160 protein-coding genes, 3 tRNA genes and 1 pseudogene are annotated in these 168,467 nt (G+C 36.1%); 88 read left to right on the top strand and 76 right to left on the bottom strand.

The features are described 5' to 3' along the window. Nucleotides 1-127 precede the first annotated feature (127 nt). Nucleotides 128-730, top strand: coding sequence for an alpha/beta hydrolase family protein (locus tag ACY2RT_RS14375; protein ID WP_490156620.1), 603 nt, complete (start codon nucleotides 128-130; stop codon nucleotides 728-730). Nucleotides 731-812: 82 nt separating this feature from the next. On the opposite strand, the gene ACY2RT_RS14370 is transcribed toward ACY2RT_RS14375, so the two are convergent. Next, a complete protein-coding gene (locus tag ACY2RT_RS14370; protein WP_490156619.1) occupies nucleotides 813-1,376 on the bottom strand; it encodes a Cif family virulence factor in 564 nt (187 codons plus the stop codon). Between the two features lie 309 nt (nucleotides 1,377-1,685). Here ACY2RT_RS14370 and ACY2RT_RS14365 point away from each other — a divergent pair, with 309 nt between their 5' ends. The 6 genes from ACY2RT_RS14365 (at nucleotide 1,686) to fdhF (ending at nucleotide 9,896) form a co-directional block, all read left to right on the top strand. Further along, nucleotides 1,686-2,114, top strand: a complete 429-nt coding sequence (locus tag ACY2RT_RS14365; RefSeq protein ID WP_490156618.1) for a hypothetical protein — start codon at nucleotides 1,686-1,688, stop codon at nucleotides 2,112-2,114. A 346-nt stretch (nucleotides 2,115-2,460) separates the two neighbouring features. Next, the gene (locus tag ACY2RT_RS14360) at nucleotides 2,461-4,128 is read left to right on the top strand and encodes a formate--tetrahydrofolate ligase (protein WP_490156617.1); all 1,668 of its coding nucleotides are present in this window, start codon (nucleotides 2,461-2,463) and stop codon (nucleotides 4,126-4,128) included. Nucleotides 4,129-4,232: 104 nt separating this feature from the next. Next, the gene (fdhD, locus tag ACY2RT_RS14355; RefSeq protein ID WP_490156616.1) at nucleotides 4,233-5,057 is read left to right on the top strand and encodes a formate dehydrogenase accessory sulfurtransferase FdhD; all 825 of its coding nucleotides are present in this window, start codon (nucleotides 4,233-4,235) and stop codon (nucleotides 5,055-5,057) included. Between the two features lie 5 nt (nucleotides 5,058-5,062). Then, on the top strand, nucleotides 5,063-6,715 hold the full coding sequence (locus ACY2RT_RS14350) for an NADH-ubiquinone oxidoreductase-F iron-sulfur binding region domain-containing protein (RefSeq protein WP_490156615.1): 1,653 nt from the start codon (nucleotides 5,063-5,065) through the stop codon (nucleotides 6,713-6,715). Between the two features lie 29 nt (nucleotides 6,716-6,744). Then, entirely contained in the window at nucleotides 6,745-7,155 is a 411-nt protein-coding gene (locus ACY2RT_RS14345; protein ID WP_490156614.1) for a four helix bundle protein, read from the top strand. Nucleotides 7,156-7,169: 14 nt separating this feature from the next. Continuing rightward, nucleotides 7,170-9,896 carry a formate dehydrogenase subunit alpha gene (gene fdhF, locus ACY2RT_RS14340; protein ID WP_490156613.1) on the top strand — a complete coding sequence of 909 codons (2,727 nt, stop codon included), beginning with the start codon at nucleotides 7,170-7,172 and terminating at the stop codon, nucleotides 9,894-9,896. Between the two features lie 9 nt (nucleotides 9,897-9,905). On the opposite strand, the gene moaA is transcribed toward fdhF, so the two are convergent. The 10 genes from moaA to ACY2RT_RS14290 are packed head-to-tail and all read right to left on the bottom strand — an operon-like array spanning nucleotide 9,906 to nucleotide 16,859. Further along, a complete protein-coding gene (gene moaA, locus ACY2RT_RS14335) occupies nucleotides 9,906-10,913 on the bottom strand; it encodes a GTP 3',8-cyclase MoaA (protein ID WP_490156612.1) in 1,008 nt (335 codons plus the stop codon). Next, nucleotides 10,910-11,824 (bottom strand): bifunctional molybdenum cofactor biosynthesis protein MoaC/MoaB, encoded by a 915-nt coding sequence (gene moaCB / locus ACY2RT_RS14330; RefSeq protein WP_490156611.1) that lies wholly within the window; start codon nucleotides 11,822-11,824, stop codon nucleotides 10,910-10,912. Before moaCB ends, moaA begins: the two co-directional genes overlap by 4 nt. Nucleotides 11,825-11,851: 27 nt before the next feature. Further along, entirely contained in the window at nucleotides 11,852-12,217 is a 366-nt protein-coding gene (locus ACY2RT_RS14325) for a four helix bundle protein (protein ID WP_490156610.1), read from the bottom strand. Nucleotides 12,218-12,266: 49 nt separating this feature from the next. Further along, nucleotides 12,267-12,710: a molybdenum cofactor biosynthesis protein MoaE gene (locus tag ACY2RT_RS14320; RefSeq protein WP_490156609.1), complete on the bottom strand. Its 444-nt coding sequence runs from the start codon at nucleotides 12,708-12,710 to the stop codon at nucleotides 12,267-12,269. After that, complete coding sequence (gene moeB / locus ACY2RT_RS14315; RefSeq protein WP_490156608.1) at nucleotides 12,707-13,786, bottom strand: molybdopterin-synthase adenylyltransferase MoeB; 1,080 nt, start codon at nucleotides 13,784-13,786, stop codon at nucleotides 12,707-12,709. The genes ACY2RT_RS14320 and moeB overlap by 4 nt, the downstream gene beginning before the upstream one ends. 4 nt (nucleotides 13,787-13,790) lie before the next feature. Continuing rightward, the gene (locus ACY2RT_RS14310) at nucleotides 13,791-14,024 is read right to left on the bottom strand and encodes a MoaD/ThiS family protein (RefSeq protein WP_490156607.1); all 234 of its coding nucleotides are present in this window, start codon (nucleotides 14,022-14,024) and stop codon (nucleotides 13,791-13,793) included. Then, on the bottom strand, nucleotides 14,008-14,592 hold the full coding sequence (mobA, locus tag ACY2RT_RS14305; RefSeq protein WP_490156606.1) for a molybdenum cofactor guanylyltransferase: 585 nt from the start codon (nucleotides 14,590-14,592) through the stop codon (nucleotides 14,008-14,010). The genes ACY2RT_RS14310 and mobA overlap by 17 nt, the downstream gene beginning before the upstream one ends. Beyond that, entirely contained in the window at nucleotides 14,593-15,336 is a 744-nt protein-coding gene (locus ACY2RT_RS14300; RefSeq protein ID WP_490156605.1) for a sulfite exporter TauE/SafE family protein, read from the bottom strand. It abuts the gene before it with no gap. Continuing rightward, complete coding sequence (locus tag ACY2RT_RS14295) at nucleotides 15,336-15,671, bottom strand: winged helix-turn-helix domain-containing protein (RefSeq protein WP_490156604.1); 336 nt, start codon at nucleotides 15,669-15,671, stop codon at nucleotides 15,336-15,338. Before ACY2RT_RS14295 ends, ACY2RT_RS14300 begins: the two co-directional genes overlap by 1 nt. Nucleotides 15,672-15,677: 6 nt before the next feature. Beyond that, nucleotides 15,678-16,859, bottom strand: a complete 1,182-nt coding sequence (locus tag ACY2RT_RS14290; RefSeq protein ID WP_490156603.1) for a molybdopterin molybdotransferase MoeA — start codon at nucleotides 16,857-16,859, stop codon at nucleotides 15,678-15,680. A gap of 187 nt (nucleotides 16,860-17,046) precedes the next feature. Here ACY2RT_RS14290 and ACY2RT_RS14285 point away from each other — a divergent pair, with 187 nt between their 5' ends. Beyond that, the gene (locus ACY2RT_RS14285) at nucleotides 17,047-17,601 is read left to right on the top strand and encodes a nitroreductase family protein (RefSeq protein WP_490156602.1); all 555 of its coding nucleotides are present in this window, start codon (nucleotides 17,047-17,049) and stop codon (nucleotides 17,599-17,601) included. On the opposite strand, the gene ACY2RT_RS14280 is transcribed toward ACY2RT_RS14285, so the two are convergent. Next, complete coding sequence (locus ACY2RT_RS14280; protein ID WP_490156601.1) at nucleotides 17,598-18,098, bottom strand: DUF456 domain-containing protein; 501 nt, start codon at nucleotides 18,096-18,098, stop codon at nucleotides 17,598-17,600. The genes ACY2RT_RS14285 and ACY2RT_RS14280 overlap by 4 nt on opposite strands. 167 nt (nucleotides 18,099-18,265) lie before the next feature. On the opposite strand from ACY2RT_RS14280, the gene ACY2RT_RS14275 reads away from it, so the two are divergent. After that, entirely contained in the window at nucleotides 18,266-18,751 is a 486-nt protein-coding gene (locus tag ACY2RT_RS14275; protein ID WP_490156600.1) for a hypothetical protein, read from the top strand. Here the strand turns inward: ACY2RT_RS14275 and ACY2RT_RS14270 are convergent. From ACY2RT_RS14270 to ACY2RT_RS14260, 3 genes are read right to left on the bottom strand one after another with little or no spacing between them, the layout of a single operon-like run. After that, complete coding sequence (locus ACY2RT_RS14270) at nucleotides 18,746-19,618, bottom strand: hypothetical protein (RefSeq protein ID WP_490156599.1); 873 nt, start codon at nucleotides 19,616-19,618, stop codon at nucleotides 18,746-18,748. The genes ACY2RT_RS14275 and ACY2RT_RS14270 overlap by 6 nt on opposite strands. A 39-nt stretch (nucleotides 19,619-19,657) precedes the next feature. Further along, on the bottom strand, nucleotides 19,658-20,797 hold the full coding sequence (locus ACY2RT_RS14265; RefSeq protein ID WP_490156598.1) for a glycosyltransferase family 2 protein: 1,140 nt from the start codon (nucleotides 20,795-20,797) through the stop codon (nucleotides 19,658-19,660). Continuing rightward, a complete protein-coding gene (locus tag ACY2RT_RS14260; protein ID WP_490156597.1) occupies nucleotides 20,794-21,741 on the bottom strand; it encodes a lysylphosphatidylglycerol synthase domain-containing protein in 948 nt (315 codons plus the stop codon). The genes ACY2RT_RS14265 and ACY2RT_RS14260 overlap by 4 nt, the downstream gene beginning before the upstream one ends. 57 nt (nucleotides 21,742-21,798) lie before the next feature. Here ACY2RT_RS14260 and ruvC point away from each other — a divergent pair, with 57 nt between their 5' ends. Genes ruvC through ACY2RT_RS14230 form a run of 6 tightly spaced genes read left to right on the top strand, consistent with a single transcriptional unit; the run spans nucleotide 21,799 to nucleotide 26,239 of the window. After that, on the top strand, nucleotides 21,799-22,353 hold the full coding sequence (gene ruvC, locus ACY2RT_RS14255) for a crossover junction endodeoxyribonuclease RuvC (RefSeq protein ID WP_490156596.1): 555 nt from the start codon (nucleotides 21,799-21,801) through the stop codon (nucleotides 22,351-22,353). 28 nt (nucleotides 22,354-22,381) lie between these two features. Then, entirely contained in the window at nucleotides 22,382-23,521 is a 1,140-nt protein-coding gene (gene hemW, locus ACY2RT_RS14250; RefSeq protein ID WP_490156595.1) for a radical SAM family heme chaperone HemW, read from the top strand. A gap of 5 nt (nucleotides 23,522-23,526) precedes the next feature. Beyond that, nucleotides 23,527-24,273, top strand: coding sequence for a cyclase family protein (locus ACY2RT_RS14245; protein ID WP_490156594.1), 747 nt, complete (start codon nucleotides 23,527-23,529; stop codon nucleotides 24,271-24,273). Nucleotides 24,274-24,311: 38 nt separating this feature from the next. Beyond that, on the top strand, nucleotides 24,312-24,932 hold the full coding sequence (locus ACY2RT_RS14240; protein WP_490156593.1) for a DUF4230 domain-containing protein: 621 nt from the start codon (nucleotides 24,312-24,314) through the stop codon (nucleotides 24,930-24,932). Then, nucleotides 24,929-25,870: a transglutaminase domain-containing protein gene (locus ACY2RT_RS14235; protein WP_490156592.1), complete on the top strand. Its 942-nt coding sequence runs from the start codon at nucleotides 24,929-24,931 to the stop codon at nucleotides 25,868-25,870. The genes ACY2RT_RS14240 and ACY2RT_RS14235 overlap by 4 nt, the downstream gene beginning before the upstream one ends. A gap of 9 nt (nucleotides 25,871-25,879) precedes the next feature. Next, a complete protein-coding gene (locus ACY2RT_RS14230; protein WP_490156591.1) occupies nucleotides 25,880-26,239 on the top strand; it encodes an MmcQ/YjbR family DNA-binding protein in 360 nt (119 codons plus the stop codon). On the opposite strand, the gene ACY2RT_RS14225 is transcribed toward ACY2RT_RS14230, so the two are convergent. Then, nucleotides 26,234-27,082 carry an AraC family transcriptional regulator gene (locus ACY2RT_RS14225; RefSeq protein ID WP_490156590.1) on the bottom strand — a complete coding sequence of 283 codons (849 nt, stop codon included), beginning with the start codon at nucleotides 27,080-27,082 and terminating at the stop codon, nucleotides 26,234-26,236. The two genes, ACY2RT_RS14230 and ACY2RT_RS14225, sit on opposite strands and share 6 nt — an antisense overlap. A gap of 130 nt (nucleotides 27,083-27,212) precedes the next feature. On the opposite strand from ACY2RT_RS14225, the gene ACY2RT_RS14220 reads away from it, so the two are divergent. From ACY2RT_RS14220 to ACY2RT_RS14200, 5 genes are read left to right on the top strand one after another with little or no spacing between them, the layout of a single operon-like run. Then, nucleotides 27,213-28,127, top strand: coding sequence for a dihydrodipicolinate synthase family protein (locus ACY2RT_RS14220; protein WP_490156589.1), 915 nt, complete (start codon nucleotides 27,213-27,215; stop codon nucleotides 28,125-28,127). Then, nucleotides 28,127-28,393: a DUF1272 domain-containing protein gene (locus ACY2RT_RS14215; protein WP_490156588.1), complete on the top strand. Its 267-nt coding sequence runs from the start codon at nucleotides 28,127-28,129 to the stop codon at nucleotides 28,391-28,393. Before ACY2RT_RS14220 ends, ACY2RT_RS14215 begins: the two co-directional genes overlap by 1 nt. Further along, on the top strand, nucleotides 28,390-29,973 hold the full coding sequence (locus tag ACY2RT_RS14210) for an aldehyde dehydrogenase (NADP(+)) (RefSeq protein WP_490156587.1): 1,584 nt from the start codon (nucleotides 28,390-28,392) through the stop codon (nucleotides 29,971-29,973). The genes ACY2RT_RS14215 and ACY2RT_RS14210 overlap by 4 nt, the downstream gene beginning before the upstream one ends. A 35-nt stretch (nucleotides 29,974-30,008) precedes the next feature. Further along, entirely contained in the window at nucleotides 30,009-31,019 is a 1,011-nt protein-coding gene (locus ACY2RT_RS14205) for a 4-hydroxyproline epimerase (RefSeq protein WP_490156586.1), read from the top strand. A gap of 1 nt (nucleotide 31,020) precedes the next feature. Beyond that, a complete protein-coding gene (locus tag ACY2RT_RS14200; RefSeq protein ID WP_490156585.1) occupies nucleotides 31,021-32,268 on the top strand; it encodes an NAD(P)/FAD-dependent oxidoreductase in 1,248 nt (415 codons plus the stop codon). A 3-nt stretch (nucleotides 32,269-32,271) separates the two neighbouring features. On the opposite strand, the gene ACY2RT_RS14195 is transcribed toward ACY2RT_RS14200, so the two are convergent. From ACY2RT_RS14195 to ACY2RT_RS14180, 4 genes are read right to left on the bottom strand one after another with little or no spacing between them, the layout of a single operon-like run. Further along, nucleotides 32,272-32,745, bottom strand: coding sequence for a GNAT family N-acetyltransferase (locus ACY2RT_RS14195; protein ID WP_490156584.1), 474 nt, complete (start codon nucleotides 32,743-32,745; stop codon nucleotides 32,272-32,274). Nucleotides 32,746-32,764: 19 nt separating this feature from the next. Then, nucleotides 32,765-33,196, bottom strand: coding sequence for a YybH family protein (locus ACY2RT_RS14190; protein ID WP_490156583.1), 432 nt, complete (start codon nucleotides 33,194-33,196; stop codon nucleotides 32,765-32,767). 2 nt (nucleotides 33,197-33,198) lie between these two features. Then, nucleotides 33,199-36,219 carry an aminotransferase class III-fold pyridoxal phosphate-dependent enzyme gene (locus tag ACY2RT_RS14185; RefSeq protein WP_490156582.1) on the bottom strand — a complete coding sequence of 1,007 codons (3,021 nt, stop codon included), beginning with the start codon at nucleotides 36,217-36,219 and terminating at the stop codon, nucleotides 33,199-33,201. Between the two features lie 54 nt (nucleotides 36,220-36,273). Further along, nucleotides 36,274-37,374, bottom strand: a complete 1,101-nt coding sequence (locus ACY2RT_RS14180; protein ID WP_490156581.1) for a DUF4407 domain-containing protein — start codon at nucleotides 37,372-37,374, stop codon at nucleotides 36,274-36,276. 264 nt (nucleotides 37,375-37,638) lie between these two features. Between ACY2RT_RS14180 and ACY2RT_RS14175 the strand changes: the two genes are divergently transcribed. Then, nucleotides 37,639-38,490: a phage tail-like protein gene (locus tag ACY2RT_RS14175; protein WP_490156580.1), complete on the top strand. Its 852-nt coding sequence runs from the start codon at nucleotides 37,639-37,641 to the stop codon at nucleotides 38,488-38,490. Between the two features lie 58 nt (nucleotides 38,491-38,548). Here the strand turns inward: ACY2RT_RS14175 and ACY2RT_RS14170 are convergent, their stop codons facing one another. Together ACY2RT_RS14170 and ACY2RT_RS14165 are read right to left on the bottom strand one after the other, a co-directional pair. Further along, nucleotides 38,549-39,979 (bottom strand): M56 family metallopeptidase, encoded by a 1,431-nt coding sequence (locus tag ACY2RT_RS14170; protein ID WP_490156579.1) that lies wholly within the window; start codon nucleotides 39,977-39,979, stop codon nucleotides 38,549-38,551. 68 nt (nucleotides 39,980-40,047) lie between these two features. After that, nucleotides 40,048-40,413, bottom strand: a complete 366-nt coding sequence (locus tag ACY2RT_RS14165; RefSeq protein ID WP_490156623.1) for a BlaI/MecI/CopY family transcriptional regulator — start codon at nucleotides 40,411-40,413, stop codon at nucleotides 40,048-40,050. A 139-nt stretch (nucleotides 40,414-40,552) separates the two neighbouring features. Here ACY2RT_RS14165 and ACY2RT_RS14160 point away from each other — a divergent pair, with 139 nt between their 5' ends. Continuing rightward, nucleotides 40,553-41,131, top strand: coding sequence for a PhnA domain-containing protein (locus ACY2RT_RS14160; RefSeq protein WP_490156578.1), 579 nt, complete (start codon nucleotides 40,553-40,555; stop codon nucleotides 41,129-41,131). Nucleotides 41,132-41,154: 23 nt separating this feature from the next. On the opposite strand, the gene ACY2RT_RS14155 is transcribed toward ACY2RT_RS14160, so the two are convergent. After that, complete coding sequence (locus ACY2RT_RS14155; protein WP_490156577.1) at nucleotides 41,155-42,543, bottom strand: dipeptidase; 1,389 nt, start codon at nucleotides 42,541-42,543, stop codon at nucleotides 41,155-41,157. Between the two features lie 71 nt (nucleotides 42,544-42,614). Here ACY2RT_RS14155 and ACY2RT_RS14150 point away from each other — a divergent pair, with 71 nt between their 5' ends. The 5 genes from ACY2RT_RS14150 to ACY2RT_RS14130 all read left to right on the top strand — a co-directional run bounded on the left by ACY2RT_RS14150 (nucleotide 42,615) and on the right by ACY2RT_RS14130 (nucleotide 45,707). Next, nucleotides 42,615-43,322: an aspartyl/asparaginyl beta-hydroxylase domain-containing protein gene (locus tag ACY2RT_RS14150; RefSeq protein WP_490156576.1), complete on the top strand. Its 708-nt coding sequence runs from the start codon at nucleotides 42,615-42,617 to the stop codon at nucleotides 43,320-43,322. Nucleotides 43,323-43,387: 65 nt separating this feature from the next. Beyond that, nucleotides 43,388-43,469, top strand: a tRNA-Leu gene (locus tag ACY2RT_RS14145). Nucleotides 43,470-43,833: 364 nt separating this feature from the next. Further along, nucleotides 43,834-44,121 carry a helix-turn-helix transcriptional regulator gene (locus tag ACY2RT_RS14140; protein WP_490156575.1) on the top strand — a complete coding sequence of 96 codons (288 nt, stop codon included), beginning with the start codon at nucleotides 43,834-43,836 and terminating at the stop codon, nucleotides 44,119-44,121. Nucleotides 44,122-44,124: 3 nt separating this feature from the next. Beyond that, on the top strand, nucleotides 44,125-45,399 hold the full coding sequence (locus tag ACY2RT_RS14135; RefSeq protein ID WP_490156574.1) for a type II toxin-antitoxin system HipA family toxin: 1,275 nt from the start codon (nucleotides 44,125-44,127) through the stop codon (nucleotides 45,397-45,399). Between the two features lie 74 nt (nucleotides 45,400-45,473). Next, nucleotides 45,474-45,707: a hypothetical protein gene (locus ACY2RT_RS14130; protein WP_490156573.1), complete on the top strand. Its 234-nt coding sequence runs from the start codon at nucleotides 45,474-45,476 to the stop codon at nucleotides 45,705-45,707. 48 nt (nucleotides 45,708-45,755) lie between these two features. Here ACY2RT_RS14130 and ACY2RT_RS14125 read toward each other — a convergent pair whose 3' ends face one another. Together ACY2RT_RS14125 and ACY2RT_RS14120 are read right to left on the bottom strand one after the other, a co-directional pair. After that, nucleotides 45,756-47,018, bottom strand: coding sequence for a hypothetical protein (locus tag ACY2RT_RS14125; protein ID WP_490156572.1), 1,263 nt, complete (start codon nucleotides 47,016-47,018; stop codon nucleotides 45,756-45,758). A gap of 138 nt (nucleotides 47,019-47,156) precedes the next feature. After that, nucleotides 47,157-47,573: a hypothetical protein gene (locus ACY2RT_RS14120; protein ID WP_490156571.1), complete on the bottom strand. Its 417-nt coding sequence runs from the start codon at nucleotides 47,571-47,573 to the stop codon at nucleotides 47,157-47,159. 185 nt (nucleotides 47,574-47,758) lie between these two features. Between ACY2RT_RS14120 and ACY2RT_RS14115 the strand changes: the two genes are divergently transcribed. The 3 genes from ACY2RT_RS14115 to ACY2RT_RS14105 are packed head-to-tail and all read left to right on the top strand — an operon-like array spanning nucleotide 47,759 to nucleotide 50,963. Further along, nucleotides 47,759-49,195 (top strand): pyridoxal phosphate-dependent decarboxylase family protein, encoded by a 1,437-nt coding sequence (locus ACY2RT_RS14115; protein ID WP_490156570.1) that lies wholly within the window; start codon nucleotides 47,759-47,761, stop codon nucleotides 49,193-49,195. Then, the gene (locus ACY2RT_RS14110) at nucleotides 49,192-50,433 is read left to right on the top strand and encodes a BaiN/RdsA family NAD(P)/FAD-dependent oxidoreductase (RefSeq protein ID WP_490156569.1); all 1,242 of its coding nucleotides are present in this window, start codon (nucleotides 49,192-49,194) and stop codon (nucleotides 50,431-50,433) included. The genes ACY2RT_RS14115 and ACY2RT_RS14110 overlap by 4 nt, the downstream gene beginning before the upstream one ends. Next, nucleotides 50,433-50,963 (top strand): DUF1697 domain-containing protein, encoded by a 531-nt coding sequence (locus tag ACY2RT_RS14105; protein ID WP_490156568.1) that lies wholly within the window; start codon nucleotides 50,433-50,435, stop codon nucleotides 50,961-50,963. Before ACY2RT_RS14110 ends, ACY2RT_RS14105 begins: the two co-directional genes overlap by 1 nt. Here ACY2RT_RS14105 and ACY2RT_RS14100 read toward each other — a convergent pair. Genes ACY2RT_RS14100 through ACY2RT_RS14090 form a run of 3 tightly spaced genes read right to left on the bottom strand, consistent with a single transcriptional unit; the run spans nucleotide 50,953 to nucleotide 55,118 of the window. After that, entirely contained in the window at nucleotides 50,953-52,818 is a 1,866-nt protein-coding gene (locus ACY2RT_RS14100; RefSeq protein ID WP_490156567.1) for a S8 family serine peptidase, read from the bottom strand. The genes ACY2RT_RS14105 and ACY2RT_RS14100 overlap by 11 nt on opposite strands. A 30-nt stretch (nucleotides 52,819-52,848) precedes the next feature. Next, nucleotides 52,849-53,469: a hypothetical protein gene (locus ACY2RT_RS14095; protein WP_490156566.1), complete on the bottom strand. Its 621-nt coding sequence runs from the start codon at nucleotides 53,467-53,469 to the stop codon at nucleotides 52,849-52,851. Between the two features lie 17 nt (nucleotides 53,470-53,486). Beyond that, nucleotides 53,487-55,118: a hypothetical protein gene (locus ACY2RT_RS14090; RefSeq protein ID WP_490156565.1), complete on the bottom strand. Its 1,632-nt coding sequence runs from the start codon at nucleotides 55,116-55,118 to the stop codon at nucleotides 53,487-53,489. 369 nt (nucleotides 55,119-55,487) lie between these two features. Here ACY2RT_RS14090 and ACY2RT_RS14085 point away from each other — a divergent pair, with 369 nt between their 5' ends. From ACY2RT_RS14085 to ACY2RT_RS14060, 6 genes are all read left to right on the top strand, one after another. Then, nucleotides 55,488-55,682, top strand: coding sequence for a T9SS type A sorting domain-containing protein (locus tag ACY2RT_RS14085; RefSeq protein WP_490156622.1), 195 nt, complete (start codon nucleotides 55,488-55,490; stop codon nucleotides 55,680-55,682). A 78-nt stretch (nucleotides 55,683-55,760) separates the two neighbouring features. Further along, complete coding sequence (locus ACY2RT_RS14080; RefSeq protein WP_490156564.1) at nucleotides 55,761-56,855, top strand: diphosphomevalonate decarboxylase; 1,095 nt, start codon at nucleotides 55,761-55,763, stop codon at nucleotides 56,853-56,855. Between the two features lie 173 nt (nucleotides 56,856-57,028). Then, entirely contained in the window at nucleotides 57,029-57,967 is a 939-nt protein-coding gene (locus ACY2RT_RS14075) for a mevalonate kinase family protein (RefSeq protein ID WP_490156563.1), read from the top strand. A 37-nt stretch (nucleotides 57,968-58,004) separates the two neighbouring features. Continuing rightward, nucleotides 58,005-58,910 carry a geranylgeranylglycerol-phosphate geranylgeranyltransferase gene (locus tag ACY2RT_RS14070; RefSeq protein ID WP_490156562.1) on the top strand — a complete coding sequence of 302 codons (906 nt, stop codon included), beginning with the start codon at nucleotides 58,005-58,007 and terminating at the stop codon, nucleotides 58,908-58,910. A gap of 7 nt (nucleotides 58,911-58,917) precedes the next feature. After that, nucleotides 58,918-59,874 (top strand): carbon-nitrogen hydrolase family protein, encoded by a 957-nt coding sequence (locus ACY2RT_RS14065; protein WP_490156561.1) that lies wholly within the window; start codon nucleotides 58,918-58,920, stop codon nucleotides 59,872-59,874. A gap of 74 nt (nucleotides 59,875-59,948) precedes the next feature. Continuing rightward, entirely contained in the window at nucleotides 59,949-60,812 is an 864-nt protein-coding gene (locus ACY2RT_RS14060; RefSeq protein ID WP_490156560.1) for a pseudouridine synthase, read from the top strand. Nucleotides 60,813-60,840: 28 nt separating this feature from the next. On the opposite strand, the gene ACY2RT_RS14055 is transcribed toward ACY2RT_RS14060, so the two are convergent. Both ACY2RT_RS14055 and ACY2RT_RS14050 read right to left on the bottom strand, forming a co-directional pair. Further along, nucleotides 60,841-62,199 carry an MptA/MptB family glycosyltransferase gene (locus tag ACY2RT_RS14055; RefSeq protein WP_490156559.1) on the bottom strand — a complete coding sequence of 453 codons (1,359 nt, stop codon included), beginning with the start codon at nucleotides 62,197-62,199 and terminating at the stop codon, nucleotides 60,841-60,843. A 6-nt stretch (nucleotides 62,200-62,205) separates the two neighbouring features. After that, the gene (locus tag ACY2RT_RS14050; RefSeq protein WP_490156558.1) at nucleotides 62,206-63,315 is read right to left on the bottom strand and encodes a TolB family protein; all 1,110 of its coding nucleotides are present in this window, start codon (nucleotides 63,313-63,315) and stop codon (nucleotides 62,206-62,208) included. 32 nt (nucleotides 63,316-63,347) lie between these two features. On the opposite strand from ACY2RT_RS14050, the gene ACY2RT_RS14045 reads away from it, so the two are divergent. Further along, on the top strand, nucleotides 63,348-64,574 hold the full coding sequence (locus tag ACY2RT_RS14045) for a M28 family peptidase (protein WP_490156557.1): 1,227 nt from the start codon (nucleotides 63,348-63,350) through the stop codon (nucleotides 64,572-64,574). A 1-nt stretch (nucleotide 64,575) separates the two neighbouring features. On the opposite strand, the gene ACY2RT_RS14040 is transcribed toward ACY2RT_RS14045, so the two are convergent. The 6 genes from ACY2RT_RS14040 to ACY2RT_RS14015 all read right to left on the bottom strand — a co-directional run bounded on the left by ACY2RT_RS14040 (nucleotide 64,576) and on the right by ACY2RT_RS14015 (nucleotide 71,203). Next, nucleotides 64,576-65,508 carry a lipid A-modifier LpxR family protein gene (locus tag ACY2RT_RS14040; RefSeq protein ID WP_490156556.1) on the bottom strand — a complete coding sequence of 311 codons (933 nt, stop codon included), beginning with the start codon at nucleotides 65,506-65,508 and terminating at the stop codon, nucleotides 64,576-64,578. Nucleotides 65,509-65,591: 83 nt separating this feature from the next. Further along, nucleotides 65,592-67,085, bottom strand: a complete 1,494-nt coding sequence (locus tag ACY2RT_RS14035; RefSeq protein WP_490156555.1) for a cellulose synthase family protein — start codon at nucleotides 67,083-67,085, stop codon at nucleotides 65,592-65,594. Beyond that, nucleotides 67,082-67,774 carry a glycosyltransferase family 2 protein gene (locus tag ACY2RT_RS14030; RefSeq protein ID WP_490156554.1) on the bottom strand — a complete coding sequence of 231 codons (693 nt, stop codon included), beginning with the start codon at nucleotides 67,772-67,774 and terminating at the stop codon, nucleotides 67,082-67,084. The genes ACY2RT_RS14035 and ACY2RT_RS14030 overlap by 4 nt, the downstream gene beginning before the upstream one ends. Further along, the gene (locus ACY2RT_RS14025; protein WP_490156553.1) at nucleotides 67,771-68,256 is read right to left on the bottom strand and encodes a toxin-antitoxin system YwqK family antitoxin; all 486 of its coding nucleotides are present in this window, start codon (nucleotides 68,254-68,256) and stop codon (nucleotides 67,771-67,773) included. The genes ACY2RT_RS14030 and ACY2RT_RS14025 overlap by 4 nt, the downstream gene beginning before the upstream one ends. Nucleotides 68,257-68,304: 48 nt before the next feature. After that, nucleotides 68,305-69,894 carry a 4Fe-4S binding protein gene (locus ACY2RT_RS14020; RefSeq protein ID WP_490156552.1) on the bottom strand — a complete coding sequence of 530 codons (1,590 nt, stop codon included), beginning with the start codon at nucleotides 69,892-69,894 and terminating at the stop codon, nucleotides 68,305-68,307. 4 nt (nucleotides 69,895-69,898) lie between these two features. Next, a complete protein-coding gene (locus tag ACY2RT_RS14015) occupies nucleotides 69,899-71,203 on the bottom strand; it encodes an NAD(P)/FAD-dependent oxidoreductase (RefSeq protein WP_490156551.1) in 1,305 nt (434 codons plus the stop codon). A gap of 269 nt (nucleotides 71,204-71,472) precedes the next feature. Between ACY2RT_RS14015 and ACY2RT_RS14010 the strand changes: the two genes are divergently transcribed. The 8 genes from ACY2RT_RS14010 to ACY2RT_RS13975 all read left to right on the top strand — a co-directional run bounded on the left by ACY2RT_RS14010 (nucleotide 71,473) and on the right by ACY2RT_RS13975 (nucleotide 81,972). Further along, entirely contained in the window at nucleotides 71,473-72,282 is an 810-nt protein-coding gene (locus ACY2RT_RS14010; protein ID WP_490156550.1) for a lamin tail domain-containing protein, read from the top strand. Nucleotides 72,283-72,315: 33 nt separating this feature from the next. Continuing rightward, nucleotides 72,316-75,279: a lamin tail domain-containing protein gene (locus ACY2RT_RS14005; protein ID WP_490156549.1), complete on the top strand. Its 2,964-nt coding sequence runs from the start codon at nucleotides 72,316-72,318 to the stop codon at nucleotides 75,277-75,279. A 49-nt stretch (nucleotides 75,280-75,328) separates the two neighbouring features. Further along, a complete protein-coding gene (locus tag ACY2RT_RS14000; protein WP_490156548.1) occupies nucleotides 75,329-77,290 on the top strand; it encodes a CotH kinase family protein in 1,962 nt (653 codons plus the stop codon). A gap of 80 nt (nucleotides 77,291-77,370) precedes the next feature. Continuing rightward, nucleotides 77,371-78,084 carry a DUF4956 domain-containing protein gene (locus ACY2RT_RS13995; protein ID WP_490156547.1) on the top strand — a complete coding sequence of 238 codons (714 nt, stop codon included), beginning with the start codon at nucleotides 77,371-77,373 and terminating at the stop codon, nucleotides 78,082-78,084. Further along, on the top strand, nucleotides 78,071-79,078 hold the full coding sequence (locus ACY2RT_RS13990) for an HlyD family secretion protein (protein WP_490156546.1): 1,008 nt from the start codon (nucleotides 78,071-78,073) through the stop codon (nucleotides 79,076-79,078). The genes ACY2RT_RS13995 and ACY2RT_RS13990 overlap by 14 nt, the downstream gene beginning before the upstream one ends. A 15-nt stretch (nucleotides 79,079-79,093) precedes the next feature. Then, a complete protein-coding gene (locus tag ACY2RT_RS13985) occupies nucleotides 79,094-80,371 on the top strand; it encodes a hypothetical protein (RefSeq protein ID WP_490156545.1) in 1,278 nt (425 codons plus the stop codon). 168 nt (nucleotides 80,372-80,539) lie between these two features. After that, nucleotides 80,540-80,689 carry a hypothetical protein gene (locus ACY2RT_RS13980; protein WP_490156544.1) on the top strand — a complete coding sequence of 50 codons (150 nt, stop codon included), beginning with the start codon at nucleotides 80,540-80,542 and terminating at the stop codon, nucleotides 80,687-80,689. A gap of 263 nt (nucleotides 80,690-80,952) precedes the next feature. Further along, entirely contained in the window at nucleotides 80,953-81,972 is a 1,020-nt protein-coding gene (locus tag ACY2RT_RS13975; protein ID WP_490156543.1) for a glycoside hydrolase family 113, read from the top strand. Nucleotides 81,973-81,974: 2 nt separating this feature from the next. On the opposite strand, the gene ACY2RT_RS13970 is transcribed toward ACY2RT_RS13975, so the two are convergent. Together ACY2RT_RS13970 and ACY2RT_RS13965 are read right to left on the bottom strand one after the other, a co-directional pair. Further along, nucleotides 81,975-82,679 (bottom strand): TIGR04283 family arsenosugar biosynthesis glycosyltransferase, encoded by a 705-nt coding sequence (locus ACY2RT_RS13970; RefSeq protein WP_490156542.1) that lies wholly within the window; start codon nucleotides 82,677-82,679, stop codon nucleotides 81,975-81,977. Nucleotides 82,680-82,749: 70 nt separating this feature from the next. Continuing rightward, nucleotides 82,750-83,553, bottom strand: a complete 804-nt coding sequence (locus ACY2RT_RS13965) for a DUF547 domain-containing protein (RefSeq protein ID WP_490156541.1) — start codon at nucleotides 83,551-83,553, stop codon at nucleotides 82,750-82,752. A gap of 122 nt (nucleotides 83,554-83,675) precedes the next feature. Here ACY2RT_RS13965 and ACY2RT_RS13960 point away from each other — a divergent pair, with 122 nt between their 5' ends. The 4 genes from ACY2RT_RS13960 to ACY2RT_RS13945 are packed head-to-tail and all read left to right on the top strand — an operon-like array spanning nucleotide 83,676 to nucleotide 86,579. Further along, complete coding sequence (locus ACY2RT_RS13960; protein WP_490156540.1) at nucleotides 83,676-84,218, top strand: RNA polymerase sigma factor; 543 nt, start codon at nucleotides 83,676-83,678, stop codon at nucleotides 84,216-84,218. Then, nucleotides 84,215-84,997 carry a zf-HC2 domain-containing protein gene (locus ACY2RT_RS13955; protein WP_490156539.1) on the top strand — a complete coding sequence of 261 codons (783 nt, stop codon included), beginning with the start codon at nucleotides 84,215-84,217 and terminating at the stop codon, nucleotides 84,995-84,997. Before ACY2RT_RS13960 ends, ACY2RT_RS13955 begins: the two co-directional genes overlap by 4 nt. A gap of 21 nt (nucleotides 84,998-85,018) precedes the next feature. After that, complete coding sequence (locus tag ACY2RT_RS13950) at nucleotides 85,019-85,861, top strand: DUF4097 family beta strand repeat-containing protein (RefSeq protein WP_490156538.1); 843 nt, start codon at nucleotides 85,019-85,021, stop codon at nucleotides 85,859-85,861. Between the two features lie 19 nt (nucleotides 85,862-85,880). Then, nucleotides 85,881-86,579, top strand: coding sequence for a DUF4097 family beta strand repeat-containing protein (locus ACY2RT_RS13945; protein WP_490156537.1), 699 nt, complete (start codon nucleotides 85,881-85,883; stop codon nucleotides 86,577-86,579). A gap of 69 nt (nucleotides 86,580-86,648) precedes the next feature. Here the strand turns inward: ACY2RT_RS13945 and arsM are convergent, their stop codons facing one another. From arsM to ACY2RT_RS13910, 7 genes are all read right to left on the bottom strand, one after another. Continuing rightward, nucleotides 86,649-87,617 (bottom strand): arsenosugar biosynthesis arsenite methyltransferase ArsM, encoded by a 969-nt coding sequence (arsM, locus tag ACY2RT_RS13940; protein ID WP_490156536.1) that lies wholly within the window; start codon nucleotides 87,615-87,617, stop codon nucleotides 86,649-86,651. Nucleotides 87,618-87,624: 7 nt separating this feature from the next. Continuing rightward, nucleotides 87,625-88,437 (bottom strand): purine-nucleoside phosphorylase, encoded by an 813-nt coding sequence (locus tag ACY2RT_RS13935; RefSeq protein ID WP_490156535.1) that lies wholly within the window; start codon nucleotides 88,435-88,437, stop codon nucleotides 87,625-87,627. A 12-nt stretch (nucleotides 88,438-88,449) separates the two neighbouring features. Continuing rightward, a complete protein-coding gene (locus ACY2RT_RS13930) occupies nucleotides 88,450-89,070 on the bottom strand; it encodes a TIGR04282 family arsenosugar biosynthesis glycosyltransferase (RefSeq protein ID WP_490156534.1) in 621 nt (206 codons plus the stop codon). Then, the gene (locus tag ACY2RT_RS13925; RefSeq protein WP_490156533.1) at nucleotides 89,063-89,563 is read right to left on the bottom strand and encodes a rhodanese-like domain-containing protein; all 501 of its coding nucleotides are present in this window, start codon (nucleotides 89,561-89,563) and stop codon (nucleotides 89,063-89,065) included. The genes ACY2RT_RS13930 and ACY2RT_RS13925 overlap by 8 nt, the downstream gene beginning before the upstream one ends. Before the next feature lie 21 nt (nucleotides 89,564-89,584). Then, nucleotides 89,585-90,652, bottom strand: a complete 1,068-nt coding sequence (gene arsS / locus ACY2RT_RS13920) for an arsenosugar biosynthesis radical SAM (seleno)protein ArsS (RefSeq protein WP_490156532.1) — start codon at nucleotides 90,650-90,652, stop codon at nucleotides 89,585-89,587. Nucleotides 90,653-90,666: 14 nt separating this feature from the next. Continuing rightward, nucleotides 90,667-91,005 carry an arsenosugar biosynthesis-associated peroxidase-like protein gene (locus tag ACY2RT_RS13915; protein WP_490156531.1) on the bottom strand — a complete coding sequence of 113 codons (339 nt, stop codon included), beginning with the start codon at nucleotides 91,003-91,005 and terminating at the stop codon, nucleotides 90,667-90,669. Nucleotides 91,006-91,113: 108 nt separating this feature from the next. Beyond that, on the bottom strand, nucleotides 91,114-91,866 hold the full coding sequence (locus ACY2RT_RS13910) for a DUF481 domain-containing protein (protein WP_490156530.1): 753 nt from the start codon (nucleotides 91,864-91,866) through the stop codon (nucleotides 91,114-91,116). 184 nt (nucleotides 91,867-92,050) lie between these two features. Here ACY2RT_RS13910 and ACY2RT_RS13905 point away from each other — a divergent pair, with 184 nt between their 5' ends. Next, nucleotides 92,051-93,898: a hypothetical protein gene (locus ACY2RT_RS13905; RefSeq protein WP_490156529.1), complete on the top strand. Its 1,848-nt coding sequence runs from the start codon at nucleotides 92,051-92,053 to the stop codon at nucleotides 93,896-93,898. 42 nt (nucleotides 93,899-93,940) lie between these two features. Here the strand turns inward: ACY2RT_RS13905 and ACY2RT_RS13900 are convergent, their stop codons facing one another. After that, nucleotides 93,941-94,318, bottom strand: coding sequence for an iron chaperone (locus ACY2RT_RS13900; protein ID WP_490156528.1), 378 nt, complete (start codon nucleotides 94,316-94,318; stop codon nucleotides 93,941-93,943). Between the two features lie 416 nt (nucleotides 94,319-94,734). Here ACY2RT_RS13900 and ACY2RT_RS13895 point away from each other — a divergent pair, with 416 nt between their 5' ends. From ACY2RT_RS13895 to ACY2RT_RS13885, 3 genes are all read left to right on the top strand, one after another. After that, nucleotides 94,735-95,574, top strand: a complete 840-nt coding sequence (locus ACY2RT_RS13895) for a DUF5694 domain-containing protein (protein WP_490156527.1) — start codon at nucleotides 94,735-94,737, stop codon at nucleotides 95,572-95,574. Nucleotides 95,575-95,745: 171 nt separating this feature from the next. Then, the gene (locus ACY2RT_RS13890) at nucleotides 95,746-96,552 is read left to right on the top strand and encodes a LytR/AlgR family response regulator transcription factor (protein WP_490156526.1); all 807 of its coding nucleotides are present in this window, start codon (nucleotides 95,746-95,748) and stop codon (nucleotides 96,550-96,552) included. Between the two features lie 335 nt (nucleotides 96,553-96,887). Continuing rightward, nucleotides 96,888-97,538, top strand: coding sequence for a hypothetical protein (locus ACY2RT_RS13885; RefSeq protein WP_490156525.1), 651 nt, complete (start codon nucleotides 96,888-96,890; stop codon nucleotides 97,536-97,538). Nucleotides 97,539-97,655: 117 nt separating this feature from the next. On the opposite strand, the gene ACY2RT_RS13880 is transcribed toward ACY2RT_RS13885, so the two are convergent. Then, a tRNA-Phe gene (locus ACY2RT_RS13880) sits at nucleotides 97,656-97,728 on the bottom strand. Nucleotides 97,729-97,919: 191 nt separating this feature from the next. Between ACY2RT_RS13880 and ACY2RT_RS13875 the strand changes: the two genes are divergently transcribed. The 7 genes from ACY2RT_RS13875 (at nucleotide 97,920) to ACY2RT_RS13845 (ending at nucleotide 105,515) form a co-directional block, all read left to right on the top strand. Next, on the top strand, nucleotides 97,920-98,648 hold the full coding sequence (locus ACY2RT_RS13875) for a type III pantothenate kinase (RefSeq protein WP_490156524.1): 729 nt from the start codon (nucleotides 97,920-97,922) through the stop codon (nucleotides 98,646-98,648). Continuing rightward, nucleotides 98,648-99,886: a BamG family beta-barrel-assembly machinery protein gene (gene bamG, locus ACY2RT_RS13870; protein ID WP_490156523.1), complete on the top strand. Its 1,239-nt coding sequence runs from the start codon at nucleotides 98,648-98,650 to the stop codon at nucleotides 99,884-99,886. Before ACY2RT_RS13875 ends, bamG begins: the two co-directional genes overlap by 1 nt. Nucleotides 99,887-99,905: 19 nt before the next feature. Continuing rightward, nucleotides 99,906-101,267: a tetratricopeptide repeat protein gene (locus ACY2RT_RS13865; protein WP_490156522.1), complete on the top strand. Its 1,362-nt coding sequence runs from the start codon at nucleotides 99,906-99,908 to the stop codon at nucleotides 101,265-101,267. A gap of 26 nt (nucleotides 101,268-101,293) precedes the next feature. Further along, nucleotides 101,294-101,866, top strand: a complete 573-nt coding sequence (gene lptC, locus ACY2RT_RS13860; RefSeq protein ID WP_490156521.1) for an LPS export ABC transporter periplasmic protein LptC — start codon at nucleotides 101,294-101,296, stop codon at nucleotides 101,864-101,866. After that, nucleotides 101,856-102,056 (top strand): hypothetical protein, encoded by a 201-nt coding sequence (locus ACY2RT_RS13855; RefSeq protein WP_490156520.1) that lies wholly within the window; start codon nucleotides 101,856-101,858, stop codon nucleotides 102,054-102,056. Before lptC ends, ACY2RT_RS13855 begins: the two co-directional genes overlap by 11 nt. Continuing rightward, a complete protein-coding gene (locus tag ACY2RT_RS13850) occupies nucleotides 102,056-103,306 on the top strand; it encodes a hemolysin family protein (RefSeq protein WP_490156519.1) in 1,251 nt (416 codons plus the stop codon). Before ACY2RT_RS13855 ends, ACY2RT_RS13850 begins: the two co-directional genes overlap by 1 nt. 91 nt (nucleotides 103,307-103,397) lie before the next feature. Continuing rightward, complete coding sequence (locus ACY2RT_RS13845; protein ID WP_490156518.1) at nucleotides 103,398-105,515, top strand: peptidylprolyl isomerase; 2,118 nt, start codon at nucleotides 103,398-103,400, stop codon at nucleotides 105,513-105,515. A 48-nt stretch (nucleotides 105,516-105,563) separates the two neighbouring features. Here ACY2RT_RS13845 and ACY2RT_RS13840 read toward each other — a convergent pair whose 3' ends face one another. Both ACY2RT_RS13840 and ACY2RT_RS13835 read right to left on the bottom strand, forming a co-directional pair. Beyond that, entirely contained in the window at nucleotides 105,564-106,472 is a 909-nt protein-coding gene (locus tag ACY2RT_RS13840; protein ID WP_490156517.1) for a GYDIA family GHMP kinase, read from the bottom strand. 2 nt (nucleotides 106,473-106,474) lie between these two features. After that, nucleotides 106,475-107,788, bottom strand: coding sequence for a hydroxymethylglutaryl-CoA reductase, degradative (locus tag ACY2RT_RS13835; RefSeq protein ID WP_490156516.1), 1,314 nt, complete (start codon nucleotides 107,786-107,788; stop codon nucleotides 106,475-106,477). 145 nt (nucleotides 107,789-107,933) lie between these two features. Here ACY2RT_RS13835 and ACY2RT_RS13830 point away from each other — a divergent pair, with 145 nt between their 5' ends. The 4 genes from ACY2RT_RS13830 to ACY2RT_RS13815 all read left to right on the top strand — a co-directional run bounded on the left by ACY2RT_RS13830 (nucleotide 107,934) and on the right by ACY2RT_RS13815 (nucleotide 114,042). Further along, entirely contained in the window at nucleotides 107,934-110,147 is a 2,214-nt protein-coding gene (locus ACY2RT_RS13830) for a S9 family peptidase (RefSeq protein WP_490156515.1), read from the top strand. A gap of 33 nt (nucleotides 110,148-110,180) precedes the next feature. Further along, on the top strand, nucleotides 110,181-111,566 hold the full coding sequence (locus ACY2RT_RS13825; protein ID WP_490156514.1) for a peptide MFS transporter: 1,386 nt from the start codon (nucleotides 110,181-110,183) through the stop codon (nucleotides 111,564-111,566). A 76-nt stretch (nucleotides 111,567-111,642) separates the two neighbouring features. Next, nucleotides 111,643-113,427 (top strand): peptide MFS transporter, encoded by a 1,785-nt coding sequence (locus ACY2RT_RS13820; RefSeq protein WP_490156513.1) that lies wholly within the window; start codon nucleotides 111,643-111,645, stop codon nucleotides 113,425-113,427. Nucleotides 113,428-113,508: 81 nt separating this feature from the next. Then, the gene (locus ACY2RT_RS13815; protein ID WP_490156512.1) at nucleotides 113,509-114,042 is read left to right on the top strand and encodes a thioredoxin family protein; all 534 of its coding nucleotides are present in this window, start codon (nucleotides 113,509-113,511) and stop codon (nucleotides 114,040-114,042) included. A 26-nt stretch (nucleotides 114,043-114,068) separates the two neighbouring features. On the opposite strand, the gene ACY2RT_RS13810 is transcribed toward ACY2RT_RS13815, so the two are convergent. From ACY2RT_RS13810 to surE, 6 genes and pseudogenes are all read right to left on the bottom strand, one after another. Then, the gene (locus ACY2RT_RS13810) at nucleotides 114,069-114,626 is read right to left on the bottom strand and encodes a hypothetical protein (RefSeq protein WP_490156621.1); all 558 of its coding nucleotides are present in this window, start codon (nucleotides 114,624-114,626) and stop codon (nucleotides 114,069-114,071) included. Next, nucleotides 114,606-116,096 (bottom strand): annotated as a pseudogene (locus ACY2RT_RS13805) (ComEC/Rec2 family competence protein); the annotation flags it as partial. The pseudogene ACY2RT_RS13805 and the gene ACY2RT_RS13810, both read right to left, overlap by 21 nt. Nucleotides 116,097-116,156: 60 nt before the next feature. Beyond that, on the bottom strand, nucleotides 116,157-116,660 hold the full coding sequence (locus ACY2RT_RS13800) for a C40 family peptidase (protein WP_490156511.1): 504 nt from the start codon (nucleotides 116,658-116,660) through the stop codon (nucleotides 116,157-116,159). 46 nt (nucleotides 116,661-116,706) lie between these two features. After that, nucleotides 116,707-117,825: a lipid-A-disaccharide synthase gene (gene lpxB, locus ACY2RT_RS13795; RefSeq protein ID WP_490156510.1), complete on the bottom strand. Its 1,119-nt coding sequence runs from the start codon at nucleotides 117,823-117,825 to the stop codon at nucleotides 116,707-116,709. Then, nucleotides 117,826-118,125 (bottom strand): hypothetical protein, encoded by a 300-nt coding sequence (locus ACY2RT_RS13790; protein ID WP_490156509.1) that lies wholly within the window; start codon nucleotides 118,123-118,125, stop codon nucleotides 117,826-117,828. After that, nucleotides 118,122-118,901 carry a 5'/3'-nucleotidase SurE gene (surE, locus tag ACY2RT_RS13785; protein WP_490156508.1) on the bottom strand — a complete coding sequence of 260 codons (780 nt, stop codon included), beginning with the start codon at nucleotides 118,899-118,901 and terminating at the stop codon, nucleotides 118,122-118,124. The genes ACY2RT_RS13790 and surE overlap by 4 nt, the downstream gene beginning before the upstream one ends. A 151-nt stretch (nucleotides 118,902-119,052) precedes the next feature. On the opposite strand from surE, the gene ACY2RT_RS13780 reads away from it, so the two are divergent. The 3 genes from ACY2RT_RS13780 to ACY2RT_RS13770 are packed head-to-tail and all read left to right on the top strand — an operon-like array spanning nucleotide 119,053 to nucleotide 123,162. Further along, nucleotides 119,053-121,185 (top strand): carboxy terminal-processing peptidase, encoded by a 2,133-nt coding sequence (locus tag ACY2RT_RS13780; protein ID WP_490156507.1) that lies wholly within the window; start codon nucleotides 119,053-119,055, stop codon nucleotides 121,183-121,185. 7 nt (nucleotides 121,186-121,192) lie between these two features. Then, nucleotides 121,193-122,296, top strand: coding sequence for an ABC transporter permease (locus tag ACY2RT_RS13775; RefSeq protein ID WP_490156506.1), 1,104 nt, complete (start codon nucleotides 121,193-121,195; stop codon nucleotides 122,294-122,296). A gap of 47 nt (nucleotides 122,297-122,343) precedes the next feature. Next, nucleotides 122,344-123,162: a DNA/RNA non-specific endonuclease gene (locus ACY2RT_RS13770; RefSeq protein ID WP_490156505.1), complete on the top strand. Its 819-nt coding sequence runs from the start codon at nucleotides 122,344-122,346 to the stop codon at nucleotides 123,160-123,162. On the opposite strand, the gene rodA is transcribed toward ACY2RT_RS13770, so the two are convergent. From rodA to purH, 6 genes are all read right to left on the bottom strand, one after another. Then, nucleotides 123,159-124,415: a rod shape-determining protein RodA gene (gene rodA, locus ACY2RT_RS13765; RefSeq protein ID WP_490156504.1), complete on the bottom strand. Its 1,257-nt coding sequence runs from the start codon at nucleotides 124,413-124,415 to the stop codon at nucleotides 123,159-123,161. The two genes, ACY2RT_RS13770 and rodA, sit on opposite strands and share 4 nt — an antisense overlap. Continuing rightward, nucleotides 124,415-126,283 carry a penicillin-binding protein 2 gene (gene mrdA / locus ACY2RT_RS13760; protein ID WP_490156503.1) on the bottom strand — a complete coding sequence of 623 codons (1,869 nt, stop codon included), beginning with the start codon at nucleotides 126,281-126,283 and terminating at the stop codon, nucleotides 124,415-124,417. The genes rodA and mrdA overlap by 1 nt, the downstream gene beginning before the upstream one ends. Further along, nucleotides 126,283-126,789 carry a rod shape-determining protein MreD gene (mreD, locus tag ACY2RT_RS13755; protein ID WP_490156502.1) on the bottom strand — a complete coding sequence of 169 codons (507 nt, stop codon included), beginning with the start codon at nucleotides 126,787-126,789 and terminating at the stop codon, nucleotides 126,283-126,285. Before mreD ends, mrdA begins: the two co-directional genes overlap by 1 nt. Continuing rightward, the gene (mreC, locus tag ACY2RT_RS13750; RefSeq protein WP_490156501.1) at nucleotides 126,776-127,606 is read right to left on the bottom strand and encodes a rod shape-determining protein MreC; all 831 of its coding nucleotides are present in this window, start codon (nucleotides 127,604-127,606) and stop codon (nucleotides 126,776-126,778) included. Before mreC ends, mreD begins: the two co-directional genes overlap by 14 nt. Before the next feature lie 13 nt (nucleotides 127,607-127,619). Next, the gene (locus ACY2RT_RS13745; protein ID WP_490156500.1) at nucleotides 127,620-128,648 is read right to left on the bottom strand and encodes a rod shape-determining protein; all 1,029 of its coding nucleotides are present in this window, start codon (nucleotides 128,646-128,648) and stop codon (nucleotides 127,620-127,622) included. A gap of 64 nt (nucleotides 128,649-128,712) precedes the next feature. Then, entirely contained in the window at nucleotides 128,713-130,245 is a 1,533-nt protein-coding gene (gene purH / locus ACY2RT_RS13740; protein ID WP_490156499.1) for a bifunctional phosphoribosylaminoimidazolecarboxamide formyltransferase/IMP cyclohydrolase, read from the bottom strand. Nucleotides 130,246-130,354: 109 nt separating this feature from the next. Between purH and ACY2RT_RS13735 the strand changes: the two genes are divergently transcribed. Beyond that, nucleotides 130,355-131,608 carry an ABC transporter permease gene (locus ACY2RT_RS13735; protein ID WP_490156498.1) on the top strand — a complete coding sequence of 418 codons (1,254 nt, stop codon included), beginning with the start codon at nucleotides 130,355-130,357 and terminating at the stop codon, nucleotides 131,606-131,608. Between the two features lie 2 nt (nucleotides 131,609-131,610). Here the strand turns inward: ACY2RT_RS13735 and ACY2RT_RS13730 are convergent, their stop codons facing one another. Then, on the bottom strand, nucleotides 131,611-132,066 hold the full coding sequence (locus ACY2RT_RS13730; RefSeq protein ID WP_490156497.1) for a GAF domain-containing protein: 456 nt from the start codon (nucleotides 132,064-132,066) through the stop codon (nucleotides 131,611-131,613). An 87-nt stretch (nucleotides 132,067-132,153) separates the two neighbouring features. On the opposite strand from ACY2RT_RS13730, the gene xrtF reads away from it, so the two are divergent. The 9 genes from xrtF to ACY2RT_RS13685 all read left to right on the top strand — a co-directional run bounded on the left by xrtF (nucleotide 132,154) and on the right by ACY2RT_RS13685 (nucleotide 140,512). Continuing rightward, nucleotides 132,154-132,699: an exosortase family protein XrtF gene (gene xrtF, locus ACY2RT_RS13725; RefSeq protein ID WP_490156496.1), complete on the top strand. Its 546-nt coding sequence runs from the start codon at nucleotides 132,154-132,156 to the stop codon at nucleotides 132,697-132,699. Next, the gene (locus ACY2RT_RS13720; RefSeq protein WP_490156495.1) at nucleotides 132,696-133,121 is read left to right on the top strand and encodes an exosortase F system-associated membrane protein; all 426 of its coding nucleotides are present in this window, start codon (nucleotides 132,696-132,698) and stop codon (nucleotides 133,119-133,121) included. Before xrtF ends, ACY2RT_RS13720 begins: the two co-directional genes overlap by 4 nt. Before the next feature lie 40 nt (nucleotides 133,122-133,161). Further along, the gene (locus ACY2RT_RS13715) at nucleotides 133,162-133,707 is read left to right on the top strand and encodes a DUF3347 domain-containing protein (protein WP_490156494.1); all 546 of its coding nucleotides are present in this window, start codon (nucleotides 133,162-133,164) and stop codon (nucleotides 133,705-133,707) included. 57 nt (nucleotides 133,708-133,764) lie between these two features. Continuing rightward, nucleotides 133,765-134,172 (top strand): HYC_CC_PP family protein, encoded by a 408-nt coding sequence (locus ACY2RT_RS13710; RefSeq protein ID WP_490156493.1) that lies wholly within the window; start codon nucleotides 133,765-133,767, stop codon nucleotides 134,170-134,172. A gap of 265 nt (nucleotides 134,173-134,437) precedes the next feature. Then, nucleotides 134,438-135,154, top strand: coding sequence for an acetolactate decarboxylase (locus tag ACY2RT_RS13705; protein ID WP_490156492.1), 717 nt, complete (start codon nucleotides 134,438-134,440; stop codon nucleotides 135,152-135,154). Nucleotide 135,155: 1 nt separating this feature from the next. Beyond that, nucleotides 135,156-137,672, top strand: a complete 2,517-nt coding sequence (locus ACY2RT_RS13700) for a heavy metal translocating P-type ATPase (RefSeq protein ID WP_490156491.1) — start codon at nucleotides 135,156-135,158, stop codon at nucleotides 137,670-137,672. A 10-nt stretch (nucleotides 137,673-137,682) separates the two neighbouring features. Continuing rightward, on the top strand, nucleotides 137,683-139,920 hold the full coding sequence (locus ACY2RT_RS13695; protein WP_490156490.1) for a TonB-dependent receptor: 2,238 nt from the start codon (nucleotides 137,683-137,685) through the stop codon (nucleotides 139,918-139,920). 1 nt (nucleotide 139,921) lies between these two features. Next, on the top strand, nucleotides 139,922-140,296 hold the full coding sequence (locus tag ACY2RT_RS13690) for a heavy-metal-associated domain-containing protein (RefSeq protein ID WP_490156489.1): 375 nt from the start codon (nucleotides 139,922-139,924) through the stop codon (nucleotides 140,294-140,296). 9 nt (nucleotides 140,297-140,305) lie between these two features. Further along, entirely contained in the window at nucleotides 140,306-140,512 is a 207-nt protein-coding gene (locus ACY2RT_RS13685) for a hypothetical protein (RefSeq protein WP_490156488.1), read from the top strand. Nucleotides 140,513-140,601: 89 nt separating this feature from the next. Here the strand turns inward: ACY2RT_RS13685 and groL are convergent, their stop codons facing one another. The 7 genes from groL to miaB all read right to left on the bottom strand — a co-directional run bounded on the left by groL (nucleotide 140,602) and on the right by miaB (nucleotide 147,166). Further along, entirely contained in the window at nucleotides 140,602-142,233 is a 1,632-nt protein-coding gene (gene groL / locus ACY2RT_RS13680; RefSeq protein WP_490156487.1) for a chaperonin GroEL, read from the bottom strand. Between the two features lie 31 nt (nucleotides 142,234-142,264). Further along, the gene (locus ACY2RT_RS13675; RefSeq protein ID WP_490156486.1) at nucleotides 142,265-142,540 is read right to left on the bottom strand and encodes a co-chaperone GroES; all 276 of its coding nucleotides are present in this window, start codon (nucleotides 142,538-142,540) and stop codon (nucleotides 142,265-142,267) included. 148 nt (nucleotides 142,541-142,688) lie between these two features. Beyond that, entirely contained in the window at nucleotides 142,689-143,018 is a 330-nt protein-coding gene (secG, locus tag ACY2RT_RS13670; protein ID WP_490156485.1) for a preprotein translocase subunit SecG, read from the bottom strand. After that, nucleotides 143,015-143,923 carry a DUF8458 domain-containing protein gene (locus tag ACY2RT_RS13665; protein WP_490156484.1) on the bottom strand — a complete coding sequence of 303 codons (909 nt, stop codon included), beginning with the start codon at nucleotides 143,921-143,923 and terminating at the stop codon, nucleotides 143,015-143,017. The genes secG and ACY2RT_RS13665 overlap by 4 nt, the downstream gene beginning before the upstream one ends. Nucleotides 143,924-143,926: 3 nt before the next feature. After that, on the bottom strand, nucleotides 143,927-144,439 hold the full coding sequence (locus ACY2RT_RS13660) for an LptE family protein (protein WP_490156483.1): 513 nt from the start codon (nucleotides 144,437-144,439) through the stop codon (nucleotides 143,927-143,929). Continuing rightward, complete coding sequence (locus ACY2RT_RS13655) at nucleotides 144,440-145,714, bottom strand: sigma-54 interaction domain-containing protein (protein WP_490156482.1); 1,275 nt, start codon at nucleotides 145,712-145,714, stop codon at nucleotides 144,440-144,442. 3 nt (nucleotides 145,715-145,717) lie between these two features. Beyond that, a complete protein-coding gene (gene miaB, locus ACY2RT_RS13650; RefSeq protein WP_490156481.1) occupies nucleotides 145,718-147,166 on the bottom strand; it encodes a tRNA (N6-isopentenyl adenosine(37)-C2)-methylthiotransferase MiaB in 1,449 nt (482 codons plus the stop codon). 130 nt (nucleotides 147,167-147,296) lie between these two features. Here miaB and ACY2RT_RS13645 point away from each other — a divergent pair, with 130 nt between their 5' ends. The 8 genes from ACY2RT_RS13645 (at nucleotide 147,297) to ACY2RT_RS13610 (ending at nucleotide 157,700) form a co-directional block, all read left to right on the top strand. Then, nucleotides 147,297-148,100, top strand: coding sequence for a hypothetical protein (locus tag ACY2RT_RS13645; protein WP_490156480.1), 804 nt, complete (start codon nucleotides 147,297-147,299; stop codon nucleotides 148,098-148,100). 98 nt (nucleotides 148,101-148,198) lie between these two features. After that, complete coding sequence (topA, locus tag ACY2RT_RS13640; protein WP_490156479.1) at nucleotides 148,199-150,694, top strand: type I DNA topoisomerase; 2,496 nt, start codon at nucleotides 148,199-148,201, stop codon at nucleotides 150,692-150,694. Next, on the top strand, nucleotides 150,694-151,857 hold the full coding sequence (locus tag ACY2RT_RS13635) for a formimidoylglutamase (RefSeq protein ID WP_490156478.1): 1,164 nt from the start codon (nucleotides 150,694-150,696) through the stop codon (nucleotides 151,855-151,857). The genes topA and ACY2RT_RS13635 overlap by 1 nt, the downstream gene beginning before the upstream one ends. A gap of 114 nt (nucleotides 151,858-151,971) precedes the next feature. After that, a complete protein-coding gene (gene porK, locus ACY2RT_RS13630) occupies nucleotides 151,972-153,345 on the top strand; it encodes a T9SS ring complex lipoprotein PorK/GldK (protein ID WP_490156477.1) in 1,374 nt (457 codons plus the stop codon). 63 nt (nucleotides 153,346-153,408) lie between these two features. Beyond that, the gene (porL, locus tag ACY2RT_RS13625) at nucleotides 153,409-154,050 is read left to right on the top strand and encodes a type IX secretion system motor protein PorL/GldL (protein WP_490156476.1); all 642 of its coding nucleotides are present in this window, start codon (nucleotides 153,409-153,411) and stop codon (nucleotides 154,048-154,050) included. Between the two features lie 46 nt (nucleotides 154,051-154,096). Next, complete coding sequence (gene porM / locus ACY2RT_RS13620; RefSeq protein ID WP_490156475.1) at nucleotides 154,097-155,668, top strand: type IX secretion system motor protein PorM/GldM; 1,572 nt, start codon at nucleotides 154,097-154,099, stop codon at nucleotides 155,666-155,668. A gap of 17 nt (nucleotides 155,669-155,685) precedes the next feature. Continuing rightward, nucleotides 155,686-156,585 carry a type IX secretion system ring subunit PorN/GldN gene (porN, locus tag ACY2RT_RS13615; RefSeq protein ID WP_490156474.1) on the top strand — a complete coding sequence of 300 codons (900 nt, stop codon included), beginning with the start codon at nucleotides 155,686-155,688 and terminating at the stop codon, nucleotides 156,583-156,585. A 71-nt stretch (nucleotides 156,586-156,656) separates the two neighbouring features. Beyond that, entirely contained in the window at nucleotides 156,657-157,700 is a 1,044-nt protein-coding gene (locus ACY2RT_RS13610; protein ID WP_490156473.1) for an NAD(P)/FAD-dependent oxidoreductase, read from the top strand. Here ACY2RT_RS13610 and ACY2RT_RS13605 read toward each other — a convergent pair. Then, complete coding sequence (locus ACY2RT_RS13605) at nucleotides 157,693-158,073, bottom strand: DUF983 domain-containing protein (RefSeq protein WP_490156472.1); 381 nt, start codon at nucleotides 158,071-158,073, stop codon at nucleotides 157,693-157,695. The genes ACY2RT_RS13610 and ACY2RT_RS13605 overlap by 8 nt on opposite strands. Before the next feature lie 65 nt (nucleotides 158,074-158,138). On the opposite strand from ACY2RT_RS13605, the gene ACY2RT_RS13600 reads away from it, so the two are divergent. The 3 genes from ACY2RT_RS13600 to ACY2RT_RS13590 all read left to right on the top strand — a co-directional run bounded on the left by ACY2RT_RS13600 (nucleotide 158,139) and on the right by ACY2RT_RS13590 (nucleotide 160,371). Further along, nucleotides 158,139-160,055, top strand: coding sequence for an ABC-F family ATP-binding cassette domain-containing protein (locus ACY2RT_RS13600; protein WP_490156471.1), 1,917 nt, complete (start codon nucleotides 158,139-158,141; stop codon nucleotides 160,053-160,055). A 2-nt stretch (nucleotides 160,056-160,057) separates the two neighbouring features. After that, the gene (locus tag ACY2RT_RS13595; protein WP_490156470.1) at nucleotides 160,058-160,240 is read left to right on the top strand and encodes a CPXCG motif-containing cysteine-rich protein; all 183 of its coding nucleotides are present in this window, start codon (nucleotides 160,058-160,060) and stop codon (nucleotides 160,238-160,240) included. Between the two features lie 58 nt (nucleotides 160,241-160,298). Then, nucleotides 160,299-160,371 (top strand) — tRNA-Met (locus tag ACY2RT_RS13590). Nucleotides 160,372-160,634: 263 nt separating this feature from the next. On the opposite strand, the gene ACY2RT_RS13585 is transcribed toward ACY2RT_RS13590, so the two are convergent. The 6 genes from ACY2RT_RS13585 to ACY2RT_RS13560 form a co-directional block, all read right to left on the bottom strand. Then, on the bottom strand, nucleotides 160,635-162,059 hold the full coding sequence (locus ACY2RT_RS13585) for a DUF3526 domain-containing protein (RefSeq protein ID WP_490156469.1): 1,425 nt from the start codon (nucleotides 162,057-162,059) through the stop codon (nucleotides 160,635-160,637). 2 nt (nucleotides 162,060-162,061) lie between these two features. Continuing rightward, nucleotides 162,062-163,468 (bottom strand): ABC transporter permease, encoded by a 1,407-nt coding sequence (locus ACY2RT_RS13580; protein WP_490156468.1) that lies wholly within the window; start codon nucleotides 163,466-163,468, stop codon nucleotides 162,062-162,064. Further along, nucleotides 163,465-164,181, bottom strand: coding sequence for an ABC transporter ATP-binding protein (locus ACY2RT_RS13575; protein WP_490156467.1), 717 nt, complete (start codon nucleotides 164,179-164,181; stop codon nucleotides 163,465-163,467). The genes ACY2RT_RS13580 and ACY2RT_RS13575 overlap by 4 nt, the downstream gene beginning before the upstream one ends. Before the next feature lie 530 nt (nucleotides 164,182-164,711). Next, nucleotides 164,712-165,269, bottom strand: coding sequence for a type 1 periplasmic binding fold superfamily protein (locus ACY2RT_RS13570; protein ID WP_490156466.1), 558 nt, complete (start codon nucleotides 165,267-165,269; stop codon nucleotides 164,712-164,714). Between the two features lie 18 nt (nucleotides 165,270-165,287). Next, nucleotides 165,288-167,687 (bottom strand): TonB-dependent receptor, encoded by a 2,400-nt coding sequence (locus tag ACY2RT_RS13565; RefSeq protein ID WP_490156465.1) that lies wholly within the window; start codon nucleotides 167,685-167,687, stop codon nucleotides 165,288-165,290. Between the two features lie 39 nt (nucleotides 167,688-167,726). Further along, on the bottom strand, nucleotides 167,727-168,056 hold the full coding sequence (locus tag ACY2RT_RS13560; protein ID WP_490156464.1) for a hypothetical protein: 330 nt from the start codon (nucleotides 168,054-168,056) through the stop codon (nucleotides 167,727-167,729). Nucleotides 168,057-168,467: the final 411 nt, after the last annotated feature.

The following is a 168,467-nucleotide window of genomic DNA, read 5'->3' as shown; positions in this document are numbered from 1 at the left end:
TTTTTTCATTATTCTAAGATATTTGTTTTTAGTTAAATAGTCTTAAAATTTCTGTCCGAGTAAATGTAGTAACTCCAGATTTATAAGTGTAGATTGTCTGGCACAGTTAGAAGCTGACACAAGAACAATGTATTCCGGGATTGTCACTGTCGAAGACGACTCCAGAATGTTAACAGTCGAATTCGATACGAAGAATCCGTTAAACACACGATGGGGTATTGAGGATAGCGGCCGGCATAGGATTCTTGTTTTGAAGGGTCAGTATGATAACCCATCACAAACCTTTACTGGCGAATTGTCCTTTTTCGGTGGTCCGTCTACCAATAAAATTTTCTTTAAACAAAATAAGGAAGGGCTCAAAAGCGCTCTTGTATGGGAAGGAGATTCCATCAATACTACTCTTAAACCAAATGAACAAATGTTGCCTTATTCCGAAAAGGGAATTTCATTTGATAATGAAGGTGCAACATTAAAAGGTACATTGATCTTGCCACTCGAAAAGAGCAAAAAGTCCCCACTGGTTGTATTTATACATGGTTCCGGTTCTGCCACCCGATGGTGGGGGATGTATTGGGCACAGGAGTTGTCAAAAATTGGAGTTGCTTCTTTGTTGTATGACAAACGAGGATGTGGAGCTTCAACCGGAACACACTGGATTCAATCGTCCTTGGACGACCTGGCTGGCGATGTAATTGCTGCTATGGAAATGGTAAAAACCACCCGGCTATAGACCAAAACCAATTGGGCATTTATGGAGTAAGCAAGGAGGGTGGGTTTCAAGCAGAGAGACTTTTTTGTTTTGATCAACAACTTTAATCCAGCTTATAAATTGTTCCTGATTTTGTGAATTCTTCTTCATTAATATCAGCTTGTTTATCTGCGTCTATTGATATTTTCCATTGACCATCTTCCATAATTATAAGTACATTGAAAAACCCATACCCGTGTGGTTGAAATGATTCAGAATCCGACGCTCTTGAACTGAAGCAATAGTAGCCCGTTTGATATGCCTTGGCTTCATCAATGGCAGAAGATAGTATAGAAAACCTGATATCCATTTGTCGCCCCATCCCTTTTAATCTTTGAAAAAACCCTTCCATTTCCGGAACGTAATTAGATAAGGATTGGATGGTATTCCTATCAATAGAAACTCTCGTTAGATCTTTTGCATGGATGGATTTAAACTTTTTGATATCTGAGTCTCTGTAGGATTCCATAAAAGGCAACCAAACATCATTAAAAATGGCAGCCATGATATTCTCATTGGATTCTAAGGTGTCATTTTGCTGACTAAGAGCATGGTTATAGGTAGACATAAGGATAACAAGTACGATTTGAAGAATACCTCGGTTGCAATTTGATTTTGGTAGTATCATGATGTTGTTTTTTTAAAAGTATTCTATTTCCCGATAATCACAAGTTAATTAATGTTAACGTTCGTTAATATATTTTAACAGCAGGCTGGTTGTACATATCGATAGCTTTTTTTGTTTCTACAAAGCTATGTATAGATTAATTGTTTAATTTTAAGCATATTATCTCCCCGCTTTATATGCATTAAACAATTAGTATAGTAACCTTTTAATAGGTCGGCTACATGTCTTGGTGAGGTATCAGCCTAAATAGCTGGTTAGCTATGTTGTATGAAATTAATAAGACAAATATGAAAATTAAAATATTCAGTTATGGAATCAAAATTAAAACGAAAAACGAATTATAATTTACGCGCAACCATGATTTCCGGTGTCGTTGTAGGGTTGGCATTAATTGCCCTTGCTTATTTAGTTGGCCCTGGCCACGATCAATACCCCATTACATATATTATATGCATTAGCGGTTATATCCTGGGTTGGATTGTAGCTATAATATCAACGCCAATGAATGAAATTGATAAAGACAAGATTGGCCGTTTTACAGGATTGGTTGGGAGTTTTCTTAGTGGATATTTGTTAAGCAAATTGGATAAAGTAATAGAGGAAATTCTTGATCCGGATCAAATCTTCACATATCTAATTGGAGCCAGAGTTTTACTATTTATTTGTTGTTTCGGAATTACCTTTATTTTGGTTTTTTATTATCGGCAATATAAATGGAAAGTGGCTGAAAAGGCATAATTTAAGTGTGTTAAACTATTTATTCCAATAAGAAGTTTTCCACTAGAGGTAAATGATTTTTTATTTTCAGTTGTTTTTCCATTCACAGCCTGCTAATCTGTTAAGAAGATTATTTGCCATTTTTTTTGCCTTTTCTGCATAGAAGACCTTGATTGCTTGCTATGATTCCGGTTCCAGATCTTGTACTGACCGTTCGAACGATTCTGCTGTGATACCTCCAATTTCTTTGCATCCCAATACCTTTCTTTGTTTAAAACAAGATTGAGAAAACAATAAGTACTTTATTTTTTCTAGATTTGTTATCCATTAATCCTGTATTCAGGCGCGTAGAAAAAACAGAAAACAAATGAGTGATTTAGAAATAGCAAAACAGATAGAGCTTAAACATATAACCACCATTGCAGAAAAATTAGGCTTAACTGCTGATGACATTGAAATGTTTGGTAAGTACAAGGCCAAATTACCCCTTTCAAAAATTGACAAAGAAAAACTAAAGCAAAGCAATCTCATTTTAGTAACTGCTATTTCACCTACACCGGCTGGAGAAGGTAAGACAACGATGTCCATTGGGCTTTCGGAAGGATTAAATCAATTAGGGAAGCAGACTATGGTTGTACTTAGAGAGCCCTCTCTGGGTCCTGTTTTTGGAATAAAGGGAGGCGCAACAGGAGGTGGATACTCACAAGTGCTTCCTATGGAGGATATTAATTTACATTTTACAGGTGATTTTTCTGCCATTGAAAAGGCACACAACCTATTATCTGCGGTGATTGATAATAACATTCAAAGTAAAACAAATTCATTAGGTATTGATGCCCGAACCGTTACCTGGAAGCGAGTGGTGGATATGAATGACAGAGCTCTTAGAAATATTATTGTAGGTTTGGGAGGAACTACTTCTGGAGTTCCGAGAGAAACAGGTTTTGATATTACGGCTGCTTCAGAGATCATGGCAATTCTGTGTCTTTCAGAAGATATGGAAAACCTTAAAAAACGATTAGGGGATATATTTATTGGATATACATTTACCAAACAACCTGTTTATGCGAGGGACCTAAAGGTAGAAGGTGCTATGGCTGCTTTGCTTAAAGATGCTATAAAACCAAACTTAGTGCAAACTATTGAAGGGAATCCGGCTATTATTCATGGAGGGCCGTTTGCAAATATTGCACAAGGGACCAACTCGGTGATCGCTACGAGAATGGGTATGACATTATCCGACTATACCGTGACCGAAGCTGGTTTTGGAGCAGATCTGGGGGCAGAGAAATTTCTGGATATTAAATGTCAAAGTGCAGGATTATCTCCCAAAGCCGTAGTGTTAACAACGACTATCAGGGCACTCAAATATCATGGAGGAGCCGATTTAAAATCCTTAACCGAACCCAATGTAGCTGCATTACAACAAGGATTGCCAAACCTTGAAAAGCACTTAGAAAACGTAAAACAATTTAATATTGTTCCGGTTATTGCCATCAACAGGTTTCTTACAGACAGTGATGAAGAAATTGCAACCATCCAAGAGTTTGCAGAAAACAATAATGTACGTGTGGCACTTGCCGAAGTTTGGGCAAAAGGAGGGAAAGGAGCCTTAGAGCTGGCAAAACATGTAATTGAAATTGTTGAATCTGGTGAATCTAATTTTTCCCCTCTTTATGATTGGGAGACAGACGTACAATCTAAAATTGAAACCATAGCAACTAAAATTTACGGAGCTAAACAGGTAGATTATACTGCGAAAGCAAAAAAGAACCTAAGAACTATAGCCGAATTAGGGCTGGAGAACCTTCCGGTTTGTATCGCTAAAACTCAAAAATCCTTGTCGGATAATCCCAAACTTATTGGCCGTCCTAAAGATTTTACAATTACCATAAGAGAAATTGAAATTGCTGCAGGAGCAGGGTTCTTGGTTCCAATTACCGGAGATATGATGCGGATGCCTGGCCTTCCTGCACATCCGGCATCCGAAAATATCAGTATTGATAATGACGGAAATATTTCAGGATTATTTTAAATAAACAGGAAGCATCCTATAGCAATGATGCTTTTTTAACAGATACTTTACAAATTTTTCGATTAAATTTGTGTAGGTCACACTTTTATGCGTGATAAACAGGTATGGCAACTAGAAATTACGAAGGCAGGAAATTTGAAATGGAGACTACCAACAAAATTGTTGATGCACTTACCATTGAAGAAGCCCTGCAAATAAATGTAAACAATACTCCATTTACAGTGTCTATGCGAACACCCGGAGAAGATGCCAGTTTGGTTCGCGGGTTATTACATTCCGAAGGAGTCATTAACGACATAAACTTCCATCCGGACATTGTTTTAAAAAAGGAGAATGATAATGGTATTGTAACTATTGTGAATGTGTCGATCCCTCCGGATAAATTAGGAGAAGGGTATTCAAACAGCAGAAGCCTGTTATCTGTTTCGTCTTGTGGGATTTGTGGTAAGACAGAATTGAGCGACCTTTCATTTATAGGAAGGACCATTGATGATGCCGAAAAAATAAACATTAGCTTGATTCACCATTTATTCGAAAAAATGAGTACGTTCCAACACGATTTCAAGAAGTCGGGTGGAACACATGCAGCAGCAGCTTTTTCCATAGAAGGCGAACTCATTTGCTCCATGGAAGATATAGGAAGGCATAATGCAGTGGATAAAGTGGTAGGAAAGCTGATTACATTGAAGATGCTGAATCAGGCAAAAATCATTACAGTGAGCGGACGTATTTCTTATGAAATAGTGATCAAATGTTTTAAGGCGAAAATACCATTTTTAGCAGCTGTTTCAGCACCATCATCTTTAGCCGTAGACTATGCAAAAGAATTAGGAATTACATTATTTGCGTTTTGCAGGGACAAAAGAGCAACATGCTATTCAAATCCGCAGCGCACAAAAACAGATATATCAAGCACTAAAGCCAGTTAAAATATATGTCAGATAATTTAAGTGAATTATTAGGGAGAAAAGGTGTTAAAGATAACCTTTTCAGTAAATTGGGAGAACTTGCCAAACCGGAAGGAGCTCCCAGTGAAGAAGCTATGGCAAAATTGGCAGATGAATTTTTAATTGGTAAAGCGAATGCCTTCGGAACTGCCAGTTTCTATGATTTTTTAAAACCCGAGAACAAAGGAAAAAAGGTATATGTGTGTAATGGAACGGCTTGTGTTTGTGCAGGGACTCAAAATGAAGTTATTGATTCACTCAAAGAAAATTTTGAAGCAGATGAAATTGGGCATATGACATGCCTGGGAAGGTGTCATGAAAATGCTGCTTTTCACTATAATGGCAAGAATTATTCCGGCAATGCAGTGTCTGATCTGGATAGTATTATTAGTTCTGATACCAGCTTAAACCTAGACACCTATAATGTCAAAGCAAGTGGACGGGCTATTTTAACGCAGCCATTCACAAACATATATGATTATTACAAACCTTTCAAGGAAGCACTTAAAAAAGATTCAGCAGCTGTATTGGAAGAAATAAAAATCTCCAATGTAAGAGGTCGTGGTGGTGCCGGTTTCCCGATGGGATTGAAATTAGAGTTCTGTCGAAATGTAGAAAATGAAACAAAATTCATTATCTGTAATGCAGATGAAGGTGATCCGGGAGCCTATTCAGACCGATATCTTTTAGAAGAAAGACCTCACTCGGTATTATTTGGAATGCTTATTTCCGGCTATGTAACACATGCTAATTACGGGATTCTTTATATACGAGCAGAATATCCTGAAGCTGTAAAGATTGTACAGGATGCGATCGATTCACTTCGAAATGAAGGATTGATAGGCGAAAATATTGACGGGAGTGGCTTCAATTTTGATTTTAAGATCATTCAGGCACAGGGATCATATATCTGTGGTGAAGAAACAGCTTTAATAAACTCTATTGAAGGACAACGCCCGGAAGTTAGAGTACGTCCTCCTTTTCCAGCTCAAAAAGGATTGTTCAATAAGCCAACTACAGTGAATAATGTTGAAACTCTGGCGGCAGTTCATTATATTATTTCTAATGGTGGTGATGCCTGGAAAAGTATAGGAACTGAGCGTTCATCGGGAACAAAACTGGTTTGTTTAGATAGCTTTTTTAATATTCCGGGAATGTATGAGGTTGAAATGGGGACACCACTTTCAACAGTAGTGAATGAATTAGGAGGTGGGTTTAGATCAGAAGTGAAAGCCCTCCAAATTGGCGGCCCGCTTGGTGGACTGGTACCTGTTTCAAAAATAGATGACCTTACAATAGACTTTGAATCCTTTTCAAAAGAAGGATTTTTACTGGGCCATGCTTCTGTGGTATGTGTTCCTGCAGATTTTTCGATTATGAAGTTTATAGAACATCTGTTCGATTTTGCTTCCTATGAAAGTTGCGGGAAATGCTTTCCTTGCAGATTAGGAACCAAACGAGGACAGGAATTATCTGAAAAAGCATTAACTTCAGACTATAAGATCGATAGAAAATTATTTGCAGATCTTTTAACTACCTTAGAGCAGGGGTCATTATGTGCCCATGGAGGAGGTATACCATTACCTGTACGTAATGCTTTGCAATATTTTGATGATGAACTAAGACAATATTTTAATTGATTTCTGATTTTTAATTTCTAAAAAATAATATGGGAACTGTAAAACAATTTGAAGATTTGGAAGTTTGGAAAGAAGCCAGAAAGCTTGTAAAAGAGATTTATGAATGTGCTACTAAACCTCCTTTTTCAAATGATTATACATTAAGAGATCAAATATTAAGGTCATCAAGCTCAGTAATGGACAATATAGCTGAAGGATTTGATAGAGATGGAAACCGGGAGTTTATCCATTTTCTAACGATTTCAAAAGGCTCATTGGCAGAGACAAAGTCACAACTTTATCGTGCCTTAGATTTTAAATACATTTCTAAAGAACAATTTTTAAAAAATTACGAGTTAGCGGATCTAATTGGTAAACAGATTGGGGGCTTTATAAAGTATCTTCAACAATCAGAGTTTAAAGGAAATAAATTTAAAGAACCAGATACAAAGTATTCGTAAATCAGAAATCATTCATGAAAACTGCATATATAGACAATCAAGAGTTCGAAATAGTTGAAGGAGAAACGATATTATCTTTCATACGACGGTTTAAAGAAAAAGAACTTGTACCCACTTTATGTGATGCACCAAATCTAGATCCCTTCGGGTCATGTAGAGTATGCAGTGTTGAAGTTGCATTAGAAGAAAATGGCCCTGTGAAAACATTGGCTTCCTGTCATGCCCCTGTGGCATCCGGACAATATATTTACACAAGTACGGCAGCCGTAAAAGAATTGCGGAAGAATATTGTAGAATTGGTATTGACTGACCATCCTTTAGATTGTTTAACCTGTGAGGTAAATGGAAATTGTGAATTGCAAACAGTGGCAGCACAAGTGGGTATACGTGAAGTACGTTATCCTGAAGGAGACAACCATTTGTATAAAATGAAGGATCTGAGTCATCCTTATATGACTTCAGACCTATCTAAATGTATTAATTGCTATCGTTGTGTTCGTGCTTGTGATGAAGTGCAAGGAGAGTTTGTGCTCAGTATGTCCGGAAGAGGTTTCGATTCTACTATTATTAAAGGAATGGATGAATCATTTATGGACTCAGACTGTGTGAGTTGTGGAGCGTGTTCTCAAGCTTGCCCTACATCAGCAATTTCGGATGTATTTCAGTCTAAGGCAATTCAGGCAACAGATACCACCAGAACTATTTGCACGTATTGCGGTGTAGGTTGTAATCTGGATATTTCTACCAGTAATGGTGAAATTTTAAGTATTCAGGCACCTTATGATGCAGAAGTAAATCAGGGGCATACCTGTATTAAAGGGCGTTATGCTTTTAAATTCTACGACCACCCGGAACGATTAAACTCTCCGATGATAAAACGTAATGGAACGTTTGAAAAGGTAAGCTGGGATGAGGTGTATGAATACATTGCTTCTAAGTTGACTTCCTATAAAGAAGAATTTGGATCTGATTCTATTGCCGGAATCTCTTCGGCGCGTTGTACCAACGAAGAGAACTATTTAATGCAAAAGTTTATTAGAACTGTTATTGGCACTAATAATATTGATGGTTGTGCCAGAGTTTGCCATTCACCTACTGCTTTGGGAATGCAAAGAACGTATGGAACAGGAGCAGCAACCAATTCAATTGATGACCTGAAAGATGCGAATTGTATTATGGTCATTGGTGCAAATCCTACGGATGCACACCCGGTTACAGGAGCAAAATTAAAGCAGTTTGCAATGAAATCTAACAATGTTTCTATTGTTATAGATCCAAGGCGTACAGAATTGGCAAGATATGCAACGCACCATATACCATTGAGGCCGGGAACCAACGTTGCTGTGCTGAATATGATGATGTATTATATTATTTCTGAAGGGTATGTAGATGCAACGTTCATTGAGAATAGAACAGAAGGTTTTGAAGAATTTAAGAAGGAGATCCTTGCTATTGACCTGGACCGTCTTGAACAGGTTTCCGGGGTAGACAGAAATATCATCAGGGATGCGGCAATAGCCTATGCTACAGCTCCGAATGCGATGTCATTTCACGGTTTAGGAGTTACTGAGCATTCACAGGGGACCTTTACAGTAATGCAAATTGCAGACCTCGCTTTATTAACCGGAAATATTGGAAGACGCGGTGTAGGAGTAAATCCTCTGCGCGGACAGAATAATGTACAGGGGAGTGCAGATATGGGAGTGCAACCACATCAGGGAGCAGGATATTTGGATGTTACAAATGAAGAAGTAAATAAAAGATATAATGAGTTTTATGGTGTTGAAGTTCCTAAAGTAATAGGGTATAAAATTCCTGAAATGTTCGACGCCGCCCTCGAAGGAAAGTTGAAAGCTTTGTGGGTAATTGGTGAAGATATTGTACAAACCGATCCCAATACCAAGAAAGTGATCAGAGCATTGGAAGCAACAGACCTGGTAATTGTACAGGAGCTTTTTATGACTGAAACCGCAAAATATGCAGATGTGATTTTGCCGGGAGCTTCTTTCCTGGAGAAAAGTGGAACATTTACAAATGGCGAACGTCGTGTACAAGCAGTCCGTCAAGTGGTAGAGCCTATTGAAGGCGCAAAACCGGACGGCCAGATCATTGTAGATATTATGAACAAAATGGGTTATCCACAGCCGGACTATACTCCGGATGGCATGCTTGAAGAAATATCGCAGATCGTTCCTTTCTTTGCCGGAATACGATGGGACAGATTAGGTAAAAATGGATTACAATGGCCAGTAGCCAAAGACGGGACTGATACTCAAATTCTTCATAAAACTGAATTTAAAAGAGGAAAGGGGTATTTCGAATTCAATCCTTGGGAAGAGACAGCAGAATTAAAATCTCATGCGAAAGACTATCCTTATATTTTGACAACGAACAGGGAGTTGGAGCACTATAATTGTGGTGCCATGACAAGGAGAACTGCCAATGAACAAATTCTATCTGATGATTATCTAATGATCAATCCTGAAGATGCTAAAGAGAATCTTATTAATGAAGGTGATTATATCTGCTTGGAATCTCCCCGTGGAAAAGTGGATGTAAAAGCCCGAATTACAGATGAGGTGAAAAAAGGAATTTTAAGTACCACTTTTCATTTCCCTGAAATTATGATCAATAATCTAACAGGTGATGTTCACGATTCTGAAGCGATGTGCCCTGAATATAAGGTAGTTGCAGTTAGAATTAGAAAAAGTAAAGGAAAATTTAAAAAGCAATTGGTATAGCTTTTTAAACTAACCGCCAATAGTAATCATACTTCTGTTTTGAGAGTGTAATTTGGGTTCTTGCAGTTTTTCAATTGTATCCATTCCACCTCTCACTTTAAATTTTGCTTCTACGGCTTTCTTAATAATAGGTTCAATGGATCTTCCTTCACGTAAGTTTGTAAGTAGATCCGATTCGGAAGAAGAGAACAGGCAATTTTTTAATTGCCCATTTGATGTTAATCGTAAGCGATTGCAGGTGTCACAAAAGGGATTGGTAACCGAACTAATGATAGCAAAACTTCCTTTATACCCTTTTATTTTGTAGTTCTTTGAAGTGTCATTAGCAGCATCCGTTAACCGTTCAACCTGATCTTCAGAAAAGGAGCCATGTACCTGTTGCATTACTTCATTGTAAGATACCATCTTTTTCAAATTCCACTTATTACCATCAAAAGGCATAAATTCTATAAAACGAACAGATACTGGCAGCTCTTTGGTGAAATTAATGAAATCTATGATCTCGTTATCATTAAAACCTTTCATTAGAACAGCATTGACCTTAACTTTAAATCCTTCATCCACTAAAAGAAGTATATTCTTATAGGTCCTTTCAAATTCATTTCTACGGGTTATGTGTTTAAACTTTTTGGCATCCAGTGAATCTAAGCTCACATTGATATTTTTTATGCCATTGCTTTTTAAAGGATCAATAAACTTGTCAACAATAACGGCATTTGTCGTAATTGAAAGCTCAACAGGAAGTGATGATAATTTCTTCAGAATAGTAGGAAGGTCTTTCCGAATCAATGGCTCACCTCCGGTTAAGCGAATCTTAGTTACACCATGATCAACAAATATCTTAGCTATCGTATATATTTCTTCATACGTCATTAAATGACTTCTTGGTGAAAGTTTGATACCTTCTTCCGGCATACAATAGGTGCATCGCAGGTTACAACGCTCAATAAGAGAAATGCGCAAGTAAGTATGTTTTCTTCCGAAGGAATCCGCTAATATGGATGTGGTTTTTTTCATGAATCGTGTCTGGCTCCTTTTAATATTCCAAAAACATGTAATACCGATGGAAATATAGCATCCATAGATTCTTTTGCGCCGTTTGTAGAACCCGGTAATGCTAAAACTAAAGTGTTATTTATGGTACCGGCTACACTTCTTGAAAGCATGGCATATGGTGTCCGATCCTGGCCATAGCTTCTAATGGCTTCTTCAACCCCGGGAATGTTCCTATCAACCAGTTCATGCAATGCTTCAGGTGTAATATCTCTTTTAGACAATCCTGTTCCTCCTGTAAATATAATTAGATCTATACCTTCACTTTCATACTGCCTTGCTTTCTTCTGAATCATATCTTTTTCGTCCGGAATGACACAGTAATCAACGATTAAAACATTACATGCTTCCAATTTTTTAATAATTGCTTTTCCGGCTTTATCTTCTTTTTGTCCTGCTGAAATAGTATCTGAACAAACAATCACAGCAGCTGTGAGGTTTTTTCTGAAACGATCTGTAAAATCTGATTTCCCTCCCTTTTTGTTCAATAGTTTTATATGATGAATTTCTACACCTTTATCGATAGGCTTCAACATATCATACATATTTAAAGCGACCACACTTGCTCCATGCATAGCTTCAACTTCGACACCGGTTTTATAAATGGTTTTTATAGTACACAGTATAGTTATTTCCAATCCATTTATTTCATATTCAATTCCTGTATATTCAATTGGAAGCGGATGACAATCCGGAAGCAGGTCAGGAGTTTTTTTAACACCTAACAAACCGGCTGCTTTACTCATTGCAAATACATTCCCTTTTGGAACCGTATCATTTTCAATGGCGTTAATGGTTTCGGGTTTACTCACCTTAACAATAGCTTGTGCTGTTGCTATTCTTAGTGTATTGTTTTTATGTGTGATGTCTACCATATTGATATTGTTAAACTGTTGAATCGTTTAATTGCTGAATTGTGTTTTACGTAAAGCATTAAGTTTATTGGATATTTTTTCGATTTTCTCCCTTAATTTGGAATAATCTTCATCTGAAATATATTCTAAATCTTTTGCTATAATTAATTGATTTAATACCTCCATTAAAGAACTATATACCATTGTTGAAAAATGGGCTTTGTCATTATTTGTTCTTCTTGAAGTCCTTTCAGCAAGGTTTGATGGAATTGATATTGAAGCACGTCTTAATTGGTTGGTTAAACCAAACTTTTCTTCATGGGGAAAACTATTAGTTATTTTATATATTTCTGTAACTAGTTCTTTGGAATCTATCCAAACATGAAGTTTTTCAAATGAAAATTTATAATACATTTTATTTTTTAGGTTAAACGATTTAACAAATCAACGGTTCAACATATTATTAAGAATTAACCTTCCATTGATGTGATTCGTCCTCAAAAATTTCTTTTCCAAAAACAGGAACTTTTGCTTTAATCTCTTCAACTACATATTCTAAAGCTGAAAATACTTCTTTCCGTCTGGGTGACGATACAAATACAAACAAACAGATCTCACCTGCATTTACACGGCCCAGACTATGGTAAATATGCATACAGGTTAGATTGAATTTTGAAAATGTCTCTTCTCTGATTTCATGGAGTTTAATAGTAGCCATGTCCTCGTGAGCAGTATATTCTATTGCCGAAACTGCTTTACCATCAATCTCATCTGCCCTTACTTGCCCTAAAAAGATGTTATGAGTTCCAATGGTTGTTTTAGATTGGTGTTTTGCAATGGATTGCCCGATAAACTCAGATGAAATAGCACCATCTATAAATACATTTTTAGGTTTTCTTTCATTCATAATGTTTTGATTTTTAATTGTTCTATTAATGTTAAAACTCCACCTTTTAGACTATAGCAATTAGTAATATTATGTTTCTGTAATATTTCTACAGCGGTTCTGCTTCGTATTCCGGATTGACAAAAAATGATTTTATTGCTACCGTACTCAATTTCATTTAGCTGTTCTTCAATTTCTCCTAACGGAATTTGTTTACAATTAGGTAAATCCAGTTGAGGTTGTTCATTATGTTCCCTTACATCTATAAACTGAATGTTCTCTTTTTCCAAAGCTTTTTCTGCTGAGATCTCACTAACCAGTGTTTGACAAAACTTTTCATTGTATTGATCTTGAAAATTATCTTTCCTGGCCAGTACTTTGTTATATTCAGAAGCAGATCTGGTTATTTTCATTGTAGAGGTTTGTACAGTTTTGGCATTATAACAAAAAAGTTTTCCGGACAATACATTTTCAAAACCTAAAATGATCTTAATGACCTCATTAGCCTGCATGGTTCCAATAATCCCCGGTAAGACCCCAAGAACACCAACATCAGAGCAGTTTACTACAGAACCTTCTTTTGGAGGAGTAGGGAAAAGACATCTATAACTTGGGCCTTTTTGATAGTTAAATACTGAAACCTGCCCTTCAAACTTATAGATTGCACCGTAAACCACTGGTTTGTTAGTTAATATTGCGGCATCGTTGATCAAATATCGAGTTGTAAAGTTATCTGTACCATCCACAATGATATCATAGCTTTTGAAGAATTTTAGAGCATTAGCGGAAGTCAATTTTTCAGGATAGGCTCTTATTGTGATTGTTGGATTTAGATCGATCAGTCTTTTTTTTGCAGCCAGAGCTTTATTCATACCTAAAGATGATGAGCCAAACAGTATTTGACGCTGTAAATTAGATACTTCAACCACATCAAAATCAATGATGCCAATAGTTCCAATTCCGGCTGCAGTAAGATATTGCAGTACGGGACAACCTAATCCTCCGGCACCAATAACCAATACTTTAGAGCTTAAAAGCTTGTCTTGACCTTTTTGGCCAACTTCAGATAATACAATATGTCTGTTATATCTACTCATTTTTTTATCCACCTGAAAATGGAGGTAATAATGCAATTTCACTTTCCGATACTATCGTTTCTTTTGAAACAATTTCATTGTTTTGCGCTACTTGAAAGTCCTTTTCCTTTAAGTTTGGATATTTTTCAAAAAGGATATTCAATACCTCTGAAACTGAATTTTTTGAAAATTCAATGATCTCTTCATTACATCCTGTAACTTCAGCAAGTAATCCAAAATATTTAATGTGTAAGTTCATTTCTTAATGCTGTTAATTGACTTTTTGTATTTATGTTTCTTACATATTGCTCTAAATCCGGATCAAGTTCAACAGTCTTCGTATCTAATTGCATGACTACTGCTCTTAGTCGTCTTTCTCCTTCTTGTAATAATTTTAAACACTGAGGCATACTACGTTTTTTATAGATAGCTATGAGCGGTGTTGTTTTCCCCTCACTTTGCAATTGGATCACATCTTTTTTCGAATCATACTCTTCGATCAATTTTTTTAGAACGGTACTATTGATCAAAGGAACATCACAACTCAACACTAAATTGTTTTCAGTTTCAGAATGATATAATCCTGAATACAAACCTGCTAATGGCCCTGCATCTTTTACAATATCTTCTACCCTTTTCAGATTAAAAATATCGTAATCTGAATTATTGCTTACAATAATAGTATTAGTGACAAATGGCTTTATGGCTTTAATTATAAGCGATATAAAGGGGATTCCATTCAGGCTAACAAACCCTTTGTCAGACCCCATTCTGGAACTTTTTCCACCGGCTAAGATGATTCCTGTTATGTCTTTTTTATTCACCATTTACGCAAAAAATAATTTTAGTGAAGCGATCGCTAAAACAAACGCTAACAAGTATCGTAATAATTTGTTATTGAATTTTTTACTTCCGTAATAACTTCCAAAAAACCCTCCTGTCAAAGCTATGGCAACCAAAACAAAGGACTGAGATGAAATAGTAGCTCCACTAGTGAATTGCCCAACTAATCCCGAAGCAGAATTTACCCAAATGAATAATGCAGAAACTGCTGCTGCTTCTTTCATTTTCCCCCAATGCAACAGTAAAATAACCGGTGTTAGAATGATTCCTCCTCCAATTCCTATAAGCCCGGAAAAAAACCCAATGACTCCTCCAATAACCAACCCTTGCCAAATCTTTACATCCTTTATCAATGAACTTTCTTTTCCGAATAGATTCAGCATTTTGAGGATGGCGAAGATCAATAGAACCCCTAAGACCTTTTTATAGATAGAGGCATCTATTGTTATCATTCCTCCCAAAAGAGCCAAAGGAATTGAAGCTATTGCAAATGATAAAAACAACTTCTTATTAAAATGACCTGCTTTATAATAATGAAAGAATGCAATTCCAGCCACAAATAAATTTAACAAGAGCGCTGTGGGTTTCATGGTTTCAGGAGCGAAAGAGAATAACGCCATTAGTGCCAAATAACCACTTGCTCCTCCATGGCCTACGCTTGCATATAAGAAAGCAATTATGGGAAGAATAGCTAAGAATAACCAGATGTCTTCAATTTCAAAGAACATTACAGATCTGTTTTGGATATTTGTTTATCTAAAAATTTCCAGCAGTTTTCATTTATAGTTTCAAAAGCAGTAACCAGTGATTTTCCATAAGGAGTTAATTCTGTACCACCGCCACTTTTACCTCCTATACTTGTTGTGATAACAGGTTTTTCTGCTCTGGAATTTACAGCATCAATCAATGACCATGCTTTTTTATATGACATCCCCAGAGATTTGGCAGCTTTAGATAAAGAACCTGTTTCATTAATAGCTTTTAATAAACTAACTCTGCCTTCACCTAATAAGATATTACCATCTGCTTCGATCCAAATTCTACTTTTAATTTTGTACTCCATATCGTTTTAATTTATTGGAAGAAGTATTACTTCAACTTCATCATTTTTTTTAATGGAATTTTTAGATTCCGGTATATATACAAGAGCGTTGGCCAATGCAAACGTATGTAACATGGAAGAGCTTTGCCCTTCCAGAATTTCAACCTTATCGTTATTGTAGATCGCCTTTAAGAATTGGGCCCTGTCTCCTTTTTTTACAAAATCTGATGCAGATTGCACCATTGTTTTAGTCAATGAAAAGCCTAGGTTGCCAGATATTTTTTGTAATGCCGGGTAGACATAGATATAAAAACTGCTCAATGCAGCAGCAGGGTTTCCCGGTAATGCAAATACAATTTTGTTCTCTTTCTTCCCAAAGAAAAGAGGTTTTCCGGGCTTTTGTTTCACTTTATAAAATAATTGTTCAATACCTAATTCCTGAAGTGCTTTTCCAACAAAGTCATAATCTCCTACTGAAATCCCGCCGGAAACCAAAACAATATCGTTAGATGTAAAGGCTTTTTCCAATGTTTTTATGGTATCCTTATAATTGTCTTCTACTTTAAAATAAGACACGTTTTGATAGTTTAAGTCTGTAAGCGCAGAAGATAACATGATTGCATTGCTCTCATAGATCTGTCCATAAGCTAGTTCGTTACCGGCTTCAGCTAACTCATTTCCGGTAACTACAATAGCAATAGATGGTTTACGGTAAACAATAACTTCTGTAATACCAAGAGATGTTATATATCCAATGGCAGCAGGAGTTAACAATGTTCCCTTTTTTAGAGCTGTTTGGCCTTTTAAAATTTGTTCTCCAAGTGGCCTGATGTTTTCATGAAGTGAAGGCTTAACTTCAGCAGTTAATATTTGGTGTTCTATATGTGCTTTTTCTTGTATGATAACTGCATTTGCAGTATCCGGAACAGGTGCTCCTGTAAAAATCCTAACGGCTTCTCCCTTTTTAAGAACCGGATGATGACTATCTCCGGCTTTAACTTCATCAATTATTTTATAGGTTGGTTCATTGTTCAGATACACTGCATAGCCATCCATTGCCGATTGCCGAAAAGGAGGCATATTGATTGGTGAAATTACATCTTCAGATAATATACATCCAGTGGCTTTCGAAACCTTTATACGTTCAAAATTGTTCGTTGGAATACTATTTTTTTGAACAATTTCTATTGCTTTTTCTACGGAGATCATTTTTAAATCGTTATACCTTTACAAATATAACGACTTAAAAAGTATTATTGATTAACTTTTGAGTAAACTTTCAGTGAATTACCCTTTGGAAAAAGTAAAAGAAAAACATGTTTAAAAGGTTTGGCCTTTAACAAAATACTTTTTTTGTTTAGAGACTTTATTTATCTTTCAGCTTCAAAAAAACACTATGATTTCTGAAATTATAAAAGCCCGAAGGGCGGTCTTTCCTGCCCAATACAATGAAGAGAATATCACCAAAGAAGAAATTGAAACCATATTAGAAGCAGCTAATTGGGCTCCTACTCATAGGCGCACAGAGCCTTGGAGATTTAAAGTCCTTCAAGGTGAATCACAAGAAAGGCTGGCAAATTTCTTATCCGAAACTTATAAGAACAAAGGAGAGAACTTTTCAGAATTTAAATTCAAAAAATACCAAACCAATCCTTTAAAAGCTGCTTGTATCATTGCTATCTGTATGCAGCGCGACCCTGCTGAAAGTATTCCCGAATGGGAGGAGATTGCATCTACCGCGATGGCTGTACAAAATATGTGGCTTACGGCTCATGAGATGAAAATTGGTGCCTATTGGGGTTCTCCCGGCATTGTAAGGTATATGAATGACTTTTTTAAAATGGCAGAGGGAGAAAGGTGTTTGGGGTTTTTATATATGGGAAAATACAATGGTGAACTACCGGAAGGACAAAGAAAAACTACCATTGGAGAAAAAACAGTTTGGATTTAGAATAATAGATTCCAATTGCCCCAAACTTTATAAAAAAACAAGCCTAGAAATACTACAGTTGCAACTAACTTGATAAAGGTAGAGGTGAGAAATCCTATGAACGATCCAATGGCAGCTTTAAATGCCTGTGGACCTTCGGTTTTATTAAAAGCTAATTCTCCAACAAGGGCTCCAACAAAAGGCCCAATTAGTATTCCAAACGGTATGGGAGCAATGATTCCTATAACAAGGCCAATCATAGTACCCCATGCACCCGCTTTACTTCCTCCAAATTTTTTTGTGCCAATCGCCGGAATAATATAATCCATAATGTAAATGCCAATGGCAACAATTCCCGTGATGATAATGAAGAACCAATCAAACGGGATGGAAGGTGCCAAATGTAAAACAATCAACCCCAACCAACTTATAGGTGTTCCGGGAATAACAGGTAAAATACTCCCCAATATCCCAACCAACATTAAAATAAAACCAAGAATGAGTAATGCAATGTCCATGTGTAATCAATAAGACTTATAAAATATAAATACGTTACATTTCATTTATCAAAGTAATATTATTTTGAAGTTTTTCAAGTTAAATTAATATAAGGCGTTTTCTTCATTTTTAAAGGTGTCTCGTTTTTAGCAGTAAAAATTGTAATTTTCAACATTATAAAACATCCATGAAAAACGGTATTGTAATATTTCTTCTTTTTTGCCTGATTTCCTCATGCCAGTTTTTTGAGACTAAAAAAATTTCTACTGAAACTTTTTATGAAGAAGAGTTAAAAACTATAGACTGGAAAGATGTAGATCAATATCCCGCTTTTGTTGAATGTGAGGCCTATTCTGAAAAATCAGCACAAAAGTCATGTTTTGAAAACACCCTGTCCTCACAAATCTATCAATGCATAAATACTAAAAATATAAGTGCGGTACGACCTTTGAATGACACCATCCAATTGAAATTTTCTGTTACCAAAGAAGCAGCTCTTTCAGTGCTAAAAATTCAAATGGACAGCTTATTACAAAAAGAATTTCCATTATTGGAAGAATGGATATCGGAGAGTATCGATTCTATTGAAGTAGTAGCTCCTGCTTATAAAAGAGGTATTCCCATAAAAACACAATTTACTCTCCCCATTGTAATAAAAACAGGAGACCTATAAATTTAACTTATAACCAAAGCTAAGGTCTATTGGAAATTCACCATTATCATCAATAGTTACAGCAACAATATCATAATAAGCAAAAGTGATATAGCCATTCCCTACAGCATAATCAAAACCAATTCCAAATGCTCCCGGTACTTGAAATTCACTACCTGATGTGAACTTAGTAACCTCATCGTTCACCACTAGTTCCTGGTTTCGGGATACATTTGTAAAAGTTGCCGCTTTTGCATTAATGAAAGCGTCGAATTTTTTAGTTTTAATGAATTTAAAACGATAATTAAAGGAAACTTGTGAAGAAGAAAATTCATAGTCTGAACTTTCGATCAATTGCTTAAATTGAAAAACAACAGCATGGCGTTTTAAACGGACATCATCTATTATTTCAAAGTCGATACCAAGAGCAGGTAAAAAACTATTATCCGGATTAAAGAAATACGCATTGTTAGAGATTCCTGCAAATACCCCTAATCTGGTTTTTAACTGAACAGATGGCTTTTCATAAGAGAAATTGGGGTCCACCTTTTTGTTGTAGGTCACAAAAAAATCACGCAAACCGGCAAGTGTTAACTTTACCTTATCAGTAGATACCGGAGCATCAGATGTTAAAAGCTTAAGCACATCTTTATATTCTTCCTGATATTTTCCGTTAAGATCTGTGTTTTTAAGCTCAACAATAGTATTGTCTTTTTTCGAAAAATAACGATATTCTTCATCTATGATATTCCAAAGCAATGTTAGTGTTCCTTCAACTTCAGTTTTAAGAGTATACGTCTGGCCATCAACAGTATACTGTTGTTGTGCTTGAATAGAAGAGATACACAATAGTGTAAAAATGATACAAATAGAGTGTAGGTATTTCATAAGGGCATGATTTAATACGGTTAAAGGTAAAAAATTAATTCAATTTATCCTTTTTTTATGTAACCGCCCCTTCCAGCGATAATTTCCGCTAAAATTGCCAAAAACAACACACAGGGTTATAAATGGATATAAAACTGAACTTATAAGAACGTAAAAAGGGTTTAATTTCTTTTTGAAAAAAAGGGCGCTTCTAAATAGAAAAATAGAATCGATAAGTACTTTTCCTGCCAAAAAAGAGATGTAAAAAGGAATCAATTCTTTCTGAATAAAACATAAGGCAACCCCTGTTATAGCAAGCAAATTGGATATAAATATAATAACTCCGAGCAATTTAGAGACCAAATTTTGTTGTTGCGATGTTTTAGAGGCCCATCGAATACGTTGCATCACAACCGAAGCCCAACTTTCCTGTGGTAGTGTTGTAACAATGGCATCTCCGGATTTTAAATAATATACTTCTTTTGGGAAGGCTTTTTTTATTTTTTCCAGCATAAAGACATCATCACCACTAGCTATGCAGTCATTACCCGTAAATCCATTTACTGCTTTAAAAACATCTTTTTTGTAAGCCAGGTTAGCACCATTACAGAGTAACGGATTAGCTAAACCAAAACTACCTCTTGTTACACTCTGCAGACTCCACCCATCCAATTGCTGATATTGTTGAAGAAAAGTAGCATTTACTTCATGATCAACCGGCCCTGCTATTAATTTAGGATTGTTTTCTTGAATGAATGCATCGTAAGTAGTAAGCCACTTTTGAGGTAGTTGGCAATCTGCATCAGTGGTAAGGATCCATTCGTATTTAGCAATGTTTACAGCTGTAGCAATCGCATCTTTTTTGGGTGATCCGGTAGTATGAATATTTGGGATCACTTGAAGATTTAGAGGCTTCAGATAGGATGCAAATGCTTCTTGTATGATTGTAACCGAAGTGTCTTCAGAGGCATCATTAACAAAAATTATTTCAAATAGCGTAGAAGGATATGCTAATCGTTGTATCGATGCTAACAATTTTGGAAGGTGCTCTGCTTCATTCCGAAAAGGGATAATAATTGAAAAGCGGGTTTTTGGCGCTTTATCTTCAGGAGTAAATTCAGTCAATTGCAAATTGCCAATAAGTAAAATTCCAATGGAAATAAAATATACAAGTCCGATAAGGATAACAACAAAAGTCATGATCTTATGGGTTTGTAGGTCATCATGTAAAAGCTGCCAAGGACCGAAGGGAATACAAAATTGAGGAGCCACATGGCTAAAACTGAACAAAGCACTGTAAGTTCCGGGATTCCAGCCAATGAAAATAACCAGACCGCTACACCTCCCCGTACAACAACATCAAAAATAAAAACTGTTGGAATGACCGAAACCAAAAGATACATGGTAAAAACTAATGGATATGCCTGTGATAGAGCAATATCTGCTTCAAAAAACCGAAGGAGCTTTAAAAACAAATAACTAAAACACAAATACCGTATTGCAGAATAAATAAAGGCCTTTTGTTTTAAGGCAACCGGAAGCCCTTTTACATAGCTCATAACGTTTTTAACAGAGAGGCCTTTTATAAGTAGTTCTTTTTCTTTAAAAATATATCCTATTACTACCAGGCAAATTAATACTATAATGAATCCTGCTATTTTGAACATGGAAAAAGATAAACCATAACTTGCTATTACAATAGACAATCCTACAACTCCAAAGAATACAGTACTTGTCATTTGTGCAGCATTCCCTAAGAAGTTAAGTAAGAGTACCTGTTTTCTTTTTTCGGAAGGATAGAAATAGGCTTTGGCGCCATAATCACCAATTCGGTTTGGAGTTATTAAAGAAGCAGTGAGCGCAGCTAAACTTTGTTGGGCAGCTTCTTTAAAAGATATCTTTTTAACAGGAGCAATAACTGTTTTCCATTTTAATATCTCAAAGAACCAATTGGCAGCTGCCAGACCTAAAAACAAAAACAAGGGCCATACGCTTTTATGTTGTAAAGAAGCTATAAAGGCATCAAGAGGCAATGAATCTGTATTGGTTAATTTTGAATAGATATACCAAAAAGTGATCCCAAGTATTAAAACCTTTAGGGTAACCAATAGATATTGTTTAGTTTTGTGAGACAGGGCTATCATTGAAAACGAATTTACTACTTTTTGATTTGTTTCGTTTAATAAGTACTGTGTTGAGAAATGAATTCTGAAAAAATAATCTTAGGTATTGACCCCGGGACTACTATCATGGGCTTTGGACTCATAAAAGTTGTCAAGAAAAAAATGCAGTTTATACAATTGAACGAGTTGATACTCACCAAATATGATGATCATTACCTGAAATTGAAACTTATTTTTGAACGTACCATTGAACTTATCGACACCCATAAACCGGATGAAATTGCTATCGAAGCACCATTCTTTGGAAAAAATGTTCAATCCATGCTCAAATTGGGAAGAGCTCAGGGAGTTGCTATGGCTGCAGGGCTTTCGCGCCAGGTTCCGATCACAGAATATTCTCCGAAAAAAATTAAAATGGCAATTACCGGTAATGGAAACGCAAGTAAGGAACAAGTAGCCAAAATGCTGCAAAGTTTGCTGGAATTAAAAGAATTGCCTAAAAATTTGGATAGCACAGACGGACTGGCCGCAGCTGTATGTCATTTTTACAATGGGGATAAAATTCAGACAGGAAAAAGTTATACAGGCTGGTCTGCTTTCGTAAAACAGAATGAAGGGCGTATAAAGAAGTAAGTGATATATTGTAAACTCTAAGATATTAATGTCCGGAATCTATATCCATATCCCATTTTGCAAACAAGCTTGTCACTACTGTGATTTTCATTTTTCGACTACCATAAAAAAGAAAAGGCAACTAATAGATGCTATTTGTAAAGAATTGATACTTCGCAAAGGAGAGTTGAATGAAATAATTCAAACCATTTATTTTGGTGGTGGAACACCCAGTTTGTTGACTGCGGAAGAATTGCAGTTAATTTTCACTACTGTTTATACTAATTATACGGTTTCCGAAAATCCCGAAATTACACTCGAAGCCAACCCGGACGATCTATCTGAAGAAAAGATCAATGAACTATCCAAAAGCCCAATAAATCGTTTGAGTATAGGGGTTCAATCTTTTTATGAAGAAGACCTCAAACTTATGAATCGTGCTCACAATGCGACAGAAGCTTTGGAAAGTATCAAAAATGCAATTCGCTATTTTGATAATATCAGCATCGACCTTATTTATAGCATTCCCGGGATGACTACTGACCGTTGGTTAAAGAATCTTGAAACTGCAATTTCTTTGAATGTTCCACACCTATCGTGTTATGCATTAACGGTAGAACCAAAAACAGCATTGGAGTCGTTCATTAAGAAAGGAATAGTTGCTCCGGTTGAGGATGAGGTGGCACAAGAGCATTATGAGATCTTACTTTCAGAAACCGAAAGATGCGGTTATGAGAATTACGAATTTTCCAATTTTGGAAAAGAAAGCTACCATTCTCAAAACAATACGGCCTACTGGGAGGGAAAATCTTATCTAGGGATTGGGCCATCGGCACATAGTTACAATGGTGATATACGTAGCTGGAATATAAATAACAACACGAAGTATATTAAGAGTATAGAAATGGGAGTGCTTCCTCTGGAACGTGAAACACTTTCTAAAAAAGATAAGTACAATGAGTATATAATGACCCGTTTACGTACTAAATGGGGAGTTTCGCTTCAGGAAATTGAAAACAATTTTGGGGAAACCTATAAAGAATACTTACTACAACAAGCACAGCAACATTTAAAAGAAGGATTTTTAACCCTTGAAGAGGATAGTATACAACTTACCAAAAAAGGAAAGTTTTTGGGTGATGGGATAGCTTCAAACTTGTTTTTACTAAATTTAGAGGCAATTAATTAGAAAATTTGAAAGCTACTTTTAAAATAAAAGAACAATTATTCACCGTAGACCTTTCAGAACCTATGGATATTTCTATTCCATTAGAGGCTTCTGGAGAGAATCCGTTAGCCTGGTATTTGGATGCTCCAAAGATAGAGCCTGTAAAATTGGACAGTTGGGTAGGAAAAGTAAGTGAAGGGGCTTCTGTGAATTTTAACAATGTGTTTTTTAATCCACATGCACATGGGACACACACTGAGTGTGTGGGACATATTTCTGAGGAATTTCATTCTGTAAATGAAGCCCTGAAAGAATTTTTCTTTTTAGCCGAGGTAATTTCAGTAGTGCCTGAGACCATTGGAGAAGATCAGATTATTTCAGCACAACAAATCAAATCAATGTTAAAAGACAAATCACCTGAGGCATTGATCATACGTACATTACCTAACACATATTCAAAAAGATCCCGGAAATATTCAAATACCAATTGGCCGTATTTACATAAAAAAGCAGCTCGATATATAAAGAAAGCAGGGATAAAACATTTGTTGATTGACCTTCCTTCAGTAGATAAAGAAAAGGATGACGGACAATTATTGGCGCATAAGGCTTTTTGGAATTTTCCCAAGGCTCCTCGATTTGATGCGACCATTACAGAGTTCATTTATGTACCTAATACTATAAAAGACGGACCGTATCTGTTAAATCTTCAAATAGCACCCTTTCATAATGATGCATCACCCAGCAAACCGGTATTATATAAGTTTATTTAAATGAAAAGCATCCTTGGGAAAAATAGAAAAAAAATAATATGGAATTACTTTTTATAGGATTAGCAGTTGGAGCGATCATCGCTTATTTTCTTTTTGCCAGGTTTTCCGGAGGTCGAAAGAAAGAAAAAATCAGCACACAATCTGTTATTTTAATGGAAAGAATAAGGAGTGTATGTAAATTTATTACTGTAGAAGGTGATTTTTCTGAGATCTATCATTACGAAAATGTAAAAGACAAATGGTTCAACTTAATCTTAGGAAAGAAGAAAGCACTTGTTTTAATTGAAGCAAAAGCACATATTGGTTTTGACCTTACAAGAATTAAAATGGATGCCAATACTAAGTCCAGAACAATTAAGTTGACAAATTTTCCACAACCGGAAATTCTTACGGTCGAAACAGATTTTAAATATTACGATAAAAAAGAAGGATGGGCAAATCCTTTTACAGCTTCAGATCTTACAGAGATCAATAAGGAAGCTAAGCAACATATTGTAGATAAAATTCCGGGTAGTGGTTTGCTTCAGGAAGCATCTAACCAAGCATTGGATACTATCAAATTAATGGAAAAATTAGTAGAGACCATTAATTGGAAGTTGGATTATTCGGCTTTGGAAATTTCGCAGAACACAAAAAATACATTGTCAGAAAAAGAATGAAGTCATATAAAGTCATAGTATTTGTTTTATGGGGGCTGGCAACTTCGCTGGCTTTTTCCCAGGATTATGAACGTGTTGATGCTACGATTCTATTGTACCCCAAAACGTTTGATTCTGCTGAAGAACTATCGAGGTTCATTACACGTGATTTTGAAACCGAAGAAGAAAAAGTTCGAGCGATGTATAGTTGGATCATCCAGAATATTGCTTACGAACCGGACGAATACAAGCAATTTGATTTCAAATTTAAAAATTACCGGGAACGAAATAAAAAAGAGGAAAATACCCGAAAGAAAGTTATTAAAAGGACACTTCAAAAAGGAATTGCCGTTTGTGAAGGTTATGCAATGCTTTTCGAAAAACTTTGTGAATTACAAGGAATCAATAACTATCTGGTGCGTGGAGATACAAAGACAAATTTCAATGATATAGGAAGGTCTTTTGCCAAAAATCATATGTGGAATGTTGTTTATATAGATGAAAAACCCTATTTGTTTGACCTTACATGGGGTGCAGGGAAGTACAATAGAAAGTTTATAAAAGAACCAACCTATTTTTATTATAAAACCCCGCCGGAACTGTTTTTTAAAACACATTATCCCGATATGTTCGAGGATGCATTTATAGATAAAATAATTGACAGAACAGTATTTTCATCAATGCCATTAATCATTGCAGAAAACTTGAGAATGGAAGATGTAGAATTGCCTTTAAACGGAATAATTCGTTCTGAAGAATATTTTGATTCAGTTGCTTTTGTTATTAATAATTGTGATCCTAAAGAGGTGAGTTATTCGTATGGAGATGAAAAAATGGTATTAGAAAATATAGAAAAGTCTGACGGCCGGATAAAATTTAATGTGCCACTAGAATTAGGGGTTAATAACCTCCTTATTTATTTTGATGACGAACCTGCTTTAGGCTATAAAATAAAATAAAGAACAACGATGAATGTTGAACAATATCGTGACTATTGCCTTTCCAAGAAAGGAGTAACCGAATCTTTCCCTTTTGATGAAAAAACCCTTGTATTTAAAGTAATGGGAAAGATATTTACGATCTGTGGTTTAGAGAGAATTCCAACACAGGTAAATTTAAAATGTGACCCCGAACGTGCTATCGAGCTTCGCGAAGAATATGACGGACTCATCTATCCGGGCTACCATATGAATAAAGAACACTGGAACACCGTTGAGATCGAAAATAATATTCCGCAGCAGCTCTTGTTAGAATTAATAGATCACTCCTACGACTTGGTAGTGAGTAGTTTAACAAAAAAATTACAAGCAGAGCTACAAAACCTATAAATCAAATTGTTTTCTGTATTCACGAGGTGTTTTGCCTTTACTGTTTTTAAATTTTCTGTTGAAGTTAGAAATGTTCTGAAAACCGGATAATTCAGCAATTTCTGTTATGGAAAGGTCCTGTTGAGTTTGCATTAACTTACATGTTTCTTCAATACGAAGCTCATTTAAAAAAGTAACATAGGTTTTGTTGGTACGCTTTTTAAAATATTTACAAAAAGCATTTTTAGTCATGGCAGCTTGCTGTGCGATTACTGCTAAAGGAATTTCTTTCTGAAAATTATTTATAGTGTACTCAAATACTGCGCTCATACGCTGTCCCTCATTATCACTATATTTTTTTTCTGAAATAAAAGAGGACAAACGCTCGAATTTTGCTTGATTCAATGCCTTTAAAAGTTGAAAGAATACAATAAAACGATCTAGTTTTGATCCTTTGAATAATTCCTGAAACAGCTTAAAAACAAACTGCTTCTTAGAGGTTATTTTGAATCCGTTTTCGGCCTTTTTGAAAAAAGACAGTAATGATTTAAGCTCTTCAATTTTAAAGAAATCATAGCCGAAGGACTCTTTTGTAAAGAAAACGGATAACATATGAGATTCTTTACTTTTTAACGTATCACTTTTAAAAACATGTGGTAAGTTTCCTCCTAATACAATCACATCTCCAGATTCATAAAAACTTACAGTGTCTCCAACAATCAGAGTGCCTTCACCACTATGAATATAGCTTATCTGAAACTCTTCATGTTGATGTAACAGTTCATAAAATGAAGCACCTTTATCCTCCTGAAGAATTAAAGTGTCTCGTTTTGATTTCGGAATAGTAAAAGGAAGTACTTTCATAAATAGGATAATACTATTCAAAAATAACAAATATATTTATAAATAGGATAATATAGTATAATTTTAGGATAAATGTGCATTAATTAGTAAATACTTTTCAGTGTAATTTTACCTCCAAAATCAAAATAGTATGGAGATTAAATGGAAGGGCGTTATGCCTGCGGTAACTACCAAGTTTACAGATAATGATGAATTGGACATAGAAATGTTCAAAGTAAATCTACAGGCGCAATTAGATGCCGGAGTTTATGGGATTGTATTGGGAGGAACTTTGGGTGAAGCAAGCACATTAAGCGATTCGGAGAAAAGAATACTCACTTGTGAAACCGCCTCTTTTGTAAATGGAAAAGTTCCGGTGTTGATCAATATAGCAGAACAAACTACAAAGGGAGCCATAGAAGCTGCTCATAAAGCAGAAGAAGATGGAGCTAATGGCCTAATGATGCTTCCTCCCATGCGTTATAAAGCAGGAGATCGTGAGGTTGTTGAGTACTTTAAGGCTGTAGCCAACAATACATCGTTGCCTTTAATGGTCTATAACAACCCCGTGGATTATAAGATTGAAGTAACTCTCGATATGTTTGAAGAGTTGTTGAAATGTGACAATATCCAAGCGGTGAAAGAATCTACCCGGGATATATCAAATGTTACTCGGATTAAAAATCGTTTCGGAGATAGGTTACGTATTATGACCGGAGTCGATACTTTGGCATTAGAAAGTTTGCTGATGGGTGCAGATGGCTGGATAGCCGGTTTGGTAGATGCTTTTCCGGCAGAGACAGTAGCTATTTATGAACTGCAAAAAGCAGGTAGAATAGAAGAGGCTTTAAATATCTATCGATGGTTTTTACCTTTGTTAGAGTTGGATATTAACCCTAAATTAGTACAGAATATTAAACTGGCAGAGGTAGCTATCGGTATTGGTACGGAAAACGTACGCCCTCCAAGACTGCCTTTGGTTGGTGACGAACGCAAACACGTTTTAAATGTGATTGAAGAAGGGTTGAAAACAAGGCCTCAATTACCAGATTACAAGAATTTATAATGTTAGAGATTCGGCCTTCATGTGAGCATTGTAATAAAGACTTGCCTGTTGATACTACAGATGCGATGATCTGTACTTTTGAATGTACATTTTGTAGAGATTGTGTTGAAAATGTATTGGAAAGTGTCTGCCCCAATTGTGGAGGTGATTTTACGCAAAGGCCAATTAGGCCGGAGCATTTATTGGAAAAGTATCCGGTTTCAGAAAAAAGAATTTACAAACCTGTAGATGTTGAAACGCATCTGCAAAGGATCAAAAACTTATGATTACAGGAAAAAATTATATAGGAAAAACGTTATCTGCTAAAGGCGGTAAAGAATATAAAACATTTAATCCGCAACTTAATTTAGAGAACGAAAACACATATACAGAAGCTACACAGGATGAAATCAATGAAGCTGTGAACTTGGCATCAAATGCCTATAAGGTTTTCAGTAAAATTTCCGGGAAGAAAAAAGCAGCTTTTTTGAATGCTATCGCCGATGAGATTTTAGCTCTCGATGATACTTTGGTACAAATGTATTGTTCAGAAACAGGACTACCGGAAGGAAGAGCCAGAGGGGAAAGAGGAAGAACGGTAGGGCAATTACGCTCTTTTGCCAACTTAGTTGAAGAAGGGTCCTGGGTGGAAGCTACTATCGATACTGCACTGCCGGAACGCAAGCCTATTCCTAAACCGGATCTTCGGAAGATGTTGGTGCCACTTGGGCCTGTTGTGGTCTTTGGAGCCAGTAATTTTCCATTGGCATATTCAACAGCAGGAGGAGATACAGCGGCAGCATTTGCGGCAGGCTGTCCGGTAATTGTAAAGTCACATCCTATGCATGCCGGAACAGGTGAGTTAGTTGCTTCAGCAATTATAAAGGCGACAGAGAAAACCGGAATGCCTAATGGCGTATTTTCCAATTTAAACAGTAGTGGAATTGAAGTGGGTCAGCAACTAGCAGTACATCCAGGCGTAAAAGCAATTGGTTTTACCGGAAGTATTCGTGGAGGCAGAGCTTTATATGATCTGGCAGCACAACGGGAGGAACCCATCCCGGTATTCGCTGAAATGGGAAGCATAAACCCTGTGGTCATATTACCGCAGGCACTAAAAAACAGAGGAGAAAGTATTGCAAAGACGTATGCCGGTTCTATTACGTTGGGAACAGGTCAATTTTGTACCAACCCGGGACTGTTATTAGGGATCAAAGGAGAAGCTTTTACGCATTTCATTGAAGTATTATCTAATGAGATACTAACAATTGAACCCTCCTGTATGTTACACCCAAATATTATAGGAGCTTACGAGGACAACAAACAAAAGGCGATCTCTCAGGACGGTTTAACTGTTTTGGCAGATTATGATTCTGATGTTAGAACAAACCATGCGAGGCAGGCCATTACTACGGTCGAAGGGGAAACCTTTTTGGAGAATACAACCTTACATCAAGAAGTTTTTGGACCTTTTTCTATGGTGGTTCAATGTAAAGATGTAAAACAACTGGAAACTATAATTTCAAAACTGGAAGGACAATTAACAGGGACTTTAATTGCCGATAATGGAGAAGCAGCTGATAATAAAAATATCATAAATGCTTTGCAAAACCGTGTAGGACGTATTATTTACAATGGAGTTCCAACAGGCGTTGAGGTATGTCCGGCTATGTTGCATGGCGGACCTTACCCCTCATCGACAGACAGTCGCTTTACGGCGGTTGGGATACATTCCATAAAACGTTGGGTACGTCCTTTTTCTTATCAGGATTGGCTAGACAGCCTATTGCCTGATGAACTTAAAAACGAAAACCCTTTGGGAATCTCAAGATTGGTGAATAATGTTCAAACAACAGCCAAAATATAAAAACTGTATGCATAGTTTTATTGAAAAATGTAAAAATGAGTAAAACTATCTTTAAATGTATAGATGCACATACCTGTGGAAACCCTGTTAGAGTTATTAAAGAGGGAGCTCCAACTTTAAAGGGGGCAACCATGAGTGAAAAGCGTCAACATTTTTTAAAGGAATATGATTGGATTAGAAAAGGATTGATGTTTGAACCTCGTGGGCATGACATGATGAGTGGAAGTATTCTGTTTCCTCCACATGACCCTAAAAATGATTTTGCTGTTTTATTTATTGAAACTTCAGGCTGTTTACCAATGTGTGGCCATGGTGCCATTGGTACCATAACTATTGCAATTGAAGAAGGACTGGTGACTCCAAAAACCCCCGGAAAGATCAAAATGGAAACTCCTGCAGGCTTGGTACATATTGAATATCAACAAACAGCGAAAAAAGTAGATTGGGTGAAGCTAACCAATGTGAAAAGTTATTTGGCTGCTGAAGGCTTAACAATTGATTGCCCGGAATTAGGTGTACTAACTTTTGATGTTGCCTACGGAGGGAACTACTATGCCATTGTGGACCCACAGCAAAACTTTTCAGGGGTACATAATTTTACAGCAAGTAAGATCATTCAATATTCGCAGGAGGTTAGAGACCGAATTAACAAAAAATATCCTGAGCTATTTATTCACCCTGAAAATACTACCATTAGAGACGTTACACATATGCTTTGGACCGGAGAACCCATCGACCCGAAATCGTCAGGGCGCAATGCGGTATTCTATGGAGATAAGGCTATAGACAGAAGCCCTTGTGGAACCGGGACATCGGCTAGAATGGCACAATTATTTGCTCAGGGAAAACTAAAAAAAGGAGAAGAATTTGTACATGAAAGTTTTATTGGAAGCAAATTTATTGGTTGTATTGAAGAAGAAACAACATTAGACGGTAAAACAGCTATCATACCAAGTATACAAGGCTGGGCAAAAGTCTACGGATATAACACCATTATAATTGATGATGAAGATGATCCCTATGCGCATGGATTTCAAGTAATGTGATATGAGTAAAGAAGTAATCATTATTGGTGGAGGGATCATAGGTTTATGTACTGCATATTATCTTCAGAAAGAAGGACATCAGGTAACAGTTATTGATAAGTCTGATATCTCCCGAGGGGCTTCCTTTATAAATGCAGGATATATCACTCCAAGTCATTTTATTCCTCTGGCTGCCCCCGGAATGATCACCAAAGGACTTAAATGGATGTTTAATCCGGCAAGTCCCTTTTATATAAAACCCAGATTAAATAAAGAGTTTTTAGAATGGTCCTGGGCGTTTAAAAAATCGGCAAAGGCTTCAAAAGTGGACAAAGTGATTCCGGCCATAATAGATATCAATCTTTTAGGAAGAGAATTATATCAGGAAATAAAAGCTTCTAATGAATTTCATTTTCATCTTGAACGGAATGGATTATTGATGTTCTATAAAACTGAAAAAGCAGGGGAAGAAGAATGGAAAGTAGGGCAACGTGCTATTGCTGAGGGATTAGATGTAAAACATCTTACCAAAGATGAAGTGAAACCGTATGAGCCCACTATGGATTTGAATATCAAAGGAGCGGTTTATTATGACAGTGATGCACATATGACTCCAAGAGAGTTTATGACAGAAATGCTTTCCTATTTAAGGTCGAAAGGGGTTATATTTTATACAAATGAGTCTGTAGATGATATATTGGTTTCAGAAGGAAAGATTACCAAAATCAAAACCTCAAACCAAACATTAAGTGCAGATGAAATTGTTATGGCTGCCGGTTCCTGGAGCCCATTACTCACCAGAAAATTAGGAGTTAAAATAGCAATTCAAGCTGGGAAGGGGTATAGCATAAATGTTGCCCGGCATACGGGAATACAAACACCGGCCATTTTGGTAGAAGCAAAAGTAGCAGTCACACCTATGAACGGATTTACACGGTTTGCGGGAACTATGGAAATAGGAGGTATTAATCATGAAATAGACCCGGTGAGAGTAAAAGCTATTGCAAAAGCAGCTTCAAATTATTATAATGGGTTTAGAGTTGAGCAAAAGGAAATTGATACTGCTGCTTGTGGCTTAAGGCCTTGTTCTCCGGATGGACTGCCGTACATTGGTAAAACCAAAAAGTATAAGAATTTAACCATTGCTACCGGACATGCTATGATGGGGTGGAGTTTAGGACCGGCTACGGGTAAATTAGTTTCAGAAATAATTTCAGATAAAAAACGATCTCTGGATCTCAGGCTTTTTCATCCTGATAGAAAATTCTAGCTGCTAAAGGTCAAGATCTTCTATATTTAAACGCATATTGATCATATGCCTTTCAAAACCGGCTTTACGATAGGCGTTTATTGCCGGGGCATTCACATCATAAACATCGAGTCTTATTTCAAAAATCCCCTTGGCTTTGCACCATTTTAATAATGCATCCAGCACTAGCTTATTAAGTCCCTTTCCCCTGTGTGCTACAGGAACGAACATAAATCCAAGATACCCTTGCTTTTTGTGTTTTAAATAAGCTCTGTCACTCTTTATTTTTGCATAACCCGAAGCAACAATTTCACCTTCCATTTCCACTACGAAAACCTCAGAATTTTCTTCTTTGATCAAGATGGAAATATCATAATAGCTTATCTTTCCGTCTTTTATGGTTGGATCCATTGGACGTTCTGCTTCTATTAACCCTTGCTCAAATTTTAGTAGAGTCTGCAGATCTTCTAACTTAGCTTTTCTAACTATATATTCCATGCCTTTTTAATACAGTATATTAGCAGGACATATCTGCTACGATCTTCCATTCGCCATTGATCTTTTTAAAGATAATTAGAAATACACCATTGGCATCACCGACACTTCGTTTTAAAAAATATTCACCCATCACCCAATAACTGCCATCATTTATTTCAGAAATATCATTAATTTTAAATATCAATGTACCGGAATGCTCTTTTGTAGGGTAGCCTTTTTTATAGTTGTCTAAAGTTTGCTGCCAGCCTTTAGTAAGCCCGTTTCTACCATAAAATTTTAAAGAATCACTTTTCCAGTAGCCTTGCATAAAACCCTCCAGATCATTATTAGACCAGGCTTCTTCCTGTACTTTCATTACAGAAAGAATGGCTTCTTTATCTTCAGTTTCTGTAGTTTGTGCCAGACAAGCTATTGATAGGATCAGGCAGAATAATAATAGTATTTTTTTCATAACTAATAGTGTTTCATAAAGTCTTCGGCAAAGACCATTTTCAATCTAAAGATAAGTTCTTTTGCATTCTCCATACTAAAAACCATTGGAGGCTTAATTTTTAATACATTATGATCAGGTCCGTCGGTACTCATTAGGATCTTGAAAACTTTCATCCGATTGGCAAGATAAGTAGCGTGTTCCGCTAATGGTTTTTTTTCAATATTGGTCAATTCAAACCCTAAAAACAATCCTTCTCCACGGACATCACCAATAATTGGAAATGTTCTTTGAAGTCCTTCCAGTTCAGTTTTCAAAAAACTTCCAACTTCCCGGGCATTCTGTTGCAGTTTTTCTTCTTCTATAATCTCTAAAACAGTACGTCCAATGGCACAGGAAACCGGATTTCCACCAAAGGTGTTGAAGAATTCCATTCCGTTAGCAAATTTTTCGGCAATCTTCGGAGTACAGGCTACCAGGGCGATAGGATGTCCATTTCCGGCAGGTTTTCCCATAGTAACTATGTCTGGAGTAACATCAAATAATTCAAATGCCCAAAAGGATTTTCCCATACGCCCGAAACCGGTTTGTACTTCATCGGCAATACATACACCTCCGGAATTTCTAATGTGTTTATATACCTCTTTAAAATAGTTGGTTGGCGGTACGATCTGGCCACCACAACTTATCATCATTTCGCCAATGAATCCAGCTATATTTTTCCCTTTTGCTTTGATTGTATCAATTAATTCTTTAGCATGTTCAGCATACTTAGTTCCACAAGCATCTCCTTGGTATTTTCCCCGGAAAGGATCAGGTAAGGGTAAGATGTGTGTGGTCTCAGGTTTTCCTTTACCTCCTTTTCCATCAAACTTATAAGAACTTACATCAATAACTGTATTTGTATTTCCATGATACCCCACCTCAATAGCAAGCATATCTTTCTCACCTGTAAAAGCCTTGGCCATTCTAATAGCAAGTTCATTAGCTTCACTTCCGGAATTTACTATATGCAACACAGAAAGCTCTTTGGGAAGTTTTTTCAGTATAGCCTCTGTATAGGAGATAATCTCTTCATGTAGATAGCGTGTGTTTGTGTTGAGTAATGCCATTTGTTGCTGTCCGGCAGCAACTACCTTAGGATGCTCATGGCCTACATGCGCAACGTTGTTTACCGTATCCAGATATTTTTGTCCAGATGCATCAATTAGATAAGCTCCTTTACCTCGAACAATATGCAATGGAGAACCGTATGACAAACTCATACTTTTCCCCAAGTGTTTTTTTCTGAAAGTAAGAAGTTCCTCTTTGGCCTTTGAATACTGTGTAACCAAGTTTTTATTTTTGAAAAGCAAGTTGGGGTCCGGACATATACTTCTCCAAACAGGTAATTCATTTACATAAGCAACTCCAGGAAAATCCTTTGTATAATCTAACATCGACAACATAACCTGAAAATGTAAGTGTGGCGCCCATTCACCATTTTCTTTCGGGGTCCCTAGATAACCAATACAATCTCCCTTTTTTATGGAATTACCCACGTTAAATTTAGCTACACTTTCTACGGAAAGGTGTCCGTGAAGGGTATAAAAAATGATATTGCCCTCATGGTGTTTCAAAATGACAAGCCCTCCATATTCTTTATATCCGGCATCATTGACAGCTATGTATATTTCACCATCAAATAAAGCATGTACGGGAGTTCCTGCAGGTAGCCAGAAATCAATACCCAAATGGATCGTCCGGCTTTCCGGGCCATTATTCCCTTCCCTTTCATAAGCAGTTGAAGTGTACAGAGGGCGCGGTTCACAATATCCTCCGGCGATCATTTTTTTTGGATATTCTTTTTGAAGCTGATCAGTTTTAAACTGAAATAATTCCAGGTCGTTAAACTCTGTTTGACTACCCATCCATGTGCTGGAGACTTTCAGGTCAAGTAATTGGATTTCCTCTTTTTTTTCTGTTGGGAATAAATCTGAGAAATTGAGTTTTTGTTGCTCAACCCAGCTTTTGAATTTTTCCTCATTGGGGTAGGCGTCATATCCACATGCGTTTCTAAAACTGTAATACGCAAATTCTTCATTGATAGCGAACCACTTTTCTAATAAATTCCAAGCGGGTTTTTCGCTAATTATATGATATTCATTCGTAGGATCTTCTCCATTGCGAATGGAAGATTTGGTAACCGAAGTTACCAAGCGCATTCCCACCAAGGTGTACAAACATTTAAGCTCCTTGTCGGAAAAAGTAAAATTACTATTGTATCCTTTTATTATTTCTGAGGCAGCTTGAATTACATCCGGGATATCCATAACGGCATATGCCAGAACGATAGCAAGATCATTTATGGTTTGAGTGTAGGTAGCATCGCCAAAATCAATAATACCTATCACTTCCGGGTATTGTAAATCCTCAGAAACAAGTATATTGTAATCGTTTATATCATTGTGAATAATACTTTTTGGAAGCTCTTGATAGCTGTTTTTAATTTCTGAAAACCGCTGTTGAAAATAAGCGATGATTTCTTTTTGTTTTCCGTTGAAGCGATCTAAATGCTGAAAGGTCCAGTGAGCATTTGCCAAATTCCAATCAAATTCGCGATGTGCTTTGGAGTGATCAAAATCTTGTAATGCTGAGGTCAGTTTTCCACATTGCTCTCCCAAACTAATTCGAAGTGCTTCGTTTTTAGGGTTCACTTTTGCCCATAACCTGCCATCTACCCAACTTAATAAGCGTACTTTTCTTTTTTCTCCTTCTTTTGAAGTAATAGTACTTAAAAACTCACCTTTGGTATTAGGCAAAATACTAGGTAGGGACAGGTCTGTTTTTTTAGCAGTAATGTGTTTTAGAATTTCAGTCTGAAAATCCAGATAACCGACGTCTTCTTCAGGTTGAGAAATTTTCAAAACATATTTTTCTCCACTTATGGTTTTCAGCATGAAATTTTCATCTGTATCACCGGGGAGTTGTGATACAAATGCTTCGATATTAAATAACGTGAAAACTATTTCCGAAACCTTTTCCAAAGTAGTATTGCCAGCCATTGAAGTTGTACTAATAGGCTAACAATATTAGTAAAAAAAGCTAGTTTGAACTATCTATAAAATACTTTTCTGCTTTTTATAAAAGGCATCTGCCTGCATTTGCATTAGCTCACGGGCTTTCTTGCGCTTATAGTCATATAATTCCTGTTCTTCTGCTATATCTGCATACACGCGGTTGTTCACATCACGATCTGTAGTTACTAAGATTTCGCGTTGCCCTTTTTGTTGTACAACCCATGATGAAACAGCACTTTCCTGCTCTTCCAGTTTAAGGTCATATGCTCCTTTTGGAGACAGTAATTTTGCAATGATCGGTGATGTTTCAATAGCAAGAAACAACAGAAAAATAAAGAATGAGGGAAGCCAGGGCAACTTATTTAATGCATTTACCCGTGCCATCAATCCGTCGAAACCATCAATAACAGGTTGGGTTTCGGCAATTTTTGCCTGATATTCGGTAGCGAGAGTTGTTATTTGAGTTTCAATAGCTGCGATTCTCTCATTATTAGCGGTTCGCAATTCCTGTAATGCTGCCAGTTCTGCATCATGCTTGTCTCTTTTTTCCTGATATACAGGTCCCTTGCCAATGATCTCTGTTCCTTTTCGACCTTCCGCTTCGGCAATATAAGTTTCATAAAGTGTGTTAACTTCAGTTTCCTTATCGCTTATTTCTTTTTTCAGAGATTCGATATCCGAAGTCAAAGCTTCAACAGTTGGGGTATATTGCAATGCCAGTTGGTCTTTATTGGCAAGTGTCATTTCGTTTTTTTCCTCAAGTAGAACCTGATTGATTTCTTTCTCAAAGATCTTTAATTCCAGAGGCTTGGCAATTACTATAGCAATTATTATAGCTAAGGCAATTCGTGGAGTAGCTTGCAAAAGTTCATCGAAAAAATTATCTCTTTTTTTGATGGTAGATACTATAAAACGATCCAGGTTAAAAATGAGCATACCCCAAATAAGTCCGAAAAAAATAGCAGTTGCATAGTTGTCGAAAACAGTGTAAAGAGCATAGGCAGAAGCTATGGTTGCCATTACAGCCGTAAAAAATACGGTAGCCCCGATTCCTGCATATTTAGTACGTTCTCCTGCAGAGCAGTCCTCTAAAATATCGGTATCAGCTCCGGAACAGAAAATAAAAAAGCGTTGTAACATGAAAGACTTATTTTGATTGATGAACCATAAAACGTAAAGTTTTATAGGAATGTTGTATTCAAATAGAAATAATTAATATGTAAAACATTAAGAATCAAATGAAGAACCATAAATAATAAAATTAATAACCATTAAACCATAAAATTTGTTTTTAATCGTTATTTTCGCAGTATAATATCTCCCCTTGAAAGTGATTACATACAGTTTGTATGTATCCAAATTTCAAACATTATATCAAGTAAATTATTTAAAATTTTCAATTATATGAAACCTTACAAATCTATTATCCCTATTTGTTTATTAATATCTTTTATGGCTACTGCGCAAGTAGGAATTGGTACTACTACTATTCTGGATGGTGCTTCTCTTCAAATAGAAGGTGGAGATACCGGTGTTTTGATAAACCGGGTTTCTCTCACGGGAGCAGATGATACAACTACTATAACGTCCTTGGGCGCCAGCCAGGAAGGCCTTCTTGTATATAATACAAACACAAGCTCCAATATAGAACCGGAAAACGATGTAAAACCCGGATTTTATGTCTGGGATGGAACTGAATGGGTATCGACAAAAGAAACCGGTAGGAGAAAACGGGGATGGATTTCATTGAACGATGCTAATACAAGTTATACATTACCGTTTGTTGATTCACCGGATCTAAATGATTATACAAATTTTACCAGTATCGATTTAGATTTTACAGATGATCCTTCAGATTCAATGATAAGCAGCTATGCACCCGATGGTTATACGGCTGAAGATTTTTATGATAGTACGAATGGAGTATTAACACCAATAGAAATTGGAGATGTTATAATTGCAAGGTTGCAATTTACTGCTCTTCCCAGTAATAATAATGGGGTAATAGAAATTCAGATCGATATTGACAGTACCCCGGGTAACCCGGGGATAATTATTTATCAGAAGTCCATACCGCTCTTGCGTGGTAATGGCTACGAAACCAGGGTCAGTGAAACAATTTTATTGTTTCAACTGGGAACATTCGATACGAACGGAGGGAAGATACGAATGGCGTATACCCGTGCCAATAATTCAACAGGTAGTTCATGTGATGTTTCTAATTTTAGCCTGGTTATAAGTAGGATTGTTCGTTAAATATGGTATGTGTACTAAAAAGAGTATCTTTTAAGAGCACTTTTCATTTTTATGTCATTTAGTTACTAAGCTCTATACCTTCTTTGGATAATTTTACTACTGGAGTTTTTGTTTTATACATTTTTGTCTGAATATTTAAATTTTTATTTTTTTTGATAATATAGATCGCTTTATCAGAAGATATCTTCTCATTTTCATAGTAAAAAATAGCATTCTTTTTAGCCATACTAATAATGTGATCTATGGGGTCTTCCGGCACAGGAGGCGGAGGAGGTGTCGGGATATTGCTATCCATATCATTTATTCCCTTAATTACTTTTGGCGCATCGGTTTCATACGGAACCCTTAACTTATTTGGAACTCTTAAAGGATCTACTTCTTTAACGGAAATTTTATCAACCACTACTTCTGTGGGAATTTCTTCCACAACTACCTCTTCCGGTACTTCTACTTCTAGTAGATCGACAATAGGAGTTGGAGGCGGTGGTGGGTCCGGAAAATATGGAAACGGTTCTGCATTTGCACGTTGCTTTGAAGACATTTTTTTATAGATGAATTTGAGGCGTTCCACCTCTTTTTCCTTAATGAATCTATTTCCGTCTTCTTGTGCATTGTACTTTTTTGCCAGCTTGTTATACTCGGCCATTTCTTCTCGTGATGCACTTGTTTGTACTTTTTCTGTGGCTGAACTCTCAATTTCAATTTGTTGGGTTGTACTAAAACTGAAAAGCAGAAAGGCCAGTAAAGGCAATAATAATAGACTTCGCAGCCAAATGGCCTTTTTAGATGTTTGTGTTTTCATAACTGTAAATCGTTTTTTGATGAATGAATAATTAATGGCGTTTGCCAGATTGTTTTCGTGGGCATTTGATGAGAATGCCAGTAACAGGTTTTGATAATTGGCAGTAGCAACTCCTTTATTTATGACTGCTCTGTCTGCCAGAAATTCGTGATTTAATTTTATGGAATGCTTGATAAGGTATATAAACGGGTTAAACCAAAATACAATTTGAAGTATTTCAATAAACAAAACATCAATGCTGTGTTTTTGTCTTGCATGAGCTTGTTCATGAAGTAGTATTTCCCGGGGTATTTGCTGACTCTCGAATTTTTGCTTGTTCAGAAAAATATAATTGAAAAAAGTATGAGGACTTATAGAGTCTTTTAGCAGAACATTGATAAAAGTATAAAGTTTTAACTTCTGATTTCGTTTGATCTTTGATAATAGCCCAATAAGATTTCTCCCAAACCTCAAACTGAAAAATAGAACTCCAATACTATAAATACTCCATAAGATTACAGGGAGGTATTCTGAAAACTTGTTTGTTTCGGAAACGATCATTTCTGAAGCACTTGAGGTAATGATAGCATTGACTGTTTCTGAAGCCTCTACATATGTGGTGAAAGTTATTAACGGGATTCCTAATCCGGCTAATAAAGCCCCTATTAAATAAAATCTTTTGAAGCCATGCATTGTGGTCTTTTCCAAAAAAAGTTTGTAAAAGAGGAAAAAAATAACCAGACAGGTCCCGGATTTTAAAATATAGACTTCCATCACTATTTCTTTTTAATTTCGCTATCGATAATAGCTTTTAAATTTTCCAATTCTTCTTTGGTCAAATTGGTTTCCTGTGTAAAGAAAGAAGCAAATTGAGAAGCACTGTCATTAAAGAAATTCTTGATGAGTCCATTTACATGTTTTGAAAAATAATCCTTCTTTTTCACCAACGGAAAATATTCCCTGGAACGTCCGGACTGCTGATAATCCACAAACTTTTTATCTTGCATCCGTTTTAAAAGTGTTGCGATGGTTGTAGTTGCAGGCTTTGGCTCAGGATAGGTATCAATGAGATCTTTCATAAAAGCTTTCTTTAACTTCCAGAGATGATTCATTAGTTCTTCTTCGGTTTTAGATAATTTCATGGCAGTATTCAAATTTTGCTCTACAAACATAGAATAAAAATTTTAATTCTACAAATGTAGAGTGAATTTTTTTCAGAAAATTTGAAATCGTTTGACTTTGCTTCAGATTAAATTACCTTTACGGCAAAATTTATTGTCCATGAGTATAGAGCGTACACTCCGGCAGCGAAGTGATTCTAAGTGTGAATTATGTTGTAGTGAAGAAAACTTGAAAGTATATGAAGTTCCGTCTTCTCCAAGATCCGGAGCTGAAGCAAGTATATTAGTTTGTAATACCTGTTATAGCCAGATTGAAGATGCAGATACCAGGGACCCTAATCATTGGCGCTGTTTGAATGATAGTATGTGGAGTACTGTTCCTGCTGTACAAGTTATGGCTTGGCGAATGCTGCAACGTTTAAAAACTGAAGGCTGGCCACAGGACCTGTTGGATATGATGTATCTGGATGAAGAAATGCAAGAATGGGCTGCTGCTGAAGGAGACGGGGTGGATACAAGTGATACATTGGTACATAAAGATAGTAATGGTGCTGTCTTGCAGGCGGGAGATAGTGTTGTACTCATAAAAGACCTAAAAGTGAAAGGCTCCAGTATGGTAGCAAAACAAGGAACGGCTGTACGCAGAATTTCTTTAGATCATGAAAATGCCGAATATATTGAGGGAAAAGTAGACGGACAGCAGATCGTGATCATCACTAAATATGTGAAGAAACTCTAGTTTTTAAAACAAGCCAATCTTTATTATTTACTCATCTCCGTGAAATGATGATAAAATTGGGGAATGGTTTCAATTCCCTTTAAATAGTTCCAGATTCCATAGTGCTCATTTGGAGAATGTATCGCATCACTGTCAAGGCCAAAGCCCATAAGAATGGTTTTGCTTTTTAGTTCTTTTTCAAACAAGGCTACAATGGGGATACTTCCTCCACTTCGCTGCGGAATAGGTGTTTTGCCAAAAGTAGTTTCATAGGCTTTTTCGGCAGCGCGATATCCAAGACTATCAATAGGTGTTACATAAGCATGTCCTCCATGATGAGGTGTTACTTTTACGCGAGTTCCTGTCGAAGCGATGCTTTCAAAATGAGAAGCGAATAATTGAGTAATCTTTTCCCAATCCTGATCCGGCACCAAACGCATACTGATCTTAGCAAACGCTTTACTTGCAATTACTGTTTTGGCACCTTCTCCTATATAACCTCCCCAGATTCCGTTGACATCCAAAGTTGGGCGAATAGAATTTCGTTCGTTCGTTGTAAAGCCGGATTCACCATATACATCATCAATATCCAGTGCTTTTTTATAGGCTTCCTTGCTAAATGGAGCTTCCGCCATTTTGGCTCTTTCTTCTGGTGATAGCTCTTCTACATCATCATAGAAGCCGGGAATGGTAATATGATTATTCTCATCATGCAAAGAAGCGATCATTTTGGTTAAAACATTGATCGGGTTTGCAACAGCACCACCGTATAAACCACTATGTAGATCCCGGTTAGGTCCGGTAACTTCTACTTCCACATAGCTTAGTCCACGTAATCCCGTAGTAATGGATGGTACATCCGGTGCTATCATCCCTGTATCACTAATTAGAATGACATCATTCGCAAGTTTCTCACGATTTCGTTCTACAAACCATCCTAAGCTTTCACTGCCAACCTCTTCTTCTCCTTCGATCATAAACTTTACGTTACAAGGAAGCTGCCCGGTCTGTGTCATATATTCCAATGCCTTTACATGCATATACATTTGGCCTTTATCATCACAACTTCCCCGAGCGAAAATAGCTCCTTCAGGATGTAATTCGGTAGTCTTAATAACAGGCTCGAAAGGAGGGCTGTCCCATAAATCCAAAGGATCCGGTGGCTGTACATCATAATGACCATACACCAGAATAGTCGGTAAAGAAGGATCTATGAGTTTTTCTCCGTAAACAATTGGATATCTAGGTGTTTCACAGATCTCAACAGTATCACAACCGGCTTTTAAAAGGCTTTCTTTAACAGCTTCAGCAGTTTTTATGACATCATTTTTATAGGCAGAATCTGCACTGATCGAAGGAATTTTAAGTAATTCTATCAATTCGTTCAAGAAACGTTCTTTATGTTTTTCTATGTATGGTTTTGCGCTTTTCATGGAACAGAAATAAATTTTGCTTAAAAGTACTAAAATTGGGCTAAATTAGAGGGCCAATTTCTGTTGTTTATATGAAGAATACATTTTTTAAATTACCATTTACTTTTTCAGAAAAATTACTTGTATCTGATCTTCAGATTTGTGATCAACACAAATATATTCCTCACTTCAATAAGGCAGATTATGATGGAGACTGGACTTCTATCTCATTGCGGTCCCCTTCTGGGGAACTGAATAACATTCTTGCACATGCTGCAGGTACTGAAGACTACAAGGACACTATATTAATGAATGATTGCTATTATTTTAAAGAGATTATCGATTCATTTCAATGTGAGAAAGAGTCGATCCGATTGCTTAAGTTAACTCCGCATAGCAAGATCAATGAGCATAGTGACTATAATCTTTCCTATGAAGACGGTCTTTTTAGAATTCATGTTCCGATCTTAACGAATAATCAGGTATATTTTTACATTCAGGATAAAAGAGTAGATATGGAAGTTGGCAGCTGTTGGTATGGGAATTTTAACCTACCGCATAAAGTGGAAAATTGCGGCGATACAGACCGTATTCATTTGGTGATGGATTGTAAAAGAAATACATGGTCTGATGAATTATTTAAAGAAATAGGTTATGATTTTGAAGAAGAGCATAAGCCAGTTGAGTATACGGATGAAACAAAACTTAAAATGATTGAAGCTTTGGAACATCTGGATACAGAAGCTTCCAGAAGATTATTAGAGCAGTTCCGATCTGAACTAAAAACGAAGGGTCAATGATTTTTTAAAAAAATAATAGAACTGCTTTTGGATTCACTAGGATTATTTATATTTGCAGTCCTTTAGCGGGCGTGGTGGAATTGGTAGACACGCTAGACTTAGGATCTAGTGCCGCAAGGTGTGGGAGTTCGAGTCTCCCCGCCCGCACTTTTTCAACTGAAAATTAGCAGTCATAAAACCTCTCAGAAATGAGAGGTTTTTTGTTTGGGTACAACATAGGTATAACATTTTAGTCTTTTTAAGACAACATTTATATTAATACCAAATGCTTTTATTTCAATTTAATATATATGAATTGACAGATGAAATAATAAATTTTATCAAATCACAACACTACTAATTCGTAAGAGGAGTTTATTATTATCTCTTTTAGAGATTCTTTTAGTATACTGAATTCCGATAAAAAAGAAAATATTTTAAGCGCACTTTCAAAACGTAAAAATGTATTATTTAACATGAATGTCGCTTATTAACAACAAAAAGAGTATATTTGTCGTTAATAAGCGACATTATGAATTCTAAAAAAGCAATACTCCTTCCTAAGTATCAAAAGATATTTGATAGAATAGGTGAAAATATCAAGCTTGCGCGAAAGCGTAGAAAGCTGACTACTGAGCAGGTTGCAGAACGTGCTGGTATTCATCGTGCTACTTTACACCGTGTTGAGAAAGGCGATCCAACTGTTGCAATCGGCCTTTATTTTAACGTGCTGAAAGTACTCAATCTCGAAAACGACTTTTCAAAAATTGCGATAGATGATGAATTCGGTCGTAAACTACAGGATCTTGATTTACTATAAGCTATGGCAGGAGGAAAATTTGATATTTACGTGTATGCAGATTGGAAAGGCTTGGGTGGTCCTATACAAATAGGAATACTCTCAGCGCATTTCGCAAAAGCGAAAAAAGCATTCAGTTTTGAATATAATAAAGAATGGTTAGAGAAAGGCTTATACCAGCTACTAGACCCAGACATCGGCTTTTATTCTGGACCACAATATCCTACAGATAAAGAGAATTTCGGAATTTTTTTGGATAGTATGCCAGATACTTGGGGGAAGACCTTGATGAAGCGTCGTGAAGCTCAAGACGCAAGAGCTCGTGACGAGAAGGCAAAAACTCTTTATGAAATAGATTATTTATTGGGTGTGTATGACGAGAGCCGTATGGGTGCGCTTCGTTTCAAGACAAATTCAGATGGTCCATTTCTAGATAATGATGATAAAAGCCCAACTCCACCCTGGTCATCCCTTGGCGATTTACAGGAAGCGGTAAATCATCTTGAAAATGATACTGAGAGTGATGCTATACGGCAATGGATAGCCGTTCTTATTGCACCTGGTTCTTCTCTTGGTGGTGCCAGACCCAAAGCCAATATATTGGGCAAGAATAAAGATTTATGGATTGCTAAATTCCCTTCAAAAACAGATACTATCGACAAGGCAGCTTGGGAATATCTTACCTATAAATTGGCTACTGCCTGTGATATTGAAATGGCAGAATCTAAAATTGAACGAATTTCTGGAGTTTACCATACGTTCTTGACCAAACGATTTGACCGAGAAGACGGTAATCGTATCCATTTTGCTTCTGCAATGACGATGACAGGCAATACTGAAGAAACGCTTAAGACTATAACACCCAGTTATCTGGATATAGTAGATGTTATAGAGACTTATGGTACAAATGTAGATGAAAACCTGCAGCAGTTATGGCGGAGAATTGTGTTTAATATTGCTGTATCAAATACGGACGATCACTTGCGCAATCATGGTCTTATATTAAATGAAAAAGGTTGGGAGCTTTCGCCAGCCTACGACCTTAATCCATCAATAGAAAAGGATGGACTTGCACTCAATATTGATATGGATGATAATGCGCTCAACTTTGATCTTGTAAAAAGCGTAGGAGAATTTTTCCGTTTAAGTGAAAGCGAAATGGAAACTATTATCGAGGAAGTTTTAACCGTGGTCAAAGATTGGAAAATAGTTGCAAAGAAAATAGGTATTAAAAATTCGGAGATAGAATTAATGTCCGGGGCGTTTAGAACAAGACTAAAAACAAATAACTATCATTAACTGGAAGTATATTTTCAATGAGAAGTGGCGGGGCTACCTATGAACATCATGTGCAAATAACTTATTTGTTTGCTATGCTACTAAAGATTGAGATACCTCTAGTTACTAAAGGCAAAATAACAGAAGTAGCATTTCAGATAACTAGTAAAGGTTATGCAACAGATAATTTATTGGTAGAGAAAGATTTAGGCCCTGCTGAAGCTTATTTAATTCGCGAAAATGTTTTTGTATATAAAGTGGAAGTTCGAGTCTCCCCACCCGCACCAATAAAAAAGCCAAAGAATCATCTTCGGTTTTTTCTTTTTTAATATTTTGTGCGAACTGATTTTTATAAAATCTAACTGGAAAAATATTCTTTAATACAACCACTTAACAACTCCTTTTTGAGTAGTATCAAACGGAAGTCCACAAAATTCCGGAGAGATATCGTTCCCCAGAATCTTTCCGTTATAGATATGGTTTATATATTTGGATCCAAACTTATTGGTAATAAACCGTTGTGTATAAACAGCACCTAGAACAGTTCCATACAGTTCTGTATTCCCATCACAATACAGGGCTCCTTCTATAGTTGCCAGAGGTTCTACTGTCAGGTGGACATGTGTCTTTTGTTTCGCTTCAGGAACCCTTTTAGGAAGATATATAATAACCCCTTTCACAAAGGAATTATCCGATATATATATAGGCTCTTCTCCTAAAGGAATATTCTTTTCAGGGTCAATTTCATTGTCAATAATTACGAGTGCAGAAGGATATGACAGGTGAACTTCACTTTCTAATTTGATATTTTCCGTTGCTATAAAATTTGCATTCCCCTTAAACCCACTCTCTATGGTAATTTTTGGAGCGACTACCGTTACATCGGCCAGTTTGGCATTTGCAGATACAATTACACTATCTTCACTTTTAATGATAATATTACCAATAAAGCTTCCGGTTAAGATTAGTTCTTTATCCCTGTAAACAAATTGTGTTCTATCAAAAAAAGAATTGGTATTTAGCTGTTCTTCATCAATAACAATGTCTTGATTAGAAGGGATGTAGTTTAAAAGCGATCTTGTATCCCGGACCCACTGTGGGTTAAGTTTTGGAAGTTTCCCATCACTTATTTTGATGTTTCCATCGATTAGGTTTTTCCCATTAAAATAGTGGCCGGCTATTACACCGGGCTTTACACCTTTACGTGAAATATAAGCGGTTCCTTCAATCTTAGTATCTCCAACTACTACGAGGGGTAATGTTTCGTCTGCGACATAAATACTTGTAAATGGGGCCGAAATCTTACTGCCAATGATCGCTGTTTTAGAAAATGTTTTAGTTTTTATAGATGCGGTAGCTGTTATTTTTTCGAAACCTCCCCAACTATTTTTTTTGACGGTAGTTTTTAAAGTATCATTCTCCAGAACAATAGAATCCTTAAAACTGTTTTGAGGCTGAAGGCTATAGGTTATACCATTATTAGCACCTTCAACCACAGAAAAAACAAATTGAGATTGAGTTTTGAAAAAGCGATGAGTCTGGGTAAGTGCCAGGAATGAAGCAAGAAGTATTGCTACAATAGTGGAAACCAAAATTGCAAATTGTAAAGCAGACGCCCTTATTTTTTTAAAGAAGACCATTAACTGCTAATGTATAAAATTGCAGGGAAGAAAAGGAAAAGAATCTTGTTTCAAATTTAATAGTACGTTCCTCTCTTTACCCTAAATAAAAAAGCTCCGGTTCACACCGAAGCTTCTCAGCATTTTTATAAAACCGACTTAGTTTGTTTTACTATATACTAGACCAACTAAGAGTCCCATAATAGCATAAAATAGTATAAAGGCGACTGCATTTATCAAGGTGCCGGTAATATCCAATATATCCATAACTCCCAAATTTATCATGCCAACTCCCAAGCCTATTAATAATGCTATCCAGATACCATAGGTTATCCCACTTGAAACACTATAATTTTCTGCTGCCCATTTACTGTAAATAGAAGAGAAAACAAACCCTACAATAATGCATCCCAGAATGAGATATAACATATCCGGCATTTCTCTCATAACTCCTGTTGCTGCACCTGCATGGTCAGCTAAAATTGGGTTGAAAATCATTCCCCAAATAACCCAGCCTCCCAAATACCCCCAAACGGCGGCAATAAGAGTGCTGATAATGTTAGCTTTTGAAAACATAATTTATTTTTTTAGTGATTAGTAATCAGAAAGTTACAAAACATTTCTCATTAGGAATTTTAGTACAAATTAAGATGTAAACCGAAACATGAGATTCTATAGATTATTTCTGTGATTAATAGGAACTATTTCCTTTAAATTATGATTAAAGAGGTATTTTTGTACTATAGAAAAACAGATGTTTTATGATAAAGAACGATGCTACCTTAGAGCTCTCAAAAACAGCTATGAAAACCTATGGATATAAAGTTGTAGATGCCATAGTAGAACATTTTGATTCTCAAAGGGAGAAACTTCCGGTAGCGATGGCTTCCAGAAAAGAAATGGACAAAATATTTTTAGAGGATAGCCCTGAAAAACCAATGGACCCTCAAAAAGTACTGGATTTTGTTTTGGACGAAGTCATGACCCAAAGCAATATTATATCTCACCCAAAATCATATTCTTTTGTTCCCGGGCCAAGTAATTATATTAGCGCAATGGCAGATTCTTTGGCCTCAGGATTTAATATATTCTCCGGAGGATGGGCAGCATCTCCAGCAGCTGCAGAATTGGAAATTGTAACTATGAATTGGTTACTCAAGATCTTTGGATTTCCGGTAAAGAGAGGAGGAGGAATATTTACAAGCGGTGGTTCTATGGCAAATCTTACAGCAATCATTACTGCCAGAAGAGTAAAATGTGGAGATGATTTTTCAAAAACGGTGATTTACCTTTCAGACCAGGCACATTCTTCAAATATTAAGGCGATACGAGCTGCCGGATTTATAAAAGAACAGATTAGGATCATTCCAACAGATTCTGAATTCAAATTCTCACTCAATAAATTAAAGAACGCTATTGCCAAAGACACTTTAGAAGGGCTACAACCCTTATGTCTAATCGCTACTGCGGGAACCACCAATACCGGAACAATTGATCAATTATCTGAAATCGCGGCTATTTGCAAAAAAGAGAATGTCTGGTTTCATATAGATGGTGCTTATGGCGGTGCAGCTATTCTGGCAGAGAATGGAAAACAATTATTAAAAGGTATTGAAAAAGCAGATTCTATAACTGTAGACCCTCACAAGTGGTTTTTTCAACCTTATGAGATAGGTTGCCTCCTGGTACGAAATCATAAATGGCTTAAAGGAACCTTTACCGAAAAACCGGAGTACTTAAGAGATATTGAAGGAAATACTTCTGAAATTAATTTTTATGACCATGGGATAGAGCTTACAAGAAGATTCAGAGCTTTAAAATTTTATATGTCCATTAAGACATTTGGTTTAAGAACCTTTAGAAAAGCAATTACATATAATCTAAAGTTAGCTGAAGAAACAGAATCTTTTTTACGAAAAAGTAGTAATTGGCAGGTTATTTCACCAGCAACGCTGGCGGTCATTAATTTTAGATATAATCCCATTAGGAATCAATTGACCGAAAAGAAACTGGATGCACTCAATCAGCATATTTCTAAAAAAGTCGTTGCTTCACAAAAAGCATTGTTGGTGACAACGGTGTTAAATAAACAAATCGTATTGCGTATGTGTTTAATTAACCCCAGAACTACATTAGATGATGTAAAGGAGACACTTTCACTTTGTGAAGAGTTTGCAGAAACCAAAAAACCATTTTGAGTGAAAGCATAGACATACTAGTCATTGGAGGGGGAGCAGCAGGTTTCTTTACAGCAATAAATGCTGCCCAAAAAAATCCAAAATTACGCATTACAATACTTGAAAGAGGAAAAGAGGTACTTACCAAAGTAAAGGTTTCCGGAGGTGGAAGATGTAATGTTACTCATGCCGAATTTTTACCCAAAGAACTGTCCCAAAACTATCCGAGAGGTGAAAAAGAGCTGTTAGGCCCTTTTCACAATTTCATGACAGGTGATACTATTGAATGGTTCTCACAAAGAGGTGTTGAACTAAAAATCGAAGAAGACGGGAGGGTGTTTCCGGTAAGTGATTCTTCCCAAACTATTATAGATTGCTTTCTTTCTGAAATAGAAAAACTTGGCATTGAAGTGTTAAAAAATCATTCGGTCAAGAGTATCAAAAAAATTGAAAATGGCTGGAGTATAAGAACCAATGAAGGAGATTTCATTTCTGAAAAAGTCGTAATTGCTTCCGGAAGCAATCCTAAAATATGGAAAGTGCTACAAAATTTAGGTCATTCTATTATAGATCCTGTACCTTCATTATTCACTTTTAATAGTAATGATGAGCGAATTAATGAATTGCCAGGGGTTGCAACTCATGCTTCAGTTGCAGTTTTAGGCGTAAACGGGAAATCTATATTGGAGAGTGAGGGGCCTTTATTAATAACCCATTGGGGAATGAGCGGGCCTGCAATTTTAAAGCTTTCTGCCTGGGGGGCAAGATTACTCCATCCTACGGGATACCATTTTAAAATTAAAGTAAATTGGCTGGTGGATGTCTCTTCTGAAGAAGTTATCGCTGACTTAAAAAATTTAAAAGCTGAATTGAACAAAAAATCTATAACCAAATATGCACAGTTCGATTTACCAAAGCGATTATGGCAAAGCTTGGTTAAAGCATCTCATATTCCCCAAAACTGTATCTGGGCAGAACTAACCAAAATGCAACTTCAACAATTATCGACACAGCTCACTGAAGCTGTTTTTCAAGTAGAAGGAAAAAGCACTTTTAAAGAAGAATTTGTCACTGCAGGAGGGATCGTTTTAAACGAAGTGAATTTTAAAACCTTCGAAAGCAAACTTCATAAAAACATGTATTTTGCCGGAGAAATATTAAATATAGATGCAATTACGGGCGGGTTTAATTTTCAGAATGCCTGGACCGGGGGGTATATGGTAGCAAAGGCCATTGCTGAACAAGAAGAAGATTCATAATGAAAACGTATATAGCATTATTACGTGGCATCAATGTGGGCGGGCATAAAAAGGTCCTGATGGCTGACTTGAAAACTATTTTTGAATCCTTAGGGTTTACAAGAGTGCGTACCTATATACAAAGTGGAAATGTGGTGTTTTGTGCTTCTGAAAAAGAAGGGGTTTTAGAAAGAAAAATCAGTAAAGCTATAGAGTTGAAATATGGCTTTATAGTCCCTGTTTTGGTTAAAAAAGCTTCAGAAATAGCCGAAATTGTATCAAAATGTCCATTTTTTGAAGAAAAACGAGAAAAAAGCTTCTTCGTTTTATTAAAGGAAAACCCTTCCAAAGAAGATATAGAAATTACAAAGACCATATCATATCCGGGAGAAGAATTTGAGATTTCCGGGAATTGCGTTTATTTGTATTGTTCAATAAGTTACCATAAGGCAAAAATGAGCAATAATTTTTTTGAGAAGAAACTAAAAGTTACTGTCACCACCCGGAACTATCGAACAATGGCAAAACTTTTAGAAATGGCTATTTCTTGATCAATTTTATGGTCATTGATTCATTGTTATCAGAAGTTAGCGTCAAAAAATACATTCCTTTGGAAATGGATGATACATCTATTTCATCAATGTCTTTTGTAGAATTAATTTCAAAAATACTTCTGCCGAGAATATCTTTAAATGAAAGGGTTATAATAGTACTTTTAGAATCTATATATAATTTTTCATCGAAAGGATTTGGGTGTATTGTGGCATTCAAAAACTTGTTTTCTTCTATATTCAAGGTGTTTTCAATTGCTGCAAGGGCATTAATTTTTCCATATCCCCAAGTATCATTTGGTACAACTCCTGTGTCAGAATCTGCTGTACAGGATTGCTGTAAAAGATATTTGACCTGAGCAGGAGTAAGAGTTGGCCTTGCTTCCAACATCAAAGCAATAATACCTACAGAAAGAGGTGCAGCAGCACTTACCGCATTTTGAATGCCGTATAATCCGTTGCTATTTTGTAAGACATTAAATGCAAAACTTTCGTAATAGGTATTGGGGCTGTAGGCTGCATAACATACTTCACCCGGTGCAGCAAAATCAACACCTAACCTACCATCTTGTGTAGGGCTTGAGCTGGATCCAATCCATATTTCTCCATCTTCCCCTTGCCCCGTGATATCTCTTGGCACCCCATTAATATCTACCCAATCATTTTTTACAACATAATCTGTGGGTGTAATTATTGAAGCTGCACTGGCATAATCATTAATACTATGACCTGGTGTTACGTATGTAAGAAACTTATTGTTATTGTAGTATGTTGATGGATTGAGCGTAGCATTAAATACCCCTTGGTTGACCTGTGTTCCTTCAAGAATTACTTTATAAATTCCTGTAGCGCCTGAAAGATCTATCAATAATTCACGTCGATTAGAAGTAGCTCCAAAAAATTCAACATTAGCCCCACGATGCCCTATAAAAATATCTCCTAAAGACTGATCCGCATTATCATTAGGGCTGCCTGGGGCAGCAAAAGGTCCTTCAATAACTCCATTGGGGCGTTCAATGCTAACCGTAAAACGATCGTCTTCACTATACCAGAGATCAAAGCGGAGGTTTCCTGTTTCAGCTTTGTCAATTTCAATTTCAATGGTTTGGTTTGCAGTAATCGTTCCAGAAGCATGATTTTCTGCTCCACCATCATCACCAACCCCACATACAAGTGTGTTCCCTGCCGCTACAAATGCATCCATTTCCTGGCAAATTAAGCTGGTACCATCTGTAGGTCCACCAATAGAGCCTAGATTTATCAAAGTTACAGAAGGGAGATTTAGCTCGTTTATTTTGTCGTTTGCAAACTCAAGGGCAATGGGAATGTAAGCAGGGTCAAAAAAACCGGCTTGCCCGGGTTCGGAACCAAAAGGAGGAAAAGGGTCATGGGTTACTTTAATACTTATGATCGTTGCATTTGGTGCAACTCCCTGAAACTCCAGAGAACCTGTCCCACTGCCATTACCACAAGAGATTCCTGTCGTAGCCGTACCATGACCATATCTGTCTGTAGAGAGTGGAGGATCACTATTATCTATAGCTGTATCAATTGCTCCTTGATCAAAAATAGTTCCTACTCCATAAAGGTTGTTCGGGTCGTTAGCACCTGTTTGATCGATCATATCATAGATATAAGCAATTCTTGTGTTTCCGTTCGAGTCTAAAAAATCCGGGTGACTATAATCAATTCCACGATCTATAAGAATGACCAGAACATTCTCACCGGAAAGGCTGTATTGGGAATAGACTTCATCCAAATTTGTTTCTTCCCTGGGAGGAATGCCTTGAGCTATTGTTACAATTGAGAAGCAATGGATAGCAATTAAAAAAAATATTATTTTTAAATAATTCATAACAAGAGTTTTACTGCTTAGTATATTATTTTAACTTGATTTTGAAAATAATTTCACGCCGGACCACCCTCCTCCAACAACAATTAAAAACAGCCCTGCCCATCTCATGATATTAAAATTTGAAGTGGAATTTTCCATATCAAACTTGAAGATAGAATTGCCAAAAGCATCTTTGTCTATTTTAATGTTTTGTGCCTCTTCCGGAAATTCAATGGTAAAGGTTTGCTGAACGGTTCCTCCTAATTCCGGCGGACTGCTTACAAGCATGTACTTATGCTCTGTCAATTCGGTTAAGTTGGCATTTTTTTGGTCGGTATCTACGGTCCAAACACCTCTTTTATTTATCTCACAGACCCCATAAGCATTTAGGCTTAAATTAAAAGAACGGTTCATTTCATCTTTTTCCAATTTAAAATCATCTAAGAAATATGAGGGCATACCACGCTCAATTTCACGTTTTAAAGCTGCCGGATTATTTCCCAAAGTTGCTAACCAATTTTGCCACTCTTGAGCATTCATGGTCATAGATAAGTTAATTTGTGCGTTACCAATGGCGTCAATCTTCATATCAATTTTTTGTTGTGTCTGGCTATAAACTATCGTAGTTATAACTAGAAGTAACAGCAATGGAAGTCTTTTTATATTTTTCATCTTCTTGAATTTTTAATTTAACGAATGCTATTAAATACCTGATTTATATACCCGGAGCTTTGATTATAAAGGTAGTCCGGTGCTCCAACAGCAACTAAACGAATACCGCCATTTCTTCTCAAGGTTTTACCCACCCAGTTAAATGTCCCCATCTCTGAAAATGTTTGCCCCACTACTTGATTTCCATTGACCTGATATTGCATGGACATTCCAAAGTTTTGAAAATATTGGTTTATCACTCCTAAAGCTTCCTGGCCGCTAGATGCAGGAACATCAAACACAGTTACGGTAGTTTCTTGATCGGGAGCTAATACCTGAGCTGTGATAATGGGTATTTCGGGGACGGGTCGCATATAAGTTTGCCAACCTCCGGGAATAGAAAATGATAATGCATTACCACTCCTTCCACCACCGCCAGAAGTATTATTTGTGGAACTAGTGTTACTCGCTACGCGAGAATTATTGGTTGCTTTATTAATAGTTTTCGTACTACCCCAGGAAGACACAATGTCATCAACTTTTTTACGTAAAAAATCATCATCTTTTAGAACCATAGGAGTTACACCTTCTTGATTTACTGCATGAATGTCTACAAGGGTATATCGTGGATCCCCATTTTGTGCTTTTTGAATGAACTCATTAAGTTGCTCTGTTCCTTTCTGAAAAGCTTGTTCGGCACTCATGATACTTCCTAAACCTTCGCCTCCAATTCCGGTAGCCTCAATGGCAAAATATTGATTATTCAACTTAAATCCGGGATACGCATGTCCGGGAACTAAGAAGATAATCGGGTCTAATCCTGCATTGGATAGCACACTTGCATATAGGATACTTAGTTCCAGGCACAATCCGGTGTTTCCTGTTATTACTTCTCGGGGAAGTCTGTTATGTTGCGAAAATTTAGAAACATCCTGAAGTGATTCAGGGATTCCTTTAGTTCCGCTGTATACCATATGTGATAACAAAGTAGCATTGTAGATTCCTCCTAAGAAACGTATTGCTTCGTTAGGGTCTTTAGTAACAGAAGCCGCTTCTCCCATCAAAATTTTTTCCTGAATGTTTTGAGTATAGTATTTTACGATAGGGTCATTTGGAGTTACAAAACAGGCCAACAAAGCATCATTGTTGTAAACATCTCCCCAGCCAACAATTTCTTCAGCAGGAATATTTGTAAATAAATATTCGTTTCTATCTGAAATTCTAAAACTGAATTCTTCTTCGATAATATCATCTTCGTCGGCTCCATCCCATGAGATCTCTATTTCTACCTTTTCGGTGGATTCTGTCATCTTTTCAGAAATCTCATCTTTAAATTTAGGATAACAACGTACAGACGCAGTTTGCCCCTGAAACATTTCTCCAATGACATCCAACTCTGTCCAATCGATATACCCTGGGATTTGATATCGTACAGTAACGTCTTCAAGTGTTTGGTCTGTGGCATTGGTTATTTTTGCTTTAAATAAATAATATTTTCCGTCCAGAACTTCTTCATTGGCATATACGTTATGTGCAGCCGGCATAATAGAACTTGCTTTAACAATAGAGATGTCCAGATCTCCGGAAACTTTTTTTGAATTAAGGAAACTTAATCCAAATAATGCGATACCCACAAAGGCAAGTGAAAGAGGTAATATTAATTTTTTCATAACTGTTTAGATTAATAGCAAAGTAGATAGTTGTTCAGAATGAAGATTTGGTACTTAAATGTAAGGAGGATGAAAAGTTAAGACGTGCCAGATATTGACATATATCAATAATCAGGACTAATTTGGATATTCTTTTTTAAACAAAGGAAGGAGTAATGCCTTTGTTTTTTTCTGAAAACAGGACAATGTCTTTAAAGATAATTCTTTGAATGGCTCCTAAGAGAATTAGGCTATTTTATATGTTGAAATTCATTATGAAATTAGTTTATTCTTAAATCCCAGGTATAAAAAAAGTGCAAATTATTAATTGATACACATGATATTTTAGAGACAGTATTTTTATAATATGTATAACCTTGTAAAAATACTATAAGTCATGAAAAGAAAACTATTCACTATAGTTATTGCTTTAATTTATACGATCTGCAGGGTAGAGTGCTTCGGGAAGGAGTGTTTAGAGATGAGAATAACAAAATAGACGTTACTGCACTGTCTTCAGGAATGTATCTCTTGGTCACAAAACAAGGTGAAAATAAAAACATAAACAGGCTTATAAAAAAGTAATTGTTATAAACCAACTAACCTGAAAAATATGAATTACGCGTTATATGATTTCATTATCTTTGTTTTGAAAAATCATCTATGACGGAAACCAGCTTTATTCCGGAACCTTATTCAAAAAGACTCGATAAGGGAAGTGTCACCTGGCAGTCTCCAAGCAATATTGCTTTGGTGAAATACTGGGGGAAATATGGAGAACAATTACCTAAAAACGCATCTGTAAGTTTTACACTAAGTAACTGTTATACAAAAACGACCTTATGGTTTGAGAAGAAAGATACTTCTTTTGTAACTAAAGTTTCAGAATATGAAATTGAACTTTATCTCGACAGTAAAAGAGAAGAAAGCTTTGAGCCTAAAATTCTCAAATTCTTTGAGAGAATAAAAAGGTACCTTCCTTTTTTATATGACTACAGATTTAGGATCGAAACGACAAATAGTTTTCCGCACAGTAGCGGAATTGCTTCTTCTGCAAGTGGAATGAGTGCCATAGCATTGTGTTTGTTAAGCATGGAAAGGGAAATGCAGCCGAAAATAGCAGAAGAATATTTTAATGAGAAGGCTTCTTTTTTAGCACGTTTGGGATCAGGGAGTGCTTGTAGAAGTATAGAAGGACCATTAGTAGTTTGGGGAGAGCATTCGGAAATTAAAGGGAGTTCTAACCTTTTTGGGATTAAATTTCCGTATACCGTACACAAAAATTTTAAAAACTATCAGGATACTATTTTGTTGGTTGACAAAGGGGAAAAACAGGTGAGTAGTACTCTGGGGCATGATTTAATGCATGGCCACCCTTTCGCAAAACAACGTTTTGGTCAAGCTACAGATAATCTTTCCAGATTGATTCCTGTCTTAGAAAATGGAGATCTTTCAACTTTTATTGAAATTGTTGAAAGTGAAGCATTATCATTGCATGCCATGATGTTAACATCAACACCATACTTTATTTTAATGAAACCTGATACTCTGGAGATCATTAATCGTATCTGGAACTACAGGAAAAAGACAGGTAGTAAGATTTGCTTCACTTTAGATGCAGGAGCCAATGTGCATGTTTTGTACCCCGAAACAGAAAAAGAAGCCGTTCTTGGCTTTATTAAAAAAGAGTTAATGCAATTCTGTAAAGGAGGCGAATTTATTGAAGATTATACCGGTCTGGGACCTACCGCTTTATAGTTGTAATATGCCATAATTTTTGAGCTACGGTATAAATTTTAAAAAACTAACTATCTGCTTATTAAGTTTTTCATACTTTTTTTAAAAATCATCTTTGGAAGACATATATTTGTACTGAATTTCGTTTTAATGGCTAAAAACAGTATTTTTAACAAACCATAGCTAATAAACTTATGCGCGGACCCCTTTTTTATTCAAAAATTTTATTGTTTGGCGAGTATGGTATTATTAAGGATTCCAAAGGATTATCTATTCCTTATAATTTTTATAAAGGAGCCTTGAAGATTGATACTCATAAAACGGTAGGTACTCATAAATCTAATGAGTGCTTAAAACGCTTTTCAGAATATTTATCTGTATTACAGAAAGAACAACCTGAATTGGTTTCTTTTGATAATGAAGCTTTAAGAACTGATATTGAAAAAGGATTATATTTTGATTCCAGTATACCTCAAGGCTATGGAGTAGGTAGCAGCGGTGCTTTGGTAGCTGCTATTTATGATAAATACGCTTCAGATAAGATTACGGTACTTGAGAATTTAACTAGGGATAAGCTACTTCAATTAAAAGGTGTTTTTGCTGAAATGGAATCTTTTTTCCACGGAAAATCTTCAGGATTAGATCCTTTGAACAGTTATTTAAGCTTACCTATTTTAATTAACTCTCAAGATAATATTGAGCCTGCGGGAATACCTTCACAAACCGAGAACAGTAAAGGAGCCGTTTTTTTATTGGACAGTGGTACCACTGGCGAAACTGCACCTATGGTTCATATTTTTATGGAAAACATGAAGCAGGAAGGTTTTAGAAATATGCTAAAAGATCAATTTGTAAAACATACCGACGCGTGTGTGGAAGATTTTTTACAAGGCGATGTAAAATCACTTTTTGGTAATATCAAACAGCTTTCAAAAGTGGTGCTGGACAATTTTAAGCCCATGATTCCTAAGGAGTTTCATACCCTTTGGAAGAAAGGAATCGAAACCAATGCCTATTATTTAAAATTGTGTGGCTCAGGCGGAGGTGGCTATATGCTAGGATTTACTGAAGATATTGATAAGGCTCGTGTAGCTTTAAAAGATTACAAGCTGGAAGTGGTTTATAACTTCTAAATGATGAAAGATCTCCCATTCTAAAATTCTTTAAGGGATGTTAACCAGAAAACAAAAACACTTTTTACTAAAGTTTTTCAGTTTGTTTTCTATCATTCGTGGGTACAATATTTTAATAATAGTTATTGCTCAATATCTTACTTCCATCTATATTTTAGCTCCGGAGCTTCCCTTAAAAAAAGTACTTTTTGACCTTAATTTATTGATGCTGGTACTTGCTTCAGCTTCAGCCATAGCAGGAGGTTACATTATTAATAGTTTTTATGACAGTGAAAAAGATCTAATTAACCGCCCTCGAAAAACAATGTTAGATAAGCTGGTGAGTCAACGTACCAAGCTCTCTTCCTATTTTATATTCAATTTCTTATCCGTAGTATTTGCCAGTTATGTTTCGTTTAAGGCGGTAGTATTCTTTTCTATTTATATTTTTGGAATTTGGTTCTATTCTCATAAACTTAAAAAGTATCCTTTTATTGGAAACATCACAGCAGCAATTTTAGCAGTCGTTCCATTTTTTGCTGTATTTATATACTATGGAAATTTTGACCTTGTCATTTTTGTACATGCTACCTTCCTTTTTCTCGTTATATCTATGCGGGAATTAGTAAAAGACCTGGAAAACATCAAAGGAGACCTGGCACAGAACTATCGCACTATTCCGGTATTGTATGGTGAAAAGGTGTCCAAACGAATGCTTACCATTTTAAGTTTTTTAACGCTAATTCCAATCATATTACTGGTCACTAAATTTGAGATCGGGTATATGTACCTTTATTTTTATGGCAGCGTACTGGCATTGGGTGTCTTTTTGATTATCCTTTGGTTGTCTGTAAAGAAGATGCATTACATTGTATTACACAATATCCTTAAATTTATTATTGTTATAGGTGTTTTTAGCATTGTATTGATCGATGTGGATGTATTACTGAATCGCATTTTATGAATAAATTATGAAAGACAATCATCTTCTTAAGGTAGCATTAGCTCAAATAGCTCCGGTATGGCTCAATAAAAGCAAAACACTTCGGAAAATAGAAAAACAAGTTAATAAAGCAGCAAAAAAGGAAGTTGAACTTATTATATTCGGCGAAGGACTACTACCCGGCTATCCATTTTGGTTAGCATTAACTGATGGTGCCGAATGGAATACTAAAATTAATAAAGAATTGCATGCACATTATGTTAGAAACGCGGTTACTATAGAAAATGGTGATTTGGATTCTATTTGTGCACTAGCAAAAAAGCACAAAATTGCAATTTATTTAGGAATCATTGAACGCCCTTTGGACCGTGGGGGACATAGTATTTATGCTTCACTTGTGTATATTGACCCTAAAGGAAAAATAGGCTCGGTACATCGAAAATTACAACCCACATATGACGAACGGTTGACCTGGTCGCCTGGAGATGGTAACGGACTTAAAACACATCCAATAAAACAATTCACTGTAGGAGGATTAAATTGCTGGGAGAACTGGATGCCGCTGCCAAGAGCTTCGCTCTACGCGCAGGGCGAAGACCTGCACGTGGCCGTATGGCCCGGCAGCAAACACAATACTAAAGACATTACGCGTTTTATAGCCCGAGAATCCAGAAGTTTTGTTATTTCAGTTTCATCATTAATGAAAATTGAAGACTTCCCACAGGATACACCCCATCTGGAAAAAATATTTGAAAAATCTCCTAAAATACTTGCCAATGGCGGAAGTTGTATAGCAGGGCCAGATGGTGAATGGCTTGTAAAACCGGTGCTGAATAAAGAAGGGAACATTTATTATACCTTGGATTTCAACCGAGTACTTGAAGAACGCCAAAATTTTGATCCGGTAGGGCATTACTCAAGGCCAGATGTTACCAAATTGATCGTCAATAGAGAACGGCAATCCACTATTGGATTTGAGGAATAATAATAGCAATAAACTTTTAAGTTTCAGCTTACTGCTTTCAACTTCTTCATGTATCTTTGCAAAAATTTCAAACAATGGGCAGACAAGATAGTAGAGAAAAAGGAAAAGCTTCTGACAGAGGAGATGATAATAACCGAAAGAGAAGTAAGACAAGAGGAAATGCTCCTTTCAAAAAAGAAAAAACAACTCATAAACAATCCGAAAGGCAGAATACAGGAGGTAAATCTGCCAAAAAAACGGACGGAATTCGCCTAAACAAATATATTTCTAACAGTGGTATTTGTTCCAGAAGAGAAGCAGATACATATATAGCTACCGGATTAGTTACCGTAAATGGTAAAGTTATTAACGAAATGGGCTATAGAGTAAAATTGGAGGATGATGTACGATTTGACGGCCGTAGAATCAACCCTGAACCAAATACATATGTACTGCTAAATAAACCAAAAGGTTTTGCAACCACTACTAGTGATAGTAAAGGGCAAACGGTAATGAATCTGATCGCAAACGCTACATCTGCACGTATTACGCCCATAGGTAGGTTAGGGCGTAATGCTACAGGCTTATTGTTATTTACAAATGACGATCAACTTAAAGAAAAATTGAGTAAAAAGGGAATGACCCGGCTTTTTCATGTTGAACTCGACAAAAACCTGAAGGTGGGAGACCTTCAGAAAATAAACGAAGGATTGAAAATAGAAGGGAAAGAAGTTATAGTTGAAGAAGCGAGTTACGTAACAAACGCACCCAAAAGAGAAATTGGATTGAAGATAAAACATATGGGTAATAGTGTGATTCGCTCCATTTTTGAACATTTAGGATACAATGTAGTTAGGGTGGATTGTGTTACTATAGCGCATCTTACCAAGAAAGACCTGCCTCGAGGTAAATGGAAGCATCTTACGAAGTCTGAAATAGAACTGTTTGGGATGTTGTGAAATAGCATAACATTGTAAAAATGCAATATTACAATGTTGTTTTATCTGTTTTTTTCTGAAATAGTTCCCAGATAAAGAATCCAATCACAACTAAATATTCAAAGGCTACTAACCAAAGATTCTCATGAAAACCTTCGGCCCCATAAGCCGAATAACTAATCACTATGACCAGACTCCAAACAATAGGGAACCTATATTTTGTGAAAACAGAAAGCAATAATGGCGTGGCTATATACCAGGGATGCACTGTAGTGGATAGTAGAAAATAAAATGAGATAGCAAAAAGCATTGCAGTGATTAGCTGCTGGCTTGTTCTGTTTTTTCTGAAAAAAGTAAGTAACAGGATAAATAGAACTACAATAAGAGGTAATATCTTCCCTGTGGTTTCAATTAAATTCCATCCTACTGTTTGAAAACCGATCCATCTAAGAATATAATGTACGCTGGCATTAAACTCAAAATTCTGAAACCATAAACCTATGGTTGCTGTAAAATTTGCGATAAATTCAGAAGAAAGAAATGGAGCGAATGTTATTGCAGTAGTTGCTAATACTACCCAATAGAACTTTTTTAAGCTCCAAAACCCCCTACTAAATAGACCCTTTGTTACAAACCATTGATAGAATAAAGGCAAAAACAGTAAGGGAATTAATTTCACTGAAACCGAAACTCCTGTAAAAACTGCTGCCCAAAACCACTTCTTGTTGTGTAATACATACAAAGACCAAACTAAAAAGAACAACATAACACCTTCAAAATGAAGGTTCCCGGTAAATTCTATAATAATAAACGGATTTAGAAAATACCAGAAGATATTTTGTGGATCCAGATCAAGCTTTTTTATCAATTTTCTTCCAAAATATAAAATACCTATATCGGCTAAAAGTATAGTGATACGCAATATGATCACAGAGCCTAATATGCTTTTACCTGCAAAGAGGGCGGCAATTGCAAAAAATAATTGATTAACAGGAGGGTAATTACTATAATGGCTTGCATTTAAAGTTCCCATCCCTTTATATAATTCTAATGCTTGAGGAACAACTTCATTACCGGATTGTATATAAGATTCTGGAGTTAGCAGGTATGGATTAATACCTTGTAGCAATAATCTTCCATCCCATAAGAACCGATAAAAATCTTGGGATAGATTAGGAATACTCCCAATAAACAACAAACGAAATACTATTCCAAATCCGGCCAGTAACCAAAAGTGGCCTTTGGAAATTTGAATGATTTTATATGCCAGAAAAAATAATCCCGCATATAATAAACTAAGTTTTATAAAATCACTACGATCCAGATCATATCCAAAACTCACATAAAATATAACACTAATAAGCGCAAGAAAGTAAGTAAACCGTTGTGATTTTATGAAGTCAAACATCTAAATTTAGTCCTGCCATTCAGCAATAAAGAGATTAGTATCCCGGCCTCCGCCATTATTTCTGTTAGAAGAGAAAACCAAGTATTTTCCGTCGTTTGAAAATACAGGAAAAGCATCAAAAGTTTCACCATGAGTAACACGCTCCAGATTTTTTCCATCCAGATCGATCATATATAAATTAAAGGGAAATCCTTTTTCAGCTTCAAAATTACTGGAGAATAATATTTTTTCTCCGCTTGGATGAAAAAAGGGACTCCAGTTTGCATTTCCTAAATTGGTGAGTTGGCGCAGGTCACTTCCGTCTGCATTACAAATATACAACTCCATCTCCGTAGGTTGTACCAAGCCCTGAGCCAGCATAGCTTTATATTCGGTTTTTTCAGCTTCGGTTTTAGGTCGTGAAGAACGAAATATCAATTTAGTTCCATCCGGAGAAAAGAATGCACCACCATCATAGCCCAATTCATTTGTAATTTGTTGTACGTCACTACCATCTAAATTCATGGTATATAATTCCAGGTCTCCACTTCGGGTTGAGGTAAATACAATTTTATCTCCTTTTGGCGAAATAGTTGCTTCGGCATCATAACCGGGTTCATGGGTAAGTTGTGCCGTGATATTTCCTTCCAGATCTGCAACAAAAATGTCGAACGAGTCATAGACAGGCCAAACATATTTTCCGTTTTTCCGAAGAGGAACCTCAGGGCAATTTTCATCGGTCAGATGTGTGGAAGCATACACAAAATGTTGATTGTCCGGCATAAAATAGGCACAGGTAGTCCGCCCTTTTCCGGTACTTATCATAGGTGGCTTGTCGTCTTTGAATGAATCACCTGCATTCATTAAGAACATTTGATCGCATTCCATTCCCCAACCTTTGTAGTTGGATTGAAACACCAGCTGTTTGTCATCAAAACTCCAATAGGCTTCAGCATTATCTCCACCAAAAGTAATTTGACGGATAGATTTAAAATGTTTTTCTTCTGGGTATATTAAAGTGTCTGTTACTCTTGCAGATATTGTTTCAGTGTTTTCTGAAACTTCTGTAATCTGTTTCTCTTCATTTTTACAGGAAATCAATAGAACTAGAAAGGTAATAAGTAGAATATTTTTCATTTTATACGTTACTTTTGTGTAAAAGTAACGATATGCGCTCATTTTATATAGTATTTTTTGTAGCCTTTCTGTTTTCATGTAAAGAAGCAGTTGTTGAATCGGTTTCTATGAAAGAAGACGTAACTATTTTAGCTGCAGATGCTTTTAACGGAAGAGAAACAGGAACTTTAGGTGAACAACAGGCTGCCGAATATATAGTGAAACGGTTTAACGGTTTAAAATTACTCCCTAAAGGAACTTCAGGATTCTACCAATCATTTTCCTTTAAACGAAGTAATAACCCCCACGAGCAAGCAATAATTGTAGAATCGGCAGAGGATAGCTTAGCAAAAGGGATGAACGTTATAGGTTATATAGATCATAATGCTGAAACTACAGTGGTCATAGGTGCTCATTACGATCATTTGGGCATGGGTGGAGAAGGATCTCTATATAGGGAAGGTGCAGCTATACATAATGGTGCGGATGATAATGCAAGTGGAGTAGCTGTTTTATTGAATATTGCTGAAAAACTTTCCGAAACAAATAGGAATAATAACTACTTGTTTATAGCTTTTTCCGGAGAAGAAATGGGACTGTTGGGGTCTAATTATTTTGTAAAAAACCCAACTATCGATTTGAAAAAAGTTACCTATATGATCAATATAGATATGGTGGGACGTTTAAATAAAGAGAATACTTTAGCTGTGCATGGTGTTGGCACTTCACCTATTTTTAAACAGACTTTATTTGCTAATAATGAAGGATTAACCATCGCCGAACACGAAAGTGGAATTGGCCCCAGTGATCATACTTCCTTTTATTTGGCGGATATTCCGGTGTTGCATTTTTTTACCGGGCAGCATAGTGATTATCATAAACCGAGCGATGATGCAGAAAAGTTGAACTACGAAGGAATGCAAAAAGTGTCTGATTATATTTTTGCGATTATAACAGATTTAAATGATAACGGGAAACTGGCTTTCCGAAAAACTAAAAATGAAAGCGAAGTAGTACCTGATTTTAAAGTTACTTTGGGAGTTGTTCCAGACTATCTTTTCACAGGAAAAGGGATGCGTATTGATGGAATAAGTGAAGGCAAGACGGCTCACAAAGCAGGGCTGTTAAAGGGAGATATTGTTGTTAAAATGGGAGAACACGATGTTACCGATATGATGAGCTATATGAAAACACTCTCCATGTTTGAAAAAGGGCAAACAACTTTGGTAACAGTAAATAGAGAAGGAGAATTAATTGAAAAAGATGTCCTTTTTCAATAATTTAGAATCTTCTTGCAACCGAAACAGTAAAATATAAATGCTGTCTGGTTTTATTGGTTTCCTTTGAAATATACTGGTAACCTAATTTAAAATCATTTCTGTTTGTGCTGTAATACCCTATGATTCCATACAAAAACAATTCGTGATTAGGAGTTACTAAAAATTCGGAGGTATCACCAACAAGGTGTCCTTCAAGTAGCGCATTGTGTAAAACATATCTGTAGGTAAAATTTATGGAAAAGAAAAATTCTTTTTTTGCCTCTCCAAGCTGGTTATAAGCTAAACTATTTGAAAGGGTATTCCTTTTACCAAAGAAAAATTTAAATTCATGATTTACAAAAACATCCTTTGTGCCAAATGCAATATTTGGACTTAGAGCTGCATAAACACTAAATGGCTTAGGGATTAGCATCCATTCCTTTATATAGCCTGCATAAAAATTAAAATGAAAGTTGTTTTTTATTTGTGCTACCCAGGGAGGTGTTGAAATCCCTCCCGAACTGTGAAACAGATTTTGAAACCCTTCTGCCATCGAAATTGGTCCAGTAACACCAATAGCAATAGAAAAATTTGTTGCATGGAGCTTTTTTACCATGAAACTTCCTGCAGTAACACCTAAATATCCGGCATAGGGACGATCAAAATCTTCTATGTTATTTGAAATGATATTAGTTGGGGTATAGTACAAATGTTCAAGACTCACTACAATTTGTTCTTTTCGATCTTTAAATAGCCCATTTTCAGGCAGGTATCTATATTCAATATAACTCCCGGTAGTGTAATAACGGTCTGTGAATATCAAAAAATCGTTATCGTGGCGCAGTTCAATTTGGTTGCTGAAAAATGATTTGGGGTCAGATGTGTTTTCGTTATTTTGACATATACTCCCGGAAGAATAGACAATAATAAACAACCAAAGTAAAAATGGTCTCACAAATAAAGTATGTTAGTTAGTTAGAGTATTTACACTTTTCAATTTACAAAAATGTAGTTTTATTTTTGAAGATAATAAATTATTTATGCTCTACTCGTTAAACTTTTAAAGAAGACATACCCGAAACCTATAAAAAGCATTAGATGAAAAGGGAAGAGACCAAAGTCTCCTCCTTGGTCGCCAACAATAAAAGCAGAATACATTCCAAAGGCAAAGTAGAGCATTAACAATCCTTCGATAATTACGTTTGGAGATATATTTTTTCTTAAATATTTGTTGCCTTTCCAGCTATCTTTTAAGTTACTGATATTAAATTTTGGGGTTCGTATAAATTCACTTTTTTTACCTAAATGCCCCTCCAAAACAGCGATGGAGTTATGTAATGAAAATCCCATAGCAATGGAAAAAAAGGTAAAGAACATTCCGGTATATTTCAGGAAGTTTTTAATGCCACCTCCATAAATATTTTTATATGTAAACCAATAGCAGAGAAAGAAAATAATTGTACTGATCACAAAGAAACTCATCACAAAAAAGTACACCTTCAAGTGCTCATATTCGTTTTTAATGTACAACATTGGGATGCTTAAAATAGCAACAATCAATATGTTTAAAAACATGGTACTGTTTAACAGGTGCAATAAACTATGTATTTTGGTTTTAAAAGGAATATCGTCGCTTTTTAAAACACGCCATGCCATTTTTTTAAAGTTTTCGGCACCTCCTTTATTCCATCTAAATTGTTGTGAGCGTGCAGCACTAATTACTACTGGTAACTCAGCCGGCGTTTCAACTTCTTCCAGGTATTTAAACTTCCAGTTTTTTAATTGTGCCCGGTAACTTAGGTCAAGGTCCTCGGTTAGTGTGTCACCTTCCCAATTTCCGGCATCAATGATACATTCACGGCGCCATACCCCTGCGGTACCGTTAAAGTTGATAAAATGACCTTTGCTGTTTCTTCCAACCTGCTCTAATGTAAAATGAGCATCCAAAGCAAAAGCCTGTACCCGTGTAAGTATGGAATAATCTCTGTTTAAGTGTCCCCAGCGAGTTTGTACTACACCAATTTCAGTATCTTTAAAATAAGGAATGGTTCTTTTTAACCAACTAGGCTTTGGAAGGAAATCCGCATCAAAAATCGCAATAAATTCACCTTTTGCGGTTTTTAATCCTTCCTTTAAGGCACCGGCTTTAAAACCCACTCTATTTTCACGTGTTACATGTTCTATATCTAACCCTGTAGTTTGTAGCTTCTTAATTTGTAATGCAGTTGTATTAAAGGATTCATCTGTAGAATCATCCAATACCTGTATGTGAAGCTTATTTTTTGGGTAGTCCAGTTCAGCGATATTTTCCAGCAAACGTTCCATAACATACAGCTCATTATATACTGGTAGTTGAATGGTTACCGTAGGAATTTCTTCAGGTTTAGAAAAATCAAATTTCTCACAGATTTTTTCACAATTTCTGCGGGCACTTAAGTAGTTAAAAAGCAAGTTGAGCTGTGCCAATGCATACATAAAAATAAGTATGAGCGCAATAGAATAAATGGCAATAACTACGGTTTCCAGGATCATTTTTTTAAACTGTATTTAAAAATCCAACTTAGAATTTTTATGCCTGCAAAGATAGCACCTTTTATGGTTCCCGAAACTTTTGAGACGCCTATTCGGTTTCTATATTTCACAGGAACCTCTGTGTATGTATATTTTCGTTTAAGTGCTTTTAATTGCATCTCAACGGTCCATCCATAGGTTTTGTCTTCCATTTCTAATGCAAGTAATTTTTGATATTTAATAGCTCGAAAGGGTCCTAGATCTGTAAACCTTGAATTAAAAAAAAGCTTCATTAATGTTGTTGCGAGCCAATTCCCAAAGCGTTGAGGAAAAGTCATTGAGCCATCTTCACGGAGTCTTTTAACACGTTTGCCAACTACAAAATCAATATCATGCTCAATAATTGGAGCTGTAATTTTTATTAGTTCTTCCGGATAATCGCTATAATCACCATCTAAAAAAACAATGATATCCGGCATAGTGTCTTGTTGAGAAATATAGCTCATTCCCTTTAAACATGCATGCCCATAACCACGGGCATTTTCAGTAATAACTGTAGCTCCGGCATTTTTAGCAGCTTCATAAGTAGTATCGGTAGAGTTGTTATTTACTACAATTACTTCAGAAACTATCTTTGGAATATCACCAATCACTTTGGCGATAGAGGCTGACTCGTTATAAGCGGGAATGATAACTTTAATGGAAGTCATTTTAGATCAGAGAGTTTATTTTCTTTTTTGAAGGAACTAAAATCTGTCCATTCTTTAATTTTTTTTCCATTTAAGTATTTTTCCGCTTTAATAAGTTCTTCTTTGACATACCGTAAACAATATCCATTCTTTTTGTTATTTTTTAATTGACATTTATGTGAGACCTTTTCCATAGTATCATAGAAAAGCCACCATTTACTTTTAAAGCCCTTTACAAAATGCCCTTCACTTTTAATAGTTCCATTTTCGCGATAAAAATACCAGTATTTTACGGGTTTATCATTTAAAATATGTCCTTGTTTTTGAAGAATTCCGTTCGAAAAATAAAATTTCCAGTACCCTTCCTTCTGCAGATCGTTTTTCCAACCTTCTGCCTTAAGGGTGCCGTCTAAATAGTATTCTTTATGATATATCTTTTGTGCTTCTGTTTTAAAACATATGGAAGTTAAAATGATAAGAAGGAACACTTTATGAAGCATCATAGTAATATTTTTTGCTTAGACGTAAGTAAATTATGTAACTAACCCTAATTATTGCTTGTTTACATAATTCATTAAATTAACATCATTGCCCAGCAAGATCTCATTGCTTTCAATTCTATTTTCCAAAGGTCCGTTTTCCAATTTTAAGACTCCGCGTGGACAAACTGCAGAACAGATACCACAACCCACACAACTGGCTCGTACAATATTTTCACCTTTCTGGGCATAAGCACGAACATCTATTCCCATTTCACAATAGGTAGAACAATTTCCACATGAAATACATTGGCCTCCGTTGGTTGTAATTCTGAATTTTGAGAATAAGCGTTGTTGTAAACCAAGAATAGCTGCCATAGGGCAACCAAAACGGCACCAGACCCTGCTTCCAAATATTGGATAGAAACCGGTTCCAATCACACCACTAAAGATAGCGCCAATCAAAAAACCATAGGATTTTCGAAGTGTTTCTGCTTCAAACAGGAACAATGTTTTACCCGAAGTAAAATGCATTCCTATTAACACCAGTAAAATAATGAAATAACCAATAGCTCCGTAACGAGCATCTTTTTTTAATTGATCACGTTTAAAGAACCAAATTCCTGCAAACAGTAATGTGAGGAAAACACCTACGCCCAATAGAAATATATCTTTGGTCAACCAATACTTTGAGGCATCTTCCCCCAAATATGAATGTACCACAGCTGTAGTCATTACAACAACAAATACCAATACACTATGTACCACCCAACGTTCAATCTTCCAGGCATTCATACTTTTGTCACTTAACTGGCGAAAAGAATCTCCGGCGGTTTCAGCTAAACCTCCACAGCCACAGACCCAACTACAATACCATCGTTTGCCAAATTTGTAAGTTAAAATTGGAGTAATAACAAAAATAGAAACGAGTCCAAAAATAAGTAACCCCAGTCCTATATCTCCTGCAGAGATAAAACTATCGATCCGGTATTGTTCAAAATTATAGTAATTAAGAGGCCATATATTCTTTAGGTCATAATACGGAAGAGAAAATGTGTCGCTATTTAAACGCGCCATAAATTCCGGTATTAAAAAAGCAAAAGCGGTTTGAAAAAACATCACGCTAATTGTTCGTATCTTCTCATAGCGATTGTGGCGATATTTCCATATAAATTTTATTCCAAAGGAGAGAATTGCAATAGTATAAAGCGTTCCATACACAAACCATTGACTGGCGGGATTCCCATTCAATAATTTGCTTAGTGGGTCAAACAATGCAACAAGACCTCTATTATCACTACCTTGTTGTAATCCCAGGTATTGTGGAAAAAAATATAGTAAAACATAGAATCCCGTTAGGGCAATTCCTGCAATCCATCCCAAATACCCACGACTGGAAATAGATTTAAACCAAATCCCATCGTTTTTTATACCTTCCAACTTGTTTTGATAAGCAGCTTTTGTAAACCAGATAACTCCCAGAAAAATAGAAGTCAATGAAATTGTGAGCCAGAAACTCTTATTTGGAAAATCCAAATTAAATGCAGCCAAGACCAGTATAATCAAACCTGTCATCCCAATAAGGGTTGCAATTTTTTGTTGTGTATTAATTGTTTTGGGCGGCTCGCCTGTAAGGGATATGCTTCTTTGTAAAGTACTCATATTATTAGGCAATTGTATGTTTGTATTGGTTAGTATAGGCTGAAAGAATCTCTTTTTCGAAATGAGTATAAAACTCCGCATCGAAATTGGCTAGTTTTAAATTTTTGACAACATAGTTAATATCACGTTTCTCGTTTAACCAGCGATCAAATACTTCATGTTTCATTCGTATTCCAAAAGTATTGATACCCAAAAATGCTTCTGTTTCCTTATGATATGCTATGGTAATGCATTTAGTGTCATCTTCATGTTTCCAGTGAAAATGTGCCTCATACTCTTTTTTATTTGCGAAGACCCATCCATAGGTTTGGTATTCTATATCGAAGAATTTGGCACTGTTAAACCAATGCCCGGGTTTGTATTCCAATTTATTACCACAAATGGTTTGAGCTACAGTTTCCCCCATCATACGTCCGGTATACCAAACGGCTTCAATTGGGCGACGATCTCCAATGGCCTCATGTTGTTCGGCACAATCGCCAACAGCATATACATCTTCATAATTGGTTTCTAAGAAGCGATTAACTTTAACACCTCTTCCCAGTTCAATCCCACTGTCTTTCAGAAAATCTATATTTGGAGAAACTCCGGCGGTAAGGCCAACAACATTACAAGCGATCTCCTCTCCGGTTTCAGCAATTACAACCGCACGGGCACGACCGTTTTTATCAGCAAGAATTTCTTTTAAGTTCATTCCTAATCGCAGATCGATATGATGATTTTTGATGTGCCGATTCAGCATTTGACTCTCTCCTTCGGGTAGTACTCCATTCCAAAAACTATTTTCACGTACTAAAAAAGTAACAGAAATATTTCGTGTGCTAAGCATTTCTGCCAGTTCAATACCAATAAGTCCACCTCCAACAATTACAGCGCGTTTACATATCTTATTATTGGGAGCATTTTTTTCCAGAGTTTCCAAATCCTGAAATGAATATAACCCTTGAACACCATCTAAGTCTTGTCCCGGCCATCCAAATTTGTTGGATTTTGAACCAACAGCAATTATCAATTTATCGTATCTTATACGGTCATCGTCTGCTAATTGCAATTCTTTTCTCTCTGGATCAACGGTTTTTACAAAACCTCGTTTTAGCTCGATCCGGTTTTTCTTCCAAAAGTAATCTTCATAAGGTTTGGTGTGCTCATATTTCATATGTCCCATATAGATATACATAAGAGCAGTCCGGGAAAAAAAGTGGTCTGTTTCTGAAGATATAATAGTAATTTTCTTATCTGAAAGCTTGCGAATGTGTCTGGCAGCTGTAACACCAGAAATTCCGTTACCAATAATGACGATGTTTTCCATAAATATTTACATATTGTGGTATATGTCGTAAATAACGATAAAAACTTAACTATTTCTTTACCTGTTAAAAAAAACACTTGTTTTAAAGTTAACAAAGCGTTAGGCCAATGTTAGAACAATGTTATATTATTGTTAAATTTAGGGTAGGGTTTTTTGAAAGATAATTGTTATAATCACATAAGTGATTTGACGCCAATTCATTAGAGTTTAGATATATTTATCTTAGATTTACGTTTTTTCATATTAACTAAAACTTCAAAAATATCATTATGAAACATTTTTTACTTCTTCTTTGCTTCTGTTTGTCAGGTCTCACTATAAATGGACAAATTGTTATTAATGAAATTAATTATAAGGATGCAATAGGTTTTGAAACTAAAGATTGGATAGAACTTTATAATAATGGGGCGAATACTGTTGATATCTCTAACTGGGTTTTTAAAGATGACGATGACCTTCATGAATTTATAATCCCAAACGGTACTACCATGGCGGCAGGTACTTACTTAGTCTTGGTACAAACCTTAGCAGATTTTCAAGCACTATATCCCGGAGTATCCCCGGTTTTGGGAGACTTCACCTTTGGACTTAGTGGAGGAGGAGAATTGATACGTTTGTTCAATAATAATAATGTATTGGTAGATTCTGTAGAATATGATGATGAAGCACCATGGCCTACTGAACCGGATGGAAACGGGCCTACTTTAGAGCTTACCAATCCAAATTTAGACAATGCTTTAGCTTCCAGTTGGAAGGCTTCTATTTTACCTGATGGAGAACACGGAACTCCTGGAGATATTAATAGTACAGCTGTACTGGGTATAGATGATTTTAATGAAAGTGTTGTTTCTGTCTATCCTAATCCTATGGTTGCCAAGACGACTATAGCAGTCTCTAATAATACTTCTCCTTTAAGCTTAACTATTTACGATATGCTTGGAAGAGAAATTAAAATGATGAAAACTAACTCCAATACATTTATTCTTGAAAAAGAAAATTTGAATACGGGAGTATATATATTGAAAATAGCTACTGACAATGAATCTGTTTTACAGGTTCAAAGACTAATTGTCAAGTAGTAGTGATAAAAAACTAATTAAAATGCTAACAAAATGAAAAAATATTTCCTCCTTTTCGTACTCTCTTTGTTCTTAATACCTGTCTCCGGGCAAGTAATAATTAATGAATATTCTGTTGCCAATTTAACAGGGTATTTAGATAACTATGGAAAAACCGAAGACTGGATCGAGCTTCATAATACGGGCGGATCGAGCGTTGATTTGGCAGGATACCATTTAAGTGATAATCCTGCTAATCCCACAAAATGGGCAATTCCTACAGGGACTGTTATTCCTGCTAATGGGTATCTGGTATTCTGGTGTTCCGGACGAGATGAAGCTTCGGGAGGTAATTACCATACCAGCTTTAAACTGAAGCAAACAAAGAACGATCCGGAACATGTTATTTTTTCAGATACAAATGGTACCGTCATCAATGATTTTGAAATACAGAAGACACAATTAGAACACTCAATGGGGAGAAGCCCTAATGGTTCTTCTACATGGAAGGTTTTTACAAACCCTACCAGAGGGGTAGCCAACACAGGTACAAGTTATACCGCTTATGCGCAAGGGCCGGAGATGAGTATAGATGCAGGGTTTTATAGTGGTAATCAGAATTTAGTAATAACTACGGCCGAACCAAATTCTACGATACATTACACCATAAACGGAAACCTACCTACTAGTGGGTCTACACAATATACCGGAGCTTTGACCATTGCAAATACTCAGATCGTAAAAGCTATTGTACTATCTAATGCTCCTGACATTTTACCTAGTTTTATTACGTTTAACACGTATTTTATCAATGAAAACCATTCATTGCCGGTCTTATCTACTTCGGCAAGCCAACTAACAACTCTTCTTAATGGAAACCAGACTCTAAGGCCACATGGTACTATTGAGTATTTTGATGCCGATGGGGAGAGAAAAGATTTTGGTTATGGAGAATACAACAAACATGGACAGGATTCGTGGCAGTTCAATCAAAGAAGCTTTGATTATATAGCCAGAGATGAAATGGGATATCATGATGCCATCAATGAAAAATTATTGAGTTTATCCGAAAGAGAGGGATTTCAGAGAATAATTATAAGAGCTTCGGGGGATGATAACTATCCGGGTATAGACTCAAGTGCTCATACAAGAGATGTATTCATTCAAAAATTGGCCAATAAAAACAAATTGAATGTAGACATGCGTAGAGGTGAACGTTGTGTAGTTTATGCCAATGGCCAGTATTGGGGCGTCTATTCAATAAGAGAAAAAGTAAGTGATGCTGATTATACAAACTTCTACTATGATCAGGATAAATATAATGTACAATATTTAATGAATTGGGGCAATACATGGGCACAATATGGTGGACAGGCTGCATTTGATGACTGGGAAGCTATACATACTTTTGCTATTACCAATGACTTATCGATTGAGGCAAATTATCAACAGGTAGCAGATGAAATTGATGTTACCAGTCTGGTAGATTATATTTTGATAAACTCCTTTGTAGTTTGTACCGATTGGATTAACTGGAATACTTCCTGGTGGCGAGGTTTGGACCCGGCCGGAAGCCATTTAAAATGGGGGTATGTATTGTGGGATGAAGATGCTACATTCAATCATTATATAAACTATACTGGTGTTCCAAATGAAAACGCGGATGCAGAGCCTTGCTACCCTGAAGGGATAACAGCAGACCCTGAAGAACATATTGTATTATTGAATAAACTTTTGGAAAATGATGGGTTTAGACAATATTACGTAACAAGATATATGGATTTAATGAATACCGCTTTTCAAGAAAATGAAATGCTTAGTGTTTTGGAAGGAATAGAAAATTCTATTACGCCCGAGATGCCTCAGCATTTTAATCGTTGGGGAGGAAATATGAACGAGTGGCAGGGGAATGTCCAGAAAATTAAGGATTTCATAAGCGATAGAATTGATTATCTTCCTGATGGATTAAATAGCTGTTATACTTTAACCGGACCCTATGCTGTTACTCTGGAGGTTGAACCAGCCAATGCAGGTCAAATAAAATTTAATTCCATAACAATTGATTATGGGGATTACCCTTGGACCGGATCCTATCACGGTGGTATTGAAATGCTTGTGGAAGCAGTACAAAGTAACTCAAACTATATATTTGATCACTGGGAAATAGATAATCATGTTATTCCTGATCCAAATGCAATAGACATCTCTTTACTTCTTACGCAAAGTGATAATATAAAAGCAGTTTTCGCTGCAAGCGGAGGAACAGGGATTGTTATTAATGAAATAAATTATAAAGACTCAGCAGATTTTGAAGTAAAAGACTGGATAGAATTATACAATAATGGAAGTAATGCTGTAAATATTTCTAACTGGGTATTCAAGGATGACGACGACTTACACGAATTTGTGATTCCTAACGGAACAACAATGCAACCCGGTTCTTATCTGGTTTTAGCTCAGTCTTTAACAGATTTTCAGGTGCTTTTCCCGGCTGTGAGCCCTATCCTGGGAGATTTTACTTTCGGACTTAGTGGAGGTGGAGAATTAATTCGTTTGTTTGATGATAACGGGGTGCTTGTAGATTCTGTAGAATATGATGATGAAGCACCTTGGCCAACTGCTGCAGATGGGAACGGCCCAACCTTAGAGCTTATTGATCCGGGACTGGACAATGCTTTGGCTTCCAGTTGGAATGCATGTGCGGTAACGGGATCAGAACATGGTACACCGGGAGCTGCTAATAACGATTGTTCACTTGGGGTAAACGATTTTGATAATACCAGTATATCTGTGTTTCCAAATCCTATGAAAACAACAGCAACAATACTAATTTCCAACAATACCGCTCCTTTAAAGTTGGCAGTCTATGATCTACTGGGGAGAGAGATAGAAACGATGGAAACAGACTCAAATAAATTTGAACTGCAAAGAGGAAATCTTACTTCGGGATTATACATTATAAAAATCACTAACGACGAGGGAATTACTTTGCATGCTCAAAAGCTTATTGTCGAGTAGATTATTATTGAAGGAGGTTTTTGTTAACAATATTATTTAATACTATTTTATGAAACAATTCTTTTTATTGACTCTTTTGCTGATAGGTGTTCAAGTACAGGCACAGGGAGGTTATTCTTTATTTGATGACAGCTATCTACATGAAATAAAAATTACATCTACCGAAAATAATTTTTGGCAGATATTAGATAATGAATTTCAAGATTTTCTGAATAACGGTACAGAAATTCCATATCATTCCGTTACTGTTGAAGTAGATGGTAATATTATAGAAGATGTTGGAATACGCCAAAAGGGTTTTTCATCGAATTTTTTCACAAATACTACAAAGAAACCACTCAAAATTAATTTTGGAAAATTTGTTGATGAACAGGAATATGATGGAGTTCGGAAAATAAATCTTGCTAATGGCCAGGGTGACCCGGCTGTTATAAAAGATAAAATAGTCTATGATATGTTTAGGCAACATGGTATTCCTTCTCCCAGAGTTTCACATGTAAAAGTTTATATACAAAATGAATACTGGGGCATTTATGCTATCATTGAGCAAATAGATAAGAGATACTTAAAGCGAAATTTTGCAGATAATGATGGTAATTTATGGAAGAATAAAGGAAATTCGGATTTAAACTGGCTGGGTACTAACCCAAATAGTTATCCTTTTGAACTGCAAACTAATGAAGATGGCGATGATTGGACAAAATTTATAGAGTTTCTGGACTTTATCAATAATTCTACGAACACTGAATTTAAAGATGATATTGAAAGCATATTTGACCTTGATGAATACCTGAGGATATTAGCAATAGACCTTTTGACAAACAATTGGGACTCATATATCGAACACGGAAGAAATTGGTATTTATATCATGAACCCAAAACAGATAAGATACATTGGTTGCCCTGGGACTACAATTTTGCTTTTGACAGGCGACAAAATGGTTTTGGGGATTTTAGTATTATTTTGAATAATGCCAGTAAGGTATTGATTCACCGCATTTTTCAAGTACCGGAATTCAGGGTAAGGTATTTAAATTATATGTGTGAAATTATGGCTGTTAATTTTACTGAAGGTAGATTAAATCCAAAACTGGATGCACAACTGTATCTCATAGATGATGATTGGGAAACTGCGACTAACAATTTTTTCACTTTAAGTGATGTTCAAGCATCGATAAACGGGGATACCTGGAACGGACAGCCTATAAATAATGGGCCAGTTCAAGGGTTTAAAAAATTTATTGAAGATAGGACTCCTGTTATTGTTGGCGATATTGCTAACCAAAACCATACCTGCACTCCTTTGGATCTTCCCGTTGGTTTTCAGGATATTGTTATCAATGAATTTATGGCCAGTAATGCTCCGGGAAGTCAGTGGGTAGATCAGGATAACGAAAACGATGACTGGATCGAGTTGTATAATAATACGAACAACCCTATAAGCTTAAACAACTATTTCTTAAGTGACAGTGAAAGCTTTATCCATAAATGGGAATTTCCGGATGTCACTATTCCTGCCAATGGTTATTTGATTGTATGGGCAGACAAAGATCCACAGCAAGACGGCCTTCATACAAAATTCAATTTGGATAAGGATGGCGATGAAATTATTCTATCATATTTAGACGGTACTATAATAGACAGTGTGAGTTATACAGACGAACAAACCGAAAACCAAAGTTTATCCAGAGTACCAAATGGAACGGGGGATTTTGCAATTGTGAATGTTACTTTTAGCGCAGAAAATGCTACTGTACTAGGCATTGGTGAAAACTCTATTGCCGGGATAAGCATATATCCTAATCCTGCGAATACAAACTTAAAAATAGATTTTGCTGACAAAGTTGCATCAAATATTGTAATTAACGATATTTTGGGAAGAGAGATCTACAATCTCAAAAACACACAGTCTCAAGTAGATATCGATGTTTCAAAACTTAATTCAGGAATTTATCTTGTGAGGCTTATAAGTGAGAGCTATAACATTTCAAAAAAGATTATTGTTGAATAATAAGAGTTTGATTAGAGCTGTTTATTTCGACACTCTTAAGGTTTTAAACAATTTTGCTAATTAGGTATTAAATACACCATATGTTTGACTTTTCTACTTTTAACAATAACCTGGAGGGCTCCAGTGTTTTTAATGTTATTGTAATTGCACTACTGTCTTTTGGATTATCTTCTTTGATTGCACTAACTTACGATAAGACATCGAAAGGAATCGAAAGGCCCCGATACTTTATTCAATCTTTAATTTTAATCTCAATTCCTGTTGCTACTGTTATGCAGGCTATTGGAGATAGTTTGGCCCGAGGCCTTGGAATGCTGGGTGCATTGGCCATTATTAGGTTTAGAACTACTTTAAGAAACCCCAGGAATATGGTGTTCATGTTTACCTCTATTGCTGTGGGAATTGCCACAGGAGTGTATGGAATATCTATTTCGGTAGTGGGAACTGTGGGGTTTTGTTTAGTAGTAATACTAATACATTTTTCTCCCATCAATAAAAATAAAGGCATCATTAGTAATTTACAGTTTGAAATACCTAACAAGGAAGTCATAGGTACAGGTTTAAGAGATAAAATTGACTCGCTATTAAATGATCACTGCAAAGAGGTAGAGATGGTCAGATACAATGTTAATCATAAAAAAAGAGAAGAAGAGATACTAGAAGTTGTTGTTTTTGAATATAGAATTCATACAATAGACAGGAATAAAGCTACTACATTGGTAAATGCACTAACGAAACAATTAGGGTTATTAAATGTAAAATTGAATTTTAGAAACGATTATGAAAAAATTTAATCTTGTTTACGTAGCTGCATTTGCGGTCATTGTATTACTAGCTTTCTCTCTTGTTGTGAAAATAGATACTTCCGTGACATTTTACGGCTTTGCCGAAAATAAAGAAACAGAAATCAACATGGAAAACCCTATTGAAATTAAGAAGATCTATGTTACTACAGGTCAAAAGGTTAGGAAGGGAACCGTATTGTTAGATGTTTTATCAGCTAGTTTACCGGTAAAAATTAGTAATACTCAATACAGTATTGAAGAGTTACAAACCAAATACCAACTATGGAAGACAGATTTGGATTGGAGAATAAGTCAATATAATATCGAATTAAACGAAAAAACCACCAAGATCCAATCTCAAATAGATGAATATAATGCAGAAATAGAAAGAAATAAAAAACTGGCAGAAAATATACAGAGTATAACTACAGAAAATACTCAGCAAGGGGAAATTAAGAACCCGATATTTTTAAAAATAGAAGCCTTAAAAAAGGAATTGGCTTTTACAAGAAATATTATCACTACCGAGATCAATAATTTAAAAAGTGAGCGTTTTGCAAGTAACAATCCCCTTTTGTCAAGAATAAAGGGACTTGAGGGAGAGTTGGAATATTACCAGCAAAAAAAGGAGAAACAAACCATAATAGCTCCTACGGATGGTCTGATAGGTAATATTCATTGCAAAGAAGATGAAATAATATCCTCTTTTTCCACATTAATAACATTTTATGAAGAAAGCCCGACACTGGTTGTAGGTTATATTCATGAAGACCTACTGTTAAAAGTAAATATCAATGATACCATAGATATCTCTTCCAGCTCTCGTCCCGAGATTCAAAATATGGGGGTTGTAAAAACACTGGGGTCCCGAATTGTTGAAATACCTCCCAGGCTACGTAAAATAAAAGAACTTAAAACTTTTGGAAGAGAAATTATAATAGAGATCCCACCGGACAATCCATTTCTTCAAAAAGAAAAAGTGATCCTAAATTTAAAAAGTTAACTTTAAGGAAGTTTTATGCTAATACCACCTTCAAAACTGTTTAGCAATATAACACTCTCACTAACCTTATGGGCGATCACCTTTTTTGTGCCCTCACTTTATGCGCAAAATGTAATTACTACAACATCTTTTTTAAGTGCCGCTCAAGAATCTCGTCAGGTAGAATCAGATTCGGCAAATCTATCCTTTTTAGAAGATTATAATTATAGCCTGCCCTTACTAAGAGATATTCAATTAAGGACCGAAACAAGAGACTTCTTTTTAAACAGGCAAGAGTATACTTTGAGAGTTAAACCAAACAGTCTAAGCGCTATTTCTAATCAAAAAAGGGTATATCAAAATAAAATTGAAGAAGTTAAAATTGAAAATCAAATTAATTTTAATGGAGAATTAGAAAACAGGTATTTATTACTGGTTGATTATATTTTTATAGACAAACTAATTGAGTTGTATACTGAAAATCAACTTCAGTTAAAAGATAAATTGCATTTGTTAGGCCAAAAGATATACGATACAGACTTTGATGTAAAAGACTTGATCGATACTGAAGAATCTTTGTTTTCAGTTAATTCAAAACTAAATGACCTGAATGAAGAAAAGACCAATAAAAAATTGTTGCTTCAACTTTTTTTAAATCAAGGAGAAGACGAGTCTATAGAAGTTAATTCTAATGACCTCATTGAGCCGGAACAAGTTACCGAAGTATCAATTTCTTCATTAAAGACAGAAAATTTAGAAGTATCACTTCAGAAATTAAAATTAAGGACATTAGAGAGGGAAATGCGTCTTAGTACGGCAAGATCCAATCAAATATTTGATTATTTTCAAGCGAAGTATGGTGGGAGGAATACCGATATCTTTGAGGAAGAATTTTCACTAGGGCTAGGGATCAACTTGCCTTTCTTAGGAAATTCCAGAAAAAACAAAGGAGATTATTATTTCGAAAAACTAAGGAAAGAAAGTAAATTGAATGAAACATTAGATAAGATTAATGCCGACCAAAAATTAACCCAAAACGAATTTAAAAAGGCAGTAGCAAACTATCAAAGCCTTAAAAAACAGATAGATGAAAGTAGTATCGCTTCATTGCTGGAAACATATAAGGGGATGGAGGGAGTATCACCATTGTTATTGCTAAAGCTGAAAATATTACAACATAAGAAGAAGATCGAAGCATTAAGAGCGCAACAACAAATGTATCAGTCTTATATTAAAGCCTTAGCTCAGGCAGAAGTTTTGTTTCAAAAACCCTTATTGAATTACTTATCGACTACTCTTGAACCTATAGAGTAAATAGTGTTGAAATACCTCCCTGTTTTTTCAAAATTATTTTGACTTTACCGCCAGAAATATAGTCATGAACCTCCTTTAAATGATAAAATTTTCTTAATGTGAAATATATGTCTGTTCTGTAAGTTATTTTAATGTCCTTTCGACAGAGATTCTATTCAACCTAATAACATGAAAAGACTTTTTTTATTGATAATGTTACTACTTACTGCAAGTATAACAACTATCTTTTCACAAACTCCTCAAGCATTTTTTGATGAAGTGAATACATTAGCAGGAAAATATACTTCTAATGGAAAACTGCGATCACAATTACAATAACAAACCATCAAGACCGTAAATGATCCCTCTTTTATAAAGGTAAACGATGGAGATGTAAAAGACGGCCACACCAAAATTGATTTCCTCAACAAATACCGAAAACAAAAAATATCGATAAACGCAAAACTTTCATATTATGATTGGCATTTAAATAGTAAATAGTTAAGTCTTCCCGCCTGTGGTGTATTCCTCAAACACTTCAGGCCGTGGAAGCACAACATAGTATAATTTGTTGTATTTTTCCGTAGGAATAACAAACAGCAATGCATAAACTTCAACTTTCTTTATTACTTTTTTTTGTGATTGTTTTAAGCAATTGTGCTCAAATGAGCCCTGATGACCCAAAGATCAATGGGGTGAGTTTTGTGGCCTCTCCTCACGAAGTTCAACAAGAAAATGTAGTGCCGGTTTTAAACATACACGCAAATTACGCTTCCGTAATGCCCTTTGGATTTATAAGAAGTTTAGACAACCCTGAAATTGTTTTTAATATTGAACGCCAATGGTATGGAGAAACCAAAGATGGAGCACAACAGTATATTAATAAATTACATGAAAATAATATCAATGTAATGCTGAAGCCTCAAATATGGATATGGCGTGGAGAGTTTACGGGCTATTTAAAAATGAGTACCGAAAAAGACTGGAAAGCCCTTGAAGAGTCTTACAGAAATTTTATTCTTGAATTTGCGCAATTAGCAGAAGATATGAAAGTGTCCATATTTTGTATTGGGACAGAGTTGGAACAATTTATTACAAACCGCCCGGAATACTGGAAAGCGCTTATTGTCGAAATTAAAAATATCTATAAAGGAAAGCTAACCTATGCTGCCAATTGGGACGAATACAAACGTGTTCCTTTTTGGAAAGAACTTGATTATATAGGAGTAGATGCATATTTTCCTGTTTCTGAAAGTAAAACCCCTACAGTTGAAGAAATACGAAGCGGATGGTTAAAATGGAAGGAAGAACTGCAGTCGGTGGCGACAACACACAACAAGAGAATAGTATTTGCCGAGTACGGTTACCGAAGTGTTGATTTTGCAGGAAAAGAACCTTGGAGAAGTGACAGAAGTATGACAGAAGTTAACATTGAAGCCCAAACAAATTTAACCCGGGTTTTATTTGAAGAGGTTTGGAACCAAGAATGGTTTGCCGGAGGCTTTCTCTGGAAATGGTATATAGATCATGAAGAATCCGGAGGCCTTGATAATGCAAGATTTACACCACAAAACAAACCCGCAGAAGCGGTTATAAGAGAAAAATATAAAGCAAGTAAGTAATGCTATGCTTTAATGTTCCTGGAATAATATTCGTGAAGTTTTTCCGGAGAAACTCCCATCCATTTTTTTAAATGAATTATAGTAAAGTGGTATTGTAATTTCCAAGTACCAATTTGAGAATATTTACGGGAAGAAGTAATTACATAATTAGGAATAATTGTGAAATTGACGGTGTCATATAACCGATTTATAAATTCACAATCTTCATAAATTATATATCTCTCGTTAAAGCCGTTTAATTTTTCGAACACATCTTTTTTTACAAATAGAGATTGATCACCTCCCCGGCAAAATTTAAAATTAAATTGGGTAAACCATTGTGAAAATTTTAAAAGAGGGTGATTGCTGTCAAATTTCATCCGAAAACAGCCGGAAACATTTCCTTTTTCTACTTCGTTGAGAATTGAAGTGTCAAAGCCTTTAGGAGGAAAAGAATCTGCATGCAAAAAATAAAGAACACTTCCTGTAGCATTACGAACACCATTATTCATTTGTTTGGACCTTCCTTTTTCTGAAGAAATCAGTTGAATTTTCAATCTGGAATTTTCAGAAAAATCAACAACCATATCCTGAGTGCCATCTGTACTGCCACCATCTACCAACAGTATTTCGGAAATATTTTTTAATGAACAGTTTACAGAAAGACAAGACAACAAACTTTCAATAGTTTCGGCTTCATTGAATACAGGGATTATGATGCTGATCATTAGATAAACTTACAAAATAAAACCCTCACAGGATTCTAATACTTTTGAGGTTAGATAACATATCTGAGTATTATTTTTGTTCGTTGAGGTTCCAATCATACTCTAAATAGTCCAGAGTAGCATCCGAAGCTATTTTCGTTTTACTGTATTGATTAACATATTTGATCACATCTTGTTTGCCATCAACTAAATAATCCTTTTTGTACCAATCAAAAATAGAAGACAATTTTGGAGTTTTTGCAGAGATATCATTTTTATCACTATTGATAAAATCATATGTAACCTTATCCAATTGTTCATTGATTTTAGTGGCAGTAAAAGCTTCGTTGAATAATTTTGGGCAGGAGAAAGACGCACAGTTGATGGCAAAGTGGATACGTGGCTCACCCATTTTCCTCAGGATACCGTTTTCAATACCCCCCAATGAAAGTTTGTTACCTCCAATAGGGACAATTCCTTTGGTCCAGGCACCATTAATATCTTTAATACTTTTTAAAGGATAATGGTCCAAAATTAGATCAACCGTATACGCGTTATAAGTGTTTATGTAATATGCCAATAACTCCTGGACACTCCAATTGTCTGTTGGTTTTTGGCTTGACAGATGTAACAAATACCGGTTTAATGCTTCACGATCTTTTAGAAATCCTTTATAATTGACCAAACCTTCCTCATCTACATACTTTTTTAATAGTTGGTCCCATTGCGAATGATCTACATTTACAGTAGAATTTGTTGTAGTTGAAACAAGATTGCCCTTCACCTCTTTGATAGGCTGTCCCTGACTTGTTAAACCTGCTGCAGAAAACAGGCTGCAACTTTGCAATACAAAAGCAATCATTAAAAAGCTAAAAAACGGTATAATCGATCTCATTAATTCTATACTATTGATGCTTTGTCGAATACTATTTTCATTAATTTCATAACATGAACAAATAAAATGTAACCTTTTTGCTTTACAAAGGTCTACAATAACAGAAAATAACCATAGCAACATTGGAAAAACCAACCGACGAAGCATTAATGCAGGAAGTCTCTGAAGGAAACTTAGATTCTATGACCATCCTTTTTGAAAGATACCATCAATGGATCTATAATTTTTTCTTTCAAATGATACAGAACCAGTCTGTTTGTGAAGATCTGATACAAAATACCTTTTACAAGGCGATCCGTTACAGAAATTCATACAAAGGTGGGAAGTTTGCTTCCTGGATCTTTCAGATTGCCAGAAATACGGGTTCAGATTATTATAAGCAATTAAAGAAAGAAAGGCTTCATAGTGATGTGGGTTTGGAAAAGGTTACAGAAATAAGTGAAGCAGCTGATGAAGACAACAACGAAGACATACAAAGGTTAAAACATGTACTGAAGAAATTACCTGTTAAAGACCGGGAATTATTAGTGATGAGTAGGTTTCAGGGCATGAAATACAAACAAATTGCCGAAGTTATTGGAAGTACTGAAATAGCGGTAAAGACAAAAACACATCGTGCAATTAAAAAATTAAAATCACTCTATTTTGAATCTATTGAAATATGAATTGTAAAGAAACAGAAACTAAGACCATAGATTATCTGGATGGTAATCTATCAAAAGAAGAAGCACAGCAATTTGAGTTCCATATTGCCTCATGCGATAGTTGCACAAAGGCCTTAAATGAAACTAAAACACTTCTTACAACTATCTCCGGTGTTGAGTTGGAAAAGCCCAAGGAACATGTACGTTTGGCTTTTACTGAAATGCTGGAAAAAGAAAAACAAAAATTGTCAAAAGCAAATGATACAAAAGTGATCCCTCTTTCCTGGAAAACAGCATTTCAAATTGCAGCTTCATTATTATTATTGTTAACGGGTTACATAGCAGGAGATTACCTTTCCAGCAGTAAGTCCAATTCTCAAATAGTGATGCTTCAGAAGCAATCCGATGAACTAAAAACGGAAATGACATTGGCTCTTATGGACAACCGTTCTGTAAGCAAAAGGATACAGGCGGTCAACTATTCGGAAGAAATGGCACAACCGGACACTAAAATACTGGAGGCTATTATAGAACGTATGCAATATGATGTGAATGTAAATGTTCGCTTGTCTGCTGCAGAAGCTTTGTCCCGATTTTCAGAAAACAACCTTGTAAGGGAAGCCTTTATAAATGCATTGAGCAATGAAAAAAATCCTGATATCCAGATTGCACTGATCCAGTTTTTGGTGCAGGCGCAGGATAAAAGGGCATTAGCACCTATGCAACAACTATTAGAAGAACCCGAAGTCCCGCTTTTTGTAAAAAGACAACTGGATGAAGGAGTAAAACAACTATTGTAAATCAATCAAACATCATAAACTATGAAACGAACAACAATTATTTTACTGATTCTTTTGTGCAACATAACAATCGTTTTTGCACAGGAATCATACAAAGAATCCTTAAACGGAATCAAAAAGATTCAATTTGACACAGATACCTCAGTCTATGTAAAGACCGGAACCACCAATGAACTGATCATTGACCCAAAATGTGATAATTGCGGCCATTGTGACAATTGTGACAAAGATCATGAGTATCACGATGAGCACAATTTTTCGGATGACGATAAAAAAGACAAAAAGGATCGTGCAAAAGGGCTAAAAGCCATCTATGCAGCCGGAGAGGACAATACCGGCTTTGGTTTACAAATAGAGCGTGATGGGGACCTGTTGCGTGTTAAGGACCTGAAATCGTTTATACAACGTCATGGATTTACTTTAACCATACCTGCCGGCATGGATTTGAGTTTGGACTGTGGTAATTTAGGTAGTGCTAAGATCACCGGACTTTCTTCAGAGATCGAAGTAAATACCAATGTGGGTAATATCACGCTTAAAGATGTCACAGGACCAGTTACGGTACATACCAGTACAGGTGATGTTGATGTGGTATTCGCTTCGGTAAATCAAAGCGCCCCTATTTCCATCAGTTCTTCGGTAGGAGCCATTGATGTTAGTCTTCCGGCCAATACAAAAGCAAATGTAGAACTTAAATCTACGATGGGTTCCGTATATAGCAATTTTGACCTGGAAGCTCCAAGAGAAGACGGTTTAAAAGTAGTTGGTGCCAATCGTAAAATAAAAGGCAAGCTGAACAATGGAGGAGTTAATATCTCTCTTAAAGCTTCCACAGGAAATATCTACCTCAGAAAAAAACAATAACATTTTAAAAACAACAACCATGAAAAATATATTCACAATCCTTATTCTAATCTTTGCAAGTATTAGCATATACGCACAGCGGAATGTAGAAAAATCTGAGAATGTTGCTGCAAATGATAGAATTGCACTGGATTTTAAATTTGCCGATGAAATCAAAGTACTTCAATGGGATAAAAAAGAAGTTTCCGTAAAAGCGACAGTTCTAATTGATGATGGGGAAGGAAATGAAGCTTACAGCTTAAAAACAGAAAGAATAGGTGGTGAAGTGAAAATCTCTTCAGACTTTGGAGATTACTTCAAGAAAAAGCATAAAAACAAAAATTGGAATGATTGTAATACTACTACAGATATTGACTATGTAGTGTATGTTCCCAAGAAATCCGAACTTAAAGTAAAAAGTATCTCCGGCGATCTTTTTTTAGATTCATTTTCGGGTTCTTTGGTAACAGATCTTATATCGGGCGATGTTGAGATTAAAAAGTATTCGGGAGAGCTTCGCCTTAAAACCATTAGCGGGGATCTGGACATTACAATGAACAAAGCTAAGATTGATGCCAAAACCCTTACGGGGACCATTTATTCAGACCTGGATATCAGCACAGATGGCTCTAAGAAGAGATCTTCAGGGAGCAACAGGGTAAAAGGTACCGTTAACAATGGCAGTGATTGGGTTGAACTGGAAACTATTTCAGGAAATATTTATATGAGGAAGGGATAAAAACTGAATATACCAACCATTAAAGGCGGCTTTTCATCTTACTGATGAAAGTCGCTTTTTTTTTTCAGATCAACAACAGCCTCCTCCATCATAATGGAAAGTGGATTCACTAATATAAATATCATCTCTTCCCAGATCTTGTAAGGCTCCAGCTGTTTTATCACAAATAGCGATAGGTTGATTTTTCAATAAGATATGTCCTTTTTTATCGTCCAGATATTCTTCCTCGCCATAGTAAATTGCAGCTTTTCCGGTAAAAACACAAGGGCCGTCTTCCGGCATAGGGTCTTTAATAGCAGCTACTTCAATAGATTCGATGAAGATCAATTTATCTGTCGGGTAGTTTTTTGGATCGAGGATGCGATAGGGCTTACGTGCCCTGATCTCTATGGTGCCAAAACCAACATCGGTCAATGCCTTTACATATTCGGAAATAGGTAAACTACCACTTAGGCATAAGGCACGAAGGCGAGCATCATTTCTAAGAGTATCATTCATAGGTTGTTCACAGGTAGGGTCACTCATTACTAAACGTCCGTGAGGTTTCAGGACCCGGTACATTTCTTCAATGGCTTGTTTTAACTCTTCAGCTTTAAAGATATTGAACAGGCAATTTTGAGCTGCTACGTCAATAGAATTATCTTCTACGGGAAGTTGCATGGCACTCCCTTTTTTCAGCTCCACAAATTCACTCTTAAACCAGGGATTTAATTCTTCGGCCTTTTTGAAGTTCTTTCGGGAAGCTTCCAGCATTTCATCTACTACATCCACACCAATAACTCCTCCTTTCTGGCGGTTAAAATATGCGAATTGCAATAATTCCATTCCACCTCCTACGCCTACATACAACGTACGCGGATTATTAATGAGATCACGGGCGTGTACGGTACTTCCGCAGCCGTAATTCATCTCCTGCATGATCTTTGGAATCTTTAAACCGGGCAGCTCCCATATAGGGTTTGTAGTACAACAAAGGCCCACATCCGGGTTGAGTGCTGCTTCTTTATAAACGTCATGTGTAGTATCTAAATAGCTCATAGTCCAATTATATCTGTTTAACCAATTCAGTAAAAAGAGTTATCATTTGTGGTTCTGCCTTACCTGCCATAGCTATGATCTCGGCAATATCTAACGGTTCCAAATGATCCGGATCACATTCGTCGGTTAAAACCGATAAAGCTGACACGGCCAGCCCCAAATGATTTGCAACAATAACTTCGGGTACGGTACTCATTCCTACGGCATCGGCTCCTATGATCTTTAAATAACGATATTCGGCACGGGTTTCCAATTGAGGCCCTACAACACTTGCATATACACCTTTATGTAAGTTGATGTTATTCTCTTTTGCAATTTTTTCAAGTTTTTGATTCATTTCGGGATCGTAGGGGGCACTCATATCTACAAATCGCTCTCCCATTTTTTCAACACCTTTAAAAGCTAGTGGAGAATCTCCCTGCAGATTGATATGGTCGTCGATCAACATGATCTCCCCTTTTTTGAAATTTAAATTAATAGCACCACTGGCATTACTAACCAATAATCTTTTGATACCCAATTGATGCATCACCCGTACTGGAAATGTAATATCATATAACGAATAACCTTCGTATAAATGAAAACGTCCCTGCATGACGATTACCTTCTTTCCGGCAAGGGTTCCGTAAATTAATTTTCCTTTGTGAAACTCTACTGTAGCGGTTGGAAAGTTAGGAATGTGATTATAACTCACTTCACTTTCTATCGTTACTTTTTCTAAGATCTGTCCTAGTCCGGTGCCAAGTATAATCCCGATTTCCGGAGATTCAAATCCTTTTTGCTGTAAATATTCTGCTGTTTGCTCTATATATCTGTTCATAAATTCAAACTGCTATGCTGTTTTTTTCTTTGTTTTTAAAAACGGCTGAAACGCCTCAATATCTTTAATATCTTCGTACAAATCTACATCGTTTTTAAGAGGTAGCCTATATACCTGTTCGCTTTTTAGATCCTCTAAAGTCTCCTCCAGAACAGTTTTGGTTCCCCATTTTTTATTACTGAAAAGTTCCGGTTTTAATTGCTTCATTCCCAGTAAGTAGTACCCGCCGTCTTTTGCCGGTCCAATAACAAAATCATTAGTCTCTAATTCCGAAAAAGCTTTTTCCAGATCCGTTTGATCCAGGTCGAGCATATCACTGCCAATGATGATAATGTTCCGGTAACCCGCTTTAAAGCCCTGCTGAAAAGCATATAACATTCTGGCACCCAGATCATTGCCATATTGTTGTTTTTTGTCGAAGATCGTTTTGTTCCATAAGTCATTCTCTCTCACCTTCACAGAGTAATGTACCTGCTTTTCAACCGCCAGTCTTTTAGTGATCGCAACTGTATGTTCCAATAAAAAAGTATAAATATTCAGTGCCGAAGCATCTCCTACAGTAGCAGCCAGACGGGTCTTTACTTTTCCTAACTCCGGATTTCGTGTGAATATAATTAGTAAGTCTTTATTCATATACTTTAATTCCACTGGTTAACCATTTTCCCCACAGTCTTGACAGCACATGTACTTTTTCAGTTTTATTTCCTGTGGCGTCAATTACCGGATATCCTTTGTTCTTCCATTTAAAGATACCTCCATAGAGATTCTTAATATTTGTAAAACCTGCTTTTTTCAGTTTTTCTCCAATATTTTCAGAACGAACTCCTAAAGAACAGTATACAACAATTGGAGTATTCTTATTGGTGATCTCTTCCGAAATTTTTTCCGAAGAGAATTCGGAGACACCTATATATTTTGCCTGATCGATATGACTAACATTGTATTCTTTTCTTTCGCGGGCATCCAGAATAAGCACCGTATCATTTGTCTGAAGCCTGCGCAATTCATCTACCGAAATATATGGTATACTATGGGAATTGAAGGTTTTTAACAGGTTGTTAATGGATTCCTGAGCCGTAAGCGGAAGTGCAAGTAAAAAAATAAATATGTAGAGTAGCTCTTTCATACAATAAGATCTCCGAAGGATTTATTCTGCTACCGCTCCCTGACAACTGCTTCCTGCTCCTGCGGTACAGCCATAACAATGTTGGGAGATAACTATATTTCTGTTAGTAAGAATCTCTTCGTTGTAGTCTTTTATGTGTTTTACCTTACTAGCAACCTTTAGGCCTAGCATCTGATTGAAATCACAGTCGTACAGGTAACCATCCCAACTTATGGAAATAGTATTGGTACACATTACATTGGCAACGGCAGCAGGGTTATATGCATCCACTAATTGATACATATAATCCTCGTAATTATCTGAAGCGATCAGGTAGTCCAAAAACCGTGAAATAGGGAGGTTCGTAATAGCGAACAAATTGTGAAACCGAATCCCAAAGTCTTCCAGTAATGCTTTTTTAAAATCCTTTTCAAGGCTTGCCTGATTGCCCGGCAAAAAGGCTCCTGTTGGGTTATATACCAGATCCAGACGCAGTCCACTGTCCGGCATTCCATAGCCAATCGCATTTAGATCTTGCAAAGCTTTGATAGACTTATCAAAAACACCGTCTCCACGTTGTTTGTCTGTTTTGCCACGTGTCCAGTGTGGCATAGAGCTTACTACATGTACGTTATGATCTTTAAAGAATTGAGGAAGGTCGTAGTATTTTTTATTTGCCCGGATAATGGTAAGATTGCTTCGCACGATAAAGTCCTGAATTCCGGCTTTACTGGCTTCATCAACAAACCATCGGAAGTTAGGATTCATTTCCGGTGCACCTCCGGTCAGGTCTAAAGTATGAGCTCCCGTATTTCGGATCACTTCCAGACATTGCTTCATGGTCTCCTTTGTCATGATCTCCTTACGGTCTGGCCCGGCATCTACGTGACAGTGTTCACACACCTGGTTACACATATAGCCTACATTGATCTGAAGGATCTCCAGTTTTTTAGGACGTAATGGAAACTGCCCGGTTTCCTGTATCTTTTTTGCAAAAGTGGGTAGTTCTTCTCCCTGGAAAATACCATTAGATAATATTTCCAGTTGCCTGTTCGCTTCGGCGAGTTCACTTTCGCGTTTATGTAGTGATTGGGTCTTTAATTTCGACATAAAATGGGGTTGACCTATCCGTCAAGTTTATTTACTTTATTCATCATCATAACACCATGTACCAAAGTAGCACCACTTCTTATAGCGGCACCTACATGTACGGCCTCCATCATTTCTTCCTTGGTGATACCGCGTTGCAAACCGTCTTTGGTGTAGGCATCTATACAATAAGGGCATTGCTCTGTATGGGCTACTGCCAGTGCGATCAACGATTTTTCTCTTGCAGTTAATGCGCCTTCTTCAAAAACCTTTCCGTAGTAGTCAAAGAACTTAGTGCCCAGTTCTTCACTCCATTCGGTGATATTTCCAAATTTGCGTAGGTCTGCAGGATCGTAATAGTTATTTACCGCCATAATTGTATGTGTTATAAGTGCGAAATATTGTTAAACCGGATTTAGTATTTCGTAAATATAAACAAGTAGTCTTACTAAAGAAAAAAACTTACAGAAGTTTTAAAATTATTAGTCGAATGAATAGGCTACCCCGGTCGTGAAGTTATATTGAGAGTTTGGAATTCCTACCGCCGGAAAAGCATCATAGATAAATGTATAAGACGTTTTAAAGGCAAAATTTTTAAAGAGATCGATCAATAATGATGACTGATTTGATATTCTATAATCACTAAACTGGGAGAATTTGGGCTGGTAATAGGTAGTGCTTATAATGCTTATGGTCTCGGTAGGATAGAGGCTAAAGGATAGGTAGGTACTGCCTCTAACGTCTCTTTGAATTGGGGTGACCCCGTCTGCGATCTCTTCGTGTTCGTACATCACTAGTGTTCCCAGGTAAAATTTATAGTTTTCGGAAGAGGTAAGTTTAAAACGCGGCCCCGTTCCTAACAGTCCCCGAAAGTCGATCAGAGATATTTTATTGTATTGTCCCTGCGTAAATACTTCCCAGGCGATACGGGGGTGAAAGCGATAGTTGTAACGCAGGTGGGAGATACCGCTGTTTTCAAATTTGTCCCCTTCTATTTTCTGAAAAGCAATATCGTTCTTGAATAACACTAAATGTTTGTTCATTTTATATTGCAGGTGAATATGATTGGAGATGGTAAGAAAGTCTTTAGTGTTACGTTTTAATGCAAAATTTAAACTTACAGAACCGGACCAGCCGGAGGTATCGGTTACTTTCCGGAGGGATTCGGCATTAAGGATCTGTGCAGTGGAGGAGAGGGAAAAGCATAAAATAAGGACAAGTATTATATATCTCATGATTTTGGTTAGTTGGTAGGATAAAAATAGGGAAAAGAGGGAAATATTAAAAGTATGTGGGAGAGCTATAATTCTCAATATTTGCATATATTTATGACTGAATACAATTCGACTTTAATAAAATACTCTCCCCATTATTAAAGTTGCAACTATTATCTTATTATTTTAAATATAGACTTTGCTTATGAAGTTAGTTTCGATTTTGGAGAAATTAGGCTCTTTAGAGAAGAATTCTTTTATTAAAATTATAGACAATATAATTCATGAGGAACCGGAGAACAAGAAGCAAATAAACTCACTTTTAAATCTTGGAGATACTGAATTAAAGAAAGCGGATAGTGAAGTAGTATCACAAATTTTTGATTTAGTTAAGAATGAGTTCAGAGGTAAAATTGAATTTGAGTTTTCTGATGCAATGAATCAATTAGATGTCATAATTGATATTTTGATAAAAGATGGAAATTGTATAATGAAAACTGACTGGCTTTCAAGGCTATATGATGAAGAAATCAAAAAAATAAAGAAGAAAGTATCTGAATTTAACAAAGGGCTACAAAAACATACTTTTGATTTTAATCGAGAAAGAGATTATTTAATATACAAACAATGCCTTGAGACAGCATACCATAATGATATTATAAGCAATAGAGAGTCTAAAATTACGGAAGATGAATTAAGTATTTTGCAAACTTTGTCAAATTCGTTAAATCTATCCCAAGAAGAAATAAAACTCATTAATTATACAATATTGCCTCTTAAAAAATTAGGACTCCTTGATATAATTGAATACTTGAAAAATATAGGCGTGATTTTTTATTCTAAGAAGATCAATACAATTTTTGTTGCTGATGAGATGGTAAGACTTCTTAGGAAAGTTAGAAATAAAGAAGTTGCTGATAAGTATTATAGACGTGTGTTAAGATTAATAAGAGAGCCATTATTAAATGTTGCTTGTAGGAAACATAATATAAATTGGAAACAAAGTTTTTCTGAAAAAATTAATTCGATAATTAATGAAGGTATACGTATTCGATCGATTCTTTCAGAAGACATATTTAAGAATGATGTTAGTCTTACTGATCGAAAGCTATATTTAAATGAAATATGTGATAAAGGGTTAAATATAACACCACGATTAAAGGGGAGTACTTTAGATGAAAAAATTGATAGTCTAGTTAGGTATTTTGAGGAAGTAGAAGAAGATGAAAAAGTTGGGATTTCAAAAGAGGGCTATGAAAAGTTAATTATTGATTTAAAAAAGACTTTTCCAAAATTGAATTCTTTATTAAAAAAAGAATTTCAACTTCAAGAGGAAAATGTTTGTATTTCAGATTATCTACTAGATTATAATATAAAACCAAGAGATGTTTTAGAACTATTGAAAGAGAATGAAGTTCAAAAGTTTTGCAAAGATTTCAAAGTATCTACACGAGGTGATGAGATATTAAATATTCTTGATTCTTATAAAGACTTAGACAATTTATTAATTGAAAATTATTCAAATCTAGCTTTTAGAGATTTTAATGCTTTAAAAGAAAATGGAATTGAAATTAGTGAACCTATAATTGGATTGAAGTTTGAAGAAGTCACAAAAGAAATTTTTAAAGAGTTAGGGTTCCTAATAGATGAAGAACTAAAAGCGTCTCTAAATACTAAAAGAGATAAAGTTGATATTATCCTAAATTTAGGAAATTCAGAACTCATATTAGTAGAGTGTAAGACTAAAAAAGATAAAGGGTATAATAATTTTAGTCAAGTATCACGGCAATTACAATCTTATTATAAGTTGATTAATAGAAATAACTATTCCGTTGTAAAATCACTATTGATAGGGCCAGAGTTTACAGACGATTTTATTAGTGAGTGCGAGTTGGAATATGATCTTAACCTTTCTTTAATTGGAGCTGACACACTCTATCAAATTTTGTTAGGCTTCAGAGAGAATAGCAAACATGATATATTCCCTCATAAATTATTATTTAGAGATGTTGTTATCAGCGAAGAAAGAATTTTAAAAGCAATTAAACGATAGATTATTCTATATAGCTTTATTTAAAAAATAATTAGCTTCTAATTAACAATCCGTGTTTCCACCTTCTCGCCAAATACTTATGGTCTTTTCAATAAACTCATCAATTCTTGTTTCTGAAAGGTTGACCTTCTTCTTAATACGAATACAGCCTTTGCCTCTGTTAAAACCACTTAATAATTCTTCAGAATTTTTGATCTTATCAATGTTTCCAACGTACAGACTAACATATGCTTTTTGAGCATTTAAGTGGAATATGTTTTTGTTATTATATCCGTAAGAAAGCATTTTATATTCTATACCTTCTTTTAGTTCGGGACCAAGATTTTTAATTAATTTTCTAAGTTCTTCGATCTTTTCTTTTCTCCAGTCTTTCTCCAGTAAGTTCAAATAATCGTCCGGTGTGTTTGCTTCATATTGCATTCTTCAATTTTTTTATTTATACAAATTTATAGTATGCTACTTTGTCTTTTCCTGATATATAATAATTTGTAAGCCGTTCGGGTCCCTAAGATACAGATAATGTGAACCCCAGGGGCGAAGAACCGGGCCTCTTGCAGTCCATTTTTCTTTTTGGTGGGGTGTCTTTAAAGTAATTTGGCCATCATTGTATAGGATAAAGTGCTATAACTGTCAAAATACTAAATTTTTGATAATAAAAGCATATTGATATTTGGCTCTGGGTATTCCAAAGACCTATTAGACAAACAAAATATAGATTATAAGAAATAGTCCCAAAAGCCATTTTGGAACTTTCTTAAAACCTAAATAGTGAGATTTACTGTAACACTAATAAATTAATATTGTCTATTGATTAACAACCATAAAAAATAATTATTATGAGATGTAAATTAATTTTAAGTGTTGCAGTACAGTGTTTAGTATACAGTATTATTCATAGTCAAGTTGGAATAGTTGACCAAAACGCGAAGAACAAACCAACCATTGCTTTTATTGGGACTTATCATATGGGGAGTCAGGGAAACAATGTATTTAAAGGAAGTTATGATGATATATTATCATCTGAAAGGCAAAAAGAGGTACAGGTTCTGCTTGATAAGCTGAAAGAATTTAACCCAACAAAAATAGTTGTAGAGAGAGATATAGCAGATTCTTCAATAGTGATGGATAGATACCATAAATATTTAAAAGGTAATTTTGAGCTTACGAGAAATGAAGTACATCAAATCGGTTTTAGACTGGCAAAACAATTAGGTCATGATAAAATTTATCCTGTAGATTGGGGAATCTTTCCTGAGGACAAATTGTATTGGTATGAAAACTTTGCTAAAACAATCCCAGAATTAGACGAATATGTAAAACAATGGAAAAAATCAGCAGGTAAAAAACACAAAGAAGCCAATAAAAAATTACTCGAATTAAGTATTATTGATAGAATAAGAAAATTGAATGATAAACAAAATATTGAAAAAAGTCATCTTGGGTATTACACAATTATGAGAATTGGGTGGGAAGACAAATATGTAGGTGCAAATTATCTCTCTTGGTGGTACGGTAGAAATATGAAAATATTGGTTAATATCATTAGGATAACTGAATCGCCAAATGATCGGATTTTAGTTATTTATGGATCCGGACATTCTAAACTCTTAAATCAATTTGCAAATGAATCTCAGTTTTATAATGTTATTAAATCGTCAGATTTACTGAAAGATTAAGAATCATGATCCAGATTTTAGGTAGGTTCATAATTGCCTATTATAGGTTATTAATTGATACTCTATTAAGCATTAATCTCCACAGTGTGATATGTCCAAATAATGTTTAGCTGAATTATTGCTGTTTTGTTTGAAAGTTTTTTCATTTGCTATAAATTGCTTTTTTAAAAAATGTCAATTTTATCTGTTCCATTTCCAAGACCAAAGAAATCTTTTAGAAATATTCTAAAAATATTTTTAATAGCCTTTGGATGTACTCTTTTTATTTTTGTATTCAAGCCCTACAATATTCAAAACAATACGGTTGGAATACTCTATTATGTTTTGTTGAGCAGTATAGGCTTAGTTTTTTTCATATCTATTTGTTTAATGGAATTTATTATTCCTGGTTTACTGCCTAAACTTTTCCAAAAATGGACCTTGGCTAAAGCTATTATGTGGTATATATGGGTGGCACTTTTTGTAAGTGGAACCATGTTTATATATAAAAGCTATTTAGGAGGGTTTATAGATTTTAACCTTCAAGAATTTGTAATTTTTTTTGGTAGAGTTTTAGGGCTTGTAACTATTGTCTCTTTTTTTGTTTTGGGAATTTCCAACTATCTCAACCGTAAACAACTTTCGTTTTTGTCTTCCAATCAAAATTTTAATATCTCATCACCAAATGAGCAGACTATAAGTTTAAACCCTAAAGAGATCCTATACATTGTGAGTGATAACAATTATGTTGACATTCATATTGTCAAAAAAAGAATTCGAGAAAAGATAGTATTTAGATCAAGCTTAAAAAATATTGAAAATCAAATTGTAAATTCCCTAACTCCTATCTATCGGTGTCATAGAAGTTATCTTATCAATATAGAATACTTTAAATTAAAAAAGAAAACGAGCAGAATTATTATACTAGAGTTAAATAAGTACCAAGATGAAATCCCAGTATCATCAAAATATGCTGACCGCATTATAAAACTCTTGTAAATTCACACCTAAAATTTACATTTTCCCCACAAAGCAAACCAAAAGAGCAAATTTAATATTGGTTTTTAATTCATTTGTTGAGTAAAATTTAACACTCAAAAAATAAAAAGTAGATAATATTGGAGCTAGAGTTTATTTGCTCATTTTGTGTAAAATAATTCAACAACACTTACAGTGTCCCGAGAGTTCAAAATTGAAAAAGAAATTAATTGAAATTGAGGATGCAGCCTTGACTAATAAAAAAAGTGTAATAGAAGTGCCGACAGCTCCATTAACATCTAAACGAAGAGAGAATCCGAATAGCAACAATTTTTCCAGTAAATAAAACTAGTATTATGACACAAGAAAAAAGTAACTTTTGTAAATTAGAAAGCATTGCAGCGATTTCAGGTATACTATCAGTCTTCTGTTATTATGGTGCTGCTGTATTGTCATTTCTTCCTGACGTTGTCAGTCGAATCTTAGGCTTTGCTTTTCCTTTACTATTAATTATTGCTACTATGGGACTCTATAATTTTTTAAGAAATGAATTTCATACACCATCACTTGAAATAGCATATGTATTCGGTATTATCGGAGCGGCAATTGCTTTAATTTTTATTGTGGTGCAGCAATCAAATTTTATTTGGCATGATGCAGAAATGGTTTCCGCCAAAACTAAAGAAGCAAAATCTTTACTTATTTCAACATTTTATGGTGCGAATCGAGTTCAATTGGGTATGGATATAGCCTTTGATATTTTTATAACCATTTCGTGGTTCTTATTTGGAGTTAATATCGGGAGATATTCTATATCCAGAAAAATATTAGGAGGAATAACCTGCTTGCTTTCATCTGGTTTATTGGTGATAAATTTGATAGCTTTTCCTAACCCACCAGAAGATGTAGGTTTAATTGATTTAGGGCCTTTTTTAGGGGTCATAACTTTAGCTGTCTTTATTTGGTTGTCTGTTGTTTTGTTTAGAAAAAGGAAATTGAAACTGTAGAATAAGAGTGTTAGTTATTTTAGCAAATCATTTTAATGCTCAGGCCTTTACTTAAATATATTATTTCTATAAATCAAAAAAACCCCGAAACATTTGTTTCGGGGTTTGTGAGTGATGTGGTACCTCCAGGAATCGAACCAGGGACACACGGATTTTCAGTCCGTTGCTCTACCAACTGAGCTAAGGTACCTTACAGCTTTTAAGGGCTGTGCCCTCCGAAGCACTACACAGGTAGTGCGTAGGAGGGTGCAAATATAAATCTATTTTACCTATTGCAAAACATAAATTGAAAAAAATAATTTACAATTCATTTTCAATTTAATAGACAATTAACAATCCCGTCTCATTTCAAATTGTATTTTTAACGCCACAAACAACTCAATGAATTTAGTAATAGATGTAGGGAATACTTTACTAAAGCTTGCTGTCTTTAATAATAAAGTACTGGAGCTTAAAAAAAAGTGTTTAAATGAGGACTTTTTGGATACCCTCGCAGAGGTTTCGGAACACTTTCCGGATATTACACATTGTATGGTTTCTTCGGTAGGTAAGTTAACAGCATTGCATCTGCAAAAACTACAACAGCAATTTTCAGTTTTTGAACTTTCTCATACAACAAAACTCCCTTTTACTAATCTTTACGGTACTCCTAAAACATTGGGTGTGGACCGTATGGCTCTGGTAAGTGCCGCAGCCAAACAGTATCCGGGGCAAAATGTGTTGGTAATTGATGCCGGGAGTTGCATTACTTACGATTTTCTTTCAGAAAAAAATGAATACCTGGGAGGCGCTATTTCACCGGGAATAGTGATGCGTTATAATGCTATGCATACGTTTACGGAAAAACTACCGTTATTGGATGCGGATACTCCCAAAAAACTGTTGGGTGATACTACAGCAACTTCTATGCACTCCGGAGTTGTATTTGGGCTTTTGTATGAAATAGATGGTTTTATCGACACATATTCTGAAAAATATGCAGATTTAACAATTATTTTAACAGGAGGAGACGCTCATTTTTTGCGAGATAGCTTAAAAAATGACATCTTTGCCAACTCAAATTTTTTATTGGAGGGCTTAAATTACATTTTAGAACTTAATAAGGATTAATGTTGAAGCGAATAATCATTGCAGTTTTTATACTTATAACAGGAGCTACATTAGCTCAGGATGGAACAACATCACCGTATTCTTTTTATGGTATTGGGACATTAAAATTTAAAGGTACTGCAGAAAGCCGTTCCATGGGTGGAATAAGCACCTACTTGGATAGTATCCATTTAAATATTCAAAACCCTGCGGGAATAGCAGATTTACGTCTGGTGAATTACTCGCTAGGGGCAAGCCACAGCTACGCAAACCAAAATACCGCCGATGAAAAGAGAAATGCATCTACCACTTCTCTGGATTATCTGGCAGTAGGAATTCCTATGGGAAAATTTGCGACAAGCTTTGGACTGATACCATATACATCAGTTGGTTATAGTTTACGGACTATCAACGGGGAAACCACTACAGATTATACAGGTTCCGGAGGATTGAATAAAGCATTCTTCACATTAGGCTATAAAATTACACCAAACCTAAATATTGGTGCTGAGGTAAATTATAACTTTGGGAACATTGAAAATACCACACTTAATGATACGGGAGTTCAATATGCAACACGAGAGATCAATAAATCTGACCTGTTAGGGTTCAGCTACAATTTTGGAGCTTCTTACAAAACAATGGTTTCTGAAAATCTGGAGTTCTATACTTCAATTACTTATACACCTGAAACTAATTTCACTTCAGAAAATACCAGACAAATTGCTTCGGTATTGATAACAAGTACGGGATCATTGGGTATTGTTGAAGAAGAAGAGGTTGACGTTGCAGACACAGATTTTACTTTTCCGTCTCAATATACCATAGGAGCCGGTCTCGGGGCATCCAAAAACTGGTTTGTGGGCCTGGAATATACTAACCAAAAAACGAGTAATTTTACGAATCGTACCTTTGATATTGAAAATGTAGTTTTTACAGATGCTTCAAAGTATCGTATAGGAGGTTTTTATATACCTAACTATAATTCGTTAGGAAATTACTGGAACAGAGTAGTTTATCGTGCAGGATTCCGTTTTGAAGAAACCGGGGTCAATGTAAACGGTCAGGATATAAATGAGTTTGGCATATCTTTTGGAGTTGGGTTACCAGTTGGAAGATTATTCTCTAATGTGAACCTTGGTTTTGAAATTGGAAGACGCGGAACGAAGGGTTTTGGACTCATACAGGAAAACTTCTTCAACACAATTTTAAGTCTGTCACTTAATGACAGATGGTTTGAAAAAAGATATTATGATTAATACAATAAATACCAACATTATGAAAACGAAAGCAATTTTATTTTTAGCAACGTTATCGCTAACTTTTGGGGGATCGGTTTTCGCTCAGGCTCCTAATGATTGCAATGTAACCATGTCGCTTTTTGCCGAACCGGCCAAAGCAAAGAATTATGATGGAGCATTACCTCACTACGAAAAAGTAATAAAAGAATGCCCGAAGTTTAGCTTAGCTACCTATCAACTTGCAGAAAGAATGTTTAAGCATTTTATAAAAGAGGGAGATAAAAGTAAAATTACCAATCTAATTGAGGTATATAACTTAAGATTACAAAACTTCCCTGCTAAAACGAAAGAAGGTGAGATATTATCTAAAATTGCTCAGGTAAAATATGATAATGATATAGGATCTAAAATGGAAAAGTTCAATGCTTTTGATCTGGCCTATAAAAAGGACGCAAAAAACTTTACCAGCCCTAAAAGTTTGTATACGTATTTCTCATTAGCTAAAGACCTCTACGAATCAGGAGAAAAGGATCTTCAGGATGTATTCGATCTATATGACATTGTCTATGCTAAAATTGAAAGTGAAGAAAGCAACTTAGCTTCAAAACTTACACAATTGATCAATAAGCAAGAATCAGGTTCAGCTCTTTCTTCAAAAGAAGCTAAGCGCGTTAAAGTATACGAAAAAAACCTTGTTGCTTACGGACAGGTAAAAGGAAGTGTTGATGGGAAGTTGGGTACCATTGCAGATTGTGAAAACCTGATACCATTATATAATAAAGATTTTGAAAGTAATAAAGGTGACATCACCTGGATTAGACGTGCTGCCGGGCGTTTAAATGCTAAAGATTGTGACGATCCGTTGTTCTTTAAATTAGTACAGCAGTTACATTCTCTGGAGCCTTCAGCAAAATCGGCTTATTATTTAGGGAAATTAGCTGAAAAAGATGGTAAGGGAAGTACAGCTTTAGAGTATTTTAATCAAGCGGCAGAATTGGAAACGAATGCAAGCGATAAGGCGAAAGTATATTATAGCATTGCTGAAAACTTCCGTAAGAAAGGAAGCTATGGACAGGCGAGGTCCTATTACAATAAAATGTTGGCTGCAAAACCATCTGCAGGAATTGCATACCTGAAGATCGCTCAAATGATCGCTAAAAGTTCTAACAGTTGTGGAAGTTCGGTCTTTGAGAAAAGAGCTGTAAACTGGAAAGCAGCAGAATATGCAGATAAAGCAGCACGTTTAGATGCCTCTATTGCTTCAAATGCAAGAGCTGCAGCAAGTAGTTACAGACAACGTGCTCCTTCTAAAAGTGATATCTTTTCTGAAGGAATGGCCGGAAAGACCGTAAGCTTTAACTGTTGGGTTGGCGGTAGTGTGAGAGTGCCTAATCTATAAGATACCCGGGTTAATCCCGGCATGAAATGAAAAACACTAAACATATGTTTAAAAGCGTGATAGTACTGCTATGTACCGTCACGCTTTTTGCATGTGAAGGAAATTACAAGAATATTCAACAGCTTAACTTGACTGATGGAGCGCCTATTGCCGAAGGGAAGAACATCAACTTAAAATATACAGATTCCGGAAGGGTGGTGACCAACCTAATTGCACCTCTATTACACGACTATTCAAACTTTAAGTTTCCTTACCAGGAGTTTCCGGAAGGTATTGAAGTACTCTTCTGGAATGAAAAGAATGAAAAAAGTACAGTAACTTCAGATTATGCGATTCGGTATGATCAAACCAATATTGTAGATTTGCGGAATAATGTGGTTCTGGTAACAAGTGACAGCCTAGTGTTAAAGGCCGAACAATTATATTGGGATCAGAAAGCAAAAAGAGTTTTTACAGATCAACCGTATCAAATTAAATTTAAAGATGGCTCTTATAATGATGGGGCACGGTTTGATTCCAGTGAAGATTTTACTAACTTTTTATCCCGAAAAAACCAGGGAGTTCAAATTATAGATCAAAACAAGACCGATGGGAACTAAAATTTACAGACTTTTTGAATACGCTTATATAGTAATGGCCATTTTTGCTGCTTATGTGGCTTATGTGAACTGGAACGACAATAGAAACCGGGCTTATTTGTTTATTTTCTTTATCGTAGTTGCTATCTTTATGTTTTTCTTTAAACGCAGGTTTAGGAAGAAAATGGAAGAACGCAACCGGAAACGTTAATGGAATACCTTCTTATTATTGTTATTATGTTGATCCTCTCCGCATTTTTTTCGGGGATGGAGATTGCTTATGTATCTTCCAATAAGATTCATATTGAAATTGAAAAAAAGCAAAACAACTTTCTGGCAGGAGTCCTGAAAAAAATAACAAAACGACCTTCCAAATTTATTGCTACCATGCTTGTTGGCAATAATATAGCATTGGTTGTTTATGGTTTTTATATGGGCGACCTGCTCATGCAGTATATTCCACTGGAAGGATTTTCGGGGCTTTTGGTGCAAACGATTATCTCAACACTGGTCATTTTAATGACAGCAGAGTTCTTGCCTAAGGTGTTTTTTCAAATTTATGCCAACAGACTTGTAAAAATATTTGCTGTCCCTGCCTATATATTCTATGTATTGTTTTCTGTGATATCTGAATTTGTTATTTGGATATCCGATATGGTACTCAAAGTGTTCTTTAAAACTGAAGGCGATACGGTACAGCTAAGTTTTAGTAAAATAGAACTGGGGAATTATATCAGCGAACAAATAGAAACCTCTGAAGCTTCTCAGGAAATAGATACTGAAATACAGATATTTCAAAACGCATTGGATTTTTCGGAAGTGAAATCCCGTGAAGTAATGATTCCCAGAACTGAAGTTGTTGCTGTCGATATTGATACAACTCCAAAAGAAATAAGTACCATATTTACCGAAACCGGACTCTCCAAAATTTTGATCTATAAGGAAAACATTGACGATATCTTAGGATATGTACATTCTTTTGAACTGTTTAAAAAGCCGTCAAATCTTAAAAAAGTTTTGATGCCGGTAGTTTTTGTACCGGAAACCATGTTGGCTAAAGATGTATTGAACATATTAAGTAAAAAACACAAGAGTATTGCTGTGGTTATAGATGAATACGGAGGGACATCTGGTATCATGACGGTAGAGGATATTATAGAAGAACTGTTTGGCGAGATCGAAGATGAACATGATTCTGTAGAATTAACCGAAGAAAAATTGCAGGAGAATCACTATAAATTTTCTGCCAGACTGGAGGTTGATTATTTAAACGAAACGTATAAGCTCAATTTACCCGAAAGTGAGAATTACGAAACACTGGGAGGGATGATCGTTAACTTTACTGAAGATATTCCGCAGCAAGACGAAACCGTTGAAATTGAAGACTATACTATCGAAATCCTGGAAGTATCTAATACCAAAATCGAGTTGGTTACACTTAAACGTACTCCTGAAGACTAGTTTTTATGGATTTCTTCACTTTTTTTCAAAAGGAACCTTTTATAAATGATGGGAAAATGGTATTTTCGCCCCCTATAAATTTGATTGACAGATGGCAGTTTTAAACAGTATTAGAAAAAGAGGTGTATTCCTTATAGTTATTATAGCAATGGCGTTATTCTCATTTGTGCTAGCAGATGTGATACGAAATGGAGGTTTTTCAACAGATAAAGGACAAACTACAGTGGCTACCGTAAATGGAGTGGATATTCCCCGACAGGAATTTATGGAGCAGGTAGAAACAGCACAACGTAGCTTAGGACCTAATGCTCCTTCAGGCCAGGCAATGAATATTGTATGGGAACGTGAATTACGCCGCGTTTTAATGCAGGAACAATATGAAGAGATCGGACTCATAGCTGAAACAGAATTGACCAATAAGGCACTAAGCACCTATCTTGCTTCAAATCCTGTTTTTCAGGATGAATCCGGATTGTTCAGCGAAGCTAAAATGTTGGAATATGTTGCAGATGTAAAAGCAAATAACCCACCGGCTTATGATCAATGGTTGGAGTATGTGAAAAATACTAAGATAACGGCACTTGAAAATACGTACCTGAATATGGTAAAAGGTGGTATGATCGCTACTTTGGCCGAAGGTGAAAAGGAATACCGTTTTGAAAATGATAAAATTAATATTGAATTTGTACAAGTTCCTTATACCAAAATACCGGATGAAGATGTTGCTGTAAGTGATGATGAGATTGCAACATATATCAAATCACATCCAAAAGATTTTGAAGTAGACCCAATGGTAGATATTCAATATGTTTCTTATGTAGAAGAGCCTTCTCAAGAAGATATTGATGCTGCAAAAGCCGAAGTTGCTTTGTTGTTAGAAGACAAAGTGGAATATAATACGGTCACAAAAGCAAACGATACGATCCCAGGTTTAGCAAGAACGAATGATTATGAAGAATTTGTAAATGCAAATTCAGACAACACTTATTCAGATTCCTGGTATTTTAAAAGAGAACTTCCGGAACTTATAAGAGATACGGTCTTTGCTATGAGCATAGATGATGTCTACGGCCCTTATGAAATTAATAATACACTTAGCCTTACAAAGTTAATTGGAGTACGCCAATTACCGGATACCGTTTCGGCAAGACACATACTAATTCCTTCCGGATTGAACCCAACCGATAATAAAACAAGGACTGACGAAGAGGCGAAAGCAACTGCAGACAGTATTATGAGAGTCGTAAAAGCAGATCGCTCAAAATTTGAAGAACTGGTTACTGCTTTTTCATCGGATAAGGGAAGTGTTGAAAAAGGAGGACTTTACGAAAACTTTGTATATACCGCAATGGTGGATGAGTTCAGAGATTTCACTTTTGAAAATAATGAAGGAGATATTGGAGTAGTAAAAACTCAATTTGGATACCATATTATTGAGATCGAAGAACAGAAAAATTTCCAAAAAGTAGTCAAAACAGCTACGGTAACTAAAGAAGTTGAACCTTCTGAAAATACCATCAACGATATCTTCTCTAAAGCAACAAGTTATGAGGTCGCTGCTCAGGATAGAGATTTCACTGAAATTGCTAACGAACAAGAGGCTGCCGTGAAACCTGTAAATAAGATTGGAGAACTGGATTCTAATATTCCGGGACTAGGAAGCAACCGTTCCATTGTTACATGGGCATTCAATGAAGATACAAATGTTGGTGATGTAAAGAGGTTTAACGTTCCACAAGGATATGTAATCGTTCAGCTTACACGTAAAACTCCTAAAGGCCTTTTAAGTGTAGCCGAAGCTTCCGCAGAAGTTACACCTATTCTTCGCAATGAGAAAAAAGCAAAAAAAATACGTGAGTCTATAACCGGTACTACTCTACAGGAGATTGCAAGTAGCCAAAATGAAACAGTTAAAAATGCAACAGCAATCACTATGGCAAATCCAACGATTGCCGGAGCCGGAACAGAACCTGAAGTTGTAGGCGCGGCTTTTGGTAAGAATGCCGGAGAGGTCACAGATCTTATAGATGGTGAAACAGGAGTGTTTAAAGTACGTGTAGTGGAAGTAAATAAAGCTCCGGATCTGGATAATTATGCGTCTTTTGCAAATCAATTAAATGCAAAAGTGATCCCGGGAATTAATACAAGTGTCTACAATGCGCTTAAGAATGCCGCCGAAATAGAAGATAACAGAGCTAGTATATATTAATTAGCAATAGGTATATAAAAATAAAAAGCCTTGCAATTGCAAGGCTTTTTATTTTAGCATTTCTTCAAAATCTATGATGGTACAAAATCCTTTTTTCCTGAAGTATTCTTTATCCATTTCAGTCCCTGTTACCAAAACAAAATCTCCACCCCAGGCTCCCAGGCTTTTAATAGTGTTTGGGTAATCGTTAAAAAACTGCTCTTTAATGGTAGGTAGTTGTATAATCCCTGAAATAACCTCTTCGTGTTCTTTAAGTAATTTTTCAAATACTGAAAGTGAACTACATTGCAATATATCATTACTGATAGAAGTGATGGTATCGATTTGCCCACTTGTAACGGAAGCTTCTTTATATCGGGCTATTCCATCTTTACTATCCTGTTTTTTGTTGAGGTTTACAAAAAACAGACTAGACGTAAAATTCCATGTAAGGCTGATAGGTTCAACTACTGCTATTTTGTTTTGAAGTTGATATAAAACAGGAGTATCATTTTGTGCCGCAGCAATATCATAACCACTTCCGCCAAAACCCTCATGTAATAGGTCAAAGGCATTCACACGTGCCCACTGAGCAATATTGTTGATTAGGGTAGAAGAGGTCCCTAAACCCCAATTCTGCGAAAAATCCAGACGGGTAGCTACTTCCCAACCAACACTTTCATTTAAAAAAGAAGGGTTAAGCTGTTTGGCTTTTTTAAGAATTTTGAGAAGTGTTACAGTAATGTTGTCATTTCTATCCGGTTTACCAATAGTATTATGGTCTTTTTTGAAGTGAACATGAAACCAGACAGCTCCTTTTTCATCCAGACTCTGCCATTGAATTCCTTCTTTTTCTGAAGAGGAGACCTCTAAAGATTGACCATACTTAGTAGGAATGGCTAATGCCATAGCACCGTCTAATACCAAATACTCTCCAGTGAGTAGTAACTTACCGTTGCTGTAAAATTTCTGTTTCAAAATTAATTTCGAAGGGTTTCAACAAAATCTATAACTGCACTGTGGGAAACAGTGTTTTCTTTAAAATAAGTAATTGCCTTTTGTTTTTCAGTTTCTGAAGCACTTAACTGATTCAAAATATTCATTAAATGCATTTTCATGTGCCCTTTTTGTATACCCGTGGTGATCAATGAACGAATGGCAGCAAAATTTTGAGCCAACCCGGCAACAGCAACAATTTCCATAAGTTGGGAAGCATTCGGTTTCTGAAGTATATCAAAAGCCAGTTTTACCATAGGATGCAAAGATGTTAATCCTCCTACAGTACCTAATGCCAATGGAATTTCAATCCAAAAAGTAAAAATACCGTTTTCTACTTTTGCATGTGTGAGGCTGGTATAATTACCGTCTTTAGCAGCATATGCATGAGCTCCGGCTTCTACGGCCCTGAAATCATTTCCGGTAGCAAGGACCAAAGCGTCAATACCATTCATAATTCCTTTATTGTGCGTTACGGCACGACGTTCTTCAGCTTTGGCAATAGCAACAGCACGTACAAACTTATCGGCAAAGGTCTTTCCGTCAATAGTTTCGTTATTCAACTCCTCCAACGGGCAACTTACAGTAGCACGCACCAGGCATTCCGGGACGTAGTTGGAAAGAATACTCAATACAACTTCAGGGTATACGTTGTCTTCAGAAAAGGGTGCAAATTGTTTTGTTTCGGTTTCGAATGTATTGGCAATTTCTTCAAGACAACTATTAATGAAATTGGCGCCCATAGCATCCAATGTTTCAAAAGTGACATGAAGTTGATAATAGCCTTCCAGTGTTTCGGTTGCGTCGATAAGCTCTATGTCTATCAATCCGCCTCCGCGTTTTTTCATATTAGATTGAATGGTTTCAATACTGGCTATCAGTTTTGATTTTACTTCAGAAAAAAATTGTTCCAGATCGCTTCTTTTTCCGAAGAAATTAATATGAATCTGTCCATTTTTTTGAGTAGAAAGGACTTTGGCCTTGAAGCCACCGCGCTCTAACCAGAACTTTGCAGCATTACTGGCAGCAGCTACTACAGAGCTTTCTTCTATCACCATAGGAAGTGCATAAAGCGAATTGTTTATTAAAAAATTAGGAGCAATTCCAAAAGGTAAATAGTAATTAGTAAGTGTATTTTCTATAAAGTCGTCGTGTAATTTCTGAAGTGTAATATCATTATTCCAGTATTTTCTGAGGATAGCCACTGCAGCTGGCTCATTGGCGAGATAAGTTTCGGCTAACCACTGTATTTTTTCTTCTTTCGTTTTTTTTGAAAATCCTGAAATGGGTTTCGGCATACTATCTGAAATTAAAAACACAAAGATACTATTTATACTGAACCTTTTAAGTAGGTATTTACTAACAAATGGTCAGTATTTAACATAAAAACTGCCATATTTTCGTTAAAATTTAGTAAACTTGGCATAACAAAATTTTAACAGTTTGAGAAGATTATTTCCAGTTAAGGTGCTTTTGCTATTTATAGCAGTCATTTCTACAAGTATAGCACAACAAAAAGAGATTTCATTAGAAGACATTTGGGGTGGGGCTTTCCGGACAGAACGGTTGGATGTTCTGCATTCTTTAAAGAATGGGAAGGAGTATTCGGTTTTAAATTATGACCGTGACCAAAAAGCTTCTACCGTAGACGTTTTTGATTATAAAAGCGGTAAAAAAGTAAGAACACTGGTGAATACTAATGATCTGGACGGAATTGAATATATCATTTCGTATGAGTTTAGCAGTGACGAATCTAAGCTATTGCTTGCTACTCAACTTGAACAGATTTATAGACGTTCGGCATTGGGAACATATTATGTATATGACCTGAAGTCAAAATCATTGACCTTAGTTTCAGAAGACAAAATACAGGAACCTACCTTTAATAATGACGGAAGTAAAATTGCTTATGGATACAATAATAACTTGTATGTAAAGGACCTTTCTACCGCGGCTGTTAGACAAATTACTACAGACGGAAAGAAAAATAGTATTATTAATGGTATTACAGATTGGGTTTACGAAGAAGAATTTGCTTTCGTAAGAGCTTTCGACTGGAATAAAACAGGTGATAAGATTGCTTTCATTCGTTTTGATGAGACCAATGTACCCGAGTTTTCGATGGATGTTTATGGAGAAGATCTATACCAAACACAGCAAGTGTTTAAATATCCAAAAGCCGGGGAAGCAAATGCACTGGTTTCATTGCATTTGTACGACCTTAAGACAGGAAAAACTTCGAAAGTTGACCTTTCTAAGTATAACAACTATTATATCCCACGAATTAAATGGACCAATGACGCAAATGTACTAAGCACACAATTGACAAATCGACACCAGAACACTTTGGACCTGGTGTTTGTAGATGCTGCTAATAATACCTCGACACTGGTACATCAGGAAAAAGATGATGCTTATGTAGATGTAACAGATGACCTCACTTTTTTAAATGATAATAGTTTTATATGGACGAGTGAAAAAAGTGGGTGGAATCATATTTACCACTATGACAAAACAGGTAAGCTTATCAATCAAGTAACAGATGGTGGCTGGGAAGTCACTAATTACTACGGGTTTGACCAAAATACAGGGCGTATCTATTATCAAAGTACTGAGAATGGTAGTATTAACAGGGATGTATATTCTGTTTTACGTTCTGGAAAGAATAAAGTACGTTTGAGCGATAAAACAGGAACCAACAGTGCTGCGTTTAGTGCAGATTACACCTATTATATCAATACCTTCTCAGATACGGAAACTCCTCATGTTTTTACTTTAAATGAAGCAAAGACCGGAAAGGTACTTCGTGAAATAAAGAACAACAAGGCGCTTAAAACCATGGTGTCCGGATATAAGACCTCACCAAAAGAGTTTTCGACCATTCAAATAAATGGTCATGAATTGAATATGTATACGATCAAACCAAAGGATTTTGACCCTAATAAAAAATACCCTTTGTTCATGTACCAATATTCGGGCCCGGGCTCACAACAGGTGGCTAATAGATGGAATGGGTCAAACGATTATTGGCATCAGATGTTGGCACAACAGGGATATATTATAGTTTGTGTAGATGGAAGAGGAACCGGATTAAAAGGACGGGATTTCAAAAAAATGACACAAAAAGAATTAGGTAAATATGAAGTAGAAGATCAAATTGCTGCAGCCAAAAAATTAGGAGACTTACCGTATATAGATAAAGAGCGAATAGGTATTTGGGGCTGGAGCTATGGCGGGTTTATGTCTTCTAACAGTCTCTTTCAGGGGGCAGATACCTTCTCAATGGCAATTGCTGTAGCACCCGTATCCAGCTGGCGTTTCTACGATACTATTTACACCGAAAGATATATGCAGACACCACAAGAAAATGCTTCCGGATATGATGAAAATTCTCCAATTTCTCACGTAAATAAATTGGAAGGAGACTTTCTCTTAGTTCACGGTAGCGCAGATGATAATGTACATGTACAGAATACTACCCGATTGGTAGAAGCTTTAATTCAGGCCGATAAAGATTTTGAATGGGCGATCTACCCTGATAAAAACCATGGCATTTATGGTGGAAATACACGCTTGCATTTATTCAAAAAAATGACCAGGTTTATTCATAAAACTTTAGGAGAACCTAAAGAAAAAATGATACAGATCAAGAACTAATCAACAACTAAATATTAACTAATACTTAAAAATATGTCAACAACTCTCCAAAATCAAAAACAACTATTTGGACATCCGGCAGGATTATATGTTCTCTTTTTCACTGAAATGTGGGAACGTTTTTCTTATTATGGGATGCGAGCCATTTTGGTTTTATACTTAGTGGGTGCTACTAATGATGCTAACGCTGGTTTAGGTTGGACCAATGGTGAAGCTTTAGCCCTTTATGGATGGTATACCATGCTGGTATATGTAGCTTCAATTCCCGGTGGATGGATTGCAGATAAATTTTTGGGACAGAAAAAATCTGTTTTATTTGGAGGAATCTTATTGGTGGCAGGACATAGTATATTGGCTATTGAGCAGATGTGGGCATTCTATTCAGGTTTAGGATTGATCATTGCCGGTGTTGGATTGCTAAAGCCAAATATTTCTACTATGGTAGGAGGTTTGTATCAACAAGGTGATATAAGACGTGATAAAGGATTTACTATTTTTTATATAGGAATCAATATTGGAGCTTTCTTATCCAGTTTAATTGTTGGATATGTAGGCGAAGTACATGGATGGCATTATGGCTTTGGATTAGCGGGGATTGGTATGGCTTTAGGTCTTATTCAATATTTGATTGGCCAAAAGCATTTAAAACTTGTAGGGAATTTTTTGGGAACTTCTGAGAATAAAATAGAAAAGGAAGCAATGAAAAAGCCTTTAACCAAGATTGAAAAAGACAGGGTCATTGTATTATTCATATCCTTTTTATTAGTAATAGTTTTCTGGGGAGCTTTTGAGCAAGCCGGAGGATTAATGAATATTTATGCTTCGGAAAAAACAAACAGAATGTTAATGGGGTGGGAAGTTCCGGCTTCGTGGTTTCAATCGCTAAATGCAATGTTCATTATATTTTTAGGAACTACAGTTGCTGCATATTGGGCAAAAAGAAAATTAAAAGGGAAAATGTCTACTTCATTGTTTAAAATGATCATTGGTCTTATTATTATGGGTGCCGGATTCTTTTTTATGACTGCTGCCGCAGGACAATATGAAAGTGACGGTGCTTCCGCAATGTATTGGTTAGTATTAGCGTATTTGTTCCATACAGTAGGTGAATTATGTATTTCACCTGTGGCACTATCATATATTACAAAACTAGCGCCACTAAAATATGCTTCATTAATGATGGGAGTTTATTTTGCAATGACCGGTTTAGGAAATAAACTTGCCGGATTATTGGGAGAAGCTTCTGAGAGTCTTGGAGAATATACCATCTTTACCGGTATAGCGGTATTCTGTGTTGTTTTTGGACTTCTGGTAATGGTATTTAGAAAGAAATTAGAATCGTTAACTCACGGAGCTGAAGATAATGAAAGGGATATGAAATATGAAGAAGCCGAAGGCTTCGAGTTAGCAGACAATTAAAATAATATAATAACAAAGCCTTTTCTTAATTGATAAGGCTTTGTTGTTTTTATATGCATCATCTAAATTCTTTTTTATGAACACAGACATTGAAAATCTATTTAAAGACAAAGTATTAGGACACCCTGCGGGACTTTTCGTATTATTTTTTACCGAAATGTGGGAACGATTTTCCTTCTATGGAATGCGTATTCTTTTGGTGCTATTTTTAACAGCTCCTATTTTAAGTGATAATCCCGGATGGGAATGGCCTAGGGAACATGCCTTGGCTTTGATAGGTACCTATGCGTCTTTATTATATCTAACACCTATTATTGGAGGGTGGATCGCAGATAAGATCACCGGTTATAGAATGGCAGTAGTCCTGGGTTGTTTAATTATGACATTGGGCCATGCTTCTATGGCATTGGAGACTACAATGTCATTTTACTTAGGTCTTGCTTTACTGGTAATAGGAACCGGGTTTTTTAAGCCTAATATTACATCTATCATTTCCGAAATGTATAAAGGCAAAGAATCCAAAAAAGATGGAGCTTATACCATTTTCTATATGGGTGTAAATGCAGGAGCCTTTTTTGGAATGATGCTTTGTGGTTATTTGGCTGAAAATTATGGATGGTCGTGGGGCTTTGGATTAGCTGGAATCTTTATGATGTTGGGAATGCTTCAATTTTGGTTGGCAAAGAACCTGTTTGGTAGCATTGGCGCGAAGCCTTCTAAAAAATATGAAGTAGAGTTACCTCAAAATATAAATGAAGAAAACCCTGTTGAACAAGAAGATGCAAAAGTAAATGAGAAACTGAATCCATTTACAATGTTCGATAAGATCTTAGTTGTCTTAGCATCTGTGGGAGGATTATTGTATTTGTTTAATGATCCTTTAGAAAAAATTGAAGGAACAAGTCTGGTCCCTTTTGAAGTGGGAGGATTAAGCGGATCTAATTTTGTTGTACTATGTGCATTAGTATTGTTTTTGATCTTACTGGTCACAAGAATAGCAAGATATATCCCAATAGTACGCGATAGAATTATTGCTGTATCCATATTTGGTTTATTTACAGTATTTTTCTTTGCTTTTTTTGAACAATCTTTGGGATCTATGACCTTGTTCGCAAGAGATTATACAGATAGGGATTTAGTTGGAGATTCTGCAATGATATTTAAGGTAGTGGATGCATTATTAACTACTGTGCCTCTCATAATAATCACCTGGGTGTTATTTCTTTTATCTAAAAAGACATTTTCCAGAATAGGATTGTCCAATGTTGTATTAGCAATCGCATTTATTGGTGTGTGGGTTTTGGTGATTTTTAGGTTAATTGACAAATTTTCGCAAGAAGGAAACCAAATTGATGCTACCTGGTTTGGAATCTTAAATTCATTCTTCATTATCACTTTAGCACCGCTATTTTCAAAGTGGTGGGAAAGTAAATACAACCCAAGCGCGGCAATGAAATATGGACTGGGATTAATACTATTGGGCCTTGGTTTTGCTATATTATCTTATGGGGCATCCGATATTCCATCTGGGGCGAAAACAGCTTCAGTAAGTATGATATTTTTAATTCTGGCTTATTTACTTCACACTATGGGTGAATTATGCCTGTCTCCGGTAGGGTTATCCTATTTAAGTAAATTGGTCCCTGCACGTATGATAGGTTTTATGTTCGGGGTTTGGTACCTGGCTATTGCCGTAGGCCAAAAAGCTGCCGGAACAATGGGAGGAATGATCGACAAAATTTCAGAACAATATTCATTAGGGACGTTCTTCTTAATATTCACATTGATACCTATAGGAGTAGGAGTGCTTTCAATTTTACTGAATCCGGTGCTTAAAAAGCTCATGCACGGCGTTAGGTAGATACAATAGATCATATAAAAAAACGTTCCCAATTTGTGGAACGTTTTTTGTTGCACTATATTGACAAAAAAACCATTACAAATGAAAAAGATATTACTTTTTGTCGCCCTACTGGCAGTTGGTACCATATCCGCCCAAAAGATCAATTGGATGACTTTAAATGAAGCGTTGGTTGCTCAAAAAGAACAACCAAAGAAGATTTTTATGGATGTTTATACTACTTGGTGTGGCCCATGTAAGTTGTTAGATAAAAATACATTTGGTGATAAAAATGTGATTGACTTCATCAATGAGAATTACTATGCTGTGAAATTTAACGCCGAAGGAACAGAAGAGATCACGTATCAGGATTTCACGTATACAAATCCCAATTATCAAGAAGGCAGAAAAGGCAGAAATGCAACTCACTTTTTTGCAGATGCATTAAAATTGAGAGGTTATCCGAGCTTGGTCTTTTTTAAGGAAAATGGTGATTTAATTCAGGCAGTAGCAGGGTATAAAACGCCACAACAATTAGAGATCTACTTAAAAATGATCGCTAATGATGACTATGCAAAATTAACGACAGTTGAGGCATGGAAAGAATATCAGAATAATTTTAAAGGAACTTTTTAAGAGTAGCTTTTAAGTTAAGTATTTCACTACTCTATAATGAAAGCTCCCTTTTTGCCTGTATGGTGGAAAGGGAGCTTCCTTATTTTACAGGTGTAACGCCAACGATTAACATAAGAAATATAATTACTCCCATCTGCCACAATATATTTAGGTTGAAGGCTGTCAATAAGCCTTTCAAGATTCACTTTTGGGTTATGTGTAAGAACCACGACATCTGTGTTCGAAATTTCAGGATAGATTCCCAGGCTATCCAAAATCAAAACTTGCTTGCTGCCATATAGAAATACAGGAGGTATTTTTTCTTCGGAATACGTTGAAATGTTTTGTGCGACACGATATTCTTTGACAGGAAATTTATTTTTATAATTCTGGCTCGAATCACTTCGGAACAATAATAGATCTGCTGCATTTTTATAACCAATAAGCGTGTGTTTGCTTTTGTGGAAAATGATTAATTGATGGTCTGAAAACGTATATATATTCCATATAAAAACTCCAATGAATAAAATTAAACTGATAAGGCTGAATACAACTCTGTTATAGTTTATCTTTTTCCAAAGAAGTACAAGAGATATAATGACCAAATAACTTGCTATTACCTTTGTTTTGGAAAATGGGATATCCAGAAATAAGAAATCATCTTGTTTTGCAACCCAGTTTATAAAACTATTTAGCAGTTCAATAAGGTAATTGTAAACCAATGCTAAAGTATCGGGAAGCATATTTAGAACAGTTAAGATTATAATAAAAATTCCTCCTACCAGAAGAATCCCCAAAAACGGAAGGATTATAATATTGGTAACCATGAATAAGCCCGGAAACTGATGAAAATAATACAAACTCAATGGTACAATACCTAATTGTGCTGCAATGGTAACAGTAACAATTCCCCAGATCTTTTTAAGGAAAAAGTTTTTTGGAATATAGAGCCGAAACAATCCTGGTTGTATCCAAAGTATAAACAATACAGCCAGATAACTTAATTGAAATCCAATATGAAATAACCATTGTGGATTAAAAAGCAGCAAAACAAAGAATGAAAGGAATAATGTATTAATAGAATTGGTCGTGCGGTTGCTGTATTACGTAAAAGAGAAAAATGAAAACATAGTCACGGCTCGCACTACTGAAGGCGATAATCCGGCAATCAAAGCAAAACACCAAAGGAACAATATGATGAGTATGGATTTAATAAACATTCCTTTAGGAAGGTATTCCAGAGGTTTCAACAACCCGGATAAGAGTAAAAAAAGAATCCCTACATGTAGCCCCGAAACAGCCAAAATATGTATAGCTCCTGCCGCTGCATAATCATTATAGATTTTAGTATTAATGTCTTTTCGTTGCCCTAATACCAATGCCTGAATAATGCTGCGCTCTGGTGTTTCAATTAGGGTATTTTGTAATTTTTTGATACAATAATTCCGAAGCTTTTCGGCAATACCTCTAAGCGTTATTGTCCCTTTCGATTCTTTCAAAATATGCCGGCTTGAAATTCGTAGTTGATGATAGGCTCCCAGTGTTTCCATATACTCGGCATATTTAAATTGATATGGATTTAAAGGCTTCGGGATTTCTATGTATGAAGTATAGACCAGCAGGACATCATCAATAGCATATTCTTTTTGGCTATCTTCTTTTTGAATATTGAGAAGCATTTTTCCGGAAGTGGTAATTCCTTGTACTGCTTCAGTTTCAACAATGTATTTTACATTATAATTATCTGGTTTTAAAGTTTCTTTTATTTTTAGCTGAAGTGTTACAGGAGTTCTAGCTTCCACACAATGTGAATAGTGATTTGGACAAAAGTTGGGAAGACGCAGTTGGTAGTTAAAATACCCAATACAGAAAAAGCATAGGTAAGCTATAATTCCGAAAGAAGCAGAAGGCAGTAACTGCTTTAACCCAACCCGCCAAATGATTAACAAAAGAACAAAGAGGCCTAAAACAAGAGGTAAAAAGAAAATAGGATTGTTTTTGAAAAAATGCGCTGTAAGAATACCCAACGCAAGGAAAACAGAAAATTTTACGATTGTAAAATTGATAAATTTCATCCCAGTATTTTAAAACAATGTTTAAAATAAACTGGGAAGTGTGCCTAAGATAGCAATTTTCTAAATAACTCTGCGAACTTCAATAAAAGCAGACTTCCAATAACGTTCTTCAAGAGAAGAGATAATAACTCCACTGGAAGTTGTAGAGTGTATAAATCTAATATCTCCGCCTTTAGTCTCGACAACTAGCCCTACGTGATTAATGACTCTTCGGTTTTTATTTGTTTGAAAGAACACCAGATCACCTAAGGTAGTTTGTGATAATTTAATACGTTTACCTTTGGTTGCCATATCACGTGAGACACGTGGCAATACAACGCTTTCTTTCTTAAAGGCAGTATAGACCAATCCTGAACAATCCATTCCTGATTTTGTTGTACCTCCAAACTTATAGCGAGTACCTTGAAAGGTTTTTGCATAATCTACAATATTCTCCAGTTTTCCTTTGTTGGAATTTTTGGAGATTCTTTCAGCTTTGTAAACTTTGGTTTTGGAGGTCGTCTTAGAACTACCGCAAGAGGCTATAAACAGAGATAACAGGGCAAGTAGGAATAGTTTTTTCATGTAGGGCAAAATTCCAATTCTTGAAGCATAAAACTATGAATTTTTTTTAAGTATTGGAAACCGCTTTAAAAATTAACCTGGCAGTTTTTTCACTGGCGCCTTTTCCACCCAGTTTTTTTTCCAGATCATAATAATCTAAAAACAAGGTAGCCCGCTTATATGGATCAAGGATATTTGATAGTTCTTTTTTCAGATTCTTGGTATTGAGTTCAGTTTGGATCAGCTCGGTAACCACTTCTTTATCAAGAATTAAATTCACCAATGAAATATACTTAAGCTTAATTACTCTTTTGGCAATTTCGTAGGAAATGCGATTTCCCTTATAGCAGACCACTTGTGGAATCTTAAATAAAGCAGTTTCGAGTGTAGCGGTTCCCGAAGTGACCAATGCAGCATCAGAAATACTTAACAGATCGTACGTTTTATTTAGCAGTAGATGGACATTTTGTTTTTTGATAAAAGGGGCATAAAACCCCTCTTCCTGGCTGGGTGCTCCCGCAATTACAAACTGATAGTCTTTAAAATCTTCAACAACAGACAACATGATCTTCAACATTTTGGAAATTTCCTGCTTTCTGCTTCCGGGTAGCAAAGCAATAATAGGGCGGTCATCCCAACCATATTCTTTTTTGAATGTAATAGGATCTACCTGCTCTCTGTTGGAAATAGCATCAATTAACGGGTGTCCAACAAAATGTACCGGAAAATGGTGTTTCTTTTCGTAGAAATCTTTTTCAAATGGCAGAATTACATACATCGCATCTACATCACGTTTTATGCTTTTGATCCGACCTTCTTTCCAAGCCCAAATTTGTGGGGAAATATAATAATGTGTTTTGAAACCTTTTTTCTTTGCCCATTTGGCAATACGTAGATTGAAACCAGGATAATCAATGAATATAATTACATCGGGATTGAAGTCTTCAATATCTTTTTTACAAAGTTTAATATTCTTAAGAATTGTTCTTAAGTTAAAAAGCACTTCTACAAATCCCATAAAGGCTAAGTCTCGATAGTGTTTTACTAATTCCCCTTCGGTTTGTTGCATTAAATCACCTCCCCAGTACTTAAAAGATGCTTCAGTATCTTGCCTTTTAAGTGCCTTCATTAAGTTAGCTCCGTGTAAGTCTCCGGAGGCCTCTCCTGCTATGAGGTAATACTTCATTTAGTAAAACTTTGAAATCAGAATTATAATTGCAGCGATCAAAGTAGCTAAAACCACGCCACGAGCTCGATAATATTGTTTTTTTTTCAAAATGACAAAAAAAGCTGCCAGATTCAATAATGCTCCAAGTGCAATGATGTTTCCTGTTAACCCTTGTTCTAAAGCTACGTCTAATGTGCTTTCAATACTTAATTTTTTAACTTTCGATAAAAAGAAAACATAAAGATAACTCCCTGTCAAATTTGACAATAACCCTATTAGTAATCCAATGCATATTTCTTTTGCTATATTTCTTTTCATTTCAGCTCCCAGGTATTAATATCCTTAATTGCATGATGTGCTGTAAGATCAAACTGTACAGGAACCACAGAAACGTATCCATTGTGTAATGCCCATTCATCTGTATCTTCTCCCTTATCCTCATTAACAAATTCCCCTGTAAGCCAATAGTATTCACGTCCTAACGGATTTACACGCTTGTCGAAGGTCTCAATCCAATGTGCATTGGCTTGTCTACAAACTTTAATCCCTTTGATCTCATTTTTATCAAGCTTAGGAATATTTACATTCAATACTACCCCTTTTGGTAATCCGTTATTCAGGCACTGTACAGCAATGGTTTTTATATATTTTTTTACAGGTTCAAAGTTGGCTTCCATAGAATAGTCCAGTAATGAAAACCCAATGGAAGGAATACCTAGTGTACCGGCCTCTACGGCAGCACTCATAGTACCGCTATAAATTACATTGATAGATGAATTACTTCCGTGATTCACCCCGCTTACACATAGATCGGGTTTACGCCTTAAGATTTCATTTACTGCCAATTTCACACAATCTACAGGTGTACCACTACAGCTAAACTCTTTTTGGGGTTGTTCCTTATTAATTTTAATACTATCACAGTACAAAGTATCGTTAATAGTAATAGCATGACCCATCCCACTTTGAGGGGAGTCCGGAGCGACAACATATACGTCTCCAAGTGTATTCATGACCTCAATAAGGGCGCGAATACCCGGTGCAGTGATACCATCGTCGTTGGTGACCAATATGAGAGGTTTTTTATCTGGCATGCCTATTGTTTTTTAAAAAGCTAAAATACACATTTTATAGCCGTTGTTATAATTAGTTTGTTTAACAAAAAATTAGTATCATTATGGGTTATTGGCACGGTTTTTTATATAATTTAGAAGACTCTAATTTAAGATGATTGATATGCGCATTATGAAAAAGAACTTTAAAGTATTATTCATTGCTGTATTTGTAGCAGCAGCTTCTTGCAGCTTTACAACAAAGAAGTTTGATGATCCCGATAAAGATAAACTCCTTATAGATTTAATAACCTATGTTTTACAAAAGGGGCATTATGACCCGGCAGATATAGATGATACTTTTTCTGAAGGCGTTTTTGAAGATTTCATAGATGGTTTAGACCCTATTAAAAGATATTTTTTAGCTTCAGATATTGTAGAATTTAGTGCATACAAACATGAAATTGATGATCAAATTAAAAACAAAGAGTTAATTTTTTTCAATTTGGTACATGAACGTTTTAAACAACGAATGGAAGAGGCAAAAGATATATATGTAGAAGTGCTAAAAACACCTTTTGATTATTCTAAAAATGAAGTTATTAATGTAGATTATGACGAGTTGGCCTACGCCAGTTCCAAAAAAGAATTGAAAGAACGTTGGAGGTGGCAATTAAAATTTTCTACTATTTCTTCTTATTATGATTTAGTGGAAGAAGAAAAAACAAAACTTGAAACGGAAGAAGAATATACTCGAAAATCATTGGCCGAAGTAGAAGAAAAGGCCAGAGGGACAACAGAAACCTCTTTAAAGGAATACTTTGATTTTGCAGATGATCTGGAACGCAAAGATTATTTTGCTGTTTTCCTGACTACCATTGTTGAAGAATTTGACCCACATACCAACTACTTTGCTCCGCCGGACAGAGATCGTTTCGATTTACGTATGTCCGGGAAATTAGAGGGTATTGGTGCTCGACTTCAAAAGAGAAATGATTATATCAATATTGTTGAAGTGATAAGCGGAGGCCCTGCGTGGAGTGGAGAACATGTTGAAGTAGGCGATATAATCTTAAAAGTAAAACAAGCCGATGAAGATGAAGCCGTAAGCATCGTGGGGATGCGCCTTGATGATGCAGTGAAGCTTATCAAGGGGCCAAAGGGAACTCAGGTAACTCTTACAATAAAGCGTGTAGACGGTACTATTGAAGAAGAAGTAATTACTCGAGATGTAGTTGAATTGGAAGAGACCTATGCAAAATCTACTGTCATAGAAAAAGAAGATAAAAAGTTTGGACTAATTAATCTTCCACAATTCTATTTTGATATGGACGACTATAAGAAGCGAAATGCTGCAAGCGATGTCAAGAAAGAAATTGAACGACTTAAAGAAGAAGGAATGGAAGGGTTGGTGTTGGACTTACGTGATAACGGAGGAGGATCCTTAAAAACGGCTGTAGATATTGGAGGATTATTCATAAAAGAAGGGCCAATCGTTCAGGTTGCTTCCGGAGGAAGTAGAAAAGAAGTTCTGAAAGATGAAAATGATGAGTTGGTCTGGGATGGCCCGTTAGTTATTTTAGTGAATGAACTATCTGCATCAGCTTCAGAAATACTGGCCGCTGCCATGCAGGATTATAAACGTGCAATAATTCTGGGTAGTAAACAAACCTATGGAAAAGGGACTGTTCAGAATTTAATTGATTTAAACCAGTGGTTACGTAAAAATGATATGGGAGATATGGGAGCTTTAAAGCTAACAACCCAAAAATTCTATAGGGTTAATGGAGGTTCTACACAGTTAGAAGGAGTGAAAAGTGATGTTGTAATGCCAGACCGCTATAGTTATATTGATGTTGGAGAACGTGATTATGATAATCCTTTGCCATACGATAAAATTGAACCTGCCAAATACGAAGTTTGGGATGGCTATATTGATTTTGATGAAACCATCAAAAAAAGTAAAGAACGTATGGAAAAAAGTGAGCAGTTAGCTTTAATCGACCAAAATGCACGATGGGTAAAAGTTAAGCGCGATGAGATGAATGTGAATTTAAATTTTGACACCTACAGCGCCGAAATAGCTAAGCGTAAAAAAGAAAGTAAAAGGTTTGATTTGATCGATGAATACGACAATAAGCTAAGTTACCGTTCATTGCCTAATGAAATTGCAATGATGCGTCAGGATACTACATTACGTGAAAAAAGAAAGCGATGGCACAAGAACCTTGCAAAAGATATTTATGTAGAAGAAGCAGTTAACGTACTGGAGGATTTAAAATTAAGTAACATAAGAAAAGGTAAAATGGCGAACATTAAAAATTGATTTTTTAATGAATAAATCGACCTCTTTAACAAAAGTTGCGCTCCAAAAGTTTAAAAGAAACTTTTGGGGCGTTTTTAGTTTTAGCTTTTTAGTTGTTTGTGTGCTGGTGGCCATTTTTGCATATGCATTGGCGCCGGATAATTCTCAAAATGCCAACCAAATGCATTTGTCTATTCATTCCAAATCACCTGGGTTTTCTGTGCAAATGCTAACTATTCCTGCCAAAGTTGAAGAGCAAAATGCCTTTTCAGTTTTTTTCTTCGGAAAGAAGAACGCAGATGCTGAAATTCCAATTTCCAGTTATACCCTAAAAGAAAATTCATTACAAGTAACAGAATATACCTTAGACGGTACCGAAGGGCTTCAAAAAGAATATGCTTTTTCACTATTTCCTGATGCAGGAAATTTAGAGGATGTACCAAAGCATTACATTTCAGAAAAAAAATTCATTTTAGGGACAGATAAGTATGGCCGAGACCTATTGAGCCGTATGTTGATAGGTATCCGTATTTCACTGGCTATTGGTTTTGTAGCAGTATTTATTTCTTTGGTCATTGGAATTACAATGGGGGCAGTAGCAGGCTACTTTGGTGGTAAAGTTGATGCTGCAATTATGTGGGTTATTAATGTGACCTGGTCCATTCCTACACTCCTGTTGGTTATTGCTATAACATTAGCACTTGGAAAAGGATTTTGGCAGGTTTTTATTGCTGTCGGGCTCACTATGTGGGTAGAAGTAGCCCGTGTGGTGAGAGGGCAGGTACTGGGCGTAAAAGAAATGCAATACGTTACGGCAGCTAGAGCTTTGGGTTTTAACGACCTAAGGATCATTGTACGCCATATTTTACCAAATGCCATGGCACCGGTAATTATCATTTCTGCAGCTAATTTTGCCGGAGCAATACTTATTGAAAGTGGATTGAGCTTTTTAGGAATTGGTGCTCAACCCCCTATGCCAAGCTGGGGTGGGATCATTAAAGACCATTATGCCTATATTATTTTAGGGAAACCATATCTGGCGATTATTCCCGGGTTGGCTATAATGAGTTTGGTCACTGCTTTTATGTTAATAGGAAATGCGTTACGAGATGCTCTGGATGTGAGAAGTTGATTATTAACACTCATCCATAATTTTTTAAATACAATAGATTGCTTTATATGAACCGAAAATACCTCTATCCTTTACTTACTGTACTTATTATTGTTGGATTGTATTATGCTGAAAAATATGTGGATACCCGGAACGAAAATTACCCCGATACAACAAAATCAAAAGGAGAATATTTAGCTACAGAGTTTAACGATTCTTTTTTACCCACATCTACTACCGGTGTTGTGATAGAGCATACCTATTTTACACTTTCCTATGCCGAAGACCACGAACAAGCAGAATGGGTAGCGTATGAGCTTTCCAAAAAGCATTTATCTCAAAATGATTTTGAACGCCCGGATTTTGTGGAAGACAGAGAGGTAAAATCCAAATCGGCGCATTGGAGAAGTTATAAAGGTTCGGGATATGACCGGGGGCATTTGTGCCCCGCTGGAGATCGCAGGTTTTCTTTTGATGCTTATCATGAAACTTTTTTAACCAGCAATATAAGTCCGCAAAACAATGGCTTCAATAGTGGTATATGGAATAAACTGGAACAAAAAACACGCTACTGGGCAAAAAAGTACGATGGTGTGTATGTGGTCACAGGAGGTGTCTTAAAAAATGGGTTAAAAAAGATAGGTTCGGAAGGAGTTTCAGTACCCGAAGCATTTTTCAAAATTATAATGGATATTTCTGAAGGAGAATATAAGGCAATTGCTTTTTTAATTCCGAATGAGCCAACCAATAAGTCCTTTTATGAATACGTAACTACTATTGATGAGATCGAATCACAAACAGGAATCGATTTCTTTCCGAAGCTTTCAGGTAAAATTGAAAGTGAAATAGAAGCAAAAATAGAACTAAAATCCTGGGGAAGACATTAGGTGTAATAGTAATTTGAAGCATCCAATCGCACAAAAATAAATAGTAAAATAGTAAAACCCCATAATCCGGAGCCCCCATAACTAAAGAAAGGAAGTGGAATACCTACCGTTGGGAAAAGGCCTGTCACCATTCCTATGTTCACAAAAAAGTGTAGAAATAGTATAGCAGCGACACTATACCCGTACACTCTGCCAAATTGATTTTTTTGTCGTTCTGCCAATTGAAGAATACGTACAATAAGCACTATAAACAATACAACAACAACCATACTGCCTAGAAAGCCCCATTCTTCACCTACGGTACTAAATATATAATCTGTATGTTGTTCTGGCACAAAATTTCCTTTGGTTTGTGTCCCTTGAGTCCAGCCTTTTCCTGTCCACCCTCCACTTCCAATGGCTATTTCACTTTGGTTCGTGTTATAACCAATTCCTTTTGAGTCGATTTCTTTGCCTAATACAATATTGAACCGGTCACGATGTCGCTGTTCAAATACATTGTTGAAAATATAATTTACTGAAAAAGCAAAACCAATACAGGCCGTAGTGATAATAATGTATTTAAAGATACCAGGCCGTTTCTTTCTGTTTTTGAAAAAAATAAATCCGGCAATTAACAATACCCCTAAAGTTATCCAAACTACTCCAAATATTAATGTACTAACAAACAGGGCAGCTGCAAAGAAACCCAATAATAGATATACAAAATGAAGTCCTTCTCGATAGAGAGGAAATATAAAGGCTATATATATTAATGCACTCCCAGGGTCTGGCTGCAGGATGATTAAAATTGCCGGCAAGGCTATAATTATAAAAGTCCGTAATTGATGTTTAAATTCTTTTACGTTGGTTTGTATGTCACTCACATATTTTGCCAACGCCAAAGCGGTTGCTGCTTTTGCAAATTCACTAGGCTGAAGGCCAAAACTTCCAAAAACATACCAGGAAGTAGCACCATTTATGTTCTTTCCAAAAACAAACAGGCCAAGCAATGACAATAAAGAAACGATATAAATAATACTTGAAAAGCGTTCATAAAATTTAGCTTCTATTGCCAGAATAAAAATAATAAGGATGATGCTTAAGAAAATGAAAAATAATTGCCTGGTATAAATCTGGCTTAAATCAAAAAATCCCGAAGAACTATCACTTAAAGAAGCTGAATAAATATTTATCCATCCAATTCCTACTAAAGCTATATATAGAAAAATGGTAAACCAATCAAACTTCAGAATTCCCTTCCCGTTTGCCATTAGATATTAATTTTAAAAGGCTCATTACTATAAGGTTTTGCATATTCTTCTTCAAGACTTCCATTAAGAATAAAGGTTTCCATGTCGGTACGCGTAATTTCTCCTTTTATATACTTTTCAATCATCAATCCGGCTATTCGTCCTGCCCACCTTGAGCCCCAATAACCGTTCTCTACAAATACTGCGATTGCAATTTTTGGGTTGTCCTTTGGAGCAAATGCAACAAAAATAGAATGATCTGTCAATTGCATACGCTTTCCATCTATACGAATATAATTTTCGGCAGTTCCAGTTTTACCACATATTTCAATACCGGGAATTTGTATATGTGAGGCAGTTCCTTTATTGTATACATCGAACATTCCTTCTATTACAGGCTCGAAATACCTTGGGTTTATAGTAGTGATATTTTTTTTAGTATAGATCTGCGGAATTGTATCTACGGTATTAATGTTCTTTATAATGTGTGGCTTATAGTACCAGCCCCTGTTTGCAATCGTTGCCGTAAGATTTACCATCTGCATAGGGGTAAGTAATACTTCTCCCTGTCCAATAGCATTAGAAATAGTAGCTGTTGCATACCATTTATAGTCAGGATACCTGTATACCCGATTATAATAATTGGCATCTGGTATTTTTCCTGGCCGCCCACTGGGAAGGTCATACCCCATATAATTTCCTAAACCGAAACTTTCTAAATGTTTTTTCCAATTATCTATTCCATCTTGAGGTGACGGGTATTTTTCTATGGTACGTCTGTAAACTGTACAAAAATAGGCATTACATGAATTTGCTATACCGCCTACCATATCGAGTGGGGTTGTATGATGATGGCAGCCTAACTTTTTTCCTCTTCCGTATGTGTAGCCATTTCGACAGTAAATTTTTTCTTCTGTAGTAATAACTTCTTCCTGTAAACCAATGAGTGCGGTAAGTGCTTTAAAGGGAGACCCCGGCGGATATTCACCTTGTAATCCACGATCAAAAAGAGGCTTTGCTATGGTGTCATAATATAGTTTGGTAAAATTTTTGGAACGTTCTCTCCCAACTAATAATCCGGGATCGTAATAGGGAGCAGTAATTAGAGTAAGTATCTCACCAGTAGCAGGTTCGATTGCAACAATTCCACCACGTTTATTGGCCATTAATTGTTCTCCATATTCTTGAAGTTTGGCATCAATAGTAAGTGTAATATCTTTTCCACGTTGAGGGAGTGTATCAAAAACACCCTCTTTGTAGGGGCCAATATCCCTGTTAAAGCGATCTTTTTGAATATATTTTACTCCTTTTACACCACGTAGTACCTCTTCATAATGGCTTTCTACACCTTGCATTCCAATTAGGTCCCCCATCTGATAATAAGGATTCTTTTCGATGATTCGATTGTTAACTTCAGCAATATAGCCTAAGACGTTTGCCGAATTTTTTACCTGATAATCTCTTAAAGATCTTTTCTGAATATAAAACCCTTGGTATTTGTGCATCTTTTCTGAAAGATATGCGTATTCTTCCTTAGTTAATTGTGGAATTACCACCGAAGGTAATCTGGGTGAATATATCCGGGCTTTCTTTAAGATAGATTTAAAGTCTTCTTTGGAGATCTTTAAAATGTCACAAAATTCCAATGTATCCAGAGGTTTTACATCCCTTGGAATCACCATTACATCATAGGAAGGCTGGTTAGAAACCAATAATTTTCCGTTGCGATCAAAAATATAACCACGCTGTGGATAATCGTAAATTACTTTAATAGCATTATTTTCAGACAATTTCTGAAACGATGTATCATAAATTTGAAGATAGAACAACCGTCCGGCAAATACTACTCCGGTAATTAACACAATAGAAAGAAGTAATAGTTTTCTCATTATGACTTTCGGCTAAACAGTAATAACGTACATAGAATTAATAGTATACTGAATACTCCTGAAAATAACGTAGATTTTAGGATTAATAATATATGTGAAACGCTAAATATTTCTAATCCAAATAATACCAAATGATGTAAGAGGACCATCAGGGATACATACACTAATCTTTCAGTAAGAGAAACTTTACTTATTTTAACCGTGTTGTACTCGTAACTAATTCCAAAAGAAAATTTTAATATTAGCGGGCGCAGGTACGCAATAAAAACACAAGCTGCAGCATGAACTCCTCCGGAATCTCCAAAAATATCGATAGTTAGCCCTAATAAGAAACTTAGTAAGATAAGTAGTGATTGGTTTCCGTTAAGCGGAAAAATTAAAATAAAAAAGATATATACAAAAGGATTTACAAATCCAAAAAAGTTAATGTGATTTAATATAAGCACTTGTAATAATACCAATACTACAAATCGTAGGGCATTCATAAAAATTTCACTGTTCTGCATCTTCCACTTCTTTTTCCAACGCTAAAATTTCTTCGGCATCTTGATTTTCTATAATGTACACATTTTCCAGATTGGTCATATCATTGAATAATTGAATATCCAAATCATAATAATTTTCACCCTCTTTCAGGATCACATCTTTAATAGAGCCAATTAGTATACCTTTTGGAAAAATAGTAGATTTTCCTCCTGTGATAATGGTATCTCCTATAGCAACAACAGCCAGCCTGGGGACTTCAATTAATTGCACAACATTTGGATTTTTTGTATCCCAAATGAGTGTTCCAAAATGCTTGGAATTTTTAAGCTTCGCATTGATCTGGCTTTTTGTGTTTAAAATAGACTGAACAGTTGCATAATTAGAAGACACACTATTGATAATACCAACAACACCTTTTGTGGTTATAACACCCATATCAATTTGCAGGCTGTCTTTTGCCCCTTTATCTATAGTAAGGTTATTTTTAGTTTTTGAATAGTTATTGTTTATTACTCTGGCTGCTAAAAAATTATATTTTGAAGGCAGTATGCTGTCGCTATTAGTAAAATTGACAGAATTTGCCTTATAGCCTTCCAGAAGACTTCTGAGCCTTTTGTTCTCATCCACCAGTTTTTGATTTTCTTTTTTAAGACCAAAATAAGTAGTGATGTCACTTTTAATGGAATAGATGGTTCCGCTAACAGCATTTGAAGAACTTACAAACTTACTTTTGTGAAAAGAATGTGTTCTAATGGTAAGTGTAATTGCAATGAGGAACAAAAGGCCGAACAACAGGAAATTTTTATTCCGTATAAAGAAAAATATAATCTGTTGCATAGCGTGTTAGTTCCTATTTTATCAATACGCTTTTGTATTTATTGAGGTTCTTTAAGCAGATTCCTGTTCCCCGAACAACTGCACGTAAAGGATCTTCGGCAATGTAGACCGGTAAATCGGTTTTTTGAGATAAACGCTTGTCCAATCCACGAAGCATAGAACCACCCCCTGCAAGATAAATACCAGTATTGTAAATATCAGCTGCCAGTTCCGGAGGGGTTTGTGATAAAGTTTCCATGACTGCATCTTCAATTCGTAAAATAGATTTATCTAATGCCTTGGCAATTTCACGGTAAGAGGTTTGAACTTGTTTTGGTTTTCCTGTTAAAAGGTCGCGTCCCTGTACGGCCATTTCTTCGGGAGGGAGTTCAAGGTCTTCGGTAGCAGCTCCAATCTGGATCTTGATCTTTTCGGCGGTACGTTCTCCTACATATAGATTATGCTGTGTACGCATATAATAAACAATATCATTCGTAAAAACATCACCGGCGATCTTTACCGATTTGTCACAAACAATTCCACCAAGTGCAATTACGGCAATTTCGGTAGTACCACCTCCTATATCAACTACCATATTCCCTTTAGGCTGCATAATATCCACACCAATACCAATAGCAGCTGCCATAGGTTCATGAATAAGATAGACTTCTTTACCGTTTACACGTTCGGCGCTTTCTTTTACAGCCCGCATTTCTACTTCAGTAATACCACTGGGAATACATATTACCATTCTTAACGAAGGGGTCAACCATTTCTTTTTTAAGGCTGGGATGTCTTTAATGAACATATTGATCATTTTTTCACTGGCATCAAAATCTGCTATCACTCCATCTTTCAGTGGCCTGATCGTTTTAATGTTCTCATGCGTTTTTCCTTGCATCATTGCTGCTTCACGACCTACTGCGATGATTTTGCCGGTAGTACGGTCACGGGCAACAATAGAAGGGGCGTCAACTACTACTTTGTCATTATGAATAATAAGCGTATTAGCAGTTCCCAGGTCAATGGCTATTTCTTCGGTTAGGAAGTCAAAAAATCCCATATATTATTTTGGTAGTATTGAAATTAAACGTGTTGAGTTTCAACTCTTCACAAATGTAATAATTTTAGTGTTTAAAATGACGTGTACCTGTAAATACCATTGCCATTTTGTGTTCGTTGCAATAATTAATGCTTAATTCATCCTTTATAGAGCCTCCGGGCTGGATTACAGCTGTAATTCCTGCTTTATCTGCAATTTCAACACAATCCGGAAACGGGAAAAATGCATCACTGGCCATAACGGCACCATTGAGGTCAAAATTAAACGAGTTTGCTTTTTCAATCGCTTGCCGTAAAGCATCTACACGAGAGGTTTGTCCGGTTCCGCTTGCACACAATTGCCTTCCTTTTGCCAAAACAATGGTGTTGGATTTTGTGTGCTTACAGATTTTGGAAGCAAACAACAAATCTTCTAACTCATTTGAAGAAGGTTTAGTATTTGTAGCGTATGTTAAATTTTCCAGGCTATCTGTAATATTGTCTTTATCCTGGACCAATGCTCCATTCAAGCAAGTTCTAACCGTAGTTTCTGGCAGTACAGCTTTCTTTTGAACTAATAAAATTCTATTCTTTTTTCCTTTTAGAATTTCTTTTCCTTTTTCTGAAAAAGAAGGGGCAATGACCACTTCACAGAATAGTTTATGAATTTCTTCGGCAGTAGGAGCGTCAATTTCAGTGTTGCAAATTAAAATACCTCCAAATGCCGAAACAGGATCACCGGCTAAAGCATCTACGTATGCTTGATGAACCGTATCGCGCTGTGCAATACCACAGGCATTATTGTGCTTTAAAATAGCAAATGTAGGAGCATCTCCTATAAATTCACTCATTAAATTTACTGCGGCATCAACATCCAAAAGATTATTGTAGCTCAATTCTTTTCCATGCAGCTTATCGAACATTGTGTCAAAATCTCCAAAGAAAAACCCTTTTTGATGTGGGTTTTCACCATAGCGAAGTACTTTTCCGTTTGTTTCGCTAATTTTTAAGACCGCAATGCTGTGGTCGCTATTAAAATAATTGAAAATTGCCGTATCATAATGTGAAGAGACATTAAATGCTTTGGCAGCAAATTTCTTTCTATCAGAAAGTGAGATATTTCCATTGGTTTCAGAAAGTATTTCCAAGAATTCATTGTAATCTTCCATAGAAGAAACACAAAGAGTATCCTTGAAATTTTTAGCAGCTGCTCTTATCAGTGAAATTCCACCAATATCTATTTTTTCAATAATATCCTGTTCTCCTGCACCTGAAGCTACTGTTTTTTCAAAAGGGTATAAATCCACAATGACAAGATCCAACTGCGGAATTTTAAATTGATTCATTTCTTCAACATCACTTTCAGTATCCTGGCGATTTAAGATTCCGCCAAAAACTTTAGGGTGCAGTGTCTTAACACGACCACCTAAAATAGATGGATAATCTGTTACATCTTCCACGGCAATGACATCAATCCCAAGGTCATTAATGAACTTTTGAGTACCACCTGTAGAATATATTGTTACTCCTTGTTCGCTCAATTTTCTTACAATAGGAGCCAGTCCGTCTTTATGAAATACCGAAATTAGTGCTGAAGTGATCTTTTTTGTATTGCTCATGGTAGAATTTTAAAGCGCAAAAGTACACAATTACGCAAGAATTTTGTAACATAAATTAGTAGAAAACGTCTTATCTTTAATCTAAATTTAATTTCTTAAAAACCAACCGATGCTTATCTACCTTCGTGTTCTAAAAGAAAGCCTCAATTTTGCGGTCAATGCGCTTAAAAATAATAAGTTGCGTACTTTTTTATCGTTAGTTGGAGTTACCATCGGTATCTTTTCGATTATTGCAGTCCTGGCTGCAGTGGATTCACTCAAAAAGGAAATTGAAAGTACTATTAGCGGATTGGATAATAGTACTATTTATTTGGGTCATTTCTCATTTGGGCCTACCGATGTACCTATCTGGAAACGTGAACAGTTCCCAACAACAAATTGGGATGAATATCAGTATTTGAAGAGATATATGCCTAATGTACAGGCAATTTCTTACACGTTAAACGTTCCTAATGAAATTGTGAAATTTGAAGATAAGTCGGTAGACAATGTTGGGATTGGCGCTATTACCGAAGAATATTACGAAATTGAAAACTTGAAACTGGCCGAAGGACGCTTCTTTAATGAATCCGAATCCAACAATGGAAGTAATGTGATTATATTAGGAGATGAGATTGCCAATTCATTGTTTGCTTCCTCCCAACAGGCTATGGGTAAAAAAGTGCGGTTGTATGGCCGTAAATTCACTGTGATAGGGGTACTTGAAAAGGAAGGCTTTGCCTTTGGTGATTCTAAGGACACTGCTGTATTCATACCGGTTAATATTATACGGCGTCTGTTTGGTGCCAACAATAAGGTATTGTTTCCATTTATTATTATTAAACCGGAATCCGGTATTGATGATGCCGAATTTATTGCCATGCTTACACAGAAAATGCGGTCACGAAGAGGCCTTAAACCGGACGAGATTGATAATTTCTTCGTAAACCAGTTACAAGGTTTTACGGATGCCATAAACAATATTACCGGTACCATGAACATGATTGGCTGGCTTATTAGTGGGTTCTCATTATTGGTTGGAGGCTTTGGCATTGCCAATATTATGTTTGTAAGTGTGAAAGAACGTACCAACCTAATTGGAATTCAAAAATCTTTAGGTGCAAAAAACCGATTTATTATGCTTCAGTTTTTGTTTGAAGCAGTGATACTTGCTATTATCGGAGGGCTTATAGGCTTGGTTTTGGTTTTTGTAGTATCTCTTGTCGCCTCACAATTCACCGGAGATTTTGAGTTTGTACTTTCTCCATGGAATATGTTTATTGGTACTGCTATTTCTGCAGCAATTGGATTAATTTCAGGAATACTTCCAGCTATTTCTGCATCCAGACTAGATCCGGTAGAAGCTATTAGAACAGGCATGTAATCCTAGAGAATCTTAGCTACCTGGCTATTTACCCATTCTAAAAATCGCTCATCTTCAGAAGAAAAAGGATCTATCGTATTTGAATCTATATCGATCTGACCAATATTCTTCCCGTCTTTAAAAAGAGGGACTACAATTTCTGCCTTTACATAGATACTACAGGCGATATAGTTATTTTGTGCCTTTACATCGGATACAACAAAATTTTTATTGGATTCTGCTACCTGTCCGCAAATTCCTTTTCCGAAAGGAATTACCGTATGGTCCGTTGGCTCTCCGGCAAATGCTTTTAAGTGTAATGTCCTTTTGGCTTCATTAGCAAAATAGAATCCTACCCAATCGTAATATTCAATTGAGGTTTGCAATAATTCACAGACTTCGGTGAGGCGTTGTTCAACAGTTTCACTGTTGTTTGAAAGAATTGTTTTTATTTTTGGTTGAAGGCGATCAAATGGCATTACAATAATTTTTAGTAAAAGTATTTCAAAACACACACATACGCCAAGAACTATTTCTATATTTTTGTTAAAAATAGGATACAGAATTTGAAAGCATTGTTTACAAAATATAAAACGGTTGTTCGCTTTGTCGTTCTGTTTTTGGGATCGTATTTGGTGCTAAGTGTTTTATATTCAATATACCTTCAAGCTTCGACAGGAGGAAATTACTACCCGGATTTTGTAACACATTTGGTATCTAAGCAAAGTAGTGCGGTTATTTCAGGGCTTGGGTATGAAGCTGCTGTTGTTCCTAACGAAATTGAGCCGACGATGAAATTATATGTCAATGGAAAGTATATGGCTCGAATTATTGAAGGGTGTAATGCTATAAGCATCATTATCCTTTTTATAGCATTTGTAGTTTCTTTTGCACAAAAATTTAAAAGAACAATTCTTTTTTTGTTTGCCGGAGCAGTCTTAATCTATGCTGTAAATATCTTGCGAATTGTTGTTTTGGCAATTTCATTATATCACTTTCCGGAACATAAGAACATTTTACATGGGGTGGTTTTCCCGGGATTGATCTACGGAATGGTGTTCCTTTTATGGATGATTTGGGTTCGTAAGTTAAAATCACATACTACTAAATGAAAAGGGGTATTAAAATAGCGACAGTTATCTTTTTCGTACTAATTTTAGTGCTCATTCGTATGTTTGAAGATACACTGTTTTATGATCCCCTTCTCGATTTTTTTAAAACAGATCACAGTACACAACCGCTACCGGATTTTGATTCTTTGAAACTATTAGGAAATATTGTTTTAAGGTTTTTAATGAATACTGCTATCTCTGTAATGATACTCTGGGTGATTTTCCGGGATAAAGGAATTTTAAAACTTTCGGCATTTCTATATGCATTGCTGTTTGTCATTTTGTTTGTAGTACTGTGTTTTTTATTGCAATCTTCCGAAGCCGGACAACATATGACTTTATTCTATATACGCCGGTTTTTAATCCAACCATTATTCTTACTCATTTTATTACCGGCATTTTATTTTCAGCAAAAAAGATAATCAGGAATTTGGTATATTTGCTTTTCTAAAAATTTAGAAAATGAAAAAAATCACAGCCCTTACAATCGCAATTATTTCCTTTGTTTTTATCTCTTGTGGAGAAGATAAAAAGAAAACCGAACCGGAAGTGATTAAAGTTGAAACCAAAAAAGAGAAAAAAGAATACACTGCTTCAAAGATGGAAGCAGAATTCAATAATCCAGAAATTGCCAAAGTCTATAAACAATACATCAATTTAAAGACAGCCTTAGTGAATACCAATGCTGAAAAAGCAGCGTCTGAAGCTTTCAGTTTAATGACTTTATTTGCAAATATTGAAATGGATGAAGCAACTTTACAAGAAGCAAAAACAATAGCAGAAAGTAAAGATGTGGAAGTACAACGCACAGCTTTTTTTAAGATTACCGCCAAAGTAGAAGGGATGTTGGAAGATGCACTAAGTTCCGGAACTATTTACAAACAATATTGCCCTATGGCATTTGGTAATACCGGGGCCTATTGGTTAAGCAACAGCAAAGACATTTACAATCCCTATTTCGGGGATAAAATGCTGAAATGCGGGCGTATTGATGCTGAGATTAAATAGAATTTTAACAGATTTTATAATTTACTATGTGCTTTTTGATGTAATTTTATTGCCCTGATGAGAAAAGTTATATCCATATTCCTTTCAATATTATTGCTGGCTAGCAGTAGTGGTATTGCATATGCGCAACATTTTTGTGGGGAGTATGAAATGCTTTCGGAAATTACTTTGGGAGAAAAACACCTTTCTTGTGGAATGGTAATGGACGTTTCCGGTTGTGAAAATGGTGAAATGGAAGATCACGGTTGTTGTGATAATCATTATACTAAAGTGAACACAGACGACTCATTTGCTAAAGCTTCCTTTGATTTTGACTTCCATACAGGTTTTGTTGCTACTTTCGTTTCGGTATTTTTAATACAGCAACAAGACAATTATAATATAAATGTTAACTTCTTTGCGGAGTCTCATCCGCCACCTCTTGAACAAGATCTTCAGGTTTTGTACGAGACTTTCTTAATTTGATTTTAATTTAACTGGAATTTGTTATTCTGAAATTATTTCGGAATGACCTGAACTTGTATTATTGAAAATCAAAATTATATGAATACAAAAACTTGGCTTCCGGCCATTTTAGCAATTACATTAGAAAAGCGTATCCACATTAGGTGCTTCCATTAAAGGAATCACTTACCAATATGGTGGTATACAAATATTGTAATAATTAAAAGACTAACTGAAGTTAGCAACATTAAAGAAGAATACAACCATAATGATTAAATATAAAATGATGAAAAACATACTTATACTTTTAGTTTTAAGCCTGTTTGTTTTACAGGGATGTAAAAAAGGTGTAACCATTGCTGATGGAGTAAATCACTCAGGATCTCTACATGATATTATGACCGGTAAAACAGAGGCTGCAATTTCATTAAAAGAAGTAGAAAATATACCACATTTATATGCTTTGGGAGCAGTAGAAAATCTAAAAGGAGAAATTCAGATTTTCGATGGAGAATCTGCAGTAAGCACTAAAACAGATGAAATGGTTGTCGTTGACAATACATTTAATAGCTCGGCAGCTTTATTGGTATACACAACAGTAGAAGAATGGCAGGAAATCCCGGTTCCTTCTATGGTGAAAAGCAAAGGGCAGTTTGAAATTTTTGTTCAACAAGAAGCAAAAAAATCAAAATTAGATACTGAAAAGCCATATCCTTTCATGCTAACAGGAAATATTGCAAAACTGAATTGGCACGTAGTAGATTGGGATGAGAGCAATACTAACCATTCTCAACAAGATCATATGAAATCTGGTCTAAATGGTGTTCTGGCGAATGGAGATGTAGAAATTTTAGGGTTTTATTCGAAAGCACACAGGGGAGTTTTTACCCACTATGGAGAAGATACTCACATGCACTTTAAATCTTTAGATGTAAATCTTGCAGGACATGTAGACTACATTTTTTTGGGAGCGAACATGACTTTAAAATTGCCAAAAAAGTAATATGAAACACATATATTCCATATCCGGAATGACCTGCAATGGATGCCGTTCTCATGTTGAAAATATGATTGCTAATGTGGAAGGTGTTTCTAGTGTTATTGTAAATCTGGAAAGAGGCGAAGCCATAATCCTTATGGAGCAGTTAATACCTTTGAAAACATTTCAGGAAGCATTTAAAACAGCGGGAGGAAATTATGGTATTGTTCTGCCAGGGGAAAGTGCTATTGAAGAAAATGACCATGAAAACACTTTAACTAAGAAAGAGAAACCCAGAGGAGCAGGAACAGGAATATTTTATTGTCCTATGCATTGTGAAGGAGAGAAAACGTATCCCCGGGAAGGAGATTGCCCGGTTTGTGGAATGGACCTGGTGGAAGAAGTTAGTTTTACTCAAAGAGCAATTAAATTTAGCTGTCCAATGCATCCCGAAATCATAAAAGATGAGCCAGGGGATTGCCCGGTTTGCGGAATGGACTTGATTCCTATGGAAGCTAATACCTTGGCAGAAGAAAAGAAATACAGGCAGTTGCTAAAGAAATTTTGGATAGCAGTTGGGTTTACATTTCCTGTTTTTTTAATTGCGATGTCAGAAATGATTCCAAATAATCCATTATACAGCTTATTAGAAATGAAGTATTGGAATTGGATCCAGTTTGGATTGTCATTACCTGTAGTATTTTATGCAACGTGGATGTTCTTTGAGCGAGCCTATCGATCGATCAAGAACTGGAATCTTAATATGTTCACTCTTATTGGGATTGGTGCTGGAGTTGCCTGGTTGTTCAGTGTAGTTGGAATGCTCTTTCCAGATGTTTTTCCGTCACAATTTAAAACCGAAGCAGGAACAGTTCATGTGTATTTTGAAGCGGCAACCGTGATATTGACCTTGGTGCTGCTAGGACAGGTTTTAGAAGCCAGAGCACATAGCAAAACTAATAATGCAGTCAAAGAACTGTTAAGACTTTCTCCTAACAAAGCTGTTAGAATTGTCAACGGACGGGAAGAAGTCATAGCTATCGATAAAATTAATATTGGAGACCTATTACGTGTAAAACCGGGAAATAAAATACCTGTAGATGGAACCATCACCGAAGGAGAAAGTTTTGTTGATGAATCCATGATCACAGGAGAACCTACTCCCGTACTTAAGAAGGAAGGTGACAAAGTGAGTTCCGGCACCATAAACGGAAAGCAGTCATTTGTTGTTAAAGCCGAAAAAATTGGCAGCAATACATTGCTTTCCCAGATCATTGAAATGGTAAATAAAGCAAGTCGCAGTCAAGCTCCTATTCAGAAACTGGCAGATAAGATCTCAGGTTACTTTGTACCTGTCGTGGTATTAATTTCCATGATCACTTTTGTTATTTGGGCAGTGTATGGCCCTGAACCTACATATGTATATGCTTTAGTAAATGCAATCGCTGTTTTGATCATAGCATGTCCATGCGCGTTGGGGCTGGCAACTCCAATGTCTGTGATGGTAGGAGTGGGTAAAGGCGCTCAGTCAGGAGTTTTGATTAAAAATGCAGAAGCTATTGAAAGAATGGATAAGATCGATACACTTATTATTGATAAAACAGGCACTATTACCGAAGGAAGGCCTTCGGTTGAAAAAGTAAGAACAATTAGTGATTCGTTTTCAGAAAAAGAAACACTTCAACGTGTGATTTCTTTAAATCGATTGAGTGAACACCCTCTTGCTGAAGCTACAGTGAAATACGGAAAAGAACAAAATGTGGATATTAAAGAAGTAACTCATTTTAATTCGATTACCGGAAAAGGTGTGACCGGAGTTATAGGAGAGGAGAAAGTAGCGATTGGGAATGAAAAAATGATGCAGGAAGTTGGTGTTGCTATCCCTGAAATATTTCAGAATGAAATTTCACAGGAACAACAAAAAGGGAAGACAGTCTCATACGTGTCCATTGATAGATTAGTAGTAGGATATTTCGTTATTGGTGATAAAATAAAGGAGACCAGTAAAGAAGCTATCAATAACTTAAAACAAAAAGGAATTGATGTTATTATGCTTACCGGGGATAATCATGATACAGCTAAAGCGGTTGCTTCCGAATTAAATTTGAAGCATTTTAAAGCGGAAATGCTACCACAGGATAAACTTAAGGAAGTAGAACGTCTACAGATCGAAGGTCGTAAAGTGGCAATGGCGGGAGACGGCATCAATGATGCACCCGCATTAGCAAAAAGTGATGTAGGAATTGCTATGGGAACAGGTACAGATGTGGCTATTGAAAGTGCTGCTATAACACTTGTAAAAGGAGATTTGCACGGCATTGTAAAAGCCCGGAACCTGAGTGTGAAGGTGATGAAAAACATTAAGCAGAATTTATTTTTCGCACTTATATATAACACGATTGGAGTTCCAGTTGCTGCAGGGGTACTGTTTCCGTTCTTCGGAATTTTATTGTCTCCTATGATAGCAGCGTTGGCTATGAGTTTTAGTTCGGTTTCTGTAATTACAAACGCGTTGCGTTTACGAACCATTAACATTGATTAGAAAAATAAAAATGAAACATATTATATATATAATTTTACTACTTCCTGCTCTGGTATGTGCACAAACACAGCTAAAAGGTATGATCATGGAAGTGAATGAAAAGAGCGAACATATAGGCCTTCCGGGTGCAAATGTGCACTGGTTGAATACTACGGTGGGTACCACGACCAATATGGATGGAAATTTTACGATTCCGTATAAAAGAGAATATTCCAAATTAATTGTAAGCTATGTAGGCTATAAAACAGATACGTTATTGGTGAACGATCCAAAAATGATCCATCACGTATTACAGCCTAAGAACAACCTGGAGGAAGTCGTAGTAAAAACCAGAAAAAAATCCAGTGCACTTTCATATTTGACAGCAGAAAATGTGATAAATGTGAGCAGCGCTGAATTATTAAAGGCTGCTTGTTGTAATCTTTCGGAAAGCTTTGAAACGAATCCTTCTATTGATGTCAATTTTGCTGATGCGGTCACAGGAACCCGACAGATAAAAATGCTGGGCCTAACGAGCCCTTATATTCTGATCACTACCGAAAATATTCCTTCAATACGTGGAGCTTCACAAACCTACGGGCTTAGTTTTATACCGGGAACCTGGGTAGAAAGTATTCAAATAACCAAAGGAGCAGGTAGTGTCGTGAACGGTTTCGAAAGTATTACAGGACAGATAAATGCAGAGTTGCAGAAGCCTACAACCGACGATAAACTTTTTGTGAATGCATATGGCTCACTTAACGGGCGTTTAGAGTTAAATACTCATATCAATACCGAGGTAAGTAATAAGTGGAGTACAGGGCTTTATTTGCATGGAAACATTAGGGATACAAAGTTTGATGAAAATGATGATACCTTTCTCGATATGCCACTTGCTCAACAAATAAATGTATTGAACCGCTGGCAATACACTGATACGGAAAAAGGGTTCGTTAGTTTTTTTAACCTGAGATTTTTAAATGACGAAAAACAAACCGGGCAAATCAATTTTGACCCTAAGATCGATAAGTTTACAACTAATGCATGGGGAAGTGAGATTGACACACGTCGTTTTGATATTTCCGGAAAATTGGGCTATGTAAATCCCGAGGTTCCCTATAAAAGTGTTGGTGTTCAAATTGCATTCAGTAACCATGAGCAGGAATCTTATTTTGGACTTAATGAGTACAATATAACGCATAAGAGTATTTATGCTAATGCAATTTACAATTCGATCATAAGCGATTCACGTCATAAGGTAAAGACAGGAGTGAGCTATACATATGATGACTATGATGAGTTGGTTAACACAACCAATTACACAAGAGAAGAGAACTCTGTCGGAGCATTTTTCGAATACGCTTACGACAATCTGGGAACCCTTAACCTAACAGCAGGAGTAAGAATTGATCATCATAATTTATTAGGGACTTTTTTAACGCCGCGTTTACATGCTCGTTATACTCCTTGGAGAAAAGCTGCTTTTCGAGCCTCAATAGGGAGAGGAAAAAGAAGTGCTAATATTTTTACTGAAAACCAAAGCCTATTTTCAACCTCACGAAGTATTAATATTTTAAATTCTGAAGGAGAAATTTATGGTTTAGATCCGGAGATAGCTTGGAATTACGGAGTTTCATACTTACAAGGATTTAATCTCTTTGGGAGAAAAGCAGACATAATATTCGATTTCTACAGAACCGATTTTCAAAATCAAGTAGTAGTGGATTGGGAGAATCGTAAAGAGGTTAGGTTTTATAATTTGCAAGGTGATAGTTATGCCAATAATTTTCAAGCTGAATTCAATTACAATGCTTTAGAACGTTTTGATATACGATTGGCCTATAAATATTACAATGTAGAAACTAGCTATTTATCTGGTAAATTAGAAAAGCCATTGACACCTGACCGTCGTTTTTTTGCAAATGCGTCTTATGAAACACAGAAAAATGAAAAGGGAGCTAATTGGAAGTTAGATGCAACATATAACTGGTTGAGTGAACAACGGTTCCCAAAGACCAGTGATAATCCTATACCTTATCAATTATCGGAGTATTCACCAACTGTAGGAACGCTAAATGCTCAGGTTACTAAGGTGTTTTCAAATACTTTTGAAGTATATTTGGGAGGAGAAAATATAACCAATGTAAAACAAAATAATCCTATTGTAAGCGCTGAAAACCCTTTTGGACCAAATTTTGATACTACTTTTGTATATGGGCCAATTTTTGGAAGCATGTATTATGCGGGCTTACGATTTAAAATCAAATAATATGAAAAAAATAATGATTCTTTTAGTGGTAGTGCTGAGTACGGCAACTACTTTTTCACAAAATAAAAATGCCAAATCTACAATTGAAGTAGATGGAATATGTGGTATGTGTAAACAACGTATTGAGAGAGCCTCTTTAAATACTAAAGGTGTTAAATCTGCTGTATGGAATGTCGAAACACATGTGTTAAGCCTTATTTACGATGAGCGCAAAACCAATTTGGAAACCATCCAGGCAAACATTGCTTCAGTCGGGCACGATACCGAGAATATTAAGGCCACCGAAGAAGCCTATAATAGTGTTCATGACTGCTGTAAATATAGAGATGAAGAAATTATAGACGATCACAAAAATAAAGGAGATAAAGGCTCATAAATTCTTTTTATGAATAAAGTCAAGAAAATACTTCTGTTTTCTATTACAGTTGTTGTAATTATATTTTCAATTGTTTGGGAATACTATGTACAACAATGGGAAGCTTTTCAGCCTGAAGGAGGAGGAGCTGTAATACGAGTAGATTTGTTTGTGTTATATCCTTTAGTGATTACCCTGGTAGCACTATCTTTATACCAGCTTTTTAAAAAGAAATGATCTTGTTATAAATAAAAAAACCTCAGCATTTTGCTGAGGTTTTTTTATTGAGTTAACTTACATTCAAAAGTTATTTTGTGATCTTTTCACTACATCATTCCCGGCATACCGCCACCCATAGGAGGCATTGCAGCAGGAGTTTCTTCTTTAATATCTACTAAAGCACACTCTGTAGTAAGGATCATTCCTGCAACAGATGCTGCATTCTCCAACGCAATACGTGTCACTTTTTTAGGGTCGATAATACCAGCTTTCAGCATATCAACATAGTTTTCTGATTTTGCATCGTACCCAAAGTTTTTCTTTCCTTCCAATACTTTGTTGATGACAACAGAACCTTCACCTCCTGCATTTTCAACAATTGTACGTAATGGAGATTCAATAGCCCGGGCAACAATTTGAATACCGGTCGATTCGTCTAAAGTGTCAGTAGTTAATTTCTCTAAAACTTTAATGGCTCTTACCAAAGCAACGCCACCTCCGGCAACAATACCTTCTTCCACAGCTGCACGAGTTGCATGAAGAGCATCATCTACGCGATCTTTCTTCTCTTTCATTTCAACTTCAGAAGCAGCACCTACATATAATACTGCTACCCCACCGGCTAGTTTTGCCAGACGTTCCTGTAGTTTTTCCTTGTCATAATCGCTTGTGGTCGTTTCAATTTGAGACTTGATTTGGCCCACACGTGCTTTGATACCACTTTTACTTCCAGCTCCATTTACAATAGTGGTATTGTCTTTATCGATAGTAATCGTTTCAGCAGAGCCAAGCATATCAATAGTAGTATTTTCAAGAGTGAATCCACGTTCTTCACTAACAACGGTTCCTCCTGTCAATACTGCGATATCTTCTAACATTGCCTTTCTACGGTCGCCAAAACCGGGAGCTTTTACAGCTGCAATTTTTAACGAACCACGCAATTTGTTTACTACCAAAGTAGCTAAAGCTTCGCCGTCCACATCCTCAGCAATGATCAACAATGATTTTCCTTGTTGCGCAACCGGTTCCAAAACGGGAAGCAGATCTTTCATTGAAGATATCTTCTTGTCATATAGAAGAATCATAGGGCTCTCTAATTCCGTTTGCATTTTATCACTGTCTGTAACAAAGTATGGAGATAAGTAACCACGGTCAAACTGCATTCCTTCTACAACATCAACGTATGTTTCAGTTCCTTTTGCTTCTTCAACGGTGATGACACCTTCTTTACCTACTTTTTCAAAAGCCTGTGCAATTAGGTCGCCTATTTGCTCGTCATTATTTGAGGAAATAGCTGCTACTTGCTTGATCATTTCAGAAGAGTTTCCAACTTTGGTCGATTGCTTATCCAAATCTTTAACAATGGCTTCTACCGCTTTATCGATACCACGTTTTAGATCCATTGGATTTGCTCCTGCTGCAACATTTTTTAATCCTTCTTTTACAATTGCCTGTGCCAGAACAGTTGCAGTGGTTGTTCCATCACCGGCTAGGTCGTTAGTTTTTGAAGCTACCTCTTTTACCATTTGTGCTCCCATATTTTCAAGAGCATCTTCTAACTCAATTTCTTTAGCAACGGTAACCCCGTCTTTGGTTACTTGTGGTGCACCAAATGATTTACTAATAATAACATTTCGTCCCTTGGGGCCTAATGTCACTTTTACTGCATTTGCCAATGCATCCACACCTCGTTTTATAGCATCACGTGCTTCTACATCAAATTTTATATCTTTTGCCATGTTTTTAAATTTTGTTAGTTATTAATTCTAATTAAATAATAGCCAGGATATCATCCTCACGCATCATGAGGTAATCTTTCCCGTCCAATTTTAATTCACTTCCGGAATATTTGCCATATAATACAATATCACCAACTTTTACAGTCATGTCGTGATCTTTTTTGCCTTTACCTACAGCTACAACTTTACCTTGTTGTGGTTTTTCTTTTGCAGAATCCGGGATATATAATCCGGAAGCGGTTTTAGTCTCTGCCTCTTGTGGCTGTACTAAAACTCTGTCTGAAAGTGGTTGAATCTTTAACGCCATTTTCAATATAATTTTTAGTTGTTAATTTTTAGTTTTATGTTTTTTTATTAGACAGAAATTATGCCAGTGCTCAAAAGCTGACATTTTAAAACAAAAAATGCCAGCTTGTCATAAGCCGGCATTAATAATTCTGTAATAAATACAATTATTAATTGTTATCCTCTGTTGTGCCACCAGCATTGGGATCTACAGGAATAGTATTTTCAATAGCCCCTTCATCAAAGGTGTCAATTGTAGTAGTATTCCCCATAATAGGAATATTTGATAGTAAAATCAATGCCAATAACAAAGTAGCCAGTGTCCAGGTACTTTTATCGAGAAAGTCGGTTGTCTTTTTAACACCACCCAATTGCTGTGTCCCACTGCCTCCAAATGAAGAAGACAAACCACCACCTTTTGGGTTTTGTACCATTACTACTATTACCAGTAAGAATGCCACGAAAATAATTAAGACCAAAAATATTGTAAATGTACTCATTGTTTCTCTGTATTTATCAAATTCTTTATTGCCCGAATTTGGTCTGCAAAGAAACCACTTTTTTCGGGATATTTCAAAATTAAAATTTTATATGCTTGTATTGCTTTGGTATAGTTCTTTTGTTGCACATATACCTTTGCTAAGGTCTCTGTCATCAATGCATCTGACGGTTGTGTGTAAGACTCTGCCAGATCTTTATTTGTGATAGCAATTTGCTTGGGTTTCAGTTTAGGTTTTTTCTGAATAAAATTTTCTATCAATTGAAACTTACGTTCCTGCTCCGTAGTCTCTTCTTTTTGATCAAACTCTTCCGGATTTCTGCAAATAGGTGTTGCTGAAGTAAGCTTTAGCCATTCGCTGAAAGAATGAGTGTCTTCTTTTGTAAAATCTAAAGGTTTGTCAACTTCCAGTATCTCTTCGGTCTTTACCGGGACTTCTTTTTCCTGAGGCTCTACAGGGGTTTTGGGTGTTGAAACAATCTCTTCAACAGATGCGACCTTACGTTGAAACAAATCTGGATTTAAGATTGCTTCAGCCTTTTTTAATTCTGTTTTCATTTGTGTATCCAACTCAACACTTACTTGTTCGGAAACATTTTCGGTCACTACTTCCAGTTCGTATACAGAAGCATCATGTTGCTGTATCACTTGTGATATTTCATTCTGAACAAAACTTTCTGAAGTAATATACTCAAACAGGATGTCACGATCTGTTGTATAGGCAGCAGTTACTTTTAAAGCATCATTATATAAAAAACTATTCTGATTTTTTAATCCTTTTAACTGAAGCGCCCGTGCACTTTGAAAATAAGGATATTTTTCTATCACAGAAACCAAACCGGAAAGGTCTTCACTATTGAGTTTTTGTGGATGGGCCAACAGATATGTATATTTTGAAGTGTTCAAAAGCTACCAGTTTGCAAGTGATTTGTTAAAAATATCTTGTGTAATGCGTTCAAAAATTATTGCTACGGCATCATCTAATGCTGAACCGGTAAGTTGCGTTCCACCGGCATAATCATAGTAAAATGAAAAACGTTGCTCAAAATCTTTTTCTTCGTCCTTGGTATTGTAAAAGCGTACATTAACACTAATGGTCAACCTGTTTTGTGCAGCGGTACTTTGGGAAGTAGCTGTTATTGGGGCAATATAATATTCGGTTATTTCACCTTCATAAACCAAATTCCCATTAGTGGTTACCAGATCTAAATTTGTCTGGTTTAGCAGCAGATCCTGTAATTCTTGTGTAAGATCCCGTGCAATACCCGGCTCTACAATAGCAGCGTTGTTTTGAAAATAACTTACCTGAAATGTCTTGATCTGTGAATAATCAATATCTGCTCCCGTAAACGAATAAAACTTGCAGCCCTGCAATAATAAACAGGTGAGCAGTACTGTAAAAATGTATTTTAGATGCTTCATTTACAGGTTGTATTGTTTAATCTTTCGGTAAAGCGTACGCTCGGATATTCCTAATTCGTCCGCGGCATCTTTTCGTTTTCCGTTGTATTTTTCTAAAGATTTTTTAATGAGTTCCAGTTCCTTTTCCTGAAGGGAGAGGTTCTCTTCTTCTTCAATTTCTTCAGCAAAATCATAGTTTCCGGTTTTTACTTCGGGTGTTGCTTCGGAAATACTTAAAACTTCCACATCTTGTGAGTTAACCTCATCTTCGTCAACGATAGCAGCCAGTTGCTGTTCGTTGCTTTTTTCTTCAGAATATATTTTATTAATCAGTGAAGATTGTTCCTCCTTTACATCGGCAACATTTCCTGTTTTCATTAGCTCCAATGTTAACTTTTTAAGGTCGTTCACATCCCGTTGCATATCGAAGAGGACTTTGTATAAAATCTCTCGTTCACTGCTAAAATCACTTTTTTCTTTTTTTGGATTTATTACTGCAGGAAGGTTGCCACCTACATCCGGTAAATAATGTTTTAAAGTGGTGTAAGAAATGCTCCGGTTTTGTTCCAGTACCGAAATTTGCTCGGCTACATTGCGCAACTGACGAATGTTTCCACCCCAGCGATATTGTAACAGCAAACCAATGGCATCTTCTTCAAGGCGGATGGTTGGCATTTTATATTTCTGTGCAAAATCTGAAGCAAATTTCCGAAACAATAAATGGATATCCTCACTTCGTTTTCGCAATGGTGGAAGGTTAATTTCCACAGTACTTAACCGATAATACAAGTCTTCCCGAAACTTTCCTTTGTCAATAGCGTCGCCCATATTCACATTGGTCGCTGCAACGATACGAACATCCGTTTTTTGAGCTTTGGATGATCCCACTTTTAAAAATTCTCCGTTTTCCAATACACGTAACAAACGTACCTGAGTAGGGAGTGGGAGTTCTCCAACTTCATCTAGAAAAATAGTACCTCCATCGGCCACTTCAAAATAACCACTACGAGTTGCTGTCGCTCCGGTAAAAGCTCCCTTTTCATGTCCAAAAAGCTCACTGTCTATAGTTCCTTCCGGTATCGCGCCACAGTTCACAGCAATGTATTTACCGTGTTTACGATGTGAAAGGGAATGTATAATTTTGGGAATACTTTCTTTACCAACACCGCTTTCTCCGGTAACCAGAACCGAAATATCGGTAGGGGCAACCTGTACGGCTTTTTCTACGGCACGGTTAAGTTTAGGGTCATTCCCTATAATTCCAAAACGTTGTTTTACTGCTTGAACGTTTTCCATAAATTAATTATTCTCGCTATATCCTACAGCTTTACCTATAAGTGTTGCACTTGTACAATCTGTTACTTTAACCATCACAAAATCTCCGGGCTTATAATGTTCTTTTGGAAATACTACAACGAGACTTTGAGGATTTCTGCCACTCCAATGTGCATCACTTTTTTTAGATTCTCTTTCAATCAATACCTCTACGGTCTTTCCTAATGATCTGTTTGTATGATAGGCACTATGGCGTTGCTGGGCATCTACAATTTCTGTGAGTCGGCGTTTTTTAGTTTCTTCAGGGATATCATCTTCCAGCTTACGGGCAGCCATAGTTCCAGGCCTTTCGGAATATTTGAACATAAATCCAAAATTGAACTTTACATATTCCATCAAGCTCAAAGTATCTTGATGATCTTCTTCGGTCTCGGTTGGAAAACCGGTAATGATATCTTGTGAGAGCCCACAATCCGGAATAATTTCATTGATTTTATCGATTAATTGTATGTATTCCTCACGTGTATGTTGGCGATTCATTTCTTTTAAGATACGAGTACTTCCGCTTTGAAAAGGAAGGTGGATAGAGTTACAAATGTTGTCATGCTTTGCTACAGTGTGTAATACATCTTCGGTCATGTCCTGTGGGTTGGAGGTAGAAAAGCGAATCCGCATTTTGGGATGCGCTTCTGCAACCATAGCCAATAGTTGCGAAAAAGAAGTAGCCGTAGCTTTTTCCATTTCGGAAGCTTTTTTAAAATCCTTTTTGAGTCCACCGCCGTACCATAGATAACTATCAACATTTTGTCCCAGAAGGGTAACTTCTCTGAAGCCTTTTTTTGCCAAATCTGCAATTTCATTCAAAATACTTAACGGATCACGGCTACGTTCCCGTCCACGGGTAAAAGGGACTACACAAAAGGTACACATATTGTCACAGCCTCGAGTGATACTTACAAGGGCATTAATACCATTGGTCCCTAAACGCACCGGAGAAACATCTCCATAGGTTTCGTCTTTGGAAAGGATTACGTTTACGGCATCACGCCCCTCATCAACTTCTTTTAATAAGTTAGGGAGGTCTTTATAAGCATCTGGCCCTACGACCATATCCACTATTTTTTCTTCATCAAGGAATTTTTCTTTAAGGCGTTCTGCCATACAACCCAAAACACCTACTTTCATTCCTGGATTAATTCGTTTTACGGCATTATATTTTTCCAAACGTTTACGGACTGTTTGTTCTGCTTTGTCACGAATAGAACAGGTATTGACCAATACCAGGTCTGCTTCTTCCAATTGGGTAGTAGTATTGAAGCCTTCATTTACTAGAATAGACGCCACAATCTCACTGTCACTAAAATTCATTTGGCAACCATAACTTTCAATAAAAAGTTTGCGTGTATTGCCTTTCCTTGCTTCAAGTGTTAAGGATTGTCCCTGCTTTGTTTCGTCTATAACCTTCTCTTCCATAAATTACAATCGGTAACCAATTATTTTTGTAGTGTCAATTAATGTGCAAAGATACAATTAAATTGGTTTTTGTGACAAAGTGGCAGATTTCTTTTTTGTAATTTTATAGCAAAACTAACAGCAAAATTAAATGGAACATCCAATTTTTCAGAAGATAGAAAATGCTAATAAGCCAGATTTTGGTAATATACTTTCAAAGAGCTTTGAGCTATTTAAGAAAGTCTGGGAACAGGCCCTGTATCACGTACTTATAAGTATGGCAGTGGTAATTCCTATGATATTTATTATTTACATCCCATATATCCTGTTTGTATTTAGCATGACCGGATACAATAGTTATGACTATTATGACAGTTATGGCTATTATGATAGTTATTACAGCCAACCGGATATGGCTGTTTATATTCCGCTCCTGATTATTTACATATTAGTTGTTTTTGTACTAATTTTTATTGTACAGGCCATTGTTTTTGGAATTACCGCACATTTTTTCAAAGTTTTGAAAAAAGAAGATATGGGAACCACGGAAGATATTGGAGGTTATTTTGATTTGATAAAAGGAAATTATAAAAAGTTATTAGGATTATCTCTGGCTTCTTTTGGAATTGCTTTGTTGGCAACCCTGGCCTGTTATTTACCAATTTTTTATGTAATGGTGCCTTTGCAATTATTGGTGGCCTTTTATGCTTTTCACCCGGAGCTTTCTGTTTCGGATATTGTAAAGGCAAGTTTTAAACTAGGAAACAAATTTTGGCTTACCATTTTTGGATTGGTAATAATTTCATCCATGATAGCACAATTAGGGATCTTACTTTGTTTTGTAGGAGTGTTCTTTACTGCTTATTTTGTGCATATTCCTATGTATTATATTTATAAAGATACAATAGGTTTTGATCCTGTTTCTAGAGAAAATACAGAACATACTTCTTCCTGAAACCACTAAATTTATGGTGTTAACTGAATCCTAAAATTTTGGGACTCAAACCTTGTATCAAAAAAAAAAGATACTTTTGTACCCCAAACAAAATGAATATGGCAAAGAATTTAGTGATTGTTGAGTCACCTGCAAAAGCAAAAACCATTGAAAAATTTCTCGGAAAGGATTTTAAGGTAGCGTCCAGTTTTGGGCACATAGCCGATCTGCCTTCCAAAGAGTTAGGTGTTGATGTTGATGGCGATTTTACACCTAAATATATAGTGTCGAGTGATAAAAAAAGTTTGGTGAGAGAATTGAAGGGGTTAGCTAAAAAAGCCGAAACAGTTTGGTTGGCTAGTGATGAAGACCGAGAAGGAGAAGCAATTGCATGGCACCTGGCAGAAACATTAGATTTAAACGATGATAAAACAAAGCGTATTGTTTTTCATGAGATCACAAAGTCGGCAATTTTAAAAGCTATAGAGAACCCAAGAAAAATAGATTACAATCTGGTAAATGCACAACAAGCACGTCGTGTCTTAGATCGTTTAGTAGGATATGAGCTGTCTCCTGTATTATGGAAAAAAGTAAAAGGAGGCTTGTCTGCCGGACGTGTACAGTCTGTTGCTGTACGTTTGATTGTAGAGCGTGAACGGAATATTGAAGCTTTTAATCCGGTAGCCTCTTATAGGATTGATGCCGAGTTTATTACTTCTGAAGGAAATAAATTTAAAGCAAAACTTCCCAAGAATTTTGAAACCGAAGTAGAAGCTCGTGAATTTCTTCAAAAAAACTTAGAAGCTTCCTATAAAGTTTCAGATCTGGTAAAAAAGCCAGCTAAAAAATCTCCGGCACCCCCGTTTACAACTTCTACGCTTCAGCAGGAAGCATCGAGAAAATTATATTTTTCAGTAGGAAAAACAATGACAATAGCACAACGCCTCTACGAAGCCGGATTGATTACTTATATGCGTACCGATAGTGTAAACTTGTCAAATGAGGCTAAAAATGCAGCGCAAAAAGAAATTGAATCTTCTTATGGGAGTCAATATAGCAATCCTCGTAATTTTAAGGGCAAAGCGAAAGGGGCACAAGAAGCTCACGAAGCCATCCGCCCGACAGATATGTCGCGACGTACTGTTGAAGGAGATTACGATCAGGCAAGATTGTACGACTTAATTTGGAAGCGTACACTTGCTTCACAAATGAGTGATGCACAATTGGAACGTACCAATGTAAAGATCGAAATAAATGCTTCGGAAAAGATTACAGAACATTTTACTGCAAACGGTGAAATGATAAAATTTGACGGCTTTTTGAAAGTATATTTGGAAGGAACCGATTTTGAAGAAGAAGAACAAGACGGAATGTTGCCAAATCTGGTTAAAGGAGATGCGTTGGATAATAAATACATTACAGCGACACAACGATTTACACGACCGCCGTACCGTTTTACCGAAGCTTCTCTTGTAAAGCAATTGGAAGAATTGGGAATTGGTCGACCTTCTACATATGCTCCAACTATTTCTACCATCATTAGTCGTAATTATATTGAAAAGGGAACAATAGAAGGTACAGAACGTAGATATCTTCAACTTACCTTACAAGAAGGTATTATAAAAGACAAGAACTTAACTGAAACTATTGGAAGTGATAAAGGTAAATTGGTTCCAACAGATATCGGGCTGATCGTAAATGACTTTTTGGTAGACCATTTTGAGAATATCCTTGATTATAATTTCACGGCAAAAGTGGAACAGGATTTTGATGATATAGCAGATGGAAAAGAGGAATGGAAACAAATGATGAAAGATTTCTACGGAAAATTTCATCCTCGTGTTGAAGATGTTCAGGAAAATGCAGAACGTGAAAGTGGAGAACGTATTTTAGGGCATGACCCTGAAACAGGAAAAACGGTCTTGGTCCGTCTGGGGAAATTTGGCCCTATGGCACAAATTGGATCTCCGGATGATGATGAAAAGAAATTTGCAAGTTTACGGCCGGATCAGCAATTACACTTAGTTACGTTTGAAGAAGTGATGGATTTGTTTAAGCTTCCAAAAACATTGGGAGTCTATAATAATGAAGAAGTTGAGGTAAATAATGGACGTTTTGGGCCCTATATTCGCTTGGGTAAAAAGTTTATTTCAATACCAAGAGGTGTAGATCCGTTAGATGTCGATATGGCAATGGCAAAAGATTTGATCCTGGAAAAGGAAAAAGCCGATGCACCAATATATGAATATGAAGGTTTGCCGGTTCAGAAAGGAACAGGAAGGTTTGGGCCTTTTATTAAGTGGAACAATATGTTTATCAATGTGAACAAGAAATATGATTTTGATAATCTTTCTGCAGCAGACATAGAACAACTTATTGAAGACAAGAAGCAAAAAGAAATTGATAAATTGATCAATGAATGGCCGGAGGAAGGTATTAGAATTGAAAAAGCCCGTTGGGGACGCTTTAATCTTATAAAAGGAAAAATAAAAGTAGAACTGCCAAAATCTACGAAGGCTGAAAAGATTACTTTGGAAGAAGCACAGGCACTTATAGAAAAAAAAGCTCCTAAGAAGAAAACAACTAAAAAGAAAACAACTGCCAAGAAAAAATAATGATTGAATTTCTTAATCCTGTTTCAAAATCGGTACTGGCACATAGAGAGATCTCACCTGCCGGAGTATTGGGAAAGCAAATTGAAGTATACCATACAACTGGTGACCTTCCAGCTCTAAACAACGTCAAATTTGCTTTGCTGGGTGTTAAAGAGAATCGAAATGATGTTAATTATATAGGAGAAGAAATTTCTTTTGATGCTTTCAGAAAAGCATTCTACTCATTATATCCCGGAAACTGGACCCATAAGATTATTGATATCGGGGATATTGAAAAAGGAGAAACAGTAAATGATACCTATTTCGCTATGCGAACCGTGGTTGAAGCGTTACTGAAAAAAAATATTATTCCTCTTATATTGGGAGGAAGTCAAGATCTGTTATATGCACAATACAGAGCATACGATACCGTCGGGAAAATGGTCAATCTGGTTAACGTAGACAGCAATTTTGATCTGGGAGATGCAGAGAAACCTATCTCTAACAAATCTTATGTTGGTAAAATTATTGTAGACAAACCTTATAATTTATTTAATTACAGCACCCTTGGATATCAATCCTTTTTTAATCCACCCCAAGAGATCTCCCTGATGGATAAATTGTATTTTGATGCATACAGGCTAGGTGAAGTGACAACAGATATTACACTTGTAGAGCCCATTATGCGTAGTACAGATATTATTGCTTTGGATGTTACTGCAATAAAAAGCGCAGAATTAAGTTATAAAAATAGTGCAAGCCCCAATGGTTTTGATGGCCGGGAAATTTGTGCCATTGCTCGTTATGCAGGAATAAGTAATAGAGCAACATCATTTGGAATTTATGAATTAAAGGATTACAAAGATGCAGAAAGTGCGGCAATGTTAGTGGCACAGATAGTATGGTATTTTGTAGAAGGAGTTAATTTTAGAATTGCAGATGAAGATTTTAGTAACGATAAACTTTATACAACATATAAAGTGCCTGTCAACGATGAAGTTTTGGTTTTTAAGAAAAGCAATAAAACGGGTCGTTGGTGGATAGAATTACCATTTATTTCAAATGTTAATAATAAATTAAAAAGTAAAACGTTATTACCTTGCACTTATGGCGAATATTTGGGTGCAACAAATCAGGAAATTCCTGAGCGGTGGTATAAGGCCCGCCGGAAAAATGAAGTATAACCAAACGAACTAAGTAAAAGTAGGTTTAAGGGTTTTTTAAGAAAATTGTTGTTTTTTAAAAATTTTATAAATAGGTTTACCCCCTTAAATCTCGAAAATTTAACCTAAATACCTATGAAGAAGTTTATTGCATTAACTGCGATCGTAGCCTTTTTGTTTAGTTGTAACTCTGGAGATAGAGGTGAACTAGTAGGAACAAAAGGCAAAAAATGGTATCCACAAAAACCTTATGGAATGACTCTAATCCCTGGTGGTTCTTTCATCATGGGTAAAGCAGACGATGATTTTGTTGCGGTAAATGATGCCCCAACAAAAACAGTAACAGTTCGTTCCTTCTATATGGACGAAACTGAAATTACAAATTCAGAATACAGACAATTTGTAAACTGGGTACGTGACTCCACAGTTCGACTAAAGCTGGCTATTCTTGCAGATGAAGTAGGAGCAACTCCAGGAGATGGAGGTATTGGTGAATTTGCATTTGTAGATCAGGAAAATGAAGAAATGACTCCATACGAACAATATATGTATGATAATTATTACGGTATGGGAGAGGATTTTTACGCCGGAAGAAAAATTAATAACGATATTGATTTAATCTGGGATACCGGAGAATATCCGGATGAATATTATTCTGAGGTAATGGATACTATGTATATTCCTGCTGAAGAAGCTTATAATGGTCAACGCACCGTTGATGTTGAAAAATTGAAGTTTCAGTATACCTATATGGATATTCAGGCAGCTGCAAGAGATAAAAGTAAGCGAAGAAAAGATTTCATCAAGAAAGAAGAAGTAAGTATTTATCCAGACACAACAGTTTGGATAAAAGACTTTAACTATTCATACAATGAACCTATGCATAATGATTATTTCTGGCATGAGGCTTATGGAGATTATCCGGTAGTAGGTGTTAACTGGAAGCAAGCTAAGGCTTTCTGCGCCTGGAGAACTCTGTATAAGAATTCATATCAAAAATCCAGAAACCGAAACCATGTAAACTCATTCCGCCTTCCAGGTGAAGCAGAATGGGAATATGCTGCTCGTGGAGGGTTGGAATCTGCAACTTTCCCATGGGGTGGACCTTATGCTAAAAATGATAGAGGCTGTTTCTTAGCCAATTTTAAGCCGTTACGAGGTGATTATGCTGCAGATCAGGCATTATATACGGTAGAAGCAGATGCTTACGAACCAAACGATTACAACTTGTATAATATGGCAGGTAATGTAAGTGAATGGGTAGCATCGTCTTATGATGCTGCATCATACGAATATACATCAACTATGAACCCTAATGTTAATGACGAGGAGAATGCTCGTAAAGTAGTTCGTGGAGGTTCGTGGAAAGATGTTGCCTATTTTCTTCAGGTAAGTACCCGCGATTATGAGTATGCAGATTCTGCAAGAAGCTATATAGGCTTTAGAACGGTACAAGATTATATGGGTACCGATGTTGTATTAAACGAAAAACTTGGAGACGCACGATAGGGAATCTCTAAAAATATTTAAAAACTAAAATCTTAACTTAACTTAACTAAAAACAATTGTATTATGGCACAATCAAGATCATCTAAGAAATTATTTAATATGGCCTATGGCCTTGGAGCATCCATTGTAATTTTAGGGGCTTTATTCAAAATTCTTCACTGGGAACTAGGTCCCCTTAACGGAGGTCTTCTTTTAGCTATTGGTTTAATTACCGAAGCAATTATTTTTGCTATCTCTGCTTTTGAACCGGTAGAAGATGATTTAGACTGGTCTTTAGTATATCCTGAATTGGCAGGAGGAATGACTAAGGACAAGAAAAAACCTGAAGATGCACAAGGTCTTTTGTCTAAAAAATTAGACGAGATGTTGAAAGGTGCTAAAATAGATTCGGAATTAATGAATAGTTTAAGTGATAGTATTCGTTCTTTCGAAGGTGCTGCAAAAGGTATGACCCCAACTGCCGAAGCTATGAGTTCTACCAAGAAGTATAGTGAAGAAATGGCACTGGCTGCTGCACAGATGGAATCATTGAACAGCTTATATAAAGTACAGGTAGAGTCTACAAGCCGTCAGGCAGAAGTAAACGAACGTGTTGCTGAAAATGCTGAACAATTGAAACAACAAATGGAGCATTTGGCTACTAACTTATCCTCTCTTAATGGAGTATACGGAGGTATGTTATCTGCAATGACTACAAGAAATTAAATTTCCTATAGACAAACTTTTATTAACAACAAAAAACTAAAAGAATATGGCTAAAGGAAGTTTATCCCCAAGGCAGAAGATGATTAACCTGATGTATCTGGTATTCATCGCTATGTTGGCTCTAAATATGTCCAAAGAGGTATTATCTGCTTTTGGATTATTAGATAAAAAAATAACTGATGCAAACGTTGCTACGGCCCAGCGTAATACTGCTTTCATGGAAAGTTTGGCAACAAAGGCTTCAGATCAACCAGAACAATATGCTGCTTTAAAAAATAAAGCAGATGAAGTAAATACTATTTCTGAAGAACTTGATACGTATCTGCAAGGATTGAAATCTGAAATGATGGCTACCCTTAAAGCAGAAGATGTTGACGATTATGAAGTTCAGGACAAACCTGACTTTTTAGATCAGCGCTTTTTCAAAGGAGATAAGTTAAAACCTGAAGGACAGGAGTTTTTGGACAAAATCAATAAGTATAGAACAGACATGCTTAATGTTTTAGGAAGTGATTATCCGGACATTAGGAGTTCTATTGAATCTAATTTTTCTACAGAGCCGGTTACAAACCGTGACGGTAAAAAAAGAGACTGGATCAATTATAACTATGAAGGTTTCCCCCTGATAGCTTCAAAAACAAAGCTTACTCAAATTCAAGGAGATATTAAGACTACCAAGAACGAGCTTTTAAGCAAAATGTTGGCAGGTCAGCAGGCTGATGCACTGGCTCTAAAGAACTATGAATCTTTTATGACCGTGAAAAAGACAGCCTTTTATCCGGGTGAAACATTTGACGGTTCTATTATCTTAGGTCGTGTAGATCCAAACACAGTTCCAAAGAGAGAAGAATTAACTCTTGACGGGCGTAAATTGGTTCGAGATCAAGATTATACTATTAACGGAGGTAGAATTGTATTAAGTGTAGGAGCCGGAAGCCCCGGAGACCATAAAATTGAAGGATCTCTTTTCTATGGAGAAGAAGGTGACGAAACTGAAGTTCCAGTTGAAACAGGTTTTGCAACTATCTCTAAGCCAAATGCTGCTGTAATTGCTGCGGATAAGATGAATGTTGTATATCGTGGAGTTGTAAACCCAATGACCATATCTATTCCTGGAATTCCGGATAATAAAGTAACTGCTTCGGGAGCAGGTCTTACAAAAGCTTCCGGTAGTAAATACAATATGAGCCCAGGGACTGGAAGAACAGTAACGATTACTGCCAGAGGTACTTTGCCTGATGGCCAGGCAGTAAATACTTCATCTGAGTTCCGTATTAAAGACATTCCAAGACCTACAGGAACTATTCGTGGAGAAGATGGAAATGGAGGACCTGTTCGTATGCAACGTCAAGGACTTGAAATTTCAAGTGTAGGTGCTGCATTGCCCGATTTCGATTTCGACCTTAAATTAAATGTTACCGGATTTAGCTTTAAAGTATCCGGACAACCTACGGTAAGAGTGAACGGGACAAAATTAGACGGAGCTGCTAAAAGTGCTTTACGTAGAGCAAAGCGTGGTGAAGCAGTACAAATATTTGATATTAATGCTAAAATATCAGGAAATTCAGGATACATTTTAAAGAAAATATCTCCTGTGTTCATTGAGTTAACAAACTAGTATAAAATCTGTTTTTTATGACTTTTAAAAATGTTGTTTTAAGTGTTTTTGTTTTAATGGTAGGATACAGTGCTTCTGCACAGTTGAATATCCTTAATGCTAAAACACCTGAGGAGATAGGCAAAAAAACCGAAGCACAAATTGCCTATGATAATGATGAACCATTACCTTATGGTTACACAGATGAACGTGATGTGCTGTGGTCCAGGACAACTTGGGAAATAATCGATCTTGACGAACGTGTCAATTTCCCATTGTACTACCCAATTGATACCAACAACATCGGTTCTGAAAGACGCTCTTTGTATGACGTTCTTATAAAAGGAATAAAGAATGGCAGTATTGAACATGTATATGCCGATTCTTATTTTACTGAAAAACGTACCTTGGAAGATCTTGGCGCTTCGTTAGTATATACAGATACTACAGATGCCGGTATTGATCAAGCTAATGCCGGAGAGCCGGTAGATCCTCAATACATTCGTAAATTTACATTGGATGCAGGTGATATAGAAGAATGGAGAGTACGCGGTTACTGGTATCTTGACAAACGTCAAGGTGAATTGAAGTATCGCATGTTAGGGATTTGTCCAGTAGCTAATGAAGCACGTTCCAAAGCTTTTCAAGATGATGGTTTGGATTCAAAAGTTGAATTGTTCTGGGTATGGTTCCCGGGAGCCCGTAAAGTGCTACATGAAGCGAAGGCTTTTAACCGTAAGAACACATCGCAACCTGTTACTTTCGATCACTTGTTGAACTCAAGACGTTTCCACGGGGTTATTTACAAAGAAGATAACGTACAGGGAGATAGAGGAGTTGCAGATTATATTAGTGACAATGCTTTGATGCAACTTTTGGAGTCTGACAGAATTAAAGAACAGATCAGAAATATAGAAATTGATATGTGGAACTACTAGTTTTTCGAAAGTTAAGATAAATGTAAACCCTCCTGAGTTTTATACTTAAGAGGGTTTTTTAATTTTGTAGAATGCAAAACGTAGATTATATAGTTGTAGGTTTGGGAATTGCAGGACTTTCATTTTGTGAACAGCTACGGAAACACAACAAAAGCTTTAAAGTTTTTGATTACGGAAAGAATGCATCCACTGTTGTTTCGGGAGGGGTTTTTAATCCTGTGGTACTAAAACGTTTTACAGCAAGCTGGAATGCACAACAACATTTGGAGTATGCACTACCATTTTATCAGGCACTTTCAGAAAAATTACAAATCCCGGTTTTAGAAACCATACCCATATTCAGAATTTTAAAAAATAGCGAAGAACAAAATAATTGGGCCATTGCGAGTGATAAAAAAGGGTTAGAGCGTTTTCTTACTTCAGAACTAATCAAAAATAAAAATCCAAACATCAATGCAGCTTTTGGTTTTGGAAAAGTTGCCGTTTCCGGAAGAATTTCACCTTCTCAGTTACTTCAAACCTATCGGGAACAGCTTCAACAAGAAGGCCGTCTGGTTTCTGAAAGATTTGATCATACAAAACTTCAGCAAAAAGAGAGCCATGTTTGTTATGACAAAGTTTCGGCAAAAAAAATAGTCTTTGCTGAAGGTGCAGGTGCCGTACATAATCCATTGTTTCCAAAAGGGCCTCTAATAGGTAATAAGGGAGAATATTTGATTATCGAAGCGCAAGAATTAAAACTGAAAGAAATACTTAAAGGGCCTTTGTTTGTAATCCCCTTAGGGAATCACCTCTATAAAGTTGGAGCTACCTACAGCCGTAATGACTTTTCTGAAAATCCAACGCCAGCAGCAAAGAACCAAATTGTTGCAAAGCTGAAGCAAATGATTCTTTGTGAATTTACTATTGTGGATCAGATCGCAGGAATACGCCCCACTACAAAGGATAGAAGGCCTTTATTAGGGGTTTTGCCTAAAAACCCAAATAAAGCCTTTTTAAATGGTTTTGGAACACGAGGCATTATCATGGCGCCATTCTTATCAAAAATGTTATATGAGCACTTAGAAGAAGGTAGGGAGCTCCCTAAAGAAGTTAATATTGGGAGATTTACTTAATAGCAGCCTTTTTTCTATCGTACTTAAAAAAGAAATTGATCCAAATATTGCGCGATATACGAAGTATAACGGGCAGCAATAACACCATAGTTGCAACAATTACAAAGAAGGTATTGAGCCTGTCCAATCCAATAAAAAGATAAGTTATAACAAAAGCAGCAATCGCTATTGCAACTCCTAAGGCATAGCTTACATACATGGCTCCATAGAAAAAGGAGGGTTCAATTTTAAATTTAGTGTCACAATGTGGACAGCGTTCATGCATCTTAAGTGTTTCGGAGAGGAGATAAGGATTTCTTTTTTTATACATTTTTCCAGTATGGCAAACAGGGCATGTACTACTTAAAATACTATAAATCTTTGAACCTTTCATATCATTTTTTTTGCAGTACAAAATTAAGCATCTTTGCAAAACATTTCGTTACAAATGTTATACAAATGCTAAACATTCATAATCTTTCTGTTTCTTTTCAAGGAGACTATTTGTTTGAGAAAATTACATTTCAGCTTACACCGGGTGACCGTGTAGGTCTGGTAGGTAAGAACGGTGCGGGAAAATCTACTTTATTACGTATTATTGCCAATGAGCAGGAATATGATGAGGGACAAATTGCGACCGATAAAGAGATTTCCATAGGTTTCTTAAAACAAGATATAGATTTTACCAAAGGGAGAACTGTATTGGAAGAGTCCTATGAGGCATTTATTGAAATAAAAAAACTGGAAAAACAATTAGAGGATATTAATTTCCAATTGGCAGAACGTACCGATTATGAAAGTGAAAGTTATCATCAATTAATGGTGGATTTAAATGAAATTCAGCATCAATATGAGATTCACGGAGGATATAATTATCAAGGAGAAACGGAGCGTATTTTGCAAGGGTTGGGTTTTCAACGTGAAGATTTCAATAAACCTACGGAAACATTTTCAGGTGGATGGCGGATGCGAATCGAGTTGGCAAAACTCTTACTTCAGAATAATGATATATTACTCCTTGATGAACCTACCAATCATTTGGATATTGAATCTATTTTATGGCTGGAGGACTTTTTAAAGAATTATGCCGGTGTTGTTGTGGTTGTTTCTCATGATAAAATGTTTCTCGATACCATTACCAATCGTACAATTGAGATTTCCCTTGGAAAAATATATGATTACAATAAGCCATATTCAAAATATTTAATACAAAGGCGTGAATTAAGAGAGCAGCAGTTGGCTTCTCAAAAGAATCAACAAAAGAAGATTGAGCAAACGGAGAAACTTATTGAAAAGTTTAGAGCTAAGGCCAGTAAAGCTACAATGGCGCAATCACTTATTAAAAAACTAGACAGGATCGACCGCATAGAGGTAGACGAAGATGATAATAGTGTGATGTCTTTACACTTTCCAATTTCTGTAAACCCTGGAAAAGTAGTGATTGAAGCTGAAAACGTTTCGAAAAATTATGATGAGAAGAAAGTGCTTCAACACATAGATCTTTTGGTAGAGCGCAACAGTAAACTTTCATTTGTAGGCCAAAACGGACAAGGGAAATCAACTTTAGCTAAAATTATTGTCGGAGAGATTGAACATAGCGGAAGCCTAAAATTAGGACATAATGTACAAATAGGATATTTTGCACAAGACCAAACTGAATATCTGGATGGTAGCAAAACCGTTCTGGATACGATGATCGATGCTGCTAATGAAAAAAACCGAAGTAAGGTACGGGATATTTTAGGTGCTTTTTTATTCCGTGGAGAAGATGTTGAAAAGTATGTAAGGGTTTTAAGTGGAGGAGAACGCAATCGTTTAGCACTTGCTAAATTACTACTGCAGCCGTTCAATGTTTTAGTAATGGATGAACCTACCAATCATTTGGACATAAAGTCTAAAAATGTATTAAAGGAAGCCTTGAAGAAGTTTGAGGGAACTTTGATATTAGTATCACACGACCGTGATTTTTTACAAGGATTGAGTAATAAGGTGTATGAGTTTAAGGATCATAAGATCAAAGAATACTTAGGAGACATTGATTATTTCCTGGAGCAACGCAACCTTCAGAATTTGAGAGAAGCGGAGAAACGTACTATAGAAGTTTCAGAAACAAAACAAAAAGAGGCTAACGGAAAGCAATCGTACGAAAATCAAAAAAAGATAAAATCGCTTACCAATAAACTTAGCAAAATAGAAGCTGCCATAAATAAACTGGAAAGAGAAATTAAAGCGATAGATGTCGAACTTTCAATCAATTATGATGCAACTATTGCGGCTCCCAATTTTTTTGATGATTATCAAAAAAAGAAGACAGATATGGAAAAATTGATGGAAGATTGGGAGGCTATTACGCTGGAAATAGAGTTAGTATCATAAAAATGTTTGAACATTCTTTTCAATGTCCGTATTGTTGGGAGGAAATATCAATGCTATTGGATGTTTCAATAGCCCGGCAAACCTATATAGAAGATTGTGAAGTTTGTTGCAATCCTATAGAGGTTGCCCCTTTATTTGAAAACAGAGTACTGGTGGCTTTTATGGCTAATAGTATTGAACAATAATATTTTTATAAAAGACTTTGTGGATACAACAAATCCTTTGTATCTTTGCCGTCCATATCGCGGGATAGAGCAGTAGGTAGCTCGTCGGGCTCATAACCCGAAGGTCGCTGGTTCGAGTCCAGCTCCCGCTACTTAGTAAGCAAAGTAAAAGCCGATTCGAAAGAACCGGCTTTTTTGTGTACAATAAAAAACTGGACAAAAATAAAAGAGCTTGTGTTGCTAATTTTGATGATTCATTTCTAATTGAAATTCTGAATACCAAGTTGATTGCCATAGAGAATGGTATGAAATCTTTATGTATATTGTTTTAGATCTTGAGGGTCAAGGGTTATAACAAAAATGTCATTTTCTCGCTCAGCTAAAACTTCTTCTCAAGTCTGGTATCCGAATACCCTTAATTCAACATATTTTTTGTTTTTAGATGTTTCGAGATATAAAATCCAAAACCAAAAAGAACTGCGGAGATTAGATAGAGTGTCAAAGCCACTGGAGCTAATGTGTATGATGCTGGCCTATATTGAAATTTTGGTAACGCAGTATAGTCTTTTTGCGCAAACTCTTTATTGTTGTAAAGAAGGGGTATAAAGTATTCTCGCCAATTTCCTGCAAAGACAACGACCTGCTTTCGGTAACTTTCGTAGTCTTCGGTAGAAGTGCTCGCAAAGTGGTTCAATGACTCCTGCATGGTGATCGCCGGAGATATCCACTTGAACTTATCCATCCAATCTTGTTGTTTTTGCAATTGGGTTTCGAAAGTGCTTACAACGGGTTCCAGTTCTTGTTTGACTAACTGCTGAGATGCTATGTACCTGTGCCAAAAAGAGCGTCTCTGGGTGGTATCGTTAATGGCATACTCTGGATGGTCACGTAGGTAATTGTCAAGGATTTCGTCCTGTTTTTTAGTAACTTCTGCTTTTAGTTCACGCATTTCATTGATCATAAGGGTACGCGACGGCATAGGATAAATGGTATTTCCCAATTGGTTCAATACAGAAGGAGCCATCAGCACAAACAGGACCCAAAGCCCGAGCATAGCCACCGCATTTTTAGCCGAACTGCCTACCCAAAGGTTAATCAAAAAGGCTAGAGCAAACCAAAAAAGCATATATCCTAACACCAAAGCAACTAACTCTAAAAAGAGTTTCATTTGCACTAGGATATCTATGCCGATGACAAGTAATACAAGAGTCAAAGCTGTAATAACCAAAACCGCCATCCAGAAGAAACGCAATCCCAGTTTTTGCAAAACCCAATTGGGAATACTAATGGGTTGTGCGGCTAGCAATCGGAGCGTTCCGCTCTCTTTCTCGGCAGAAAGCACATTGTAGGAAAAAGCAATGATCAACAGCGGCAATAAGTAAACGATAACGAATGCTAAGTCAAAGCTACCGAATAACAATTGCACAGGACTTGTCATTTCAGTAAAATTCATGGCAAAATCATCGCCTGTTACCGTTGGTTTCACAAAATGAGCAAAAAGGTCTGCCTGGCCTGTTGACACAAATGCCATTGGCTGAGGTTCCATAGCAGCCACTCTGGGATGATAGTTTCCTACGGCCATTGGGCTTGTTGGGAGAGTCCAGCGAGAAGCGCTTACTTCCATCCCACGCTGTAAAGAGTCGAGAAGTTTTAACATTTCGGTATCACTTTCCCGTACTTCTTTGTGTGCCATTGTTATGGCACTTTTACGTTTTTCTACTTTTTGTTTTCCGTTAAAGGACGAAAAACCAAAGAAAAGCAATAAAATTAAACTCAAGAGCTGTATCCACCGACTTCGGAGCAACAGCTTTAATTCATATTTAAAATTGTAACTGAACATATTTATAAGTTTTTAGGAATAAAGAAGAGCAATCCGAAAGACCCCAATAACCAAAAACCCATAACCATAAGGTTTGAACTATTTCGATTCAAAATCACATTAAGCTCCGGCGGATTATATTTAAAAGAGGGCAATTGTTTATAAAACTCTGCATCTGCTTGATAGGCCCAATTACCGTATTCAGAGTTATTAGCGAAATTGTCATTCAAAAACTTTTGGGTTGCAATGCGATAGTCTTCCGCAGCATCAGCAAAATCCCAATGTGTGTTATAGTCGGTTTGGGCAATGGCCATACTCAAAAAGCGGGTGGGTAGATAGGGAGACAGAAACGCCAAATTTCTGTACACACCCGACTGCTGCACATATTGATCCTTGAGGTGATTGTAGTGTTTAAAATAGATTTCGGCCTCGTGCTCTTCACCTTTTTGCATTCTGTAGGCATCAAAGTTAAAGGGTAGCTGGTGCAGACTGTCCACACCATATTCCTTCAACACTTTTTCTTTTAGAAGTTTGGCTTCCTTGTTCCAAGGATTATGACCGTCGAGTCCGGCTTTTTTATCCTTCGATACATTGGCTGCAAATTCTTGTTTTGTGGGAAAAGGATGTTGGTATTCGGCAAGGTTGGAGGCCGCTTTTGGAGCTGCTAAACAGGCAATGATCCATACACAAAGTGATACTACGAGCGAAATGCCTGATTTTTTTGTCTTGGTAGAAATCAACAGCACCAAGTTAATAATTATGATATAATAGACTATATATATAGCAAACAATACAAACAGCGATTCCCATTTGAACACCCCAAAATCTTGAAGGTTAGATAACAGACCACCCGCTACCAAAAACAAAAGTGCTGTAATCAATAAAATTGGGAAGAAAAGTGCCGCCCATTTTCCCCATATCCATTTCCTTTGGGAAATGCCTTGGCTTTTGAGTAACGTCAAGGTCCCCATTTCACGTTCTTTAGTAAAAGTGTTGTAACCCAAAAGAATGATAAGTAATGGAATTATAAAAAGCAGGATAAAATCTGGTGTCAAATCCCCAAAACGTGCGAGACCAGTTTGATCAGCTGCTGCACTAAACTGCGCTTCGTTGCGATTATGGGCCTCCAAAAAAATTGAAGAACCCGTATATTTATCTACACCTTGGTCAATTAACGAAAGGGGTTGCTTGGGTTTAAAGGCGTAAGTGCCATAATGCGCGGCGGAATGTGGATTCTTTCTGCCTTGATTATTCCAAACCTCACGTTCGGCAGTATTAGCAGCTTCATACTGGGCATTCACATTTTGATATTGCCGTATGCTAATCCACACCGCAGCGCTTAATAAAAGAAGAACAATAATGAAAGCTATGCGTACGCGACCATCACGCAACATTTCTTTGGATTCTTTAATAAATGTTCTTAAGATCATAATGCTAATTCTTTATAGTCCATTGTATTTAGATACTCCTTTTCCAATTTAGAAAGGGATATGTTATCGGTCACAAATTGTTGCCGTAGTTCTCCATCTTTCATAATACCTATATGTGTGGCTACTTCCTTGGCACGAAAGAGATCATGTGTGGCCATCAATGTAGCTACACCCTTTTCTTTTAATTTATATAACAACAACCCAAACTCATTACTCGCCTTAGGATCAAGACCAGAGGTGGGTTCGTCCAGTAGCAGGACTTTGGTGTCTTTTGCCAGTGCGATGGCAATTCCCACCTTTTGGCGCATCCCCTTTGAAAATGCACCAATGCGTTTGTCAAAGGCATTTGTTTGTAACCCCGCTTCTTCTAAAAACTCTTTTAAAACGGAAGGCGATAGTTTTTTTCCAGCAATTCCTGAGAAATAATCGAGGTTCTCGACTGCTGTCAAACTGGGATAGAGCATCAGATTCTCAGGTATATAGGTCAAAAAAGCTTTGGTTTTTATGGGATTTTTTACAACATTCAACCCATTGATACTAGCCGTACCAGAAGTTGGGGATATAAAATTGAGCAATAGATTAATTGTTGTGGTTTTTCCGGCTCCATTGGCACCAAGGAGGCAATAAATTGCGCCTTCCTTTATCGTTAAGGTAAAATTGTTCAATGCTGTAAAGTCACCATAAGTCTTGGTTAGATTATTTGTTGTTATCATTTTGCGTACATTAAGTTTTGTTTTTTTGAAGTCCAGATAGTGGATTAGAATCACTTCAAAACAACTATCTTTTAGGATATTGATTATATATTCCAACTACGTTGGAAATAACATTGTAAAAAGAGTTTACTATCATTATAAAAGAGGTGGAGGCTTATTGAAAAAATAGTCTGAAAGAAATGTTTTTTTGTAGGGGGATGTATAAAGAAGTGTATTTAACCTGCTTTTAAAATCTAACCGATTTTCAGAAGAAAAATCGGGTGTTGATGTACCAGAATTTAAAGGTACGGCCTGATTGACTTGAGTTATCAATATACACTTTTCACAGTGTTGGAAATCTATATTGGAGCTTAAATGGGAAATGACATGCAAGTTTATGATCCTGAGTAAGACAAAACTTATCAGGAAAAAGAAAGAGATGATATATTTCCAATCTAATCTAGACATATAAATTAAAAACTTAGAATAGATGCTCTTCAGGGCAATTGCTCCAAAGAGCATCATTTAAGAACAAAGCATAATGGCTAACTCTATTCTACTGTAACATTAAATGTGGCTGCAATATCGGTCTCACCACCTGCATCACCAAGACCTGTATTTGGTTTAGTAGGTTCGTGACGTAAAGTGAATGTTAGTGTTCCAGAGCTTGCCGTTCCTGCGGTCAGGGTAAATTCGGTACCCAATGGATTACCATCACCATCAAAATTTGCATAGTCCGTAGTTACATCCAATCCACCGCCAATAGTATAGAAAAACTGGTGTTCGTCATCTTCCTCTTCCACTTCTTCGGTAATGTTTTCGGCAGGGCTTTCGGTTTCGTTAAGCAGAACGATGGTACCATTATAGGTAACTCCAGCTGCTAATTTTCCTGAAACTGTAACAACAGGTGCATTTGGACCATCACCGTCCAAATCACGGGTCTGTAGGGTTATAATAGGCGTTACACCACTGTCTGGTGTAAGAGTTACCGTCAAAGTAGTGATTACTTCTTCTTCGTTAACGGGTGTTGGGTTGTCATCATCATTTGAACAAGCTGTAAATATTAAATTTACAAGTAATATGGCACTTAAAAATTTTACTTTTTTCATTTTGTTTTGTTTTAAAAATTAATAATTGATTTTGAGATTTATTGAAAAGTTTCTGCCCAAATCATCCGCATAATAACGCAAACGGTTTAGGTAATTTCGATAGGAAGTGTTCAATACGTTTGTGATTCCAAAACCTATTGTAAGGGTTGCTTTTTTAGTGGCTTTAAAATCGATACTGGAATTGAAATTGAACAAATGGTATGCATCGGGTGGCGTACTTATGTCCACAACTTCCATTGTTTCTGTTTCTGGAATGAATACTTCAAAATTGTTATTGGGAAATTCGTTTTGTCGGAAGTTATACTCGCTCTGCAATGACAAGCGGATATTATTGAATTCCGGATTTTGATAAACAATTTCATTCTTGGTATTTACAGGCGGTATATTTATCAATGGCTCATCTCTGGTGTTGTCATATCCCTTGACCAAAGAAAACTGATGGTTAAAGTGTATATTTTTCGCAAGATTATATGATGCGTCCACATCTATACCCAACAATTGTGCATTGGTTTGTCGGTATTCCCAAACTTGAAAATTACCTCTTACGGTTTGCTGAATCTCTGTAGGTTCAATAACAATAAAGTCAGAAATTATATTCACATAAGGATTTACGGAAAAACTGAAGGTATCATTATCCCGTTGAAATGTTACTGAAAACTTATGTCCGACTTCCGAATTGAAACGCAAATCACCTAGTTCTATTCGGGAAGCCGAATGGTGCAAACCTTCACTGAAAAGTTCAGAAGGGTTTGGCGCACGCGAAGCCATTGAATAGTTGAAAAACAGTTTATAATCATCGTTAAAGGAATATGTAGCACCTAAAGTTGCCGAAGTATTATAGAAACTTAGTTGTGGATTGGTTAAAATCTGATTGTCCAGTTCTTCGACCACTATTTCCGGAAACAGTTCGTCATAATTACGCGATTCCCAAAAAGAGGTCCTGTAAAACTTAAATACGTCCATATAGGTATAATCAAAACGGCCTCCAGCTTCAAGAAGCAATTGGTCATTCAATTGGTAATCTGCTAAGGCGTATATTCCCAAGTCGTATTTGTCATAGTCCGGGATCAATCTGCGCACTCCGGTATTTGGGTCTGCAAAGTTGTTTTGATACCTTGACATTACACCTGTTTTAAAGTGTATTGCGTCGGTTAAGTGTGAGTCCAAATCCAGCAAAAGGGTATGGGTGTCCAGTTGTAAATCCAACGAAGCGTTGTCTCTGTCTGTACCGCGTCTGATATCAAATTCCAAACGATTGTTCCTTTGAAAATCATATTGCAAGCTCAATTTTCCAAAATCATCAAACTTTTTAAACCCTTTTAACCTTGCCAAATGATGTGTTACATCCTGTTTGGGCGCATTGATTTGATATGTAAAATCGTTGATAATTAATGGTCTGTCACTATTTATAGCTCGAATCTGATCTTCAGCACCTCCCAAGTGAGAAGCTCTTAATATTCCTATTTCATTCTTAAAAAGTGAATAATACGCTTCTATACCGTAGTTAAAGCGGTTAAGGCCTACTTGTAAGGAAGCATTACGTTCAAAAATACCTGTATTGCTCAAGACATAATCCGGTGCTTCAAAATCACCAAAATATTTTAATGTTCCCTGAACAGTTGCATACCATCCACTCTGATAACTTTTGGTTAATTGAGAACTGAAGGAAGAACCACGTCCATTCGTTGCTGCTGTAAGTAAAGTCTTACCGTAGAGGCTGTCTTTTACAGGAACTTTTGAAGCCTCGGCTACAATTACACCACCTACAGCATCGCCACTATATTGCAAGGCACCAGCACCTTTTATTAATGTAAGGTTGCCAATCGAATTAATATCGACATTTGGGGCATGCTCCGCTCCCCATTCCTGGTCTTCCATTCGAACACCATTATTTATAATGACAACACGACTACTATGAAGACCATTAATCAATGGTTTTATAACAGTGTTACCTGTGCTTAGGGAAGAAACACCACTCAAACTTTTTAATGCATCACCAAGAGAGCCACTACTGTAACGTTCCAATTCAACTTTCGAGATGGTATTTTCAAGTATTGTTTTGGATTTGTCGCTATAGGCTTTGCCTTCAATAGTTACTTGATTAAGTTCCTCCAAATGATGCTCCAGTTTGAAGTTTTTAGTAGTGTTACCCAATATTTTGACAGTAAAACCTTTAGTCAAACAATATGGATGTGATACCTGTATAGAATAGGTGTCATTGCATAAGCTTGAAATGATAAATTTTCCATCAAGATCTGTCTGTACAGCTTGTTCAGTACCTGCAACAATAAGAGTTGCTCCGATAAGTAATGAGCCATCGTGAAGGTCTGTTACCGTACCAGAAAGTGTGTTGCCACAATTTTGTGATATAGATACAATACTGCACAATAGCAGTATCAATAGTGCATAGGTGCGCATATAAATTCTTAATTAACATAATAAATAACTATTTGTTTATTAAGAAAAAATAGGGGGTGCGCGTAGCTGTGTATTTGTTATTTTAAAGGAATGGAACTGAAGGGAAGCAGATGTTGCATCTACCTTTACAGGGATTTTTGGTAATAGTAAGTCAGGATATTTGGCTATATCATAGTTGAAAGATATCAAATGAAAATCACATACATCACATTTGTCAATGGATTTATGAATGTGTGTGGTCTTTTCAGTACAAGTAATATGTTCGTGATCTTCGAACATATCAAAAAACTGAATGGCAGTAGGTAACATCAAAACTGCAAAGAGCAATAATGTTATTACGTTTTTACCAATCTGTTTTTTGTAGTACATCCTTCTTTTCTGATAGCCAAAACGTAAAAATAAACAAATATTGTGGAGATTGAGCACTAATGGGTTAGAAAATAAAATATTTAGGTTTTTATCAAAGAATTGTGATTGATTATGCGGAATTGGATTGAGAATCCGGTAGGCAGTAATACGCGTATAGTTTCAAGGTCCTAATTTCAGTACTCTTATGAGCAGATATATGTTACGATCTCTTATTTTACAATCTTTCTAAAGCATATTTAGTAAATAAATAAAATTACTATCTATAGAAAAGTTGTGTATAATAATATATTCCTTCAGAAGATTTCATAATTCCAAAACCGGAATGTGTGTAATTCTGGACTTGCAACAAAAAGTCGGACAAATTTTCTAAGACCTATGCCACATTTTTGATTTGATAAAATTCTAATTCCA

It is taken from the genome of Ulvibacter sp. 2210JD10-4 (assembly GCF_058148525.1).
The sequence above is the reverse complement of the archived record's forward strand: the minus strand, read 5'-3'. Positions and strand labels throughout refer to the sequence as shown.

Bases quoted from the DNA above. Each gene is read 5' to 3' on its own strand.
- ACY2RT_RS14290 (WP_490156603.1), bottom strand. From the start codon at position 16,859: ATGATCTCCGTAGAAAAAGCAATAGAAATTGTTCAAAAAAATAGTATT.
- ACY2RT_RS13930 (WP_490156534.1), bottom strand. From the start codon at position 89,070: ATGAATAAAGACTTACTAATTATATTCACACGAAATCCGGAGTTAGGA.
- ACY2RT_RS14205 (WP_490156586.1), top strand. From the start codon at position 30,009: ATGAGTAAAACTATCTTTAAATGTATAGATGCACATACCTGTGGAAAC.
- ACY2RT_RS14180 (WP_490156581.1), bottom strand. From the start codon at position 37,374: ATGTTACAACGCTTTTTTATTTTCTGTTCCGGAGCTGATACCGATATT.
- bamG (WP_490156523.1), top strand. From the start codon at position 98,648: ATGTTGAAGCGAATAATCATTGCAGTTTTTATACTTATAACAGGAGCT.
- ACY2RT_RS13705 (WP_490156492.1), top strand. From the start codon at position 134,438: ATGAAAAACATACTTATACTTTTAGTTTTAAGCCTGTTTGTTTTACAG.
- moaCB (WP_490156611.1), bottom strand. From the start codon at position 11,824: ATGGTAGACATCACACATAAAAACAATACACTAAGAATAGCAACAGCA.
- ACY2RT_RS13605 (WP_490156472.1), bottom strand. From the start codon at position 158,073: ATGAAAGGTTCAAAGATTTATAGTATTTTAAGTAGTACATGCCCTGTT.
- ACY2RT_RS14280 (WP_490156601.1), bottom strand. From the start codon at position 18,098: ATGGACATTGCATTACTCATTCTTGGTTTTATTTTAATGTTGGTTGGG.
- ACY2RT_RS14135 (WP_490156574.1), top strand. From the start codon at position 44,125: ATGGCAGGAGGAAAATTTGATATTTACGTGTATGCAGATTGGAAAGGC.
- ACY2RT_RS14295 (WP_490156604.1), bottom strand. From the start codon at position 15,671: ATGGAGTACAAAATTAAAAGTAGAATTTGGATCGAAGCAGATGGTAAT.
- mreC (WP_490156501.1), bottom strand. From the start codon at position 127,606: ATGCAACAGATTATATTTTTCTTTATACGGAATAAAAATTTCCTGTTG.
- ACY2RT_RS13585 (WP_490156469.1), bottom strand. From the start codon at position 162,059: ATGTTCAGTTACAATTTTAAATATGAATTAAAGCTGTTGCTCCGAAGT.
- ACY2RT_RS14190 (WP_490156583.1), bottom strand. From the start codon at position 33,196: ATGAAAAAAATACTATTATTATTCTGCCTGATCCTATCAATAGCTTGT.
- ACY2RT_RS13915 (WP_490156531.1), bottom strand. From the start codon at position 91,005: ATGGCGGTAAATAACTATTACGATCCTGCAGACCTACGCAAATTTGGA.
- ACY2RT_RS13820 (WP_490156513.1), top strand. From the start codon at position 111,643: ATGAACACAGACATTGAAAATCTATTTAAAGACAAAGTATTAGGACAC.
- groL (WP_490156487.1), bottom strand. From the start codon at position 142,233: ATGGCAAAAGATATAAAATTTGATGTAGAAGCACGTGATGCTATAAAA.
- ACY2RT_RS13850 (WP_490156519.1), top strand. From the start codon at position 102,056: ATGGAATACCTTCTTATTATTGTTATTATGTTGATCCTCTCCGCATTT.
- ACY2RT_RS14260 (WP_490156597.1), bottom strand. From the start codon at position 21,741: ATGATAGCCCTGTCTCACAAAACTAAACAATATCTATTGGTTACCCTA.
- ACY2RT_RS14370 (WP_490156619.1), bottom strand. From the start codon at position 1,376: ATGATACTACCAAAATCAAATTGCAACCGAGGTATTCTTCAAATCGTA.
- ACY2RT_RS13890 (WP_490156526.1), top strand. From the start codon at position 95,746: ATGTCAATTTTATCTGTTCCATTTCCAAGACCAAAGAAATCTTTTAGA.
- ACY2RT_RS14240 (WP_490156593.1), top strand. From the start codon at position 24,312: ATGGAATTACTTTTTATAGGATTAGCAGTTGGAGCGATCATCGCTTAT.
- ACY2RT_RS14325 (WP_490156610.1), bottom strand. From the start codon at position 12,217: ATGTATTATAAATTTTCATTTGAAAAACTTCATGTTTGGATAGATTCC.
- ACY2RT_RS13600 (WP_490156471.1), top strand. From the start codon at position 158,139: ATGCTAAACATTCATAATCTTTCTGTTTCTTTTCAAGGAGACTATTTG.
- ACY2RT_RS13900 (WP_490156528.1), bottom strand. From the start codon at position 94,318: ATGCAATATGAAGCAAACACACCGGACGATTATTTGAACTTACTGGAG.
- ACY2RT_RS14265 (WP_490156598.1), bottom strand. From the start codon at position 20,797: ATGACTTTTGTTGTTATCCTTATCGGACTTGTATATTTTATTTCCATT.
- ACY2RT_RS14115 (WP_490156570.1), top strand. From the start codon at position 47,759: ATGATAAAGAACGATGCTACCTTAGAGCTCTCAAAAACAGCTATGAAA.
- ACY2RT_RS13895 (WP_490156527.1), top strand. From the start codon at position 94,735: ATGAGATGTAAATTAATTTTAAGTGTTGCAGTACAGTGTTTAGTATAC.
- porK (WP_490156477.1), top strand. From the start codon at position 151,972: ATGAAGAAGTTTATTGCATTAACTGCGATCGTAGCCTTTTTGTTTAGT.
- ACY2RT_RS14075 (WP_490156563.1), top strand. From the start codon at position 57,029: ATGCGCGGACCCCTTTTTTATTCAAAAATTTTATTGTTTGGCGAGTAT.
- ACY2RT_RS14050 (WP_490156558.1), bottom strand. From the start codon at position 63,315: ATGAAAAATATTCTACTTATTACCTTTCTAGTTCTATTGATTTCCTGT.
- fdhF (WP_490156613.1), top strand. From the start codon at position 7,170: ATGAAAACTGCATATATAGACAATCAAGAGTTCGAAATAGTTGAAGGA.
- ACY2RT_RS14020 (WP_490156552.1), bottom strand. From the start codon at position 69,894: ATGAGTACTTTACAAAGAAGCATATCCCTTACAGGCGAGCCGCCCAAA.
- ACY2RT_RS13995 (WP_490156547.1), top strand. From the start codon at position 77,371: ATGTTTGACTTTTCTACTTTTAACAATAACCTGGAGGGCTCCAGTGTT.
- ACY2RT_RS14200 (WP_490156585.1), top strand. From the start codon at position 31,021: ATGAGTAAAGAAGTAATCATTATTGGTGGAGGGATCATAGGTTTATGT.
- ACY2RT_RS13690 (WP_490156489.1), top strand. From the start codon at position 139,922: ATGAAAAAAATAATGATTCTTTTAGTGGTAGTGCTGAGTACGGCAACT.
- ACY2RT_RS14160 (WP_490156578.1), top strand. From the start codon at position 40,553: ATGAGTATAGAGCGTACACTCCGGCAGCGAAGTGATTCTAAGTGTGAA.
- ACY2RT_RS13950 (WP_490156538.1), top strand. From the start codon at position 85,019: ATGAAACGAACAACAATTATTTTACTGATTCTTTTGTGCAACATAACA.
- ACY2RT_RS14090 (WP_490156565.1), bottom strand. From the start codon at position 55,118: ATGAAAAAATTAATATTACCTCTTTCACTTGCCTTTGTGGGTATCGCA.
- ACY2RT_RS13695 (WP_490156490.1), top strand. From the start codon at position 137,683: ATGAAACATATTATATATATAATTTTACTACTTCCTGCTCTGGTATGT.
- ACY2RT_RS13815 (WP_490156512.1), top strand. From the start codon at position 113,509: ATGAAAAAGATATTACTTTTTGTCGCCCTACTGGCAGTTGGTACCATA.
- moaA (WP_490156612.1), bottom strand. From the start codon at position 10,913: ATGAAAAAAACCACATCCATATTAGCGGATTCCTTCGGAAGAAAACAT.
- ACY2RT_RS14000 (WP_490156548.1), top strand. From the start codon at position 75,329: ATGAAACAATTCTTTTTATTGACTCTTTTGCTGATAGGTGTTCAAGTA.
- ACY2RT_RS14300 (WP_490156605.1), bottom strand. From the start codon at position 15,336: ATGTTCTTTGAAATTGAAGACATCTGGTTATTCTTAGCTATTCTTCCC.
- mobA (WP_490156606.1), bottom strand. From the start codon at position 14,592: ATGGTGAATAAAAAAGACATAACAGGAATCATCTTAGCCGGTGGAAAA.
- ACY2RT_RS14210 (WP_490156587.1), top strand. From the start codon at position 28,390: ATGATTACAGGAAAAAATTATATAGGAAAAACGTTATCTGCTAAAGGC.
- ACY2RT_RS14270 (WP_490156599.1), bottom strand. From the start codon at position 19,618: ATGAAATACCTACACTCTATTTGTATCATTTTTACACTATTGTGTATC.
- ACY2RT_RS13955 (WP_490156539.1), top strand. From the start codon at position 84,215: ATGAATTGTAAAGAAACAGAAACTAAGACCATAGATTATCTGGATGGT.
- ACY2RT_RS14100 (WP_490156567.1), bottom strand. From the start codon at position 52,818: ATGAATTATTTAAAAATAATATTTTTTTTAATTGCTATCCATTGCTTC.
- ACY2RT_RS13865 (WP_490156522.1), top strand. From the start codon at position 99,906: ATGAAAACGAAAGCAATTTTATTTTTAGCAACGTTATCGCTAACTTTT.
- ACY2RT_RS13595 (WP_490156470.1), top strand. From the start codon at position 160,058: ATGTTTGAACATTCTTTTCAATGTCCGTATTGTTGGGAGGAAATATCA.
- ACY2RT_RS14235 (WP_490156592.1), top strand. From the start codon at position 24,929: ATGAAGTCATATAAAGTCATAGTATTTGTTTTATGGGGGCTGGCAACT.
- arsM (WP_490156536.1), bottom strand. From the start codon at position 87,617: ATGAGCTATTTAGATACTACACATGACGTTTATAAAGAAGCAGCACTC.
- ACY2RT_RS14285 (WP_490156602.1), top strand. From the start codon at position 17,047: ATGATTTCTGAAATTATAAAAGCCCGAAGGGCGGTCTTTCCTGCCCAA.
- ACY2RT_RS13645 (WP_490156480.1), top strand. From the start codon at position 147,297: ATGGAACATCCAATTTTTCAGAAGATAGAAAATGCTAATAAGCCAGAT.
- ACY2RT_RS14070 (WP_490156562.1), top strand. From the start codon at position 58,005: ATGTTAACCAGAAAACAAAAACACTTTTTACTAAAGTTTTTCAGTTTG.
- ACY2RT_RS14225 (WP_490156590.1), bottom strand. From the start codon at position 27,082: ATGAAAGTACTTCCTTTTACTATTCCGAAATCAAAACGAGACACTTTA.
- ACY2RT_RS14220 (WP_490156589.1), top strand. From the start codon at position 27,213: ATGGAGATTAAATGGAAGGGCGTTATGCCTGCGGTAACTACCAAGTTT.
- ACY2RT_RS13910 (WP_490156530.1), bottom strand. From the start codon at position 91,866: ATGAGATATATAATACTTGTCCTTATTTTATGCTTTTCCCTCTCCTCC.
- ACY2RT_RS13965 (WP_490156541.1), bottom strand. From the start codon at position 83,553: ATGAGATCGATTATACCGTTTTTTAGCTTTTTAATGATTGCTTTTGTA.
- ruvC (WP_490156596.1), top strand. From the start codon at position 21,799: ATGAATTCTGAAAAAATAATCTTAGGTATTGACCCCGGGACTACTATC.
- mrdA (WP_490156503.1), bottom strand. From the start codon at position 126,283: ATGAGAAAACTATTACTTCTTTCTATTGTGTTAATTACCGGAGTAGTA.
- mreD (WP_490156502.1), bottom strand. From the start codon at position 126,789: ATGCAGAACAGTGAAATTTTTATGAATGCCCTACGATTTGTAGTATTG.
- ACY2RT_RS14095 (WP_490156566.1), bottom strand. From the start codon at position 53,469: ATGAAAAATATAAAAAGACTTCCATTGCTGTTACTTCTAGTTATAACT.
- ACY2RT_RS13980 (WP_490156544.1), top strand. From the start codon at position 80,540: ATGAAAAGACTTTTTTTATTGATAATGTTACTACTTACTGCAAGTATA.
- ACY2RT_RS13985 (WP_490156545.1), top strand. From the start codon at position 79,094: ATGCTAATACCACCTTCAAAACTGTTTAGCAATATAACACTCTCACTA.
- topA (WP_490156479.1), top strand. From the start codon at position 148,199: ATGGCAAAGAATTTAGTGATTGTTGAGTCACCTGCAAAAGCAAAAACC.
- lpxB (WP_490156510.1), bottom strand. From the start codon at position 117,825: ATGAAGTATTACCTCATAGCAGGAGAGGCCTCCGGAGACTTACACGGA.
- ACY2RT_RS14230 (WP_490156591.1), top strand. From the start codon at position 25,880: ATGAATGTTGAACAATATCGTGACTATTGCCTTTCCAAGAAAGGAGTA.
- ACY2RT_RS13780 (WP_490156507.1), top strand. From the start codon at position 119,053: ATGAAAAAGAACTTTAAAGTATTATTCATTGCTGTATTTGTAGCAGCA.
- ACY2RT_RS14175 (WP_490156580.1), top strand. From the start codon at position 37,639: ATGAAACCTTACAAATCTATTATCCCTATTTGTTTATTAATATCTTTT.
- ACY2RT_RS13800 (WP_490156511.1), bottom strand. From the start codon at position 116,660: ATGAAAAAACTATTCCTACTTGCCCTGTTATCTCTGTTTATAGCCTCT.
- ACY2RT_RS14140 (WP_490156575.1), top strand. From the start codon at position 43,834: ATGAATTCTAAAAAAGCAATACTCCTTCCTAAGTATCAAAAGATATTT.
- ACY2RT_RS14375 (WP_490156620.1), top strand. From the start codon at position 128: ATGTATTCCGGGATTGTCACTGTCGAAGACGACTCCAGAATGTTAACA.
- rodA (WP_490156504.1), bottom strand. From the start codon at position 124,415: ATGGCAAACGGGAAGGGAATTCTGAAGTTTGATTGGTTTACCATTTTT.
- ACY2RT_RS13745 (WP_490156500.1), bottom strand. From the start codon at position 128,648: ATGGGATTTTTTGACTTCCTAACCGAAGAAATAGCCATTGACCTGGGA.
- ACY2RT_RS13775 (WP_490156506.1), top strand. From the start codon at position 121,193: ATGAATAAATCGACCTCTTTAACAAAAGTTGCGCTCCAAAAGTTTAAA.
- ACY2RT_RS14360 (WP_490156617.1), top strand. From the start codon at position 2,461: ATGAGTGATTTAGAAATAGCAAAACAGATAGAGCTTAAACATATAACC.
- ACY2RT_RS14320 (WP_490156609.1), bottom strand. From the start codon at position 12,710: ATGAATGAAAGAAAACCTAAAAATGTATTTATAGATGGTGCTATTTCA.
- porL (WP_490156476.1), top strand. From the start codon at position 153,409: ATGGCACAATCAAGATCATCTAAGAAATTATTTAATATGGCCTATGGC.
- ACY2RT_RS14130 (WP_490156573.1), top strand. From the start codon at position 45,474: ATGCTACTAAAGATTGAGATACCTCTAGTTACTAAAGGCAAAATAACA.
- ACY2RT_RS13905 (WP_490156529.1), top strand. From the start codon at position 92,051: ATGAAGTTAGTTTCGATTTTGGAGAAATTAGGCTCTTTAGAGAAGAAT.
- ACY2RT_RS13570 (WP_490156466.1), bottom strand. From the start codon at position 165,269: ATGAAAAAAGTAAAATTTTTAAGTGCCATATTACTTGTAAATTTAATA.
- porN (WP_490156474.1), top strand. From the start codon at position 155,686: ATGACTTTTAAAAATGTTGTTTTAAGTGTTTTTGTTTTAATGGTAGGA.
- ACY2RT_RS13575 (WP_490156467.1), bottom strand. From the start codon at position 164,181: ATGATAACAACAAATAATCTAACCAAGACTTATGGTGACTTTACAGCA.
- ACY2RT_RS14350 (WP_490156615.1), top strand. From the start codon at position 5,063: ATGTCAGATAATTTAAGTGAATTATTAGGGAGAAAAGGTGTTAAAGAT.
- porM (WP_490156475.1), top strand. From the start codon at position 154,097: ATGGCTAAAGGAAGTTTATCCCCAAGGCAGAAGATGATTAACCTGATG.
- ACY2RT_RS14030 (WP_490156554.1), bottom strand. From the start codon at position 67,774: ATGACTTCCATTAAAGTTATCATTCCCGCTTATAACGAGTCAGCCTCT.
- ACY2RT_RS13825 (WP_490156514.1), top strand. From the start codon at position 110,181: ATGTCAACAACTCTCCAAAATCAAAAACAACTATTTGGACATCCGGCA.
- surE (WP_490156508.1), bottom strand. From the start codon at position 118,901: ATGCCAGATAAAAAACCTCTCATATTGGTCACCAACGACGATGGTATC.
- ACY2RT_RS14015 (WP_490156551.1), bottom strand. From the start codon at position 71,203: ATGGAAAACATCGTCATTATTGGTAACGGAATTTCTGGTGTTACAGCT.
- ACY2RT_RS14185 (WP_490156582.1), bottom strand. From the start codon at position 36,219: ATGGCTGGCAATACTACTTTGGAAAAGGTTTCGGAAATAGTTTTCACG.
- ACY2RT_RS14345 (WP_490156614.1), top strand. From the start codon at position 6,745: ATGGGAACTGTAAAACAATTTGAAGATTTGGAAGTTTGGAAAGAAGCC.
- ACY2RT_RS13855 (WP_490156520.1), top strand. From the start codon at position 101,856: ATGGGAACTAAAATTTACAGACTTTTTGAATACGCTTATATAGTAATG.
- ACY2RT_RS14150 (WP_490156576.1), top strand. From the start codon at position 42,615: ATGAAGAATACATTTTTTAAATTACCATTTACTTTTTCAGAAAAATTA.
- ACY2RT_RS14365 (WP_490156618.1), top strand. From the start codon at position 1,686: ATGGAATCAAAATTAAAACGAAAAACGAATTATAATTTACGCGCAACC.
- ACY2RT_RS14275 (WP_490156600.1), top strand. From the start codon at position 18,266: ATGAAAAACGGTATTGTAATATTTCTTCTTTTTTGCCTGATTTCCTCA.
- hemW (WP_490156595.1), top strand. From the start codon at position 22,382: ATGTCCGGAATCTATATCCATATCCCATTTTGCAAACAAGCTTGTCAC.
- moeB (WP_490156608.1), bottom strand. From the start codon at position 13,786: ATGAGTAGATATAACAGACATATTGTATTATCTGAAGTTGGCCAAAAA.
- ACY2RT_RS13710 (WP_490156493.1), top strand. From the start codon at position 133,765: ATGAGAAAAGTTATATCCATATTCCTTTCAATATTATTGCTGGCTAGC.
- ACY2RT_RS13970 (WP_490156542.1), bottom strand. From the start codon at position 82,679: ATGATCAGCATCATAATCCCTGTATTCAATGAAGCCGAAACTATTGAA.
- ACY2RT_RS13990 (WP_490156546.1), top strand. From the start codon at position 78,071: ATGAAAAAATTTAATCTTGTTTACGTAGCTGCATTTGCGGTCATTGTA.
- ACY2RT_RS14195 (WP_490156584.1), bottom strand. From the start codon at position 32,745: ATGGAATATATAGTTAGAAAAGCTAAGTTAGAAGATCTGCAGACTCTA.
- ACY2RT_RS13735 (WP_490156498.1), top strand. From the start codon at position 130,355: ATGCTTATCTACCTTCGTGTTCTAAAAGAAAGCCTCAATTTTGCGGTC.
- ACY2RT_RS14215 (WP_490156588.1), top strand. From the start codon at position 28,127: ATGTTAGAGATTCGGCCTTCATGTGAGCATTGTAATAAAGACTTGCCT.
- ACY2RT_RS14155 (WP_490156577.1), bottom strand. From the start codon at position 42,543: ATGAAAAGCGCAAAACCATACATAGAAAAACATAAAGAACGTTTCTTG.
- fdhD (WP_490156616.1), top strand. From the start codon at position 4,233: ATGGCAACTAGAAATTACGAAGGCAGGAAATTTGAAATGGAGACTACC.
- ACY2RT_RS13835 (WP_490156516.1), bottom strand. From the start codon at position 107,788: ATGCCGAAACCCATTTCAGGATTTTCAAAAAAAACGAAAGAAGAAAAA.
- secG (WP_490156485.1), bottom strand. From the start codon at position 143,018: ATGAGTACATTTACAATATTTTTGGTCTTAATTATTTTCGTGGCATTC.
- ACY2RT_RS13715 (WP_490156494.1), top strand. From the start codon at position 133,162: ATGAAAAAAATCACAGCCCTTACAATCGCAATTATTTCCTTTGTTTTT.
- lptC (WP_490156521.1), top strand. From the start codon at position 101,294: ATGAAAAACACTAAACATATGTTTAAAAGCGTGATAGTACTGCTATGT.
- ACY2RT_RS13700 (WP_490156491.1), top strand. From the start codon at position 135,156: ATGAAACACATATATTCCATATCCGGAATGACCTGCAATGGATGCCGT.
- ACY2RT_RS14045 (WP_490156557.1), top strand. From the start codon at position 63,348: ATGCGCTCATTTTATATAGTATTTTTTGTAGCCTTTCTGTTTTCATGT.
- ACY2RT_RS13945 (WP_490156537.1), top strand. From the start codon at position 85,881: ATGAAAAATATATTCACAATCCTTATTCTAATCTTTGCAAGTATTAGC.
- ACY2RT_RS14025 (WP_490156553.1), bottom strand. From the start codon at position 68,256: ATGATGCTTCATAAAGTGTTCCTTCTTATCATTTTAACTTCCATATGT.
- ACY2RT_RS13845 (WP_490156518.1), top strand. From the start codon at position 103,398: ATGGCAGTTTTAAACAGTATTAGAAAAAGAGGTGTATTCCTTATAGTT.
- ACY2RT_RS13655 (WP_490156482.1), bottom strand. From the start codon at position 145,714: ATGGAAAACGTTCAAGCAGTAAAACAACGTTTTGGAATTATAGGGAAT.
- ACY2RT_RS13975 (WP_490156543.1), top strand. From the start codon at position 80,953: ATGCATAAACTTCAACTTTCTTTATTACTTTTTTTTGTGATTGTTTTA.
- ACY2RT_RS14125 (WP_490156572.1), bottom strand. From the start codon at position 47,018: ATGGTCTTCTTTAAAAAAATAAGGGCGTCTGCTTTACAATTTGCAATT.
- ACY2RT_RS13565 (WP_490156465.1), bottom strand. From the start codon at position 167,687: ATGCGCACCTATGCACTATTGATACTGCTATTGTGCAGTATTGTATCT.
- ACY2RT_RS14310 (WP_490156607.1), bottom strand. From the start codon at position 14,024: ATGAACTTACACATTAAATATTTTGGATTACTTGCTGAAGTTACAGGA.
- ACY2RT_RS13660 (WP_490156483.1), bottom strand. From the start codon at position 144,439: ATGAAGCATCTAAAATACATTTTTACAGTACTGCTCACCTGTTTATTA.
- ACY2RT_RS13730 (WP_490156497.1), bottom strand. From the start codon at position 132,066: ATGCCATTTGATCGCCTTCAACCAAAAATAAAAACAATTCTTTCAAAC.
- ACY2RT_RS14165 (WP_490156623.1), bottom strand. From the start codon at position 40,413: ATGAAATTATCTAAAACCGAAGAAGAACTAATGAATCATCTCTGGAAG.
- ACY2RT_RS13635 (WP_490156478.1), top strand. From the start codon at position 150,694: ATGATTGAATTTCTTAATCCTGTTTCAAAATCGGTACTGGCACATAGA.
- ACY2RT_RS13925 (WP_490156533.1), bottom strand. From the start codon at position 89,563: ATGAAAGAGCTACTCTACATATTTATTTTTTTACTTGCACTTCCGCTT.
- ACY2RT_RS14055 (WP_490156559.1), bottom strand. From the start codon at position 62,199: ATGTTTGACTTCATAAAATCACAACGGTTTACTTACTTTCTTGCGCTT.
- ACY2RT_RS13875 (WP_490156524.1), top strand. From the start codon at position 97,920: ATGAATTTAGTAATAGATGTAGGGAATACTTTACTAAAGCTTGCTGTC.
- ACY2RT_RS13935 (WP_490156535.1), bottom strand. From the start codon at position 88,437: ATGAACAGATATATAGAGCAAACAGCAGAATATTTACAGCAAAAAGGA.
- ACY2RT_RS13685 (WP_490156488.1), top strand. From the start codon at position 140,306: ATGAATAAAGTCAAGAAAATACTTCTGTTTTCTATTACAGTTGTTGTA.
- ACY2RT_RS13560 (WP_490156464.1), bottom strand. From the start codon at position 168,056: ATGTACTACAAAAAACAGATTGGTAAAAACGTAATAACATTATTGCTC.
- ACY2RT_RS14065 (WP_490156561.1), top strand. From the start codon at position 58,918: ATGAAAGACAATCATCTTCTTAAGGTAGCATTAGCTCAAATAGCTCCG.
- ACY2RT_RS14005 (WP_490156549.1), top strand. From the start codon at position 72,316: ATGAAAAAATATTTCCTCCTTTTCGTACTCTCTTTGTTCTTAATACCT.
- ACY2RT_RS14120 (WP_490156571.1), bottom strand. From the start codon at position 47,573: ATGTTTTCAAAAGCTAACATTATCAGCACTCTTATTGCCGCCGTTTGG.
- miaB (WP_490156481.1), bottom strand. From the start codon at position 147,166: ATGGAAGAGAAGGTTATAGACGAAACAAAGCAGGGACAATCCTTAACA.
- ACY2RT_RS13770 (WP_490156505.1), top strand. From the start codon at position 122,344: ATGAACCGAAAATACCTCTATCCTTTACTTACTGTACTTATTATTGTT.
- ACY2RT_RS13720 (WP_490156495.1), top strand. From the start codon at position 132,696: ATGAAAAGGGGTATTAAAATAGCGACAGTTATCTTTTTCGTACTAATT.
- ACY2RT_RS14010 (WP_490156550.1), top strand. From the start codon at position 71,473: ATGAAACATTTTTTACTTCTTCTTTGCTTCTGTTTGTCAGGTCTCACT.
- ACY2RT_RS14105 (WP_490156568.1), top strand. From the start codon at position 50,433: ATGAAAACGTATATAGCATTATTACGTGGCATCAATGTGGGCGGGCAT.
- ACY2RT_RS13675 (WP_490156486.1), bottom strand. From the start codon at position 142,540: ATGGCGTTAAAGATTCAACCACTTTCAGACAGAGTTTTAGTACAGCCA.
- ACY2RT_RS14080 (WP_490156564.1), top strand. From the start codon at position 55,761: ATGACGGAAACCAGCTTTATTCCGGAACCTTATTCAAAAAGACTCGAT.
- ACY2RT_RS13790 (WP_490156509.1), bottom strand. From the start codon at position 118,125: ATGAAAAGAAATATAGCAAAAGAAATATGCATTGGATTACTAATAGGG.
- ACY2RT_RS13580 (WP_490156468.1), bottom strand. From the start codon at position 163,468: ATGATCTTAAGAACATTTATTAAAGAATCCAAAGAAATGTTGCGTGAT.
- ACY2RT_RS13610 (WP_490156473.1), top strand. From the start codon at position 156,657: ATGCAAAACGTAGATTATATAGTTGTAGGTTTGGGAATTGCAGGACTT.
- purH (WP_490156499.1), bottom strand. From the start codon at position 130,245: ATGAGCAATACAAAAAAGATCACTTCAGCACTAATTTCGGTATTTCAT.
- ACY2RT_RS14035 (WP_490156555.1), bottom strand. From the start codon at position 67,085: ATGATCCTGGAAACCGTAGTTATTGCCATTTATTCTATTGCGCTCATA.
- ACY2RT_RS13885 (WP_490156525.1), top strand. From the start codon at position 96,888: ATGACACAAGAAAAAAGTAACTTTTGTAAATTAGAAAGCATTGCAGCG.
- arsS (WP_490156532.1), bottom strand. From the start codon at position 90,652: ATGTCGAAATTAAAGACCCAATCACTACATAAACGCGAAAGTGAACTC.
- ACY2RT_RS14060 (WP_490156560.1), top strand. From the start codon at position 59,949: ATGGGCAGACAAGATAGTAGAGAAAAAGGAAAAGCTTCTGACAGAGGA.